General features: G+C 37.9%; 133 protein-coding genes, 1 tRNA gene and 1 pseudogene (1 of these 135 running past the window's edge). 91 read left to right on the forward strand and 44 right to left on the reverse strand.

Features of this window, described 5'->3' with window-relative positions; translation table 11 throughout:
• A protein-coding gene (locus G504_RS0114165; RefSeq protein ID WP_019670852.1) for an outer membrane protein assembly factor BamB family protein crosses the window boundary here: on the forward strand, positions 1–1,914 show its 3' portion. 201 nt of this gene lie to the left of the window's left edge; 1,914 of the gene's 2,115 nt are visible here — the last part of the coding sequence; the start codon falls outside the window, past its left edge; it ends in the stop codon at positions 1,912–1,914.
• Position 1,915: 1 nt separating this feature from the next.
• On the opposite strand, the gene G504_RS0114170 is transcribed toward G504_RS0114165, so the two are convergent.
• On the reverse strand, positions 1,916–3,475 hold the full coding sequence (locus G504_RS0114170; RefSeq protein ID WP_157473407.1) for a sulfatase family protein: 1,560 nt from the start codon (positions 3,473–3,475) through the stop codon (positions 1,916–1,918).
• 124 nt (positions 3,476–3,599) lie between these two features.
• Between G504_RS0114170 and G504_RS0114175 the strand changes: the two genes are divergently transcribed.
• Genes G504_RS0114175 through G504_RS0114190 form a run of 4 tightly spaced genes read left to right on the forward strand, consistent with a single transcriptional unit; the run spans position 3,600 to position 7,834 of the window.
• Positions 3,600–4,661, forward strand: coding sequence for a Gfo/Idh/MocA family protein (locus tag G504_RS0114175; RefSeq protein ID WP_019670854.1), 1,062 nt, complete (start codon positions 3,600–3,602; stop codon positions 4,659–4,661).
• Positions 4,662–4,714: 53 nt separating this feature from the next.
• Positions 4,715–6,193, forward strand: coding sequence for an acyl-CoA synthetase (locus G504_RS0114180; protein ID WP_019670855.1), 1,479 nt, complete (start codon positions 4,715–4,717; stop codon positions 6,191–6,193).
• Between the two features lies 1 nt (position 6,194).
• Positions 6,195–6,317 carry a hypothetical protein gene (locus G504_RS20085; RefSeq protein ID WP_019670856.1) on the forward strand — a complete coding sequence of 41 codons (123 nt, stop codon included), beginning with the start codon at positions 6,195–6,197 and terminating at the stop codon, positions 6,315–6,317.
• Positions 6,317–7,834, forward strand: coding sequence for a sodium:solute symporter family transporter (locus tag G504_RS0114190; RefSeq protein ID WP_019670857.1), 1,518 nt, complete (start codon positions 6,317–6,319; stop codon positions 7,832–7,834). The genes G504_RS20085 and G504_RS0114190 overlap by 1 nt, the downstream gene beginning before the upstream one ends.
• Positions 7,835–7,877: 43 nt before the next feature.
• Here the strand turns inward: G504_RS0114190 and G504_RS0114195 are convergent, their stop codons facing one another.
• From G504_RS0114195 to rpiB, 3 genes are read right to left on the reverse strand one after another with little or no spacing between them, the layout of a single operon-like run.
• A complete protein-coding gene (locus G504_RS0114195; protein ID WP_019670858.1) occupies positions 7,878–8,318 on the reverse strand; it encodes a GNAT family N-acetyltransferase in 441 nt (146 codons plus the stop codon).
• Between the two features lie 3 nt (positions 8,319–8,321).
• Positions 8,322–9,233: a cation diffusion facilitator family transporter gene (locus G504_RS0114200; RefSeq protein ID WP_019670859.1), complete on the reverse strand. Its 912-nt coding sequence runs from the start codon at positions 9,231–9,233 to the stop codon at positions 8,322–8,324.
• A gap of 9 nt (positions 9,234–9,242) precedes the next feature.
• Positions 9,243–9,674 carry a ribose 5-phosphate isomerase B gene (gene rpiB, locus G504_RS0114205; protein ID WP_019670860.1) on the reverse strand — a complete coding sequence of 144 codons (432 nt, stop codon included), beginning with the start codon at positions 9,672–9,674 and terminating at the stop codon, positions 9,243–9,245.
• Between the two features lie 616 nt (positions 9,675–10,290).
• On the opposite strand from rpiB, the gene rnr reads away from it, so the two are divergent.
• Genes rnr through G504_RS0114220 form a run of 3 tightly spaced genes read left to right on the forward strand, consistent with a single transcriptional unit; the run spans position 10,291 to position 13,900 of the window.
• Positions 10,291–12,480, forward strand: a complete 2,190-nt coding sequence (rnr, locus tag G504_RS0114210; RefSeq protein ID WP_026348594.1) for a ribonuclease R — start codon at positions 10,291–10,293, stop codon at positions 12,478–12,480.
• Positions 12,481–12,536: 56 nt separating this feature from the next.
• The gene (locus G504_RS0114215) at positions 12,537–13,217 is read left to right on the forward strand and encodes a head GIN domain-containing protein (RefSeq protein WP_019670862.1); all 681 of its coding nucleotides are present in this window, start codon (positions 12,537–12,539) and stop codon (positions 13,215–13,217) included.
• Positions 13,218–13,234: 17 nt separating this feature from the next.
• A complete protein-coding gene (locus tag G504_RS0114220; protein ID WP_019670863.1) occupies positions 13,235–13,900 on the forward strand; it encodes a LysE family translocator in 666 nt (221 codons plus the stop codon).
• Between the two features lie 79 nt (positions 13,901–13,979).
• On the opposite strand, the gene G504_RS0114225 is transcribed toward G504_RS0114220, so the two are convergent.
• The 6 genes from G504_RS0114225 to G504_RS0114250 all read right to left on the reverse strand — a co-directional run bounded on the left by G504_RS0114225 (position 13,980) and on the right by G504_RS0114250 (position 33,386).
• Positions 13,980–14,053, reverse strand: a tRNA-Cys gene (locus G504_RS0114225).
• Between the two features lie 47 nt (positions 14,054–14,100).
• Positions 14,101–14,460: a dihydroneopterin aldolase gene (gene folB, locus G504_RS0114230; RefSeq protein ID WP_019670864.1), complete on the reverse strand. Its 360-nt coding sequence runs from the start codon at positions 14,458–14,460 to the stop codon at positions 14,101–14,103.
• A gap of 45 nt (positions 14,461–14,505) precedes the next feature.
• Positions 14,506–15,447 carry a PorP/SprF family type IX secretion system membrane protein gene (locus tag G504_RS0114235; RefSeq protein ID WP_019670865.1) on the reverse strand — a complete coding sequence of 314 codons (942 nt, stop codon included), beginning with the start codon at positions 15,445–15,447 and terminating at the stop codon, positions 14,506–14,508.
• Between the two features lie 19 nt (positions 15,448–15,466).
• Positions 15,467–29,101 (reverse strand): T9SS type B sorting domain-containing protein, encoded by a 13,635-nt coding sequence (locus tag G504_RS0114240; protein ID WP_019670866.1) that lies wholly within the window; start codon positions 29,099–29,101, stop codon positions 15,467–15,469.
• Positions 29,102–31,117, reverse strand: coding sequence for a PorP/SprF family type IX secretion system membrane protein (locus G504_RS0114245; protein ID WP_083930776.1), 2,016 nt, complete (start codon positions 31,115–31,117; stop codon positions 29,102–29,104). It lies immediately after the preceding gene.
• A 13-nt stretch (positions 31,118–31,130) separates the two neighbouring features.
• The gene (locus tag G504_RS0114250; protein ID WP_169336915.1) at positions 31,131–33,386 is read right to left on the reverse strand and encodes an immunoglobulin domain-containing protein; all 2,256 of its coding nucleotides are present in this window, start codon (positions 33,384–33,386) and stop codon (positions 31,131–31,133) included.
• A gap of 285 nt (positions 33,387–33,671) precedes the next feature.
• Between G504_RS0114250 and G504_RS0114255 the strand changes: the two genes are divergently transcribed.
• Positions 33,672–35,357 carry a glutamine--tRNA ligase/YqeY domain fusion protein gene (locus G504_RS0114255; RefSeq protein ID WP_019670869.1) on the forward strand — a complete coding sequence of 562 codons (1,686 nt, stop codon included), beginning with the start codon at positions 33,672–33,674 and terminating at the stop codon, positions 35,355–35,357.
• 267 nt (positions 35,358–35,624) lie between these two features.
• On the opposite strand, the gene G504_RS0114260 is transcribed toward G504_RS0114255, so the two are convergent.
• From G504_RS0114260 to G504_RS0114270, 3 genes are all read right to left on the reverse strand, one after another.
• Positions 35,625–36,545, reverse strand: a complete 921-nt coding sequence (locus G504_RS0114260) for an SPFH domain-containing protein (RefSeq protein WP_019670870.1) — start codon at positions 36,543–36,545, stop codon at positions 35,625–35,627.
• A 70-nt stretch (positions 36,546–36,615) separates the two neighbouring features.
• Complete coding sequence (gene gltX, locus G504_RS0114265) at positions 36,616–38,139, reverse strand: glutamate--tRNA ligase (protein WP_019670871.1); 1,524 nt, start codon at positions 38,137–38,139, stop codon at positions 36,616–36,618.
• A 51-nt stretch (positions 38,140–38,190) separates the two neighbouring features.
• Positions 38,191–39,240: an alkane 1-monooxygenase gene (locus G504_RS0114270; protein ID WP_019670872.1), complete on the reverse strand. Its 1,050-nt coding sequence runs from the start codon at positions 39,238–39,240 to the stop codon at positions 38,191–38,193.
• 73 nt (positions 39,241–39,313) lie between these two features.
• Between G504_RS0114270 and G504_RS0114275 the strand changes: the two genes are divergently transcribed.
• From G504_RS0114275 to G504_RS0114295, 5 genes are all read left to right on the forward strand, one after another.
• Positions 39,314–42,745, forward strand: a complete 3,432-nt coding sequence (locus G504_RS0114275; RefSeq protein ID WP_019670873.1) for a DUF4175 family protein — start codon at positions 39,314–39,316, stop codon at positions 42,743–42,745.
• Positions 42,738–43,157 carry an rRNA maturation RNase YbeY gene (gene ybeY, locus G504_RS0114280; RefSeq protein WP_019670874.1) on the forward strand — a complete coding sequence of 140 codons (420 nt, stop codon included), beginning with the start codon at positions 42,738–42,740 and terminating at the stop codon, positions 43,155–43,157. Before G504_RS0114275 ends, ybeY begins: the two co-directional genes overlap by 8 nt.
• Before the next feature lie 6 nt (positions 43,158–43,163).
• Positions 43,164–45,032, forward strand: coding sequence for a tRNA uridine-5-carboxymethylaminomethyl(34) synthesis enzyme MnmG (mnmG, locus tag G504_RS0114285; protein ID WP_019670875.1), 1,869 nt, complete (start codon positions 43,164–43,166; stop codon positions 45,030–45,032).
• Between the two features lie 242 nt (positions 45,033–45,274).
• Entirely contained in the window at positions 45,275–46,114 is an 840-nt protein-coding gene (locus G504_RS0114290) for a class I SAM-dependent methyltransferase (RefSeq protein ID WP_019670876.1), read from the forward strand.
• A gap of 265 nt (positions 46,115–46,379) precedes the next feature.
• Positions 46,380–46,886 (forward strand): OmpH family outer membrane protein, encoded by a 507-nt coding sequence (locus tag G504_RS0114295; RefSeq protein WP_019670877.1) that lies wholly within the window; start codon positions 46,380–46,382, stop codon positions 46,884–46,886.
• A 70-nt stretch (positions 46,887–46,956) separates the two neighbouring features.
• On the opposite strand, the gene G504_RS0114300 is transcribed toward G504_RS0114295, so the two are convergent.
• The gene (locus G504_RS0114300; protein WP_019670878.1) at positions 46,957–47,355 is read right to left on the reverse strand and encodes a hypothetical protein; all 399 of its coding nucleotides are present in this window, start codon (positions 47,353–47,355) and stop codon (positions 46,957–46,959) included.
• A gap of 52 nt (positions 47,356–47,407) precedes the next feature.
• Positions 47,408–48,559 (reverse strand): DNA polymerase III subunit, encoded by a 1,152-nt coding sequence (locus tag G504_RS0114305; RefSeq protein ID WP_019670879.1) that lies wholly within the window; start codon positions 48,557–48,559, stop codon positions 47,408–47,410.
• 107 nt (positions 48,560–48,666) lie between these two features.
• Between G504_RS0114305 and G504_RS0114310 the strand changes: the two genes are divergently transcribed.
• From G504_RS0114310 to G504_RS0114320, 3 genes are all read left to right on the forward strand, one after another.
• The gene (locus tag G504_RS0114310) at positions 48,667–49,860 is read left to right on the forward strand and encodes a phosphoglycerate kinase (protein ID WP_019670880.1); all 1,194 of its coding nucleotides are present in this window, start codon (positions 48,667–48,669) and stop codon (positions 49,858–49,860) included.
• 116 nt (positions 49,861–49,976) lie between these two features.
• Positions 49,977–51,599: a LysM peptidoglycan-binding domain-containing protein gene (locus tag G504_RS0114315; RefSeq protein ID WP_019670881.1), complete on the forward strand. Its 1,623-nt coding sequence runs from the start codon at positions 49,977–49,979 to the stop codon at positions 51,597–51,599.
• A 10-nt stretch (positions 51,600–51,609) separates the two neighbouring features.
• The gene (locus G504_RS0114320; protein ID WP_026348596.1) at positions 51,610–52,590 is read left to right on the forward strand and encodes a DUF4837 family protein; all 981 of its coding nucleotides are present in this window, start codon (positions 51,610–51,612) and stop codon (positions 52,588–52,590) included.
• A 287-nt stretch (positions 52,591–52,877) separates the two neighbouring features.
• On the opposite strand, the gene G504_RS19835 is transcribed toward G504_RS0114320, so the two are convergent.
• The 3 genes from G504_RS19835 to G504_RS0114335 form a co-directional block, all read right to left on the reverse strand.
• Complete coding sequence (locus G504_RS19835) at positions 52,878–53,048, reverse strand: DUF6747 family protein (RefSeq protein WP_019670883.1); 171 nt, start codon at positions 53,046–53,048, stop codon at positions 52,878–52,880.
• A gap of 124 nt (positions 53,049–53,172) precedes the next feature.
• Positions 53,173–56,028, reverse strand: coding sequence for an OmpA family protein (locus G504_RS18795; RefSeq protein ID WP_019670884.1), 2,856 nt, complete (start codon positions 56,026–56,028; stop codon positions 53,173–53,175).
• A 388-nt stretch (positions 56,029–56,416) separates the two neighbouring features.
• Complete coding sequence (locus tag G504_RS0114335) at positions 56,417–56,602, reverse strand: twin-arginine translocase TatA/TatE family subunit (RefSeq protein WP_019670885.1); 186 nt, start codon at positions 56,600–56,602, stop codon at positions 56,417–56,419.
• A gap of 201 nt (positions 56,603–56,803) precedes the next feature.
• On the opposite strand from G504_RS0114335, the gene G504_RS0114340 reads away from it, so the two are divergent.
• The 26 genes from G504_RS0114340 (at position 56,804) to purD (ending at position 87,564) form a co-directional block, all read left to right on the forward strand.
• Positions 56,804–57,673, forward strand: coding sequence for a M23 family metallopeptidase (locus G504_RS0114340; protein WP_019670886.1), 870 nt, complete (start codon positions 56,804–56,806; stop codon positions 57,671–57,673).
• A gap of 5 nt (positions 57,674–57,678) precedes the next feature.
• Positions 57,679–59,175, forward strand: a complete 1,497-nt coding sequence (locus G504_RS0114345; protein ID WP_019670887.1) for a GH3 family domain-containing protein — start codon at positions 57,679–57,681, stop codon at positions 59,173–59,175.
• A 105-nt stretch (positions 59,176–59,280) separates the two neighbouring features.
• A complete protein-coding gene (locus tag G504_RS0114350; RefSeq protein ID WP_019670888.1) occupies positions 59,281–60,966 on the forward strand; it encodes a DUF6909 family protein in 1,686 nt (561 codons plus the stop codon).
• Positions 60,967–60,968: 2 nt separating this feature from the next.
• A complete protein-coding gene (locus G504_RS0114355) occupies positions 60,969–61,967 on the forward strand; it encodes a GumC domain-containing protein (protein ID WP_019670889.1) in 999 nt (332 codons plus the stop codon).
• A 93-nt stretch (positions 61,968–62,060) separates the two neighbouring features.
• Complete coding sequence (gene rfbB / locus G504_RS0114365) at positions 62,061–63,104, forward strand: dTDP-glucose 4,6-dehydratase (RefSeq protein WP_019670890.1); 1,044 nt, start codon at positions 62,061–62,063, stop codon at positions 63,102–63,104.
• 26 nt (positions 63,105–63,130) lie between these two features.
• Positions 63,131–64,000: a glucose-1-phosphate thymidylyltransferase RfbA gene (gene rfbA / locus G504_RS0114370; protein ID WP_019670891.1), complete on the forward strand. Its 870-nt coding sequence runs from the start codon at positions 63,131–63,133 to the stop codon at positions 63,998–64,000.
• Complete coding sequence (gene rfbC / locus G504_RS0114375; protein WP_019670892.1) at positions 63,997–64,545, forward strand: dTDP-4-dehydrorhamnose 3,5-epimerase; 549 nt, start codon at positions 63,997–63,999, stop codon at positions 64,543–64,545. The genes rfbA and rfbC overlap by 4 nt, the downstream gene beginning before the upstream one ends.
• Positions 64,542–65,312, forward strand: a complete 771-nt coding sequence (gene rfbD, locus G504_RS0114380) for a dTDP-4-dehydrorhamnose reductase (protein ID WP_019670893.1) — start codon at positions 64,542–64,544, stop codon at positions 65,310–65,312. The genes rfbC and rfbD overlap by 4 nt, the downstream gene beginning before the upstream one ends.
• 491 nt (positions 65,313–65,803) lie before the next feature.
• The gene (locus tag G504_RS0114385; RefSeq protein WP_169336916.1) at positions 65,804–66,685 is read left to right on the forward strand and encodes an O-antigen ligase family protein; all 882 of its coding nucleotides are present in this window, start codon (positions 65,804–65,806) and stop codon (positions 66,683–66,685) included.
• Positions 66,666–68,063 (forward strand): lipopolysaccharide biosynthesis protein, encoded by a 1,398-nt coding sequence (locus G504_RS0114390; RefSeq protein WP_019670895.1) that lies wholly within the window; start codon positions 66,666–66,668, stop codon positions 68,061–68,063. The genes G504_RS0114385 and G504_RS0114390 overlap by 20 nt, the downstream gene beginning before the upstream one ends.
• Positions 68,064–68,102: 39 nt before the next feature.
• The gene (wzy, locus tag G504_RS0114395) at positions 68,103–69,518 is read left to right on the forward strand and encodes an O-antigen polysaccharide polymerase Wzy (RefSeq protein WP_169336917.1); all 1,416 of its coding nucleotides are present in this window, start codon (positions 68,103–68,105) and stop codon (positions 69,516–69,518) included.
• A 19-nt stretch (positions 69,519–69,537) separates the two neighbouring features.
• Positions 69,538–70,626 (forward strand): glycosyltransferase family 4 protein, encoded by a 1,089-nt coding sequence (locus G504_RS0114400; RefSeq protein WP_169336918.1) that lies wholly within the window; start codon positions 69,538–69,540, stop codon positions 70,624–70,626.
• Positions 70,616–71,563: a glycosyltransferase gene (locus G504_RS0114405; RefSeq protein WP_019670898.1), complete on the forward strand. Its 948-nt coding sequence runs from the start codon at positions 70,616–70,618 to the stop codon at positions 71,561–71,563. Before G504_RS0114400 ends, G504_RS0114405 begins: the two co-directional genes overlap by 11 nt.
• Before the next feature lie 134 nt (positions 71,564–71,697).
• Positions 71,698–72,387 (forward strand): HAD family hydrolase, encoded by a 690-nt coding sequence (locus G504_RS18800; protein ID WP_019670899.1) that lies wholly within the window; start codon positions 71,698–71,700, stop codon positions 72,385–72,387.
• On the forward strand, positions 72,377–73,453 hold the full coding sequence (locus tag G504_RS0114415; protein ID WP_019670900.1) for a class II aldolase/adducin family protein: 1,077 nt from the start codon (positions 72,377–72,379) through the stop codon (positions 73,451–73,453). The genes G504_RS18800 and G504_RS0114415 overlap by 11 nt, the downstream gene beginning before the upstream one ends.
• Positions 73,454–73,505: 52 nt before the next feature.
• Entirely contained in the window at positions 73,506–75,080 is a 1,575-nt protein-coding gene (locus tag G504_RS0114420) for a hypothetical protein (RefSeq protein WP_019670901.1), read from the forward strand.
• A gap of 3 nt (positions 75,081–75,083) precedes the next feature.
• A complete protein-coding gene (locus tag G504_RS18805) occupies positions 75,084–76,733 on the forward strand; it encodes an NTP transferase domain-containing protein (protein WP_040444259.1) in 1,650 nt (549 codons plus the stop codon).
• A 97-nt stretch (positions 76,734–76,830) separates the two neighbouring features.
• On the forward strand, positions 76,831–77,544 hold the full coding sequence (locus G504_RS0114430) for a class I SAM-dependent methyltransferase (RefSeq protein ID WP_019670903.1): 714 nt from the start codon (positions 76,831–76,833) through the stop codon (positions 77,542–77,544).
• A 65-nt stretch (positions 77,545–77,609) separates the two neighbouring features.
• A complete protein-coding gene (locus G504_RS0114435; RefSeq protein WP_026348598.1) occupies positions 77,610–78,311 on the forward strand; it encodes a glycosyltransferase family 2 protein in 702 nt (233 codons plus the stop codon).
• Position 78,312: 1 nt separating this feature from the next.
• Positions 78,313–78,903 carry a PI-PLC domain-containing protein gene (locus G504_RS0114440; protein WP_019670905.1) on the forward strand — a complete coding sequence of 197 codons (591 nt, stop codon included), beginning with the start codon at positions 78,313–78,315 and terminating at the stop codon, positions 78,901–78,903.
• Positions 78,894–80,993, forward strand: coding sequence for a glycosyltransferase 87 family protein (locus G504_RS19310; protein WP_019670906.1), 2,100 nt, complete (start codon positions 78,894–78,896; stop codon positions 80,991–80,993). Before G504_RS0114440 ends, G504_RS19310 begins: the two co-directional genes overlap by 10 nt.
• Complete coding sequence (locus G504_RS0114450; protein ID WP_157473409.1) at positions 80,994–83,066, forward strand: glycosyltransferase family protein; 2,073 nt, start codon at positions 80,994–80,996, stop codon at positions 83,064–83,066.
• A gap of 49 nt (positions 83,067–83,115) precedes the next feature.
• Positions 83,116–83,859: a glycosyltransferase family 2 protein gene (locus tag G504_RS0114455; protein ID WP_019670908.1), complete on the forward strand. Its 744-nt coding sequence runs from the start codon at positions 83,116–83,118 to the stop codon at positions 83,857–83,859.
• 21 nt (positions 83,860–83,880) lie between these two features.
• Complete coding sequence (locus G504_RS0114460; RefSeq protein WP_019670909.1) at positions 83,881–85,248, forward strand: sugar transferase; 1,368 nt, start codon at positions 83,881–83,883, stop codon at positions 85,246–85,248.
• An 18-nt stretch (positions 85,249–85,266) separates the two neighbouring features.
• On the forward strand, positions 85,267–86,247 hold the full coding sequence (locus tag G504_RS0114465) for a UDP-glucuronic acid decarboxylase family protein (RefSeq protein WP_019670910.1): 981 nt from the start codon (positions 85,267–85,269) through the stop codon (positions 86,245–86,247).
• A gap of 42 nt (positions 86,248–86,289) precedes the next feature.
• On the forward strand, positions 86,290–87,564 hold the full coding sequence (gene purD, locus G504_RS0114470) for a phosphoribosylamine--glycine ligase (RefSeq protein ID WP_019670911.1): 1,275 nt from the start codon (positions 86,290–86,292) through the stop codon (positions 87,562–87,564).
• 62 nt (positions 87,565–87,626) lie between these two features.
• Here purD and G504_RS0114475 read toward each other — a convergent pair whose 3' ends face one another.
• On the reverse strand, positions 87,627–87,848 hold the full coding sequence (locus tag G504_RS0114475) for a DUF6341 family protein (RefSeq protein WP_019670912.1): 222 nt from the start codon (positions 87,846–87,848) through the stop codon (positions 87,627–87,629).
• Positions 87,849–87,953: 105 nt separating this feature from the next.
• Here G504_RS0114475 and G504_RS0114480 point away from each other — a divergent pair, with 105 nt between their 5' ends.
• From G504_RS0114480 to G504_RS0114490, 3 genes are read left to right on the forward strand one after another with little or no spacing between them, the layout of a single operon-like run.
• A complete protein-coding gene (locus tag G504_RS0114480) occupies positions 87,954–88,820 on the forward strand; it encodes a hypothetical protein (RefSeq protein ID WP_240473051.1) in 867 nt (288 codons plus the stop codon).
• 30 nt (positions 88,821–88,850) lie between these two features.
• Entirely contained in the window at positions 88,851–89,453 is a 603-nt protein-coding gene (locus G504_RS0114485; protein ID WP_019670914.1) for a DUF4254 domain-containing protein, read from the forward strand.
• Positions 89,440–90,489: a glycosyltransferase family 9 protein gene (locus tag G504_RS0114490; RefSeq protein WP_019670915.1), complete on the forward strand. Its 1,050-nt coding sequence runs from the start codon at positions 89,440–89,442 to the stop codon at positions 90,487–90,489. Before G504_RS0114485 ends, G504_RS0114490 begins: the two co-directional genes overlap by 14 nt.
• A gap of 6 nt (positions 90,490–90,495) precedes the next feature.
• On the opposite strand, the gene G504_RS0114495 is transcribed toward G504_RS0114490, so the two are convergent.
• A complete protein-coding gene (locus G504_RS0114495) occupies positions 90,496–91,110 on the reverse strand; it encodes a TetR/AcrR family transcriptional regulator (RefSeq protein ID WP_019670916.1) in 615 nt (204 codons plus the stop codon).
• A 578-nt stretch (positions 91,111–91,688) separates the two neighbouring features.
• Entirely contained in the window at positions 91,689–92,738 is a 1,050-nt protein-coding gene (locus G504_RS0114500) for a ferredoxin--NADP reductase (RefSeq protein WP_026348600.1), read from the reverse strand.
• 119 nt (positions 92,739–92,857) lie between these two features.
• Between G504_RS0114500 and G504_RS0114505 the strand changes: the two genes are divergently transcribed.
• The 19 genes from G504_RS0114505 to G504_RS0114595 all read left to right on the forward strand — a co-directional run bounded on the left by G504_RS0114505 (position 92,858) and on the right by G504_RS0114595 (position 110,636).
• Positions 92,858–94,330, forward strand: coding sequence for a DUF5687 family protein (locus tag G504_RS0114505; protein WP_019670918.1), 1,473 nt, complete (start codon positions 92,858–92,860; stop codon positions 94,328–94,330).
• Positions 94,331–94,346: 16 nt separating this feature from the next.
• Entirely contained in the window at positions 94,347–95,042 is a 696-nt protein-coding gene (locus G504_RS0114510; RefSeq protein ID WP_019670919.1) for an ABC transporter ATP-binding protein, read from the forward strand.
• 174 nt (positions 95,043–95,216) lie between these two features.
• Positions 95,217–97,778: a type IX secretion system periplasmic lipoprotein PorW/SprE gene (porW, locus tag G504_RS0114515; RefSeq protein WP_019670920.1), complete on the forward strand. Its 2,562-nt coding sequence runs from the start codon at positions 95,217–95,219 to the stop codon at positions 97,776–97,778.
• 5 nt (positions 97,779–97,783) lie between these two features.
• The gene (locus G504_RS18815; RefSeq protein ID WP_019670921.1) at positions 97,784–98,275 is read left to right on the forward strand and encodes a bactofilin family protein; all 492 of its coding nucleotides are present in this window, start codon (positions 97,784–97,786) and stop codon (positions 98,273–98,275) included.
• Between the two features lie 167 nt (positions 98,276–98,442).
• The gene (locus G504_RS0114525; protein WP_019670922.1) at positions 98,443–98,658 is read left to right on the forward strand and encodes an AtpZ/AtpI family protein; all 216 of its coding nucleotides are present in this window, start codon (positions 98,443–98,445) and stop codon (positions 98,656–98,658) included.
• A 1-nt stretch (position 98,659) separates the two neighbouring features.
• Complete coding sequence (locus G504_RS18820) at positions 98,660–99,052, forward strand: hypothetical protein (RefSeq protein WP_019670923.1); 393 nt, start codon at positions 98,660–98,662, stop codon at positions 99,050–99,052.
• Positions 99,053–99,162: 110 nt separating this feature from the next.
• On the forward strand, positions 99,163–100,275 hold the full coding sequence (atpB, locus tag G504_RS0114535; protein WP_019670924.1) for a F0F1 ATP synthase subunit A: 1,113 nt from the start codon (positions 99,163–99,165) through the stop codon (positions 100,273–100,275).
• A 31-nt stretch (positions 100,276–100,306) separates the two neighbouring features.
• Positions 100,307–100,507, forward strand: a complete 201-nt coding sequence (gene atpE, locus G504_RS0114540; RefSeq protein ID WP_019670925.1) for an ATP synthase F0 subunit C — start codon at positions 100,307–100,309, stop codon at positions 100,505–100,507.
• Positions 100,508–100,589: 82 nt separating this feature from the next.
• Positions 100,590–101,090 carry a F0F1 ATP synthase subunit B gene (locus G504_RS0114545; RefSeq protein ID WP_019670926.1) on the forward strand — a complete coding sequence of 167 codons (501 nt, stop codon included), beginning with the start codon at positions 100,590–100,592 and terminating at the stop codon, positions 101,088–101,090.
• 4 nt (positions 101,091–101,094) lie between these two features.
• Positions 101,095–101,634, forward strand: a complete 540-nt coding sequence (gene atpH / locus G504_RS0114550; protein WP_019670927.1) for an ATP synthase F1 subunit delta — start codon at positions 101,095–101,097, stop codon at positions 101,632–101,634.
• Between the two features lie 59 nt (positions 101,635–101,693).
• Entirely contained in the window at positions 101,694–103,274 is a 1,581-nt protein-coding gene (gene atpA, locus G504_RS0114555) for a F0F1 ATP synthase subunit alpha (protein WP_019670928.1), read from the forward strand.
• A gap of 23 nt (positions 103,275–103,297) precedes the next feature.
• Entirely contained in the window at positions 103,298–104,158 is an 861-nt protein-coding gene (gene atpG / locus G504_RS0114560; RefSeq protein WP_019670929.1) for an ATP synthase F1 subunit gamma, read from the forward strand.
• Positions 104,159–104,307: 149 nt separating this feature from the next.
• Complete coding sequence (locus G504_RS0114565; protein WP_019670930.1) at positions 104,308–104,823, forward strand: hypothetical protein; 516 nt, start codon at positions 104,308–104,310, stop codon at positions 104,821–104,823.
• Between the two features lie 66 nt (positions 104,824–104,889).
• The gene (locus G504_RS0114570) at positions 104,890–106,374 is read left to right on the forward strand and encodes an oligosaccharide flippase family protein (RefSeq protein ID WP_026348601.1); all 1,485 of its coding nucleotides are present in this window, start codon (positions 104,890–104,892) and stop codon (positions 106,372–106,374) included.
• Between the two features lies 1 nt (position 106,375).
• The gene (gene dut / locus G504_RS0114575) at positions 106,376–106,810 is read left to right on the forward strand and encodes a dUTP diphosphatase (protein ID WP_019670932.1); all 435 of its coding nucleotides are present in this window, start codon (positions 106,376–106,378) and stop codon (positions 106,808–106,810) included.
• A 38-nt stretch (positions 106,811–106,848) separates the two neighbouring features.
• A complete protein-coding gene (locus G504_RS0114580) occupies positions 106,849–107,766 on the forward strand; it encodes a tetratricopeptide repeat protein (protein ID WP_019670933.1) in 918 nt (305 codons plus the stop codon).
• A 4-nt stretch (positions 107,767–107,770) separates the two neighbouring features.
• Entirely contained in the window at positions 107,771–108,556 is a 786-nt protein-coding gene (locus G504_RS0114585) for a DUF4292 domain-containing protein (protein ID WP_026348602.1), read from the forward strand.
• A gap of 1 nt (position 108,557) precedes the next feature.
• A complete protein-coding gene (locus G504_RS0114590; protein ID WP_019670935.1) occupies positions 108,558–109,787 on the forward strand; it encodes a murein hydrolase activator EnvC family protein in 1,230 nt (409 codons plus the stop codon).
• Between the two features lie 12 nt (positions 109,788–109,799).
• A complete protein-coding gene (locus G504_RS0114595; RefSeq protein WP_019670936.1) occupies positions 109,800–110,636 on the forward strand; it encodes an aldo/keto reductase in 837 nt (278 codons plus the stop codon).
• A 12-nt stretch (positions 110,637–110,648) separates the two neighbouring features.
• On the opposite strand, the gene G504_RS0114600 is transcribed toward G504_RS0114595, so the two are convergent.
• Both G504_RS0114600 and G504_RS0114605 read right to left on the reverse strand, forming a co-directional pair.
• Entirely contained in the window at positions 110,649–111,164 is a 516-nt protein-coding gene (locus G504_RS0114600) for an acyl-CoA thioesterase (protein WP_019670937.1), read from the reverse strand.
• Between the two features lie 53 nt (positions 111,165–111,217).
• Positions 111,218–112,165 carry an HU domain-containing protein gene (locus G504_RS0114605; protein ID WP_019670938.1) on the reverse strand — a complete coding sequence of 316 codons (948 nt, stop codon included), beginning with the start codon at positions 112,163–112,165 and terminating at the stop codon, positions 111,218–111,220.
• A 105-nt stretch (positions 112,166–112,270) separates the two neighbouring features.
• On the opposite strand from G504_RS0114605, the gene dprA reads away from it, so the two are divergent.
• Positions 112,271–113,374: a DNA-processing protein DprA gene (gene dprA / locus G504_RS0114610; RefSeq protein ID WP_019670939.1), complete on the forward strand. Its 1,104-nt coding sequence runs from the start codon at positions 112,271–112,273 to the stop codon at positions 113,372–113,374.
• 160 nt (positions 113,375–113,534) lie between these two features.
• On the opposite strand, the gene trpS is transcribed toward dprA, so the two are convergent.
• Complete coding sequence (trpS, locus tag G504_RS0114620; protein ID WP_019670941.1) at positions 113,535–114,503, reverse strand: tryptophan--tRNA ligase; 969 nt, start codon at positions 114,501–114,503, stop codon at positions 113,535–113,537.
• 69 nt (positions 114,504–114,572) lie between these two features.
• Between trpS and G504_RS0114625 the strand changes: the two genes are divergently transcribed.
• Positions 114,573–115,313, forward strand: a complete 741-nt coding sequence (locus G504_RS0114625; protein ID WP_019670942.1) for a lysophospholipid acyltransferase family protein — start codon at positions 114,573–114,575, stop codon at positions 115,311–115,313.
• Between the two features lie 124 nt (positions 115,314–115,437).
• Here the strand turns inward: G504_RS0114625 and G504_RS0114630 are convergent, their stop codons facing one another.
• From G504_RS0114630 to recA, 4 genes are all read right to left on the reverse strand, one after another.
• Entirely contained in the window at positions 115,438–117,003 is a 1,566-nt protein-coding gene (locus G504_RS0114630) for an outer membrane beta-barrel protein (RefSeq protein WP_019670943.1), read from the reverse strand.
• 11 nt (positions 117,004–117,014) lie between these two features.
• The gene (locus G504_RS0114635) at positions 117,015–117,545 is read right to left on the reverse strand and encodes an RNA polymerase sigma factor (protein ID WP_019670944.1); all 531 of its coding nucleotides are present in this window, start codon (positions 117,543–117,545) and stop codon (positions 117,015–117,017) included.
• 36 nt (positions 117,546–117,581) lie between these two features.
• Positions 117,582–117,998 carry a metal ABC transporter substrate-binding protein gene (locus G504_RS0114640; RefSeq protein WP_157473412.1) on the reverse strand — a complete coding sequence of 139 codons (417 nt, stop codon included), beginning with the start codon at positions 117,996–117,998 and terminating at the stop codon, positions 117,582–117,584.
• 90 nt (positions 117,999–118,088) lie between these two features.
• Positions 118,089–119,096, reverse strand: coding sequence for a recombinase RecA (gene recA, locus G504_RS0114645; protein ID WP_019670946.1), 1,008 nt, complete (start codon positions 119,094–119,096; stop codon positions 118,089–118,091).
• Positions 119,097–119,473: 377 nt separating this feature from the next.
• Here recA and trhO point away from each other — a divergent pair, with 377 nt between their 5' ends.
• From trhO to G504_RS0114690, 8 genes are all read left to right on the forward strand, one after another.
• A complete protein-coding gene (trhO, locus tag G504_RS0114650; RefSeq protein ID WP_026348603.1) occupies positions 119,474–120,505 on the forward strand; it encodes an oxygen-dependent tRNA uridine(34) hydroxylase TrhO in 1,032 nt (343 codons plus the stop codon).
• 213 nt (positions 120,506–120,718) lie between these two features.
• Positions 120,719–121,882, forward strand: a complete 1,164-nt coding sequence (locus G504_RS0114655; protein WP_019670948.1) for a PSP1 domain-containing protein — start codon at positions 120,719–120,721, stop codon at positions 121,880–121,882.
• Positions 121,875–122,357: a gliding motility lipoprotein GldH gene (locus G504_RS0114660; protein WP_019670949.1), complete on the forward strand. Its 483-nt coding sequence runs from the start codon at positions 121,875–121,877 to the stop codon at positions 122,355–122,357. The genes G504_RS0114655 and G504_RS0114660 overlap by 8 nt, the downstream gene beginning before the upstream one ends.
• A 3-nt stretch (positions 122,358–122,360) precedes the next feature.
• Positions 122,361–124,715: a transglycosylase domain-containing protein gene (locus G504_RS0114665; RefSeq protein ID WP_019670950.1), complete on the forward strand. Its 2,355-nt coding sequence runs from the start codon at positions 122,361–122,363 to the stop codon at positions 124,713–124,715.
• Positions 124,716–124,819: 104 nt separating this feature from the next.
• The gene (locus tag G504_RS0114670) at positions 124,820–125,521 is read left to right on the forward strand and encodes a CoA transferase subunit A (protein ID WP_026348604.1); all 702 of its coding nucleotides are present in this window, start codon (positions 124,820–124,822) and stop codon (positions 125,519–125,521) included.
• 21 nt (positions 125,522–125,542) lie between these two features.
• Positions 125,543–126,196 carry a CoA transferase subunit B gene (locus G504_RS0114675; protein WP_019670952.1) on the forward strand — a complete coding sequence of 218 codons (654 nt, stop codon included), beginning with the start codon at positions 125,543–125,545 and terminating at the stop codon, positions 126,194–126,196.
• Positions 126,197–126,541: 345 nt separating this feature from the next.
• Positions 126,542–127,072, forward strand: coding sequence for a GNAT family N-acetyltransferase (locus G504_RS0114685; protein WP_019670953.1), 531 nt, complete (start codon positions 126,542–126,544; stop codon positions 127,070–127,072).
• Positions 127,073–127,083: 11 nt separating this feature from the next.
• Positions 127,084–128,241, forward strand: coding sequence for a serine hydrolase domain-containing protein (locus G504_RS0114690; protein WP_019670954.1), 1,158 nt, complete (start codon positions 127,084–127,086; stop codon positions 128,239–128,241).
• 53 nt (positions 128,242–128,294) lie between these two features.
• On the opposite strand, the gene G504_RS0114695 is transcribed toward G504_RS0114690, so the two are convergent.
• The 4 genes from G504_RS0114695 to G504_RS0114710 form a co-directional block, all read right to left on the reverse strand.
• Positions 128,295–129,452: a methionine aminotransferase gene (locus tag G504_RS0114695; RefSeq protein WP_019670955.1), complete on the reverse strand. Its 1,158-nt coding sequence runs from the start codon at positions 129,450–129,452 to the stop codon at positions 128,295–128,297.
• A 104-nt stretch (positions 129,453–129,556) separates the two neighbouring features.
• A complete protein-coding gene (locus tag G504_RS0114700) occupies positions 129,557–130,303 on the reverse strand; it encodes a succinate dehydrogenase/fumarate reductase iron-sulfur subunit (RefSeq protein WP_019670956.1) in 747 nt (248 codons plus the stop codon).
• A gap of 6 nt (positions 130,304–130,309) precedes the next feature.
• Positions 130,310–132,313: a fumarate reductase/succinate dehydrogenase flavoprotein subunit gene (locus G504_RS0114705; protein ID WP_019670957.1), complete on the reverse strand. Its 2,004-nt coding sequence runs from the start codon at positions 132,311–132,313 to the stop codon at positions 130,310–130,312.
• Between the two features lie 2 nt (positions 132,314–132,315).
• Complete coding sequence (locus tag G504_RS0114710) at positions 132,316–132,984, reverse strand: succinate dehydrogenase cytochrome b subunit (RefSeq protein WP_019670958.1); 669 nt, start codon at positions 132,982–132,984, stop codon at positions 132,316–132,318.
• Between the two features lie 477 nt (positions 132,985–133,461).
• Here G504_RS0114710 and G504_RS0114715 point away from each other — a divergent pair, with 477 nt between their 5' ends.
• Positions 133,462–134,754 carry an aminopeptidase P family protein gene (locus tag G504_RS0114715; protein ID WP_019670959.1) on the forward strand — a complete coding sequence of 431 codons (1,293 nt, stop codon included), beginning with the start codon at positions 133,462–133,464 and terminating at the stop codon, positions 134,752–134,754.
• Positions 134,755–134,802: 48 nt separating this feature from the next.
• On the opposite strand, the gene brnQ is transcribed toward G504_RS0114715, so the two are convergent.
• Positions 134,803–136,092 carry a branched-chain amino acid transport system II carrier protein gene (gene brnQ / locus G504_RS0114720; protein ID WP_019670960.1) on the reverse strand — a complete coding sequence of 430 codons (1,290 nt, stop codon included), beginning with the start codon at positions 136,090–136,092 and terminating at the stop codon, positions 134,803–134,805.
• 265 nt (positions 136,093–136,357) lie between these two features.
• On the opposite strand from brnQ, the gene G504_RS19530 reads away from it, so the two are divergent.
• Entirely contained in the window at positions 136,358–136,582 is a 225-nt protein-coding gene (locus tag G504_RS19530; RefSeq protein ID WP_083930783.1) for a hypothetical protein, read from the forward strand.
• Here G504_RS19530 and thiL read toward each other — a convergent pair whose 3' ends face one another.
• Positions 136,583–137,632: a thiamine-phosphate kinase gene (thiL, locus tag G504_RS0114730; protein WP_026348605.1), complete on the reverse strand. Its 1,050-nt coding sequence runs from the start codon at positions 137,630–137,632 to the stop codon at positions 136,583–136,585.
• Positions 137,633–137,702: 70 nt separating this feature from the next.
• Between thiL and G504_RS0114735 the strand changes: the two genes are divergently transcribed.
• The 12 genes from G504_RS0114735 (at position 137,703) to G504_RS0114790 (ending at position 148,956) form a co-directional block, all read left to right on the forward strand.
• Complete coding sequence (locus tag G504_RS0114735; protein ID WP_019670963.1) at positions 137,703–138,938, forward strand: choice-of-anchor B family protein; 1,236 nt, start codon at positions 137,703–137,705, stop codon at positions 138,936–138,938.
• A 7-nt stretch (positions 138,939–138,945) separates the two neighbouring features.
• On the forward strand, positions 138,946–140,292 hold the full coding sequence (locus tag G504_RS0114740) for a hypothetical protein (RefSeq protein WP_019670964.1): 1,347 nt from the start codon (positions 138,946–138,948) through the stop codon (positions 140,290–140,292).
• A 203-nt stretch (positions 140,293–140,495) separates the two neighbouring features.
• Positions 140,496–140,825: a HesB/IscA family protein gene (locus tag G504_RS0114745; RefSeq protein WP_019670965.1), complete on the forward strand. Its 330-nt coding sequence runs from the start codon at positions 140,496–140,498 to the stop codon at positions 140,823–140,825.
• A gap of 32 nt (positions 140,826–140,857) precedes the next feature.
• Positions 140,858–142,303 (forward strand): Fe-S cluster assembly protein SufB, encoded by a 1,446-nt coding sequence (gene sufB, locus G504_RS0114750; RefSeq protein ID WP_019670966.1) that lies wholly within the window; start codon positions 140,858–140,860, stop codon positions 142,301–142,303.
• A 5-nt stretch (positions 142,304–142,308) separates the two neighbouring features.
• Positions 142,309–143,184 (forward strand): N-acyl homoserine lactonase family protein, encoded by an 876-nt coding sequence (locus tag G504_RS0114755; protein WP_019670967.1) that lies wholly within the window; start codon positions 142,309–142,311, stop codon positions 143,182–143,184.
• 8 nt (positions 143,185–143,192) lie between these two features.
• On the forward strand, positions 143,193–143,945 hold the full coding sequence (sufC, locus tag G504_RS0114760; protein ID WP_019670968.1) for a Fe-S cluster assembly ATPase SufC: 753 nt from the start codon (positions 143,193–143,195) through the stop codon (positions 143,943–143,945).
• 70 nt (positions 143,946–144,015) lie between these two features.
• On the forward strand, positions 144,016–145,332 hold the full coding sequence (gene sufD, locus G504_RS0114765) for a Fe-S cluster assembly protein SufD (protein WP_019670969.1): 1,317 nt from the start codon (positions 144,016–144,018) through the stop codon (positions 145,330–145,332).
• Between the two features lie 32 nt (positions 145,333–145,364).
• Positions 145,365–146,591, forward strand: a complete 1,227-nt coding sequence (locus G504_RS0114770; protein ID WP_019670970.1) for an aminotransferase class V-fold PLP-dependent enzyme — start codon at positions 145,365–145,367, stop codon at positions 146,589–146,591.
• A gap of 74 nt (positions 146,592–146,665) precedes the next feature.
• Complete coding sequence (locus G504_RS0114775) at positions 146,666–147,088, forward strand: SufE family protein (protein WP_019670971.1); 423 nt, start codon at positions 146,666–146,668, stop codon at positions 147,086–147,088.
• An 18-nt stretch (positions 147,089–147,106) separates the two neighbouring features.
• Positions 147,107–147,433, forward strand: coding sequence for a DUF59 domain-containing protein (locus tag G504_RS0114780; protein WP_019670972.1), 327 nt, complete (start codon positions 147,107–147,109; stop codon positions 147,431–147,433).
• 27 nt (positions 147,434–147,460) lie between these two features.
• The gene (locus G504_RS0114785) at positions 147,461–147,964 is read left to right on the forward strand and encodes a DUF2480 family protein (RefSeq protein WP_019670973.1); all 504 of its coding nucleotides are present in this window, start codon (positions 147,461–147,463) and stop codon (positions 147,962–147,964) included.
• Between the two features lie 65 nt (positions 147,965–148,029).
• Positions 148,030–148,956, forward strand: a complete 927-nt coding sequence (locus G504_RS0114790; protein ID WP_019670974.1) for a DUF3078 domain-containing protein — start codon at positions 148,030–148,032, stop codon at positions 148,954–148,956.
• Between the two features lie 754 nt (positions 148,957–149,710).
• Here G504_RS0114790 and hflX read toward each other — a convergent pair.
• Positions 149,711–150,922, reverse strand: a complete 1,212-nt coding sequence (gene hflX / locus G504_RS0114795) for a GTPase HflX (RefSeq protein ID WP_019670975.1) — start codon at positions 150,920–150,922, stop codon at positions 149,711–149,713.
• Positions 150,923–150,998: 76 nt separating this feature from the next.
• Here hflX and G504_RS0114800 point away from each other — a divergent pair, with 76 nt between their 5' ends.
• A complete protein-coding gene (locus tag G504_RS0114800) occupies positions 150,999–151,970 on the forward strand; it encodes an endonuclease/exonuclease/phosphatase family protein (protein ID WP_019670976.1) in 972 nt (323 codons plus the stop codon).
• A gap of 122 nt (positions 151,971–152,092) precedes the next feature.
• Here G504_RS0114800 and G504_RS0114810 read toward each other — a convergent pair whose 3' ends face one another.
• The 3 genes from G504_RS0114810 to G504_RS19905 all read right to left on the reverse strand — a co-directional run bounded on the left by G504_RS0114810 (position 152,093) and on the right by G504_RS19905 (position 155,136).
• Positions 152,093–152,986, reverse strand: coding sequence for an alpha/beta hydrolase (locus G504_RS0114810; RefSeq protein WP_169336919.1), 894 nt, complete (start codon positions 152,984–152,986; stop codon positions 152,093–152,095).
• Positions 152,987–153,076: 90 nt separating this feature from the next.
• Positions 153,077–154,096: an endonuclease/exonuclease/phosphatase family protein gene (locus tag G504_RS18830; RefSeq protein ID WP_169336920.1), complete on the reverse strand. Its 1,020-nt coding sequence runs from the start codon at positions 154,094–154,096 to the stop codon at positions 153,077–153,079.
• A 509-nt stretch (positions 154,097–154,605) separates the two neighbouring features.
• On the reverse strand, positions 154,606–155,136 hold the full coding sequence (locus tag G504_RS19905) for an alpha/beta hydrolase (protein ID WP_205619673.1): 531 nt from the start codon (positions 155,134–155,136) through the stop codon (positions 154,606–154,608).
• Between the two features lie 7 nt (positions 155,137–155,143).
• Here G504_RS19905 and G504_RS19910 point away from each other — a divergent pair, with 7 nt between their 5' ends.
• Positions 155,144–155,407, forward strand: a complete 264-nt coding sequence (locus G504_RS19910) for a hypothetical protein (RefSeq protein WP_205619674.1) — start codon at positions 155,144–155,146, stop codon at positions 155,405–155,407.
• Between the two features lie 560 nt (positions 155,408–155,967).
• On the opposite strand, the gene G504_RS0114830 is transcribed toward G504_RS19910, so the two are convergent.
• From G504_RS0114830 to G504_RS18840, 6 genes and pseudogenes are all read right to left on the reverse strand, one after another.
• A complete protein-coding gene (locus G504_RS0114830) occupies positions 155,968–157,140 on the reverse strand; it encodes a serine hydrolase domain-containing protein (RefSeq protein ID WP_019670982.1) in 1,173 nt (390 codons plus the stop codon).
• 27 nt (positions 157,141–157,167) lie between these two features.
• The gene (locus G504_RS0114835; RefSeq protein ID WP_019670983.1) at positions 157,168–157,845 is read right to left on the reverse strand and encodes a DUF4386 domain-containing protein; all 678 of its coding nucleotides are present in this window, start codon (positions 157,843–157,845) and stop codon (positions 157,168–157,170) included.
• A 4-nt stretch (positions 157,846–157,849) separates the two neighbouring features.
• Positions 157,850–158,782: an NAD(P)-dependent alcohol dehydrogenase gene (locus G504_RS0114840; RefSeq protein ID WP_019670984.1), complete on the reverse strand. Its 933-nt coding sequence runs from the start codon at positions 158,780–158,782 to the stop codon at positions 157,850–157,852.
• A 245-nt stretch (positions 158,783–159,027) separates the two neighbouring features.
• Positions 159,028–159,222: pseudogene (locus G504_RS19535) on the reverse strand (3'-5' exonuclease); the annotation flags it as partial.
• 195 nt (positions 159,223–159,417) lie between these two features.
• Positions 159,418–160,596: an amidohydrolase family protein gene (locus G504_RS18835; protein ID WP_019670986.1), complete on the reverse strand. Its 1,179-nt coding sequence runs from the start codon at positions 160,594–160,596 to the stop codon at positions 159,418–159,420.
• Between the two features lie 226 nt (positions 160,597–160,822).
• Positions 160,823–161,638, reverse strand: a complete 816-nt coding sequence (locus tag G504_RS18840; protein ID WP_169336921.1) for an alpha/beta fold hydrolase — start codon at positions 161,636–161,638, stop codon at positions 160,823–160,825.
• Positions 161,639–162,142 lie beyond the last annotated feature (504 nt).

Below are 162,142 nucleotides of genomic sequence, written 5' to 3' on the forward strand. Positions count from 1 at the left end.
TGGCAATACGAGGCGCCGGATTATGGACAGATGCAAATGAACCCTATAGTTGTAGACACCATTTTATATGGGGTTACCGCCGCTCTCAGGGTGGTTGCTCTGCATGCCGGGACAGGAAAAGAAATCTGGCGGTATGGTGACTCTTTGCAGATATGGCATTCTACCAGCCGCGGTGTTTCCTATTGGGAGCAAGGGGAAGATAAGCGCATTCTTTTTACAAAAGGGCCTGAATTATTTGCTCTGAACGCTATAACCGGAGAACCTGTCATGGATTTTGGCGTAAATGGAAAAGTTGACCTGCATGTTGGAATGCCGGAGACAGCAAAAGATAAATTTGTAATATCCAATACCCCGGGGACTATATTTGAGGACCTTATAGTTATGCCGCTGAGGGTTTCTGAAAGTGCAGGGGCAGCGCCTGGAAATATTATGGCTTTTAACGTTATAACGGGCAAGCTCGAATGGGTGTTCCATACTATTCCTGAGTCCGGAGCGGAAGGTGCTGACACCTGGGAGGAGAAAAACGAGTTGGTGGGGGCCGCAAATAATTGGGCCGGGATGGCGGTTGATGAAGACCGTGGTATTATATACGTTCCCACGGGTTCTGCAGCTCCTGATTTTTACGGCGGCATACGAAAAGGGAGTAATTTATTTGCAAATTGCCTGTTGGCCCTGGAAGCTGAAACAGGACGGCGATTATGGCATTTTCAATTCACACATCATGACATTTGGGATAGGGACCCTCCCGCACCTCCAAATTTAATTACCATTACAAGGAATGGCAAAAAAATACCGGCAGTGGCTCAGGTAACAAAGCAAGGATATGTATATGTATTTCACAGAGAAACCGGGGAGCCTTTGTTTGACATTAAAGAAGTTCCTGTGCCTGCCTCGGGCCTTAAAGGGGAGAAGGCATGGGAAACACAGCCTTTTCCCGTTAAACCTAAGCCTTTTGCCCGCCAGTCCTCAGAATTGACAGAAAATGATATTAGTCCTTATGCGGAAAACAAAGAAGAGCTAAAAGCGATGTTAACTGCTGCCGACAAGCGTATTTATGCCCCTCCGGGCCTCGATCCGGTTTTGCTTTTACCAGGATATGATGGTGCGGCTGAATGGGGTGGTGCGGCGGCTGATCCCGAAGACGGTATTCTGTATGTTAATTCCAACGAGATGGCCTGGATAATGCAGATGGAAGAAAATAATGCAGGCCAAAAGGGCGCCTCCTACGGAGAAAGTGTTTATAAAAAGTACTGCGCAGTTTGCCATCAGAATAACAGGAGAGGAGTAGTTGCCAGCGGATTTCCCTCCCTGATAAATATTGGCGATAAATTAAGCGAAGAAGAATTGCTAAATCAAATTAAGCGGGGAAAAGGCATGATGACGGGGTTTCCGCAGTTAACAACATCCGAGCAGGAAGGCCTTATCAGTTTCCTTTTGGATGAGGAAGCTAAAAAAGAGGTGGGTTCCGGCCTTCCCGAATCGGAAGACATTCCCTATAAGCATATGGGCTATAACAAATTTTTGGCAAGCGATGGCCTTCCGGCCATTTCACCGCCCTGGGGTACACTCCATGCTATTGATCTAAATTCAGGCGACTATATTTGGTCTGTTCCTTTCGGAGAAACTCCACATTTGAAGGAACAGGGATATCCGGGAACCGGAACAGAAAATTATGGAGGGGCCGTTGTAACAGAAAATGGCCTGCTGTTTATAGGCGCCACCAAAGATGGTTACTTCAGGGTGTTCGATAAGCATACTGGAAAAATATTATGGGAATATGAGTTGCCCGCTGCTGCTTTTGCGACGCCGGCTATGTATCAGGTAAATGGTAAACAGTACATTGCTATAGCCTGCGGTGGTGAAAAATTAGGAACAGAGAAAGGGAATCAGATTGTGGCGTTTTCACTCGATTAACTTATTCATTTTCAGGTATATAACACCCTGATTTTTCAAAATCTGACCCGTTATTTAAAAGCATCGAATAATTTTTAATCTCTTCATCCAGATTAAAGTTTTGTCTCTGATAATCCGGAGTGTACAATACTTCATCCCAATAAGTGGTCTTGGGCTGTGTAGCTCTGAGGTCTCCCGTAGTATTCATCCAATTCGTCAGCTCCGTGCGCAAGGAGTCCTTTAGACGGCCATACTTTTTGTTAGCGGCCACATTTTTTACATTATAGGGGTCGTTAGCCAAAATATACAATTCTTCCTCCGGGCGCTTGTCAAAAGCAAGTTTATGCAGCTGTTGACCCTCGGGGTCATCCCTGTTGGCCAGGATCAAAAACTTGGAAATGGAATTATCTACATCGCCATACTGTCCCACAGACTGATGAACCAAAGAATCCCCGGCTGGCCATCTTTCATGCTCAAAATTCCTGATGTATAAGTATTCCCCGGTCCTTATAGCCCTGGAAGGGTAGCTTAAGTTTCCTTTGCGGACATTAGCATGGCGTTCTCTTTCTAAAAAAACATGGTTTCGCTCATTGCTGTCGTTCATTTTGCTGTTATTCAAAAGGCTTATAAGACTTTTTCCTTCAAATTCATCCGGTACAGATATCCCCGCAGCTTCTAAAAATGTTGGTCCAAAATCAACAAAGTTTACAAAGTCGTTTATTGTCGAATTTTGTTTAATGTGGGATGTCCAGTAAATAGCAAGAGGCATGCGGGTGCCATAATCATATAAATTTGCTTTGGCTCTTGGAAATGGCATGCCATTATCGCTTGTCATTACAAGTATGGTGTTCTCCAATAAACCCCGGGTTCTTAATATGCGCATGATATTGCCATATTCGCGATCAAAACGTTCAACCTCAAAATAATAATCCAGCATATCATTGCGTACACATGGGGTGTCCGGTAAAAAAGCGGGCACCTCTACCGAAGCCGGATCCATTCCTGTTTTAATTCCTGTATTGGTTTCATAATCCCGATGTGGGTCTATGCTCCCAAACCAGTAAAAAAAAGGTTGTCCCTGATCTCTTGAGTCCAGAAATGTTCTGAAATCGGGGTAATCCTTGCCTGCTGGATTATTGGTGTATCCACCCGCCTCATAATCTCCGGGGCCCCATCCTTTTCTGCTTTTGCCTGTATGGTAGCCATTGGATTCTAAAATAGATACCCAATTTGGAAATTTTTTTGGGAAAACAGACCATAGGTTACCTGCGCTTTCCAACTGGTGTGGATATCGGCTGGTTAGAATGCTTGCTCTTGAAGGCGAACAGGAAGGTGAGGCGCAAAATGCATTATTAAAAAGGGCTCCTTCTTTAGCGAGGAAATCAAATGTCGGCGTTCTAACGGTTTCATCTCCATAAACCCCTGCATGAGGATAAGACCAGTCGTCTGCTATAAAAAAAACAATATTTGGGGGAGGCTGTTCGGGATGAGTAGGGTTTGAAGTGGTATTTCGGTCTGTACAGGCACCTAAAAAGATCAAAAATATGATTGCGGATAATCTATAGATATAATTTTCAGTCATGCCCTGGTAAGGTTTCCTTTTTATATTTATTAAGTGTCTTGTAATCAAATATATAAAAAGTATGCTATTTTTAAACTTTGGGAATAATGGCTGTCTTTGAGCCTTTGCATAAAAAGAACTCTATATGGAAAAAATAAAAATTCTGGTTGTGGGTTGTGGAAATATGGGAACAAGCCACGCCCGCGCATACAACAAACTACCGGGGTTTGAAATTGTTGGTTTAGTAAGCAGAACGCCGCAAAGCCGGGAGCGACTTTCTGATGAACTCGGTGGTCTGCCTAAATTTGATGATTTTTCGAAGGCCCTGTCTGCTACCAGGCCTCATGCAGTGGCAATAAGCACTTATCCTGATACCCATGCAGCTTATGTAAGAGAGAGTCTTGAGGCCGGGGCACATGTGTTTGTTGAAAAACCTATAGCCCTAACGGTTGAGGAAGCCGAAAAACTTGTTGCTTTGGCTAAATCAAAAAATAAAAAATTGATGGTTGGCTATATCCTGAGGGTTCACCCTGCGTGGACCAAATTCGTGGAAACAGCACAATCCCTTGGAAAGCCCCTGGTTATGCGCATGAACCTTAATCAACAAAGCTCTGAAGGCCAGTGGTATACACACAAACAACTAATGGAATCTATGTCACCAATTGTTGATTGCGGAGTGCATTATGTTGATATTATGTGTTTAATGACCGGAGCAAAACCCCTAAGTGTAAGTGCCATCGGTGCCCGGCTAACAGACGAAATAAGTTCTGATATGTATAATTACGGACAGCTGCAGGTTCGTTTTGATGATGGTTCTGTTGGTTGGTATGAAGCTGGCTGGGGCCCTATGATCAGTGAAACTGCATTTTTCGTAAAGGATGTTATTGGTCCGGGCGGCTGCGTTTCAATTGTGGACGAAAAAAAGGGAGATTCAGATGATATTGAAGGACATACCAAAACCGGAGGTTTAATTTTACATTTCAGTGAATTGGATTCGAACGGTAAATTTATGAAGAAGGACAAAATAATCAATACAGAAGATGAGCCCGATCATGATGGCTTATGCCTTCTGGAACAGGAGTATTTCTTAAAATCTATTCAAAATGATCTAGACCTGAGCAATCATTTATCAGATGCGGTTAACAGCTTAAAAATAGTTCTTGCAGCGGATAAGTCGTTTAGAACAGGGGAAACAGTTCACTTTTAAAAATTTTATTGCTATTTTCCCGGATACTTTGATTCCTTGTGATTTCCAAGAGCATGATTGAACTATTTCAAAAGGCAAAATTACATAAAGACAGGGCTGCAATTGTTTCTAACGAAAACACCTATTCCTATGCGCAATTGCTGGATAGATCATCGGTTGTTGCCGCAAACCTGTTAAACAAATTGCCAGATTTAAATGAAGCCAGCATAGCCTTTTTAGTGCCTCCATCTTTCGAATATGTAGCTGCACAATGGGGAATATGGGCTGCTGGCGGAATGGCTGTCCCATTATGTGTGCAGCATCCCCTGCCATCTATGGAGTATGTCATAGAAGATTCCGGTTCTAAAGTAATACTGGTACATGAGGATTTTCAGGAAATGCTTCAGCCGCTGAAAGCAAATCCGGATTTGTCCATTATTCCTTTAAAAGAAGTTTTTAAAAAGAATTCTTCTCCATTACCGGACATTGGATTGCATAGAAGGGCTATGATGTTGTATACAAGCGGCACCACAAATAAGCCCAAAGGTGTGGTAACCACTCATGGTATTATTAAATCACAGATTGTTACTCTTGTTGAGGCCTGGGAATGGGAAAAAGAAGACTATATTTTAAATATTCTCCCTTTACACCATGTTCATGGCATTATAAACGTTTTGAGCTGTGCGCTTTGGAGTGGTGCATGTTGTGAGTTTCACGCTAAATTCGAGGCAAAAGACGTATGGGACACTATTTTATCTGGAAAAATGACTCTTTTTATGGCTGTCCCAACGATCTACTATAAATTAATTAACTATTGGGAAAGTGATAATAAAAAGAAGCAGCTTAAAATGTCTGAAGCAGCGTCTAGGTTAAGGCTTATGGTTTCGGGCTCTGCCGCGCTACCTGTTCCTGTTCTGGAAAAGTGGAAGTCTATTACCAGCCATACCCTTTTGGAGCGTTATGGAATGACCGAAATTGGGATGGGGCTTTCAAACTCATACAGGAATGAGAGAAGACCCGGATATGTTGGACTCCCCCTGCCTGGTGTTGAAATGCGCCTGGTGGATAAGGACAACATCCCGGTTACTGAAGAGTTGCCCGGAGAAATTCAAATAAAAGGGCCTTGCGTTTTTAAGGAATACTGGCAAAAAGAAGAGGCCACAAAAGAAGCCTTCACTAAAGATGGCTGGTTTAAAACAGGCGATATTGCTATGTTGCATAATGGGATGTACAAAATTTTAGGTCGAGATAGTGTGGATATAATTAAATCCGGGGGCTATAAAATTTCCGCGCTAGAGATTGAAGACGTCCTGAGGGGGCATAAAGACATCGATGATTCTGCAGTAATTGGCCTGGAAGATGAAGAGTGGGGAGAAGTGGTAGCCGCTTGTTTGGTGTCAGGAAAAAATACAATGGACTTTGATGAAATTTCGAAATGGCTCAGGGCCAGATTGCCTGCTTATAAGATACCCCGAAAATATGTCCTTCAGAAGAAGCTCCCGAGAAATGTATTGGGTAAAGTAACCAAAAAAGAACTTAAATCACTTTTTTAATATGGATTTTCTAAGTCTGTTCCCTTATATAGGTATTGTTTTACTGGTAATTATAAATGCCGTTCTCGTAATGAAAAGAGATATTAAAGTTGACCGCAGCGGGGACGACATCCAAACCAAGTAATGGATTATATAAGAGAACATTATTTAACGCTTCTGCTAACTTCAATTTATGTTGCGGGTTGCCTGTATATCGGATGGCATTTTAAGAAGAAGGCAAAACGAGGTGTTGAAGGGTATTTTGTGGCGAAAAGGGAAATTCCGGGTTGGGTTATTTCGCTGGCTTTTTTCTCTACTTCAGCCAGTACCAACACTTATATCGGCCAGGCCGGTATTTCATTTGAATACGGTCTTTCCTGGGCATGGATGGGCTTGATATGGACATTTTTTTGCGTAATTTCCTGGCAGCTTTTAGGGCCAAGAATGCGTTATCAAACTGCTCGTTTAAATTCTTATACCATCCCGGATTATTTTCATTTGCGCTATAAAAGCAACCTGGCTAAAAGCATCCGCGTTTTATCTGCGTTTATTATCCTGTTTGCAACAATTTGGTATATGGTAGGTATTGCCAAGGGCTGTGCCCATGTTCTTACATCTGTTTTAGATATTACATATGAATACGGCGCTTTTGCAATTATCTTTATTACCTGTGTTTATACCATTTGGGGCGGTATGTATAGTGTTTTGTGGACAGATGCCATACAGGGAATAATTATGTTTGGTGTGGCCATTCTAATGTTGATGATTCCTTTTATTTATTTGGGTGGGGTTGATAATGTAATGGAGAGCATTTCCATGACGGAACATCTTACTAAATCTGGCAAGCCAATAGGTAACGGGCTGGTTGTTTTTGGCAAGCTGGTTTCCTTTCTCTATATATTGGGAATAGGCCTCTCTATTGGAATGAAGCAAATTTCGGAACCAAAAAATCTTATTCGTTTTTATTCTATCAATAATGCAAAAAGCATGAAATTCGCCATGATCTGGACTCCTGTTTTTTTAGGTGTTTCTCTGGTTTGCGTAATGGGGCTTGGTGCTTTGGTTCACGGGATGACAACCGTTGAGGAAGCAAATTATCTCATAAATAACACCGATGAGGTGATTGGTTTTATGCTAAACAAGTTTGATAACCGGCTTGTTAGCGGTATTTGTGTAGCCGGTTTATTCGCTGCCGGCATGTCTTCTTTGGCATCTGTTATAATTATTATTGGAACCGCATTTGTAAATGATATATGGCATGCTGTAAAGCCGATGCCGGTTGCTAAAATTATTCCACGAACAAAATGGGTAATGGGTATCTATTGTTTGATGGTATATATATTTACTTTATACCCAATGGCTGGAATCGTGGAGCTCACCGCATTTGCAGGGGCTGTTTTTGCAGCGAGTTTCTTCCCTGCAATATTTGGAGGTCTTTATTTTAAATGGGGTACAGATCTCGGTGCCATTTCTTCAATGGTTGTAGGCATGCTGGTAAATATCATCTGGCGTTTTGGGTTTCGGTTCAACTATCCTGCACTGGAGGATGTGCACGAGATTATTCCTGCATTTTTGTTTGCCCTGATAACCTATTTTGTCGTTAGCTTATTGAGCAAAAACCGAAGGCCCGATGAAAAGCACCTTTCTAATGTTTTTGACTAATAATTACTGATACAAACAGCTTATACTATTTAATAATGCCGGATTACCTTTTTATCATCAATATGTGCGGGATATCGTCTTCCAGATAAGTTTCTCCGGTCGCCATAAAACCAAGTTCCTCATAGAATTTCTGCAAATAGGTCTGTGCTGACAAGTGAATGGTGGTTTCCTTAAAATTATCCTCAATTGCTTTAATTGAAGCTAGCATAATCTCCTTCCCATAGCCTCCTTCTCTCATGGGTTTCTCTACCACAACACGTCCTATGCTTGCCTGGTCCATATAATCCCCCGGTTTGAAAATTCTGGTATAGGCTATTATTTCATTTTCCTTTGTGCCTATAACATGGAGCGCCTTTATGTCTTTGCCGTCCATATCCTGGTATACACAATTCTGTTCGACCACAAAAACCTCTGTCCGCAACTGAAGAATCCGGTATAATTCCAGATTACTCAGTTCTTGAAAGGTTTTGATTTTGATATTCATGGGTTAATCCTGCACGATTACTTTTTTGCTGTCGCATTTGCCAAATTCAGGCTGTATATTCAAGTGGTTTATGCCAAATTTATGGTAGGCTTCTTCTTCTATTTTTTCCAATATCCTGTCAAATTCTGATAAGGTAATATCTTCGTCAAAATCAATGTGTGCTTCCAGGTGTACCTCATCCTCGTTAAGTTGCCAGATATGTACATGATGTACATTTTTCACCGGTCGTATTTCTGTTATTGCTGATACAATTTGCTCAACCTCAATTGTGTTAGGGGTAAAAAGCATTAGTACCCTGGTAGATGACTTCAGTAAATCATACCCCATATAAACAAGGTATAGGGCTATTAATATGGTTAAAACAGGATCTACCCAGTAAAGTGCATAAAACTTCATCAAAAGCCCCCCTATTAAAACCGCAACAGACGCCATCATATCTGTAAATAAATGAAGGTATGCAGATTTCATGTTCATATTTGCTTTTGCGTCCTTCTTAATTAGAAGAACACTAAATCCGTTAGCTATTATACCTAACAAGGATAACCAAATAACCAGGTTTGATTCAATTTCAACAGGATTTACAAATCTTTCGATAGCCTCTTTCACCAGGATTATAGAAACAATGATCAGGGTTGAGGAATTCACAAAAGCTGCTATTATTTCTGCTCTCTTATATCCAAAAGTCTTGTTTAAAGAAGCTTTCTTTTTTGCTAATAAATTAGCCACATAGCTTATAATCAGAGAAAGGACATCGCTGAAATTATGGAGTGCGTCTGATAATAAAGCGAGACTTCCGGATAATATTCCTCCCACGACCTGGGCCAGGGTTATTAAAATATTAAGGAGTATTGTAATAAAAAGGTTTCTTCCTTTTAAATCTTTATGGTTATGAGAGTGGGAGTGTGAATGGCCCATATTATTGTTTTAAGAACAGGGTATTTTTTCTATTCGGCGTTCATGTCTTCCCCCTTCGAAATTTGTGCTGAGGAAAATCTTCACCATATCCAAAGCCTGAGAAAGGGAAATAAAACGGGCAGGAAGACTTAGTATATTTGCATTGTTATGTTCCCTGGCTAATGCTACTATTTCCCTGTTCCAGCAAAGTGCTGCCCTAACCCCCTGGTGTTTATTAGCCGTCATGCTTGCGCCATTTCCGGTTCCACAAATTATTATTCCCAGATCTGCACGGTTAGTTTCTACGTCAGATGCAACAGGGTGTATAAAATCCGGATAATCAACACTATCTGAACCATCGGTCCCATGATTCACTACTTCTATATTCATTGACTTTAGAAGACCTACAATTGCAAGTTTATATTCTGTGCCGGCGTGGTCATTACCAATTGATATTTTCATATACTAAGGGTATTTACAATTAATACAAAGTTACAAATACCTTTGGGAAACCTGATCTTTAAGTTTGTTAACAACTAACTATTTTATAAAAGCGTAAGTGTTTGGGTAAGAAGGTGTTGTTTAATTATAGGATTTGTTAATAACCATAGGATAAATAATAAGTATTATGTTTTGGTTTCTGCTTAAAAAAACGATCTACAAAACCTCCTCGTTATTAAGAAAAATTCTTCTTAATATTTAATAGAAAGATATTAAAGTTAAATACCGTGGAAATTAACAGAAAAGAAGAATTTAGTTGTAAGTAATTAGTTGTTGATACCTGTTATTAATAGCCGTGTATAAAAAAGTTAACTTATTGATGTTTAGATGAAATAATGAAAATTCAATTGTCAATAAACTCTTCTTTCTGTTCATAGCAACTTTTACTTAAAGTTTTTATAAGCAGTATTAACAAACCATAATCATCATCAATTTTTATATAAATTAATTAAAGAAAATATTAATATATTAATAATTGTTGATATGTTATTTACAGAATTTAAAGGTTTAAATCTGTTATTATGGATTAAGTGCTATGGATTATAATTCGTACTTTTCCATGCAAATTAAGAATTTAATGTCGAAGAAAAAGAAAAGGGCTAAAAGCCATAAAAGAAATGAAATTACAAAGGGTATATTCTCTGTCCTTGAGAAAGAACCTTCGAAGAGTTTTAATTATAAGCAGATAGCTTCAAAGCTTGAGTTGCTTGATACGGAAAACAGGAATTTATTGATTAGAAGATTAGGCGAATTAAGAAATGAAAAACGAATACTTGAAAATGCAAGGGGTAAATACCAGGCAATGTCTAATGGAACCTTTTATCAGGGAAAAGTTGATATTACTGCAAGAGGAAATGCATATGTTGTTGTAGATGAATTGGATAGCGACATCTTTGTTTCTTACAATAGACTTAACAGGGCTTTTCATGGTGATATTGTTGAAGTAGATATATTTAAAAAGAAGAGCAGCAAGAAACCTGAAGGTGAAATAAAAAGAATACTGGAGCGAAAAAAGAAAAGATTTGTAGGTATAGTAGATTTACAAAAGAAATTTGCTTTTGTCAGACCTACAGATATAAGAATGTATACAGATATTTTTATTCCACTTGAAAATATAAGCAAAGCAAAGAATGGAGAGAAAGTGCTTGTAGAAATTATGGAGTGGCCGGATAAAGCGGAATCTCCCAATGGTAAAATAATTGAAATACTGGGAAAACCCGGAGACCACCATACAGAAATCCATGCCATATTGGCTGAGTATGGATTGCCTTCTGCATTTCCGGATGAAGTGGAGATTTATGCCAACTCTTTAGATACTTCAATAAAACAGGAAGAAGTTTTAAAAAGAAAAGACTTAAGAGAATTCCTGACATTTACTATAGACCCGAGGGATGCTAAAGATTTTGATGATGCTCTGTCTTTTGAAGTACTGGATAATGGTAATTTCTCCATAGGAATTCATATAGCAGATGTTTCTCATTATCTAAAACCGGATAGTATACTGGAACAAGAAGCATACGAAAGAGCGACCTCGGTCTACCTGGTAGACAGGGTTGTACCTATGTTACCTGAAATTTTATCGAATAACGCCTGCTCCTTGCGTCCGCAAGAGGATAAATATACATTTTCAGCAATTTTTGAAATGGATGTATCTGGTTCAGTAAAAAACCAATGGTTTGGACGTACGGTAATAAACTCGAACGAAAGATTTGCTTATGAGGAAGCCCAGTATATAATAGAAACCGGAAAAGGATCAATACCTGCGTCCGTTTCAATAAGAAATAAAGCTTATTCAGTTAATGAAGAAACTGTTAATGCAATTAATACCTTAAATAGCTTAGCTAAGAAAATGAGAAGCAGAAGAATGGATTCCGGAGCTATTTCATTCGATAAAGTAGAAGTTAAATTCAATCTTAATTCAAAAAATGAACCGGAGGGCGTTTACTTTAAGGAGGCTAAAGATTCGAATAAATTAATTGAGGAGTTTATGCTCTTAGCCAATCGCAAAGTAGCAGCATTTATTGGTATGCAAAAACCAACAAAAACCTTTGTATATAGAATTCACGATCAGCCGGATGAAGAAAAATTATTAGCTTTAAACAGCATTATTTCACGTTTTGGACACAAGCTTAACCTTAAGGATAAAAAAGCTGTTAACAGCTCTTTAAATAAGCTCCTGGAGGACGTTAAGGGTAAGAAAGAACAAAATCTTGTAGATACCTTAGCGATACGCAGCATGAGCAAGGCTATTTACAGTACGAATAATATTGGGCACTATGGTTTGGCATTTGACTTTTATTCACATTTCACATCCCCTATCAGGCGTTATCCGGATGTAATGGTACACAGGTTGCTGCAACATTATTTGGAAGGCGGGAAATCTCCCAGCAGTGAAATCTATGAGGAAATGTGCAAACATTCTTCAGATATGGAAATTTTAGCCTCCAGTGCCGAGCGCGATTCAATTAAATACATGCAGATTAAGTTCATGCAGGATCACAAGGATCAGGAATTCAAAGGAGTTATTTCCGGAGTTACTGAGTGGGGAATTTATGTTGAGATAATTGAGAATAAATGCGAAGGAATGGTTCGAATTCGGGATATAAAGGATGATTATTATACCTTTGATGAACGGGAATATGCAATAATTGGCGAACGTACCCATAAAAAGTACCAGCTGGGAGATATTGTTGTAGTGATGGTAAAAAGCACGGATTTAGTAAAACGCCATCTTGATTTCTCACTTTTAGGAAAACCGGAAGAATAGCTAATTTTTGGAATAGAATTTGTTTGTTCTAAGGGATAAACACTAAAACCAACATAATGAAACAAGTAATACTTTTTGTTTTTTTCCTGTTTCTTATGCAGATCGCAAGACCACAGGATGGGAAAATTAGTATGAATTTGACTGATTTTACTGAGGTTAAGGCGTTTGATGGAATATCTGTAAACCTGATAAAATCAAATGAAAATAAAGCCGTAATCAAAGGAGCGAATACGGATAATGTGAAGTTTGTAAATACAGATGGCATTCTTAGAATCCGGATGGAAATAACAAAAATTTTTAGTGGATACAGGACCTTTGTAGACCTTTATTACACAGATAATTTAATTGTAATTGATGTTAATGAAGACGCAAGAATTACTTCTGATGATACCTTTAACCAGGAGGTTATTGAATTAAAGGCCCAGGAAGGAGGAGAATTAAAAATAAAAGCAAGAGTAGAACAAATGTTGATCAGATCTGTTTCCGGGGGGGTTATTACCGCAACCGGGGAATCAGATGTGCAGGATGTTGCAATTAATACCGGCGGCTCTTATCTGGGCAGGGATTTTAAGACAAAATTTACCACCGTAAATGTAAATGCGGGATCCAGCGCAGAGATTTTTGCCTCAGATTATGTCAAAGCCAGCGTAAAAGCCGGAGGAGAAGTTTTAGTCTTTGGAGACCCTGCCAAAATGGATGAAAAAACCGTATTTGGAGGTAAAGTAACAAGAATGTAAAGGAATTCTATAGTTTAATGATAGAAGATATTCAGGCAGCCATACCGCTGGGTTTTTTGTTGGCCTTTATGATTGGCCCTGTTTTTTTCGTACTTCTCGAAACAAGTGCAACCAAAGGTTTCAGGGCAGGTTTGTTTTTTGATCTGGGTGTTATTTTGGCGGATATTATTTTTCTTACAATAGCCTATTTCAGTAGTTTTCAATTACTGGAAAACTTAAGCAATGAACCCGGTTTATATGTTTTTGGAGGGGTAATTCTTCTTATATACGGCCTTACTACATTCTTTAACAGGGAGTTTGTAAAAGGAAGGACAGATATAAAACCCAGAAAAGGGGGCTACTTAAGCCTTTTCATTAAAGGGTTTCTGCTTAATTTTATAAATATTGGGGTTCTTGTGTTTTGGCTGGGTGTTATTATAATTGTTGGCCCAAGCCTGGACAACAACTCTAACAGAATTATTGTTTTCTTTTCCACAATGCTAGGCGCCTACTTAATTACGGACGTTTTCAAAATTTTGCTTGCAAAGCAACTTCGGCGCAAACTAACAACAGAAAGAATTCGTTTGGTTAAGAAGGCCCTTGGTATTGTGCTGGTTATATGCGGGCTTGTACTTATTTTTAAAGGCTTTCTCCCCAAGGACAAACTGAACATAGAAAAAGGAATTGAATATATAAGGGAATAAAAAACAGTCTGTTCACGAATAATTTTTGTACTAAAAATCATATAGAAACGAAAAAACCCCTCATAATTTGAGGGGTTTTTGGAGGCATCGAGCGGATTCGAACCGCTGTACAAGCTTTTGCAGAGCTGTGCCTAGCCACTCGGCCACGATGCCATTTAAAGGCGCAAAGGTACTATTTTTTCCTGCTTAGAAAAAAAATCTTATATTCTCTTTTTCTTTAGTGTAACCGTAACCATTTCTACATCCCCGTTAATTGGCGGATTTACTTTTGATACCGAAACCAATGCTTTGGTAACACTTTTCATTTCTTTAAAAATTCGATCTATTATTCTTTTTGATACATGTTCCAGCAGCTTCGAACTGATTTTCATTTCTTCCTTTACAACCCTGTTGATAAATACATAATCCACAGTATTTTCTAAATTATCCGAAAGACTTGCTTTTTGTAGGTCTGCGAAGATTTTTACAGTTACCAGGTAGTCACTGCCGATGATGCTTTCTTCTTTCAGGCAACCATGATAGGCATAGACCCTTATATTGCGTAGTGTTATTTTACCCACCTTCTAGTATGTTTCTGCAAACTTAACCTAAAGACGCGAGAATTTTTAATAAGTACACCTGCAATTGCTAATACCCTGGAAAAGATCTACTCCAATCGTAATTACATGCGTACCGGTACTGAACCCCAGGATCTCATTTAATATGATCTGGTAGGAGTACCCGAAATAAAAATTACTTTTCTTAAGCCCTATTAATGGTGCAATATATAATGGGCTACCCACCTGATCATTCAGAAAACGATAGGTTACACCCGCATAGTAATAATCTTCAAAATCGTACCACCTGAATTTTGCATTCAAATCCGTCACGGATCGCCCGTCACTTTCAAACCACTGAAAGAAAACAGAAGGCTCTATTTCAAAATTGCTCTTTTTCTTACTGAACCTGTAGCCGGTATAGAAATAATAATTTCTCAATTGGTTAGGCTCTGATATAGGATTAAACTTTTTTAGGTCCTTATTTAAAATATTGGAAGCGTTTAAACTAACAAAAAACTTATTTTTTCTATACAACACACCTATATCAAAATTATGGTTTGTCGTAGAGCGGTCATCCGTAACACTGGGGTCCAGGCCATCAAAATTTTCAATATCTATCCTGAACTGGTTGAAGTTATAAGAAAGTCCAAAGGAAAGGAATTCATCTTCATACCTGTCCAGGGTAAGGTGGTGTGCAAAAGACAACCTTGCCCCTCTTTGTTTGGTTTCTCCATTACTGTCATTATAAAGGATCATTCCCACACCGGAGCGGTTCCCGATCCTGCCATCAGCAGCCAGAGACTGGGTATCCGGAGCATCTTTTATCCCTACCCACTGGGTAAGACCATTGATCCGCACTTTAATATAGTCACCTATCCCTGCATAGGTTGGCGATATAACAAAGGGGTTATCTGCTAAATACTGTGACAATTGCGGGAGCGTAAGCTCCTGTGCATGCGAGGCAAACGCACACAACAACAGTATTAAACATAGCAATCTCTTGCGCATAATTCTATTAGGTTAAGTTTTATCTGTATAAGGTAAAATGTCCAACAAATTCTCTTTCATCACGCTCACCATTCAACTTTATGACATACCAGTAATCTCCTGTAGGCAGTTCCTTGCCCTGATATAGTCCATCCCAGCCGTTTGGCACAATCGTTTCTTCAGCAACTACTCTACCATAACGATCATATATTTTTATTAGTATTTCAGGATAACCCTCAATATTATCAGGAATCCAGTAATCATTCATACCATCACCGTCAGGGGTAAAGAAATTAGGGATTTCTATATCTATAAACTCCATGAATATTTGCGCAGATACTTCACACCCATTTTCGTCTATAACTGTCACCGTATAGGTGCCGGTCATATTGATATAATAGGTGTTATCTGTGCCATTGTTGTCATCATTGAAATAGAACGTGTAATCCTCAAGGCCGCCCGTGACAATGGCTGTAATCTCATTGAGATTCTGTTGTTCCAGTACCAAGGTTAATGGTTCGAAAGCCATGATTTCAAAATCAACCGTTTGCATACAACCATTAGAATGTGAAATGGTTACATAGTGGGCCCCCGGACTAATATTTCTGAAATCAGGGTTCAATTGCAGGTCTGCAGGGTCTGTAGAATCAAGCGCATACATTACAGAGCCAAGCACCGAAGGATCCTCCATGGTTATGTTTATATAGTTTTCCGGAAGGATATCTGTACACTCATAAACAGGCTCCACTAAAGCATTTAAGTTAACACCCGGATCAATTTCTACAATCACATTAATTTCACAATCCTGTGCATCACGAACAAATATTACATAAGCGCCTGCAGCAAGATCCATAAATGTTGTCTGATTTAAAACATAATCCGCAGGATTATTAGAATTAAATGCCGTACTATATGGAGCTGTGCCACCAGTAATATTTAGTGTTATTGAACCATCTTCACTACCAAGACATACTTCAGGTAATGCAGTATAAGCTGCATCGAGAGGCGCAGGTTCTGCAATAGTAAACTGGAAAGGAATAAAACAGCCGTTTTCATCCTGTGCGATAACATCATAAACTCCTGGTTCAAGATCCACAAATGTATTTTCAGTGTCAAACTGGTTCAGGTTTGGCGAAATGGCATACAGTATGTTTCCGGTTCCTCCCGAAACTTCAACCGTAATTGTTCCATCATTCTGCCCGGCGCAGGTAACATCTGTGAATTCCTCACTGTCTATTTGAAGAGGCACAGGTTCTGTTATAATTATTTCATTAGAGACCTCAATACAATCCATGCTGATAACCCTTACATAGTAACTGCCAACACCCAACATAGAGAAGTTTCCATTTGTCTGCGGCCCTGCAATTAAATTGGTTAATGCAGCATCACCGAATAATTCATAGGTATAACTACCTAGACCTCCAAAAGCCTGGGCCATTATTGTAGCCGTCATTTCACCGGTACAATTTATGATTGCTGCGCTCTCATCAATAACTATAGACAAAGGAATTATTGGGTCTATAGATATCTGATTTGAAATAGTTGCTTCACATCCGAAAGAATCACGAACGTAATACTGGTATACACCGTCTGGAACAGTAAATACATGGGTGTCACCTCCGGACATTGGAGTATAAGACACACCGTCTGTACTGAATTCATAGGGCGCAGTTCCTCCAGTAGCCGTCAATTCAATTTCCGCAAGGTTCGTACAAGTAAGCGGAGTCAGTTGAATTAACGAACTGGCAACGTCTGTAGGTTCAGAAATAGTAACCTGAATGGTTTCTACATCACAATTCCAGCCATCTGAAACCGTAATACTATATATTCCGGCACCAATATTATTGAATATTGGACTGGTCTGCCCTCCTGTACTAAAATCAATTACTGTTCCGGTAGGGTCATAGTAGTTTAATTGATATTGATAGGCTCCTTGCCCACCAACAACATTTATTGCCGTTACGGTAGCATTTGTATCTCCATAACAAACCAACGTTGTAGGTGTAGCCGTAATATCGGCTGTGATTGGCACCGGCTGTACCAGAACTTCTGTGTCGTTAAGAACACAACCACCTTCATCTGTAATTGCAATTGTGTAATTGCCGGCAGAAAGCCCTGTAAACAGGTAACTATTTACATCGCTTATGGTATAAACTGCCGCAGTTGTGGTATTTGTCAATACGATATCGTAAGGCGCATACCCACCTTCAGGATCGACCAAAATTTCGCCCTGATCGTTGGTGCAAGTAACGTTTGCAAGCTCACTAACCGCGGTTGCAAGAGGCATATCCGGAGAGACAATTGTAATAATATTTGAATCTTCAACACATAAAGGCGCCGCTGTTTCAGTAATCCGCACAAAATAATTTCCTCCGGAAACTCCTGAAATGGTTAATGGATTTGTTGATGTATCTCCAACACCTGCAATCCCAGTGCTTACACCAGCAGCTGTATATACTTCATAGTTATATGCGCCGGTATATCCGGTAATCGCTATCTCGAGAGCTCCATTTGTATCCCCGAAACAAACCACTGGCAACGTTGCCGTTGCTACCACATCTATAAGATCATAGGGCGCAATAGTATAAGGAGCAGAATCTACATAACACCCGGTTGCCGTATCTGTAACCCTGAACGTATAACTTCCCACAGCAGTTAAATCAAATTCTGCCGTCGTATTTGTAGGAGTCGATGTCAACACACCATTTGGGTTGCCCAGCGGTAGCAATTCATAGGTATACGTATTTGCCGGGTTGCCGTCATCAGTAACAGTGATAGTAATTTCTTCTGGCACTACACAGGAAATAGCAATGTCTTGCGAGACAGCTACAGTGAATACATTGAGTGGGTTTATAACCACAGAATCCGTAGCCGTACAACCATTCGCATCCCTGGCATAGACCGTAATATTTTGAATAGAATTTGTGTCTACAACATCAAAGGTGTTAGAAGTTTGGAAATTAACATTATCGATACTGTATAAGTATGGACTTCTTCCTGTTCCCACACCAACGGTTGCTGTAATCGTAGCTGTATTAACCGTATTATTGGGGTTACAGTTAAATGCTGTAGCAACAGCCGCAACAGTTAAGACAGAGGGCTCATCTACAACCACAACCTCTCTTAATGAACAACCTCTTTCCGAAATAGCTTCTACTTCATAGGTGCCAGCCGCCAGGTTATCAAAAACCGGACTTGTTTGTGGTCCTGCAATAAGAGCCGATAAGGCATCGTAGAGATTATAAGTATAAACAGGGTTGTCATTTACACCCGGGGCTACCGGGGCTAAGTTTACAGTTATACTTCCATCACTTAATCCGTTACAGGATACATCTACCACGGTATGTGGATCGAAAGTTACCGGAGTTGGTGCATCTAATTCCTGTGTTATCGTTTGTGTACATACCGGATTACTTGTGTTTAAATCGGTTACCATAAACGAATAGACACCCGGCTGATTCAAGCCTGTGAAAATTCCGGTATTGTTAACAACAGATGTTATCAGATCCGGGAATGTTACTATATAGCTCAGGTTTCCGGATCCTCCGGCAACAGTAATCGTAACTTCACCATCTGGAGTAGCAGTACAATCAATTGGTTTAACTACCGTGCTGATTAATGACATCTCTTCATAAAGCACTTCCGGCCCTATGGTTGCTGCACATGACCACTGGTCTGTTATCTGAACCTCATAGCTTCCTGCCCCAAGGCCCGAGAAAATAGTAGAAGTCTGTGGTGCACCAAAAGGCGCTCCATCTCTTATTAATTGATAGGTATAATTAATTCCTTGTCCACCAGCTGTTCCAATTACTTCAATTTCACCCTGAAGATTTGTGCAGTTTTCCTGATTGACTTGCAAAGTAGCGGTAATTGGAATAGGATCTACTAGAACGATGTTGTTCTGGATCATTTCTTCACAACCACCTGAGTCAATAACCCAGGCCTCATAAGTGCCCGCCACAAGGTTTTCAAATCTTGGTCCGGGAACATAATCTCCGGGACCGGTTGGCGGTACGTTTCCTACATAATAAGTGTAACCACCCCAGCCTCCGAGGACATCTACGATCTCAATAACACCATCATTCCCTATACAGGTAATTTGTGATACATTGGTATTAGCAGTAATAGCTGCCGGTGGGCCCGCGATGTTAAATAATTGCGTATTTGTACAATTTGGATGGTTGTTTTGAATAACCTCCACAAGATAATCACCTGCAAAAAGTGTTATTACCCCTGTTGGCCCGTTTGTTGGACTGGTTCCGGTTTCTACCAGTACATCATCAGCTGTATTTGACGGAGTACCATTGGTATCATAGATATTCCAGTCAAAAGGGCCAATATATGTAGCATCAGTTAATTCTATGGTAACTTCCCCGGTTTCAGTACCAAAACAGATTACATCCTGTAATTTAGTGAGTACAATATCGAATGTGTTGGGATCTGTAATAGTCTCTGTGGCGGTTAATATGCATCCTGTATCTAAATGCCTGATGAGGAAATTATGGACACCAAGGTCTAAACCACTAAACACATTTGAGGCCTGGTACGTAGCACCATTGTCTATACTGTATTCAAATTTAGCCGGATCATTTACGGCTGATGTTACCGTTATGGTAATTTCACCATCCATTCCCGGATTACAGCTTATGGCATTGGTAATTGCTGCACTGGCCGTTAATAATTCGTCATAAGGCAAAATTACAGCTGTTGTAGAACCAAGACAGCCATTGCTGTCATAGACATTGATAGTATAACTACCACCGTTAACATCAGTTTCTATATAGGTAGTATTCGCACCTGTTTGAACTACCACATCATCTCCAGGCGCAGGCGTTCCCTGGTCATTTATAAATTCATAAATAACATAAGTGCCACTTCCACCCGTAATTGAGGTATCATCTATTGTTATTGTTGCATTATCAGGATTATTTCCTGAAGTACAACCAAATTCAACAACTATAGGTGCAGGAACATTGATTATGGCCGGTTCTCCAATAGTAATGGAAAAAATATCTGTAAAACAATCATTAACCCCTGTTCCTCTTACATCATAAGTGCCAGCCGGAACATTTTCAAAAGTTTTATCATTCAAAATAACGCCTGCCGGCATAGGATTTAAGGTATAGGTCAATGGATTATTGCCATTATCAATTTCAATAAGCGTAATACTGCCATCCGCACCTCCGTTACAGGTTACATCGGTATGTATTTCTGTAAAGTCCGGAAGTATTGCAGCGGGAACATCTACAATAATATTTTGAGAACAGTTGGGAGGTGTGGTGCTAATATCATGAATTGTCACGTTATAAGAACCAGCTCCACTTGCTCCGGTCCAAACATATGGATTGGAAGGTAAAGCCTGTCTAACCAGGTCTATTGCACCCGGTCCGTCTATTTCAATTTCATAGTTACCGGAACCTGAAGTTACTTCAATTGTAAGTTCGGCATTAGCCGCAGCACCTGGCTCACAATCAAGCAATGTAGTTTGCAATACAGTAAACTCCAGAGGAGGTATAATGGTAAATGACTCAGTATCTGTACAACCATTCAAATCGCGAACGGCAATGTTTTGAGCTGCTCCGGAACTAATTCCAGAAACCAGATATTGGTTACTACCATTAAAAACTATATTTTGGAAAGGACCCCCATTAATACTTAATTGATATGGGGCCACACCGGCAGCATCAAGGGTTACCAGAATCTCAAATTGCCCTTCCGCCACACATTCATCTACAATTACAAGTGAAATATCGGGACTTGCATCTAAAGCTACAGTAACAGGATCGTTTTGAATACAGTCATTTGCATCTTTTACGTAAACGATATAATCTCCGGATTCGACGTTTGCAGTAGTACTGCTTGTCCATCCGGGTGAAGCGGCAGTTGGAGCTGGCGCCGTATTGAGTAAGTATTGGAATTCATATGGGGCACTGCCAAATTGAGGTGTTGCCGTGATGACACCCGCATTCACATTACAATTATCATTAACTGGCGAAGCTGCTGTAACCGACAATAAGTTGGTTGATTCATCGATGGTAAAGTTTGAAGAACCAATTGAACAACCAGCAAACGCACCATTAATTTCTGTTAACAATACATAGTATACACCAGGAGGCAAAGTTGCAAAATTGGATATACTTACAGGTCCTGCTGGCGGATTTACTGGTGAAGACCCGGTAAAACCAGTGGTTATATTAGATTGTGCATTAAATATTTCGTAGTCGACCTGTGTGGCACCAACATCGTAGTTGTCAAAAGTGAAACTCACATTACCATCTGCAGCCCCGGTACATGTTACATTTGCCTCAACCAATGACGTTAACGCCATATTTGAAGGAGAGTTTATTGGGGTAGCAGCAGTTTCAAAATAATAACAATTGGTGGTTAAATCGTGAACCACAAAAGTATAAGTAACTCCAGGTATAAGTGCTGTAAATGTAGAAGTATCTCCGCCTACAACATCCGGCGCCTGATAAGAGGCCGAATATGGAATGGTATAACTGTCCAAAATTGCAAACTCATAATTACCACTACCTACTGCAGATGATACTGTAACTATAGCTGTACCTCCCACCGCACAACTTGCAGTTAGAGTAGATACATCAATATCCAGATCATTTGGTGGAGAAGCAATGATATTAGTAGTTCTCAGCGAACAACCATTGGCGTCAACCACATCAACTTCATAAATACCGAATTCAAGAATAGCAAAGGTATGATCTTCACCTCCGGCTGTTGTCAAATAAGATGCGGAATAACCGTTATTTCCTGTTAAATGGTAGGTGTATTCTGCAGTACCTCCGGTTAAGTTTTCTACGGTTATAGAACCTGGATCTGTTCCAGTAGCTGGATTACAGGTAATAGGTATTAAATTAATACTATATGCAATTGCATCAGGCTCATTTATAGTTGCTGGAAAAGGAAGAGAAACACATCCCTTCGCATCCGTAATAGTGACTTCATAGTCCCCGGCAGGAAGACCCGCGGTCTGGGTTCCATAATTCGTTGTTGAAATAGTCTCAATTACCTCAATGACATATGGAGGGCTACCTATAGAAGCATCAATAACCACATCCAGCATTCCCGTACTATCTCCATTACAAAGAATATGTGTTGGCGTAACTGATGTAATCACAGGAGTATCTGCGGGGCTAATAATAACCGAATTAGTGGTTACAATACATGCGGCAGGCACTGTTGTGTCTGTTACCCTGAAAACATAGGTGCCCGCTGTATTGGAACTGAAGATATTCCCGACAAAGTTGGTGTTAAAGTAAGTTGCGCCAGCATCATTGGACCATTCATAGGAATATGTGCCTGAACCACCAATTGCATTTATTGTAATTGATGCTGGTGCCAGACAAGTCAGATCTGCAGTTAAAACAGCGTTTGCGGCAAGGCTTGGATTTATTGTTACATTTTGTTGTATCCCAACACAACCAAAAGAATCCTTGACATCTATAGTATATGCCCCGGCAGATAAATTATTAAAAGTATAACTTGTTGCCGTTGACGGTACTGGCGTTAACCATGGACCACCGTTGATACTAAATTGAAATCCTCCGTTACCAGGAAGTGAAGTTACGTCTACCAGGATTGTCCCATCATTAGCGCCGCTGTAACAAGCTGTTGGCGTAGTAGTAAAAGTTGGACTCATAGGAGCAACTACGGTAATAGGCGCGTCAATGGGATCTTCGCAATTATTCGTATCTCTAACTCTAACAATATAATCTCCGGCAGGAACACCTACAAAATCAACCGCGGCCTGATAAGGTGTAATGATACCACCTACATTATCTTCTAACTGATATTCATAACCTGGTGTACCTCCAGTGGCACTGGCCGTAATTGTAGCACCGGTATTATTACAAGTAAATTCTACCGTAATGCCCGCAGAAGCAACTACAGGTGTGGGTTCGGTTAAGGTTTCTGAAAGCAAAACCGAGCAGGAATTATCTAATACATCCCTGACCTCAATTGAATTCACTCCGGCACTTAAACCATTAACTGTTACCGGAGAAACCGTTTGTGGCACCGAAAACGCACCACCGTTTACTGAATATTCAAAGCCATTTACAATATCAAAGTTTTCAACCTCAAAAGTAATAGTACCGTCAGAGAGACCATTACAACTGATATTGGTGAAATTAGTAATGTTTGCATCAAAGGCATTGCCTGCAACTATTATAGCACTGGCATCCACAGTACAATCACTACCATAATCTACGGTAATAAGGTGATTGCCAATGGCAATATTATTAAAGACATTGGAAGCCTGTAGGGCTCCTCCATCTACGCTGTACTGATATGAAGGGTCATTAGGTAATACGGTAATATTTCCTGTACCATCACAATTATAGGTAATGCTGGTACTCAATACCGGCTCAACAGGTAATGGTACTATTATAACATCCGGCAAGGTAATAGAACAAGAAACTGCATTCGCGTCTCTTACCCTGATTGAATAAGTGCCGTCAATAAGACCTGTAAAGGTTGCTCCGCCAGGTGTAGATGCAGTCCACGAACCGCCGTTAAGACTATATTGATAATCTCCTGAACCTCCACTTGTAGGGGTTACACTTCCTACGGTTATTTCACCTAACTGAAGACAGGTATATGGCTGTGTTTGAATGGCTTCTGCTACCAATTGCGTTGGCTCAAGTACGTCTATGGAAGCTGTTTCTTCACAGTTGTTTGCATCTCTTACTCTGATCGGATATGTTCCGGCAGCCAGGTTCACGAAATTTCCTGAGACCTGGTAAGTTGCGCCGTTATCAATACTGTATTCATAAGGCCCCATGCCATTTGCAGCTACAATAGTTATACTTCCATTGCTATCTCCAAAACATATTGCAGGGGTTGATGTTGGGGTAATTGTTATAGGCGCATCCTGGACAATTGTAATGTCATACATGGCCTCACAAAATGTTACATTGCCATTGTTATCACGAACGTATACATCATAATCCCCGGCACCAGTAACTGTAATTGGATTTACAATACCGAAATCTCCAGGAACCGGAGGTACTCCATCAGCTACAATCGCATAAACAAAATTTCCATCACCACCTGCTGCGGTTACCGTTACATCTGTTGTTGTTCCACAAGCTGTAATATTAGCGGCGGAAGCCGTAACAGTTAATTCAGGATTTATGGTAATGGTGTCTGTACCGGTACAATTATTCCCATCAATAACGTCAATGGTATACGTGCCCGGCCCCAGGCCTGTAAAAACATTATTTGTATCATATAGCCCGCCGTTAATTCTGTATTGAAAGTTTCCGTCACCTCCGGATGTTACATTGGCTGTCAAAGTCAGACCGGTAAGGTTATCATAACAAATATCATTTGGAACTATTTCTAATACAGGCGGCAAAGCGGCATTTAAAACGAATGTTGTAGTAGCAATACAACCGTTGGCATCACTAACTGAAGCAATATAGGTTCCTGATTGCACCAGACCCGTGAAAGCACCGGTACCATTCGTGACTAAAGTAACTGTATCAGGATAAGTTAAAGTATAGGTATAACCCTCCCAACCATCGGTTGCGGTTAGCACCACACTTCCATCCTCTGTACAGCTTGGCTGAGATTCAACAGCTGCTAACACAAGAGCCGCGGCAGGTGCGTTTACCGTAACACTGGCGGTATCTGAACAGTTCGTATCATTATCTGTTACGGTAATATCATAGGTTCCTGCAGCCAGACCGGCTAGAGGAATTGTTGTGATTGTTTCTCCGGAACCACTAAAAGCAGACGGCCCGGTTACCGTATAATCGTATGATGTGTTGAAGCCGGAAACGGTATATAAAATTTCTCCGTCGGCATCACCCAGACAGCTAATATTGCTTACCAACTGCCCTACAACCCCAATAGGAATTACCGGTGCAATGGTATAATTTTCTTCGTAAGTACAACCTTTGTCGTCTGTAACCCTGAAAGTATAGGTGTCAGGTGTAAGACCATCAAAATTGGCTGAACCACCGGAAGTTGAGGTGGCCGGAATTGCCACAGGGGCAATTATTTCAAATACAAAAGGCGTATTCCCATTAACAACTGTTACAGTAACATCTGAGGTTAGTGCCGGACAAGTTGGTGTTGAGGAAACAAAGTCCAGATCAGTTGGCGGATTTAAGGGGTCTATGGTAATAGGATTGGTTACAATTAGACAACCATTGGCATCCCGGATGCTTATATTATAAGAGCCATTCGTTAGGCCGGTAAAAGTCTCAGACCCCGCTCCGGAAACAAAGTTTATTCCATCTATCGAATATTCATAAGGCGCTGTTCCTCCGGTAATATTTTGTGCTTCAATAGTACCTGTTTGCAGACAGGAATAGTCTTGAATCAGGGCAGCAGTTCCCGAAAGTCCATTAGCCGGTCCGGAAACAGTATAATATTCAAAAAAGTCGCACGAAGCACTTCCTTTTCTTTGATTAAGCCTCACGGTATAATCTCCTTGAGGCAGGCCTGTAAATATACCAGAGGTATTGCTGGCAATTTCCACGCCATTTTCATCTATTAGGAAGAAGGTAAGTTGATAACCGTTAGTGTCAATGATATCAAAGGATATAGAACCCGTAGAATCACCAAAGCACTCCTCATCAATCACTGTTGTTGGACCATATTCCACAGAAGGAACAAATTCAATTTCAACAGGATTTGAGATGTCAAAACAGTTATTGCGGTCTACTACGACAAACTGGTAGATTCCGGGATCCCAGATATCAAAAATCTGACTTGTTTGGAATTCTGACGGCGGGATGGATGGCGGATCAGGATATGATAATTGCGTAACACCCAATGTATCCACATAAGACCAGATTGCATAGATATGTGGTGTTTTACCCCCATCGGAATCCATAAGGATATTCCCCTCCCTACAGGTAATATTTTGAGAAACCCTTGCCGAAAGCTCAAGGTCTGAATTATCAATAATGGTTACCTGTTCATTGTGCAGGCAACTATCATCTGTGGTAACCTCTACGTCATAAACCCCTGGATTCAGGTTCGCGAATGTGTAGTTGTTATCAAGACTCGGGCCATAGGTGTCTACAATAGTTCCACCCTGGGAGATTTCGAAGTAATATTGTGGTTCCACATCCAATACAGAAATGCTCATTGAACCTAGACCACTACAGTCAGCATCCTGAGTGGTTATATCTACCTGGAAGTTTCTGGTAAGTACGCCGATATCTTCTAATCGGAAAATACAACCATCTACTACACCCTGCTGACGCATTTCTACGGTGTATGCGCCGTTTGAGTTAATTGTAAAACTAGGACCATTTAATGCACTAAAGGGCACAAGGACCGCACCTGTTGTTGCATCCAACAATTGGTACTCATAATCAACAGGCATGTTTGTTACCGTAATGTTTCCAGGGGAAAGGCAAATTAAGTCGGTAACATTGTATTGCGGATCCAGCGGGTTTTTGAAAATATTGAAATAAAACCGGCTAAAACAACCATTTTGATAGTTTATAATAAGCCTGTACTGGCCGGCATCCGAGGCAAGGAAATTATTCCCTGTTCCCACGCTATTCCAGCCACATCCGGCATCCTTGTTGGCGCAATCTGCAACAGAAGCTCCACAACTTGTCTCATCAAGCTGCTCCCATTGTATACTGTCTGCATCAGGGATGTTGATTTGTACGAGTTCAGTATCGTTCAACCCGCATAGAAATATTTTAGGCAATAAATCTCCGTCATTGGGACATGTAACTACTTCGCCCTCAACAGTATTTGTGGGATCATTGATTAATGTTACAATAGGGTTTATCTGGGTAGTTCCAAATAATTCTACAGTAATAATTTCCTGAAAACCTTTACAAGGGTCAGCAACTATTTTATCTACAATATATATCCCTACTTCATCAATTAAAAGCGTGCTAGGATCACTATCAGGGTCACCATCATTTAATACTGTATCACCCGGATCAATCAGGCCATCCTCGTTTTCATCTTTATACCAGACATAAGAATCAAAATTGTCCCCGGCATCAAGAAGCAAATCATCTCCACATAGCTGAACAGTTCGGTTGTAATCACAGCTTTCAAGATCATCCAGCAGGAAATTGGTGGCTCCCGGGGTAACAAAACCGCAATTATCAAAATCAGACACACTGGGGTCATCTGTAATTTGTGCATTATTAATTACGCCCTCATAGGTGGAGTAGGCCTGATTTGCGATCAAATCCGTACAGGCATCTATAAAATCAAAACAATTTTCTGCAACCCGCACCCTAAGCCTTATTTCAGAAAGGGGATCTCCCTCTTCTATAAGGTTATCCGGAATGTTAAAGGATATTTCATTGCCTATCGGGTCATATACATAAGTTACTCCGGGAGGCAATACTAAATCTGATTCTATTACAGTTACGTTGATTGGCAAAACATCCCGCAAAACATAATTAGTAGCATCGTCATTACCAATATTTTGAAAACTAAGCACATAGTCCAACAATTGCCCCAGGTTTACACCCAAACCCGTAATGTCGTTACCGGCAATATCCTCAACCGTTTTTTCTACGACAATGTTAGGTTCAATTATCTCAACATTAAAAGAATTGAAGAAAGGATAGTACTGATCTCCGCTGGACGTAAATCTAAATGTGGCATCTGTTTCGGCATTGGGAATAACAGAATTCAAAGGGTTATTCAACAAAAACATATCTGTATCATAACCTAGAGTGTTGACGCTGTTTGGTGTTCGATTATTCGTAATGGCGCCATCCAGGGTAATATTACTATTAAAGAAGTTGTTTGCCGGGTTTACTGCATTGCTTATGGTTGTAAAACCTGGATTGCTGGCTGCTCTTATGCGCATTCTGTCACCAGTAATTCTGTTATCACCTTCTAACGCGGCAGCACCGATATTGGCCCTTACCGGCCCCACGGGGATAGTATTGAAACCACTATAGTTTATGTCAACGGATGGATTTGCACTTCGTACTCTGGCAAAACCATCAAAAGTTGTGATTAATTTTCCAGATAATGTAGGGTTTTCATATACAACAACTAGTGTCCATCCCCCCGCTGCTCCACCTCCCGGAGAAAGTGATCCAACAACAGAGCGAATATTTGCAACCGTATAATCCCCTGAAGGATCTGCCAAAGGGGTTATAAGGGCGGTGACATCTGCGTAACAGGCATAAGGGCTGTTTTGCGTTACGGAAGCATCGCCACTTGTGAATCCGTCAAAGAGAATTTCATCTGCAACAACATCTACATAAGCCCCGCCTGGAACCATTAGTTTAACCTGGTTAAAATCGTTTTGCCTACCTGCACCTAAAGGCTGTCCGGCCTGCGCACTTGGATAAGTAGCCGACCAGTAAAGTCCTGCATAGCGGATTAGATTACAGCTGGCTTGGGGAAAGTTAAATGTTGCACTACTAGAACTAAAAGTACTAGGATCACCATCCACATCTATATACTGCATGTCTAGCCAGTCATTGTAGGTGGAAGAATTACCGGTTGAATTATAGGCATCTTCCGGTTCGGAGTTGCCAGTACCTCCGTCTCTGTTAACAATATTGTTGGCTATAAAGGTCAGGTCACCCCTTAGGTTATTTTGATACCTAACTTCAAAATTGTTGAATTCCTGTGAAATACCTACAAAGGAAAAAAGTACCACACAGGTGAAAAGAAATTTTCTTGCAAAAGTTGGTTTCATCTAGGTTATTAAGTTTGGTGTAACGCGCATGATCCACATTTTATCATCATAGGCGTTATTAAGTTTAGAGTAGTAAGATATGAGAGCATTGTTCCAGGATTCGTGCCGCTTTAAATAAACATACCGATAGTTATTTACTGGATTTATAAAGTAACTGGCGCTTAGGCCCTGGGAGTTTAATAATTTCACAAAACGGTTGGCATTTCTGGGGTTCGCAAAAACATTGGCTATAATATAATAAGCTGAAGGAAGGCCATTTATGAACCCGCTTTTGGACTTTGGCTCACCTCCTTTTACATTATCCCTTACTACGACATTCTTCTGAAGAACATCTGAATCATACTCGGACGATTTCTCACGAACTTTGTTTGCATTTTCGGCATAGGCTTCATTAGAATAACGGTTGTCGACATTCATCACCCATAGTTCTCCGTTGTAGGCTCCTTCCAGTCCGGATTTATGTGCAGCGAGCGCTTCTTTCCAGGTATCGTATCTTTTCAGATATACATACTTCATTCCGTTTTTGGGATTATCAATATAATCCGGGTTTAATCCCTGGCTATACAGATTGTCCATGAATTTGTTCATGTAGTGTTCGCCTTTGTAAACATTGGCAACTACGTAGTAGCCATTTTCAACACCTTTGAGGTCTCTGAATTTTTGGCTTTTAACATTGTTCAATTTGGCCTCCCGCATAAATACATCTACAGGGTTTTTTTTCCTAACTATTGGTTTGTATTCTACCGGTGTTGGTTTCTTTACATTTTCAACCAATGCGGTTTTATCATTATTAAGGAAATACATTTCCCTGGCCTTTTCTTCAAGATCCGGGCGGTTGCCATTGGTTTCATTCCTCACCATTCGCATAACCATCTCAAACCTTCTTTCAAGATCTTTTTCACGATTGGTCTCCATGGAATCCTGCCGGAACATCAATTCTGCAAGGATAGCATCATTCTCCGCCAGACGGCGCTTAAGCTCTGTAATTTCTTCTTCTTCGGAAGCAAATGAATCCGCAACAGAATCTTCTTCTTCTTCCTCTTCATTATTTGCAACTACTTCCTCATTTTCTTCCAGCATCACCCTGTCTTCTGTAAGGTTTGGAGTGAAGGAATAGGCAAAGGATATTTCGTGGGTAACACCAAAGTTGTCAAAACTATTTGAAAGGCCTTTCTCCATGGTATACCCAAGGGAAAGCCTTTTTCCCAGGTTAAAACCAATACCGGCTGAAGCTCCATAAAAACTGTCATACCCGGCCTGCAACCAACCCAATTTGGGCAAATCGAAAATAAGATTACCTCCCAAAACAATTTCTTCCTGACCAACTTTTCGTACCCTAGCAAGCGGCATCAATCGGGAGTTTTCAAATACTCCGGAATTATTTTCAAACTGATAGGTATATTGTAAATGAGCGGAAAAGGTTTTATCCTCAAATTCTGTAAGGGACTCACTTGTTTTCAGGTTATAATCAAAAAGGTTTTCGGCAAAAACACCGAAATCGAATTGGCCGTATGAAATATTAAATCCGGGTTGAAATGAAAGCAATGAACTGTCCTGAAAGCCACTAAGGAATGGATCCAGCTCTATTGGGTTTGCTCTATTTTCATCTAAACCACTACTGTAATAGGATAAATTTGCTCCAAAAGTGAAATTGCTTTTGTCGCTCAATTTTACACCATATGCATAATTGGCTAAAATTCCGTAATTGCTAACCACACCTTCCCGCTGGGTATAAAGGCTTAGTCCCAGTCCGGACCTGTCATTAATCCTACCGCTGTAACTAAGAAAGTACAACTGATTATTGTCATCAAAAGATACCGATTGGTTTCTATGTAAAAGGTTAATATAGGAAAGGTCTTCACGAACGGTGGAGAAAGTCGGGTTTATTAGAAATCTGTTAAACTTTAACAGGTTCTGTGAGGGTACATCATAGGAAATAAAAGGATTATCTTCCTGAGCACTTACTCTTGTAAGCGCCATGATGAACAATAACAGAAATGTGATCTTTGGTTTCATTTGTTTTGGTTGGCTAACGGATAATGGTTATGGTGCCTTGTTTTAAAACTTCATTGGCGTCTTTTATCTTATAGAAAAAGACCATATTTTGCTTTGCAAAAGTCATTGAAGTTTCAGGCCAGTTATTTTGATAATTAAATTCATTAAACACTTCTTTACCCGCACTGTTAAAGATGATTACATTTACATCCGGCTTATTGGAATAGGAATTGGGAATGATCCATGAATCATTTATTCCATCACCATTTACGGTTATAACATTGGGTATTTTAAATGTGTCAAGGTATTCAACGGTTAAAGGTCTGGTTACTTCGCAATTCCCAATCGTTGCTACCAGCAGATAAGATCCCTCTTCAGTATAAGCCACGGAAGAAGAAGTGCTCATCACATTATTATCAGAATCGTACCATGTATATGAGTCTCCTCCACTGGCAGTTACTGTCCTGGAGCTACCTTCGGGGAAAACTACAGTTTCAGATGGATCCAGGGTAATCAGTGACGGATCCAGTCCGGAGATAACAATCTCATTAGAAGGAAGCGGACAACCGTTTCGATCTAATATCAATTGGTAAGTTCCTGTTTCTGTTACCGTAAGAGCCACATCGGCACTATTTAGATTAACACCGTCTTTAAACCAGTCAAAAGATTGACCGGATAAATCTGTTGTAGTACTTATAGTAATTGGTTCTGAAGGTCCGCAGCTAACAAGACTGTTGCTGTTAATAGTTAATGTCTCATTTACCAGCAACTGAACATTCAGAGAATTGGAAGTTGCATTATAGGTGGTAATGGAACCGTCTACTTCATAATTACCGTTTTCAGCAATGTCCGTTAGACTAATGCTCGCTGAAGTTTCTCCACTAACAGGGCTACCGTCTTTTTTCCATTGGTATGTAAATCCGGAGATTAGAGAAGATGTTACATCTGTAACCCCTCCACCAGAATCTATTGCATTTATAGCAGTTATATCCAGGACAATGCTGTTATTGGCACAGGCCGAATAAGCGGACGCATAGTCTATTACAATCTCAAAAGAATCCGGGGTAACCACTGTGGTGGGTTCCGAATCTATAGAGGTCGAAGAACAAGGGCCACCACTTAGGGAAACCCGGGCAAAATACGAGCCTGTCTCTGTTTCGCTTACCGTTAAACTACTATTTGTGGCACCAGATATGGGATTGCCATCTTTATACCATTGATAAGTTGGCGCCGAAGCGTTGGTGGTTATGCTTAAAGTTTCGTTTTGTCCCGGTAAAACAACTACATTGGCAGGATTATTTCTGGAAACAGTAAAGTTCCCTGCATTGGTAATCGTTACTGCCGAAGATCTCTCAACGCATGCCCCGGGGCCAAAAATTTCAACCTGGTAATCTCCTTCAAAGCCAGGCGCAGAGGCATCTACAGTAAAAATATAATTGTTTGACGAAGGAATGGCCGCACCATCTTTATACCACGCATAGGTTAAACTGGCATTATTTATGTTTGCTTCAAGGTTTTCTGTTTCACCGTTGCACAAATCAGTTTTAGCAGGGGGGTTTATAGCTATTCCTAAACTAGCCCCTGTTGTTACGTCTATAAGGTTGGAAAGCGTATTACCGGAACCGGAACACGATCCATAGTCAATCTCCACATTGTACATTCCCGCCTGGGTAACTGTAATGGATTCACTTTTTTCAGTTAAAAGCGATCCGCTCCTATACCAATTATACTGATAGGTATCTGAATTAGGGAGATTGTAAACTTCGAGGGTTATCGAATTTCCATTACACACCTCAGCCGTACCATCTCCGAAGTCTGCATTACCTTGTTGTCTGACGGTAAGTCCTGAATTTACATCTATAAAATACATTGGATAAGCTACTGAGGCTGCTCCAACAACTGCGGGACTTGTGCTTCTTACTCGCATTCTATAACCTTCACCCCTAGTATCATTGGGTAGTGAAAATTGAAAGAAGAAGTCGAAATTTGTATTTTTAGTAGCATCTCTGGCAAGTTCTATAGGGCTTGTAAAGCTTCCGCTGGCATCAGATAGTTCAAGAATAAATTCATTATCCCCGTTAACAAGCGGAGGGCTCCAGGTAAAATTTACCCAGTAATCATTAAAAGAAGCGGAAGCACAAGCCTTGTCCCAGGGAGAACTTCCGGCTGGCGGTGTCTGGTTAGGTGCCGCAACAGGGGCATTTAATACCTGAGCGCTGAGTGGCATGCATCCTAACAGCAGTATGGTCAAAAAGAAATACTTGATTTTAAAGGATAGTTTTGCTCTCATAAGTAGTGTAGTTTTGGGGGAACTACAGTTTTACCTTTTACTGGATTTGGGTTTTGGTAAACCGTATGGGTGTTCGTTGTTTTTTTCGTGTTACATGCGTTGTTAAAGTTTTACTCGTATTTACCAGTGTATTAACAACAAATATGTCATTTAATTACCCGGCTGGGAATTTAATGTTGTAGCACTAATTAAATATGTTGTGAAATACAGATATTGTATGGTGAGCATCTTTTATTGGGTCTCATACCCTCATTTTTCCTACATTTGTGCTTCAAATTAAAATCGATGAGTGAAACACCTAAATCACTTAATTTCATAGAACATATAATTGAGGAAGATCTGGCTAAAGGGTTCCCTGCTAAGGATTTGAGATTTAGATTCCCGCCGGAGCCAAATGGCTATTTGCACATAGGACACGCAAGTTCTATTTGCCTTAATTTTGGCCTTGGCCTGAAGTATAATGCACCCGTGAACCTGAGGTTTGATGATACCAACCCTATAAAAGAAGAACAGGAGTATGTAGACGCAATTAAAAATGATGTGAAATGGTTGGGATATACCTGGGATACCGAATGTTATGCTTCGGACTATTTTCAGCTCCTTTACGATTGGGCTAAAGAACTTATAGAAAAAGGCAAAGCCTATGTAGACAGCCAGACTTCAGAGGAAATGGCCAAGCAAAAGGGAACACCAACCGAGCCGGGTGTTAACAGCCCTTACAGAGGCAGGTCTGTTGCTGAAAACATCGAGCTTTTTAAAGGCATGAAAGATGGGCTTTATGAGGAAGGTACACATGTGCTCCGCGCTAAGATAGACATGTCGTCACCGAATATGTTAATGCGCGACCCGATAATGTATCGGATCCTAAAGCGTGCGCATCACAGGACAAATACCGATTGGTGTATTTACCCTATGTATGACTGGACACATGGGGAGAGCGATTATATAGAACAGGTTACGCATTCTCTTTGCACTCTGGAATTTGCGCCGCACAGGGAGTTATATGACTGGTTTTTGGACAATATTTGCGATCCTGTAAAAATAAGGCCAAAACAGCGTGAATTTGCACGCAGGAATTTAAGCCATACCGTTGTAAGTAAACGAAAATTACTCCAATTGGTGGAAAAGGGGCTGGTAAATGGCTGGGATGATCCAAGAATGCCAACTATTTCGGGACTGCGAAGAAGAGGGTATACACCGGAATCCATACGTAACTTTGCCGAAACTATAGGGATTGCAAAGCGCGAAAATGTCGTGGATGTTTCTCTTTTGGAATTTCACATCAGAGAACACCTCAACAAAATTGCCCCCAGGGTAATGGCCGTGCTAAATCCGTTAAAAGTTGTGATAACTAATTTTCCGGAGGAAGATGAAGAATGGCTCAATGCAGAAAATAATCCGGAAGATGAATCGGCGGGTTATAGAAAACTCCCTTTTTCAAGGGAGCTATATATTGAGCGTGAAGATTTCAGAGAAGAAGCGAACAGGAAATTTTTCAGACTTAAGCTGGGAGGAGAAGTGCGGCTCAAGAATGCCTATATAATTAAAGCAGAGAGTTGCACAAAAGACAGTGAAGGAAATATTACAGAAGTTCAATGCACCTATGATCCCAAAAGCAAAAGTGGAAGTGGCAGCCCGGAAAGTTTGCGCAAAGTTAAAGGGACCCTGCATTGGGTGTCTATTGAAAATGCTTTGCCCGTGGAGGTTAGGTTGTATGATCGTTTATTTACAGACGAAACACCAGACGGACATAAGGACAGAGATTTTCTTGAATTTATCAATCCGGATTCCCTGAAAGTAATTACCGGCTATGTGGAGCCCAGCCTTAAGGAGGCAAAAGTTAATGATCGTTTTCAATTTCAGAGACTGGGTTATTTTAATGTTGATGAAGATTCTACCGGGGATAAATTAGTATTTAACAGAACCGTAACACTCCGGGATACCTGGGCTAAAATAGACCGCAAACCCTAACATAGAGCCTGTCTATTCATTAAAATATTACAATTGGTATTATTTATAAACAACGGCATGTTCCAGGCTTGTTTAAGAGCGTTTTGCAATTTTAGAATGTTTGCCTAAGTACATATAGTTAATAAACCCATAGGCGTCCTCTGTGACGTTATTGTGCTCAATAGGTCAAAAAAACAGGGTGAATATAAAACCTGCGTAACAACCGGGAATTTCTCCTAAATTTCTTGCCTAAAAGAGAATTAAACCACAGCTGTATTTTTCGGGATTTTATTCTTTCGGTTTTTGCTTTTTCATAGATTCACCAATCATATTACTTGCCGTAAAAGATGCCACCATATTGTTGAGCATGTCACTTCCCGCCTGTGGAGAATTAGGCAGTAGGATGAGATTTGTATTGGTTTCCTCACCAATGGACTGCAAGGTATCATAATGCTGTGTTACAACAATAAGCGCGGAAGCTTCCTGGGAATTTATGCCAACTTTGTTCAATACTTCAACGGACTCTTCCAGTCCTCTGGCAATTTCACGTCTTTGATCTGCAATGCCCTGGCCCTGTAATCGCTTGCTTTCAGCTTCGGCCTTCGCTTTTTCAACGATTAAGATGCGGGCAGCATCTCCTTCAAATTGCGCCGCTATCTTTTCGCGCTCTGAAGCATTAATTCTGTTCATTGCAGCTTTTACCTGTGCATCCGGGTCAATATCCGTGACGAGGGTTTTTATGATATCGTAACCATAGTCTAGCATGGCATCCTGCAGTTCCGACTTCACAGCTATTGCTATGTCGTCTTTCTTTACAAAGACATCGTCCAGTTTCATTTTAGGAACCTCTGCCCGTACAACATCGAAAACATAAGAGGTAATCTGATCGTGTGGATATTCTAACTTATAAAAGGCCTCATATACTTTTTCTTTAATAACCACATATTGCACAGAGACTTTCAACTTTACAAATACGTCATCCAGGGTTTTGGTCTCCACAATGACATCTAATTGCTGTATTTTAAGACCCAGTCGCGCTGCGATACGGTCTACCATAGGTATTTTCATCTGTAAACCTGAATTTCGTATACTGTGGAATCGTCCAAATCTTTCGACAATTACCGCAGTCTGTTGTTTAACAATGAAAAATGAGGCCAAAAGAATAAACAGCCCGATGATAACAATTGGTATAAGAAGAAAATTGCCCATAGTAAATATATTAAGTTAGTGAATTGAATTTGCGAGTTTTATTAAATAGGTCGGTTTTTATTCCGAAATGTTACAATTTTTCCAATGCAAGCCTAATTCTTTTAAGCGTTTCGTTTTTGCCAACCAGAGCCATGATATCAAATAAATGAGGACCTTTTAGATCCCCCACCATAACTAATCTTAAAGGAGCCATAACCTGTCCGAATGTCAAATTCTCATTACCAATCCAGGTTTTAACCATATTTTCAAGTTCAGGTGAGGAAAAATCTTCAAGAGTTTCGAGAAGTGAGGCTATTTTACTTAATAGTGCGGGTGTGTTTTCTTTCCACTGCTTTTTAACCACTTTTTCATTATAGTAATTTGGTGTTTGAAAAAAGTAGTCACTCAAATCCCAGAATTCAGAAACAAAAGACGCTCGTTCTTTTATCAAAGAAATGACGTTTGCAATGTAATCATCATTACGAACAAGACTCAGGTCAAATGCCCGTTCTTTCTCCATTTTTTCATTTAGAACAGGTTTAAAAGAGTTCAGTAAAACCGAATCCTCCTGTTCTTGCAGGTAGTGATGGTTATACCATTTGGTTTTTTCAGGATCAAATCTGGCACCTGATTTGTGAACCCTATTTAGATCAAAAACTTTAATTAATTCATCCATCTTAAAAAGCTCTTCTTCCGTACCGGGATTCCACCCCAGAAGTGCAAGGAAGTTTATTACCGCTTCCGGGAAATAACCGGCTTCTCTGTATCCAATAGAATTGCCCCAGGAAAGCGGAAAAATTGGAAAACCACCTTTTTCTCCATCACGTTTACTTAATTTCCCTTTTCCTTCAGGCTTCATAATTAAAGGCAAATGGGCGAATACAGGTGCTTCCCATTCAAAAGCATCGTATAATTGCGAATGCAGGGCCAATGAAGGTAACCATTCTTCACCGCGGATAACATGGCTGATCTCCATAAGATGATCATCTACAATATTGGCCAGGTGGTAAGTGGGCATACCATCGCTTTTGAATAATACTTTATCATCCAGTATGTTAGTGTCGATTTGAATGTCTCCTCTTATAATATCCTTTAGATGCAACACTTCATCCTGTGGTGTAAAAAACCGAATAACATAACTATCGCCTTTGTCGAGTTTTGCTTGAAGCTCTTCCGGAGACATTGAAAGCGAATTATGTAGCTTTAATCGGTTATGCCAATTATATATAAATGTTTTGCCCTTTTTTTCATGTTCCTTGCGGTGCTTATGGAGACTCTCGGCGGAATCGAAAGCATAATAAGCCTTGCCGCTTTTAATAAGCTGTTCAGCATATTCCTTGTATAGCAGTTTGCGTTCGCTTTGCCTGAATGGGCCATGACCCAGATCTTTTCCGGGCCCTTCATCATAGGGTATTCCACACCAGTCTAAAGTATCAATAATATATTTTTCCGCCCCTTCTACATAGCGATTTTGATCTGTATCTTCTATTCTGAGAATGAAATCCCCATTGTTTTGTTTGGCAAAGAGATAATTATATAGGGCAGTTCTGACCCCTCCGATGTGTAATGGACCTGTTGGACTTGGTGCAAACCGAACACGAACTTTTTTATTCATTTAAATAGAATTAAGCGACAAAGATAGTTGTTAAAAAAGCACAATAAAATATTATATAGCCGCCTTTTTCATTTCATGAGGAATTCTGGGGTTCATTATTTTAAACCAGAGGGGTGGCAAAAAAGAAAGGACCATTGATGTGGGGTAACCAAAAGGCATTTGAGGTGAAGTATCATGATAGTCCAAAACCTGGTATTTTTTGGAGGACTTATAATGGTGATCACTGTGCCTGGTTAATTCATACAGAATAATTCGACCCATAACATGGTTGCTATTCCAGGAATGAATTTCGCGAACTCGCTCATAACGCCCGGAAGGCAATTTTTTTCTTATCAATCCATAATGTTCTATGTAATTTACCGTTTCCAGCAATAAAAATCCTACCAGGGCGGCTAAGATTGCATATGTAAGGACGTTATAACCAAATATGTAGTAAATAATATATAAGTGGGTAAATTGAAATAAAGTATACCACAACATATCATTATACAGCGAAAAGAAACTCCTGTGGTGTGTTTTCAATAATTTACCCTGAATACGCCATGCATTGAGGTACTGCTGTGAAACAGATGTTATCCAAAAGGAATATACCGATTGGTTGTATTTCGCTGTTGCCGGATCTTCTCTGGTAGCTGCATGTAGGTGATGCCCATAGTTATGTTCAATATAAAAGTGCATATACAATGACGGCAGTAACAACAGCTTACCCAAAAAACGTTCAAGACCACTCACCCTGTGACCAAGCTCGTGCCCCACGTTTATGCCATTGGTTCCTAATACAATGCCAATAGAAAATATAATCCCGGCAATTTCATAAGTTTCAAGCGGGCTTACAGCAAGCTCATTTAATGAATAGTAAAAAAGGCCATAAACCAAAGGAATATTCAGATAAAGCATCCAGTCAAACAGCTTATTGTCTAATTTGGCTACTCTTTCACTTCCTTCATAGTTTGTTGTACTTACAGGAAGAAGCAATTCCAAAGCAGGAATCAGCACAAATGCATAAACCGGGCAAATAAAACTCCAATAGCCCTTAAAGTAAATTCCAATGAAAGCAGATAGGGGTATGGTAAATGCCGTAAGGTACTTTAAATCTTTCATTCACTGCTTTTTAACAAATATTTGAGTCAAAAATCTAGTTTAACAGGTATCTTGGTATTAAATATAGCAGAATTTGGACAGTTATAATAACATACTGGAGAAACTGAACCACTTTAGCAAAAAATATTACACCAAATTGCTAATAAAAGGCGGGTTACTTTTTTTAGCATTTGGAGCATTGTATTTTATGGCAATACTGGGCGTAGAATACCTTTTCTGGCTAAATTCAGAAGGGCGTTTTGTATTATTATTGCTTTTTTTGTCGGTTGAAGCGTTTCTTCTTTATTATTATATAGCAGTTCCTATTTTCCATCTTTTAAAACTGAAAAAGGGAATCACCTATAAGGAAGCTTCGTTGTTAATTGGGAGACATTTTGAGGAAGTCGGGGATAAATTATACAATTTGCTTGATTTGGCTGAGGACAGTAACAAAACAGAACTTTTGCTGGCAAGCATTCAACAGCGTTCAGATAACTTAACAATTGTTCCCTTTACCGGAGCTATAAATCTCAGGGAAAGCTATAAGTACCTGAAATATTTGGTAATACCTGTTTTGTCTTTGGTCATACTTTGGATATCTGGTAATATTGACACATTTTTTGGGTCCTATGAAAGAGTCATAAATTATGATACGGCCTATGAACCACCGGCTCCTTTTACCTTCAGGCTTTTAACAGGAGATCTGGAAGTTTTGGAAGACAGCAGCGTTACACTTCAGGTGGCAACCGAAGGAAAAGTACAACCAACGGAAGTGTACATAGTTGTCAATGGAAAGGAATTATTGCTGCAGAAGACAAATGATTTATATGAGTTTACCTTTACCCCTCCACTGAATTCAGCCAAATTTTACTTTATGGCAAATGATATAAAATCCCGGGTTTATGAGTTAAAATCATTGAAAACCCCGTCAATACAGCTCTTTGAGATTACTTTGGATTATCCGGCTTATACAAAAAAACCTTCAGATACGCTTAAAGGCACGGGCAATGCAATATTCCCGGAAGGAACTAGAGTGAGGTGGACGGTTGAAGGAGCTAATACAGAAAAAATTGTTTTAATTGGCCAGGACACTACTATGGCGTTGTATAAAAATGACAATAGCTTTTCATTGGACAAGACAATTTATAATGAGTTTCATTACGCATTGGCAACATCCAATAAAAATGTTACTAATTATGAGAGACTTGAATACCATTTTAGGGTAATTAAGGACGCTTTTCCATCAATTTCAGCAAATAAGGTAATAGACAGTTTAAGCCCCAACATAGCTTACTTTGCAGGGGAAGCTTCAGATGATTACGCAATAAGTTCTATTAGACTTGTGTGCTATGCAGATGATAACAAGGAGGATAAGCAGCTTCTTAATCTTGGGGAACCAGATTCAAATTATAATCAGTTTTATTACACTTTTCCAACCGGCTTAAATCTGCAGGAAGGACGTACTTACAGCTACTATTTTGAGGTAACAGACAATGATGCGGTTCACGGCGGCAAAACATCTAAAACAGAAATATTTACAACTTCAATATTGGATGTAAATGAAATGAAAAATAAGGAGTTAGACGCTCAAAGGTCTCTCATAGAAGGCATGGATAAAACTCTGGAAAAATTTAGAAAGCAAGAAGAGTCGCTTAAGGAAATCAATAACGACCAAAGAGAAAAGAACAGCCTTAATTTTAATGATCAGATGCAGGTAAAGGAATTCTTGAGAAAGCAACAGGATCAGGAACAGTTAATGCAAAAGTTCAGTAGGCAATTAAAGGATAACCTGGAAACGGATAACAAAGACGACAAACTAGGCAAAATGCTGAAGGAACGACTGGAAAGGCAGGAATTAGAGGCGAAAAAGAACGAAAAATTACTTGAAGAACTAAATAAAATTGCGGATAAAATAGAGAAGGAGGAATTATCCAGGAGACTTGAGGAACTGGGAAAAAATCAACAGAATAATAAAAGGAATTTAGAACAGTTACTAGAATTAACCAAACGTTATTACGTAACTGAGAAGGCGGCGCAGCTGGCTAAGGATTTGGAAGAATTGGCAGAAAAGCAGGAATTGCTTTCGAAAATAGAAAAAGAGAAGTTAGATCCGGACTCGCAAAAAGATTTAAATAAGAATTTCGAAGAACTTACAAGGGAATTGGAAGACCTTCAAAAAGACAACAAGGATCTTAAAAAGCCCCTGGATTTGAAAATAGATAAGAAGAAAGAAGAAAGTGTCAAGGAAGATCAGCAGAAGGCCTTGGATGAATTGAACAAGAATAAAGAAGAAAAGTTGGCGAATGAGGCTAATAAGGATAAGTCTGCAGAAAACGCCAAACAAAAGCAAAAGGCGGCGGCTCAAAAAATTCGGGAAATAAGTGAAGACCTTAGCTCTTCAGGATCTTCCGGCGGGGAATCTACTATAACGGAGGATGCGGAAATGTTACGTCAGATTTTGGATAACCTGGTTACATTTTCTTTTAAACAGGAAAAATTATTTGATCAGCTGGAAAGTTCTGATTATGATATGGCTAATTATTCGGGTAGTGTTAGAAAACAAAAGGAGCTGCGTAATTTATTCGAACATATTGATGATAGTTTGTTTGCTTTGTCATTGAGAAGGGCTGAATTATCGGAGTTTGTTAATGAACAAATAACAGAGGTATATTATAATATTGACAAGTCACTGGAGAGTATCGCGGACAACAGGATATATCAGGGCGCTGCATATGAGCAATATGTCTTGAGTGCTTCCAATAGCCTGGCCGACTTTTTAGCCGATTTACTGGATAATATGCAACAGAGCATGAAATCAGGTGCTGGTTCGGGAAACCCTAATGACGGGTTTCAACTACCGGATATAATTAAGGCCCAGGGAGAACTTAAAGATAAGATGGGCCAAATGGGTGAGAGTGGAAAAGAGGGAGACAAGGGTAAAGAAGGAGAAGGTCAGAAGATGGGCCAAAAAGGAGAGAAGAATGGTCAGGGAGAAGGTGATAAAGGAAATAGCGAGCAAGAAGGAAGTGGGAATGATAGCGAAGAAAATAGGGGAGAAAATGGTAAAGGTGAAAATGGTACAGCTGGCGAAGGAGGCATAAGCGAAGAGGAAATGAAAGAATTATATGAAATATATAAGGAGCAGGAATATTTGAAACAACAATTGGAAAAACAATTGGCGGATATGATGAAGGCAGGGGATAAGAATCTGGCGCTAAAGCTAATCAGGCAAATGGAGGATTTTCAAAATGATCTTTTGGAAAATGGAATTACCCAGAGAACAATGGATAAAATGAATTTTATTGAGCATCAATTATTAAAACTTGAAAATGCCGCTGTAAAACAAGGAAAAAAGGAGGAACGGGAAAGTCAGGGAAGCATAAAAGAGTATCAAAACCCCGTAATGACGAGGCCGGAGGCTTTAGAGAATTATAGAAATGAAATTGAAATTTTAAACAGGCAAGCATTACCTTTGCGGCAAAATTTTCAGGAAAGAGTAAGAAGTTATTTTATAAAAGATGATTAGTTATCAGTATGAAGCGGATTTTAAGTTAGGGAATGACGACAAATATACCGATTGGATTAATAATATAGTACGGGGGGAAAAATGGGGAATGGGAGATTTAGATTACGTTTTCTGTACGGATGACTATTTGTATTCACTAAATGAAAAATACCTTGGGCATAAAACGTACACGGACATCATTACTTTTGATTATTCGGAAGGTAATACCGTATCCGGGGAAATTTATATTTCGGTAGACAGGGTTAAGGAAAATGCCATGCGCTATAATGTCGATTTTGACATAGAATTACAGCGGGTTATGGCACATGGATTGCTTCATTTAATGGGGTTTAATGACAAAACAGATAAGGAGAAAGAATTAATGAGGGATAAAGAAAGTGAAAAAATTAATTTGTTCCACGTGAAACAATAAGCTAATATGTTTGAGAAGATATATGATGTAATCGTTGTAGGTGGTGGACATGCAGGAGCCGAAGCTGCGGCAGCAGCAGCAAATTTGGGTTCTAAAACCCTCTTGGTTACTATGAATCTGCAAACCATAGGTCAAATGTCCTGTAATCCGGCTATGGGTGGAATAGCAAAAGGTCAGATTGTAAGGGAAATTGATGCCCTGGGAGGATATAGTGGGCTAATAACAGACAAGTCGGCAATTCAATTTAAAATGTTGAATAAATCCAAAGGTCCTGCCATGTGGAGTCCAAGGGCTCAAAATGACAGAATGCGATTTGCAGAGGAATGGAGATTTGCTTTGGAAGGTACACCATTAGTGGATTTTTATCAGGAAATGGTTAGCGGATTGCTTGTAGAAGGTGATAAAGTGACAGGGGTTAGGACCTCATTAGGCATAGATATAAAATCCAGGGCTGTAGTATTGACAAATGGTACATTTTTAAACGGATTGATACATATTGGAGATAAGCAGTTCGGCGGAGGCAGGGCTGGTGAAAAATCAGCTACCGGTATTACAGAACAGCTCACTGATTTTGGTTTTCAAAGTGGACGTATGAAAACGGGAACGCCGCCCAGGGTAGACGGAAGATCATTGGATTATAGTAAGATGATTCGGCAACCCGGAGATGAAAATCCGGAAAAGTTTTCATTTTTGGAATCTGTAACCTTGACAAAGCAACGGGATTGTCATATGACGCATACAAATGCCGAAGTACACGAATTATTAAAGGAAGGTTTTGACAGATCGCCAATGTTCAATGGCAGAATTAAAAGTATAGGCCCACGTTATTGCCCTTCTATTGAGGATAAAATTAATCGTTTTGCCGAAAAAGACAGTCATCAAATTTTTGTTGAACCAGAAGGATGGCATACAGTAGAGGTCTATGTCAATGGATTTTCTACTTCATTACCTGAAGATATACAGTTCAAAGCTTTAAGGTCTGTAGTGGGGTTTGAGCAGGTTAAGTTTTTCAGACCCGGTTATGCGATAGAATACGACTACTTTCCACCAACACAATTAAAACACACCCTGGAGACCAAACTTGTGCAAAATCTTTATTTCGCAGGACAAATAAATGGAACCACCGGATATGAAGAAGCGGCTTCTCAAGGCTTAATGGCAGGCATAAATGCGCATCTAAAAATTAATGAGAAAGAGCCTTTTTTATTGAAAAGAGATGAGGCCTATATAGGCGTTTTAATAGATGATTTAATTACCAAAGGCACAGAGGAGCCATATAGAATGTTTACTTCAAGAGCAGAATATCGCACCCTGTTGCGACAGGATAATGCTGATCTGAGACTAACTCCGAAGAGCTATGATATAGGATTAGCTAAGGAAGAACGTCTTTTTGCAATGAAGGAAAAAGAAAAAAAGTCAAATGATTTCATAGATTTCTTCAAAAAAACAAGCTTTAATCCGGAACAGATTAACCCAATACTGGAAGGAGTTTCTTCTGCGCCGGTGAAGCAATCCGATAAGATGTTCAAGGTTTTTTCAAGGCCGGGCGTTACAATGTCTCATATGTTGCAACTGGAAGAAGTAGCAGACTATGTAAATAATCATGACTTAAAAAGCGAAGTGCTGGAACAGGCAGAAATACAGGTAAAATATGCTGGATATATAGCCAAAGAAAAGAATAATGCCGACAAACTTCAACGATTGGAGAATATTAAAATTCCGGATAACTTTGACTATAGCAAATTAAAATCTCTTTCTTTTGAAGCAAGAGAAAAACTTACAGTCGTACAACCAACTACTATTTCACAAGCCTCAAGAATCAGCGGTGTTTCTCCAAGCGATATTAGCGTTTTGCTTGTCTATATGGGAAGATAAGTTTGATTGGTTCCACGTGGAACAAATAAAGTGCTAAGCCCTTAATAACCAGAAAGATTGGAAACCATGAGCAACTTAAACAGCATTTTTTTAGTTTAATTTGGAAGCGGGTATATCATAGAAAAAATAATTAAATTAATTGCAGAATAAAGGCAACAGGCTTTACAAAAGTTCCTTTTTCAAGTCTATGTTTTAAACTATCTTCGAAACCGAAAGGAAATTATGCGCCATACTATTTGATAATGAAGAGCTTTTTAAAAACAAAAGATTTTGCGGTTTCCGGTGAAGAATTCGAATTAATGCTGGATATGGAATTAAATATGTTGCGTACATATCCGGAGCCTGAGAATCTGGATAGTTATTATAACAGTGAAACTTATATTTCCCATAAGGATTCAGCGGACAATCTAGTTGATAAGCTCTATCAATATATAAAAAAGTACAATCTAAAAAGAAAAGTTAGTCTTATCAATAAATATACCGACACAAATAAAACACTTTTGGATATAGGAACCGGTACCGGTTCTTTCCTGGAATCTGCAAAGCAAAATGGCTGGAATGTTTATGGAATTGAGCCTGGTAAAAAGGCCAGAGACCTTGCGAAGAAGAAAGGGTTGAAACTAAAGGAAAGCCTTGATCTTTTGGAAAAAAGACGTTTTCAGGTAATTACGCTTTGGCATGTTCTTGAGCATTTGCCTGATTTGGAATCACAGATAAAAAAGATAACATCACTTCTGGAAAAAGACGGAACCTTGATAATTGCAGTTCCAAATTTCCAATCTTACGATGCCCGCTATTATAAAGAATATTGGGCAGCTTATGATGTTCCCAGACATCTTTCGCATTTCTCCCAACTGTCTATTAAAAAGCTTTTTTCTAAAAATGGAATGAAGCTGGAAAAAATAAGCCCCATGATATTCGACTCCTTTTATGTCTCTCTCCTTTCTGAAAAATTTAAGTACGGGAAGAGTAATATTTTAAGAGCATTTTTAATTGGATTGAAATCAAATATTAGGGCGTGGAAAACAAAAGAGTATTCTTCGCTTCTGTACATACTAAAAATGGACGAAAAAGCATTTTAAAACAATCTAAGCACGTATAATTCATCAAAGCATACGCTTGGCCATGAAGCGGGGAGTTTGTCAATTAGAGCGAACATAGTACTCTGCGAAGCAATAGACAAAACAAGTACATTTTTCAATTTTATATAAGCAAAATCTATTGTTTAATATTATGCCGGGGCAACAGGAAAACTTCCCTTTTTTATCGGGCAATCTAATAATCCGATAAAAGGCAAATCATTACAAAAACCTTTACTATTTTTGCCGAACTAAATTTAAGAAACAAATGAAAAAAATAGTTTTAGTAATTTTTTTGGTAGTTGCGGTTGCATGTGAACAAAATAAAATTGCTTTTGTTGATAATGTTAAGTTGATGGATGGTTATCAGGAGAAAATAGATATCGAAGCCAGGTATAAAGTCAAAGCAGAAGCGCTAAATAAAAAAAGGGATAGTATATCCCAGGCTTTTCAAATAGAAGCGCAGGCTTTTCAAACCAAAGCTCAGAGTATGGCCCAGGACAAAGCTCAGGAGGAATATGGCTTGTTACAACAAAGAGGTCAGTTTATTGGCCAACAGCTGCAGCAGGAAGAACAACAAATGCAATCTGAAGGTCAAACGGAAATGGACAGTTTGATAAGCAAAGTAAAAAGTGAGATTACCAGCTATGGCAAAAGCAATGGCTACACCTATATCTTAAGTGGTGGAGAAGGAGGTAGTGTTCTTTATGGAACCGACGCCAAGGACATTACGCAAGAAATTTTGAAAATACTGAACGAGAAGTACAAGAAATAATTTCTGAGTATTTGTTTGCTGCCCGGATCGTCATGAAAGCATGGATTGTTTGGGTAATTGGTATTTATTTCTATGCCTGAAGCAGAAAAACAAGGAAAATTGCAGGTATAAAATAAATTGCAATAGTTCTTGCCCCGTCATAATCTTTAGCGACTCTTTGTCCAAATAACAACATTAACAGGGCTACACAACACAAGATTGCTCCATATAGCGCAAGAGTACGGTCTCCTGTAAAAATTAGTTGATAGAGGCCTGTCATACATAATACAGCTGCCAATACTTCTGTTAAAAGTATGGTAGCCAACAGCAATGGAACAATTCCTTTTAAAGGCGTATCCTTAAAATGCCCCTGTAACCAACCCAGATTTCCTTTCCAGTCAATTATTTTGTCTATGCCACTTTGCAGGAAGGTAATTATCAGGAATAATAAAAGTAAAATAACCGTTGCATTATTCAATATGTTTTCCATAGTATATTTTATATAATAAAATGATTATCAACAGGTTGAACTATTGTTTTGATTAGGCAGCTCGTTTATGCAATAAACGGGTAAGCTTTATAGATAAATCAGTCAGAATAATTTTAGAGTTCCCGTTACGCTCTATATGATAAATAGCATCCTCCAATTCGTTAACTATTGGCATTATATTTCTTTCATGTATAAATGGAGCAAATTTATCTAACTGAAAGCCGTCAATATGAATTCGCATATACACCAATTCTTTGACATTATAATTTAACAGCATTGCCTGCCTCATTACAGCCAGACAATATTTTAAAAATTTTTTCTGAGTTTCTCTTCCGGTTTTCGCGACTTCTTCACTCCAGAGTATTAGCTCATGTATGGCCGCTTTATTACCTTTTGCTTTAAAAGCACTGCGCACCCACTGCACAAACCATTTTTCAAAAATCAATTCTTCCGAATCTTTATTCATGAGATCCATGGCTTTATTAAAATTTCCATTAGACTCATGTGCAACCTTTAAGGCCTCATCTCTCGTTAAGCCTCTTTCTATTAATGCCCCGGAAATTGCTTCTTCAGATAAGGGCGGAAAATGCAATACCTGACATCTGGATCGTATTGTTTGCAGTATCTGCTCTTCATCTTCGGTAATAAATATGAATACGGTTTTATCAGGGGGTTCTTCAATTAATTTTAGCAATTTGTTTGATGCCGCTGTATTCATTGTTTCGGCCATCCAAAGTATCATTGTTTTGTATCCCCCCTCGTAGGATTTTAAGGATAACTTTTTTACAATATCATGGGCCTCGTCAACTCCAATTTGTCCTTGTTTCTTTTCAATACCAATTAATTGGTACCAATCAAACAGATTGCCATAAGGCTGTTCTTTTATAAATTGCCGCCATTCCTGTAAATAATTATTGCTAACAGCATGTGACTTTACCTTAGCCGAATTGGATACAGGAAATGCGAAGTGTAAGTCCGGATGGGATAAAGATGTACATTTCAGGTTACAGGAATCTTCAACAGGCAAGTTTTCACCACCCGTGTTCCCGCACAACAAATATTGGACATAGGCCAGCGCCGTTAAAAGCATACCAGAACCTTCGGGGCCTACAAACAATTGTGCGTGCGGAATGCGCCCGGCATCAGCACTGGAACAAAGATGATTTTTAATATGATCAAGCCCTAGAATATCTTTAAATAACATACATTCAAATATAGGACATTTGATCATCTAACAATAAATTAATAGTGTCACCTTCAACAGAATTGTAATAATCTTTACATTTGCCTTTCCACAAAATAGTATTCCGGATGATAACAGTAGACGATTTTAATTTTGAAAATAAAAAAGCATTAATACGGGTAGATTTCAATGTTCCTTTGGACGAGGATTTTAATGTAACGGATTCGAATAGGATTGAAGCGGCCAAACCAACAATTATTAAAATCCTGGAAGACGGTGGAAGTGCGGTTCTTATGAGCCACCTGGGAAGACCTAAAGGTGAGCGAAACCCGGCTTTATCACTATCTCATATTTCCGAAAAAGTATCTGAAGTAATAGGCGTTCAGGTAAAATTCATAGACGATTGTATAGGCGAAAAGGCAGAAAAAGCAGTGGCAGAACTGGAAAGCGGAGAAGTTCTTTTGCTGGAAAACCTTCGCTTTTATGCAGAAGAAGAAAAAGGAGATAAATTATTCGCGGAACAATTGTCGCATTTAGGAGATATCTATGTGAATGACGCTTTTGGCACAGCGCACAGGGCTCATGCATCTACAACAATTGTCGCGGGGTTTTTTCCGGATAAAAAATGCTTTGGATACCTTTTGGCAAAAGAAATAAAGGCCATAGAAAAAGTTATGAAAACAGGAGAAAAACCTGTTACGGCAATACTTGGAGGAGCCAAGGTCTCTTCTAAAATTACAATTATTGAGAATATCCTCAGTAAAATAAATCATTTGATAATTGGCGGAGGAATGACTTATACTTTTATTAAAGCGCAAGGAGGTAAAGTAGGGAATTCAATATGCGAAGATGATAAAATGGACCTTGCACTCTCCATACTTAAGAAAGCTAAAGATATGGGAGTTCAGGTGCATCTCCCCGTAGATGTTGTTGCTGCGGATGACTTTAGCAACAGCGCAAACACAAAAATTGTCGCTGTTGATGATATCCCGGAAGGCTGGCAGGGATTGGATGCAGGACCAAAGACTTTAGAGAACTTCAGGGAGGTTATACTTGCTTCCAAAACAATTCTTTGGAACGGTCCCGTGGGTGTTTTTGAAATGGAAAGCTTTGCTGAAGGGACAATTTCAGTAGGAAACTTCATTGATGAAGCCACCAAAAATGGAGCGTTTTCATTAGTTGGCGGGGGAGATTCCGTAGCTGCTGTGAAGCAATTTGGATTTGAAGACAAAGTGAGCTATGTCTCTACCGGCGGAGGAGCTATGCTTGAAAGCCTGGAAGGTAAATCACTACCGGGCATTGCTGCAATATTAGAAGCCTAATGGCGTTATCGATTAAAGGGGGTTTCCGTTTTTTTAAATAGTTTAAGAAGCATTATTTTAATGTTTCATAAAAAAATACGATTTTAGCTTACACCCTTGGGCCAAAAATCAGTTTTATGACCGCAATCAAAGAAATCATTCTTTATATAATCCTGCTTGTTTTTGCCGCGCCTTTGATGGCACAAGAACAAGTTGCACCTCCTGTTTTGGAAGCTAAATCCTCCACTACAGAAAAGGTAGAAATTATACAAATACCGATTAAGCTGAACGCGGCCTTTAAAGAAACCCCGTCAATTAACGACAAATCAATTGAATCGACCACAATAAATGAAGGCTACAAACTTGAGGACAATTCAGAGGCCGCCAGATATGATAGCTTATGGATGAAAGAGCTTTATGCCAACGCAAGCTTATATGATGACATGTATAATTATGTTTCCAATCTGGAGGTAGATACATTAAAACAACTTACAATTGACACCGAAGTATTAAAAGAACGTTTGGAATTACTTGATCAGAAAACACCTTTTAACATTGCCTATAATCCTTCATTGGAAAGAGTAATTCAATCTTTTTTATTGCGGAAACATGAGTTTATCGAACGCATGATTACCGCAAGCCAGTTTTATTTTCCAATGTTTGAACAGGAATTGGATAATTACAATATTCCGCTTGAAATAAAGTATCTGGCCATCGTAGAATCTGCTTTGAACCCAAGGGCAAAGTCCAGGGTGGGCGCTACGGGTCTTTGGCAATTTATGTATAGCACAGGGAAGATGTATGGGTTGGATGTAAGTAGTTATGTAGATGACCGCAGTGACCCAATTAAATCAACCGCAGCGGCATGCAAATATCTATCTAAACTGTATGAAACCTTTGGTGACTGGGATTTGGCTTTGGCTGCATATAATTCGGGCCCGGGGAATGTAAATAAAGCAATCAGAAGGTCTGGCGGTTATACAAATTATTGGAACATTAGAAGGAATCTTCCCAGGGAAACCGCGGGATATGTGCCGGCCTTTTTAGCTACTATGTATTTATTTGAGTACGCAGAAGAACACGGCATTAAGTTGAATAAGGTAGAAAGGCCTTATTTTGAAACCGACACTGTCCATGTTAAACAGCTTATAACTTTTGATCAAATTTCAAAGTTGGTTGGGGTGAGTAAAGAAGAATTAATAGTTCTTAATCCTTCCTACAAATTAAACATTATTCCCAAAATAAAAGACAAAAAACATTTCTTAAGGCTTCCAAAAGAAGCCATAGGTAAATTTGTAACCAATGAGGCAGCGATTTATGCTTTTGCAGAAAAAGAAAACAAAAGCAGGGAAAGTGCTTTGCCAAAATTGGTTACGGCCGAAGACAGAATTCGATACAAGGTCAAAAGCGGGGATTATCTCGGGAAAATAGCCGAACGCTATGGGGTTGGCGTAAGCCAGATTAAACAATGGAACGGCCTTAGAAGTAACAATTTAAGAATTGGTCAACGCCTGATCATCTACCCAAGAAAGCCCGTAACCACTGTTTCTTCAAGTAAAAATGAAGCCATACAATCATCAACTGCCGTTAGTTTAAACGGAAATTCTAAAATTCATACTGTAAAAGCCGGCGACTCTTTATGGACTATCTCCAGAAAATATCCGGGAATTACTATTGAAAAACTGAAACAATGGAACGGTATTAGCGGTAACAATCTGCAGCCAGGCACTAAGTTGAAACTGTGCGATTGTTCATCCTAAAAATAAATATATGAAATACTTTGGAGCGCTATTTTTATCTCTTTTTTTATTGGTGTCCTGTGAAGACAAAAATAAAAAGGCCTATAAGCCTGTTTCAGTTGGCGCAATCAATTCGCTTGCTGTTGTCATGGAAAATCAGCTCTGGGAAGGTAAGGTTGGGGATAAAGTAAGAGAGCATTTTGCGGCACCTATACTTGGACTTACCTGGAACGAGCCACAATTTTCTATAGAACACATGCCCCTTCGCGTATTTACAGGGATGACTAGGCATAGGCGTTCTGTGCTATTTGTCAGTTTAGACAGCCTGGATCTGGCACATATTAAAACAGATTTATACGCCTCACCCCAGAAAGTTGGCGTAATTAAGGGCAGAACAGAGGAAGAGTTAATAAATAATATACAGGAAGGCGCAGATAAGATTATTGCGTCTTTCAAAACCACAGAAATGGAAGAGGCGCAAAAAAGATTTTTACGCTCTCTTAATAAGGACACAATTTTACAGTCTAAATTTAATATTTCTCTCAGACTACCTTCAATATATACGGTTGGGAAAGAAGAGGATAATTTTATTTGGATAGATCGTGAGATCCCTAAGGGAACCATGAACATAATAGTCTATGCCATGCCCTGGGACAGTTTTGAAAATGACTCCACCTTCGTCAAAGATATTGTAAAGATGAGGGATTCTATTGGCAAAAAATATATCCCGGGCCCGGATATACCCAATAAAACCACCTATATGGTTACCGAGAAGGCATTTGCCCCTTATGTTTTCCCTGCTGAAATTTCGGGAAAGAAAGCAGCGGAAGCAAGAGGCATCTGGGAAATTCAAAATTACCCCATGGCAGGCCCTTTTTTAACCTATATAGTAAATGACAAGGAAAATAACAGAAAATTGATCCTGGAAGGATTTACATTTGCTCCTGCAACCAATAAAAGGGACTATATGTTTGAACTCGAAGCAATTCTCAAAACAGTTCAGTTCAGATAATCAGATAAGTTCAATATCAGGTATTAAAAAAGGCCGTGAAAAATTTTTCACGGCCTTTTAATGTTTTAATATCCTGTATTTAATCAAATGCAAACCCTGTAGCTACTCTGAATATAAATGCATAAATATTTGGCGTAAAAACGGGCGTGTTTTTTAACATCTATAAAAGGCATGGAATAGGCGTTTAAATGCATGGCAATTGAATATTATCATGGACGCCTCAAAAGATACTCAAAATAAAAAAGCGCCCGGTTAAGGGCGCCTCCTTGTATTTAGGTTGCTTGGTATTAATCGAACGCAAATCCCGTGGCTACTCTAAATAAAAATGCATAGAGTACTATGATAAATGAGATAAAACAAAACCACGAAAATATTTTGAAATAATTTTTTATCAGAACATGCCCAAGGTTTTTGAATGCCTCAGCATATATTTCTTTAAGAAGTAAAATGTGTTTCATTGGTTGGGCTTTTTATGTATAACTAAATTTTTAGTCAATGCGTATTCTGGGCTTTATGTTTGTTGCGAAAGGGCTGCCAGGGGTTGTGAAAATCAACAGATTAAATAGGAATCTTGCAGTAAACCTACATCTTAACAATTATGAACTCAGAACGTCTGTTTAGCTGATGTTTGGCGGATGTGCACCTCACGGTACCATCACATTCATTGAGCAACCTTTCCTCTCCGTAACCAATGGCACTTTCTATGCGACCAGGAGAAATTCCGCGAGATATCAGATAGTCCCGTGTAGATTTAGCCCTTTTATCTGACAGATATTTATTATAGGCCCTTTTACCCCTGGAATCCGTATGAGATTCAATTTTAATAACCATTGTTTCATACTCATTCATCACTTCTACCAACTTATCCAATTCATTGGCAGCATCTTTTCTTATATAAAACCTGTCGAAATCAAAGAAGATCATATCAATTTTGAGCTTTTTGATCCCATTTTCGATTGCAATGAGCTCTTTGAGCTTTTTCAAGGCTACTTCGGTCTGTACTAACTCATTTTCTTTCGTAACAACAGCTTGCTTGTCTTCAAAATAATCGTCTTTTATAGTCTTAATACTATATTTTGTATTACTCTCCAGATCTTCAAACACAAAACTGCCATCCTCACCGGTAACTACTTCTTTTAATTTAATATTGTTTTCATCCAAAAGTACTATCAGTGCTTCCGGCATCACATCTCCTGTAACCAGGTCTGTAACTACACCGGCAATGGCATTTTCATTGGTTTCCTCAGGGAGCATACTTTGAAATGAATAGATGTCGTCATCTCCTTTGCCACCTCTCCTGTTTGATGCAAAGAAGCCTTTTTGAGTTTCTTCATCTACAATATAGGAGAAGTCGTCTTTTTTACTATTTATGGGCTTGCCCGCATTCCTTACTTCCAGAAATCCGACTTCGTCATTAAAAGCCACCTCATATATGTCCAGCCCGCCAAGACCAACATGTCCGTCAGAAGAAAAAAAGAGTTTCTTTTCATTAATAAACGGAAACATCTCCTTTCTTTCGGTGTTTATTTCCGGGCCGAGATTTCTTGGTTCAGAAAATTGACCGTCACCTAGTACATCAACAACAAAAATATCGGTCATACCTATGCTTCCGGGCATATCAGAAACAAAATACAGTTGCTTTCCATCCGGGCTAAGGGCGGGGTGACCGGTAGAAAAATCGTCGCTATTAAAAGGAAGTTCTGTCGCTTCTGTCCATTCACCATCAATTTTTTTGGACATGTATATTTTCAGATTATTGATCCCGTTTTTATTTCGTTTTAATTTTTTGCCATAATTGTTCCTCGTGAAATACATGGTTTGATTGTCAGGGGAAAATGTGACAGACGCTTCGTGGTACTTTGTATTTATCTTTTTTGAGAATTTGACAGCATCTTTTACTTCCTGTGATTCTTTATTTAACTTGGCCACATAAAGATCAAGAAAGGGCTGATTATTCCATTTATACCTTCTGGTATTAAAAAAAGAGGAATCCATAGCTGATGAAAACACCATCTGGTCCTCATTGTAGTACATCGGAGAGAAATCCGAATACTTAGTGTTCACTGCCAAATTGGCTATGCTAATTGTTTCTTCGGCGTTTAGAATATTATCCAGGACTATTTCATTGGGAGTTGCCCTGGACAGGTTATCCAAAGTACGTGAATTGCCCTTTTTTACTTCCTTATCATACAATCGCATTAATCGTTTGGCTCTGGCATATTTTCCGGTACCTTTTGAGGAATGGGCGTATTTAAAGATATTCTCTGCAGACATCTCATCTTTAAAATTGGTATATAACTTATCATACCAGTAATAGGCCCTTTCCATATTAGTATTAAAATAATGGGAATCGCCTGCCTTTTCCATTACCTTAAAGGATTGATTATTTGGATCCTGCTCCAGCACCTTTTCATAAAGTTCGGCAGCTTCGGCATACCACATTTTGCTAAAATATGAATCGGCCTTTTGAAGCAGTTTATCATTTGTAAAAACACTGGAACCTTTTTTCATTGTTCCGGACCCTTTAAGTCGATTATAATTGTTCGGATCCGATATGTTTAAGGATTCTGTAACTGCTTTAGCTTTGGATTCGGCTATAAGCAAATCTTCTGTTACCTCCATCTCATCAGGATCAAAGACATTCATGATCCATACTTTATCGGCATAACTTCCATTTAGGTTGGACTTGCAAGCTCTTATTGCCTCTTTCCAGTCTTTGGACTCTTGAAGATATACATAGTTTAAACCGCTTTCGGAATGAGTTGCTACTTTGGTTACCAGATTTCTTTTACTAAGTTTATTCTGAAATGATTTAACATTTTGTATATCCCCAAATACCCCTGCTACAATATAATAGCCATTCTTCAGACCTTTAAACCGCGGAACTATTCTGGCAGCAATTTTATTCTCTTTTGCCGCTTTTATAAACTCTTTGGAAGTATAGCGGGTATTTACTACTAATTTTTTATTTTCCGGCCCTGCCTTCCTGGTTTTAATTGTGGCTGAACTGCCCTGAACATCCATAATCCAGACTTCAGAATTATATTTCCCGTTCATTTCTGTAGAACAGGAGTTTATAGCTTGTTTCCAATTCTCAAACTGGGCCAGGGAAACATAATTTAAATTACTAACCGGATGCGTAAGGATCAGCGGATTTAATTGCTTAAGCTTTAATTTTTTAACAAATTTTTCGGCGTTGGTCCGATCTCCGTAGACTCCGGCAATTATATAATATCCGTTTTTCGTTACTGAAAAATCCTTTACCAGTCTTGTTGGAATACCATTTGCTCTGGCACTACGTCTAAACGCTGCATCTGAACCCGGCGTTGTAACATCTGCCGTTGCATATTCATTTATTAATTCATTAGCATGTGCACTTACCCCAATTGTAATTAGGGTGAGGAAAGCAAGAATCGCCTGTATTAATTTTTTATTCATTGGTTCAATGGCTGGGGAAATATTAGAATCTGAATTGCCTAAAATTGGTTTAGGAATTTAGACAGCGCTTCTCCCGCATGATTGATTTAACGACGAAATTAAACGGTTTAATGCGCTCAGTTTATTTTTTGTTGTGAAAGAGATGTTTTTTGTCGTGTACGACCAACTTATGTATTTTATCGATAAAGCACACGTCAGAATGGGATCGTAGTTTGTAAGTAAAGTAGTATAAAATGATCTGGGGCCCTAAAATATATAGTCGAATAAGCCAGTGTAATTAAACGCTAAAAAATAAAATGATCGGTATAATATAAAGACCTAATTTTCGTAAATACAATAAAAAAAGGCGCCATATTAGGCACCTCTCTTATTTTAAAAAAATTCCAGATTATTCTTCTTTCTTTTCCTCAAGCTGTTCGTCTTCTTTGGAGGCGTCTTTAAATTCTTTAATTCCGCTTCCCAACCCGCGCATTAATTCAGGTATTTTTTTGCCCCCGAATAAAAGTAACACAACCATGACGATTATAGCTATTTGCCAGGGACCTATTGCTAAAAAGGTAATTAATGATACCATAATTTTAATATTTAATGGATTACAAAGGTACTAAAAAAAGTACTTAATTTACTGTTAATAATAACGGTAAGATCTATTTTAAATTATAAAAGCCTAAAAATGTATCTTGTACTTAAATTAATAGTAGAGTAAATTTTTGCAACAAGTAAATTTAAAAGGGATTTAACGCTTAATTCAAATCGAAGGTTATCTTTGTGTTTTATGGCAAAAAAAGGTAAAAAAAGAAAAGAAATTCGCAGAAAGCTTCTGCATAAGTATCGTCTTGTGATACTTAATGAAAGTACTTTCGAAGAAAAAATTTCCTTTAAACTAAGCAGATTGAATGTATTCGTAACCGGATCACTTTTAATTGTGGGGCTTATTGCTCTAACAATATTACTAATAGCCTTTACCCCTTTAAGGGAATATATTCCGGGCTATTCTTCTACCAAACTGAAGAAGCAGGCTACTGAATTAACTTATAAGACAGACTCTCTGGTTAGAGTGCTAAATTATACCAATAGGTATTTAGATAATATTAGAATGGTGCTTCGGGGAGATATTGAAAACAATCAGATTAATAGGGACTCCCTTTTTGAACAATTCAAAATTGACCCTTCTACTGTAGACCTTTCTCCTATCAGGGAAGACTCCATGCTCAGGGCAGAAGTCGCGCTTGAGGATAAGTATAATCTTTTTGAAATCAATAAAGAAGGAGGGGGACTGGTGCTATTTTCCCCTGTTAACGGAACAATTTCTCAGGAATACGATGCGCAGAATAAACATTATGCGGTAGATATAGTGGCCCCAAAAGACACTCCTGTGAAAGCAGTAGCAGCCGGAACCGTAATTTTTTCTGAATGGACAACTGAAACGGGTTACGTTATAATTATGGAACATAAGAACGGAATACTTTCAGTTTATAAACACAACGGTTCATTGAATAAGGGCCAGGGAGACTTTGTAAGAGCGGGAGAAGTAATTGCCTCTGTCGGAAATACGGGAGAACTGACAACAGGGCCGCATTTACATTTTGAGCTTTGGAACAACGGCAACCCGGAGAATCCGGCTGATTATATTGATTTTAACTAAAAAGGATGTCTTTAAAATCTTTTGCAGCCAGAATTTTTGCGAAAAACATAGCACGTAAAACAGCTAAATGGGCTGGTGAGCCAATAAAAAGTCAGGAAAAGGTCTTCCAATATTTAATACGCAAGGCTCAAAACACAAAATTTGGGATTGATCATAATTTTAAACAAATAGCGGACCATTCAGAATTTGTAAAGCAAGTTCCGATAAGAGATTATGAAGCGTTGCGTGAATACGTAGAGCAGGCGGTAGCCGGAAACGAGAATGTTCTCTGGCCGGGAAAACCAATCTATTTTGCAAAAACTTCAGGAACAACCTCAGGGGCCAAATATATTCCGATCACTTCCGAATCCATTAAAGAACAGGTTCTTGCCTCAAGGAATGCAATTCTGAATTATATCCATGAAACCGGGAATGCCGGTTTTGTGGATGGAAAATGGATTTTTCTGCAGGGAAGCCCTGAATTAGATGAACATAACGGGATTAAAGTTGGAAGATTATCAGGGATATCCGCTCATTATGTACCAAATTATCTCCAAAAAAACCGTTTGCCCAGCTGGGAAACAAATTGTATTGAGGACTGGGAGACCAAAGTTGAAAAAATCGTAAATGAAACAATAAATGAAGATATGACACTTATTGCCGGCATACCTTCATGGGTTCAGATGTATTTTGAAAAATTAAAATCCAGGAGCAATAAAAATATAAGTACGTTATTCAAAAATTTTAATCTATTTATTTATGGAGGGGTCAATTATGAACCCTATAGGGCAAAATTCGAAGAACTTATGGGCCGCCGTGTTGATAGCATAGAATTATTTCCGGCAAGTGAAGGATTTTTTGCGTATCAGAATTCTCAAAAAGAGTCGGGAATGTTGTTATTGCTCAACTCAGGGATTTTCTATGAATTTGTAAAAGCAGACGAGTTTTTTGAGGACCACCCCAAACGGCTTACAATAGGTGAAGTGGATTTAGATATAAACTATGTGATGATTATATCTACCAATGCCGGTTTATGGGGATATAACCTGGGAGATACCATTCGGTTTATTTCAACAAATCCATATAAAGTTGTAGTTACCGGCCGCATAAAGCACTTTATTTCTGCCTTTGGCGAACACGTTATAGCAAAAGAGGTTGAGGAGGCAATGCAAAGGGCGGTTGAATTATGCGATGCCTCCATAAATGAGTTCACGGTAGCACCACAAATTACCCCTGAAAAGGATGAACTGCCATACCACGAATGGTTCATTGAATTTGAGAAAAAACCGGCAGACATGACTAAATTCATTGATATTCTTGATGAGACACTTCAAGAACAAAACAGCTACTACTTTGATCTTATTGAGGGTAAAATACTACAGCGTTTAAAGATTACCACCATTAAAAAAGGAGGGTTTCAGGAATTTATGAAGTCCATTGGAAAACTCGGGGGGCAGAATAAAGTACAACGCCTTTCCAATGACAGGTCAGTTGCGGATAAGCTGGTCGCCCAGAAAGAATAATTTAAATAATTTTAGTTTCGGGATGATATCATATTCCCCTGCCAGAGACTTAATTTCAGAGACCTATTTAAATCAAAATTTTAAAATGTAATTTTGCCATGACCAATGGAGAAATTTAAAGACAATACCAGAGCACAGGAATCTACAAATGCTATTGAACGCATGTATATTACGATGCGTCATTTATTTAACAGAGGTTTTTATAAACCAACCGGTGTCTCGGGTGAAACTCTGCGAAATGCCCTTTTATCCTTACATCCGGAAATTTACGGTTCCGTTGCAGAGGAGAAGACGGAACTCAATGGGCTGATTTATGTTTTGGAAAGACTGCCTTCCGGAATAGAGCAATGCAGGTATATTAATCTAACCTCAGATGAAGGTTATGGCAAATCACATTTTAAGCCGATTATTCCGCCCAAGAGAAGGAGAAATTGCTACAGAATAGATAGCGAGCAGATGAATATTGAGATCACCAGAGGGCGCTCAGATATTTATGATATTCTCACTCACCTTACATTTTTATATATAGAAGCAGATAAGATCTGTTGGCGTGTGTTAATTGAAGATACAAATGAGACTATTCGCGATTGGAAAAAACTGGAGAAAGCAGCTACCAAGGCGAAGCTTACTCAGGAGGAAAAGGAAACTGCATTAATTCATACCGCAAACATACTTGGGAGGTCATTTGTTGAGGTTTTAGAAGTTTATAAAAAACTGGCCACAAAAAAAGAACCGGAAAGATTTTTAAAGATTCTGTATTGGTTAGGCAAATTATCTATTGAAGAAGAAACGGGGGGCGAGAAGAGGGTAATTACCTTTAGCAGTATGTTAAGGGATCGTCTTGGGCATCATATTCATGGTGAAATATGGGCAAAGACCATAAAGAAGACCCTGAAGAAACACAATTTATTAAAGAGGCCAATTCACATTATTAGTGCCAATATGCATAGCGTGGTTAATTCTTTGTTTGCCAGAAAGGCACTTAGAAAAGAGTTCCCGGAAAACGGCACATTAGAAATATATGAGGCATTAAGCTCCCCCGATAATATTGCTATGCGAAATAAGGTCATTGCTATGGCAAAGAAGAATGGAATGATATTTTTGCCGGATACCTCCGGAACAAATATTGATGTCCAGATATTTGACCTGGCTAAATTAGGCAATGATGCATGTTGTTATGATCTTAACATGGACCTCCCTGATGATAAAAAACCTCTTATATTTGTAATGGACTATGCCTTTGGGGAGCAGGCGTACGAAACCATTGACGAACTTTTGAAACCCTATGTTTTAGAAAATGACAAAAACATCTTTTTGGATGTGGCTTCAATTTCAATTATGGGAAAAGCTGGTATTCTTGAAGGCGGGAAAGGAGATTTAATGATACCGTCTGCGCATATTTTTGAGGGTACAGCAGATAACTACCCATTTAAAAACGAACTAAGCGCATCTGATTTTGAGGGGAATGGATTAAAAGTCCTTGAGGGCACTATGGTAACCGTATTGGGAACTTCCCTGCAAAATAAGGATATTTTGCGATTTTTTCATGAATCAACCTGGAATGCAATAGGACTGGAAATGGAAGGAGTACATTATCAAAAAGCAATTCAGGCGGCCTCTAAGATTCGGAAAAGTATCAGGGAAGAGGTAAAGGTAAGATATGCCTATTATGCTTCAGATAACCCATTGGAATCCGGCAGCACATTAGCTTCGGGCGGGTTGGGAACGACAGGTGTAAAACCAACCTATTTAATTACAGATAAAATACTTAAACAAATTTTTAATTCCTGAATATGGCAGATCAACAAACACCGAAAGAAACCACGTCAAATGATGAAATAGATTTGGGACAATTATTTAATATGATTGGCAGGGGTTTTAAGAATGTATTTAACTGGTTTTTAAGGGGTTTCCTTTATTTTAAAAAGAACTTTCTGATTTTATTAGGTTTGGCTGTAGTTGGTGCAATTCTGGGTTTTGGGTTAAATCAAATTGTGTCTGAAAAATTTAAGACAGAAGCGATTGTTAAGCCCAATTTCGAAAGCAAGGATTATTTATATGACGTCGTGAATGAAGTTCAGGCCAAAATTAAATCAGGCGACACAGTTTTCTTTAATGCAATTGGGTTTAAAAATACAGGTTTAAAGGGCTATGATATAGAGATAGACCAAATTTTGGTTAAAAGTAACGCTGAAGACAATCTGGAATATCTGGAGCTTCTGGAGAAATTTCAGGAAAATGGACTGGTTTCAGATATCATAAGATCTGAGCTTCTCAACAAGAGCTCCCTTGAACATAGAATTACGTTTACCTATAAGGACGCAAAGAACGGACCAAAATTTACGCAGAAGGTCATGGAATACATCAATTCTAATAATTACTATAATGAATTAATAAAAATAAACCAGGAAAATGCGAAAATAAGAATAAGACAAGATGAAAACTTATTGGCTCAAATAGATGAATTAATTACAAGGTATTCAGATAAAATGGCTGCTACGGATAGTCAATTTAATGAACAGCGAATTATATTAGATAATGAGAAACAATTGAATATTACGGAACTATTTGAATTAAAAAGCAATCTTATTCGGGATATAGAAAGGAAAAAAATAGAACTCCAGGAACAAAAAGACGCTATTAGCATCATTTACTTGGGGGAATCTCATTTAGAGCAAAATTCCTTTTTTGGGAAGAAAGTTGTATTACTACCGCTTATTTTTATCTCGATTTTCTTCCTGATTGATATCTTCAAATATTTAAACAAAAAAGCCGGTGAAATTGCAAATTGATTGTGTTGTGTGTTATATGAAGGATAAATTAATATTCCATTTTTTTAAAACATACAAAGAACAAAAGTCCGGTATCAAAAAAACCAAATTTTTATGAATATTTTAATAACAGGGGGGGCAGGATTTATTGGCTCGCACGTTGTACGCAGATTTGTAACTAATTATCCGGATTATCATATTTATAATTTGGACGCACTTACTTATGCTGGGAATTTGGAAAATCTCAGGGACATTGAAGATTACCCCAATTATACTTTTTTAAAGGGAGATATTTTGGATGCACCTTTTCTAAATCAAATCTTTGAAAAATACAAATTTGACGGGGTAATTCACCTCGCGGCGGAATCACATGTTGATCGCTCTATTACTGACCCGCTGTCTTTTGTTCGTACCAACATCATTGGCACCGTAAATTTATTGAATATATCGCGGGATTTTTGGAAAGAAAAAAAAGATAACAAGCGCTTTTATCATATCAGCACGGATGAAGTTTATGGCTCATTAGGCGCAGATGGCATGTTTACTGAAGAGACACCTTATGACCCTAATTCGCCCTATTCTGCTTCAAAAGCCAGTTCCGACCACTTTGTAAGGGCTTATGGTGAGACCTACGGGCTGCCTTATGTAATCACCAATTGCTCTAACAATTACGGACCTAATCATTTTCCTGAAAAACTCATTCCACTTTTCGTAAATAATATCATTGAAAATAAACCCTTGCCTGTTTATGGGGATGGCAAGTACACGCGAGACTGGCTGTTTGTAAAAGACCATGCGGCAGCGATTGACTTGGTTTTTCATAAGGGTAAAAACCGGGAGACCTACAATATTGGCGGTTTCAATGAATGGCAGAATATTGAGTTGGTCAAGCTCCTTTGCAGGTTAATGGATGAAAAATTAAACAGGCCTGCTGGAACATCTGAAAAACTTATAACTTACGTGAGAGACAGGCCGGGGCATGATTTGAGATACGCGATAGACGCAAGTAAAATAAACAGAGAACTTGGCTGGAAACCTTCCGTTACTTTTGAGCAGGGCCTGGAACTAACTATTGATTGGTATCTTGAGAATCAAGAATGGTTAGATCATGTTACTTCCGGCGATTATCAGGAGTATTATGAAAAGATGTATAAATAGTGATGTACAAATAAATAGTTTTATAAATGAAAGGGATAGTACTGGCTGGAGGGTCTGGAACACGTCTGCATCCATTAACATTATCAGTAAGCAAGCAATTAATGCCTATCTATGATAAGCCCATGATATACTATCCGCTATCTACGCTTATGTATGCAGGCATTAGAGAAATGCTTATTATTGCAACACCTAAAGACCTTCCACTCTTTAGAGATCTTTTAGGAGATGGTAAAAAGTATGGCTGCAGTTTTTCGTACGCAGTTCAGGAAGCACCCAATGGCCTTGCCGAAGCTTTTATAATTGGAGCTGATTTTATTGGGGAAGATAAGGTTGCACTGATACTGGGGGACAATATTTTTTATGGTTCTGGCCTTGCTAAGCTCTTGCAATCTAATAATGATCCGGAGGGCGGTATCATCTATGCGTATAGGGTGCATGATCCGGAACGTTATGGTGTTGTGGAATTTGATGGTGAAGGGAAGGTTATCAGCATAGAAGAAAAACCTGAAGAACCTAAATCTAATTATGCTGTACCCGGGATTTATTTCTATGACAACAGCGTTGTAGAGATTGCTAAGAATATATCCCCGAGTAGCAGAGGGGAAATAGAAATAACGGATGTAAATAAAATGTATTTGAGTCAGGGAAAGCTAAATGTAAGCATTTTAGACAGAGGTACGGCATGGTTGGATACAGGTACCTTTCAATCCCTTTTGCAGGCTTCTCAATTTGTTGAGGTTATTGAGGAACGACAAGGCCTTAAAATCGGTGCGATAGAGGCTGCGGCTTATGAAATGGGTTATATAGATAAAGAACAATTTAAAGATTTAGCAAAACCTCTTATGAAAAGTGGCTATGGAATTAACTTGTTAGGAATTTTAAATAAACATCAATGACTGTATCGGTGACTAAGTTAAAGGGATGTTTTGTTTTAACTCCTAAGTTATTCAATGACGAGAGGGGTTATTTTTTTGAGAGTTTCAACAAACAGTCTTTTGAACAAGCTATTGGTAAAAGAATAAATTTCGTTCAGGATAATCAATCTTATTCAACTTATGGCGTAATTAGGGGGTTACATTATCAAACCGGGGAATATGCTCAGGCAAAATTAGTAAGGGTACTCAAAGGAAGTATTTTAGATATTGTTGTAGATCTAAGAAAAAATTCCCCAACTTTTGGTCAACATTTAGCCTTAGAATTGACTGATATAGACAAAAAGCAACTTTTTATACCCAGGGGGTTTGCCCATGGCTTTGTAGTTTTGAGTGATACTGCAGAAATTTTTTATAAATGCGACAATTACTACAATAAAGAAGCAGAAGGAGGAATTATTTATAATGATAATCAATTTAATATTGATTGGAAGCTTCCTGATGATAAACTTATTATTTCTGAAAAGGATTTGATGCTCCCAACATTAAAAAATGCCAAAATGCCATGAATATTTTAGTGACCGGAGCAAACGGACAGTTAGGCAAATGTTTAAGGAAAATTGCTGGAAATTATGATGCCTTGCATTTTAAATTTATGGATTCTAAAGCATTGGACATAACCAATACAGGGAGCATAAATGAAGCCTTTGAATTTGAGCAATTCGATTATTGCATTAACTGCGCGGCCTATACAAATGTAGAACAGGCCGAAAAAACACCGGAAATAGCATTTGCCGTAAATTCGGATGGAGTTAAAAATATTGCTACAGCCTGCAAGAACAAAGATGTGGTTCTGATTCATATTTCGACCGATTACGTCTTTGATGGGAAGAAGGAAGAGGGGTATTTGACTACAGATTTGCCTAATCCAATCAATCAATACGGCAAGTCAAAACTAGCCGGAGAAAGTTTTATCCAGGAAATAACGAATAAATATTTCATCATCAGGGCCTCATGGTTGTATTCAGAATTCGGGAATAATTTCTATAAGACAATAATGAATAAAGCCAAAACAGAGAAGGTACTTTATATTACAGATGAACAAACAGGATGCCCAACAAATGCAAATAATCTGGCAAAATATATTTTAAATTTAATTACTTCGCCTAAAACGGAATATGGTATTTATCATTTTACAGATGGGAAAGCCATGACATGGTTTGATTTTGCAAAAGAAATATTGAGAGAAACCAACCTGGATAAGAAAGTTAGGGTAAAAAAGGCTAAGAATTATCGTACTTTTGCCAAAAGACCAAAGAACAGCGTTATAATTTAAGCGTAAGCCAAAAATCTTCTGACTGTATTTCGAATATACAAGACATGTCGCCTATAATGGATTGGATACAAAAAAAAAACATTCCTTATTTTTTTTTATACTTACTGTCATTTTATCCATTGATGAAGGAAGCCTTAGCCTCTATTACCGTAATTCTATTCATGGCGGCAACACTTTTTTTTTATTGGGAAAACTTTGGAAAAAGATACAAGAAATTTGGGATTAAACCCCTATTGATAAATTGTGGTTTTTATTTATTATTATTAATCTCTATTCTCTATTCTGAACAAATATTTACTGGAATTAAAAAAGTACAATCAAGCTTGTTACTCTTGTTTTTCCCGGTTATTATTTTTTATTTTTTCCCTAAAGTTAATAAACGGACCATTAAAATATTTTCCTATGGTTTTATTTTGAGCAATTTTGTGTTATTCCTTTATTTTTTCAATATTCTCGCTCAAGGACTTGCAATAGACAGGTTTACCGGCTTGATGGATAAAAATATTATAGAGCAGGCATTGGCTATAAACACCTATCCATATGAGTTTGTGCTTTCTAAAGCTGAAAAGCATTTAAATGTCTTTTTTGAGACCCATAAAGTTTATCTTTCATTGCAATTCTTGACTGCAATTCTACTTTCCATAAATTTGATTGCCAACTTCAAAATAGACATATTTAAAAAAATACTTTTGGGCATATTATCGTTCCTATTTGTTTTGGCTATCGTTTACAGTCAGGCAATTACTACGGTTTTAGCTCTGGTTATAATACTAGTTCTTGCTCCCTTTTTATATTTCAAAGGACGTCTGGAAAAAATTATTTTTGGAATAGGCGTCTTGTCTTGTTTAACACTTGGTTGGATGGCTGGGCTGCTTGATACCTATAAAAACAAGAATACCGATTCAATTACCAAGCTATTGGATTATGTTATCTCACCTATACCCATGGAAGAAGGAGTAGATAAGCGGATATACATATATGATTGTTCTATCAACCTTATTAAAAAGGAGATTTTATTTGGCTATGGAGTTGGAAATGTTCAGCAAAAACTAAATGATTGTTATCAAGAAAAAAATTATGTTGTGACTGAGTTTAGGTCATTGGGTTCAGAAATAAATACTCATAACTATTACTTTCATATGTGGCTGTCAGCCGGATTGTTTGCCCTTCTTTTCTTGTTGTATATGTTTGGCCATAATTTTTATATTGCTTTAAAGTTAAAGAACTTTACCTTTCTATTTTTCCTGTTGATGTTTTCCTTAAGCTTATTGACCGAGAATGTTTTGGTGCGGATGTATGGAGTGTTTTTATTTGCGGTCATGAATTCATTGTTTTATTCAAATTGCAAGATAGATGCGGGAAACGGGGAATAAAACAAGAAGTCTCGCAAGGGGTTCGGCTATTTATAGCATAGGCAATATAGGCACTTTGGTTATCAATTTCTTTTTGGTGCCATTTTATACCTTTTTCCTCTCGAATGAGGAATTAGGCTATTTTGATTTAGTTGCCTCCGCATCGATTTTACTGGCACCTATTTTTTTCGGGCACATTGAATTGGCTGTACTTCGCTGGGTACTTGCAAATAATAACCCTAAGAATATTACCCGGGTAGTATCGAGTTGTTTGATGGTTTTTCTAATAGGACTATTCATTTTTAGTGTAGTATTTTCAGTGGTGCATCTATATACCTCGATAACATTAGCTCCTTATGTTTTTTTATATTTTGTTTCCATTTTTTTCTATGTCATTGCCAAGCAGGTCGTTCGTAGCGTTTATTCTTCATTGCATTACGTTCTTACAGAATTGTTCTACATCCTTATCGTACTTATATTAAGTATTTTATTTGTAAGTGAATATGGCTTAATAGCCATTTTTACTGCATATGGTTTCGCTTCAGCGTCCTTTGTGATTTATTTGCTTGCAATAAAAATAACCAAGCATATTGACTTAAAGGCAGTTCGTGTGAATGTAACCAAGGAATTATTGAATTATTCATTTCCTCTCGTACTCAATGCCATGAGTCTTTGGATGAACAATCAGTCAAGTAAGTATATTATAGCCTCTTTTTTGACGCTAAGCGCGAACGGTATTTATGCCATTGCCTTTAAAATAGCCTATGTCATTCAAATACTAAATCGAATTTTTTATTATTCCTTTCAGGATAAAATGTTCGCAATATATGGTAAGGACGGATTTAAAGACTATTTTGAAAAAACCTTCAATACCTATTCAGGACTACTTTTCTCTATTTTATATCTTCTAATAAGTACGCAAAAAATCCTTTTGCCATTTATTATAGACACTGATTTCCTTGAAGCAACCAGATATATTCCTATTTTGGCCTTAGGAGTGGTTTTCATGTCTTTAGCATCAATACTTGGTATTATTTATCAATGTGAAAAGAAAAACATGCACGCCTTTAAGACATCATTGGTCTCAGGTCTTTTGATTGTTGCCACCGGATTTTTATTTATTCCAAAGTATCAACTTTATGGGGCATCAAGTGTTTTCGCTTTTGGAAATTTTGTTTGGCTGTTGTATCGGTACTTTGATGTTCAGAAATTTGTAGCCCTAAGATTTTTCTTCTGGAGGTTTATCTTGTATATTGTTATAGCATTCGGAATTTATAGCATCACTCAAAACGAACAGCTATGGGCATCTGTTCTAGCAATTTGCCTCGCAGTTATCATATCACTTTATTTTAGTAGAGATCTTGTTCGAAAATTTTTGACAGTACTATTAAAAAAATAAAAACATGAACAACCGATTTAATTCAATTAGCGTATAGTAGTGAGAATACCAGTAGCCATATTACTTTGCTTCCTTAGCATAATTTCTCTTATTTTAGAGTGGTTTACTCTTGGCTTGTCTTTATCTCTTTTGGCCTATGGTATCATTTTATACCACACATTTAAAACAGTTGGCCTTAACTCAGTGCTTTTTCTTTTCATGATATTGTTCGGCTTATATGGCTATAGCGTGCCTATTTCTGTTTTTTTTGATTCGGATATTGGGTGGCACAGAGTTGCTAAACTTAGAACATGGCAAAAAGTTGATGATACTTTATTCTCCTTTTTAATATCTAATCAGTTGGCACTTTTGGCCACAAGTTTGCTTTATCTGGTCTTTGTTCGAAAACGAATCATGAGAATTCCGAATAGTGCATCTCTAAAAGTAAGTGCAAATTACTATAGATTAGCAATTTTAGCGGGAATTTTGTCAAGTTTAAGTGAGGCTCTTAATTTTCTTCGAGCAGGAGGGTTTGCCACGCTATCGCAAGGAAAAGCATTTTATCAAGGTGCGATAAACGATTTGGTATTGAACATACCCTATGAAGGATTTTTTTATATTTCCATTGCTTTGTTCGGTCAGTTTTTCGCAACGGTTAAGAATAAAAAGGATAAATATTTCACCTATTTACCGCCATTTTTTCTTTCCATATTTTTTGTGCTCTTTATAAATCTGATAATTGGAGAAAGGGGAACACTTTTGGTTGCGATGGTGGTTTTCATCCTTGCCTACACCATAAAAAGAAGAATTACAAGGATTAATGTTTCATATGTTTTGCTGCTTTCCCTTCTTTATGTCTGTTTTAACGCCCTCACTTTACTTCGAGAAAAGAGTGTGGAGTATAAAGGAATCGGTAATTTTTTGGAAACGTATGAAGATCGACTGTATCGGTTGATGAATCCGGCAAATACTGAATTTGGTTCTCCAGCCTTAAATTATAGGATATTCATAGATAAAAGGCCCGATAACTATAACTATAAGCTAGGTCAGACCTATACCGAAATTAGTACGGCCTTCATACCACGGTACATATACCCTAATAAAACAATTGGTATTATATATGAATTTAGAAATCAATATTTTCCTGAACGAAAAGAGATGGGAAGTACTGCCGGCACAGGTTTTTCCTCTTTACTGGAGGCCTATATGAACTTTGGGTATTTCGGGCCATTTTTCATCTATTTGATTTTCTTGTTTTTTCTTATTTATATGGAAAGTCGAAAAGGCCGAAATCAGTTATTTATTGATTTGCTATATCTCTTATTGTTCAATGTTTTTCTTATTTTTTCAAGATCGGCTTCACAGTATATTTTATACACTCTTTTTCTATACTTGTGTCAAATCATTGTGGTCATATTGGTGTACAAAGTGATACCGAAACGGATGTTTAGTATTTCAAAAGTTATAGATGCCTAAAGGTAAAATATGTTTTTTCGTGCCGTTTTATCCTCTTATAAAGGGCGGAGCAGAGTATCAATCTAAGATTATAGCTACTGAACTTCAAAAAGAAGGGTATGAAATTGTTTATATTTCTTATGGTCATGAAACTGAAGATTGTATATACGATAACGATTTCAAAATACATCGCTTAAAGGTGAAAGCTAGTATATCAGGCAAAGTACTAATGTATAAAGGTTTCATGAGCAGGGTTTTTAATATTATTAAAGACGAAAAACCTGATTACATTTACCAGCGAATACTAAACTCCTTTACCTACAGGCTGTCTGGTTTTTCAAAAAAAAATAATATTCCACTAGTCCTCCATATTGCCGATAATTATTCCGTAGAATTTGAACAGGGCAGCAAGAGCGTATTGAAAAGAAAAGTATTCTCGACCATTCTAAAAAATAAACCAAACATCATTTGTCAAACACGCTATCAACAAAATAAGGTTTTAGAATTCGGTTATCAGCCCAAAGCTATAATTTCAAATATGCACCCAGTGCTTATTGATGAAGTACCCAAAAAGGATATAAAAAAAATAGTTTGGATAGGAAATGCTAGGCCGGTTAAACAGTTAGAAATTTTTATAGCCTTGGCAAACTCCTTTCAGGATTCAATTTATAATTTTCATATCATCGGAAAATTACCAGATAACGCTTATGGAGAGGGACTTTTGAAAGAAATAAATACCGCAATAAATATAACCTATCATGGCTCTCAAACTAATGACTTTATCAATTCGTTTTTGATGCAATCGGCCTTATTGGTCAATACATCAGTTTCCGAAGGGTTCTCTAATACGTTCATTCAAGCGTGGATGTGCGGAACTCCAGTACTGGCATTAAATTCAGATCCGGATGATATCATGGTTGATAATAGTATCGGCGTAGATTGCAAGGGCGACTATGATAAAATGAAAATAGCCCTGGTGGACTTATTAAAAGATTCGGCAGCACATGAGGCTATTTGTCATCAGTCAATACAAACAGCACGAAAGCTTTTTTCTACGGAGAAAAACATAGCTAAAATTGAAAGTGTATTGAATTCCATACTGACCAAAACCAAAGCCATTGAAAACTAAAAAGAAAATACTTTGGGTTCATAATTTTTCAAACGAAGTAGGTGCCGGAGGCGTTTGGATGTACAATCAGTACGAATATCTAAAAGATGAGGTGGATCTCTACTATTTAGATAATATGAGAAATCCATTAAGGTTCGTGCAGCATATGTTTCGACTTCAAAAACTCGCTAAATCGTATGATTTGGTCCATGCACAATACGGCTCTGCAAATGGTTTCTTGACCAGTCTTATGAACTGCAAACGTATTCTTTCTTTGAAAGGATCTGATTGGTACGTTTCCCCAAGTTCTTCGATATGGCATCGCATTCGTGTAATGCTTGGAGGCATCCTTACAAAATTCTCGTTGCGCAGGTTTCATCATATTATAGTTATGTCGGATGCGATGAAACTCGAAGTTTTGAAGAAATTTCCGGAGGCGAAAATAGCTACTATTGTGGACCCGATTGATTTCGACCGGTTCCGACCTTTGGAGAAATCCGAAGAAAATGAGGTGAAAAAAGTACTTTTTGCATCCGTCAATCTGAACAATCCCATTAAACGTTTCCCCCTGGCAAAAAAAAGTTTTGATTTCTTGCATCAAAAGATGCCGAATACAGAGCTTATTACGATGAGCAATATTCCACATGAAGAGGTTAATACATTCATGAATAATGTGGATGTCCTTATTTTAACATCGGTATACGAAGGTTGGCCCAATGTGGTAAAAGAAATGTTGGCGTGTAATAAACCTTTTGTAAGCACCAAAGTTAGCGATTTGGAAGGTGTTGCTGCAAAAACGAACAGTTGTTTTACTTGTAACGATACGCCTGAGGATCTGGGTCAAGGACTTTATCGGGCATTAAATGCCGAGCCTGAGGAATTAAGACATTTGGTAAAACATTTTAGTATGGCCGATAGCCTGAATACAATAAGGGCGATTTATGCTAAATATCTTTAGCATTGTGCACTATTTCAGGTGTTTTGGGCATTGGTTACCTTAGCATGTTGAAAGTACATTGATGGCTCTAATTTGAAATATATGAGTACTTTTACTTGTCGGCTGACTGGACAGAAATCTGATGAATCAAAATAATGAATTACAAAAACCTTATCCTAGACCTCGATAATACTTTATATGGCTACGATGTTCCTCACAAATCGGCTTTAACAACTGTTTTGGATTCTTTTTCGGCGAGGTTCGAGATTTCCAAAGAAGATACACTCCAAAGCTTTAACGTATCAAGACAGAAAACTCACCTGGAATTGCCCTCCAGAGCGGCCTCACACAATAGGTTGCTGTACTTTCAAAAAATGTTGGAATACCATGGCCTCAATAGCATGTACTATGCGTTGGAATTTTATGAAATCTATTGGGATACCTTTTTGGCCCAGATGTCGCTTTTTGAAAGCGTAGCGGACTATTTGGAAAATCATAAGGCAAAAGGAGGTAAAATATGCATCCTCACCGACCTAACGGCTCATATACAGTATAGAAAAATAGAAAAATTGAATCTGATGGATTTTGTCGATTTTTTAGTAACCAGCGAAGAGGTAGGGGTTGAAAAACCGCATCCGTATATTTTCACTCGAGCATTGCAAAAACTGAATTGTACAGCTTCTGAAGCACTTATGATTGGCGATAGCTGGCAGAAAGATATCGTTGGTGCGAATGCTATGGGCATACAAAGTATTTGGATCAACCATAAAAAAGAAGAGCGAACAGTAACTGAAAACATAAGGGAGATTTCCCGATTTGAAGAAATAGCGACCAATGGAAAATAAAGAAGCACTTGAAGCCCTGATAAAAATGTCAAAATATGCCGGGCAGCGGTTTGACCTTGTGCAGGCCGGTGGCGGTAATACCTCTGTAAAATTCGGAGATTACATGTATATCAAGGCATCTGGATATCTGCTCTCTGAACTCACAAAAGATACGGGTCATACGATCGTGAAAACTGAAGAGGTGGTTGCGATATTGAGGGATGATGCCGTTTTAGGAATATCGGATAAAAAAGAAAAGGACGCCACGGCATCGAAAAAGTTACAGATGACAAAGGTGAATGATGGCCCAAGACCATCAATTGAAACCTACTTACATGCCTTGTTATACAAATACACCCTGCATGTCCATTCCATTTCGGTAAATATGTTCACTTCCCACCAAAACTGGCTGCAAAAAATGGCCGAATTGGATAGTGAGGCACTCTACGTGTGTTATGAGACTCCAGGAATTGAATTAGCACTTGAATTGCAAAAACAAATGGAGGTATACAAAACAAATTTTGGTCGTCTCCCCCATGTGATTTTTCTGCAGAACCATGGGCTTATCATTAGCTCGGACAACTATGAGGATATCGAGGTGTTCAATGAAAAGGTTGTGGTTACTGCTGAGAAAAAAGCGGGAATCGATTTTTCTCGATATCGGGACACTACCAAAATAGCAAACAGCTACAATGAAACTTTTCAGCGTGAGGATATTGCCTACCTGTCAGAGGATGCAGTGATTACCGAGCTTTTGAATGCCTTGGATCCTGAGCTGTTGAAGAAGCCTTTTTCACCAGATGGATATGTGTTCTGTGGCTATACGATGTTGAATGTTGATGAATTACAAACAGCCATTTTTCGAAAGTATCAAGAGCTTTATTTTGATGCTCCAAAGATTGTACGCTATAATGAAAGCTTATATATCATGGCAGAAGACTTGAAAAAGGCTAAAATGATAGAGGATGTTTTTAAAAACAATCTTTTGATTGCAAATACACTAGGTTACGATTTGGAATTTTTAGAGGATAGTGAAATCAGCTATTTGGGCAATTGGGAGGCGGAGAAGTACCGACAAAAATTGTAGCAACCGCCTTCAATCTTTTGCCCCATCAGACCCTAAAGAACATGATTTTAGTATGGCATCGGCATTAGATTTTTCTCGGAATTATTCCTACTTGGCCATTGCGGGCTTTTTCGGATTTTTGGCCTTCATGTTGCAGCCAACAGCCTATACATGGGGTGAGCAGGATATGATGCCCTTTTTCGAAAGAATATTTGATAAAAACTACCTTCCCAATGATTTTTTCACGAATACTACAGTAGTAAAAAATCCGAGATGGGTCTATGGTTATATCATAGTGGCACTCTCTTGGATATCTGGCTTATCTTGGTATAAGACTTTATATATTCTTAAATTATTTTTAAGTATTTTAAACCCAATTTTGTACTATAAGGTCAGTTACGCTTTGGTTCGTAACTATGTTGACAAATCGAAATTAAGCGTGTTGGCACCTATAATTTTAGGTGCTGTGGTTCTAATGGTATTTTTAGAAGGCTATCGCGAATTTTTCACTATAGCCTCATGGTTGAATTATACCCAGGCAATTCAAGCCAACAGCCTTTCATTGGTGTTTTGTCTAAGTGCTATACTTTTGAAAGAAAACGGCGCTAGGTCAATTTTTTATTTACTTTTTTTCCTTGCCGGATGTTTAATACATCCTACTGTGGGCTTTTTTGGAGCACTTTTTTATATATTGTTTTTGATTCCTGAATACAAAAAAGAAGGAAAAAACATCCTTAAGATTGCGCTCTCATGTATACTAGGGATGGCTTTTATAAAAGTTATATTCTCTTCTGACTCTAGTCTCTCGACTTCTGAATTCATAAATTATTATGTGCTTGAACGGCATCCATGGCATTATCATGTTCCTTACTACAAGATTTACATAGAAAATTGGATGAGCTTTTTTGTAAAAATCAATTTTTTGTTTCTAATACCGTTATGTTATGGCATCATAAAAAAGAACAAAAAATTAATTTTATTGGCGGCCCTTTCTTTATTTTTCTATGCAGGTGCAATAACGATTCAATACGTTTTTATCGATCTTTATCCGGTCAAGATGATAGCATATCTCGGGGTTTCCCGTTTCACTTCTTTCGGTTATTGGATGCTTCTACCCCTCTGGGGAATTCTATTGGCCGACTTTATTGGAGAAAATAGGCATTTTATTTTTCCGAATCTTAACCTAAAGAATTTCAGACTTATCATAATAAATCTGATTTTTGTAGGAATTGTATTTCTTGATAATCCAAAGGAAGATAGGTATCGAAAAAAGAAAGATTTTTATGATTTTGTTTCTAGTACGCCCAAAGATGCTATTTTTATTACATATTCAACCAAATTGAATACTGATTTAAGAATTATAGGTCGCAGAGGAGTTTTGGTCGGACTCGAGTTTCCGTTCACCGAAATGGCCATTAAGGAGTTCAGCAATCGTTTCTCAAGTGTGTATGGGTCAAGGCAAAAAGAGCTAAATGGCACCTATTTTTATCGCAACTTGGGAGCTAAGGATTTTCTTGAGATTGCAAAGAATTATCAGCTTGATTACATAGTAACTGAAAAGTCAGTGGGCAGTCCCTTCGGGGCAAATATTCCTGTTTGGAACAATAATGAATACCAGATATACAAAGTCAAAAATCTTAGATTGTAATTTATGAAGATCGTTATACCAATGTCCGGTATGGGCAACCGTTTTATAAAAGCAGGTTATGAAACACCGAAGCCCTTAATTGAGATGGATGGTATCCCCATTATTGAACATGTTGTAAAGATGTTTCCTTCTGAGGAAGACTTTGTTTTCATATGCAATAGCAAACATCTCAAAGAAACCAATATGAGGGCAATGCTACAGAGAATTGCTCCGAAGGGTAAAATCGTTGAGATTCCACCTCATAAGAAGGGTCCGGTCTATGCGGTAGACTTTATAGAAAATCTTATTGAAGACGAGGAAGAGGTTATCGTAAACTATTGCGATTTCTCGTGTTATTGGAATTATACCGACTTTTTAGAACATACACGCTCTCGAGATGCAGATGGGGCGGTACCTTCCTATAAAGGCTTTCATCCGCACATGTTAGGCACTACCAATTATGCTTTCATGAGAGATGAAAAACAGTGGATGTTAGAGATAAAGGAGAAAGAACCCTTTACCGACAATAGAATGCAAGAATACGCTTCTATGGGCACTTATTACTTCAAAAAAGGAGCATATGTAAAAAAGTATTTTAAAAGGTTGATGGATGAGGACATTAACCTGAACGGGGAGTATTATGTCAGTCTGATCTATAATCTTTTGGTAAACGACGGACTCAAAGTTTCCATCTATGATGTGCAGCATATGTTACAATGGGGCACACCTCAAGATGTTGAAGCGTATAATGGTTTTTCAGATTACTTTAGAGCCGTTTGTGATGAGGCAGCCAGTTCTGAAGCTCATGACCCCAATGGTATTAATTTGATTCCACTGGCGGGTCTCGGAAGTCGTTTTTCCAAAGAGGGTTATGTGGATCCTAAACCTTTGATTTCGGTCTCCGGAAAACCTATGATTGTTCAAGCAGCGAATTATTTACCAAAAGCACCCAGAAATATTTTCGTTTGTCTGGAAGAACACCTTGAGAAGTATCCTCTCGAAAGTGCTATAAAAGCGGTTTATCCTGAGAGTAAAATAGTAACTTTGAACAAAACTACTGAAGGACAGGCCTGCACCTGTGAAGTAGGCCTGGAGAATGAAAACCCAGATAGTCCGTTGTTGATAGCTGCCTGTGATAATGGCATGCTATATAACAAAAAAAAGTACGAAGCTTTACTAAACGACACCAATGTGGATGCGATTGCATGGTCTTTTAGAAACCATCCCAGTAGTGTACGAAATCCTGAAATGTACGGTTGGATTAAAACAGATAAAAATGATATGGTGACCGGGGTAAGTGTGAAAAAAGCGATCAGCGATACGCCCAGAAAAGACCACGCAATAGTCGGCACATTTTACTTTAGGAAGACCAGTTATTTTTTAGAGGCATTGTCGCGCATGTATGAAAAAAATGAAAGGGTAAACGGAGAGTTTTATGTTGATAGCTGTCTAAACGAGCTTGTTGAAATGAAGCTAAATGTGAAGGTATTTGAGATTGACCATTACATTGGTTGGGGGACACCTAACGACTATAAAACATTTCAATATTGGCAGAGTTTTTTCCATAAGGCAGAATGGCACCCGTATCGCTTGGAAAATGATTTCACCGTAAATCACGGTGCTATAGAAGAAATTGAAAAAGAGTATACTACTTTTCAACAAGAATGGAAATAGGATACCGGATTTGATATGAATAAAACGTGAAGACGTTTAGCAGGCTAATGAGAAAAAGCGGCATTAACAGAAACCTAACCTAAAATCAAAAAGACGCATGAAATCAAAATTTGGACTACTTGGGAAATTGGAATTTTTACAAAACCTGAGTTCTAGTTTCATTAGTTCCATAAATCCGGCAGTGATCCATAACATTGAAAAATATATGGCTTTAAAGAAAGCGGTATATTTAAATTCATTGGAACATCAAACTGGAGACTACCTCGAGTTTGGGGTATATACGGGATCATCTTTTTGCCACGCGATCAAATGCTTTAAAAAGACAGAAAAATTCAATCCCTTTCAAAAAGAGACCAAATTTATTGGCTTCGATTCATTCGAAGGCTTCGGGGAATTGGAAGAGGATGATAAACATCCGTTCTATGTAGATCAGAATTTTACCACCAGTTATAAAAAGGTAAAAAGAAGAGCCGAGAAGACTTTAAAAGGCTGGGGGGCAGGATGCCAACTTGTACAAGGATACTTCGAAGAGACCTTAAAGGTTGGTGCAAAGGAGTATGGTATTAATGACATAAGAATGGCATTTATTGACTCAGATACCTATTCGTCTTCGAAATGTGCTTTCGAATTTATTAAGAACAATGTCAAAAGTGGAACCCATATCATTTTAGATGATTTTTATAGTTACAATGGTGATCCAAAAAAAGGGGTTACTTTGGCATTTAATGAGTTTTTAAACGAATCGAAGTTTAAATACAGAAAAATTCTGGATTACGGAATGGGGGGAATTGTCGTTGTTCTTTATAAGTAGACAATAAAATTTTAGATATCAAGGAGAAGGTGTTTTTCATGGAGATAAAAGAAAATTTTAAACAGATGAAATTGTCCGTTGTAGTTCCTTGTTATAATGAAGCACAGAACATTCCTTTAATTCTTAAGGGTTTTGACAAGGTGATTCTACGAAACGATATTGAAGTTGTTCTGGTCAACAATGGCTCAACCGATAATTCACATGACGTACTTGAGGAATTATTGCCAAAGTACCCTTTTGCTCGAGTGGTGAACGTACAGGTGAACAAAGGGTATGGCTATGGTATCTTATCAGGATTGAAGGAGGCGACAGGGACCTTTATCGGATGGACCCATGCCGATATGCAGACCGATCCCAATGATGTGATAAAAGCACTTGAGATTATTGAAAATCAATCACATCAAGAAAGTGTTTATGTAAAAGGCGATCGAAAAGGGCGGCCCTTTTTTGATCAGTTCTTTACGTCGGGCATGAGTCTTTTTGAAACCATTTATATGGGTGAGAACTTGCAGGATATCAATGCGCAACCCAATATTTTTCATCGCGATTTCTTTGCCAGTTGGAAGAACCCTCCTCATGATTTTGCCTTAGACCTTTACGCCCTTTATATGGCAAAGAAACAAAAAATTAAGGTAATAAGGTTCGATGTTTTATTCCCTGAGCGTATTCATGGTACGTCGAGTTGGAATACTGGTTTTGCCGCAAAAAAGAAATTCATAAAAAGAACGCTGGATTTCAGTAAAAAACTGAAGAAGAGCTTAAAATAATATGGAATATATTGCACATCGTATCAATACAGTATCAGCACTGAAAGAGCTGCCCATAAGATATGGTGTAGAAATCGACCTAAGGGATGCACTTGACGGTACCGTATACATTGCACATGATCCATTTACAGCTGGTGAAAATTTCGAAACATATCTGAAGCATTATAAACATGGGACGATGATTTTGAATGTCAAAAGCGAGCGAATAGAATTCAAGGTTTTAGAATTGCTACAAAATTATGGTATTTCCAAGTATTTCTTCTTAGATTCCTCTTTCCCTATGATTTATACATTGGCCAATAAGGGAGAGAGAAATATCGCTTTGCGCTTTTCGGAGTTTGAGGGTATTGACACATTGGTCAAGATGCAAGGTAAAGTAGATTGGATCTGGGTCGATTGTTTTACCCGCTTGCCTATTGATACGGATTTATTTTTACAGTTCAAGAAAATGGGCTTTAAACTTTGTTTGGTGTCCCCGGAACTACAAGGCCGAAATGCGGATATCGAAAAGTACAAAGCATATTTAGCGGCACAAGAAGTCGTATTTGACGCCATATGCACTAAACACTATAATGTTTCGAGATGGCAGTAAGTGATAGTTTACATTTTTCGCTGAAAGATAAAAAAGGGGTCTTCAAGCTAGAAATACTCAGAAATCGGTTATTCTGGATTGGACTAGTCCTGAAAGTAATGCTGTCTTTTCTTTTCGCGGGAAAATTTCTGAAAGAGGCCTTTATTCCTTTTGTCACCTATTTTTTCGAATCGGGCTTCGATAATCCGTATGAGTTTTTTTATAATTCGGGTGCAGTGGATGCCTTTCCCTATCCACCCTTTATGTTGTATTTTTTAGGGTTTTTGGGGGGCTTTGCAGCCAATTTGTCCCCGTTTCTGATAAGGATACCCATGCTCTTGGCCGATATTGGCATTCTGCTCGTTTTAAGCAGACTTTTAAAGGGTAAGGAGACTAAATTACTGAAGTACTACTGGTTGTCTCCCGTGTTGATTTATATCACCTATATCCACGGGCAGCTCGATGTTGTTCCGATTGCTTTTCTTTTGGCGTCTTCCTATTTGCTTTTCAAAAAGAAAAATGTTTTTTCTGCAGTAGTTTTAGGATTGGGCATAGCGGCAAAAACAAATCTTGTATTGGTTATTCCTTTCTACGTGCTGTATCTATGGAAAAATAATAACGAGAAGAAATTAGCAAAATTGGTCATACCGGCACTTATTACAGCGCTTGTCTTTTTCGTTTTAAACCTTCCGTATCTCGACAGTGATTCATTTCTTAAAATGGTGTACGCCAACAGGGAACAACCGAAAGTTTGGAATGCCAGTTTTTCCATGATAGGCACCTTGCAGTATTATATCATTCCTGGAGTATATCTCATTTTGTTGGCCACAGCAACGCGATTTAAACGCATCAGTAAAGACCTATTTCTGATATTCATAGGTTTTTCGTTTTCCGTACTCTTGATTTTTATTCCCCCGCAGCCAGGTTGGTATTTTTGGATTCTTCCTTTTTTCGTCTATTTCGCCATTCGTGAAAATAAGTTCTCGTTTTTACCCATATTGATTTTACAGTTGGCATTCTTCGCCTACTTCGCCCTAACGGCCGATTCTGACTATTTCACGGTATTCTTATTTAGCGAAAGTAACTTTACGCTTTATGGCTTTTTCGAAGAAAATCAATGGATTTCCATAGCAGTATTACCGAGTTTGGCCTTGACCTTTTTGCAAACCTGTTTGCTACTCAATGTGTATTGGATTTACAAATGGGGGATTAAAAAAAATCTGGAGAAAAAAATAAAGAACAAACCCTTTTTAATCGGTATTGGTGGTGACTCTGGGGTTGGAAAATCTACTTTGACTGAATTGCTCACGAATCTTTTTGGCACGGATAATATGACGATTATTAGGGGCGATGACATGCACAAGTGGGAGCGCGGTCATGACAAATGGGATGAAATCACTCATCTCTCACCAAAGGCGAATCATTTATACGAAGACATCAGTCACCTGAAAACCTTGAAAGATGGCAAAAAGGTATTGCGAAGATTTTATGACCACGATACCGGAAAATTTACGGCACCATCCGTTGTGTATCCCAATAAAGTAATTGTTTTTGAAGGATTGCATCCTTTTTATATTTCGGCGAAAAGGAATCTTTTTGATCTTAAAGTATTCATAGAACCTGAAGAAAGCCTTCGCTTGCATTGGAAAATTAGTCGTGACATCCAGAAAAGGGATTATACAAAAGAAAAAGTCCTCTATCAACTTAGACTTAGAGAAGAAGACAGTAACAAGTACATTCGTTCCCAAGCGCCATTTTCAGATATTAAAGTGGCCTACTACGCTATTGATGATATTGCTGATATAGGCAATGGTGAAGACGTCGAATTGGCACTCCGAGTAGAACTAGAAACCAATATTGATATTAATGACCTCTTAGATAAGTTGAGAGATTATCCTACCTTGCAAATTGCTCATGATTATGGTGTGAGCAATCAAGTATTAAATGTAAGAGGAACGATTTTAAGTAGTGAAATCAAAGAATCGACGTACGGCTTTATTGGTGATTATGACGAGTTTATAGAAGACGTGGTTTTCCAAAATGACCTTAACGGATTTTTACAGTTATTTTTTGTGTACTGTATCGTATATAAAGCCAAAAACAAATCATAGATGAAGAACAGCACGCCCTATTTATTTTTTGCCAAGTATAAATTGTTCATTATGGCCGTGGTGGTATTGTTTTTTACCGTGGTAGCGCTTCAAGTAAATTACAACAAAAACGGAATGCACAAGTCTAGCGTCGATGAGTATTTTACAATATCTACGATACATCCGAAAATAACGCCTGAAAAAATGACATATCGAGCTCTTAATGGGCCTAGAATGTTCACCTATTTATTTTACCCAGGGGCTTTGGTAGGCATGATAAATCACATGGGAGGTAATATTTATGAAGATGGATGGAAATACCCTGGCCATAATTACTTCGTAAGGAATTATCAAACAACAAGCACTTCCATCAAAAACAACATGAAAGACCCCAATTTGAGGTATTTTCATTATTATCTGAAATTTCAGGCGATTATTTTGGTGTTTTTGTCCTTCATTCCAGTACTTTATTTGTTATGGAAACGAAATCTTTTTGTAGCCATGTTTATGATGTCCACTTTGGTAGGCATAAATTTTTTATTCCTTAAAGAGCGGAACTTTTTTTACATCGAACCATTGTTGGTTTCAATGATGAGCATACTGACGTGGCTGTATTTAGTCATTTCAGAAAAAAAACGGATAAGTTGGTTTTGGGTCCTTTTTTCGGCCTTCCTTTTTGCAATTACCATTTCACTTAAATTTTCTTGCTTGTTCATTCTTGTGTTAATTGGCATATTGATATGCTCAAAATTCAAAACACTTGAAAAGCGAATAAAGGCTGTAGCCCTATTGATTGTAGGTTTCGTGTTTTTCTTTTGTTTGATCAATTGGGATTTATTTTACAGTAAAGAAGTATTTAACAAGGTGGTGCACGATTATTTCTCTAATTTTTGGCAATATGCAACAGGCAGCAGAGGCCCAATGGTAGAGGATTATAAACTTCATAATTTAAAACAAATCATTGGTGAAATATTCAGTTCACTCGGAGGTCTGGTCTTTTTGTTCCCCGTAATTATTTTTTACGGATTACGATGGTCTTCGAAAGGTGCGAGGGTTAGCTGGGGCATATATACGTTTGTCATCCTATTGTCCGTAGGTTTTATTGTAAAACAACAGGTTTATATTGACCGAAACATCCTTCCTTTTTTACCTGCCTTGGTATTGATTACTGGGGTGAATCTAGATTTCATAGTCAAAAGACTTTTGACAAAGGATGTTTTTAAGCAAAAGGCGAAACCGTTATACCTGTATGTATTGCTTGGGTTGCTCATTTTTGTGCCCATTTGGGGCAGTTCAAAGAACTATTTAAAAAGAATAGCACCAAGTGCCAAAAAGAATATTACGGCTGTGCTGAGCAGTATTGAAAACCCTGATGAGCGAAGGTTGATTACCATTGATTATAATAAAGATCTAAGTACTAAAAATTTTAAAAGCACCAAAGAAATGCCTTCGGCACCTATAACCAACAAGGAAAACTTTAAAGAATTCATCAAAAAGAATCTACTCGAATTTGAGTCAACGGATGTCGTGGTGGTTACCGAAATCAATAATAACAAGCAGCTTACGAATTACTTATTGCCCAACATATTTAATACGAATAAACAGTTCGCAAATCATTTCATATTCTACAATACTGAAAAAGAAAATAAGACGTATCGTGCGTATGATGATTTTCAAAGAAATTACAAGAAAAAAGAGGTGAAAATGCTACTGAACGACTCGATTGCCATTCGAGAAGATTTGGTTTTAAGAGAGGTGAAAATAGCGAAGACCAAAACAGGGCAACGTTTATTCCTGAAGTTTGATTTTTTGACCGTTACAACAAGAGATTGGAATGGTTGTAGGATTTATTTTCATGGCAAAGCCTATGAAGAAGATGTAGAAAGACTTCCCGAGGATAGAATCCGTCATGGGTATGAAGGCTGGGATTTTTCGGTAAACCAGACCAATACGTTAAAGTATGGAAACACCATGTATGTATTCCAAGATTTCGATCCGACCCTTGAGAAATATAAAGAATTTTCTTTAGGCATTTTTCGAGGTTGTACAACAAGTAAAGAATTCAAAGTAGCAAACATTGTTCTTCCAGAGTAATGGGAAACCATTTTCAAAATATGCATGGTTATAAGTTAAGTCAAGTATAATGAGCCTAGTTTCGATTATAACACCAGTATACAATTCTGAAAAATATATTGAGGGGACTATTGAATCTGTGCAAGCCCAAACCCACACAAACTGGGAACATATTCTGGTCGACGATTGTTCGTCGGATGGGAGTGCGACATTGATAAAAACATTTCAAGAGAAGGATCCTAGAATCAAATACCATCGCTTAAAAAAAAATAGTGGTGCCGGTATGGCCAGAAATAAGGGAATTGAATTTGCAAAAGGAAAATATATAGCATTTTTGGATAGTGATGATGTCTGGTATCCTGAAAAATTGGAAAAGCAATTGCACTTCATGGAACAAAACAATTATCATTTTACCTTTACGGATTACGACCAGATTAATGAAGCAGGGCAACGATTGTCCAAAGTGTTAAAGTGTAAGCCAATAGTAACTTATAAAAATGCCCTATACAAAAACCCAATAGGTTGTTTAACGGTTATTTACGACGTCGATTTTTTTGGAAAGCAGTATATGTCTTCTATAAGAAAGCGCCAGGATTACGCCCTCTGGTTGAAACTTTTAAAAAAAACTAATGGGTATGGTTTAAACGAATGTTTGGCTAGTTATCGAGTCGGTAATGAATCTATTTCGGCCAATAAATTAGATTTACTAAAATATGAATGGAAAATTTATAGAGATGAAGAAAACCTGCCTTTCTTGAAATCCACATTTTATCTTATATCAGCTATAGTTTTAAAAATGAAAAGTTACTTTTGAAGTAGACAAACTAAATGGTAAATGCCAAGGCTATCAATTTTAAACACTTTAGAACGAAAATTCATACTGCTTGTAGGGGACTTTATTATTGTCTTATCATCACTCAATGTTTTTGTAAATCATGCGATAGATAAGGAATTTATATCTTTAAGACTAAAAATAGGCGTATTTACAATAGGAGTAATCGCTTATATGTCATTATCCTATATTCTGGATTTTTATAACTTAGAAAAGGTTAACAAGAGGAAATATATTTTATCTCAATCTCTTTATATCACTGCGCTTTTTGTTTTTGTTGTTTTTATAGTAACGGTACTAGTCTATGACGTTAGTTTCTGGAGAATTCCCTTGCTATGTTTTTTATTGTTGACGCCCATTTCCATTGGGCTTTGGCGCTTTTTTTTTAGTAATGTTTTCAGAATAATCCCAGTCACAAAAAATGTTTTATATATCTATGATGAAAAAGCGGATGAAAATTTTAGAGAAGATGTAAGTACAATTAATGGCAATGAAATGGAGACATTTTATAAAGTTAAACTTACGTATTCAATTGATAAGAATACTCTTTTAAATAAAAACTTCTTTTTATCGGCCGCGGAAAAAATAGATACATTGATTATTAATACGAAAAGTTACGATAGTTTGCCTGAAGATCTTGAGCAAATGATTTTGAGCTCAATAATAAAAGGGAAAGAGGTTATATCCTTCACATCGTTTTATGAGAACACTTATGAAGCTATGCCCATCAGATCACATAACGACAGCTTTTTTGAAATTCTTCAAATTAGGAATAAAAAAATTAGATACTTGCAGCAAATTTTCAGCTTTGGCATTAATTTTTCACTTTCACTTTTTATCGGACTAATTTTTTTACTATGTGTTCCAATTGTCTTTGTTGGCAACCTCTTTTTTAACAGAGGGCCTTTATTTTATAAACAGTACAGAGTTGGCCAACATGGAGAAGAGTTTAAGGTATATAAATTTAGATCAATGATAGTGGATGCTGAAAAAGAAGGCGCTTTAATGGCAACAAAAAATGATAAAAGAATTACGCCATTTGGAAGAATATTAAGACTTTTTCGAATTGACGAACTTCCTCAAATAATATCTGTTATTAAGGGGCATATGCAGTTTATTGGCCCAAGGCCTGAAAGAAAAATATTTGTGGACCAGTTAAATAATATTCTGCCTTTTTACAATGTAAGACATTTAATTAAACCCGGAATTACCGGGTGGGCCCAGGTAAAATATAAATATGGAGAAAATTTGGAAGATTCTGTAAAAAAACTAGAGTATGATTTATATTATATTAAAAACAGGTCTATAACCCTAGATATGAGGATTATTTTTAAAACAGTTACAACTGTTCTTTTCTCCAGAGGAATTTAAAACAACATAATAATTATAATGAAAAAAGTACTCATTACAGGAGCTGCAGGATTTTTAGGATCACATTTATGTGATCGATTTATTAAAGAAGGATTCCATGTAATAGGCATGGATAATCTTATTACCGGGGACCTAAAAAATATTGAACATTTGTTTCCTCTGGAACAATTTGAGTTTTACCATCATGATGTCACGACCTTTGTTCATCTTCCAGGAAAGCTGGATTATATTTTACACTTTGCTTCACCCGCCAGCCCAATAGACTACCTCAAAATCCCCATAGAAACATTAAAGGTAGGGTCATTAGGAACACTTAATCTTCTGGGATTGGCCAAAGAAAAGAATGCCACTATTCTTGTTGCCTCTACCTCTGAAGTATATGGCGATCCATTGGTACATCCACAAAATGAGGATTATTATGGCAATGTTAGTCCTGTTGGCCCCAGAGGTGTTTACGATGAAGCAAAACGATTTATGGAATCCATCACTATGGCTTACCATCGCTTTCACGGTGTTGATACCCGGATTGTCAGGATATTTAACACCTATGGTTCAAGAATGCGATTAAACGACGGTCGCGTGGTCCCTGCCTTTATGGGACAGGCACTACGGGGTGAGGATCTTACCGTTTTTGGAGATGGCAAACAAACCCGTTCTTTTTGCTATATAGATGATCAGGTTGAGGGAATCTATAGGTTACTTATGAGTGACTATACAGATCCAATCAATATCGGGAATCCGCATGAAACCACTATAAACGAATTTGCTGAAGAAATCATTAAACTTACAGGGACAGCTCAAAAAATCATTCATAAACCGCTACCTAAGGATGATCCTACGCAACGACAACCCGATATTACCCGGGCCAGGGAAATTTTAAACTGGGAACCTAAAGTGGATAGATCAGAAGGCCTAAAAAAAGTGTATGAATATTTCAAATCGTTGACTCCAGAAGAATTGCTAGATAAAGAGCATAGGGATTTTTCCGGGATTACATAGATTATTATTGCTCAAAACGTATTTTTGCGCAAACTTTAAATTATGAATATCCTTATTCTTGGGTCAGGAGGCCGCGAACATGCAATTGCATGGAAACTCAATCAAAGCCCTAAATTATCTAAACTTTTTATTGCGCCAGGAAACGCTGGTACAGCTAAAATTGGCAAGAATATACCAATAGGTGTAAATGATTTTGAAAGTGTAAAGAAATCAGTGCTTTCGGAAAGTATTGATATGCTTATTGTAGGTCCTGAAGATCCATTAGTAAATGGAATTCACGACTTTTTCCTTAATGATCCTGAACTCAAAAATATTGCTGTTATTGGACCCCAAAAGGCCGCTGCAACATTGGAAGGCAGTAAAGAATTTGCCAAGGAATTCTTATTCAGACACAATATCCCAACCGCTGCTTATCAAAGTTTCACTTCGGATAACTTAATAGACGGATATGCGTTTCTAGAAACATTGAAGCCGCCTTATGTTTTAAAGGCAGATGGGTTGGCGGCTGGCAAAGGGGTTCTTATTTTGAATGATTTACAAGAGGCCAAAGATGAACTGAAAACCATGCTGATCGATGCCAAATTCGGCAGCGCAAGTGCCACTGTGGTTATCGAGGAGTTCTTGGCAGGGATTGAGTTAAGTGTTTTTGTATTGACCGATGGTCAAGGATATAAAGTGTTGCCTACAGCCAAAGATTATAAAAGAATTGGAGAGGGAGATACAGGATTGAATACAGGGGGCATGGGAGCCATTTCACCGGTCCCTTTCGTTAGCGAAGAATTCTTAGAAAAAGTCCATAAGCGTATTATCAAACCAACCATTGAAGGCTTAAATAAGGATCAACTGCCTTATAAAGGGTTTATTTTTATTGGTTTAATAAAAGTAGGAGACGATCCTTTTGTAATTGAGTATAATGTGCGTCTCGGGGATCCTGAGACCGAAGTTGTAATTCCAAGGATAAAAAATGATCTGATTGATTTATTTACTGCAGTGGCCGCTGGTAAACTGAATTCCATTGAACTGGAAATTGATGAAAGGACCGCAACTACTGTTATGTTGGTTTCCGGTGGTTACCCACAGGCTTATAACAAAGGGATAGAAATTAAAGGTATAGACCAGGTAGATGAGGAGTCCATTGTTTTCCATGCAGGAACCCAACTGAAGGAGCAAAAAATCCTGACTAATGGCGGCCGGGTTTTGGCTGTTACTTCCTTTGGGAAAAATTTTAGGGAGGGACTTAACAAATCTTATCAAAATATTGATAAAATTCACTTTGATAATATGTACTACAGGAAAGATCTGGGTTTTGATCTATAGTTACTAATTCTTAAGGTTGACGATTCCTATTAAGCTCTATTAAGAAAGCTAAATATCAAATTTTATAAGTACGAATGGGAAGTAATGCTCTTATCTTCTTCTCCGCTATCGTCAAACTTTTTCAGTTGTATCAGCCAGTATATCATCGCAGTAGCTCCTAGTAATACAAAGATCCAGTTTACAGCATTGGAAGTCCACCAGTTAGACATAAATCGAAAAAAATCATAAGGCCAGAAAAGTCCGTTAACGAATAAATCCTCTATGCCTTCAAAAAATGCTCTCATCTTGGTTATATTTACATTGCAAAAATATAAAAACCCGGGATGATTTCAGGCATTTTTGGAAAAACAAAACCAATAAACTTTATTATTCTTCAAGGTTTTTTATTCGTGTTCTACTGGTTTGTCAATTTTGTGCTTTACAAAAACCATTATGGCCCGGAAAAGCTGGTTACTAAATTTGTAGTCCTGGGGGTTTTATTATTTAGTGTTTTTGCGGTTGATTTTATTGTGAAGCGAAATCAAATTACAGCCACCAATTCATTTGCCATTCTCTATTTTACACTGTTAATTGTTATTTTTCCTGAGGTTTTGCTGGATGATAATTCCGTGTTTTGTACTTTTTTCCTTTTGTTGGCATTGAGGAGACTTATTAGCCTAAAATCTTTGAAGAATCTTAAACTTAAAATACTCGATGCCACAATATGGACCCTGATTGCAAGCCTTTTTTATGATTGGGCCATAGTATATCTTATTTTGGTTGGGATCGCTATTTATTTCTATGAGCCCAAGAATATAAAAAATTGGCTGGTTCCTTTGACCGGTATTTTTGCGGTGGGAATAATTGTATATAGTTTTCTGATAATTACAGACAATCTCGATTTTTTAAGCAACCATTATCAATTGTCCCTGAAGTTTGATGTAATGGAGTACTGGAAGGATAGCACCAAACTCGCAGTTTATGCAATATTTACATTTATTGGCGCGACAATGACATTTATTAAAATGAGCAAATTAGGTATGGGTAAAATAATTACCATGCGTCTTATTGCCATTTCGCTTGTCCTGGGTTTTACCATTACCTTTTTAAAAACCTCCAATGATATTTACCCTGTCCTGGTTACTTTTTGCCCGGGAGCAATTTTTCTGGCGAAATATGTAGAATTAATTAAAAAAACGACTCTCAGGGAAATCGTTTTAATAGTATCCGTAATAGCCCCATTGCTGCTTTTAATAACACAAATGATTGTGAAATAAAGGGTATATTTACATTAAAATTAAACCACTATGTTTAGTAATTTAGCCTTTGGGATATTTAAGGAAAGTATTGTTAACTATCATATAAAGGATGACGTTAACCAGCCATTCAATAATCCATATCCAAAAGACGAAATTAATCATCTTTTGTACAGAAAGAATTGGATAGATACGGTTCAATGGCATTATGAGGATATTATAAGAGATCCTGATATAGATCCGGTGAAGGCCCTGGAGTTAAAGCGAAAAATTGACGCCAGCAATCAGGATAGAACAGATTTGGTAGAATATATTGATAGTTATTTCCTAAATAAATACCGAAAGGTACAAATACTGCCAAATGCCAGACTAAATACTGAAAGCCCGGCCTGGGCAATTGATCGCCTTTCCATTCTGGCCTTAAAAATCTACCATATGCAGGAAGAAGCGGAGCGTCTGGATGCCTCGCCGGAACACATTAAAAAATGCAGTGATAAACTAAAGGTCCTTCTAGAGCAAAAAGAGGATTTATCCTCTGCAATAGATCAGCTTCTGTCTGATATTGAGCAAGGAGCCATCTTTATGAAGACCTATAAGCAGATGAAGATGTACAACGACGAGGAGTTAAATCCGGTTTTGCGTGGGCAAAAATAATATCAAACATCTTTTAGTTATTCGTTTGTCGGCCATGGGCGATGTGGCCATGACGGTTCCTGTTTTAAAGGCACTTACAGAACAACATCCCCATCTGCAAATTACAGTTCTTACCAGGGCTTTTTATAGGCCTATGTTTACTGATTTGAGAAATGTTCGCGTTTATCAGGCAGATGTTAATGGCAAACACAAAGGGATTTTAGGTTTGTGGAGGTTATTTACGGAACTGAAAACTCTGGGAATCGACGCCGTGGGGGATCTCCACAATGTGCTGCGAAGTTCTGTTTTAAAAAGGTTCTTTACATTAAATAATATCCCTTTTATTCAGATTGATAAAGGGAGAAAAGAAAAAAGGGCGTTGACTGCTACCAAAAAAAAGGTCTTCAAACCATTAAAAACAACTTTTCAGCGCTACGAGGACGTTTTTTCCCAACTTGGATTCCCAATACAACTGGAAACTACAGAAGTTCTAGCTAAAAGAGAATTGCCGCAAAAAGTACAGCAAGTAATCGCGCCTGATAACCTGAAGTGGATAGGAATTGCCCCGTTTGCTGCCTATGAGGGGAAAATGTATCCCTATGGGCTTATGGAAGAAATTATCAAAGCATTAAATAATACCAATAAGTATAAAATAATTCTTTTTGGCGGCGGAGACAATCAAAAGAAACAGGCAGAACAATGGTCTGCTCTTTATGAAAACTGTATAAATACTATTGGCAGAATGTCTTTTGAAGAAGAATTGGCGCTAATATCAAATCTGGATCTTATGCTTTCAATGGATAGTGGTAATGGACACCTGGCTGCCATGTTTAACATACCTACTATTACTTTATGGGGTATTACACATCCTTATGCCGGTTTTTCACCATTCAATCAGGCTTCTGATAACAATTTGCTTTCAGACCGGAATAAATTTCCATTTATTCCAACTTCTATTTATGGAAATAAAGCTCCAAAAGGATATGAAAACGTAATGTCTACCATTTTGCCCGAAACTGTTATATCCAGGATTACTTCACTTCTTCAGATGAAGTAAAATAGTTTATGCAATTTCTTTTAAGGTTAAAGAACTGAAATAATGCCTTAATTGCTGCATGTACTTATAACGCAGATTTCTACAGTTACCCTGCACCATTAAGGTTCTTACACCCATGTACGACGAAATTAAATATGTGGCAACGCCTTCACTGTCAACATGTCTGTCCACATAGCCATCCGACTTCCCTTTTTGTAGGATTGAGACTAAATTCACTTCCCAAACCTTGTAAATATCCATTAAGTAATTAGAGATGACAGTATTTCGGCGGTTAAACTCTGAAATAAAGTTACTAAGGATAAAGCCATAGTCCATTTCATTATGTTCTGCTGTTTCCAAAGCATTTTCAAAACATTTTTCAATTACCACGAAGGGGTTTTCCTTTCCTTCTATTGGCTCAATAAGCATACTGTATACTTTACGAACAATTAAGTTTTGAACAATACTGACGAAAAAATCCTCTTTTGACTGAAAATGATAGTAAAAAGCTCCTTTGGAAAGAGAAAGAGATTTCAATATATCATCTATACTGGTATTGTAGTAGCCATTCTTATAAAACAACTCCAATCCGGTAACTTGCATCCGATGCATGGTGGCCATGCGTTTTAAATTCTTATCCATTAGATTTGGGTTTTAGTGTTAAACAGACCATCGGGTCTATAAACAAGAACCCTCGAAAGCACAGGAAGGTGAATATTTAAGGATGTAAGCCTTTAAAAAATCGTTATAATGATGAATTCCCGATAAACGGCATATCCAACCCGATTTTTTACCGACCACTTAGTCGGAAAAAAACATCGACGAATGGCATTTTACTGAATTTTTAAGGTTTATGAGCCTCAGGTCTGGCTAAAAAACCCAAAATGAAAGTACCAATTAACATAATCTAATGATTCCTGACATGTTTTTTTACGCACTTAGTTACTAATTCAATCCTTTTTGGATTTAAAATATCCCAATAGGATTGTCTTAAATAACCAGGCTACCCAAAATAAAGTAAACAAACTATTTGGTCTCTAATAGGACGGGAAAAATAACGGATAAAAACGATTGTTAAGGTTTTTTAACCAAACTTCCGGATTAAATGCATTTTAGTTGAACAACTATTGCATTTAATACGCATTGACAAACCACCTGGTTTCTATAATGCAGGTTTAGCTGATCTGATTTTAAACTAAAAATACAATACAATATAGCTATTAGACATCATCATAGTCTACTTTCAACGTTGCCGTTACCGGATGGGCCTGACAAGTAAGAATAAGTCCTTCTGCAATCTCACTATCCGTAAGGATCTGGTTTTTATCCATTTTTGCTTCACCTTCGGTAATCCTTGCAATACACGTACTACAAACTCCCCCCTGACAAGAATATGGGGCATCTATATCTTCATCCAGGACAGCATCTAAAATTGTAGATTTTTTATCCATGCTAAAGGAGTAAACTTCATCCTCCAACAACACTTCTACTGTTGTTATACCTTCAGTCGTTATAGTTTCGGCAGCATCGTTCTCCGTTGTAGTAAAAAGTTCAAAATAGACAGAACCCTCAGCTATTCCATTCGCTTTTAGTGTGTTCCTCGTAAGATTGATCATATCCTCAGGGCCACATAAGTAGAATGTATTGAACCTGGTTTCTTTAAATTTATTTTTAAGGACAAAATTTATTACAGAGGCATCTATTCTCCCAAACAAGGAGTCATCTTCCCTGGCCCTGCTATAAACAAACTGAACTGCAAAGCGGTCTTTATAGTCATTTTGGAGTTCCAATATTTCATCGAGGAACATAGTTTCAGATTTATTTTTATTTCCATAGACCAATAAAAATGTATTTTCCGGGTGGCTTTTCAAAACTGTTCTGGCTATGCTCATTATAGGTGTAATGCCACTACCTGCAGCAACAGCACATATATTTTCCTGCTGAGGAGAATTTTTGTAAATAAATCGCCCTTCCGGAGGCATAACCAACAATTGGTCTCCTTCCCTGAGTGAGGTATTCGCATATGATGAAAAGCGTCCTTCCGGCACTTTTTTGATACCTATTGTAATATGCTTGTCTTCCGGACTTGAGGAAATGGAATAAGCCCGCCTGACTTCCTCTCCATTTATTTCATGTTTAATGGTTATATATTGCCCCGCCTCAAAAGCAAATACATTTTCCAGTTCTTTAGGAATAGCGAAACTCACGGCGACTGAGTTAGGGGTTAATCTGGATATTTTGTTTATTGTAAGGGAATAAAAGTCACTCATAATAAAAAATTTGTGCAAAATTAAGGATTGCATTGGATTAATAATGAGAAATTAACTTCTCTTTGTAACAAATAATAAATTTGAGGTACTAACTTTTTGAACGAAAAATACCAGCCTTCATGTTCAAACACTTTTTTAAACTGCAATGGAAGTCATTTTTCAGGGCAGCTTCTTTTAAAACAAACCTGGTTTTTAAGATCCTGATGATTTTTGGGGCTTTGTATTTTATAGTTGTATTTCTGGCATTAGGGGTTGGGTCTTATTTTATTATTGAGAAAAATGGGTTGGGAGACCCATTATTGTTTGTCAATAAGTATATCATTTATTACCTGGTAATGGATGTTTATATCCGGTATATGCTTCAAAAAATGCCTGTTTTAAACATCAAACCTTTGCTTTATTTACCTTTTAATAAAAGCCAGGTGGTTTACTTTTCTCTTGGGAAAACAATCTTTTCATTCTTTAATTGGGCTCATGCTTTTTTCTTTGTGCCATTTTCCATTGTACTCATTATTGAGGGATATAATCCATTAGGGGTAATAGGATGGCATTTGGGAATCATGGCCTTGTTTTATTGTAATAATTTCATCAACATTATGATGAATAATAAAGACAGTATTTTTTATCCCTTAGTTGCAATTCTGGCAATTTTGGGAATTTGTCAGTATTATGAATGGTTTGATATCACTGTCTACTCTTCACCCGTTTTCAATATGTTTTATGATATACCCTGGACTGCGATTATTCCCTGGGCTGCCTTAATCGGCCTTTACTATGGAGCATTTAACTATTTTAAGAATAATATGTATCTGGATGCCGGTTTGGCCACAAAGCATGCAATCGCAAAATCTGAAGATTATACCTGGCTCAATCGGTTTGGAAACTTAGGAACTTTTCTAAAAAACGACATTAAACTAATAAAGAGGAATAAAAGGTCTAAAACCACGGTAATCATGAGTTTTATATTTCTTTTTTATGGACTATTGTTTTTTACAAATAGTATTGAGGCCTATGACAACCCTGTTTGGAAAATTTTTGCGGGCATCTTCGTTTCCGGAGGTTTCTTATTTAGTTTTGGACAGTTTGTACCCAGCTGGGATAGTTCTTATTACCCCCTTATGATGAGTCAGAACATACAATACAAAGAATATCTTTCTTCTAAATGGTATTTGATTATAATAGCGACAATAATCAGTACAATCCTATCTGTGTTTTATCTCTATTTTGGCTGGGATGCTTATTTGGCGGTAATCGTAGGAGCAATCTACAATATTGGCGTAAACTCTTATCTGGTATTATGGGGAGGGGCGTATATAAAGACTCCGATTGATTTAACTTCTAACAAGAAAGCTTTCGGGGATAAGCAGGCATTCAATGTAAAAACACTCCTTCTGACATTACCAAAATTAATATTACCCATTGCAATATATGGGTTGGGCCATTACCTTATTAATCCAACTGCGGGATACCTGTTTGTAGCGCTTACCGGAATATTGGGCTTTGCTTTTAAGAATTTGGTGTTCAGAAAGATTGAAAAAGTGTATAAAAAAGAAAAATATAAAACCCTTTTGGCTTATAAACAGAAAGCCTGAAAATTTATAAATAGAAATGATTTACTCACAAAATCTAACTAAAGTATACGGAGGTAAGACCGTTTTAAATATCGAAAGCTTAGAGATACCCAAAGGGCAGAGTTTTGGTCTGGTAGGGAATAATGGGGCAGGGAAGACTACTTTTTTCAGTTTGCTTTTAGACCTGATTCAACCAACAACAGGTAAAGTAATCAATAATGAAATACAGGTAAATATTAGTGAAGCATGGAAACCCTTTACCTCGGCATTTATAGACGAGACTTTTCTGATCGGATACCTAACCCCTGAAGAGTATTTCTATTTTATCGGGGAATTAAGAGGGCAATCTAAAAAAGATGTGGATGAACTTCTTACCGGCTTTGAGGATTTCTTTCATGGGGAGATTTTAGGGCAAAAAAAGTATTTGCGGGATTTATCAAAGGGGAATCAGAAAAAAGTGGGTATAGTAGCTTCTTTTATCGGAGAACCTCAGGTCATAATCCTGGACGAACCTTTTGCCAATTTAGACCCCACTACACAAATAAGACTCAAATCAATTATAAAAAAACTGGGACAAGACAGGGAAGTAACCGTATTAGTTTCGAGCCATGATCTCATACATGTAACGGAAGTTTGCGAACGCATTGTGGTATTAAATAATGGGGAAATAGTCAAAGATATTCAGACCTCCACAGAAACATTAAAGGAACTTGAGTTGTTTTTTAGTAGCTAAGGGTATCAGATTTCTAACCTTGTGTTTTTTCTATTCTTTCCAGTTTATTTTTGGATAAATATTATTCTGTTATAGCTTTTTGAACGTAGATACCTATTTATCCTCCCTTTTCCTGTACAAAAAGATAATAATCTGAATGTTTTTAAGTTAAGATTACATAGAATACCAACAATTTTGAGGCTACGTATAAAATTTATCCTGGCTGGTGTTCTTGGGGGCATACTTTTTAACGCTTGTTCTACCAAGAAAGACACTTTTGTAAACCGCAATTGGCATGCGGTGAATACCAAGTACAATGTCTTGTACAATGGCAATATTGCATTTGAGGAAGGTAGAGAGGCACTCAATATATCATATCTGGATAACTATTGGGAAGTGCTACCCGTTGAGCGCTTACAGGTTAAGGATGAAATAAAACTCGATTCTGAAAACAACAATCCAAACTTTGTGATTGCTGAGGAAAAAGCTACAAAAGCTATTCAAAAGCACAGTATGGATATAAAAGATGAAGAGCGTAATCCACAAACAGATGAAGCCTTCCTCCTTTTGGGTAAAGCAAGATACTTTGACCAACGCTACATACCTGCTATAGAAGCATTTAATTATATCTTAAGGAAATATACTCAAAGTGATAAGTTAAACGAAGCGACAATATGGAGAGAAAAAACCAATATTAGGCTGAATAACGAGGAACTGGCGCTTAAAAATTTAAAAACCCTTCTTAAGTACGAACAGCTTAGCGATCAGGAATATGCAGACACTCATGCAATGATGGCGCAGGCGTATATCAACCTGAAGGTTCCGGATACGGCTATTCAGGAATTAAAAATAGCTTCGGCCTATACTAAGAAGATTCCTGAGAAAGGCAGGTATTATTTTATTATAGGGCAACTATTTAATGAGTTGGGATATAGGGATAGTGCAAATTACGCCTTTGAAAAAATTATTGACTTAAAAAGGAAATCCCCAAGGGTGTATATGATTAATGCCCATTTACACCAAATTCAAAATACTGATATAACTGAGGCAAATAAGGAAGAACTTCTTGAAGAACTGGTTGATCTTGAGGAGAACAGGGAAAACAGGCCATTTTTGGATAAGATATACAATCAGAAGGCTGAATATTATATGGCCATTGGGTCAGACAGTCTGGGCATAGCATATTTTAATAAGTCTTTAAGGGCAACTCAAAATTCACCCCAGTTAAATGCTCTCAATTATGAAAATCTTGCAGAATATAACTTTGATCAGAATGAATACCAAAATGCAGGGAATTATTATGATAGTGTATTAACGAACTTACCAGAGAATACTAAGAAATTCAGGACTATTAAGAAGAAACAGGATAATCTGGAAGATGTTATTAAATATGAGAATGTTGTTCAATACGCAGATAGCGTAATAACACTGTTTAATCTTCCAAAAATTGATCAATTGGCATTTTTTGAAGATTATATTGCCAAATTGAAGCTAGCCGAGGAAGAAGAAGCACAAAAAAAGGAAAACCGGGCTAATGCGGGTTTTGCGGCTTTCGCTGAAACAAAGGGTGGGAAACAAAATAAGGGAAAATTTTACTTTTATAATATTACAAGCCTTGGTTATGGCAAAAACGACTTTAAAACCAATTGGGGTGAACGGGTTTTGGAGGATGACTGGCGTTGGAGTAATAAAAATACATCCAGGTTAGTAGAGGGTGTCGGAGATCCTCTCATTGCTGATGGGGCTAATGGCCGGCAAGGAGAAATTTCAGAAGAGCAAAAATATTCGGTAGAATATTATTTAGATCAGATACCAACAGATAGCTCAATTATTGACAGCCTTAAAATTGAAAGAAATTTTGCAAACTACCAGCTTGGACTAATTTATAAAGAGAAATTTAAGGAAAACCTTTTAGCAGCTGGAAAATTGGAAAGGGTATTGAAATCAGACCCGGAGGAAAGGTTGGTACTTCCATCCATGTATAATTTGTATAAGATATATGAGGAGTCCGGCAGTCCGCTTGCCGAAAGCATGAAACAAGATATTATACGGAGCTATCCCGATTCCAGATATGCCGAAATATTGGTAAATCCCCAGGCAATTTTGGCAGGCTCAGCAGATAGCCCTGATGCCAGATATGCCCAACTGTATAAACTATATGAAAATCAGGAGTATTTAAAGGTTATTACAGGGGCTGAAGCCAATATAAATTTGTACACCGGGGACCCTATTGTGCCCAAATTTGAAATGCTAAAGGCCAATGCCATAGGCAGGCTCCAGGGCTTCAACGACTTCAAGGAAGCACTTAATTATGTAGCCCTGAACTATCCGAATAATCCTGAAGGTAAAAAGGCCCAACAAATAATTGCCGAACAATTACCCAAATTAGAACCCAAGGACTTTTCATTAGAAATCGATTCAAAGGGAACAGCTAATTGGAAGGTTATCTTTCCGTTTAAAAGGCAGAACGACGAGAAGGCAATGGAACTAAAAAATTTATTGGAGAAATCCATTGCAGATTTGGAATATAAAAATCTGGTTTCAAAAGATATTTATGACCTGGAGACGGAATTTATAGTCGTTCATGGATTCAGATCTAAGGATTACGCATTAGGATATGTTGAACTACTAAATAAAAACAGGGATTACCGGATTGCTAATGAGAATTTCGTAATTTTATCTTCTAACTATAAAATCATACAAGTACATAAAAACTTACAAGATTATTTAAATCAAGTTTTAACCCCAAAACCATAAACAAGATGTTTTCTGATAACAAAAAACCTAAAACTATGAACGAAACAGGAGGACAACCCAACAGAATTGAAAAGAACACCAGAATTAAAGGTGATATTATATCTGAAGCTGATTTTAGGATAGACGGCAAATTAGATGGAAATTTAAAGACTTCCGGTAAGGTAGTAATTGGAAAAGACGGATACATTCACGGCAAAGTAGAATGTGTTAATGCTGATATTGAAGGAAGTTTTAACGGAGAGCTTCAGGTATCCAATTTATTGGCATTAAAAGCGTCTGCCGTTATTGAAGGTACAGTTACCGTTGCTAAACTGGCTGTTGAACCCGGAGCAACATTTAACGCATCTTGTACAATGAAAGGCAAGGGCGGTATTGGCTCTTCAGATACAAGTAAGACTACAGCAGCAAGTAGTTCTGGGAATAAGAGCTCAGAAATATATAAGTCTGGTGTTGCCAGCGAGTCGGGTAGCAAAAATGAACCCGCCAAAGTTTCCTGATCATTTAATACCATTTTGTTTGAATTAAACCCGGGCTGACTGCATTGGGGTTTATCTGGCTTATTCGATACTTCTTTAGGTCAGTAGTTTCATATAAATACTTCAATCTTATAGTCAGGGCAATTACATTTTCGGTATTTTTATACTTTAAAAAATATCTCAATAAAATGGCTAAAGGGAAAAAGCAAGCCAAATACTGGCTAAGTCTTACAGGAATTGCCGTTCAAATGGGAGTTATTATATATCTGGGAGCCAGATTAGGTCAATGGCTGGATATGAAGTATCTGGACGAAAAAAACACCTACACCATAATTCTTACTTTATTTGCTGTGGCCATTTCAATGTATTTGGTGATACAGCAAACGAAGAAATTAAATTCCTGATTTGAATAAACAAATAATCATTTTCACAAGCCAGTTGCTTGCTGCAATTTTATTTGCAGGAGTGCTTCACACATTATTTTTATTGGTCCGTAACCTGGAATTCGATTTCACGCTGCTACTTCTCGGTTATCTAATAAATTTTGCAATGGCTTTGGGGATATATTCCACGCTGCTTTATTTTGCGGAGAGGAAAAACAAGAATCTTGGTTTTTTATTTATGTTCGGGAGCACTTTAAAATTTGTTATCTACTTCCTGGTTTTTGATCCAATTTTTTTGTTGGACAGTAAACTCACAAAACTCGAATTTTTTATTTTTTTTATACCCTATTTTACTTGTCTCATCGTAGAGACTTTTTCACTTATAAAACTCTTGCGGGAAATAGATCAGCTATAGAATGGCTAACACTGATTTTCAGGGGAAAATAAAACTCTAAATGCTTTTTTCTTTTTAAGAGAATAGCTTACATTTGCACGGATTTTTAGAGACCCATTTTTATAAGTGATATGCGAAATCCTCTTTTGGTAAACTTCATACTGGTTTGTACTTTATTCTTCAACGCAACCATTTTCGCTAAGGAGTCGGAGATGAGTAGTGATGAAACCAAAACCGACCTGAAAACAGAAATAGACGAATACATACAGCATCACCTTAAGGATTCTCATGATTTTTCCTTGTTTTCCTATACCGATAGCGATGGCATTCTGCATCACGTTGGTTTTCCATTGCCTGTTATTCTATGGGATGATGGTTTAGTGGTATTTTCATCTTCCAGATTTCATCATGGTGAAGAGGTAGCAAAAGCAGATGAAAATCATTATAAATTATACCACGGAAAAATTTATAAAACTGATGCGACCGGAACGATAACTTATGATTCTGAACATCATGCGTCCAATATAAAGCCTTTAGATTTTTCGATTACTAAAAGCGTCATGATGATCCTGATCACTGGTCTTTTAATGTTCCTTTTATTCAGAGGCCTGGCAAAATCGTATTCCAAAAACAGAGGGATAGCAAAAGGGGTTGGACGATTCTTTGAACCAGTAATTATATACATAAGAGACGATATAGCCATAGCCACAATAGGAGAAAAAAAGTATCAGAAATACATGCCTTTTCTGCTTACCATATTCTTCTTTATATGGTTTCTTAATATGTTTGGATTAACTCCACTAGGCGTTAACGTAACCGGAAACATTGCCATTACAACGGCATTGGCAATTCTCACGTTTTTGATTACCAACTTTACCGGAACAAAAACCTATTGGAAGCATTTGTTTGATCCGCTGGGGAACTCAATGCCATGGTATGCTAAAATTCCCCTTTATGTAATATTAATTCCTATTGAAGTTTTAGGAATATTTATCAAGCCATTTTCATTATTGATTCGTTTGTATGCTAACATGCAGGCGGGACATATTGTTATTATGAGTTTAATTGGGCTTATGTTCCTGTTTAAAAACTGGATTGGAAGTTCGTTATCCTTTGGACTCGCGTTTGCTATTTCTTTAATAGAAATATTAGTGGCATTATTACAGGCTTATATTTTTACAATGTTGTCGGCCTTGTATTTTGGGTTTGCTTCTGAGGAGCATGAGCATGCAGAAGCACATTAATTTGAATGTTTAATTTTTAATTATATATACTATGACAATTCCAAGAATTGTAGGAGCAGGATTAATTGTAATCGGCGTAGGAGTGGGTATCGGCAGAATCGGTGGCCAGGCTATGGAAGCGATTGCACGTCAACCTGAAGCTTACGGAAAAATTCAAACGGCGATGCTTATTGTTGCGGCGCTTATTGAAGGTATTGGTTTTGCTGCATTGTTTGCAACTGCAGAAAACTAGAAAAATAACCAATGGTAGTAACGGTTGGTTACTACCATTGGTTTAATTCAAAAATTGAACAATTAAGATTTAATACTATAGTATGGAGAAATTAATAGAAGATTTTTCGTTGGGCTTGTTCTTTTGGCAAACTTTGTTGTTTCTGGCATTGGTTTTTTTATTGTGGAAGTATGCATGGAAACCAATCCTGAATGCAATAAGTGATAGAGAAGAAGGAATTAGAAATGCATTGGATGCAGCTGAAGAAGCCAAAAAAGAAATGCAGAATGTAACGGCAGATAACGAGAAATTATTAAAGGAAGCAAGGACAGAACGTGAAAACCTTTTAAAAGAAGCAAGAGAGATAAAGGAAAAAATTGTCACGGATGCAAAAGAATTGGCTCAGGCTGAAGGCGATAAATTAATTAAGCAGGCAAAAGCTACTATTGAAAGTGAGAAAAAAGCTGCTGTTGCAGATATTAAAAATCAGGTAGCTGAACTCTCTGTTGAAATTGCTGAGAAAGTAATCAAAGAACAACTGTCCAATAAAGAAAAACAGTTGAAATTGGTTGATGACATGCTAGGGGATATTAAATTGAATTAATTAAATGAACGAATCAAGAGCAGCCTTACGTTACGCAAAAGCAACATTAAATCTTGCAGTAGAACAAAAAGCTACAGATGCAATTGATCGTGATATGCGGTCGATAGTTCAAACTATTTCTGATAGCAATGAATTAAAGGAAATGCTTGCAAGCCCTATTCTTGAAGGTTCGTCAAAGAAGGAAGTTCTGCTAACACTCTTTAAGAATTTCAATGAGATCACTAAAGAAGTTTTTTCTTTACTGGTTTCTAAAAAAAGAATCGACCTCTTATATGAGGTTGCTTCTAAATACATTGCGCTTAATGACGATTTAAAGGGAGAAAATGTTGCTCTGGTTACCACAGCAGTTCCATTAACTCCATCTTTAGAAAAGAAGATTCTTTCTCAAATTGGAAAAATAACAAAGAATAAAATCACTTTGGAAAATCAAATTGATGAAAGCATAATAGGAGGCTTTATATTACGCATTGGGGATTTGCAATACAATGCAAGTATTTCCAATAAATTAAATAGTCTGAAAAGAGAATTTACAAATAGTATTTAAATAGAAATTACCAATATAAAAGGAGTGATTTCCTTTTAATCATCTTAGATCTGAAAAAAATGGCAGGAGTAAAAGCCGCAGAAGTATCTGCAATCTTAAAAAAACAATTATCTGGATTTGAAGCCAAAGCTTCATTAGATGAAATAGGAACTGTTTTACAAATTGGTGACGGAATTGCCAGAGTTTATGGCCTTTCCAATGCCGAATATGGTGAATTAGTTGAATTTGAAGGCGGTTTGGAAGGAATTGTTCTGAATCTTGAAGAAGATAATGTTGGAGTTGTATTGCTGGCACCATCAAGAGAAATTAAAGAAGGTGCTACTGTAAAACGTACGCAGCGTATTGCCTCGATTAAAGTAGGAGAAGGTATTGTAGGGCGTGTGGTAAACACACTTGGCATTCCTATAGATGGAAAAGGGGCCATTTCCGGAGACCTTTATGAAATGCCTTTAGAGCGCAAGGCACCAGGGGTAATATTCCGACAACCGGTATACGAACCATTGCAGACTGGTGTTAAAGCTATAGACGCTATGATACCTGTAGGAAGAGGTCAGCGGGAATTGGTTATTGGTGACCGTCAGACTGGTAAGACAACAGTTTGTATAGATACAATCATAAATCAGAAAGAATTTTATGATGCAGGAGAACCTGTCTACTGCATATATGTAGCCATTGGGCAAAAGGCCTCAACTGTTGCTGCAATTGCAAAAACACTGGAAGATAGGGGCGCTTTAGCATATACAACAATTGTTGCAGCCAATGCTTCTGAACCTGCCCCAATGCAGGTTTATGCACCTTTTGCTGGTGCAGCTATCGGAGAATATTTTAGAGATACAGGTCGCCCGGCATTGATTATTTATGATGACCTTTCCAAACAGGCTGTGGCATATCGTGAAGTATCACTTTTATTAAGAAGACCACCGGGACGTGAAGCTTACCCGGGGGATGTTTTCTATTTGCATTCAAGGTTATTGGAACGCGCAGCCAAAGTTATAGATGATGATTCCATCGCAAAGAATATGAACGATTTACCAGAGGTTTTGAAACCTATGGTAAAAGGTGGGGGATCATTAACGGCCCTGCCAATTATTGAAACTCAGGCGGGAGATGTATCCGCTTATATTCCTACCAACGTTATTTCGATTACAGATGGGCAAATATTTCTTGAACAGGATTTATTTAATCAAGGTGTGCGTCCGGCTATTAATGTTGGGATATCCGTATCTCGAGTTGGAGGGAATGCACAGATTAAGTCAATGAAGAAAGTAGCGGGGACATTAAAACTGGACCAGGCACAATACAGGGAGTTAGAGGCATTTTCCAAATTTGGATCTGACCTGGATGCGGCTACTTTAAACGTAATTGAAAAGGGGAGACGCAATGTGGAAATTTTAAAGCAGGCGCAGGCAGACCCATTCACAGTTGAAGATCAGATAGCTATTATTTATGCAGGATCCAAAAATTTATTAAAAAATGTTCCTGTAGACAAGGTAAAGGAGTTTGAAAAGGACTTTTTAGAATTTTTAAATGCTAAGCACAGAGACGTGCTGGACACATTGAAAGCCGGGAAATTAACGGATGAGGTGATGGATACCTTAACCTCTGTATGTCAAGATCTGGCTGGGAAATATCAAGGCTAATCTCTGAACTCACAATTTAAAAAATGGCAAATTTAAAGGAAATACGAAATAGAATAGTATCGGTATCCTCCACCATGCAGATTACAAGTGCCATGAAGATGGTATCTGCTGCCAAGCTTAAAAAAGCTCAGGATGCCATTACTGCAATGCGTCCTTATGCCAATAAGCTTTCAGAATTGTTACAAAATTTCAGTGGAAGTATAGATGGTGAAACAGGGAGTAAATATACCGACAAACGAGATGTCAAAAACGTCCTGATCGTGGCTATAACCTCTAACAGGGGACTATGTGGGGCATTTAACACCAATATAATTAAGCACTGCCTGTCAATGGAGAAAGATCATTATATGGGCCAGCAGGTAGATTTTATATCAATAGGGAAGAAAGCGCATGACCTTATTGGGAAAAGACATAATGTTATTTCTGACCATAGCGAAATCTATGATGAACTGAATTTTAATAATGCAGCAGAAATAGCGGAAGAATTAATGCAATTATATACTAAAGGAACCTACGATAAAATTGAAATAGTATATAATAAATTCAAAAATGCCGCTACACAAATAGTCACTACAGAACAATTTCTGCCAATTGTGCCTATGGAGCAGGACTCAAGCACATCTGCAGATTATATATTTGAGCCGGCAAAGGCGGCCATTGTTGAACAACTTATTCCTAAATCTCTGAAAACCCAGTTATTCAAGGCAATAAGAGACTCATTCGCCAGTGAACATGGCGCAAGAATGACTGCAATGCACAAGGCTACTGATAATGCCACAGAATTAAGGGATCAGCTAAAACTAACATATAATCAGGCCCGCCAGGCAGCGATTACCAATGAAATCCTTGAAATAGTAGGCGGAGCTGAGGCATTAAATAATTAATGATTTTCAAAAGAACTAATTGGAACTACAATACCGGTCCCGCTTCATGCGGGATTTTTTATTGGTAATAACTTCATAATAGCTTACCTGACTTTTTTGGCACCAGATTTGGTTTCATATCTTTACTAATGCATAAATAAATAAGAATTATGAAAATTGCATCAATATTAATAGTTACTATTTTCAGTCTTTATGGATGCTCTTCCCAGAAGAAATATACCATGGCACCTCCTTTCAGCATAAATAATCCATCATATCAGAAATATGTGGGAGGCAGGGAAGAAAGCGGAACAGGTTTTATTTTGCAATTCCCGGTTGATATAGAGGTGGGTAATGACATAGAATTTTTGGAAGTCTTTTTCAGGGGTCATGTATTGCCGGCAGCAATGGAAGAAGATGGGGAGAAACTATACATTATCTGCAATTACCAGGATATCCCCAAGGTTAAAAAACCGGATATTATAATGCATTCAGACCCTAAAAAAGAAGTGGGAAACCAACCGCCGGGATCTATAAGTAAAGAAAATCAGGATTTTCCATTTGAATTGAAAGAAGATGAAGCGGTTATCAGTTATAAAAATGCCGCTGCAGATCCTAAAAAAAGGAAAATTGTCTTTTTCAAAATTACAGGAATAAAGACGAAACCTTCTCTCATATACAAGTGAACATAAAATAACAGACTTTGTTCCATGGGTTTAAATACCTAAATTTAAGCGCAAATCTATAAGCCATTGAGTTTATTTAAAAAACTTTTTAAGCAAACATTCATTTATGGTTTGGCTACAGTATTACCTCGTATGCTGTCCTTTATTTTGGTTCCAATTTATACCAAGGTTATGCCACCGGGATCCTATGGAGAGGTGACTTTAATTTTTTCCTGGTTTGCAATTTTCAATGTGTTCCTCGCTTACGGCATGGAAACTGGTTTTTTTAGATTTTTCAACGGAGAAGATGACAAGAATAAAGTAGTTACCACCTCATTGGTTTCTTTATTAGTTAGTACAGTCTTATTTACACTCTTCGCATTACTGTTTCAATATCAACTGACAGAATTGTTGAATATTGAACAGCGCTATATTAAGTATGTAATTTTTATCCTTGCATTAGATGCTCTGGCAATCATTCCATTCGCCTGGTTGCGCGCAAATGAAAGACCCATGCGCTACGCTATGGTTAAAACCGTAAATGTAGCTGTAAATTTAGGGTTGAATATATTTTTCCTGCTTTTATTGCCCGGCCTTTCAGATGCGAATCCTGAAAGCTTGTTAAACGCCATATATATTCCCGATTTTGAAATATCATACATTTTTATTTCAAATTTGATCGCCAGCGGCCTTACACTTTTAATGATGGGTAGTCTATACCTTAACAGAACCTATTCTTTTGACAAGGCTTTATGGCTTAAGATGATAAAATATGGTATACCGGTCATGATTGCAGGAATAGCCTTTACAATAAATGAAGTTTTTGATAGAATATTACTTGCTGAATTATTACCTCAGGATATAGCCAAAAGTGAAATGGGTAAATATTCTGCATGCTACAAACTGGCACTTTTCATGACACTTTTTGCTACTGCCTTTCGCCTTGGGATAGAACCCTTTTTCTTTAGCCACTCCTCCTCAGAAAACCCCCAACGTGCCTATGCCCAGATTACCAACTATTTTGTTGTTTTGGGCAGCGTAATATTATTAGCCGTTGTAGTATTTGCAGATGTCTTAAAAGTCATTTTTATCAGAGACCAGGCATATTGGGAGGCAATGCCAATAGTGCCCGTAATAGTTTTAGCGAGTTTTTGTCTCGGAATCTACCACAATCTTTCAGTTTGGTATAAAGTTACGGACAGGACCAGATTTGGAGCTTATATTTCTATTGTAGGAGCATTAATTACAATCGGCATAAACTATTTCTTTATTCCTGAATGGGGATACTATGCTTCCGCCTATGCCACACTTGCAGCCTATGGAAGCATGATGATCATCTCTTATATGTTTGGCAGGAAATACTACCCTATACCCTATAACTTTAGAAAAATAATTTTTTATCTGGGATTATCAATCCTTTTGGCAATAGTTTCTTTTTACGTATTTAACAGAAATTTGATAATTGGCAGTGCTTTGCTTTTAGTATTTTTAATCATTCTTTATAAAATGGAAAGTGAAGTGCTTAAAAGAATATTTTTAGGTGGAATAAAAGGAAAAGATAAGAGTGTTTAAAATGAAAATAAAAATTATCAATAAATCAGATCATGCAATACCGGGATATGAAACTCCAGCTTCTGCCGGGATGGATCTTAGGGCTAATATATCAGAATCAATTACCTTACAACCATTAGAAAGAGCTGTGGTTAAAACAGGGCTATTTGTGGAAATTCCTGTTGGGTATGAAGCACAGGTTCGTCCGCGAAGCGGTTTGGCCGCTAAGAAAGGAATTACAGTGCTCAATGCCCCTGGAACAGTTGATGCGGATTACAGAGGAGAAATTGGCGTGATTCTTGTTAATTTATCCAATGAAGAATTTACCGTTGTCAATGGGGAGCGCATTGCTCAGTTAGTGATCTGTGCTCATGAACGAGCCGAATGGATTGAAACGGAAAGTTTAACTGAAACCACAAGGGGAGCAGGTGGTTTTGGAAGTACGGGAACAAAATAAGAATAATCTTCTTTTTGGGATTTATGTAGTCTGATCATATGAACATTAGGGTTAAATATATAATTTATATTTTGGGGATATTTATTTTCTCTCAGTTAAACTATGCCCAGGAGGAAGAGAGCGCGGAAGTTTTTTTGGAAGATTATACCGATGAATTTCAGGAAGCATTTTTTGAGGCTTTAAAGCAGAAGGGAATAGAAAACTATGATAGGGCTATTAACCTTTTTCTTGAATGTAAAAGGCTGGATAGTACAAGCAATGTAGTTGATTTTGAACTGGCTAATGCTTATTTAGCGAATAAACAACCCATAATTGCTCTGCAATATGGCATTGATGCATTAAATTCCATGCCCGAGAACTATTGGTATTTAAATGTTGTTGTGGAGATAATGGAGAAGCAGGGGAATTCAATTGAGTCAATCAAAGATCAAATTGCTTTTGATAATGAGAAATTGAGAGAAAACCTGGCTGTAATTTACTTTCAAAAAAGGAAATTTCAGGAGTCTTTACATATTCTAAACGAAATGAAAGACTCTTCCTTCAAAAATTCACTTTCACTTAAGATCGAAGATTCTTTAAATCGGATTAAAAATGTTGATGAAATAAAGCAACCGACTTTGGTTGAAACAACGGATCTTAGTCCCCTTTTACAGTATAAAAAGGAAATTGGCGAATTAATACGAAATAAGAATTATTCTTCGCTGGTTAGTAAAGCAGAAGAAGCTCTGGAAGAATTTCCTTCTCAGCCCTATTTTTATTTCGCAAAGGGAATGGGTCTGAATAGAAGTGGAAAGCAGAAAGAGGCAACAGGTGAATTGGAAACTGCGCTTGATTTTCTTATAGATGATAACGAATTGGGCAATGACATATACAAAGAGTTAGCCAATGCTTATACAACTTTGGGGAATTCATCAAAGGCAAATATGTATCTTAGTAAAATCAAATCCGGCTCCTGACTTAATGAAATGTAATACCTACAGATCGAAAAGATGGATCATAATTACCTTTTTGGCAATGCTTTCTTTTTCATGCAAAACAAGTAAGATAGTTTCAGCTGGCAAAGTAGATGAAAGGCTTACGACCAAGGCAATAATCAAAAATCATTATAAAAATCAATTAGAATTCAAAACCGTAAGCGGCAGAATGAAAGTTGCTTATAATGATGGTGGAGCCGTTCAAAGTTTTAATGTTAGCCTTAGAGTTGAAAAGGACAAGGCAATATGGATGAGCGCACCTTTGGGTGTTGTAAAGGCTTTAATCACCCCTAAAAGGGTGACTTTCTATAATAAACTTCAGAATGAGTACTTTGATGGAGACTTTGGCTATTTGAGCAAGTTGTTGGGAACGGAATTAGATTTTAACAAAGTACAGAATCTATTATTCGGGGAAGCATTATTTGATTTGCGGACGGAGAAGTATATTTCCCTTGCTGCAGAAGAATACTATGAGCTTAAGCCCAAAAATATGGGGGATCTGTTCAAAACACTTTTCCTGATTGAACCAAAGAATTTTAAAATTGCTACACAGCAATTATCTCAGCCATGGAATAACAGGCTAATGGAGATTTATTACAAATCGTATCAGGAAAAGAATAACCGGATCTTACCTGAAGAAATTCAGATTATAGCAATTGATAGTGATCATACCACCAATATTGACATAGAATTTAAGAATATTGAGTTTAATAGAACGTTGAATTTTCCCTATAAAATCCCTAAAGGATTCGAAGAAATAGTTTTGAAATAAAATGAGAATTGCAAAGCAATATTCTGCATATATACTATTTGTTTTTTTAGTACAGCTGGGTTCAATTGCATATGGGCAAACCAATGAACAAAAAGCATTGGAAACCAGGCGCGAACAGCTTTTAAAGGAAATTGAAGACATAAACAGGCTGTTATTTGCTGAAAAAAAGCAAAAAGGGACTGTTCTGGATCAAATGGAAGTTCTTGATCAGAAGATTAATGTAAGACAGCAATTGATCCGTGTTACAAACCAGCAAGCCAACCTTCTTAGCAGGCAAATAAATGCCAATATCAGAAATATATCAAAGCTTCGTGAAGACCTGGAAGCTTTGAAAGAAGAGTATGCCAAAATGATCCAAAAATCATATCAGAATAGATCCCAACAAAGCAGGCTGATGTTTCTCCTATCTTCAGAAAACTTTTATCAGGCGTTCAAAAGATTACAATACATGAAACAATACACTCAATTCAGGAAAGAGCAGGGAGAGGATATTGTCAGGAAAACGGAAGAACTAACTCAATTAAATAACGACTTAACTAACCAAAGGAAGGAAAAGGAGGTTTTGTTGGCCGATAATTTAAAAGCCAAAGGCGAATTGATGGGGGAGATAAAAGCACAGAAAGAACTTTTAAAGTCTATAAGGCAGAATGAGAGTAAATATGCCTCGGCGATTAAGAATAAAAGGCAGGAAGCACGAAAAATTGAGCAACAAATAGAACGACTGATCCGAAGTGCAATAGCAGCCTCAAACAAGAAGGCAGGAAAAAGCGGAACATCAAATAAGTTTGTTTTAACACCGGAAGCCACATTGGTAGCAAATAACTTTTCTGCAAATAAGGGAAAACTTATATGGCCGGTTGAAAAAGGAATTAAGCAGCAGGGTTTTGGCATCTATAAAGATGCAGTATATCCTGGGATTAAACATCAGAGTAATGGCGTAATCATTGCGACAGACGAAGGGGCCAGGGCACGGGCTGTTTTTGAAGGTGAAGTTATTGCTATCCTGGCTGTGCCAGGTGGAAATAAGGGAGTTCAGATTAAACATGGGAACTTTATAAGCACCTATTACAACCTTTCCAATTTATATGTGAAAAAAGGTGATAAAGTAAGCCTGAAAGAAGAGTTAGGAGAAATATATACTAATCGGTATAATGGGTTAACACAATTAAAATTTTACCTCTACAGGGATGCTACAAGATTAAATCCTGAGGAATGGATTTATCGACTTTAACATAAATAAAATATGAACTCGATTACAGATATTAAAGGCACTTTTAGATTGCATAACGGAGTTAGAATGCCCTATTTTGGTTTAGGTGTTTACCTTTCTGAAGATGGGCAAGAAGTTATAAACGCAGTTAAATGGTCATTAGAGACCGGATATCGTCATATAGATACCGCCTCCGTGTATGACAATGAAAAAGGGGTCGGAGCCGGGATCAGGGAAAGCGATGTGCCAAGGGAAGATATATTTGTAGTGAGTAAAGTATGGAACTCTGACCAGGGTTTTGAAAAAACCTTAAATGCTTTTGACCAAAGCCTTGACAGGCTGGGTCTGGATTACCTGGATCTTTATTTGGTGCACTGGCCGGTTTCTGGAAAATATAAAGATACCTGGAAAGCCATAGAATATCTTTACGAGCAAAAGCGAGTTAGAGCCATTGGCGTAAGTAACTTCATGCAGCATCACCTGGAGGATTTGCTAAATACGGCAAAGATAGTACCCATGGTAAATCAGATGGAATTTCACCCGTATTTGGTACAACAGGACCTATTGGACTTTTGTGTGGCCAGGAATATTCAATATGAAGCCTGGTCTCCAATGATGCAAGGCAGAATTTTTGGAATCGATACGTTCAATGAACTCGCGGCTAAATACAATAAAACCAGTGCTCAAATAGTGCTGCGATGGAACTTACAAAAAGGAGTCATAACCATACCTAAATCGTCAAAACGCGATAGAATCGTGGCAAATTCAGAAATTTTCGATTTTGAATTAAGTCCCGAAGATGTAGCTAATTTGGATAGCTTAGATAAAAGTCAGCGCTTTGGCCCGGATCCAAACAACTTCGATTTCTAACAAAAAATCAATTTAGTCTTTAACAAATAATGCACGGAGCTCCGTAGCCTCATTTGGCTTCATTTTGCCTGCAAGAACCAAACTAAGCTGCTTTCTCCTTAGGGCCCCCTCAAAGCGTTCGGACTCAAGAGCTGTTTCCGGGATTATTGGCGGGACTTCAGTTGGCTTGCCGGTTTCGTCTACCGCTACAAAGGTATAAATGGCTTCATTGGCTTTTGTTCTTTCCCCGCTAAACCTATCTTCCATCCAGACATCAATATATACTTCCATGGATGTTCTGAAGGTTCGGGATATTTTCGCTTCAACAGTTACTACACTTCCAAGGGGCACAGAACGATTAAAAGCAACATGATTGACAGATGCTGTTACCGTAATGCGGCGGCTGTGTCTTCTCGCTGCTATACTTGCCGCCCTGTCCATTCGCGCCAATAATTCACCGCCAAAAAGGTTATTTAGTGGATTAGTTTCGCTGGGCAAAACCATATCCGTCATAATAGTTCTTGAATCACTGGGTTTTTTTGGCTGCATCTTATTTTTTTTCCAAAGATACGCAGCAATTGTATTGAAGAAAAAGAAAGAAACTATTTTGTAGACAACATCCAGGCGTCCTGTGATTCTTTGCTCTTTATTCGCTTTAGAACAATTAGAGCTTCTTCAGGGTCTTCGTAACTTGCGAAGGTAACCTGGTGCAAGCCATAGCTATTAACACCAAGATATCTTGCTTCATAGCCCTTTTTGCGCAATTGTAGAACCTTTTTATCGGCATTTTCCTTTATTCTGAAGGCTCCTGCAATTATGTGGTGATTCCCTGTTATTGTCTTCTTGGTTACATTGAGCGTGAGTTCAGGCAATTCAAGGGGCTTTGAGTTAAAGAATGTCGCTTCCTGAATATTTTTGGAAACAAGGGTTTGCGCTTCCTCCAGAACAATTTGTTTTTTGTTAAGCATTTCACCGTAAAACCTGTAAGCAGTCATACCCGTTGAAAAGGCCAGTAAGAGTATCGCGGCATATTTCAAATAAGGCCTGAATGAACTTCTTTTCCTCTGTTCGGGCGTAATAATAAATGGAATCTTTTCTTCTAATTCCTCTACCTGTTCCTTAAGGACTTCACGCGTAACAACAGGTGAAACAAATGAGGAAAGGCCGAACGAGGAGGTAAGGTAATTTACTTCGTCTGAAGGTTGAAACTGTAATTTGCCTTCCCTGTTTAACCATAATTCGCCAATGGATGATATTTTCAGCCTTTCTCCTGAATGCAATTGTTTCTTCCAGGTCTTTGCAACATCAAGGGTATGTTTCAGCATCTCCTCATACGACTTGTTTTCAGCATTGGCCATGTATGAAACCAATAAACCGTCATTTGAGGATAACTGTTCATTAAAAGATATTCGTTTTGAAGGCGGGTAAAAGGTATTGGTACTCTTATAAATAGATGCAGATTTCATTTGAGTTAAAAACGCACCAAAATCAGGAACTACAACACAGTTGTAACGATATAAAAGTTGTTGAATGTAGTGCTCAATTCCCATAAATACAAAGATGAAAAAAAATTAGAGGGGTTCAAACCAGACAAGAGAATTTTTTATTAACATAATATTTTATGTAATTTGTGAATAACTAAAAATATTTTATAAATGACTAAGGATGAGTTGATTGCAGTTCTAAGGTTGCAAAATATCCCTAATATCGGTGATATAACGGCTAAAAAGCTGATCACTCATTGTGGTAGTCCAATTGCAGTTTTTACAGATAAAATGAAGCATCTGGAAAAAATTGAAGGAATTGGGCGTGTAATACTAAGAGGCCTCCAGAATAAAAAATACCTTCATGCTGCAGAAATGGAATATGAATTTATCCTTAAGAATAATATTTCCTGTTCATATTTCCTGGATGTGGATTACCCCAAATATCTAAAACACTGTGTTGATGCTCCAATATTACTATTCAAAAGGGGCAATATGCAACTTGAGAATAAAAAAATAATTAGCATAGTCGGCACACGAAATAGCACAAGTTATGGCAGGGCATTCTGTGAAGAATTCATAGAAAATATAGCACCATTAGATCCTGTAATAATAAGTGGATTTGCCTATGGAATTGATATTTGCGCTCAGCGGGCGGCTATCAAATACGGGCTTCAGACTATTGCGTGCGTGGCACATGGTTTAAATCAAATTTATCCAAAAACGCACCTTAAATATGTTGATGAAATTTGTAAGAATGGCGGGTTTTTGACTGAATTCTGGAGCACAAGCAACCCGGACCGGGAGAATTTTCTAAAAAGGAATAGAATTATTGCAGGTATTAGTGAGGCAACAATTGTCATTGAGTCTGCAGAAAAGGGAGGTAGCCTTGTAACAGCGGATATGGCGAATAATTATAATCGGGATGTATTTGCTGTGCCGGGTCGGGTCAGGGATAAATACAGTCTGGGATGCAATAATCTAATTAAAGGGCAAAGGGCACATATGCTTACTTCAGCAGCTGATCTTATTTACTTGATGAATTGGCAATTGGAAGAATCAGTATCAGCTCCGGTGCAAAAGCAACTTTTCGTGGAATTGGATGAAAATGAGAAAATAATTTACTCTTTTTTACGGAAAGATGGGCGTCAATTGGTAGATCAAATTGCCTTGGAATGTCATTTGCCTGTATTTAAAACAGTATCCAGTCTTTTGACCATGGAACTTAAAGGAATGATAAGGCCTTTGCCCGGAAAACAGTATGAAGCTATTTAATTTTAATCAGACCGGGTAGTTTGTTTATCTGAAATTTAGGATGCTGAAACCCAATAATTAGAGCGTTTATCGATAAAATGTACTTATAGGCCATAGGTTAAACGAATTGGCTTATGGACAAAAAGTTATATTACAAACCAGGTAGTCAGTAATAAGAAAATTAGTATCCTACCTTATTCCTGACTCTTTCAAGAACTGAATTGGCCACTTTTCCAGCTTTTTCTGCTCCAATTAACAGTGCTTCATCTACTTCATTAAGGTGGTTCATATAATAATCGAATTTCTCTCTGGGAGATTTAAACTTTTCAATAATTAATTCGTAAAGTGCCTGTTTGGCATGCCCATAACCATAATTTCCGTTTAAGTAGTTCGACCGCATTTCGGAGATCTGCGCATCAGAGGCTAAAATATTATATAAAGAAAAAGTAGTATCTGTCTCCGGGTCTTTGGGATCCTCCAGTGATGTACTGTCCGTAATTATACTCATCACTTGTTTGCGGAGTTTTTTATCGGGTTGAAATATATTAATTAGATTGCCTTTACTTTTGCTCATTTTTTCCCCATCGGTCCCCGGAATATACATAGTATCTTTTTGAACCTGTGCCTCCGGCATTACGAAAGTCTCACCCATTTGAGCCTCAAAACGCCCTGCAACATCACGCGTCATCTCTATATGTTGGAGCTGATCTTTGCCTACCGGCACAATATTGGCATCATATAATAAAATATCCGCAGCCATTAACATAGGATAGGCAAATAAACCTGCATTGACATCCCCCAGCCTGTCGGCTTTGTCTTTGAATGAATGGGCCAGCGTAAGTCGTTGATAAGGATAAAAGCAGCTTAAATACCATGCAAGCTCAGTTACCTGCGGAACATCGCTCTGTCTGTAAAATACAGTGCTTTCAACGTCGAGCCCGAAAGCTAACCATGTGGCGGCAGTTGCATAGGTGTTATGCCTTAACTCATCACCATTCTTAATTTGGGTAAGCGAATGCATATCGGCAATAAATAGAAAGGAATCATTTTCATGTTCTTTTGCCATATCGATTGCAGGGATAATCGCTCCAAGTATATTACCCAGGTGTGGTGTTCCTGTACTTTGTATGCCAGTTAAAATTCTTGCCATTTAGTTAATATTACGTAGGCAAAAGTAAAAGAAATACGATTACCCTGCTAAAATTGTTACTTTTGATTTATGCGCTTACTTCTGCAAAAATTGGGGCTGGTTCTTTATCGTATTTGGTTTTATATCCTGGTAAGCTTACCAATTTTTATTTTTTTTCCAATACTTCTGATAACTACCCTATCCGACAGAACCTATGCACAATTTTTTTGGCTGGCTCGAAACATATGGGCAAATACTATTATTTACGGGATGTTCTGTTTTCCAAGAATATCCTATGAACAAAAGCTGGAAAGGGGTCAAAGTTATATGTTGGTTGCAAATCATACCAGTATGCTGGATATAATGATGATGTTAAAAACAAGTAAGAACCCCTTTGTTTTTGTTGGTAAGAAGGAACTGGTTAATATTCCTGTTTTCGGATTTTTTTATAAACGTGTTTGTATTCTGGTTGACAGGGAAGACAGCAGAAGCAGGAGTGCGGTTTACAGAAGGGCACAAAAAAGATTAAATCAAGGTCTTAGTATTTGCATTTTTCCGGAAGGGGGAGTGCCTGAGGAGCATATAATACTGGATGAATTTAAGGATGGGGCCTTTAAAATGGCAATAGCCCATGATATTCCGGTAGTTCCCATTACTTTTTATGACAATAAAAAGCGATTTCCATTCACGGTTTTTGGTGGTGGTCCCGGGATTGTGAGAGTAAAGGTCCATTCTTTCCATTATACAAAAGGACTAATGGAAAACCAGAAATCAGAATTGCGGAAGCAGGTGAGAACAGTAATTTTAAAAGAACTCTCAAGAGAGGCCTGATATCAGCAAAGAGAGGTGTTCACAATAGCATATACCAAAAGGTATAAATAAAAATAACTTCATTATGCTCTTGCCAACTTGTATTATAGTCTTTGGGCCGTTTTCTTTTTAATCGGCATCAGGCCTAAAATTTAAAATTCAAACCCGTGTAGACTCCAATAGAGAATGGCTGAAAATCACCGGCTGTTTGAGTAAATGTATTTAATTGGTATTTGAACATGGGTTCCAGGTTCAATTGCAACATTGGTGAAAATTTATAATTTAACCCAAAACCGATGTTTGTACTTAAATTCAAATCATTAATATTATTAGCCTCACCCATCTCAACAGTATTTCCATTAGCCTCAAGTACTACGGAATTAGAAACCAGGAAGAGTGAGCTTAATCCGCCAATTACGTTTATGCCAAATTTTCTGTCCAGTAAGGCATAATTTATTTCTAGGGGCAATTCTATATAGCCGAAATCCTGAATCATTCTTCCATTACGCGCGGGACTTTGTGCCACAAACTCCAGACCAATTGTCTGCTCAGAAAGCTTGCTGTCTTCCATATTCCTGACAACTAAATTTCTTGAGGTAGTTGCATAATTTATGTTATCAATTTGATCATTAGTAGAAGCTGTTAGTGAAGCAGAAAAAGAGATTTCATTTGTATCATAGCCATAGTCAACCCTGTGGAGTCCGGAGCGAATACTCAACTTTTTACTGATATCATAAGAAATCCTCAGACCATAACTAAGATTTACGTTACCACTCTTGGAATTGGACACAAAATTTGAGTGTATTGGTGAACCATCCCCAAAAGAATTAAAATATACCGGCCCTAAACTTGGTCCAACAGACCATCTATTGCTATTACTTTGAGCTACTTGTGTTTCCTGAGATTTTTCAATTTCGTCAAAAATAGACTTTTTGCCCTTTTCTGATTTTACATCTTCTTTCTCTTTTTCCTCCTCTTTTTCCCCGATTACTTTAGCTGTGCCATTTGCAATAGTGGCTTCCCGGAGCCCGGATTTACTTTGGATATCAGAATTTTCGCTATCGACAGCCACAGGATCATTATCAGGAACCTTGATTTTGGCGGCAATACCGGAATTTTCATTTTTTAGAAGCTGTTGTTCCTTGATTTTTGCGCCGGTTTCATCCTTTCCGGCATTTCCGTCTGTTTTTTCGGAACGAACAGAAGCAATAGTTGCTACAGGGTCTGAAGGTTTAGATTTATCAGTTTTTTGCTCTGCTTGTAAAATATTTTTTTCAGTAGTCGCAATAACGGAAGTCTCACCAGTTGGCAGTACCTTTGAGGCCCTGCCATTCGGACTTGCAGAAACTGAATTTCCAATTTCATTCTTTTCATCAGATGAGGTTACAACACCAGCTTCATTTTCATTATTTTCTTCCGGTAAAATTTTTTCAATATCATTTGCCTTTGAATTATTTGTGGAAGGAGAACTTTCTACATCCGTAATTATTTGATCTGTCTTTTGAGCACTTTCAAAAGGGATAAAAACGTATAATAATATGGCTAAAATTGCCGCCGCTCCACCTAATTTCCACCAAACAGGCAGGATTAGACGAGACTTTTTCTTTTTGTCCAGGGAGGCAGCAATGGATTTCCAGACCTTTTCGTCCGGAACCTCACTGAAGTTTTTCAACTTCTCCTGGTACAATTTATCAATACTATCTTTTCTCATGGCTTAAGTATTTAAGCAATATTTATGTTTTCTTTCTTTATTTTATCTTTTAAAATCATTCTGGCTCTGGCCAGGTTTGATTTTGATGTTCCCTCTGATGTTCCTAATTGTTCACTTATCTCTTTATGTGTAAACCCATCAAGGACGTACATATTAAAGGTGATTCTATATTTATTAGGAAGTTCCTGTATATACCGCAGGAGCGTGGGGAGTTCAATATCCAGGTAGTCCGAATCACTCTCGGGTTCTTCAGTAATATTATCATTTACTACTTTCAGATACTCTTCCTTTCTATATTTCTGCAGTACCGTATTAACAGTAATCCTTTTTATCCAACCTTCAAAAGAGCCCTTAAATTTATATTGACCAATCTTATCGTAAATGACCATAAAGCTATCGTGAAGATTATCTTCGGCCTCTGTTTTATTGCGTGAGTATTTAAGGCAGATACCGAACAATATTTTTGCATAATTTCTATACAATTGTTCCTGCGCTATTCTATCTCCTCTTTTACAATTATGTATGAGTTCTTTAAGACTCAAAATATTGGTTAGATTAAACAGACCTAAAATAGTAGATTATTGGTTTACAGGAACTTCAATTTCCAAATATTCTTGTTCGCCATTTTCATTTTCCCCCGTCCAGAACCTAAAAAGATAGGTGTCTGTATATAGGCAGATAAAGTTAAAAGAACCTTCTAATTCAGCCCCTCCGTCCACACATTCCGGATCATCAAACTGAGATCCTATAGGGACTACATTCCTTGTTGTTTGTGCAATTGGAGTCACGTCAAAACCTTCAAAGGAGGCGCAACCATTTGGCAATAAGTAAGTTACATTAATTTTATATTTTTCATGCAATGTAAATGACTGGGGTAACTCTGCACTCACCACCTGGAGAGGAATAAAATAAAAATCCGGCTCATCATCGGTTACACTGCATGAGGACAACACAAATATGAATAATGCCAAAAACAGGGAAACTAATCTTTTCATAATCATCTATTAAAATCTTTAGTATAAGATGATAAGATTAGCTAATGGTTGCTTGGAAAGGCAATAATATAGGAAGGATATAATTCTAAATTATACTTTTACAGTACTGATAGCTTCTTTTATTTTACCTTCTAATTCTTCAAGCAGTTCAGGGTTATCTTGCAAAAGAGATTTAACTGCATCTCTTCCTTGCCCAAGTTTTGTGTCTCCGTAACTAAACCAGGACCCGCTTTTTTTAATGATTTCATATTGTACTCCAAGATCAAGGATTTCACCAACCTTTGATATTCCTTCACCGTACATTATGTCAAATTCTGCGGTTTTAAACGGGGAAGCCACTTTATTTTTAACAACCTTTACCCTGGTTTTATTCCCTAATACCGCACCTTCAGTATCTTTGATTTGTGTTGATCTGCGAATATCCAATCTCACTGAAGCATAAAACTTTAGGGCGTTCCCTCCGGTAGTAGTTTCGGGATTTCCAAACATAACCCCAATTTTTTCTCTTAATTGGTTAATGAAAATAACCGTACTATGTGTTTTGCTGATAGAACCGGTTAATTTTCGAAGTGCCTGTGACATCAATCTGGCGTGCAAACCCATTTTGGAGTCTCCCATCTCACCTTCAATTTCACTTTTTGGTGTTAATGCTGCTACCGAATCTATGATCACTATATCAATGGCACCAGATCGAATTAAATTATCGGCAATTTCCAATGCCTGTTCACCATGATCAGGCTGTGAAATGATAAGGTTGTCAATATCAACGCCTAATTTTTGGGCATAAAACCTGTCAAATGCATGCTCAGCATCAATAAATGCTGCAATACCGCCATTTTTTTGAGCTTCAGCTATGGCATGCAAAGTTAATGTGGTTTTACCGGAAGATTCTGGCCCGTATATTTCTATAACCCTGCCACGAGGATATCCACCAACTCCCAAAGCAATGTCCAAACCAAGTGAACCCGATGGGATAACTTCTACATCCTCAACAACATAGTCGCCCATTTTCATGACAGCACCCTTGCCATAGGTTTTATCCAGTTTATCTAATGTAAGTTTTAATGCTTTAAGTTTTGCGTCTTTATCGTTGCTCATTTGTGATTTTCTATAAAATTAGGAAAGCTAAATTACCATTTCTTTTTCCATATAACAATGTCAAAAGCAACCTTTTTCGTATTGCTGCATCTAACGTACAAGTGATAGTGATTAAACACAAAATATTCCATAGTTCCAATGAACTTTGGGCAATGGTGACCATATCCTTTCAGGTTAATCTATGAAAAAGAAAATTACCAGGGAATGGTCCTTAAAGAGTCTTGAAAATTCAAGGCTCTTTTTTATTTGAAACAAGTCGTCCTACGCCGGCAACTTGGAGTATCAGCCTCAAAATCAATTGGTTTTCTCTTGTTCTAAAGCGGAATATGTTTAATTTTGCATACTATTTTATATTTAAACTTAATCATTGGTATAGCATGCAACTGTACAATACATTAAGTGCTAAAGAAAGAGAATCCCTTATCGAGGAAGCGGGCAAGGAGCGCCTGACTATTTCTTTTTACAAGTACGCACATATTTATAATCCACAATTATTCAGGAATCATTTATTTATTCATTGGAATGAATTGGATGTTCTGGGTAGAATCTATGTGGCGAGAGAAGGGATTAATGCCCAATTATCTGTTCCTGCAGATAATTTTGAAAAGTTCAAATCTCATATAGACAGTATTTCGTTTCTTGAAAATGTTCGCCTGAATATTGCTATCGAACAGGATAATAAATCCTTTCTGAAACTAAAGATAAAGGTGCGAAAAAAAATTGTCGCTGATGGTTTGAATGATGCAACCTTCGATGTAACCAATAAGGGGGTGCATGTTGATGCCACACACTTTAACGAGTTAATAGACGATCCGGATACAATATTGGTTGATATGCGAAATCACTATGAAAGTGAAATAGGTCATTTTAAAAACGCAATTACGCCGGATGTTGACACCTTTAGAGATTCATTGGATATTATAGAAAAGGATTTATCGGACTATAAAGAAAACAAAAATCTGGTCATGTATTGCACCGGCGGCATACGATGTGAAAAGGCCAGTGCCTACTACAAGCATAAAGGGTTTAAAAAGGTATTTCAGCTCGAAGGAGGGATTATAGAATATACCCGCCAGGTAAGGGCTAAGAATCTTGAAAATAAATTTCTGGGTAAAAATTTTGTGTTTGATCATAGAAGAGGTGAGCGTATATCGGAGGATATTATTGCTAAATGTCACCAATGTGGTAAATCTTGTGACACGCATGTTAACTGTGCTAATGAAGCCTGTCATCTTCTATTTATTCAATGCGACGCATGCGCGGACAAAATGAACAGCTGTTGCTCTGACCACTGTAAAGAAATTCATGAACTACCGTTTGAAGAGCAAAAAAAACTTAGAAAAGGGAAAGTCGTCAGCAATAAAATTTTTAAGAAAGGAAGATCAGAGGTATTAAGGTTTAAAAAATAATTCTGCTGATTTTTAGGTGGCATAATTTCAGAAAAATCTACGCAAAATTTTAGGCCTTTTTTACGTTACTTAAATTGGAGAAGATATAATAATTCATTCAATATTTGCCACTTTCCATCACAGCAAAAAAGTACTATCTTTACCTTCAGTAATTATTTATGAACCTATTTTAGTAAATCCGAATTATGGTTTTGCTAAATCAAGATATAAAATATGGGTTGTAACAGTTGTTCAACCGGCAAGGATGGGCAGCCACGGGGATGCAAAAATAATGGGACGTGCGGCACGGATAGCTGCAATAAATTGACTGTATTTGACTGGCTTTCTAATATGTCTATGCCAAGTGGTTCCAAGCCATTTGATTGTGTTGAAATTCGATTTAAAAATAGTAGAAAAGAGTTTTTCAGGAACACGGAAAACCTGTCTTTGTCCATAGGTGATATTGTCGCTACCCAGGCCAAATCTGGCCATGACATTGGTCTTATCACATTAACCGGTGAACTGGTGAAGGTGCAGATGAAGCGAAAGAAAGTTTCCGATTCTCAGGACGAAATTCCAAAAATATATCGAAAGGCAACTCAAAAGGACATAGACAAATGGCAGAAATGTCGGGAAAAGGAAGAAGAGATAAAGAAACGCGCCCGGGAAATGGCTATTTTGCTAAAATTGCAGATGAAGATCTCAGATGTAGAATTTCAGGGAGATGGTTCCAAGGCAACTTTCTACTATACAGCAGAAGAACGTGTTGATTTCAGACAATTGATCAAGGATATGGCGAAAGCCTTTGGTATTCGCATAGAAATGAAGCAAATTGGCTACAGGCAGGAAGCACAGCGCTTAGGAGGTATTGGTTCTTGCGGGAGGGAACTATGTTGTTCAACCTGGTTATCAGATTTCCGCTCCGTGAGTACTTCGGCAGCACGTTATCAGCAACTTTCGCTTAATCCGCAAAAATTAGCCGGGCAATGTGGGAAACTGAAATGTTGTTTGAATTATGAGTTGGATCTTTATTTAGAGGCTCTGGAAGATTTCCCTTCTCAGGACAGTAGATTATTTACCGAAAAAGGAACGGCATTTTGTCAAAAAACAGACATTTTTAAGGGGATATTGTGGTACTCCTATAAGGATGACCCTTCTAAATGGCATACACTTACAAAAGAACAGGTTCAGGAGATACTGGATAAGAATAAAGCTAAAAAACCAGTGGCAAGTCTTGAAGAGTTTGCCGATGAAAACATTGAAGAAGAAAAGTTGATTTTTGAAAATGTTGTAGGACAAGACAGTCTTACCAGGTTTGACCGCCCGAAGCGAAAAAACAAGACAAGCAAGAGTAAAAAGAGAAGGAATAATAGAAAAAGACCTGCTAAAAATGCCTAAAAGAATATTCTACTCAATACTCATTTTATTTATTTGGGCATGTAATAAAAATCTGATTCATTCAGAATTTCAGCCCAACCCCGGCGGAATATGGTCCAAAAGTGACATAAAGGAATTTAGTTTCACTGAAAACGACACTATTAAAGCCAGAGACATATTTATTTCTGTAAGAAATGATGATACTTTCCCTTATAGTAATTTATTTTTAATAGCAGATTTGAAATACCCAAATGGCGATGTTCAAAGGGATACGTTAGAGTATGAAATGGCCATGCCGGATGGCAAATGGCTGGGGAAAGGATATGGTAGTTTAAAAGAAAATAAACTTTGGTATAAGGAAAACATCATTTTTCCCGTTAAGGGCGTATATACTTTACAAATTTCCCATGCTATGCGAAAAAATGGCAGTGCAGATGGGATTATGGAACTCGAAGGCATCACTGATGTTGGTTTCTTAATTGAAAAGCGTAATTAAGTTATGGCAAAAGCCCGGAAAAAAAATGATTCTTCCAATTTTTCTAAGTTTATTAAATGGTTTTGGATTCTGTTTGCTTCAGGATTTTTTATAATTTGTTTAGTGTTTCTATTGGCCTCATGGGGCTTTTTGGGAGAAATGCCAACTTTTGAGCGGCTGGAGAATCCGCAGACAAATCTTGCTACAGAGATAATTTCTTCAGATGGCAAGACTCTGGGAAAGTTTTATTTAGATGATAACAGAACTCCCGTTTCATATGATGAGTTACCCGCCAATTTGGTTAATGCACTGGTAGCAACTGAAGACGCAAGATATTTCGAACATTCAGGGATAGACGCAAGAGGTACTTTAAGAGCAATAGTGTTTCTGGGAGCAAAGGGTGGTGCCAGTACCATTTCTCAGCAATTATCTAAGTTACTGTTTACCAAAAGAATATCCGGCGGGGTGGCAGGAAGGATTGTTCAAAAAGTAAAAGAATGGGTAATCGCAATACGTCTGGAAAGACAATACACCAAAGAAGAGATTATTGCCTGGTACCTGAACACCTATGACTTTATCAATAACGCAGATGGAATACGTTCCGCGTCCAGAATTTATTTTGGAAAGGAACCTAAAGACCTGAGGACTGAGGAGTCTGCCGTTTTGGTTGGGATGTTAAAGAACTCTTCCTTATACAATCCTCTGAGAAGAGAAGAACTCGTATTAAACAGACGTAATACCGTACTTGGGCAAATGGCCAAATACGATTTTATTACGGAAAAAGAGAAGGATTCTCTGCAGGAATTAAAAATGGATATAAATTTCACTCCTGAATCTCACAGGGATGGACTGGCTACCTATTTCAGAATGTATTTGCAGGGGTTTCTTAATGACTGGATTGACAAAAACCCTAAACCGGCGGCTGAAGGGGAAAGAGACCGTTGGAATATATATTTAGACGGTCTTAAAGTTTATACCACTGTAGATTACCGAATGCAGAAAAATGCTGAGGAGGCTGTTAAGGAGCATATGATAAGACTTCAAAAAGAGTTTTTTCATCAAAATACACCAGAAAGAAATAGTACCGCCCCTTTCCTGGAACTGAATCCTGAAGAGACAAGCCGAATTATGGAGCGTGCCATGAAAAACTCAGAGCGTTGGCGTATCATGAAGGCCAATGGTAAATCTGATAAGGAGATCAGGGCGTCGTTTACTGAAAAAACTGAAATGACTGTATTCGACTGGAATAGTGAAACAGAAGAGAAGGATACGATTATGACGCCTTTGGATTCCATTAGGTACTATAAAACTTTCTTAAGGGCTGCAATGATGTCAATGGAACCCCAAACTGGTCATGTTAAAGCTTGGGTAGGCGGACTAAACTACAAACATTTTCAATACGACAATGTTATTCAGGGCGCAAGACAGGCCGGCTCAACCTTTAAGCCTTTTGTATATGCCGCGGCCATTGATCAATTGAGATTATCACCATGTGATTCACTTCCGGATAGTCAGTATTGTATTGAAGCAGGGAAACATGGAAACCCGGAGCCCTGGTGCCCCAAGAATGCTGACGGTAAATTTTCAGGAAGTATGTATACCTTAAAACGAGCCCTCGCAAACTCGGTGAACTCGGTTACAGCACAACTAATTGACAGGGTGGGCCCAAAACCCGTAGTGGCCATTGCCAAAGATCTTGGAATAAAAGGCGAAATTCTGGAGGTGCCTTCAATTGCCCTTGGAACCCCGGATCTAAATGTATATGAAATGGTAGGTGCCTATGGCACCTTTGTTAATCAGGGAGTTTTTGTAAAACCGGTAATGGTAACCAGAATAGAAGATAAGAATGGAACTGTACTTTATGAATACGTTCCCGAAACAAAAGATGTGCTTAGCAAGGAAGTGGCCTATGCAATGGTAAACTTAATGGAAGGCGTTACACAAGGAGGTTCAGGCACAAGGCTCCGGCATTCTTCTAATATAGACCAAACGGTATATAAAGAAATAATTACAGGTTATCCATATGAATTCACAAACCCGATTGCCGGTAAGACAGGAACAACGCAGAACCAGAGTGACGGTTGGTTTATGGGAATGGTTCCCAATCTGGTCACCGGTGTATGGGTTGGTGGCGAAGACAGGGCCACCCATTTTAAAACAATAACATATGGCCAGGGAGCATCAATGGCCTTGCCTATATGGGCTTTATATATGAAAAGTAATTATGCAGATGAGGAATTAGGAATTTCTATGGCGGAATTTCCGGAACCAGAAGAGCTTACAATTAGTGTTGATTGCTCAAAAGAAACAGAAGAATCAATTGAGAAAGATAAGCTTGATGATGATCTTGATGATGACCTTGATGATCTGGATTTTTGATTATTTTCAGAATTTTTCCTGTTAAACTAATCCCGCTTAAAAGCGGGTTTTTTTATTTAATAATGTATTTTAGTATCTATAGGGAACTAACAATTAATTTAGCTATGATACGTAAAACGGTGGCCAGTGTGCAGGATGCATTACTTGGAGTAGAAGACGGAATGACCTTAATGTTAGGAGGTTTTGGCCTTTGTGGGATACCTGAAAATGCAATTTCAGAGCTCGTTCGCCTGGGAGTAAAAGATATAACCTGCATAAGTAATAATGCAGGTGTAGATGATTTTGGCCTGGGTTTATTGTTACAAAAACATCAGATTAAAAAAATGATCTCCTCTTATGTTGGCGAAAATGAGGAATTTGAAAGGCAGATGTTGAGTGGGGAATTAGATGTTGAATTAACACCACAGGGAACCCTGGCCGAGAAATGCAGGGCTGCTCAAGCTGGCTTTCCGGCTTTTTATACGCCTGCAGGTTACGGGACAGAAGTTGCGGAAGGCAAGGAAACACGAGATTTTAATGGCAAAATGTACGTTCTTGAACATGCCTTCGAGGCCAGTTTTGCATTCGTTAAGGCCTGGAAAGGCGATGAAGCCGGGAATTTAATCTTTAAAGGGACAGCTAGAAATTTTAATCCCTGTATGTGTGGAGCAGCTAAGATTACCGTGGCGGAAGTAGAAGAACTGGTACCGGCCGGCGGTCTTGATCCAAATGAAATTCATATCCCTGGTATATTTGTACAACGAATCTTTCAGGGGGAACATTATGAAAAAAGAATAGAACAACGGACCGTTAGATCAAGAAACTAAGAACGAAGTAAGGACAATATTATGCTGGACAAAATTGGAATAGCAAAAAGAATAGCCAGAGAAGTAAAAGACGGGTATTATGTTAATCTCGGTATTGGGATTCCTACACTTGTGGCAAATTATGTCAGAGACGATATAAGCGTTGAATTCCAAAGTGAAAATGGTGTATTAGGCATGGGTCCATTTCCTTATGAAGGGGAAGAAGATGCCGATATTATAAATGCCGGGAAGCAAACCATTACAACATTACCCGGAGCTTCCTTTTTTGATTCGGCAACTAGTTTTGGAATGATTCGCGGAAAACATGTTGATCTTACTATTCTCGGGGCTATGGAAGTAGCAGAAAACGGGGATATTGCCAATTGGAAAATACCCGGAAAAATGGTTAAAGGCATGGGCGGAGCAATGGATCTTGTTGCATCAGCAGAGAATATTATTGTAGCCATGATGCACACCAATAAAAAAGGCGAATCAAAGCTCTTAAAAAAATGTTCACTGCCTCTTACCGGTGTTGGTTGTGTAAAAAAAATAGTAACTAATCTCGGAGTTCTGGAGGTTACCCCCAAAGGATTCCGATTACTTGAAAGGGCTCCCGGAGTAACTGTTGAAGCTATAAAACAAGCAACGGAGGGCACTTTAATTGTTGAAGGAGACATTTCGGAGATGACCATTTAACGATTAAAATATGCACTTTGTCGACATATTTAAATGAGTTACTTATTTCACAACAATTTGGAGATCATTCACAACAAAATTTAAGAGACCTGAATCATACACATTATCTTTATATCATTATTTTTCAACCCCAAATCTTATTTAATTTTAAAACCTATGGACGCACAAATTAACCACAGGCCTGCTGAAGAAGAAATCCAGGTTTACCGAAACGAGTTTTTTAGCGGAATAATAATGTTGACCAAAAAACTATTTATGTTTTAGTAGATAATCTTTAAAGAATTAAAAGGAGTAAAGCAATTTGTTTTACTCCTTTTTTTATTTTCGGGAATATTTAATAACAGTATGAATCTTCATTTATCAAAATGTACAAATTCCGATTTGGATAGACTTCTTTCGATCTCCAGAAAGACATTTATTGATGCCTTTGAAAACCATAATAACCCGGATGATTTTAAAGCCTACATGGAAACGGCTTTTTCCAGAGAACAAATTTTAAGGGAACTGACAAACCCTCAGATGTCTTTTTACCTGGTTTATTCAGAAGATGAGACAATAGCATATTTTAAATTAAATGAAGATGAGGCTCAAAGAGATATAAAGGATGAAAATGCTATGGAATTGGAAAGAATTTATGTAAAAAGTGAATTTCAGAGAAATAAAATAGGCCATTTTATGCTAAATAATATTAAACGTATTGCAGTTGGTAAAAATAAAAGTTACCTCTGGCTCGGAGTTTGGCAGAAAAACGGTAAAGCTATCAGATTCTATGAAAAAAATGGATTTATAAAGTTTGGAAAACATCCGTATTACATAGGCACGGATAAACAAATGGATTGGCTAATGAAACTGAATTTGATTAACTTGGAAAAATAAAGAAATAAACCATGTATGTAAAAACCCTTGCCTTCGCTTTTTTGTTATTATCAACAAATATTACGATCAGTCAGCAGACGAATTATTTTCCTGAAAGAAACGCTACCTGGCTAGAACGGCCTGCGTCTGTTTTTAATCTTGATGAAAAAAAACTTAATGAAGCAGTAAATTTTGCGGAAAACAATGAATATAAAGGGTCGAGAGATTTGCGCATAGCAATTTTAAAGGGTTTTGAGCGAGAACCATTTCATCAAATTTTGGGGCCTACTAAAAAACGAGGCGGTCCTGCAGGGATGATATTGAAAAATGGTTATATCGTTCAAAAATGGGGCGATATAAATCGTGTAGATATGACTTTCAGTGTTACAAAAAGTTTTTTATCCACTGTGGCAGGCCTTGCGGTAGACAATCACCTAATTGAAAGCACAGACGACAAAGTTTCCTCTTATATCTGGGATGGCACTTTTGCAGGAGAACATAATAGCAAAATTAGCTGGAAACATTTATTACAGCAAAACTCAGACTGGTCCGGACAGTTGTGGGGCGGCAAGGATTGGGCAGACAGGCCACCCAGGGATGGGGGGCTGGACGATTGGAAATATAGAGAGCTCAATGAACCAGGATCGGTAATGGAGTACAATGATGTACGTGTGAATGTGTTGGCCTATGCATTGACTCACGTTTGGCGCAAGCCTGTTCCTGTTGTGCTCAAGGAGCATATAATGGATAAAATAGGTGCTTCAACTACCTGGCGTTGGTATGGTTACGACAATGCCTGGACGGTAATAGACGGAATTAAAATGAAATCTGTTACGGGTGGTGGTCATTCCGGGGCAGGCATTTTCATAAATACCGCAGATATGGCGCGTTTTGGCTTGCTATTTCTTAATAATGGTAAATGGAATGCGAAACAGCTTCTTAGTGAGGCCTGGATAGATGAAGCAATAACACCTTCTGTGCCTAACGCTAACTATGGTTATATGTGGTGGCTTAACCAAAAGGGAGACCGTCATTGGGAGGAACTTTCAGAAGATGTTTATTATGCCGCTGGTTTTGGCGGAAATTTTATTGTCATTGACAGGGCCAATAACATGGTTGTTGTTACAAGATGGTTAGAGCCATCCAGGATTGGCGATTTGATGCGTCTTATTCAGGATGCAATAGATTAGAATAAGAATGAAGAATGACAAAATGAACAGCCAGGGATTATTGAAAAAATCAGCTAGATTGCAGATATAATTTCAGCCGATTCTAAGATCGTTTCAGGAGTCTTTGCAAAACAAATCCGAATCTGTTTATTATCTACCAGGTCTTTATTAAAAACCGAAATGGGGATAGTAGCAATACCGAATTCTTTGGTAAGTCTTTCTGTAAAAGCAATATCACTTTCATCGCTGATTTCTGAAAAATCCAAAAGTTGAAAATAAGTACCCCGGGTAGGTGTAAATTTGAATCTGGAATCTTGGATTGCGTTTAAGAATAAATCACGTTTTTGCTGGTAAAACGGACCCAAATCCAAATAGTGGGCAGGTTGCTTCAAATATTCGGCCAGTGCTCTCTGGAACGGATGATTAACGCAAAACACATTGAATTCATGAATTTTCTGAAATTCTTTCATAAGTTCTGCTGGTGCTGCGCAATAACCCATTTTCCATCCCGTTGCATGAAAAGTTTTTCCAAATGAGGCACAAACAAAGCTTCTTGATGCCAGATCCGGGTATTTTGAAGCACTCTCGTGAGTGTGCTTATCAAATACTATATGCTCATAAACTTCATCACTTAACAATATTATATCGGTGCCTTTTAGGCAACTTTGAAGCATTAACATATCAGAACTGGAAAATACCATCCCACTTGGGTTATGTGGTGTATTAATAATTACCATCCTGGTTTTTTTATTCAGATGTGCCTTAAACTCATCCCAATCTATTGTATAATCCTTTTCGTTTAACTGAATTAGCACCGGAATACCGCCATTTGCTTTAATAGCAGGTTCATAGCAATCATAGGCTGGTTTGAGAACTATTACTTCGTCATTTGGCCAAACCATTGCCGAAATAGCAGTAAAAATGGCTTGTGTTGCTCCTACTGTAACCGTTATTTCAGACTGTGGATGGTAATTGGCGCCATATAAAAGGGAAATCTTTTCGGCAATTACCTCTTTGAGAGTATATATGCCACCCAATGGGGCATATTGATTATGCCCGTCCCTCATTGCTTTTGCAACCAATTCTATAAGAACAGGATCCGGATCAAAATTGGGAAAACCCTGTGAAATGTTAATGGCGTTATACTCCTTTGCGAGCAGACTCATTGTAGTAAATATGGATTCGGGTAGCTTTGGCAACTTGGAATTAATGTTTTGTGCAGATGATTTCATAGCATTTTAGTTATAGTAAAAATAGCAAAAAAGACACAGGGAAATTCCAAATAAAAATCCCGGATAATGTTATCCGGGATTTCAGAAATATGAACATTTTTCTTTTAGCCCTTTAAGGAGGCGCTTAAATATTCTCTATTCATTCTCGCAATATTCTCCAAAGAAATACCCTTTGGACATTCTATCTCACAGGCACCTGTATTAGTACAATTTCCGAATCCTTCCAGATCCATCTGTCTTACCATATTTTGTACGCGCTCTGCTGCTTCGACACGTCCCTGCGGTAATAATGCAAACTGGGATACTTTGGCTGAAGTAAACAACATGGCGCTGGCATTTTTACACGCCGCTACGCATGCTCCGCAACCAATACATGCAGCCGCATTAAATGCCTTATCCGCATTCACTTTTGGTATAGGAATGTTATTTGCGTCAGCAGTGCGGCCTGAAGTGTTCACAGAAATAAAACCACCGGCCTGTTGAATGCGTTCAAAAGCATTTCTATCTACAATCAAATCTTTTATTACCGGGAAGGCTTTGGCCCTGAAAGGTTCAATTACAATGGTGTCACCATCTTTAAAGCTACGCATATGCAGTTGGCAGGCGGTAATAAGCCTGTCGGGACCGTGCGGGCGACCATTAATTTGAAGTGAACAAGTGCCGCAAATACCTTCGCGGCAATCATGATCAAATTCTACAGGAACCTCGCCCTTTGCAATTAGATCTTCGTTTAATATGTCCAGCATTTCAAGGAAGGACATATCACCTTCAATACCATCCAGAGTATAGTCTACCATTTTTCCTTTGGAGGAAGCATCTTTTTGACGCCATATTTTAAGATAAATCTTCATAGCTTATTATTTATAGGAACGCGTCTTTACTTCAATGTTTTCATAAATTAAATTCTCTTTATGCAATTTGGCGTCTTTTGGCTCTCCTTTATATTCCCATGCCGACACAAATTTGAAATTCTTGTCATCACGCAACGCCTCCCCTTCAGGGGTTTGATATTCTTCTCTGAAGTGACCTCCACAAGACTCATTACGTTCTAAGGCATCCATGGCAAAAAGTTCTCCAATCTCAAGGAAATCTGCTACACGACCTGCTTTTTCCAGTTCCTGATTTTTGTCATCTGCCGCTCCCGGGATTTTTACATTCTCCCAAAAATCTTTTCTCAAGGCTGCAATTTCTTTAATAGCTTCCTTTAATCCTTTTTCATTACGAGACATACCACAGTTATTCCACATGATTTTGCCCAATTTTTTGTGATAATAATCAACAGAATTGGTTCCGTTTGCAGACATTAACCTATTAATCCTATCCAAAACATCCTTCTCAGCCCTATCAAATTCTTCGGAATCGGTGGGGATAGGCCCGGTGCGGATATCATCGGCTAAGAAATCACCTATGGTGTACGGCAGCACAAAGTAACCATCTGCCAATCCTTGCATTAAAGCGGATGCTCCAAGCCTGTTTGCTCCATGGTCACTAAAATTAGCCTCGCCTGCTGCATAACATCCTGGAATTGTTGTCTGCAAATTGTAGTCGACCCAAAGCCCTCCCATGGTATAATGTACCGCAGGATATATCATCATTGGGGTTTTATATGGATTTTCATCCACAATTTTTTCATACATCTGGAACAGGTTGCCATATTTGGCTTCCACGACCTCTTCCCCAAGTTTTCTAATATGGGCATCATCGGCATTTTTTAGACCAGATGTGAGTGCTTTTTCATTCCCATATCGCATGATGGCCGCATCAAAATCGAGATATACAGCCTCTCCGGTTTTATTTACACCGTATCCGGCATCACAGCGTTCTTTAGCCGCCCTTGAGGCTACATCCCGCGGCACCAGATTTCCAAATGCGGGGTATCTGCGTTCTAAATAGTAATCCCTGTCTTCTTCTTTTAATTGTGTTGGCTTTAACTTTCCTTCACGTATGGCCTTGGCATCGTCTAAATTTTTAGGCACCCATATACGTCCGTCGTTCCTGAGAGACTCAGACATTAGAGTAAGTTTGGACTGATGATCTCCTGAAACCGGGATACAGGTAGGGTGTATTTGTGTATAACAAGGGTTTGCAAAAAAAGCTCCTCTTCGATGTGCCCGCCAGGCAGCCATGACATTGGCTCCCATACAATAGGTAGAAAGGAAAAATAAATTACCATATCCTCCTGAAGCTATAACAACCGCATGAGCAGAGTGACGCTCAATTTCTCCTGTAATGAGATTTCTTGCTATTATTCCTCTGGCTTTGCCATCAACTAGCACCAAATCAAGCATTTCATGCCTTGTATAGGACTTAATCTTTCCCCGATGTATTTGCCGGTTCATTGCTGCATAGGCACCCAATAAAAGTTGTTGCCCTGTTTGCCCTTTGGCATAAAAAGTCCTCGAAACAAGAACACCACCGAAAGAACGGTTATCTAAAAGACCGCCATAATCACGAGCGAATGGAACTCCCTGGGAAACACATTGATCAATAATATTTCCGGAAACTTCTGCCAGTCGATAAACGTTAGCCTCGCGAGATCTGTAATCCCCTCCCTTTATGGTGTCATAAAATAATCTGTAATCACTGTCACCATCACCCTGATAATTTTTAGAGGCATTTATTCCTCCCTGAGCAGCTATGGAATGTGCCCTTCTGGGTGAATCCTGATAACAAAAGGTTTTAACATTGTAGCCTAATTCTGCCAGGGAAGCGGCAGCAGAACCGCCGGCAAGCCCTGTGCCCACGACTATAATGTCAATATTCCTTTTATTGGCGGGGTTTACTAAATCTATTTCATTTTTATGTTTTGTCCATTTCTCAGCCAATGGCCCTGATGGAATTTTTGAATCAAGAATGCCCATAATTAATGAGTTATAGGGTTAAGATGATGATATATTGCAATAAAGACAAATACCAAAGGAATTACAATAGCATAGATTTTGGTAAATGATTTAATAGATGGGGTGTATTTATTGTTTAAACCCATACTTTGAAAAGATGAGGCAAAGCCATGCCATAAATGAAGGCTGAGCAATCCGAAGGAAATCACATAAAGGATAGTTCTCCAGACAGGCGCAAATTTCTCTACGGTTTCGGTATAATAACGCGCAGGGTCTTCAGGATTAACCTCGATATATTTGTAGGTCATTTCATGAATCCAAAAGTCATAGAAGTGCAAACCAAGAAAGGCAAGCACAACAAGGCCCGTTATTATCATATTTCTTGAAACCCACGGAGCGTTTGCAGCTCCCTTGTATTTAGTGTATTTAATTGTGCGCGCCTGCATATTTTGAAACTCAAGAACTATTCCCATAACAAAATGGACAATAACACCAATTATCAAAACAGGTTGCATAATGTATTGCACTAATCCATTATAGCCCATAAAATGGGACCATTGGTTAAAAGTGTCGGGAGAAATTACGGAGGTTAAATTAATGGTTACATGAAGTGCCAAAAACAATACCAAAAAAAGACCCGAAAGTGCCATCACCACCTTCCGGGCTATGGACGATTTAATCAGTGAACTCATTAGTTATAGTTTAGGGGACCAAATTTAAGTCAAGAGCTAATCATTAACAAATTTCAGGGCCTAATAGAATGGTATTTAGATCGATTTTAAGCAAATACTAAAAGGGATATAAACTTTTATAGATGAAACCCTGAAAGCAATTAAGCCAATACCAAAATAGAGGAAGATTCCTAACAGGGGAATTTGAATCTATCTGTTTTTAAGCAGCAGGGCTTTTTCAATTTTCGTACCAGTACAGATTGGCATCCAAAAAAACAGGAAAATAAAATTTGTAACAGATTTAATTTCATGGAAATGAAAACGGAGATTAGAGTCTGAAAATATTAATTTGAGATGTTGCAGACAAAAACATACTCATAGGCTTCGGTTTGTTTAATTGTTAAGCATTGAGTTATTCGAGTTTTACTGCTTTTTAAAATGAGTTCTTGTTTGAAGTGATAGGGCTTATGCTTATTTTTGAGGAAAGTACTTCCTTTTATGAAATATGAACAAATAAACAACGGGCTGTTTAAAAAAAATCGGGCAAAATTTACGGCACAAATGAAGCCGAAGAGCATTGCGATTTTTAATTCCAATGATATCTATCCAATTAGCGCAGACAGCACTATGCCATTTCAACAACACAGAGATATTTTGTACCTGAGTGGGGTAGACCAGGAGGAATCTATCCTTTTGCTATTCCCGGATGCCATTGATGAAAAAAACAGGGAGATATTGTTTGTAAGGGAAACAAACGAACACATTGCCATTTGGGAAGGAGCGAAGTTAGATAAGGAACAGGCAACTGCCGTTTCCGGAATAGAATCTGTGCATTGGCTAACAGATTTTGACAAGGTATTTTTTGGGCTGATGACCGAAGCCGAGTGTATTTATTTTAACACCAACGAACATTACAGGCAGTCCGTAGAGACCCAAACCAGAGAAGATCGTTTTATTATAAAATGCAAAAAAGATTTTCCAGCCCATAGTTGGGCGAAGAGCAATCCAATTTTGCAACAGATCAGAGGTGTAAAAGAAGCAGAGGAGATTAAGCTCATCCAACATGCCTGCGATATTACTGAAAAGGGATTTCGTCGGGTATTAAAATTCCTGAAACCCGGTATTTGGGAATATGAACTGGAAGCAGAATTCCTGCACGAATTTATTAGAAACCGTTCAAGAGGATTCGCTTATACCCCAATAATTGCATCCGGGAACAACGCTAACGTTTTACACTATATAGAAAATAACAATCAATGTAAAGATGGCGACTTAATCCTGATGGACGTAGGAGCGGAATATGCCAATTATTCAAGTGATATGACCCGGACTATTCCGGTAAACGGCAAATTTACTAAAAGGCAGCGTCAGGTATATGAAGCTGTTCTTCGCGTTAAAAATGAAGCTACAAATATGTTGGTGCCAGGCACCTTATGGGCAGATTATCATGTAGAGGTTGGGAAAGTAATGACTTCGGAACTACTCGGTTTAGGTTTACTTGATAAAGCGGATGTAAAGAATGAAGATAAGGACTGGCCCGCTTATAAAAAATATTTTATGCACGGCACGAGTCACCATATGGGATTAGACACACATGATTATGGAGAATTAAAAACACCAATGAAACCGAATATGGTGTATACAGTAGAGCCGGGAATTTATATTCCGGATGAGAAAATGGGTATTCGGCTTGAAGATGATGTGGTTATCATGGATAAGGGATCTCCATTCAATCTAATGCGTGATATCCCAATTGAAATTGATGAGATAGAAGACCTTATGAATAATTAATTGACATCCATTTCAGGATTGAACTTTAAGGCCCTGTTATTAACTGTACTAAAGTCCCGAAGCTGTAGGAATATCTCCTTTACCAATATTCGCTACAATAAAAACGACTAAAGCCGGTAATACCCAGCCCATACTTAAATTACTAAAGGGAATCCACCTTGTAATGGCCTCTATAGAACTGCTCAGGCCAATACTTCCTAAAAAATCAGGAATACTAAAAAGGATAGTAGTTAAAACAACGGTCCTGAAAACCCTTGAAGAACCAAATTTTTCCGGAATCACATTAAGTAGGATTAGTACTATGGTAATTGGATAAATAAACATAAGAATCGGCAAGGCAATAGCTATTATGTAATCTGCATTAAACTGCCCCATTAGTACTCCGAGGAAACAGCTCACTACAGCAGTAACCAAATAGGCTTTGTTTGATTTTGGAAAACGTGATTTCACAAAATCTGCAGTTCCCGCAACAATTCCCACGGCCGTTGTAAAACAAGCCAGGCTTACTAATATTCCCAGGAATAAGTTAGCCGTAGATCCTAAAGTAATTTTACTGATTCCGATGATAAGTGAGGTACGTGAAATAGCCAGGTCAAATTCCCCCTGCAAAAGAGCCCCCGTAAAAATTAATCCGGAATAAATCATTACTAAACCGAATCCTGCCAGCCATCCCGCCCTCCCAAGTAAAGCTTTTTTTTGTTCATATGAAGCTTCTTTATTCTTAAGGTTAATAGAAGTTATAATGACCCCGCCCACAACAATCGCTCCTATAGCATCAAAGGTTTGATAACCTTCCAGAATTCCTGCCGTCATTGGATTGATGAAAGAGTTTGTGCCAAAATCGATCGGGAAGGAAAACAAAGCGATACCCATAATTGCCAAAAGGATTAGTATAATGCCTGGCGTTAAATACTTGCCTACTATGTCCAAAATTTTTGTACGGTTCAATACAAAAATGAAAACTAAAACAAAATAAACGATGCTTGTGCTTAAAGTAGAATTATGAAGCAAAGGCGCTATGCCTATTTCGTGGGTAACAGAAGCTGTTCTCGGGGAAGGTAAAGAAATTGCAACCCCATAAATCGTGAAGCAATAAATTAAACTGAATAAAGGTGAAACTTTAGAAGCAAAATCAAACATTGTCCCCTGTAGTTTTGCATGACCTAGAATGCCAAATATTGGGATTAAAACTGCAGAAATAGCAAAACCAAGAGCGACCAACCACCAAAGTTCCCCTGCCTTAAATCCAAGTTGAGGTGGTAAAATAAGATTTCCTGCGCCAAAGAAAAGAGAGAAAAGAGCAAAAGCAGTTACAAGCGTTTCTTTTTTTCTTACCATAATATTAATTATGGAGTGAAAGATAAATGAAAAAAAGACTAATTCTTAAACAAAATACATCCTCTTAAACTAACATTTTGTCGTAAAAAGATACATTCATCGAAAAAAACATAAAATTTATAGGCCTTACTCAATAAAATGCAAGTTAGATGCGTTCTGAATTTAAGTTATTTGAAATTGTAGTCTCAATAACTTTTACTGAAAGATTATTAATGCATATTAAGGATACCCAAAACCCTACCAATGCAGACCTAAAACCTACATTATGAAAAAAATATTTTGCAATATTTTTGGCCACCATTATTCCGTATCCAAGAAAGTGACTTTGCACATAAAGGAGTATAAGTGTGTTCACTGTGGCAAGGAAGTCACAACAGACGTAAGCGGTAACCTTTCCGTTTTAACCCCTGAACTTCAGGAGATCAATGAAACATTAGAAGATTTGTACCAAAAAAGACATAGGACTACCCATACGCAACAGGTAGCTTAATTATGCTTTGGCAAATGAATTCCAACCCTGAGCGGTAAGAGGAATTTTAGAATTATTCCTGGAAATTAAGTGTGCGCCTTCATTCTTTTCTGTTATGTGCCCCACAACAGTAAAGTTAGGATTGCCCTTCAATTCCGGGAATTTTTTTTGATCAATTGTGAACAGTAATTCATAATCTTCACCCCCGCTCAAAGCAACTAAAGTGCTATCCAGTTTAAACTCTTCGCATGCTGAAATTACAGTTGGATCTAAAGGGATTTTATCTTCATAAAGATTACAACCAACTTCACTCTGCTTGCACAAATGAAGAATTTCAGAAGAAAGCCCATCACTAATATCAATCATGGAAGTAGGCTGAATCCCGAGCTTTTTTAATAATTCCACAATATCTTTTCTGGCCTCAGGTTTTAATTGGCGCTCAATGATATAACTGTAAGTGGAAAGATCCGGCTGATTGTTTGGGTTTACCTTGAATACCTCCTTTTCACGCTTTAATACCTGCAAACCCATATAGGCAGCTCCCAGGTCGCCACTAACCACCAGGAGATCATTTGGTTTTGCCTTACTCCTGTACACTATGTCTTCTTTCGGTGCCTGTCCCATGGCAGTGATGCTTATTATCATTCCTTTGGTAGATGAGCTGGTATCTCCTCCAACCAAATCTATTTTATAAAGCTCACAGGCCAGGGCAATACCTTTATAGAATTCTTCCAAAGCTTCCAGGGGAAAACGATTGGAGACTGCAACAGACACCGTAATCTGGGTAGCTGTCGCATTCATTGCGTAAATGTCAGACAGATTAGCCATTACAGCTTTGTAACCAAGATGTTTTAAAGGCATATAGCTAAGATCAAAATGTATCCCTTCAATCAATAAATCTGTTGAGACTATCGCCTTTTTCTTATTAAAGTCAATCACGGCCGCATCATCACCAATACCCTTAATAGTAGATTTATGATGCAATTTAAAGTCCTTGGTAAGGTGCTCTATTAAGCCGAATTCACCCAGCTGTTCCAAGGAAGTTTTCTCCTGGTTCTTATCTTCAAACATTGTACAAAAATAAGCGGATGAGATTAAAATATTATCTTTACAGGGAAAAAGAATTATTAATTTTTGCCCCATGAACAAAACACTCCTGCTGATTTTTGGCCTGTACTTTCTTTTTAGTTGCTCCGGCAGTGATGACTCTTCCGTTAATGATGACCCCGAAAACATTATTGAAAATCCACAAACAGGATTTTTTCCTTGTCAGGATGGAATGGCAGGAGTATATCCCTGCAATGGCTATGATCTTTTGGGACAAATGAGCCTGGCTTCATTTAGCGCTTCTTCAGGAAATGATATCTGGGGGTGGACAGACAGCACAACAGGTAATGAATATGCATTGGTTGGTTTGAATAATGGAACCGCCTTTGTAGACATAACCGATTCAGAAAAGATGATTTATCTGGGGAAATTGCCAACGGCAACGGAATCAAGTTCCTGGAGGGATATTAAAGTGTATCAGGACCATGCATTTATTGTATCGGAAGCCGGCGGCCATGGAATGCAGGTTTTTGATTTAACCAAATTGAGGAATGTATCCAACCCTCCCGTGACCTTTAGTGCAGATTCTCGCTATACAGGCTTTGGCAGTGCTCATAATATTGTTATCAATGAAGTTAGTGGATACGCTTACGCTGTTGGCACTGCAAGAAATGACTTATACAATGGAGGGGCTCATTTTATTAATATACAGGAGCCTAAAAACCCAATCGCTGCAGGTGGCTATGGCGCAAACGGTTATTCTCATGATGCCCAAGTGGTTACCTACAATGGTCCTGATGCGGATTATATTGGGCAGGAGATTTTTATAGGGGCAAATGAAAACCAGGTAGCTATTGTAAATGTTACGGATAAAACTAACCCCCTGCAGATCAGCAGTTTTCAATATGCCAATATTGGATACACCCATCAGGGATGGTTTTCAGAAGATCAACGCTATTTTATTTTAGGAGATGAAACCGATGAGCTGACCTTTGGTTTTGATTCACGCACCCTGGTCTTTGATCTTTCGGACCTTGACAACCCGGAGCTGTTCACAACTTATTCAGGTGAAACGGCAGCTATTGATCATAACGGCTATGTTAAAGGAGAGGATTTTTATCTCGCAAATTATACTGCAGGCGTTCGAATCCTCGATATTTCAGGAATTGATGGACAGACTATTGATGAAAAAGGTTTTTTTGATACATATCCCGCAAATAATACAGCTGCTTTTGAAGGGGTATGGAGTGTCTACCCATATTTTGAAAGTGAAAAAATCATTGTGAATGACATCAATTCTGGTCTTTTTGTAATCAAAAACTCAAATTAAAATAACTGTGAAAAGCTTTTATACCTCGGTTATTGCCTTATTGCTGTTTTCATGTTCAGATGATGATACGGCAATCCCCGGCAATGCCTATCAAGATGCCGTTTTTTTAGGTGAGATTGAATGGGTAAAGGGTTTTGGTGGTTCAGACGAGGAAACTGCGCAATCCGTTATACGCACAAGTGATGGGGGCTATGCGATTCTTGGATATTCAAAAAGTACGGACGGCGATCTCGCCGCAAAATCCACACCTGTAAATGATTATTGGGTTTTGAAGCTAGACGAGGACGGGAATCTCCTTTGGAATAAAACGTATGGCGGCACCAAAGATGACAGGGGGCAGTCCATTATCCAGACCTCAGATGGCGGCTATGCCGTTACGGGATACGCTATGAGTGATGATGGAGACGGCAGCAGCAATCAGGGATTTCATGATAACTGGATTTTGAAACTTGATGAATCCGGGGCTATTGAATGGGAAAAAAGTTTTGGTTTTTCCGGACACGATCATTCATATGATTTAGTACAAACAGCTGACGGAGGGTTTTTCTTCGCTGGATTTTTAGATATTACTGCCGCTCTTGACGATGGCACATATTACAAGGGCAATTTTCTTACCAGACATGGTGTGGGGGAATTTTGGGGCACCAAAATAGATGCCAATGGTAATTTGGAATGGAGGAGTTATTATGGAGGCACCAACAATGACAGGGCCCATGCGGTTATTGAAGCGGACGATGGAGGCTTTGTAATGGCCGGGTTTTCGGAAAGTGATGATTATGATATTTCGAATACTAAAGGCAGCTACGATTTTTGGGTAATTAAATTAACAGCTACAGGTGAGTTGTTTTGGGAGCGTTCCTTTGGTGGTTCAGGAATAGAAATCGCTTATGATATTGCCAAAACTGATGATGGAGCATATGTAGTTGCCGGAAACACTTTTAGCACAGATAAGGATATTTCACTAAATCATGGTGAATCTGATATATGGCTTGTAAAAATAGATGATAATGGCAATCTATTATGGGAGAAGACTTTTGGGGGCTCTCAATTCGATGCGGCCCAAGCAGTATGTACCGCAAAAGACGGAGGTTTTATCATAACCGGGAATACAAAAAGTACTGATGGGAATGCCGAAGAAAATAAAGGAGAAAACGATATTTGGTTAATAAAAACGGACTCCGAAGGAAATCTGCTATGGCAGGGATCTTATGGAGGATCAAATCTGGATTATGGTTTTGATGCGGTTGAGAATGAAGATAAAAGCATTCTTCTTGTTGGTGAAAGTACTAGTAATGACTTCCCGGACCTCATAAATAAAGGGCTTTCAGACGTATTGATCATAAAGATCAAATAATACTTATCAATTAATGACAAACTGTGAAAAGCCCTTATTTTGGGCCATCCAATTTTGCCCGCCCCTTCCTTATAGTTCTGATAAGTCCCAATAGATAACCTCTATTGTTTTATACGTTATAATAATGTTACTAATTGTGGTAAAACCCCAACTATACCCTATATTTGTAAACTATTTAGAATAAAACCAAATAAGGATATAAAATGATCAAAGTTTCTGAAACAGCAAAACAGCGGGTCACCTTGCTTATGACTGAGGAAGGTTTTGATGCCGAAAAGGATTTTGTTAGGGTTGGTGTAAAAAGCGGCGGTTGCAGCGGATTGTCATATGAATTAAAATTTGACAATAAAGTTGATGAGACTGATAAGGTTTTTGAAGATAACGCTGTGCGCATTATTGTAGACAAGAAGAGTTTTCTCTACCTGGTTGGCACAACTCTGGAGTATTCCGGGGGCCTGAATGGTAAGGGATTTGTTTTTAATAATCCTAACGCGCAGCGCACATGTGGCTGTGGTGAGAGTTTTTCATTATAAAATATAGGATACCCTTAAGGGTTTAAAAGCGTATGGCGTATACTGAAGAAGAATTAAAAAAAGAACTGGAAACCAAAGAATATGAATATGGTTTCTACACCGATATTGAGTCTGATACTTTTCCCAAAGGTTTAAACGAGGAAATTGTAATCGCTATTTCCAAAAAAAAGGAAGAACCGGAATGGATGACTTCATGGCGACTTGAAGCTTTTCGATCATGGAAGGAAATGATTGAACCCGAATGGGCCAATATAAACTACAAAAAACCAGATTTTCAGAATATTTCATACTATTCTGCTCCTAATAAAAAACCTAAATACGATAGTTTAGACGAGGTGGATCCAGAATTATTGGATACGTTTAAAAAATTGGGGATTTCTTTGGATGAACAAAAAAAGCTGGCAGGAGTAGCAGTTGATATTGTAATGGATTCAGTTTCCGTTGCAACTACATTCAAAAAAACACTTGCAGAAAAAGGGATAATTTTTTGTTCTATCTCTGAAGCTATCAAAGAACATCCCGAATTGGTTAAAAAACATCTTGGGACTGTTGTGCCTCAAAAGGATAATTTCTATGCGGCATTAAATTCTGCGGTATTCTCCGACGGATCGTTCTGTTATATCCCTAAAGGAGTCAGATGTCCAATGGAATTGTCAACTTATTTCCGTATAAATCAGGCTGGTACCGGACAATTTGAACGTACACTTGTAGTTGCAGATGAAGGCAGTTATGTAAGTTATCTGGAAGGCTGCACGGCTCCTTCGAGAGATGAAAACCAATTACATGCTGCTGTGGTAGAACTTATTGCTTTGGATAATGCTGAAATTAAATATTCCACGGTTCAAAACTGGTTCCCGGGCGATAAAGAAGGTAAAGGCGGAGTTTACAATTTTGTTACGAAAAGGGGGCTATGTGAAAAAAACGCTAAGATTTCGTGGACACAGGTTGAAACCGGTTCGGCTATTACATGGAAGTACCCGTCCTGCATTTTAAAAGGGGATAACTCTATTGGTGAATTTTACTCAATAGCCGTGACAAATAATTTTCAGCAGGCTGATACCGGGACGAAAATGATCCACCTGGGTAAAAACACAAAAAGCACAATTATTTCAAAAGGCATTTCTGCCGGGAAGTCACAAAATAGCTACAGAGGTTTGGTGCAAGTGAACAGCAGGGCCAAGAATGCCAGGAATTTTTCACAATGTGATTCCTTGTTGATGGGAAATGACTGCGGAGCACATACCTTTCCGTATATAGAAGTGAAGAATAAAACAGCGCAGATTGAGCATGAGGCTACAACAAGTAAAATTGGGGAAGATCAGATTTTTTATTGCAATCAGCGGGGCATAGAAACGGAAAAAGCCATTGCCCTTATCGTAAACGGTTTTAGCAAGGAAGTACTTAACAAACTTCCTATGGAATTTGCTGTTGAAGCACAAAAACTATTAGAAATAAGCCTTGAAGGATCAGTAGGTTAAGTACTATGAAAAAGTATATAACATTATTGGTAATTTTTTCACTCTTTGCCTGTAAAGAAGTAAAAAAGGAAGTTGTATCTGCATCAGAGATTAAAGAAATTAACTCCAGACCAGAAGTTAAACTCTATACTTTTGATGGTGGTAAAGTAGTGGTAAATACATTAGGACTGTTTGCTCAGGATGAGACTTATAAAGGACAAAGCAAAGAATTTGCCGACGCATTTTATGTGATTAAACATCCAAAAGGGAACATAATGTGGGATGCAGGACTTCCCGAATCACTGGTTGGACTTCCCGAACCATATACTTCACCTGACGGTGCATTTACTGTTTCCCGAAAGGATTCGGTATTAAATCAATTAAAACAAATTGGGATGACGCCGGATGATTTTCAATACATATCTCTTTCCCATACTCATTTTGATCATAGCGGACATGCCAACCTATTTAAGAATTCAACATGGCTTGTACAGAAGGAGGAGTATGATTTTGTAACCGGGAAAGAGTTGAAAGAATCGAATCCGGATATGTATAACGCAATTAAGGATTTAAAAAAGATTAAAAAAATTGATGGAGATTTTGATGTATTTAATGACGGGACGGTCATTTTAAAATATATGCCGGGACATACCCCGGGGCATCAGGTTTTATTTCTTGATTTAAAAGAACACGGGCCTTTGCTTTTATCCGGAGATCTTTATCATTTTTATGAAAACAGGGAGTATAAGAGAATCCCAATTTTTAATTATGATGTCTCCCAAACCAGGGAGAGCATGAAAAATTTTGAAGCTTTTGCAGATGAAAAAAAGGCAAAGGTATATTTGCAGCATCAAAAAGATGATTTTAACAAAATGCCAAAAGCACCTCAATATCTAAACTAAATCAGAGTATGTTAAAAGTAAATAATTTGTACGCCGGTGTAGAAGGAAATGAAATATTAAACGGAATAAACCTGGAAGTCAATGCAGGTGAAGTACATGCTATTATGGGCCCTAATGGTTCAGGAAAAAGCACGCTTGCCTCCGTTATAGCTGGAAAGGAAGAATTTGAAATTACCGAAGGTAGTATTGAATTCGATGGTGAAAACCTGGAAGAAACTTCCCCTGAGGAAAGAGCGCATAAGGGAATTTTTCTTTCGTTTCAGTACCCGGTTGAGATACCCGGGGTTTCAGTGACCAATTTTATGAAAACGGCAATAAATGAATCGAGGAAAGCCCGGGGTTTTGAGGACATGCCGGCTAATCAGATGCTGAAACTTATCCGCGAGAAATCCGAATTGCTCGAAATAGACAGAAAATTTCTGTCACGTTCCTTAAATGAAGGATTTTCAGGTGGTGAAAAAAAGCGAAATGAAATTTTTCAAATGGCCATGCTGGAACCAAAACTCGCAATTTTGGATGAAACAGATTCCGGCCTGGACATTGATGCTTTGCGAATAGTAGCCAATGGGGTTAATAAACTCAGAAGTAAAGACAACGCTATACTGGTTATTACGCATTATCAGCGCTTGCTGGAATATATTGTTCCGGATTTTGTACATGTCTTACACGAGGGTAAAATCGTAAAATCAGGAACTAAGGAATTAGCGCTTGAATTGGAAGAAAAAGGTTATGATTGGTTAAAAAATGAATCGGTTGTTTAGAGATACTGTTCAATTTTTAAATTATTAAATGCGGGTATTATTATTTTGACAATAAAAAGAAAACAAAATTATGGATTTAAAGGATAAACTGGTTTCTTCTTTCCTGGCATTTGAAAACAATGTAGACGTAGATCATCCGGTTCATGATATACGCTCGGAAGCAATTAAAAACTTTGAACTCAAAGGTTTTCCCGATAAAAAACAAGAAGCCTGGAAGTACACTTCCTTGAACGCATTAAAGAAAATAGATTTCAGCATCTTTCCAAAACATATAGATGCATTGGAATACAAAGATGTAAAGCGATATTTTCTGCATGAGATAGATACCTATAAAATTGTATTTATTGATGGGGTGTACAGTTCATTCCTGTCTGAAACTACACATGACGGTGTGGATATTTGCCTTATGAGCGCGGCTTTGAGCAAGCCAATGTATAAACAGATAATAGATGTTTATTTTAATAAAGTAGCCTCAAAGGAAGAATCGCTTACCACATTAAATACAGCATTTAGCAAAGAAGGCGCCTATATTTATATTCCTAAAAATAAAATACCCAAAAAGCCTATAGAAATATTACATTTTGCAACAGGTAATGAGGCTACGTTGTTACTGCAACCCCGCAACTTAATTATTGCGGAAGAAAATGCGGAACTTCAGATAATTGAGCGGCATCAAAGTCTTACTTCAAATGAGATATTGACAAATTCGGTTACCGAGATTTTTGCGGCAAAGAATGCTATTGTAGACTATTACAAAGTTCAAAATGATCTTAAAAATGCTTCCTTAATAGATAACACCTACATTTCTCAAAAGGGCAATAGCACGGTGAAGGTCCACACTTTTTCCTTTGGAGGAAAATTAACCAGGAATAATCTTAATTATTACCAAAATGGGGAATATATTGATTCTACCATGAAAGGGGTAACAATACTAGGTGAAAAACAACATGTAGACCATCATACTCTGGTACATCACAGGGAACCTAATTGTGAGAGTCACCAGGATTATAAAGGAATTTATGGGGAAAAGTCTGTTGGAGTATTCAATGGTAAAATCATAGTGGATAAGATTGCTCAAAAGACCAATGCTTTTCAACAGAATAATAATATTTTGATTAGCGACAAGGCAACAATAAATACCAAACCGCAATTGGAGATCTTTGCAGATGATGTTAAGTGTTCTCACGGTTGCACCATTGGACAATTGGATGAAGAGGCCTTATTTTATCTGCAAACCAGGGGAATACCAAAAAAAGAAGCTGCAGCCCTGTTAATGTATGCATTTGCAAATAATGTGTTGGAAAGTGTTCGGATTCCTGAATTGAAAATGAGAATTAATAAGCTTATTGCTAATAAACTGGGTGTTCAACTGGGATTTGATCTTTAATAATTTCTTGATCGGAAAGGGATACTGGTCTTATGATTACAACTAAATTGGATATAGAAACTATTCGTGAGGACTTTCCTATTCTTAAAAGGAAAGTTAACGGATATCCTTTGGTTTATCTGGATAATGCTGCTACCTCACAGACCCCAAAACAAGTCATAAATACAATTGTAGATTATTATTCCCGATATAATGCAAATATCCACAGGGGGGTTCATAGTTTATCTCAGGAGGCTACTGATTCTTACGAAAACGCCCGTATAAAAATTCAAAAACATATAAATGCTGTTCAACCATATGAAATAATCTTTACTTCAGGTACAACAGACAGTATTAACCTTGTGGCAAATGGCTTTACATCTTTTTTAAAAAAGGGCGATGAGTTATTGGTATCTGCTATGGAACATCACTCCAATATAGTTCCATGGCAAATGTTATGTGAACGAACAGGGGCAGTTTTAAAAGTAATTCCAATGAATCATGAGGGAGAACTCCTAACAGAGGATTATGCTAAATTGCTTTCGAAGAAAACTAAATTGGTAGTTTGTAATCATGTTTCAAATGCACTGGGCACAATAAATCCAATAGAACGGATCATTTCCTTGGCACATGAAGTTGATGCTGCTGTTTTAATTGACGGAGCTCAGGCTGCACCTCATATTAAAATTGATGTTCAGGAGCTGAATGTAGATTTTTATACAGTTTCTGCGCATAAGATTTGTGGGCCAACAGGTGTAGGGATTTTATATGGAAAGGAAGAATGGCTGACAAAATTACCACCCTATCAGGGAGGGGGAGAGATGATAGCAGAGGTTACGTTTGAAAAAACGACCTATGCCGATTTACCACACAAGTTTGAGGCAGGAACTCCAAATATATCTGGCGGGATTGCTTTCGGGGCAGCGATTGATTACATGAATTCTTTGGGTTATGATGCCATTGCAAGCTATGAAAAAGAGCTCCTTGAATATGCTACTGAAAAACTTATGGCAATCCAGGGGCTAAAAATATATGGAACTTCCCAACATAAAACATCGGTGATTTCTTTTAATGTCGAAGGGATTCACCCTTATGATATAGGGACGATCCTCGATAAATTAGGAATTGCGGTCAGGACCGGGCATCATTGTGCGCAACCGGTTATGGATTATTTCAATATACCGGGAACAATTAGGGCGAGTTTTAGCTTTTATAACACCAAAGATGAAGCAGACATTCTTGTAGAAGGCGTAAAAAAAGCCGTACAGATGTTGAGCTAAATACAGCTTGTTATCATTTTCCCAAACTATTGAAAAGCACTGATACTTATCGTATTTTCGCTGAAAATGTTTTTATGAGTATTGAAGAAATTCAAAATGAAATTGTAGAAGAGTTTTCCATGTTTGATGACTGGATGCAGCGGTATGAATATATGATTGAGCTGGGAAAATCACTTCCTTTAATAGAAGAGCAATATAAAACGGAAGATAATATAATTAAAGGTTGTCAGAGCAAGGTATGGGTGCATGCGGAGTTGGAGGGGGACAAGCTGGTTTTTACAGCCGATAGCGATGCCATTATTACTAAAGGAATTATTGCTATTTTAATTAGAGCTTTTAGCAATCAAAAACCAAAAGATATTATTGAAGCAAATACGGATTTCATTGATAAAATAGGACTTAAGGATCATTTATCTCCTACCAGGGCCAATGGCCTGGTTAGTATGATAAAGCAATTGAAATTGTATGCTATTGCGTACCAAACACAATTGAATTAAATAATTAATTTGTGAGACATGAGTGAAACAGCTATTAATACGCAGGAACTGGGAGAGAAAATAGTAACTGTTCTCAAGACGATTTATGACCCTGAGATTCCTGTAGATATTTACGAACTAGGCTTAATCTATGATGTTTTTGTTAATGAAGACAAGGATGTGAAAATATTGATGACGCTAACCTCACCAAATTGCCCGGTGGCTGAAACCCTGCCGGTTGAGGTTGAAGAAAAGGTAAAATCTCTTGACCTTGTTAAAGGTGCAGAAGTTGAAATTACCTTCGATCCACCGTGGACACAAGATCTAATGAGTGAAGAAGCCAAACTGGAATTGGGTCTTCTTTAATGTATTGCTTTAGAACACCTCTCAAATATGTCTGAAATAGTAAATCGCGTAGCCCAAAGTAAGCTGGTGACCCTGGATTTAGAAGAATTCTATCCTAAGGGGACCAGGCTACAAATTGACATAAAGGACTGGCTATTTCAGGGACTTATACTAAAAGAGAAGGATTTTAGAAACCAAATCTCAGAACATAATTGGGCACAGTATGAAGATGCGTATGTTGCTTTATATTGCTCCACAGAGGCTATAATTCCGGGATGGGCGTACATGCTAATCTCTACAAAACTGCAACCACATGCAAAGAAAGTAGTCCTGGGTTCTCTGGAAGATTTGGAGACCATCCTTTTTCAGGAGATAATTGAAAAAATGAATGTCTCCGATTTTAAAGACAAACCTGTAATAATAAAGGGATGTACTAATAAACCAATCCCTCCAAACGCCTATCTTTGGGCAACTATTAAACTTCAACCGGTGGCAAAAAGTATAATGTATGGGGAAGCCTGTTCTTCAGTTCCTTTGTTTAAGAGGAAATAAATGCATTTTGTTGATTTTTTAACAATCCTTACATTTGCCGCTCTTAACACAAAACACTAAGCATTATGAAAAGATTAGTTTTAATATTGGCTCTTATAGCTACGGGTTACAATTCTTTTGCTCAGACTGAAGAAGAATTAAAGGCCGCCATGGCAAATAAAAAGGATTCTATTGATGCCCTTCAGGGGCGGGTAGATGCTATCCAGGATCAGATTGATGCTTTGCCGGGTTGGAAAGTTGGGGCTTTCGGAACGATAGGCGGGAGTTTTTCCGGTTTTAATAATTGGTATGCGCAGGAGACCCCAAATAACTCAGCAGGTACAATTGGTTTTACGGTTAATGGTTTTGCCAATAGGGATGAAAGCAAATACTTTTGGAGGAATGCCTTAACTCTGAATCTTAACTGGGTAAAATTTGATGATAAAGACGATCCTGATGATCAAAATGGCTTTAGGCAGGCGACGGATGTCTTTAATATATCAACATTATATGGTCGAAAGCTAAGCGAAAAATTTGCTTTATCCGGCCTTGCGGAATACAGAACTACCATTTTAAGTAACTTTAATGATCCTGGTTATCTGGATCTTGGTGTTGGTGCAACCTGGACTCCGGTTAAAGACCTCTTTGTGGTGATCCATCCATTGAACTACAACTTTGTTTTTAGTAGTGGAGATACAATTTTCGAATCCTCTTTTGGTGCAAAAATCGTAGCCGATTACAGTAAGGAATTAGGACCCATTAACTTTAAAACAAACTTGTCTTTATTCGCAAGTTATGAGAGTTCTGATTTGTCTAACTGGACCTGGACTAACTCCTTTAGTTATACTTTATGGAAAAAAATAGGGATAGGGTTTGATTTTGGCCTGAGAGATAATAAACAAGAGGCCCTTAACTATGCAATTAATACCTTGGGAGACCCAAATGCAACTTTTGATAGTATTGATAACGATCTTCAGACGTATTATACCTTAGGGTTAAGCTATAAATTTTAATAGCCAGGAAGGTTTACAACTAAAAAACCCCGCACTGAAGTGCGGGGTTTTTTAGTTAAGCAGGCGGGTAAAATTTGATTTATTGATTTGTATTATGGTTAAGATACGATTTGGGGAATCGAATACTTAAAATTAAGTTCAGGGTTAGATTTGGGGTTGAACACTATCACTTAATTACGATGTAAAGATATGTCGGCAAGCAATTCGATCATAAAATATGTTGTGAATCCAGCGCTTAATGTTGTGAAAAATATGAGTGGTTTAATTATCGGGATGAAATACATAGTCCTATTTATAATTTTCCGTATAATTCCATTAATTAAATTCTCCGGACATGTCTTTTTTGAATTTATTGGTTATCCGGGGAACGGATCATATTGTAAATTTCAATAAAAAAGCCTCAACATTTTTGTTGAGGCTTTTTAAGAAAAGTAGGTTTGTAAAACTTGGTTTATTAATCTAATTCTTTGGTTAAGTGCCGATTTGGGATCTGTCGTCCCAATTAAAACTGGGATGAATAACACTTAAATTAAGTAATGCTTTGATTTGGGGTTAAACACTATCACTTAAATACAATGTAAATGTAGTACGGTTCCTTGTAACCTCTAAATTATTGTTGTGAAGTGGAGTTTTAATGTTGTGAAAAATATGAAGTGTACAAGTTGTCGGTTGAATGACCTTTCAACTTTGATTTATGCGGGAATAATTTACCCGAAGTTTCCAATATTCATTCAAAAAGGGCAATAAAATTTAATTAATATTCATCCAGATGTTCCGGATAAAGAAAATTGTTGTACGGGAATCTTGAAATATGGATTTCCCTGACTGCGTCATATACTTTTTTACGAAACTCATCCAGATTCTCTTTCTTCAGGGCGGAAATAAACAGGACATTATCACCTAACTTCTGCATCCAGGTCTGTTTCCATTCATCAATTGTAAAGTGCTTTGAAGTCCTTTCGGTCATTAGATCATCTTCTTCCAAAATTTCATGGGTATAGAGATCAATTTTATTAAAGACCATTATTGTTTTCTTATCAGCAGATCCAATCTCGTTCAATATTTGATTTACTGAACTAATATGATCCTCAAAATTCGGGTGTGAAATATCTACAATGTGGAGCAGTAAATCGGCTTCTCTGACTTCATCCAAGGTGCTTTTAAAACTCTCAACCAATTGCGTAGGCAATTTACGTATGAAGCCAACGGTATCTGTGAGTAAAAAAGGCAAATTACCCAGTACGACCTTTCTGACAGTCGTGTCTAAAGTCGCAAATAATTTGTCCTCAGCAAAAACCTGACTTTTGCTGATTACGTTCATAAGTGTAGATTTACCAACATTTGTGTATCCTACAAGGGCTACTCTTACCAGGGCTCCCCTATTTCCCCGTTGGGTACCCATTTGGCGATCTATCTTAGTCAATTTCTTTTTAAGCAGAGCTATTCTGTCCCGGACTATCCGGCGGTCCGTTTCAATTTCAGTCTCTCCCGGACCTCTCATCCCAATCCCTCCTCTTTGTCTTTCCAGGTGTGTCCATAAACCTGTCAGGCGCGGTAATAAATATTCATATTGTGCAAGCTCTACCTGTGTGCGGGCATAGCTGGTTTTGGCTCTTTGTGCAAAAATATCCAGGATCAACCCGGTTCTGTCCAGTATTTTGCAACGAAGTATCTTCTCAATATTACGTTGCTGAACGGCCGAAAGTTCATCGTCAAATATGACAGAACCTATTTCGTTTTCATCTACGTAAGACGCTATTTCCTGAATTTTGCCACTGCCAATATATGTTTTGGGGTTTGGCAAATCTACGCGTTGTACAAAACGCTTCATTACCTGTCCACCGGCGGTGTAGGTAAGAAATTCAAGTTCATCAAGATATTCCTTTACCTTCTCTTCATTCTGCGTTTTATTAATAACACCAACCAGAACTGCTTTCTCATATTCAATATTCTGCTTCTCTAACATCTGACTAATTAAAGTGCAAATCTAAGTAATTGAAGCCAAGTGATTTTCGTAATTTTGAAAACCTAAAGAAAAATTTATGAATTTTTCATTTCTGCAAAGAAAGAAACCTAAAAACGTTCATACCATTGTCTTCTATAATTTGGAAAATTTGTTTGATGTTGGCGATGATCAAAATACTCTTGATACAGATTTCACCCCTAATGGAAAAAAGAAATGGACCAAAAGGAGATATAAAAAGAAGCTTCTCAAACTAGCGAATACCATTTCCAGAATTGGAGTTCAAACCACCAAAAAGACACCTGTACTGGTAGGTGTGGCGGAAGTGGAAAATGAAGGGGTTATTAAGGATCTTCTTTCTGCAGGGGCTTTAAAAAACGAAGATTACGATTACGTTCACTACGATTCTCCCGATGAAAGAGGAATTGATACCGCTTTGTTGTATCTAAAATCTAATTTTAGTGTCTTGCATTCTAAACCTATCCCTTTGCTCATTTTCAATGAAGCAGGAGAAAGAGATACAACACGAGATATACTCTATATACACGGTGTTTTAAATGGGGAGGATATCCATGTTTTTGTGAATCACTGGCCATCACGAAGAGACGGAGATATTGAAACAGATTATAAAAGAATAAAAGCTGCCGAGACCATTAGGGATTATATGACGGAAATTGAAAAGAAATATTCAAATCCTAACTATATTATCATGGGGGATTTTAATGATAGTCCGGATGCGCTAAGCATCCGCACTTTGGTTGAAGCTAAAGATTTATACAATCCCATGGAAAAACTTTGGACTCCTGAAAGGGGTAGTGCCAACTACAGAAGAAGCTGGTCTCTTTTCGATCAGATTCTCGTATCACATAGTTTTTTTAATTATGAAAAAGGTACGCATAGTTTTGCGCATGCCAATATTTTTGACGACCACCAGCTCAGGGAATGGGATGGCAAATATGCAGGAAACCCTTTTAGAACTTACGTAGGTCAAAAATATAAAGGGGGGTATAGTGACCATTTCCCCGTATATATTCAATTAAAGTACAATTAAACTGGAGCCAGGTTGTAATAATAGCGCAATAAATATGTTTTATATGATCTGCGTGTAATAACTGTCCTGTATAATTGGCGTTTGCCAATGCCGGTAATACAGTATTGTGTGCTTCTTTCCATTTATAAGTTTGTTTCAATAAAATTTATCATTATCTCCCGGTATATACTTTCTTCATCGTAAGATAAGTTTCTCCAAAGTTCTCCATGCGATAAGTGATAAGAATAAACAACTTGCATATCTCTAAATTCAGTTGTTCGAACTCTTTCCTCAAAAATTCTTGAGTAGTTATATACATTATTGTCACTAATCAATAAGATGGGAACCGATAAGTTATGAAGATAGGTAATAGGTGATGCTTTTCTAAAGTCCTCCTTTTCATCGCCAAAAACAGCTTCTACATGAAGTTTGGCAAGTTCAGGTCTGTCACTGTTTAAAAGTACGTTATGATAGTCAATTATATCGTATGCCCCTGAAACTGGAATTATTCCTTTAAATAATTTATGAGAAAGTCCAACTTGTTTTAGATAGGTGCTATCCAAACTTATTAATGCGGATAGATGAGCTCCTGAAGAAAACCCACCGATAAAAAATCCATCCCTATCATATCCATATTTATCAGCATTTTCATACAACCATTTGACGGAAGCTGCCACATCTTCAATATGTTTTGGATGCTGGATCCCTGTATTTAAAGTTGAATCCCGCCATATAGCCGGACTTAAACGGTGGCCTATACTTGCCACAGCTATTCCATTTTTCGCAAACTTTTTTGCGAGGTCCATTTCTTGTTTTCTATCAACATACGACCATGCTCCTCCTCCTATCCATATCAGTATCGGATATTTATCCCCTTTTGTGGGCAAGACTAAGTTTAATCTTTGAAGACTATCATTTGAAATTGATTCCTTGCTTAAATAAGAGAGGTTATTGTGAATTGTATAATCTTCCAATTGACCAAATAACAAGTTACTGGCTAGCAATACAATTGATAATAAGGTTACTAATTTTTTCATTTGGTTACTTTTAGTTGCACACAAGGTTTTGGCCATGATTTCGTCACGCCATGGCGTGACGAATTATAGGCGTTACTAGCAAATGTTTTTTCAGTTTTCATTCTTTGCAGCTTCTTTTCCTTCCATTATTTTTTGATTTGCTAAGCTTTTCAAATTGCTATTTAATTCTTTATTAGTATCCACCTTACTATTAATGTGAAACATAAATTGAAGCGGTAAATGATCAGAACCTATTGAGGTTAATACTTTGATCTTATTTACCGTTACTGTGTTAGAATGAAAAAGAAGGTCGATTGGAAACCCGAATATCAGAAGGTTTGCAGGAAATGTTGAGTATATCCCCCTATTAATTCTTGCATCTTTTAGGTTAGATATTTTGCTAAATAATCTGGACGCCTTAGACCAGGAAACATTGTTGAAGTCTCCCGAAACAATCATTGGTGTCATACTCTTTCTGGCAAGCTTTGCAACTTTCATCAGTTCGGCATCTTTTTGTTTAGATGTAGGTTTTTCAGTGGGACTGGGGGGAGGTGGATGAATACCCCAAAAAATAAAATCATCCTTTTTGGAATCAGTTAATTTAACTTCAATAGATGGATGCTCTTTAGAGATAAGATAATGGATGTTAAAATCTTTCAAGTCCAATTTTGTATAAAGATGCATTCCATACCTATTGTCTTTTGGAACACGAATAATATTACTAAAGTCACCTTCTATTTCCTTAAGGTTTTGCTCCCATTTTTTATTAGTTTCTATGGTTAACAAAATGTCTGGCTGAACACTTTTAACGACCCTTATAAGTCTTTCGTAGTCCTGATTTTCCTGCTTCACATTTATACATATAGCTACTATGTTGTGTTTTGGTGTTATGCTTTTGTTTTTACTTTTTGGGAAGTAGGGCAGTATAATTGACAATTGATAAACAAAAGATATTGCAATTAAAAATATAGTAAGTAATCCAATAATTGAATTGCTAACTGATAGAAAAGGTCTCGCTAGTAGGAGAAATAAAAGAATTACACTAAGTTGAAGCCTAATAAAGTCGAATATTCTAAAAATCCAATGTGTTGAGTTTATTAAAGGAAAAAAACTAACAATTGAAAAGAACATTCCAAAAACTATCCAAATCTTGCCGAGCATAGGATGTCATTTAAATTCTGACTAACGGTTTAGTAAGTAGTTGAGATCCAGCATTTCTTCTGTCTTTTAAATTTATTCTTTTCCCTCAATTACATGTGATGACGCTACCTCTCGGTGAAGTCTCCAAATGCCATCTTCACCTTTTTTTAATATAGCCAAAAAGTTATCTTTCAATTCAACAGCAATTCCTTCAATATTCGTATAATATACAGGACTAATACCGAAGCTCCAATTGTCACTAACGGTAAATTGTATGGGTAGTGGTAGGTTGCGGGCTTCTTTCCTGTCAAACCGCTATGCAGTTTGAGCGGGTTACAAACCTTAAAATTTAACACTTACCCTGCCATTACTTATACATTTTGTTATGTGGTGTTTATTCGTTCAAAAAAAATAATTTAGTTGTACGTAGTTTGTAACGTTAGATATTTAATAGTTCCTGGAATCAATTCCCCACTTTACTATTGTTAGGCAACCTCTTATCACTCTCCCGACTTGGCTGCAAGAAATCCATTGACATCTAACCAGTGAATAAAAGCATCAAACCAACGATTGCTAGTTCGGTTGGGATTTCCCAGGCCAAAACCGTGACCACCATTTTGGTAAAGATGAAACTCTACAGGTATACCTGCCTTGTACCATGAATCAATGACACCAAACTGCCCCCTAAAGAGAAAATCGTCCGTGGCAATGACGGCAAACATGGGTGGAGCACCCTCAGGCACTTCCACAGGGCCCATACCTCCGTAAATAGGGCCTATGAAGGCCAGTTTCATGGTTTCAGAATTCATGGTTGAATGCATCGTCAGACCTGCACCGGCTGAAAAGCCGATCATGCCAATTCTGTCGGTATCCACACCCCATTCTTCCGCGCGGTCAAGGATCATCGCATAAGCTGCTTCAGCATCCTCCAACTGATTGGAAAGATCCCATCTTGGTCGTCGTGGAGGAGCGGCTGCTTCCTCACCCTCTTCGGAGGTCTCTGCAGGTGGTGGTGTGCGGGGACGATTCATCCACGCTGTGAAGTCCTCAAGTGATTCTGGTGTAGGATGGAGCCTGTACTTCAGTACAAACGCCGCTATACCTTGTGCTTTTAATGCTTCGGCGACTTCCCAGCCTTCATTCCCAAGTGAAAGCCACCGGAAACCACCACCCGGTGCTACGATCACTGCCGCACCATTTGCCTTTCCAGGTTCCGGGATGAAGGGTGTCAGGGTCGCGGTTATAATGTTCCTGGCCATGGGATCGCCCCACTGTCTGAACCAGGTTTCTGAAGCTGGTTGATTATCCACACCTCCTGTGCCAAGAAGAATGGCATTCGGTTCTTCTGGAGCTTCAAGCGAGTAGATGGTCCCATCTTGTGCCATTGCGGATTGAGCAAAGATCATAAAGAAAAGTAAAAAGGATACTTTTGTTAAATATTTAGGTTTACAAGACATAATTGAGAGGGTTTTAAAGTTCAACATTCTATTATAGTGTTTTTTAAACCTATTATAATTTTTTTCTTATCACATGCTGAATTGTAGTAATACAACATAACGGGCAGGCTATGGCAAGTGCGGGATTTTAAAACCAAATCTTTGTCCGCTAGACCTAATGTTATTTAATTGCAATATCTTAATTTTTAAGCAGTCAGCCCGCATTTGCTATAGCCGATGTTAGGCACTGGCAGTTTTATTCTCAATCTGAATTTTTATCAAGTTTTCTTTTTTTCTCAGTTCGTTGTTGATGCAGAAAGGGCAAAGATGTTCATTACTGGGGCTTGTTTGGCGATAAATATCGATAAAACGCAATTTTTGTCATGTGCTTAAATAATATTATTAGTATAAAAGTCCACATGCGGTTTAATTTATCGCCGGTAAAATAAATCGCTTCAAAATCTTGAAGTTGTGTACATTCGTATCATAATTAGCCCCCGTAAATGTAACTACCATATCCAACTCAGGTAAAATAAAGATTTTTTGACCGCCCCAACCAACTGCAAAAAACATATTGATATTTTCATTATTGTATGTAAAACTCTTTGTCCACCAGTTATATGCGTATCCCACTTTACCTAAATCCTCTCCCGGTATTTTTATACCCGTATTTCCTGAATACGGAATAATGCATTTTTCAACCCAGCTTTCTGATACAATTCTGTTTCCATCCCAAATCCCTTTGTTTAGCATCATTGCTCCAATTTTTACCATATCACGAGGTGTAAGTTTTAATCCACCGGCACCTTGAATTTCACCACCATTTGGAAATTTTAACCACCAATCAAAAGTGGTAATTTCTAATGGTTCAAACAGGTATTTTTTCGAAAATTCATCCAGTTTCATCCCTGTGGCATTTTTCAGTATTTCAACTAGAATTTGAATATCACCACCAGAATAGTTAAATCGTGTACCCGGTTCTGCAACAAATTGTCTACTCAGAACGTAGTCCATCGGGCCATCTTCCCAAAACCAAATCCCTATTTGGTCGTTCTCTATAGAACCCAGCGAAACACCCCATTCATCCCACCTTAAACCGGATGTCATGGTTAAAAGGTGTTCAATGGTAATATATTCTTTGTTGTTTATATTAAAATTTTGATAATCAGGTAGGTATTCGAATATGGATTGGTGAACATTTCCAATGAATCCTTTATCAATTGCAATTCCAATACATAGGGAAACGATACTTTTTGTATCGGAATGTATGCAATGTTGCATATCCCTGTTCCAGGTGACATATTCACCGAAATGCCCGGGAGCATCCCATTGATATTGATGTCCTTCGTAATAATCTTCAAAAACGAGATTATTGTTCTTGTAGATTAGCATGGAATGGATTTCACCGTATTTACCGTTATCAACTCTCCCGACTGCATTGCGAATCAGCTCTTCATCAATCCCCACACTTTTAATAGAATCAACCTGTAAGCCATCGTTTAAATCTGTAGGTGGTATATATGGATATTGACTGGAGTAATCTCTTTTACAACTAGTGTTTATTACAACTGATAACAGTAGAATTAATATTAGTTTCATAATTCTTGGATTTTTTTGATTAAGAATTTACAGTTGATTATTAACTTTAACTCCTTTTATAATAAGCCAAAAGCCAATAATTAACTCATAAATAAAGCTTGGTAAGGTGAATAGCATTGAAGCAAATTCCGGTTCAATCAAAGAGCAAATTGAGAATAGGAATATTAATATAAAGGAGATTATTCCAAATACGGCAATCCATCTGGGAATCATCCGTGATGAGTAGAACAGAAAATTAAAAATCACCATTTCAATTCCCAAAAACATCATTGGGATGGAATTTAAAGTTCCATGTTGATTAAATAATAATCCTGCCAAAGACTTATTGTCAACACCCGTTTGGCTATTGCTTACTAAAATTTGTAACGCCAGAAAAGACAATAAACTAACAACCGCCATAAGTGTTGCTTCTGTTGTTTTTAAGAGTAAGGCCAATTTTGAAAAGAAAGGATTTGTTTTTTTTAGAATAACATACAGGCTATACCCTAGAAGAATTAACCCTATGGATAGGATAAATTCTGAAAGCAATCCAAACCGAAATACTTGTTCGTTAGCAATTATTTGATTTGAAGTGAGCAATGGATTGCCTGCCACAGACAGTTTGGATTGCACAAATACATAGCCTAATGTGGGAATGAGAAGGTTAAATAGAAATAAGTATCCGCTAAACCTTGCTGTTTTCTGAACTGATTTAACTGAATTCATGATATTAGTTTTTATTGTTTATTTCATTTACTGCAATAACTACATTACCTTTTTTTCGCCTCGTATCAACGTAGGCATGGGCTTGTTGAATCTCTGTCAGCGTGTATGTTTTGTCAATTATTGGTTTGATAATACCCTTTGCTGCAAGTTTCCTAATCATATCCAAATACTCCTGTTTCTCTGCAACAGGAGAAGAATGGGTTGAAATATATCGCCCGTTTTCTTTCAATAGTTTTTTTGCTTTGGATTTTGGAAATTTTCCAACTGTATCGAAAATTGCATCGTATTTTTCATTTGTTTGCAATATGTCTTGTTTTGTATAATCTAAAACTGCATCTGCTCCCATTGACTTTACAAGCTCAATATTTGTCGAGCTGCAAACTCCCGTAACCTTTGCCCCAAAATATTTTGCTATTTGCACTGCATACGTGCCAATACTCCCAGAAGCACCATAAATTAATATTTTATCTCCAGATTGAATATTCACCTTCTTCAGAAAATGTAAGCTGCATATTCCACCAATCGGTAAAGCAGCAGCTTCTTCAAAACTTAAATTTTCGGGCTTTGAAGCCATAATACCATCTTCTGAAAGACAAATATATTCAGCATGGGCACCTCCCTTGAAACCAGTTGTACCAATTACAGCATCCCCATTTTTGAACTTTCTAACTTTGTCACCAACCGATACAACAATACCGGAAAACTCATGCCCGAGAATTTTCTTACGTTGATTCTTTATCCCAAAAAATAATCTTGCCAAAGGCCAAAACAACATAAATTGAAGAAAAGACTGTTTTCTTAACACAACATCGCCCGCTGTTACTGTGGTGCAGGCTATCTTAATCAAGATTTCGTCCATTTGTACTGACGGCTTTTTTACTTTCCTTATTCTGATACCATCAGGTTTTCCATGTCTTATGCATAGTGCCGCTTTCATTGTTCATTAGTAAGATTTATGTTTATCATTCAGTCCCGCTTGTGCCTAACAATTGGATATAGTTAATAACTATATCTCACTTATGGAAACTAAGATAACACAATACACCTAAAGACAATGAGCCTAATTTAGACAGAGTGACTTAAAAGTATTCTTTGTGAAAGAGAAATCACAAGCTGGCTGGAAGAATTATTCTAAATATGAATGATATCAGCCTCTTGCGACAACTGTTCATTTCTCAGCCTTTAAAAGACTTGTGCTAAAGTGATAACATCTAATTCGCAATAAGCCACTATGCGATCCAAATCATCTTCTTCGTAATAAGCATCTCTGACCATACTTCCGTCAATATCTTCTTTGGGTGAAGGAATACCCAGCCCATTGGCCATAAGTTTTAATGAGGTGTAATGCTTGAAATCTCCAAATTTCCAAAGGTTTAATATTTGACTTATAACTAAGAATTTACTCCTGGATATGAAGCCTTAGTTGGCAAAGCCCATTTATTCCATTGTGTTTTTATAGGAATAAGTTTCATATTAGTAGTTCGATAGCTAGAATGGGGTACAACGTCTAGAATAAACGATGGTTTTAATGCCGTTTATACAGTGTTAGCGTTCGGTTTATAATTCATGCATTTATTGTTTGACCTTAACCCCTTTCTTCCATATCCCTATTATTTCGCTAATGGTTGAAATATCCTCTGTGGGATCCCCGTCAATCAGTAATAAGTCAGCGGAACCTCCTTCTTTGACAAATCCTTTGCCGCCCAAGCCAAAAGCTTTGGAAACGTTCGATGTAGCTGTTTTAAGTACATCAAGGTTAGATATGCCACATTCAGAAAGATATTGCATTTCCTCGTGTAAAACCGCACCGAAGTTCATATCAAAACCCGGAGCATCAGTTCCAGCGAGTATGGGTATTCCTGCTTCATGGACCTTGCCAATTTCTTCCTTCATAGATTCTATGTCAAAAGCTCCCCATCGCTCTCCTATTTGTTTCCAAATACTTATAGTGGGGATAACAAAAACCTGATTATTGATCAATATGTCCAGTTCTTCTTTTGATATTTTTGAAGTATCTCCATACTTAAAGTTTTTGTACCAAAAATGGCAAAGGCCGTCAATGCCCATTCTGGAAGCTTCTATGGCATATGATCTTTCCGAAATATGCGCCACAGCCATAAGATCATGATCATTAGCCAATCTGATGGAAGTACCTATCATCTCATTAGTAATGATGGACAATTTTCCACCTTGCCTTTCTATTATGATTTTTATAAAGTCCGAGCCTTCGTTGACTCTTTTTTTAATAAATGAGGGCAATTCGTCAACCGTACTTACGGTTTTGTAGGGATGAAATTGAAGCCCATGGCCATTGGGTACTGTAACCGGATTTCCAGCTGAATAGAAATAGGGTAAATAATTTAATGAATCTCCCAATTTACGAAGTGCCTTAATAGATGGGATAATTGAATCAGAAAAATGGGCCATATCCAGTACCGTAAGGATTCCTGCTTTTACAGCTTCTTTACCTTGCTTAATGGTTTCGAGGTGAACATGTGCGTCTATTAGTCCGGGTATCACCATCAAACCTCTTCCATCAATCACATTTTCCCCTGAGAAAGAAGTATTTTGGCTCGTGTATATTTTTTGAATATTTCCATTGTGAATAATGATCGTTGAATTAGAATAAACATCATCGCCATCAAACATCTTGACATTCTGTATGATGTAATCTGCATTTCGGTGACCCAATTTTGAATTACATGAAACAAAGAAAATTGCAAGAACCAGAAAGGTGACAGTTTTTATCATACTATTTTTTTTATTCAATGAAATGAACGCTAACGGTCTTGGCTATGAGCAGTTGCGTGTCCCGATCGCTATCGGGATAGCACCTAACTTTGCAAGCCTGCCTGTCAGCAGGTACACACCAAACTGAAAATTCGCGAGTCCCGATAACTATCGGGATTCCTAAGTAGGCTTGCACTAGCAATTAATTTTATACAGTGTTGTACACAGTTTTAATTAATTATTTATATCAATTTTCAGACAAAAACTTTATTAGGATGTCATTTGTTATTTTTGAGTTATTGAAGATGTCATGGTCCGTGTTTGGTAAAATGCAAAGTTCACCATTTGGCAAATCATTGTATATTTCAATGCTGTGATTTAAGGGAATAAATTGGTCTCTATCCCCAAAAAGAACCAAAACCTTACTATCTAGTTTAGGTAAAATTTCTTTAGGAACCCAAATGTCTTGTAACCACATTTCTTTAGAATTGTAAACAAACTCTTCCCAGTGATCGGGATTTGGTGATTTCTTTTTATAAGAAGCGGCATATTCCTCTGGAAGTATTTCAGGACTAAAATTTTGAAGCATTTTTAGCCCTTCTGGTTTACTAGCATGTGGACTCAATGCACCTGCGCCAAATACTATTTTGTTTATTTTATTAGGGATTTTATCGGCTACTAACATTCCAACAATTGCACCATCGCTGTAACCAACAATAGCAATTTTTTCTAATTTTAAACTATCAACTATTTTAACAACGTAATCCGCTAGTATGTTATAACTTAAAGAATCAATACTGTAAGACCTGCCATGGCTTGGGCTATCAATTGCAATTAGTTTAAAGTGTTTAGATAAATTAGGGATTACTGTATTGAAATTTGATATGCTCCCCATGCCACCATGTAATAAAAGGATAGGCGAGCCTTCACCGTATTGTTCATAATATATTTTGGTGTTACCAACTTCTAAATATTGGCCATCATTAGATCCATATTCAACTTTTGATTGCCCTAAAAGTTGGAAGTTGATAAGAAGAAATAGTATCACTATTGTTAATTTCATATTCATTTTTCAAATTGTGCACAACAATTGGATATAGTTAATAACTATATCGGTCTCGGCTATGAGTAGTTGTGTGGGTTAGCACGAAACTTTGCAAGTACACACCTAGCTGAAAACTCCACAGGAATTTTCAGGGTAAGCGAGTAGTAGCAATTACTTATAGCCATCTTAAGTTTGTAATATCTTTATTTCATTAATTAATTAGAAAGAACAAAAGAGAGGATTAAGGTTAATATAGCCGTAGAGACTGAGATCTCGTCAACAATGATAATCCCCTCTCTTTTTCTACTTCAATTTCGTTCAGTTCTGTGAGACTTTTAGATCTCGATTTCAAGTTGTTGAAAGCAAAGTAGATTGTCCTTTCAAAAAACATTTTCTTATGTTTAAATATAATCAAATCTTTGGTGTTGATATCAGCAAAGATGTATTCGATGTTATGAGCTCCCAAGGGAAACATTTTAAGTTTAAAAACAGCTCAAAAGGTTTTAATCAGTTGACCAAACA

Source organism: Eudoraea adriatica DSM 19308 (genome assembly GCF_000382125.1).
In the GTDB taxonomy this organism is placed as follows: Bacteria; Bacteroidota; Bacteroidia; order Flavobacteriales; family Flavobacteriaceae; genus Eudoraea; species Eudoraea adriatica.

What these genes read in the sequence shown, in the direction of transcription:
- G504_RS0114670 (WP_026348604.1), top strand. Translation starts at nt 124,820, where the DNA reads ATGATACGTAAAACGGTGGCCAGTGTGCAGGATGCATTACTTGGAGTA.
- G504_RS0114545 (WP_019670926.1), top strand. Translation starts at nt 100,590, where the DNA reads ATGGAGAAATTAATAGAAGATTTTTCGTTGGGCTTGTTCTTTTGGCAA.
- G504_RS0114485 (WP_019670914.1), top strand. Translation starts at nt 88,851, where the DNA reads ATGTTTAGTAATTTAGCCTTTGGGATATTTAAGGAAAGTATTGTTAAC.
- G504_RS0114715 (WP_019670959.1), top strand. Translation starts at nt 133,462, where the DNA reads ATGAAATATGAACAAATAAACAACGGGCTGTTTAAAAAAAATCGGGCA.
- atpH (WP_019670927.1), top strand. Translation starts at nt 101,095, where the DNA reads ATGAACGAATCAAGAGCAGCCTTACGTTACGCAAAAGCAACATTAAAT.
- G504_RS0114310 (WP_019670880.1), top strand. Translation starts at nt 48,667, where the DNA reads ATGATAACAGTAGACGATTTTAATTTTGAAAATAAAAAAGCATTAATA.
- hflX (WP_019670975.1), bottom strand. Translation starts at nt 150,922, where the DNA reads ATGTTAGAGAAGCAGAATATTGAATATGAGAAAGCAGTTCTGGTTGGT.
- G504_RS18805 (WP_040444259.1), top strand. Translation starts at nt 75,084, where the DNA reads ATGAAGATCGTTATACCAATGTCCGGTATGGGCAACCGTTTTATAAAA.
- G504_RS0114290 (WP_019670876.1), top strand. Translation starts at nt 45,275, where the DNA reads ATGAAGAGCTTTTTAAAAACAAAAGATTTTGCGGTTTCCGGTGAAGAA.
- G504_RS18815 (WP_019670921.1), top strand. Translation starts at nt 97,784, where the DNA reads ATGTTTTCTGATAACAAAAAACCTAAAACTATGAACGAAACAGGAGGA.
- G504_RS19835 (WP_019670883.1), bottom strand. Translation starts at nt 53,048, where the DNA reads ATGAAACACATTTTACTTCTTAAAGAAATATATGCTGAGGCATTCAAA.
- G504_RS0114830 (WP_019670982.1), bottom strand. Translation starts at nt 157,140, where the DNA reads ATGAAACTAATATTAATTCTACTGTTATCAGTTGTAATAAACACTAGT.
- G504_RS18835 (WP_019670986.1), bottom strand. Translation starts at nt 160,596, where the DNA reads ATGATAAAAACTGTCACCTTTCTGGTTCTTGCAATTTTCTTTGTTTCA.
- mnmG (WP_019670875.1), top strand. Translation starts at nt 43,164, where the DNA reads ATGTTTGAGAAGATATATGATGTAATCGTTGTAGGTGGTGGACATGCA.
- G504_RS0114565 (WP_019670930.1), top strand. Translation starts at nt 104,308, where the DNA reads ATGAAAATTGCATCAATATTAATAGTTACTATTTTCAGTCTTTATGGA.
- rfbC (WP_019670892.1), top strand. Translation starts at nt 63,997, where the DNA reads ATGACTGTATCGGTGACTAAGTTAAAGGGATGTTTTGTTTTAACTCCT.
- G504_RS0114800 (WP_019670976.1), top strand. Translation starts at nt 150,999, where the DNA reads ATGAATTTTTCATTTCTGCAAAGAAAGAAACCTAAAAACGTTCATACC.
- G504_RS0114295 (WP_019670877.1), top strand. Translation starts at nt 46,380, where the DNA reads ATGAAAAAAATAGTTTTAGTAATTTTTTTGGTAGTTGCGGTTGCATGT.
- G504_RS0114525 (WP_019670922.1), top strand. Translation starts at nt 98,443, where the DNA reads ATGGCTAAAGGGAAAAAGCAAGCCAAATACTGGCTAAGTCTTACAGGA.
- G504_RS0114780 (WP_019670972.1), top strand. Translation starts at nt 147,107, where the DNA reads ATGAGTGAAACAGCTATTAATACGCAGGAACTGGGAGAGAAAATAGTA.
- G504_RS0114695 (WP_019670955.1), bottom strand. Translation starts at nt 129,452, where the DNA reads ATGAAATCATCTGCACAAAACATTAATTCCAAGTTGCCAAAGCTACCC.
- rfbB (WP_019670890.1), top strand. Translation starts at nt 62,061, where the DNA reads ATGAATATTTTAATAACAGGGGGGGCAGGATTTATTGGCTCGCACGTT.
- rpiB (WP_019670860.1), bottom strand. Translation starts at nt 9,674, where the DNA reads ATGAAAATATCAATTGGTAATGACCACGCCGGCACAGAATATAAACTT.
- G504_RS0114315 (WP_019670881.1), top strand. Translation starts at nt 49,977, where the DNA reads ATGACCGCAATCAAAGAAATCATTCTTTATATAATCCTGCTTGTTTTT.
- G504_RS0114630 (WP_019670943.1), bottom strand. Translation starts at nt 117,003, where the DNA reads ATGAGAAAAGATAGTATTGATAAATTGTACCAGGAGAAGTTGAAAAAC.
- sufB (WP_019670966.1), top strand. Translation starts at nt 140,858, where the DNA reads ATGGCGTATACTGAAGAAGAATTAAAAAAAGAACTGGAAACCAAAGAA.
- G504_RS0114735 (WP_019670963.1), top strand. Translation starts at nt 137,703, where the DNA reads ATGAACAAAACACTCCTGCTGATTTTTGGCCTGTACTTTCTTTTTAGT.
- G504_RS0114495 (WP_019670916.1), bottom strand. Translation starts at nt 91,110, where the DNA reads ATGGATAAGAATTTAAAACGCATGGCCACCATGCATCGGATGCAAGTT.
- rfbD (WP_019670893.1), top strand. Translation starts at nt 64,542, where the DNA reads ATGAATATTTTAGTGACCGGAGCAAACGGACAGTTAGGCAAATGTTTA.
- G504_RS0114415 (WP_019670900.1), top strand. Translation starts at nt 72,377, where the DNA reads ATGGAAAATAAAGAAGCACTTGAAGCCCTGATAAAAATGTCAAAATAT.
- G504_RS19310 (WP_019670906.1), top strand. Translation starts at nt 78,894, where the DNA reads ATGGCAGTAAGTGATAGTTTACATTTTTCGCTGAAAGATAAAAAAGGG.
- atpG (WP_019670929.1), top strand. Translation starts at nt 103,298, where the DNA reads ATGGCAAATTTAAAGGAAATACGAAATAGAATAGTATCGGTATCCTCC.
- G504_RS18840 (WP_169336921.1), bottom strand. Translation starts at nt 161,638, where the DNA reads ATGAAATTAACAATAGTGATACTATTTCTTCTTATCAACTTCCAACTT.
- G504_RS0114255 (WP_019670869.1), top strand. Translation starts at nt 33,672, where the DNA reads ATGAGTGAAACACCTAAATCACTTAATTTCATAGAACATATAATTGAG.
- G504_RS18800 (WP_019670899.1), top strand. Translation starts at nt 71,698, where the DNA reads ATGAATTACAAAAACCTTATCCTAGACCTCGATAATACTTTATATGGC.
- rnr (WP_026348594.1), top strand. Translation starts at nt 10,291, where the DNA reads ATGTCGAAGAAAAAGAAAAGGGCTAAAAGCCATAAAAGAAATGAAATT.
- G504_RS0114245 (WP_083930776.1), bottom strand. Translation starts at nt 31,117, where the DNA reads ATGAAACCAAAGATCACATTTCTGTTATTGTTCATCATGGCGCTTACA.
- G504_RS0114350 (WP_019670888.1), top strand. Translation starts at nt 59,281, where the DNA reads ATGGAGAAATTTAAAGACAATACCAGAGCACAGGAATCTACAAATGCT.
- G504_RS0114435 (WP_026348598.1), top strand. Translation starts at nt 77,610, where the DNA reads ATGAAATTGTCCGTTGTAGTTCCTTGTTATAATGAAGCACAGAACATT.
- G504_RS0114590 (WP_019670935.1), top strand. Translation starts at nt 108,558, where the DNA reads ATGAGAATTGCAAAGCAATATTCTGCATATATACTATTTGTTTTTTTA.
- G504_RS0114625 (WP_019670942.1), top strand. Translation starts at nt 114,573, where the DNA reads ATGCGCTTACTTCTGCAAAAATTGGGGCTGGTTCTTTATCGTATTTGG.
- G504_RS0114585 (WP_026348602.1), top strand. Translation starts at nt 107,771, where the DNA reads ATGAAATGTAATACCTACAGATCGAAAAGATGGATCATAATTACCTTT.
- G504_RS19905 (WP_205619673.1), bottom strand. Translation starts at nt 155,136, where the DNA reads ATGAATCGTCCCCGCACACCACCACCTGCAGAGACCTCCGAAGAGGGT.
- G504_RS0114240 (WP_019670866.1), bottom strand. Translation starts at nt 29,101, where the DNA reads ATGAAACCAACTTTTGCAAGAAAATTTCTTTTCACCTGTGTGGTACTT.
- G504_RS0114220 (WP_019670863.1), top strand. Translation starts at nt 13,235, where the DNA reads ATGATAGAAGATATTCAGGCAGCCATACCGCTGGGTTTTTTGTTGGCC.
- G504_RS0114655 (WP_019670948.1), top strand. Translation starts at nt 120,719, where the DNA reads ATGGGTTGTAACAGTTGTTCAACCGGCAAGGATGGGCAGCCACGGGGA.
- G504_RS0114790 (WP_019670974.1), top strand. Translation starts at nt 148,030, where the DNA reads ATGAAAAGATTAGTTTTAATATTGGCTCTTATAGCTACGGGTTACAAT.
- sufC (WP_019670968.1), top strand. Translation starts at nt 143,193, where the DNA reads ATGTTAAAAGTAAATAATTTGTACGCCGGTGTAGAAGGAAATGAAATA.
- G504_RS0114250 (WP_169336915.1), bottom strand. Translation starts at nt 33,386, where the DNA reads ATGAGAGCAAAACTATCCTTTAAAATCAAGTATTTCTTTTTGACCATA.
- G504_RS0114335 (WP_019670885.1), bottom strand. Translation starts at nt 56,602, where the DNA reads ATGGTATCATTAATTACCTTTTTAGCAATAGGTCCCTGGCAAATAGCT.
- G504_RS0114510 (WP_019670919.1), top strand. Translation starts at nt 94,347, where the DNA reads ATGATTTACTCACAAAATCTAACTAAAGTATACGGAGGTAAGACCGTT.
- G504_RS0114835 (WP_019670983.1), bottom strand. Translation starts at nt 157,845, where the DNA reads ATGAATTCAGTTAAATCAGTTCAGAAAACAGCAAGGTTTAGCGGATAC.
- G504_RS0114675 (WP_019670952.1), top strand. Translation starts at nt 125,543, where the DNA reads ATGCTGGACAAAATTGGAATAGCAAAAAGAATAGCCAGAGAAGTAAAA.
- G504_RS0114300 (WP_019670878.1), bottom strand. Translation starts at nt 47,355, where the DNA reads ATGGAAAACATATTGAATAATGCAACGGTTATTTTACTTTTATTATTC.
- G504_RS0114345 (WP_019670887.1), top strand. Translation starts at nt 57,679, where the DNA reads ATGTCTTTAAAATCTTTTGCAGCCAGAATTTTTGCGAAAAACATAGCA.
- G504_RS20085 (WP_019670856.1), top strand. Translation starts at nt 6,195, where the DNA reads ATGGATTTTCTAAGTCTGTTCCCTTATATAGGTATTGTTTTACTGGTA.
- G504_RS18830 (WP_169336920.1), bottom strand. Translation starts at nt 154,096, where the DNA reads ATGTTCTTTTCAATTGTTAGTTTTTTTCCTTTAATAAACTCAACACAT.
- G504_RS0114180 (WP_019670855.1), top strand. Translation starts at nt 4,715, where the DNA reads ATGATTGAACTATTTCAAAAGGCAAAATTACATAAAGACAGGGCTGCA.
- G504_RS0114215 (WP_019670862.1), top strand. Translation starts at nt 12,537, where the DNA reads ATGAAACAAGTAATACTTTTTGTTTTTTTCCTGTTTCTTATGCAGATC.
- G504_RS0114840 (WP_019670984.1), bottom strand. Translation starts at nt 158,782, where the DNA reads ATGAAAGCGGCACTATGCATAAGACATGGAAAACCTGATGGTATCAGA.
- G504_RS0114700 (WP_019670956.1), bottom strand. Translation starts at nt 130,303, where the DNA reads ATGAAGATTTATCTTAAAATATGGCGTCAAAAAGATGCTTCCTCCAAA.
- G504_RS0114745 (WP_019670965.1), top strand. Translation starts at nt 140,496, where the DNA reads ATGATCAAAGTTTCTGAAACAGCAAAACAGCGGGTCACCTTGCTTATG.
- G504_RS0114465 (WP_019670910.1), top strand. Translation starts at nt 85,267, where the DNA reads ATGAAAAAAGTACTCATTACAGGAGCTGCAGGATTTTTAGGATCACAT.
- dut (WP_019670932.1), top strand. Translation starts at nt 106,376, where the DNA reads ATGAAAATAAAAATTATCAATAAATCAGATCATGCAATACCGGGATAT.
- G504_RS0114600 (WP_019670937.1), bottom strand. Translation starts at nt 111,164, where the DNA reads ATGCAGCCAAAAAAACCCAGTGATTCAAGAACTATTATGACGGATATG.
- G504_RS0114605 (WP_019670938.1), bottom strand. Translation starts at nt 112,165, where the DNA reads ATGGGAATTGAGCACTACATTCAACAACTTTTATATCGTTACAACTGT.
- G504_RS0114450 (WP_157473409.1), top strand. Translation starts at nt 80,994, where the DNA reads ATGAAGAACAGCACGCCCTATTTATTTTTTGCCAAGTATAAATTGTTC.
- atpE (WP_019670925.1), top strand. Translation starts at nt 100,307, where the DNA reads ATGACAATTCCAAGAATTGTAGGAGCAGGATTAATTGTAATCGGCGTA.
- G504_RS0114705 (WP_019670957.1), bottom strand. Translation starts at nt 132,313, where the DNA reads ATGGGCATTCTTGATTCAAAAATTCCATCAGGGCCATTGGCTGAGAAA.
- G504_RS0114170 (WP_157473407.1), bottom strand. Translation starts at nt 3,475, where the DNA reads ATGACTGAAAATTATATCTATAGATTATCCGCAATCATATTTTTGATC.
- G504_RS0114775 (WP_019670971.1), top strand. Translation starts at nt 146,666, where the DNA reads ATGAGTATTGAAGAAATTCAAAATGAAATTGTAGAAGAGTTTTCCATG.
- G504_RS0114260 (WP_019670870.1), bottom strand. Translation starts at nt 36,545, where the DNA reads ATGGGCAATTTTCTTCTTATACCAATTGTTATCATCGGGCTGTTTATT.
- G504_RS0114305 (WP_019670879.1), bottom strand. Translation starts at nt 48,559, where the DNA reads ATGTTATTTAAAGATATTCTAGGGCTTGATCATATTAAAAATCATCTT.
- G504_RS0114785 (WP_019670973.1), top strand. Translation starts at nt 147,461, where the DNA reads ATGTCTGAAATAGTAAATCGCGTAGCCCAAAGTAAGCTGGTGACCCTG.
- G504_RS0114660 (WP_019670949.1), top strand. Translation starts at nt 121,875, where the DNA reads ATGCCTAAAAGAATATTCTACTCAATACTCATTTTATTTATTTGGGCA.
- G504_RS0114440 (WP_019670905.1), top strand. Translation starts at nt 78,313, where the DNA reads ATGGAATATATTGCACATCGTATCAATACAGTATCAGCACTGAAAGAG.
- sufD (WP_019670969.1), top strand. Translation starts at nt 144,016, where the DNA reads ATGGATTTAAAGGATAAACTGGTTTCTTCTTTCCTGGCATTTGAAAAC.
- G504_RS0114235 (WP_019670865.1), bottom strand. Translation starts at nt 15,447, where the DNA reads ATGCGCAAGAGATTGCTATGTTTAATACTGTTGTTGTGTGCGTTTGCC.
- G504_RS0114175 (WP_019670854.1), top strand. Translation starts at nt 3,600, where the DNA reads ATGGAAAAAATAAAAATTCTGGTTGTGGGTTGTGGAAATATGGGAACA.
- G504_RS18795 (WP_019670884.1), bottom strand. Translation starts at nt 56,028, where the DNA reads ATGAATAAAAAATTAATACAGGCGATTCTTGCTTTCCTCACCCTAATT.
- G504_RS0114340 (WP_019670886.1), top strand. Translation starts at nt 56,804, where the DNA reads ATGGCAAAAAAAGGTAAAAAAAGAAAAGAAATTCGCAGAAAGCTTCTG.
- G504_RS0114460 (WP_019670909.1), top strand. Translation starts at nt 83,881, where the DNA reads ATGCCAAGGCTATCAATTTTAAACACTTTAGAACGAAAATTCATACTG.
- G504_RS0114430 (WP_019670903.1), top strand. Translation starts at nt 76,831, where the DNA reads ATGAAATCAAAATTTGGACTACTTGGGAAATTGGAATTTTTACAAAAC.
- purD (WP_019670911.1), top strand. Translation starts at nt 86,290, where the DNA reads ATGAATATCCTTATTCTTGGGTCAGGAGGCCGCGAACATGCAATTGCA.
- G504_RS0114690 (WP_019670954.1), top strand. Translation starts at nt 127,084, where the DNA reads ATGTATGTAAAAACCCTTGCCTTCGCTTTTTTGTTATTATCAACAAAT.
- G504_RS0114640 (WP_157473412.1), bottom strand. Translation starts at nt 117,998, where the DNA reads ATGAAAAGATTAGTTTCCCTGTTTTTGGCATTATTCATATTTGTGTTG.
- G504_RS0114390 (WP_019670895.1), top strand. Translation starts at nt 66,666, where the DNA reads ATGCGGGAAACGGGGAATAAAACAAGAAGTCTCGCAAGGGGTTCGGCT.
- atpB (WP_019670924.1), top strand. Translation starts at nt 99,163, where the DNA reads ATGCGAAATCCTCTTTTGGTAAACTTCATACTGGTTTGTACTTTATTC.
- recA (WP_019670946.1), bottom strand. Translation starts at nt 119,096, where the DNA reads ATGAGCAACGATAAAGACGCAAAACTTAAAGCATTAAAACTTACATTA.
- G504_RS0114420 (WP_019670901.1), top strand. Translation starts at nt 73,506, where the DNA reads ATGGCATCGGCATTAGATTTTTCTCGGAATTATTCCTACTTGGCCATT.
- trpS (WP_019670941.1), bottom strand. Translation starts at nt 114,503, where the DNA reads ATGGCAAGAATTTTAACTGGCATACAAAGTACAGGAACACCACACCTG.
- rfbA (WP_019670891.1), top strand. Translation starts at nt 63,131, where the DNA reads ATGAAAGGGATAGTACTGGCTGGAGGGTCTGGAACACGTCTGCATCCA.
- G504_RS0114810 (WP_169336919.1), bottom strand. Translation starts at nt 152,986, where the DNA reads ATGAAAAAATTAGTAACCTTATTATCAATTGTATTGCTAGCCAGTAAC.
- brnQ (WP_019670960.1), bottom strand. Translation starts at nt 136,092, where the DNA reads ATGGTAAGAAAAAAAGAAACGCTTGTAACTGCTTTTGCTCTTTTCTCT.
- G504_RS0114580 (WP_019670933.1), top strand. Translation starts at nt 106,849, where the DNA reads ATGAACATTAGGGTTAAATATATAATTTATATTTTGGGGATATTTATT.
- G504_RS0114475 (WP_019670912.1), bottom strand. Translation starts at nt 87,848, where the DNA reads ATGAGAGCATTTTTTGAAGGCATAGAGGATTTATTCGTTAACGGACTT.
- G504_RS0114355 (WP_019670889.1), top strand. Translation starts at nt 60,969, where the DNA reads ATGGCAGATCAACAAACACCGAAAGAAACCACGTCAAATGATGAAATA.
- G504_RS0114455 (WP_019670908.1), top strand. Translation starts at nt 83,116, where the DNA reads ATGAGCCTAGTTTCGATTATAACACCAGTATACAATTCTGAAAAATAT.
- G504_RS0114505 (WP_019670918.1), top strand. Translation starts at nt 92,858, where the DNA reads ATGTTCAAACACTTTTTTAAACTGCAATGGAAGTCATTTTTCAGGGCA.
- G504_RS0114190 (WP_019670857.1), top strand. Translation starts at nt 6,317, where the DNA reads ATGGATTATATAAGAGAACATTATTTAACGCTTCTGCTAACTTCAATT.
- G504_RS0114685 (WP_019670953.1), top strand. Translation starts at nt 126,542, where the DNA reads ATGAATCTTCATTTATCAAAATGTACAAATTCCGATTTGGATAGACTT.
- G504_RS0114755 (WP_019670967.1), top strand. Translation starts at nt 142,309, where the DNA reads ATGAAAAAGTATATAACATTATTGGTAATTTTTTCACTCTTTGCCTGT.
- G504_RS0114710 (WP_019670958.1), bottom strand. Translation starts at nt 132,984, where the DNA reads ATGAGTTCACTGATTAAATCGTCCATAGCCCGGAAGGTGGTGATGGCA.
- G504_RS19530 (WP_083930783.1), top strand. Translation starts at nt 136,358, where the DNA reads ATGAAAAAAATATTTTGCAATATTTTTGGCCACCATTATTCCGTATCC.
- G504_RS0114770 (WP_019670970.1), top strand. Translation starts at nt 145,365, where the DNA reads ATGATTACAACTAAATTGGATATAGAAACTATTCGTGAGGACTTTCCT.
- G504_RS0114665 (WP_019670950.1), top strand. Translation starts at nt 122,361, where the DNA reads ATGGCAAAAGCCCGGAAAAAAAATGATTCTTCCAATTTTTCTAAGTTT.
- trhO (WP_026348603.1), top strand. Translation starts at nt 119,474, where the DNA reads ATGCAACTGTACAATACATTAAGTGCTAAAGAAAGAGAATCCCTTATC.
- G504_RS0114320 (WP_026348596.1), top strand. Translation starts at nt 51,610, where the DNA reads ATGAAATACTTTGGAGCGCTATTTTTATCTCTTTTTTTATTGGTGTCC.
- atpA (WP_019670928.1), top strand. Translation starts at nt 101,694, where the DNA reads ATGGCAGGAGTAAAAGCCGCAGAAGTATCTGCAATCTTAAAAAAACAA.
- G504_RS0114195 (WP_019670858.1), bottom strand. Translation starts at nt 8,318, where the DNA reads ATGAATATCAAAATCAAAACCTTTCAAGAACTGAGTAATCTGGAATTA.
- ybeY (WP_019670874.1), top strand. Translation starts at nt 42,738, where the DNA reads ATGATTAGTTATCAGTATGAAGCGGATTTTAAGTTAGGGAATGACGAC.
- dprA (WP_019670939.1), top strand. Translation starts at nt 112,271, where the DNA reads ATGACTAAGGATGAGTTGATTGCAGTTCTAAGGTTGCAAAATATCCCT.
- gltX (WP_019670871.1), bottom strand. Translation starts at nt 38,139, where the DNA reads ATGAATAAAAAAGTTCGTGTTCGGTTTGCACCAAGTCCAACAGGTCCA.
- G504_RS0114270 (WP_019670872.1), bottom strand. Translation starts at nt 39,240, where the DNA reads ATGAAAGATTTAAAGTACCTTACGGCATTTACCATACCCCTATCTGCT.
- G504_RS0114595 (WP_019670936.1), top strand. Translation starts at nt 109,800, where the DNA reads ATGAACTCGATTACAGATATTAAAGGCACTTTTAGATTGCATAACGGA.
- thiL (WP_026348605.1), bottom strand. Translation starts at nt 137,632, where the DNA reads ATGTTTGAAGATAAGAACCAGGAGAAAACTTCCTTGGAACAGCTGGGT.
- G504_RS0114200 (WP_019670859.1), bottom strand. Translation starts at nt 9,233, where the DNA reads ATGGGCCATTCACACTCCCACTCTCATAACCATAAAGATTTAAAAGGA.
- G504_RS0114385 (WP_169336916.1), top strand. Translation starts at nt 65,804, where the DNA reads ATGGATAAAAATATTATAGAGCAGGCATTGGCTATAAACACCTATCCA.
- G504_RS0114500 (WP_026348600.1), bottom strand. Translation starts at nt 92,738, where the DNA reads ATGAGTGACTTTTATTCCCTTACAATAAACAAAATATCCAGATTAACC.